Origin of the sequence: Bifidobacterium castoris, assembly GCF_003952025.1 — a bacterium.
In the GTDB taxonomy this organism is placed as follows: Bacteria; Actinomycetota; Actinomycetes; order Actinomycetales; family Bifidobacteriaceae; genus Bifidobacterium; species Bifidobacterium castoris.
This window is the reverse complement of sequence record NZ_QXGI01000001.1, coordinates 172,440-399,414: the sequence shown is the minus strand read 5'-3', so window position 1 is coordinate 399,414 and position 226,975 is coordinate 172,440. Positions and strand designations below refer to the sequence as shown.

Here is a 226,975-nt window from a genome sequence, read left to right as displayed (position 1 = left end):
AAGGCAGGATACGAAGAAGAGGGGAGGAACGGGAATGCGTAAATTCATCATGATGGTCGGCGTGCCCGGATCGGGCAAGACCACGTTCATCGACGCCCATGGACTCGCGGCGTACGCGATCAGTCCCGACACGCTGCGAGGCTGCTATGGCCCAGCACGGCGCGCCGACGGCACGCTCGTCCTGTCGCAGGCATACGACCGGCGCGTCTGGGACCACGTGCGCGTCATCATCGAGGACCGCATGCGGGGCGGCGAACTCATCATCCTCGACGCCACCAACTGCAACATCAAGACCGCACGCCGCATGATCAGGCTCGCCAAGGACCACCGCTACGAGACGGTGCTCGTGGACATGATGCGTGACGTCACCATCGACGAATGCATCGCCCGCCAGCGCGGACGCGGCGCCAAGACGGTGCCCGCGGACGTGATCCGCGGCATGGAGGAACACTACCGCAAACTGATCTACATGCACGATCCGGCGGCTGCGCGCGCCAACGGCATCACCGTCACCACGCCCGCAGGATTCGACTCCGCGGTGTACGCGCACCCGACCACCGTAAGCACGGACGACTACGACCACGTCATGGTCATCGGCGACATCCAAGGCTGCCACAGCGCGCTCATGGAGACGCTCGGCCTCGATCACGACGGCTCCGGCACGCTCGACCCGCGCACCCTGTACGTGTTCGCCGGCGACTACCTCGACCGCGGCGCCGAGAACGGCAAAGTCATGCGCTGGCTCATCGACCACGCCGAGGACTCCAACACCGTCTTCGTCGAAGGCAACCACGAAGCATACATGCGCGACTTCGCACACGGCAGGAACGCACGCTCGCGCGAATTCACGCGACGCACGCAGCCGCAGCTCGAACAAGCCGGCATCACGCCGCGCGAAGTGCTCAAATTCACGCGCAGGCTTACGCCGATGCTCTGGTTCACCTTCGCCGGCCACGAATACCTCGTCGATCACGGAGGCATCGCGGACTGGTACAAGAACGCCGTATTCGTCCCCGAACGCGAATACGTGCACGGCACCGGCGACTACGACGAACTCGCCGACGTCGTCACCACATGGGAACACGCCAAACCAAACATCGTGCAGATCCACGGCCACAGGAACATCGCCCACGTCCCCGTGATCGAAGGCGCGAACATGATCAACCTCGAACGAGGGGTGGAAGACGGAGGATTCCTGCGCAGCGCGACCATCGACACGGACGGCGCCGTGCACCCCAAGGAAGTGCGCAACGCCGCGCTCACGGCCTGCGCCGACCTGACCAACCGCAGATTCGTCGAACGCCTGCTCAACGACCCGGCAAACATCCGCGTACGCGACTTCGGCGACATCAGCTCGTTCAACTTCACACGCCACGCCTTCAAAAAGAACGTATGGAACGACATGACGCAGAAAGCGCGCGGACTGTTCGTGAACATGCGCACGAACCAAGTGGTCGTACGCGGCTTCGACAAATTCTTCAACGAAGGGGAGAGGGAACGCTGGGACGGCTACCTCAAAACCGTCCAATACCCGATCTCCGTGTACAAAAAAGAGAACGGATTCCTCGGACTGGTAGGCTACGACCCCTCCACGGACGAACTGATCATCACCTCCAAAGGCTCACTGACCGGACCATACGCCGAATACGCGCACGACGTCATCCTCTCACTGACCACACAGGACAAACTCAAAGCATACTGCCGCGAACACGAAGCCACACTGCTGTTCGAAGTATGCGACAAGGAACACGACGAACACATCATCGAATACCCCAAGACGACCGCCTACCTGCTCGACGCGGTGCGCAACGGCTTCGAATTCCAGAAACTGTGCGATTACGAAGCACTGACGGCGCTCGCCGGAAGCCTCGGCGTGCCGGTCAAGGAACGCGTAACGGTGCTCGATGACGAGGATGAGGCGCGCGCGTTCATCGCCGACATCATCCGCGACGACTACGTCTATCGCGGCGAGCATATCGAAGGGTTCGTCTTCGCCGGCGCCGACGGCCACATGCTCAAGTTCAAGACGCCGTACTACAGGCAATGGAAGAGGATCCGCGCGCTGCTCGAAAGCTCCAAGCCCGTGAACCGTGAACGGTGCAACGAACTGGAAAGCTCGGTGCTTGACTGGGTGGCCGAACAGGGAATCGAATTCCGCTCCGGACGCGCATGGCCGGAGGATGAAGGCGCAGACGCGGACGTGCGCGTGGACGACGGTGCCGCCGAAGGCGCATCCGACGTGAAGGTGTTCGACAGCGGCGACCTCATCCGGCTGCGCAACGCCTATCAGGCGGCCCAAGGCATGCCGGAGGGCAGGAACCTGTGACCATGAATCGGCCGTGACATCGCTGAATCGAACGCGCGTGGAGCGGACGCATCTGCATCCAAGACCGTGTTCGCGGGCCCACATGCAGGCTGCTCTGCCGCTGGAGCGTACATCGCGGAACTGAATCAGTCGTGGTGGTAGATCAGCGCGTCCACGTTGCGGTTCGCGATCTCGACGAGCTGGGAGAGGGGGGCGACGAACTGCCGTCCCAGCGGCGTGAGCTCGTAGTACACCTGCGGCGGCTTCGCATGCTGCACGACGCGCCGGCGCACGACGCCGCAGCGTTCCAGATACTTGAGCGTCTGCGACGCCATGCGTTCGCTGATGCCACCGATCGTACGCACCAGTTCGCTGAAGCGCAGCGAACGGTCCGCCAGCGCCAGAATGATGAGCAGCCCCCATTTTCCGCTGATGACCGACAGGTTGAAGCGGGTGGGGCAGTCCTTGGAGAAGATGTCGATGTCCTGCATGCCCTCATCATACCACACAAATATACAGGTACTTACGGTTAGTAAGCATCGCTTCCCAAACCACCGCGCCAAGCACCAATCTGACTGCAGCGCAAAACAAGCATCTAGAAAGGAGAAATCCCATATGCGCATAATGCGTATGCTCATGACATGAGATTCAGAGAGGTGGAACGCATTCTTCTTCGGGATGGCTGGCAGATCAAAGCGCAGGTCGGCAGCCACCGGCAATACGTCCATCCTCGCAAACAAGGCAAGGTGACCGTGCCGCGAACCACAGAGGTGATTTGCCGCCGGTCGTCGTGAAGGCGATATGGAGGCAGGCGGGCATACAGGGAAGGAGCACGAAATGAAGCTGACGTACCCGATCATTCTCGAACCCTACGGGGAGGACGGAGGCGGCTATGTCGCGACCGTCCCCGACATGCCCGGTCTGGTCACCTATGGCGCCAGCCTGAGCGAGGCGATGGAAATGGTGCAGGTGCCGCATGCGGATGGGTACTCACCGAACTGGAGGACGGAAGGCCTGCTCCACGAGCCACTGCGCTGATGGACGTCGCCGCGGACGATGCGAATGCGCAGAAGGCCCTGATCCTTCTGGACATGGACGCCTATGCGGAGCAATACGGTCATCGCGCGGTACGCAAGAATGTCACCATCCCTGCATGGCTGGATACGTGGGCCTCGCGGCAGAATCTGAATTACTCGCATACGCTACGGGACGCCTTGGAATCCGAATACCTGCAGCAGACGATGGCGTGAGTGTGAGTCGCAGGCCGTATCTGCGATTTTGGGGTGGGGAGGTCGGGCATATCCTCCGGCGTGTCGGGCTTCTGGCCGGTGACACGCCGGAGGATATCGCACGCGTCCCACCCCAAAATCGCAGATACGCCCATCTGGAGGACGGATGACGCCCCTACGGCGGTCACGAGACCCGTCACGGACTCACACGCGGCCGCCTTCACTGCTCGATGACGTCGTATCCGTGATCGCCGAGCACGTCCCTGAGCTTGTCCAGATACACCTGCGCCGGCTTCGTCAGTTTGGCGCGCTCGTGCGAGATCCAGCCGAGGAGCATCGTCACGTCGGTGTCGAGCGGCACCGTCACGATCTTCTCGTTGTTGAGGTCGCCGTTGTCGATGCCGGTGCACACCGTGTATCCGTTGAGGCCGATGATGAAATTGAGGATCGTCGCCCGGTCGGTCACGTTGATCTGCTTGGGGGACTGGTCCGGCCACACCGCCTCCTCGGCGAAGTAGAAGCTGCCCTCCTCGCCCTGCTCGTACTGGATGAACGGGAAGGGCCTGAGGTCCTCCATCGTGACCTTCTTCTTCATCGCGAGCGGGTTCGTGCGCGCGATGAACACGTGCAGCGGCGCGCGGAACAGCGGATGGAACTCGAGATGCTTCTCGCGCAGCAGCTTGCCGATGACCTGTTTGTTGAAGTCGGACAGGTACAGGATGCCGATGTCAGAGCGCATGTTCGCGACCTGGTTGATGATGTCGCGGGTGCGCGTCTCGCGGATCGTGAACTCGTATTCGTCCGAACGGATCGATTCGATCATCTTGACGAAGGCCTCGACGGCGAACATGTAGTGCTGCGTCGAGACCGAGCACAGCTGCTTGCGCGGCTTCGCGTTCTTGTAGCGTTCCTCCATCAGTGAGACCTGATCGAGCACCTGGCGCGCGTAGGTGAGGAACTCGGCGCCGTCCACCGTCAGCGCGATGCCTTGCGACGAACGCGTGAAGATCTCGATGCCGAGCTCGTTCTCGAGTTCCTTGACCGACGAGCTCAACGCCGGCTGCGAGATGTACAGCATGTGCGAGGCCTCGTTCATCGAGCCGCATTCGACGATCTTGACGATGTACTTGAGCTGCAGCAATGTGGCCATACGATGCCAGTCCTTTCCGTTGCCGTTTGCCGATGATTGCCCGATGAAGCCTCAGATGGCCGCGCCGAGCCCGCGCAGCGCGTCACGCGCGCCGGCCGCGTCGGTGAAGCGGATGCCGTGCCAGCCAAGCGCCTCGGCTCCGGCGACGTTCTTCGCCGTGTCGTCGACGAACACGGTCGTCGATGGGTCGAGCGAGAAGCGTTCCTCGGCGAGCCGGTAGATAGGCGCCTCGGGCTTGTGCATCCGTTCTGCGCCGGAGACGACGGTGCCCTCGAGCAGCCCCTCAAGCCGCGGGAAGCGGTCGAAGGCGAAATGGAAGGTCTCCTCGGCCCAGTTCGTCAACCCCCACACGTGCACGCCCGCGGCCTTGAGGTCGCGCAGCAGCTCCTCCATGCCGGCGACCATGCCCGGCAACGCGTCGCCGTAGTGTTCGATGTAGTACCGGTAGATCGCGGCGATGTCCTTGCCCTGCTCCCGTTCGACGATCGGCAGCACGTCGTCGAGCCGCATGCCGCCATCCATCAGATCCTCGTAGTGGAAGAAGCCGTAGGGGTCGTCGTCGGCGCAGATGCGTTCGACGAGCCCGGCGTCCACATGGCCGTCGAGCGCGCAATGGCACTGCCAGTCGACGAGTACGCCGCAGAAATCGAAGACGACATCGGTGATCGGACGGGCATCGGCCATCGGGAACCTCGCTTGGGTGCATCGGATGAAGATGAGAATGACATCGCCAGTGTACTGCACGGGCGCCGATGTGCACGTCCGTGCAGTACGAATGGCGGACAGTGCATATGCGGGCATGGTGCGGATATGCGAGGAGGATCCCCACGGACGGGGATCCTCCTCGCATATGGACGACGGCCGTATCAGACGTGTTCGATGAGGTCGAGCATCGGCGTGACGCCTTTCCTGCCGAACTCGGTGCGCTGTTCGCCGCCGCGCGTCACGACGATGCACGGCACGCTCATGACGTCGTAGCGTTCCTTGAGCTCGGGGTAGCGCGCGATGTCGTACGCCTCGGCGCGCACGTTCGGGTTGAGCGACGCGATGCGTTGCGCGGCGCGCACCGTCTCCGGGCACATCGTGCACGTCAGCGAGACGAGCAGCATCACGTCGACCCGATCGTGAATCGCCTCGATGCGTTCGCGTTCGCCGTCGGCAAGCGGCTGTCCCGGACCTGCCGCGTTGTACAGCGCGAGCGCGAAGGAGTTGAACTCGTGTCCTCCGGGCACGCCGTGGAACGCGATGCCGGTGGGCACGAGCTCGCCGGCATCGTTGCGCACGAGCAGGCTGACGACCGGCGCGGCGAAGGGCAGCGGCAGCGTCGCGTTGAAGACGCCGCGGCCGTGCTCGTCGACGCGTTCCACCGTGTCGGTCACCATTTCGAGCCGTCCGTCTGCCAGTCGCACGAGCTCCTCGACGAAGGCCTTGAGCTCGATGCTCAGCGGAGTGTCGTCGAGCTGCAGCTGCAGTGTGACCGTACGTTGCATGCGTGAGAAGACCATCGCGAGCTGCGTGCGCACGTCGTCGTCGAAGAACGAACCGACCTGCGGCGCGGGCGTGTCCTCGACGTCGCTGGACGTCGGCGCGAGCGTCGTCTCGGGCGGCACGTTCTCCTGCGCGTCGCGCTCCTTGCGTTCGTAGACGGAGGCGGAGGACGGCCGTTCGGGGATGATGCCGGTGCGTCTGGAGGCCTCGGCCGCGTACTGTTCGGCGTGCACGGCGGCGATCGCGCCGTCGGCCGTGGCCGTGACGACCTGCCGCAGATCCTTGGCGCGCAGGTCGCCGGCGGCGTAGACGCCGGGCGCCGACGTCTCGAGCGTCGTCGGGTCGCAGATCACGTAGCCGTCATCGTCGAGCCGCACGAAGCCGTCGACGATCGAGGTCTGCGGCACGTAGCCGGCGAAGACGAAGACGCCGAAAGTGCCGTCGTGCTCGGGCTGCCACCGGCGCCGTTGCCCGGTGTGCGCGTCGCGCAGCGTCGCTTCGACGAGGCCGCGTTCGCCGGCTTCGACGCCTTCGAGCTCGGTGTGGTAGAGGACGTCGATCTTCGGGTCGCTTTTCGTGCGTTCCGCGACCTGCGCGTCGCAGGTGAAGTCGTCCTCGCGTACGAGCACGGTGACCTTGCGCGCGTAGCGCGTCAGGAACACCGATTCCTCGGCCGCCGCGAAACCGCCGCCGACGACGAGGACGTCATGGCCGGTGAAGAACTCGCCGTCGCAGGTCGCGCAGGTCGCGACGCCGCGGCCGGCGTATTCGCGTTCGCCGGCGAATCCGATGCGGCGCGGCGCGGCGCCCATCGCGAGCACGACGGCGAACGTGCGCACGCCGCCGCGCGTCGTGCGCACGAGCTTGACGCCGTCGTCGAGCATGTCGATGCCGGTCACGTCGGCCGTGCGCAGCTCGGCGCCGAAGTCCTGGGCCTGCCTGCGCATCGCCGACGCGAGCGCGCGGCCGTCGGTCGTCGGGACACCGGGGTAGTTGACGACTTCGTCGGTGATCGTGATCTGGCCGCCGAAATCGTCCTTCTCGATGACGAGCGTGCGGTAGCGCGCGCGTGCGAGGTACATCGCCGCCGTGAGCCCGGCGGGGCCGCCGCCGATGACGACGGCGTCATAGAAGTCCTGTCCGGCCGTGCCCATCACAGCTCCCCGACGAGGTCGAGGCTCGGCTTGATCGTCTTGTCGCCGGGCTCCCATTTGGCCGGGCATACCTGATCGGTGTGCTCGTAGACGAACTGGGAGGCCTTGACACGGCGCAGGATCTCGGCGGCGTCGCGGCCGACGTTCGACGAAATCACCTCGTAGGCGACGACGCGCCCCTCGGGGTCGATGATGAAGTCGCCGCGTTCGGCCAGCCCGGTGTGCTCGTTGTAGGTGTCGAGGTCGCGCGCGAGCGCGCCGGTCGGGTCGGCGAGCATCGGGAAGGCGATCTTGCCGATGCTCTCGTTCGCATCGTGCCATGCCTTGTGCGTCCATTGGGTGTCGCAGGAGACGGAATAGATCTCGCAGCCGGCCTGCTTGAACGCGTCGTAGTGGTCGGCGAGGTCCTCGAGTTCGGTGGGGCAGACGAAGGAGAAGTCGGCGGGGTAGAAGAAGAGCAGGGACCAGTGCCCGAGCAGGTCGGATTTGCCCACCTGCCGGATGCCGTCGTCCTGGTAGGCCTGGAGGGTGAAGTCGATGACGTCGTGCTGCAGCAGTGTCATGATGGTTCCTTTCTGATACGGCGTCGCGCGTTCATGGCGGACGCTCGCTGGCTGGGCGCATATCCCACCGTACACGTGCGCGCGTTTTCGTTCCGCAGCTGATTAGTCGCTCACTCGTAGCGTGCGGTCGCATTGAGCATGTCGAAGGCGGCGGGAAGCGCGTCGACGACGTCCATCGCGATGATCGGATGGCCGACCGATTCGGCGGCGAGCGTGTCCTCGTCGCCGTCGGAGAACAGCGCCGGCTCCTTCCATGCGCGTTGGTCGCTGTGCGAGGCGAGTGCGGCGGCGAGCCCGTGCACGTAGGCGGCGCCGGCGACGACCTCGGCGGCGAGCGAGGGGTCCGCGACGACCTCGTCGGCCTGTTGGGCGAGCATCGCGCCGGTGATGCCGGCGAGCACGTCGCCGGCGCCAGCCGTGGCGAGGAACGCGGGTGCGCGGCCGCATACGAGCGTGCGCGTCGCGCCGGCGTCGTCGGCGCCGACGATGACGGTCATAGCGCCTTTGAGCAGGACGGTCGCGCCGGTCAGTTCGCAGACGCGGCGTGCGGCGGCCAGCGGTCGGGCGGCCACGTCGGCGGCGTCGGCCGCCTCACCGAGCCGGGTGAGCAGGGCCGCCATCTCGCCGGCGTGGGGGGTGATGACGACGTGGGCGGGCACGTGCGCGGGAAGCAGGTCGAGCGCGCCGGCGTCGACGACGACCGGCGGCATCGCGAGCGCGGCGCGGCGCGTGTCCTCGTCGCCGTCGAGCGAGTAGTGGGCGAGCAGGGCCTTCGCGCGGGCGCGCTGCAGGTCTCGTTCGTCGCCGTGCGCGCCGTCGGGGACGCCGCAGCCGACGACCCAGGACTGCACATGGCCCTTGCCGACGACGGCTTCGGGCAGCGCGTGCAGCACGAGGTCCTGCGCGCGTCCGGGACCCAGGTAGCGCACCATGCCGATGTTCGAGCGCGCGGCGGCGCATACGGACAGGACGGCGGCGCCCGGGTAGGCGTCGGAGCCGGTGATCAGGCCGGTCACGCCGCGTTCGTATTTGGCGTCCTCGAGGCGCGGGATGCGGATCGCGGACTGGGCGAAGGCGCGGTCGACGATTTCAACGTCCGGCTCGGCGTCGTCGACGTCGAAGCCGAAGTCGACGAGCGTGACGCGGCCGCACGCGTAGCAGGCGGGAGGCAGCATCGCGCATGGCTTGAGCGCGCCGAACATCATCGTCATGTCGGCGGGGATGTACGCGCCGGGCAGTGCGCCGTCCTCGACGCCGATGCCGGATGGCGTGTCGATGGCGAGCACGAAGGGGAATTCGATGTCGAGCTCGTCATCGGGAAGCGCGGGGCGTCCGGGCGCGCCGCGCTTCCCGACGGCCTCGGCGATGGCCGCGGGGATGCCGCGCAACGCGCCGTTGACGCCGATGCCGGTCATCGCGTCGATGATGATGTGCGCGCGCGAGGCGAAACGCACTGCCTGTTCGAGGCGTGCGCCGGCCTCGCCGGAGGAGAATCCGACGGGGGCTCCGGGGATACTCGCGTTCGGGTCGAGCGTGAAGACGTGGCCGCCGGCCTCGCGGAACGCGGCGTACGCCTCGTCGTGCAGCGAACGGCCCACGGCGATCGCCGTCACGTTGAGGCCCTCGCCGGCGAGCATCGCGCCGCAGTACAGGCCATCGCCGCCGTTGTCGCCGGCGCCGGCGAGCACGCACACGCGCAGCGCGTCCGCCTCCCAGTCCTGTTCGTCGATGACGTCGAGCACGCGGCGCGCCGCCGCCGCGGCGGCCATGCGCATGAGCGGCGCGCCGTCGTCGAGCAGCGGGCGTTCGAGCGCCTTCACCGTCGCCACGCCGTAGGCGTTCGAGCGCAGCATGTCGGTGCGCGGCCCCTCCTCGGCTTCGATGTCCTGCGTGCCCGCCATGCCGGCGCCGCTCGTGCCGTGATCGTTCATCGTCGGTCCTTTCCCCGCCTTCCCGCGACGTGCGAGCGCATGGCCGGGAAGGGACAAACACATACGCCACCCACTCTAGTACCGCGCGCCGTGTGCGCCGCCGGCCGAACGCCGGGAAGCCGCAGGGCGTCGCTTCCTCTGACAACGATAACCGGCGCGCACGCGCCGAACCGCTCCCTACAATGGCGGCAACGGCGCACGACCGGCCCCTCCGGGCGGCGTGCGCGATCGAACGCGGGCGGCGGGGCCGTCCGCGGCATGGAAAGGAACATCATCATGTGCAGTGCAGTGCGTTTCGTCGACGGCGAGGGCAACCTCTACTTCGGACGCAACCTCGATTGGGAATGCGGCTACGGGGAGAAGATCGTGTACACGCCGGCCGACTATAACTACCAGCCGGTGTTCAACGCCGAGGACCGCAACCACGCCGTCATCGGCGTCGCCATCGTCGTCGAGGACACGCCGCTCTACTTCGACTGCGCGAACGACGCGGGCGTGACCGTCGCCGGCCTCAACTTCCCCGGCTACGCGCAGTACGCCGAGGACAGCGTCAACTTCACGACGAACGTGGCCGCCTACGAGTTCCCGCTGTGGGTGGCGCGCAACTTCACGAGCGTCGACGACGTCGCCGAGGCGCTCAAGAACGTGACGATCGTCGCCAAGCCGATCAACGACCAGTACCCGGTCGCGATGCTGCACTGGATCATCGCCGACGCGACGCGCAGCATCGTCGTCGAATACACCGCAAGCGGCATGCACGTATACGACGACGACGTCGACGTCATGACGAACCAGCCGGAGTTCCCGGTGCACCGCCAGAACCTCATCAACTACATCAACTGCGTGCCGACGATGGTCGAGCCGGTCAAGTGGGGCAACGCCGAACTCAAGCCATGGGGCGCGGGCCTGAGCGCCCACGGCCTGCCGGGCGACCCGAACTCGATGTCCCGCTTCGTGCGTGTCGCCTACGCGAACGCCCACTATCCGGACAAGCAGGGCGAGAAGGACAACGTCACCCGCCTGTTCAAGACGCTCTCGATCGCCGAGATGATCGAGGGCATGAGCGCGCTTGCCGACGGCCAGTACGAGAAGACGCGGTTCACGAGCGGCTACTCGGCGAAGACGAAGACCTACTACATGGCCACCTACGACGATCCGACGATCGTGGCCACGCCGGTGAGCGACTTCGACGCGACGAGCAACAAGCTGCAGACGAAGTGAACCCATGCGGGGCCTGAAGACCCCAAGACGCCCATCAACATTCAGCCCATGGCGAAACGGTGATGCAAACGCGGAACGCCATGGGCATGGTGCGATGCCCTGTCATATTATACGGACGTCGTAAGCCCGTTTCGGCCGCGCGCGTGCGCCGCGCCGGCCATGGAGCGGGGCGCCCCGCGGCAACCGGACAGGAGGCATGTAATGTTCGAAGAGCTGCACAGGAAGATGAACCATTTCTGGAACGACGACCGTACCCTGGCCCAGACCGATCCGGAATACATCGCGTTGTTCTCCCGATTCGCCTACGACGAGGTCGTGCGCGAACCCGAGGCGAACGACCCGAAGCTGGGGGAGGCCGACCGGTGCCTTGCGATCATCGCCGCGATCATCGGCGCGCAGGGCATGGACGCCTTCGAGATGATGCTGCCGGTCGCCTACCGGACCGGCGTCACGTCCGTGCAGCTCAAGGAGGTCATCTACCAGGCCACGCCCTACGCCGGGTTCGCCCACGCATTGCCGTACCTGAGGAAGCTCAACGACTTCCTCAACGCCGAGAACGTCGCGATGCCGCTGCCCGGCCAGGACACCGTCCCCGACGACGGGCGCATGGCGGCCGGCCAGCGCATCGAGATGCGGCTGTTCGGCGACGTGATGAGGGACTTCCCGCACAAGGGGCCCGAAGACACGCGCCACATCAACGCATGGCTCACCGACGACTGCTTCGGCGGCTACTACACGCGAGGCGGCCTGACGCTCGCGCAGCGCGAGATGGTCACGTTCTGCCTGCTCATCGGCCAGGGCGGCTGCGAGGCGCAGGAACGCGCGCACATCCGGGCCAACCTGCGGTTGGGCAACGACGAGCATTTCCTCATCGCCGTCGTTTCCCAATGCCTGCCGTACATCGGATACCCGCGCGCGCTCAACGCGATCGCCTGCATCCGCACGGTGCTCGGCGAACACGACGCGGAACCGGACTACGAAACGGGCGCGGAGCCGGGCGGCGGGGCGAGCGCGCGGCGTGACGGCGAATGACGCGCGGCGCGGCGCCGGCGCGTGACGGCACCGCGGCAACGAGAAGCAACGAGAACGGAACAAGGACAAGGACATGACGGACGACCACACGAAGGACGCCACACATGGCGCGCCGCCGCAGGGCGACGGCATCAGCGCGCAGCAGGAGCGCAAACACGAGGGCGCGGCCGTCAAGGCCGCCCTCATGGCGAACATCGGCGTCGCCATCGCCAAGCTCGCCGCGTTCCTCTTCACACGGTCGTCGTCGATGCTCTCGGAATCGGTGCACTCGATCGCGGACTGCTCGAACGAGATCGTGCTGATGGCCGGCGACCGCGTCGCCAGAAGACGACGCAAGAACGCGCAGCACCCCTTCGGCTGGTACCGGGTCAAATACCTCGCGTCCTTCGTCGTCGCGACGCTGCTGTTCTTCGTCGGCGGCTTCTTCTCGACGAGCGAGGCGCTCAAGAAGATCGGCGAGGTGCTCGAGGACCCCGCCATGCGCGCCGCCAACCGCGGCGAGCTCGTCGTCGCCCTCGTCGTCGTCGTCATCTCCGCCTGCCTCGAGGGCTACGGCCTGCACCAGTCGGTCAAGGAATCGGACGAACGCATGCGGCACACCGGCATGCCGCACATGGGCATCTACAGGTTCTGGCGCGTGACGAAATCCGCCGACCTCGCCTCGGTCATCATGGAGGACACGCTCGCGCTCATCGGCCTCGCGTTCGCGTTCCTCGGCATCGGCCTGGCCATCGCCACCGGCGACGAGCTTTACGACGCGCTCGGCGGCATGTGCGTCGGCGTCGTCCTCATCGTCGGCTCGCTGCTGCTCGCCTACAAGGCCGGCTCGCTGCTCATCGGCGAATCGGTCGATGCGCTGACGCAGGAACGCATCATCAAGGCCGTCGAAGGCACCGAAGGCGTCGAGGACCTCATTAACATGCAGTCCGTGCACATGTCCGAGGACAACATCCTGCTGTGCCTCAAGGTGCAGACCTCCAAGCTCGACCGCGACTACGATGTGGACACCGTCAACAAGATCGAACGGTCGGTGCGCGAGTCGATGCCGTGGTACAACTGGGAGATCTACGTCGAACCGGACATCATGCGCGCCTCGCAGGCCGGCACGCCCGACGAGCCGGTCGATCTCGACTGAACGCGCGCACGGACGGAACCGCGCAGACGAAACAGGGGCTTCATGGAACCGTTGTGGTTCCGTGAAGCCCCTGTTTCGCGTCAGTGGACCGCAAGGACCGGCGCGTCCTCACTCCTCGGCGACGAGCTCAAGGTAGGAGTCGTTCCACAGGTCCTCGTCGCCGTCGGGCATCAGCAGCACGCGTTCGGGGCGCAGCGCCTCGACGGCGCCCTCGTCATGGGTGACGAGCACGATCGCGCCCTCGTACTTCGAGATCGCCTTGAGGATCTCGGCGCGCGAGGCGGGGTCGAGGTTGTTCGTCGGCTCGTCGAGCAGCAGCACGTTCGCGCGCGACGTGACGAGCGTGGCGAGCGCGAGCCTCGTCTTCTCGCCGCCGGAGAGCACACGCGCCGGCTTGAACGCGTCATCGCCGGAGAACAGGAACGAGCCGAGGATCGAACGCGCCTGCGTGTCGGTGAGTTCGGGGGCCACATGCTGCAGGTTCTCGAGGACCGTCATGTCCAGTTCGAGCGTGTCGTGCTCCTGCGCGAAATAGCCGATCTTCGCGCCGTGGCCGTATTCGACCGCGCCGGTGTCCGGCTCGTCGAGATGGGCGAGCAGCCGCAGCGTCGTCGTCTTGCCGGCGCCGTTGTAACCGAGGATGACGACGCGCGAGCCCTTGTCGATCGCGAGGTTCACGCCGGCGAAGACGATGTTGTCGCCGTACGCCTTCGAGATGTCCTTCGCCATGATCGGCGTGCGCCCGCACGGCGCCGGTTCGGGGAAGCGGATGTCCGCGACCTTCTCCTTGCGCTGTTCGCCGCTCGTCTCGTTGAGCAGCTTCTCGGCGCGGCGCATCATGTTCTGCGCGGCCACGGCCTTCGTCGCCTTGGCGTGCAGGCGTATGCCCTGCTGCATGAGCCGCTCCGCCTTCTTCTCGGCGACCTCGCGTTCGCGCCGACGGCGCTCCTCGTCGACGGCGCGCTGGTGCAGGTACGCTTGGTAGCCGAGCGAGTACATGTCGATCTGCGCGGTCTGCGCGTCGAGATGCCACACCTTGTTGACGACCTCGTCGAGCAGCTCGACCGAATGGGAGATGACGAGGAAGCCGCCCTCATATTTCTTGAGGAAGCCGCGCAGCCATTCGATCGAGTCGGCGTCCAGATGGTTCGTCGGCTCGTCGAGGATGAGCGTGTCCGCATCCGAGAACAGGATGCGCGCCAGCTCGATGCGGCGGCGCTGGCCGCCGGAGAGCGTGCCGAGCGGACGGGACATGACGTCCTGCGGCAGCCCCAGGCTCGCCGCCATCGCCTGCGCCTCGGACTGCGCCGCGTAGCCTCCGGCCTTCTCGAAGTCCTGCATCGCCTTGTCGTAGCGGTTCATCGCCTTCGTCATCACATCCGGGTCCGGGTCGGTCATCTCCTTCTCGGCCTTACGCATGCGCCGGATGATCGTCGCGATGTCGCGCGCGCTCATCATGCGGTCGAGCGCCGACTGCTCCGGGTCGTCGGCATGCGTGTCCTGCGGCAGATAGCCGAGCTTGCCGGTGACGCGCACCGTGCCTGCCGTCGGCAGCAGTTCGCCGGTGATCGTGCGCGTCAGCGTCGTCTTGCCGGCGCCGTTGCGTCCCACGAGGCCGATCTTGTCGCCCTTGGCGACGTGGAAGCTCGTCGGCTGCAGCAGCGTGCGCGCGCCGATCTGAATCTCCAGTCCCTGTACTTCGATTGCCATTGCGTCACCGTCTCCCGACCCTGAGGTCCGTGATGTTCGTCCGTTCGTCCATGAATTGTCCTGTGCGAACGCCCGTCCTTGCGAAAAGCGCCGGCGGCCGTTCGCGCGCGCAGACCATCATAGACCATAAACGCGCCCCATGAACGCGCGCATCGGCGCGCATGGGGCGCGGCCGCCGCGGCGGGTCAGGCGAAGTCCGCCATGTCCACTTTCTCGCGGTAGATCGCGATCAGGTTGTCGAGCGTCCTCGCCGCGTAGGCCGGCGACGTGCTCGGCAGCGGCGTGGACGGCAGGTCGATCCCGTCGTCGAGCAGCATCGGCCTGCAGTAGCGTTCGTACAGGGCCGCCGCCTTCGCGCCGCACGGGTAGATGTGCCGGATCTCGGATCCGCGCACGATCGGCGCCAGGTCGCTCGGCACGACGTCGCGGATCGACGCGTCGGACGCCCCGAGGATCTCGCACGATTCGACCGTGTCCCACAGCGCGAAACGATGCCGCAGCGCGAACGCGCGGCGAGACGCCGCACTCGTGCCGACCGTGTCCGCCGGGTCGTCCGGATCGGCGAACAGCGAGTCCATGATCGGCCAGAAGCGGTTGCGCGGATGCATGTAGAAGAAGCCGGCCTCGCGCGACTTCGGACTGGCCATCGTGCCGAGGAAGAGCACGCGCGAGCGCGCGTCGAACAGCGGCGGGAATCCGTGCTCGACGCGCATCCAGCGGCCGTCGGCGCCCCTCGCGCTCATCGCTCGGCGTCCTTGTGCGAGGAGGCGCCGCCATCGCCGGAGCGCAGGTCACCGCTTTGCGACGGGTCCGGCGCGCGCCGCGCATCGCGCCGCGGCCTGGCCGATTCCTGCCGACGCGGCTCGATCGTGCCGAGCCTGCCGGAGATGCGCTTCCATGGGACGTACATGAACACGGCCGTCACGGCGGCGAGCGCGATGATGACGACGGCCGTGAACTTCGAGACGTCCATCAGATGGATCGCGATGCCGACGACCGACCACAGCGCGACGAGCCCGAAGACCCAGTCGTCGAAGCGGAAGCGCGCGAGGCAGGCTACGGCGAGCAGCGCGAGCGCGAGCACGATCGTGGCGACGGACTGGCCGGTGCCGCTCATCGCACCGTCCTTCGAGACGTAGTAGGTGACGGCGCGCGCGACGTCGACGAGCGTCTCGACGATGAGCCACGATCCCCACAGCGAGAACGGCGCCCAGCCCCATATGCTCGCGTCGTCGCGCCGGGAGAGGAACCACAGCGTCCACACGAGCGCCGTCTGCACGGCGATGAGCGTGACCGAGGCCGGATAGTTCTTGAAGGCCCAGGCGAACACCCAGCCGACGCCGACGAGACAGGCGGCCGTGAACAGCGCGCCGAGCAGCGTGAAGCGCACGCGGCCGAGCCGCTTGGCGCGTCGACGGCCGTTGCCGACGCGCACGAGCCATACGGCGAGCAGCAGATAGACGGGGATCCAGATGAGCTGCACGTAGCGCGGCGCCGAGAACCACGAGTGCACGCGCTGGCGGGCGTCGTTCATGTCCACGTGCACGAGGACGCCGGCCTGCGCGAGCGCCATGACGACGATGAGCGCGGCGAAGGAGGCCCAGGCGACGATCATCTCAACGTCGCGTTCGCGTCCGCCGTCCTTGTCGCGCGCGTCCTTTGCGCGGCCGCCGGCGCGCGTCTCTGGCGGCTGCGGTGAGTCGGCGCCCGTCCTGCGCGGCGCGCCGTGCGTGTTGCTGTCTGCCATGGTTCTCGCTCCTTCGTCGTGTCCGTTTCCTCCGTGTCGGCCGCGCGGCGCCATGCGGGCGCGGCCGTGACGACTTCCAGCGTAGGCGAAGTCCGGGCGGCGGCGTGCGCAGCGCCACCGTTTTTCGTCCTGTGGGTGAACGTGCGGCGGCCGTCTGGCGCCGCCGGCGGCACGCCTGCGCGCGCCCATGCGAAGATTTCGAACAGGTGTTCGATTTTTTTCGTCCGGATGCGCTATCCTTGTGTTGCCTGCGCGCCCGCGGGACGGGCGTGCGGACGGACCCACACGGGAATCGAAAGGCGGGATCCATTGGCAGCAGAACACGAAGCACGGACGTCGCATGCGGTCCTCGAACGCGTCATGTCGAGCGACGCCTTCCTGAGCCGCGAGCTGGCGAAGGCGCCGTTGCGCGAGGAGCGCGGTTCGCTCATCGCGGACATCGGCCATCTGCCGAACGACCTCAAGATCGTCATCCAGGGCGCGCGCGAGCACAACCTCAAGAACGCGGACCTCGAGTTCCCGCGCAACCGCATGGTCGTCTTCACCGGCCTGTCGGGCTCGGGCAAGTCGTCGATGGCCTTCGACACGTTGTTCGCCGAGGGCCAGCGCCGCTATGTCGAGTCGCTGTCCGCATACGCGCGCCAGTTCCTCGGCCAGATGGACAAGCCCGACGTCGATTTCATCGAGGGGCTCAGCCCGGCCGTCTCGATCGACCAGAAGACGACGAACCGCAACCCGCGCTCGACGGTCGGCACGATCACCGAGATCTACGACTACCTGCGCCTGCTGTTCGCGCGCACCGGCGTCCCGCACTGCCCGGTGTGCGGCGCCGAGGTGAGCGCGCAGACGCCGCAGCAGATGGTCGACCGCCTCCTGGGCAATCCCGAGGGCACACGCTTCCAGATCCTCGCGCCGGTCGTGCGCGGCCGCAAGGGCGAATTCGAGGACCTGCTCGAGCTGCTGCGCGGCGACGGCTACGCCCGCGCGCTCATCGACGGCGAGATGCGCCAACTGTCCGACGACATCACGCTGGCCAAGCAGAAGAAGCACACGATCGAGGTCGTCGTCGACCGCCTCGTCGTGCGCGACGGCATCCGCCAGCGCCTCACCGACTCCGTCGAGACGGCGCTGCGCTTGGCGAAGGGGCTCATGGTCGCCGACTTCGTCGACCGCGACGCCGCCGCGCCGGACCGCCGCGTCCCGTTCTCCGAACACATGGCATGCCCCAACGGCCACACGCTCGAGCTCGACGAGATCGAGCCGCGCACGTTCTCCTTCAACGCGCCCTACGGCGCATGCCCCGAATGCACCGGTCTGGGCTTCAGCCTCGCGATCGACCCCGAGCTCGTCGTGCCCGACCCGGACAAGACGCTCAACGAGGGTGCGATCGAGCCGTGGATGATGACGAAGTCCACCGGCGACTACTACCGCCACGTGCTCGAGGGCCTCGGCTCCGAACTCGGATTCGATCTGGACACGCCGTGGAAGGACCTGCCCGAGGAGACCCGACAGGCGATCATGTACGGCAAGGACTTCAAGGTCACCGTCTCGTACCGCAACCGTTGGGGTCGCATGCGCGAATACTCGACCGGCTTCGAAGGCGTCGTGCGTTCGCTGATGCGCCGTCACGAGGAGACCGACTCCGAGCAGCGCAAGCAGTACTACGAGTCGTACATGCGCGAAGTGCCCTGCGCCGTCTGCCACGGCAAGCGGCTCAAGCCGGAGGTGCTCGCCGTGACCGTCGGCGGGCTGTCGATCGCCGACGTGTGCGACATGCCGGCCGAACGCGGCCTCAGGTGGATCAATGAGCTCGACCTGACCGGCGCCGCCGCGCGCATCGCCGGCGAGGTCGTCAAGGAGATCCGCGCGCGCCTCGGCTTCCTCAACGACGTCGGCCTCAACTACCTGACGCTCTCGCGCGCCGCGAAGACGCTCTCCGGCGGCGAGGCGCAGCGCATCCGCCTCGCCACGCAGATTGGCTCGGGGCTCGTCGGCGTCATGTACGTGCTCGACGAGCCGTCGATCGGCCTGCACCAGCGCGACAACGCGCGCCTGATCGACACGCTGCACCATCTGCGCGACCTGGGCAACACGCTCATCGTCGTCGAACACGACGAGGACACGATCCGCTCGGCGGACTGGCTCGTCGACATCGGCCCGGGCGCCGGCGAACACGGCGGCGAGGTCGTATACTCGGGCCCCGCCGACCATCTCGTCGACGCGAAGCGTTCGATCACCGGCGACTACATCGCCGGCCGCAGGAGGATCGAGACGCCCCCCAAGCGGCGCAAGCCGAGGAAGTCGCGCAGGCTGCGCGTCGTCGGGGCCCGCGAGAACAACCTCAAGGACATCACCGTCGACTTCCCGCTCGGCGTCATGACCTGCGTCACCGGCGTCTCCGGATCGGGCAAGTCGACGCTCGTCAACCAGATCCTGTACCCGGTGCTCGCCGACCGGCTCAACGGCGCGAGGATCGTGCCCGGCAAGCATACGCGCGTCGAAGGCGTCGAACTGTGCGACAAGGTCATCCACGTCGACCAGAACCCGATCGGACGCACGCCGCGCTCCAACCCGGCCACCTACACCGGCGTGTGGGACAAGATCCGCGCGCTGTTCGCGAAGACGCCCGAGGCGCAGGTGCGCGGCTACGGTCCGGGACGCTTCTCGTTCAACGTCAAGGGCGGCCGCTGCGAGGCCTGCCACGGCGACGGCACGCTCAAGATCGAGATGAACTTCCTGCCGGACGTCTATGTGGATTGCGAGGAATGCCACGGCAAGCGCTACAACCGCGAGACGCTCGAGGTCAAATACAACGGCAAGTCGGTCGCCGACGTGCTCGACATGCCGATCAGCGAGGCGGCCGAGTTCTTCAGGGCCTACCCGGCGATCTCGCGCTACCTCGACACGCTCGTGCAGGTCGGCCTCGGCTACATCCGCCTCGGGCAGCCCGCCACGACGCTTTCCGGCGGCGAGTCGCAGCGTGTCAAGCTCGCCACCGAACTGCAGCGCCGCAGCACCGGCAAGACCGTCTACATCCTCGACGAGCCGACGACCGGACTGCACTTCGAGGACGTCAACAAGCTCCTCGTCGTGCTCCAGGGCCTCGTCGACAAAGGCAACACCGTCATCGTCATCGAACACAACCTCGACGTCGTCAAGTCGAGCGACTGGATCATCGACCTGGGGCCGGAAGGCGGCGAAGGCGGCGGCACGATTGTCGCCGAGGGCACGCCGGAGCACGTCGTCGAATGCGACGGGTCGTGGACCGGCCGGTTCCTCGAGCCGCTGCTCGGATAGCGGACGGCGGCATCGGCAACACCAACGTCATCATGGAGGCGACGTGAGCACATTCGAACGGCACGCGCCGGGCACCTGGCATGCGATCGCGCGCGATCTGGCCGCATCCGGCGGCGCGGACGGGCAGGGCGCAGGCGCCGGCGTCAACGCGAACGGGGCGCCGCTGCTCGGCGACAGCCGCGACCTGTTCCGCCCGAAGACCTCGGACATCCCCGCGCGGCCCGGCGTCTACAAGTGGCGCGACGGCGAGGGCCGCGTCATCTACGTGGGCAAGGCGAAGAACCTGCGCAACCGGCTGACCAACTACTTCCAGCCGCTGCGCCAGCTCCATCCGCGCACGCAGACGATGGTGCTCACCGCACGCTCGCTCGAATGGACCGTCGTGGGCACCGAGATCGAGGCGCTCACGCTCGAATACACATGGATCAAGGAGTTCGACCCCCGGTTCAACGTCGTCTTCCGCGACGACAAGACCTACCCGTATCTGGCGATCTCGGCGGGGGAGGAGTACCCGCGCGTATGGGTCACGCGCAGCCGCAAACGCCGCGACACGCGCTACTTCGGCCCCTACGCGAAGGTATGGGACCTGCGCAAGAGCCTCGATAGGCTGCTGCGCGCGTTCCCGGTGCGCACCTGCACGCCGTCCGTGTTCCGCAAGGCGCAGCTGACCGGCCGGCCCTGCCTGCTCGCGTCGATCGGCAAATGCTCGGCGCCGTGCGTCGGCAGGATCACGCCGAAGGAGCACCGGCGCATGTGCGAACAGCTCGTCGGCGTGCTCACCGGACGCATCGGGCGTTCGTACGTCGCCCAGCTCACCGCGCAGATGAAGGAGGCGAGCGCCGAACTCGACTTCGAGCGCGCCGCGCGGCTGCGCGACGACATCCAGATGCTCTCCGGCGTCGTCGAGCAGAACTCCGTCGTCCTCGACCAGGACGTGGACGCGGACGTCTTCGGCTTCGCCACCGACGAGCTTGAGGCGTCCGTGCATGCCTTCTTCGTGCGCACCGGCACGATCCGCGGCGAACGCAACTGGAGCGTCGAACGCTCCGAGGGCATCGGGGACGACGAGATCGTCGCCGACCTGCTCGTACGCGTCTACGCCGACCTCGTCGGCGACGAACGCCGCGAGGGGGAGCGGGCGACGAAGGTCGTCGTCAACGAGGAACGCAACGCCGTCGCCGCCTCGCAGCGCTTCCGCGCGACCGATCCGACGGCCCGCGCGCAGGCGACGCGCGAACGGCGCGAACGGCTTGAACAGACCGGGCGCGCCGATTTGCTCGCGCCGATCGCGCCGGTGCCCCGGCAGATCCTCGTACCGTTCGAGCCGGCGCGCCGCGAGGAGCTCGAGACGTGGCTGTCCGGCCTGCGCGGCGGCGCCGTCTCGATCGACGTGCCGCGGCGCGGCACGAAGCGCCAGCTGCTCGACCGCGCGGACCAGAACGCCCAGCAGGCGCTCCAGCGCAGCAAGATGAGCCGCATCAGCGACATCGGCGCGCGCACCGAGGCGATGAACGAGGTCGCCGAGGCGCTCGGGCTCGACCAGGCGCCGCTGCGCATCGAATGCTACGACATCTCGAACACGGTCGGAGGCGCCTATCAGGTCGCGTCGATGGTCGTGTTCGAGGACGGCGTCGCGAAGAAATCCGAATACCGGCGCTTCGCGATCCGCGGCGCCGACGGCTCCGGCGCGCTCGACGACCTGTCGGCGCTCACCGAGACGCTCACGCGCCGGTTCAGGCACGGCAACATCGCCGGCGACAGCGGCGAGAGCATCGACGACGAGCGGCGTGCGTCCCGCGCCATGCGCGACGGCGGCCGGGACATGGCGGACGCGGGACGGATCGTGCAGCAGGACACCGACCGGCGGCGCTTCGCCTACAAGCCGAACCTCGTCGTCGTCGACGGCGGCAGGCCGCAGGTCATGGCCGCAGCGAAGGCCCTCGCCGACTGCGGCGTGGACGACGTGGCCGTGTGCGGACTCGCGAAGCGCCTCGAGGAGGTGTGGGTGCCGGACGACGACTATCCGATCATCCTTAGGCGCGCGTCGGAGGGCATGTACCTGCTGCAGCGCGTGCGCGACGAATCGCACCGCTTCGCGATCGACTACCACCGGCGGTCGCGCCGCAAGGGCGCGCTGCGTTCGTCGCTCGACGGCATCCCCGGCGTGGGGCCCGCGTTCCAGAAGCGGCTGCTCGCGCATTTCGGCTCGGTGCGCGCGATGCGCGAGGCGAGCGTCGAACAGCTCGAGGAGGTCAAGGGCATCGGATCGGCGAAGGCGCTGCGCATCTGGCAGGCTCTGCACAAGGACGGCGCCGAGGACACGCAGGCGCAGGATGCGGGGGACGGCGACGGGCGGACGCACATGCACGCGGCCGGGGACTGAACGCGCCGCATGCGCATGCCGCGATTCGGCCGTATGCCCGTCGCGCGCGACGGGCATACGGTACGCTGGTGGAGCGGCCGCGGCGGCATGACGCCGAGAGTCGCATCGACGGCCCATGTCGGCAGACGGCCATGTCAGGAGGATGTATGAACAATGGACCACGGCGCTGCGCCGTCCTCGGCAAGCCCATCGCCCATTCGCTCTCGCCGCTGCTCCACGAGGCGGCCTACCGCGCGCTCGGACTGGACGGCTGGAGCTATAGGCGCATCGAAATGGACGAGGACGGCCTCGCCGCCTTCCTCGGCTCGCTCGACGGCGGCTGGGCCGGCCTGAGCCTGACGATGCCGCTCAAACGCACGATCCAGCCCCACGGCGCGCCAGCGAACCTGTGGGCGCGCGAGCTGGGCGTCGCGAACACGGCCGTCTTCGCCGACGGCACGACGAAACTGTACAACACCGACGTCTACGGCATCGCCAGGGCCTTCTCGCACGCGGCGGCGGCGAGGGGGATCCAGCCGGCGGCGAACCGTTCGGCGGTCATCCTCGGCAACGGCAACACCGCCACCTCCGCCCTCGCCGCATACGTCATGATGGGCGGCGTGACGCATGTGACCATCGCCGCGCGCCATCCGCAGCGCAATCCCGGACTCGCCGAGGTCGGCGCTCGGCACGGCGTCGACGTGACGGCGGTCGCGTTCGACGACGCGCATGCCACGGCGCTGCTCGCCGACGCCGACCTCGTCGTCAACACGATCCCGGCGAACGGCGCCGACGCCGTCGCACGCCGCCTCGCCGAAGCCGGCGGCGCCGTGCGCGGCACGCTGCTCGACGTCGTCTACGACCCGCGGCCCACCGAGCTGATGAAGGTTTGGGAGCGTCTGGGCGGCGTCGCACTGGGCGGGGAGGAGATGCTACTGTATCAAGCGGTGGCCCAGGTGCTGCTCATGACCGGACTCGCCGCGGACGATGACTTCGACGCCGTCGACGCGCGAGCGCCCCATGACGCGCTCGAACGGGCCATGAGAGAGGCATTGGAGGAGGCGCTGTGAGCCAAGGCAACGATACTGCGACGCACGAGGACGGACGGCAGGAGCACATCGGCGGGCCGGCCGAGGGATTCGAGGTCATGCTCATCACCGGCATGTCCGGGGCCGGCAGGTCGCACGCCGCGCACAGCATCGAGGACATGGGCTGGTACGTCGTCGACAACATGCCGCCGCAGCTCATGGTGCCGATGGTCGACATGATGACCGCGTCCAAGAGCGGCGTGCACAAGCTCGCCGCCGTCATCGACGTGCGTTCCCGCGACTACTTCACCGACCTGTCCGCGATGCTCAGCCATCTCGACGACCTCGGCGTCAAGACGCGCATCCTGTTCCTCGACGCCGACGACGAGGTGCTCATCAAACGCTTCGAGGCGGTGCGCAGGCCGCATCCGCTGCAGCGCAACGGGCGGCTCATCGACGGCATCCGCGAGGAACGCGAGATGCTCGAGAACCTCGAGGAGCGCGCCGATATCGTCATCGACACCTCGCATCTGAGCATCCACCAGCTGTCGACGAAGCTGTACAACGCGCTGATGGGCTCGGGGCCGACGACCGTCTCGGTGCACATCTTCAGCTTCGGCTTCAAATACGGCATCCCGATCGACGCCGACTTCGTCGCCGACGTAAGGTTCCTGCCGAACCCGTACTGGGTGCCGCAGCTGCGCGAGCTCAACGGCCGCGACGAGCCGGTGAGCGACTACGTGCTGCGCAGCGAGGGGGCGGCCGAGTTCCTCGACGCCTACGAGAAGGCGATCGGGATCGCCGTCAACGGCTACGCGCAGGAGGACAAGCACTACGTGACGATCGCCATCGGCTGCACCGGCGGCCAGCACCGTTCCGTCGCGATGAGCGAGGCGCTGGCGGAGCGGCTGCGCGCCCACGGGCTCAACGTGAGCGTGTCCGCACGCGAACTCGACCGACGCCAGTCCTGAGCCGTCCCGGCCCACGCGACACGCGGGGAAACAAGCACAATTCCAACGGTTTGTCAAATGCGGGTCCACATCCGTCGTTGTCCAAGACCTTCGGTATCACGGAATGTCGGTGGTCACTTGCGACACGCCGTACCGATCACGATACACACAACAGGAGGATCCTTTGGCTCTTCTCGATGAAGTCAAACGTGAGCTGTCCGAAATCGACGGGGAGATGGTCCTGGCGCAGAAGGCGCAGGTGACCTCGATGCTCCGTTTCGGAGGCGGCCTTCGCAAAAGCGATCGAAACATCATCGTCCAGGCGCAGTTCGACTCGCTCGACGCGGCCCAGTGGCTCCAGCGGGCGATCAAGAACCTGTACGGCCACGACGCGATGCTGACCGCGGTCGAACGCCAGACGCCGACCGGGCCGGTGCGCCGCTACATGGTCATCGTCGAGCGCGGCGGCGTCGCCCTCGCGCTGCAGACCGGCCTGCTCGACCGGCGCAAGCACCAGGCCGTCGCCGGACTGCCTCAGGAGCTCATGGCCGGCAACATCGCCCAGATCAAGGCGATCTGGCGAGGCGCGTTCCTTGCCCACGGCGGCCTGTCCGACCCGGGCAAGGCCAGCTATCTCGAGATCATCTGCCCGACCGACGAGACTGCGCTGGCGCTCACGAGCGCCGCACGCCGACTCGGCGTCAGCGCCAAGCCGCGCCAGCTGCGCAGCTCGCGCCGCGTGACGCTCAAGGACCCCGACGCGATCGAACGCATGCTCAACCTGATGGGGGCCCCGCGCTCGGCGCGCGAGTGGACCGGCAAGCGCTCCGACGGCGAAGCGCGCGGCAAGGCGAACCGTCTGGCCAACTTCGACGACGCGAACATGCGCCGCAGCGCGAAGGCCGCGGCCGAGGCGTGCGAGAAGGTGCGTCGCGCCTTCGAGATCCTCGGCGATGACGTGCCGGAGAACCTGCGCGCCGCCGGTCAGCTGCGCCTCGACCACGACGACGCGAGCCTCGAGGAGCTGGGTCGCCTCGCCGACCCGCCGATCACGAAGGACGCCGTCGCCGGACGCATCCGGCGTCTGCTGCAGCTGGCCGACAAGGTCGCCAAGGCGTCCCAGGACGCCGAGGCCTGACCCTCGCCCCCGGGCCGACGACGGCCCGGATGCATCTGTGGACAGGCGGGGACGACGCTCTCGGCGGAAGGACGCGCCTGTTCGTTTGTGGCTGTATGATGCGTAACTGGCGGATCATGCAGCCGTTCCCCGCCAACCCCGGCGGCGAGAAAGGAAAATCCATATGAAGACACTCAAGGATCTTGGAGATCTCAAGGGCAAGCGCGTCCTCGTCCGCGCCGATTTCAATGTGCCGCTCGATGGCACGACCATCACCGACGACGGTCGCATCAAGGCCGCACTCCCCACGATCGAACAGCTGCGCAAGGACGGCGCGAAGGTCATCCTCATGGCGCATCTGGGCCGCCCGAAGGGCAAGGTCGTCCCGGAGCTCTCCCTGGCGCCGGTCGCCGAACGCCTCAGCGAACTGCTCGGCGTCCCGGTCGTCCTCGCGAAGGACACCTACGGCCCGGACGCGCAGGAGAAGGTCGCCGCGATGAAGGACGGCGATGTCGTGCTGCTCGAGAACGTCCGCTTCAACCCGGAGGAGACGAGCAAGGACGAGGCCGAGCGCGCCGCGTACGCGAAGAAGATCGCCGCCCTCGGCGACGTCTTCGTCTCCGACGGCTTCGGCGTTGTGCACCGCGCGCAGGGCTCTAACTACGACGTCGCGGCCGATCTGCCGGCCGCCGCCGGCCTGCTCGTCGAGAAGGAGGTCAAGGCGCTGTCCAAGGCGACCGAGGACCCGGAGCGTCCGTTCACCGTCGTGCTGGGCGGCTCGAAGGTTTCCGACAAGCTCGGCGTCATCGAGAACCTCCTCGACAAGGCCGACCGCCTCGTCATCGGCGGTGGCATGGTGTTCACGTTCCTCAAGGCCAAGGGCTACGAGGTCGGCACGTCGCTGCTCGAGGAGGACCAGATCGAGAAGGTCAAGGGTTACATCGAGACGGCCGAGAAGAACGGCGTCGAACTCGTCCTGCCGGTCGACATCGTCGTCAACAAGGGCTTCCCGGCGGGCGACACCCCGATCGACCCGAAGGTCGTCCCGGCCGACCAGATCCCGTCCGACATGATGGGCCTCGACATCGGTCCGGAGTCCTGCAAGCTCTTCCACGACAAGATCGTCGATTCGAAGACGGTCGTGTGGAACGGCCCGATGGGCGTGTTCGAGATCCCGCAGTTCGCCGATGGCACCCGCGCGGTCGCACAGGCGCTCGTCGACGCGACGGCGAACGGCGCGTTCACGATCGTCGGCGGCGGCGACTCGGCGGCCGCGGTGCGCAACCTCGGCTTCCCGGAGGACGGCTTCTCGCACATCTCGACCGGCGGCGGCGCCTCCCTTGAATTCCTCGAGGGCAAGGAGCTTCCGGGGCTCACGGTACTCGACTGACGGCACGCGTCGCGGCCCGTCCGCGACGCCCGTACCGCGACGACAAGGCGCGCACCGTCCGGCACACGGCGGTGCGCGCCGCGCGTTCCATCCGCAGACCCAAGTCCTAGGGAATCCATATGGCATCAGCACGCATTCCGATGGTGGCCGGCAACTGGAAGATGAACTTCGATCATCTCGAGGCGACCGCCTTCGTCCAGCAATTCGCGAAGAACCTCAAATCTGGCCGTTTCGACTTCTCGAAATGCGAGGTGGCCCTGTTCCCGGCCTTCACGGCGCTGCGCAGCGTCCAGGTGCTCGTAGACGCGGACAACCTCAGGATCCGCTACGGGGCCCAGACCGTCTCCGTCACCTCCCAGGGCGCCTTCACCGGCGACGTCTCCGCGGACATGCTCGCCCGCCTCGGCTGCAGCTACGTCATCGTCGGACATTCCGAACGCCGCAAATACCATCCCGAGGACGACGCGAACATCGTCGACCAGGTGCGCGCCGTGCTCGCCGCCGGCATGCAGCCGATCCTGTGCGTCGGAGAAAGCCTCGAGGAGCGCCGCAAGGGCATCGAACTCGACTTCGCCGTCGGCCAGGTGCATGATGTGACGCGAGACCTTTCCGACGAGGAGGCCGAGCGGCTCATCATCGCCTACGAACCTGTGTGGGCGATCGGCACCGGCATGGTCGCCACGCCGCAGTCCGCGCAGGACGCCGCCGAGGCGTTCCGCGCGCATCTGGCCCGCACCTTCAACGACCACGTCGCGCAGACGGTGCGCGTGCTGTACGGGGGATCGGTCACGTCGCGCAACGCCGTCGAGCTCATCGGCGAGCCCGACGTCGACGGGTTCCTCATCGGCGGCGCCGCGCTGCACGTCGACGAACTGACGAGAATCTGCATGCTCACGCTGAGGACCACATCTTCACAAGGTCTTTGAGGTTGCGGGCCGTTTTGTTCTCGGCCTTGCGCTAAGGTGGTACCAGCAATTGATAGTTTTGGAGGTTCACCAGTGTCCGGTATCGCAGTTGTCAAGCTGATCCTGCAGATTGTGCTCGTCGTGCTCAGCCTGCTGCTCACCCTGCTCATCCTTATGCACAAGGGCAAGGGCGGCGGCCTGTCCGACATGTTCGGCGGCGGTCTGACGCAGAACGCCGGCTCCTCGGGCGTCGCGGAGAAGAACCTGAACCGCTGGACGGTCATCATCGCGCTCGTCTGGGCCGCGATCATCGTCGCACTCGGGCTCATCGCGAAGTTCGTCCCCGCAGCCTGACCTTTCGGGTGGCGACCATCAGCTTCGATCCCATGGCCATGACGGCCATGGGATTCTTTGTATGCCGCCGGCCGGATCCGGTCATGAACGACCAGATACATATACGATAGGGGAGGGGATATGCCCACTACACCATCCATCATCGTCGACCTCGACGGCACGCTGCTGCACGACGCGCCGCGTTTCGAGGAACGTGACTTCAGCGCGCGCACGCAGCGCGCCGTCGACCGCCTGCACGAAGCCGGCGTCCCGGTGGCCGTAGCCACGGCGCGGCCGGTGAGCACCGGGCGCGGCATCGTCCGACGGCTGCGCGCCGACGCGTGCATCTACCTCAACGGCGCGCTCATCGACTTCGATCCCATGCACTCCGATCTGGATTCGCTCACCGGGCGCAAACCATGCGAGCCCGGCGCCATGCTCAAGGTCGGATTCCCCTCGAGCCGCGCATGCGACGTGTGCCGGGCGATCCTGAGCGTCATGCCGGATCTGCAGATCGGCATCGTCATGAACGACGTGCGCTACACGAACTTCGACGTGACGCAGTACTGGACGTCGCAGGCATGGACCTACACCGATTTCCGCGACGTGCCCGACGGCGTCGCCGACAAGATCATCGCCTTCCCGCGCGCCGATCAGACCGAACTGCTCGCCACGCTCATCCCCGACGACTTCGACGTGCATGTCTCCGAGGGAAGGCTCTGGATGCTGATGGCGCCGGAAGCGAACAAGGAGCAGGCGATGCGCACATTGTACGAACGGTGGGGGATCGATCCGTCATCGGCCGTGTCCTTCGGAGACGACATCGTCGACATCGCGATGATGGAGCAGTCCGGCACCGGCGTCGCCGTCGCGAACGCGAATCCCAAGGTCCTCGCGATCAGCGACGAGGTGTGCGCGTCGAACAACGACGACGGCGTCGCGCAATGGGTTGAACACAACATGCTGTAATTGAACATTTGATGAAATCCTTGAACAACAAGCGGATAGTATTAAACATCATATGCGTCGACCGATGATTGTACAACGCGAGGGAATGAGTTCATCAGCTGAAGCCATTTGTTCAATATTCAGCGTGTCATGTTCAACGTATGCTAGACTGTCGTTCAGTTTGCATCGCACACCTCGTGACGGGAGCTTTGATGACGGATCGATTCACGCAGCGCCTCAATCAGGCGATGGATCTGCGCAACATACGGCAGAGTGACTTCGTGAAGGCGGCCGAGGAGCATGGCGTCAAGCTCGGCCGCAGCCACGTCAGCCAATACGTCAACGGGAAGACGAGGCCGCGCCCGGAGATCGAGCGTTTCCTCGCCGCCGTGCTCGGCGTCGACGCGCGCTGGCTCGCGGGGGAATCCGTCGCCTTCGACGAACATCCGGCCACCTTCGACGACGTCGAGCAGGCGATGAACATTGAACACCGTCATGACGTTGAACACCATGACGCCGTCGCTGTTCGAGATGATGTTGAACAGATGTATCGACTTGAACATACAAATCTTGAACATAAGAGTTCAATTGAACACGATGGTGTTGAACATGAATCCACTGTCGAACCGAAGGTCATCGTTGAACACAGTGTTCAACCGTCGTCATTGAACATCGGCGAATCGACCTACGCATCGGCACCGCATCGATCCGGACAGGAGCACATCATGGAACCGCAATTCGACGACGACGTTCAGGATCCCTCGTTCACCGACGTACCGTCGAGCGTGACGCCCGAGGAGACCAAGGTGCGCGGCAGGCGCACCTTCACGAAGTCGCACAAGCTCGACAACGTCCTCTACGACGTGCGCGGACCGGTCGTCAACGAGGCCGCGCGCATGGAGGCCGCCGGCATGCACGTCATGAAGCTCAACATCGGCAATCCGGCGCCCTTCGGCTTCCGCACCCCGGACGAGGTCGTCTACGACATGGCCCAGCAGCTCACCGACACCGAGGGCTACTCGGCGTCCAAGGGCCTGTTCTCGGCGCGCAAGGCGATCATGCAGTACGCGCAGCTCAAGAAGCTGCCGAACGTCGGCGTCGAGGACATCTACACCGGCAACGGCGTCAGCGAGCTCATCAACCTGAGCATGAGCGCGCTGCTCGACAACGGCGACGAGGTGCTGCTGCCGGCTCCGGACTATCCGCTGTGGACGGCGTGCGTCACGCTGGCCGGAGGCAGGCCGGTGCACTATGTGTGCGACGAGCGGTCGGAATGGTATCCGGACATCGACGACATGCGCGCCAAGATCACCGACCGCACGAAGGCGATCGTCATCATCAACCCGAACAACCCGACCGGCGCGCTCTACCCGAAGGAGGTCCTCGAGCAGATCGTCGAACTGGCGCGCGAACACCAGCTGATGATCTTCTCCGACGAGATCTACGACCGGCTCGTCATGGACGGCCTCGAGCACACATCGATCGCGTCGCTCGCCCCGGACCTGTTCTGCGTCACCTACAGTGGCCTGTCGAAGTCGCATATGATCGCCGGCTATCGCATCGGCTGGATGATCCTGTCGGGCAACAAGGCGGTCGCGAAGGACTACATCGAGGGGATCGACATGCTCACGAACATGCGCATCTGCTCGAATGTGCCCGCGCAGTCGATCGTGCAGACCGCTCTCGGCGGACACCAGAGCGTCAACGACTACCTCGTGCCCGGCGGACGCATCTACGAGCAGCGTGAATACATCTACGACGCGCTCAACTCGATCGACGGCATCACCGCCGTCAAGCCGAAGGCCGCGTTCTACATCTTCCCGAGGATCGACGTGAGGAAGTTCAACATCCGCGACGACGAGCAGTTCGCGCTCGACCTGCTGCACGACGAGAAACTGCTCATCGTGCAGGGCACCGGTTTCAACTGGAAGGACCCCGACCACTTCCGCGTCGTCTACCTGCCGCGCGTCGAGGTGCTCAAAGGCGCCGTCGACAAGATGACGAGGTTCTTCTCCCGCTACCGCCAATGAGCCGGCGTCGAAGCCGGAACGCGGACGAACGACAAGGAAAAGAGGTCGCCTTATGGAGCATATGGACACAAACACAAACACGGACGACCGCCCGCGCGGCGCGGGCGTCGACGCGGACGATCTGTCGATCCTCGAGCTGCTCGAGAACGATGCGCGCCTCGACGCGCGGGACCTGGCGGACATCCTCGGCGGGGACGAGGAGAGCATCGCCTCCAGCGTGCGGCGCATGGAGGACGAGAAGATCATCTGCGGCTACCACACGGTGATCAACTACAACAAGGTGCTGCGCGACGAACGTATCATGGCGTTCATCGAGGTGGACGTCACGCCGATGAAGGACCGCGGATACGACCACACGGCCGCGCTGCTCGCGAAATACCCCGAGATCGATTCGCTGTACCTGATCACCGGCGACAACGACTTCGTCTGCCTCGTGCAAGGCAGGACGATGTTCGAGGTGTGCCAGTTCGTAGCCGACCGCATCGCCGTCATGGAGAACGTGCGCGGCACGAAGACGCTGTTCGTGCTCAAGCAGTACAAGCAGTCGGGCGTGCTCACCGCGGCCCCCCGCGCGGCCGGCCGCGAGGGGCGATTGGTGGTGAGCTACTGATGAAACCGATCAACCGCGCCATCGAGGCGCTCAAGCCCAGCGGCATCCGCAAGTACTTCGATCTGGCGAACTCGATGGAGGACGTCATCTCGCTCGGTGTGGGCGAACCGGACTTCGACACCCCCTGGCACATCAGCGCGAGCGCCGTCGAATCCTTCAAGGAGGGACACACCCACTACACGGCGAACCGCGGCCTGATCGCGCTGCGCCGGCAGATCGCGAACTACTACCGCAACCGCTACGGCATCGACTACGATCCCGAATCGCAGATCCTCGTGACGGTCGGCGGTTCGGAGGCCGTCGACCTGTGCTGCCGCACGCTGATCGAACCGGGCGACGAGGTCATCGTGCTCGATCCGAACTACGTGGCCTACGAACCCGCGATCACGATGGCCGGCGGCGTGCCGGTGCGCATCGGACTGACGCAGGAGCACGACTTCAAGCTGCTTCCCGAGGACCTCGAGGCTGCGATCGGCGAGAGGACGAAGGCGATCATCCTCAACTTCCCGTCGAACCCGACCGGCGGCGTGATGAGCCGCGACGACTACGCGCGCATCGTTCCGATCATCAGGGAATCCGGCATCTACGTCATCTCCGACGAGATCTATTCCGAACTGCTGTTCGAAGGGGAGTTCTGCTCGCCGGCGAACTTCGAGGAGATCCGCGACCAGGTGCTCGTGATCAACGGGTTCTCGAAGGCCTTCGCGATGACCGGCTGGAGGCTCGGCTACCTGCTGAGCAACCCCCAGCTGAGCGCGCAGCTGACGAAGGTGCACCAGTTCGTCATCATGTCGGCGCCGACGGCGGCGCAATACGCGGCGATCGAGGCGCTCGAGCACGGCATGCCGGACATCGCGGCGATGCGGCGGGAATACGAGGCGCGCCGCAACCTCATCTGCACCAGGCTCAACCGGATGGGACTGACGACGAACGTTCCCAAGGGCACGTTCTACGTCTTCGCGAACATCACGTCGTCGGGCCTGAGCTCCGACGAGTTCTGCGTGCGGCTGCTCGAGGAGCAGAGGGTCGCCGTCGTCCCCGGCACCGCGTTCGGTGAATCCGGCGAGGGATTCGTACGCATCTCCTACGCGACGAGCATGGAGCACATCAAGGAGGCCTGCTCGAGGATCGAATCGTTCCTCGAATCGCTGCGCAACGAGTGAATCCATGCTCCGGCTATGCTGGTCGTATGCCGAACACCCTCACCACCACGCCACCGCGGCTGCCACGTCTTCCCGATGCGGCCCGCGGCGCGTACGACGAAGCCCGCATCACCGCCATATGCCCCGAGGAGGATCTGGACGGGCTGCGCATCAACGGTCAGCGTGCCGACGTCGTCGACATGACGGCGGCCGCCGTGCTCGACTGCACTTTCGAACGGCTGGCCATCGGCACGCTCGTCGCCGAACGCGCGCATATCAGCCGCACGGTGGCGGACGGCTGCCGCGCCGCGTCATGCGATGTCCGCGCGGCCGGCGTGGAGGCGTGCCTCGTCGACGACTGCGCGTTCGGCGCCGTGCAGGCGAACGCGTCGAAGATCGTCGGCGTGGAGGTCCGCGGATGCCGCATCGATTATCTCAACTGCCGCGGCGCCGTCTGCCATGATCTGATGTTCAGGGGCTGCACGATAGGGGAGTTTGACGGCAACGGCGCCCGGCTGTCCCGCGTCATGTTCGCCGACACGCGGGTGGATGTGCTCTCGCTGCAGCACGCCGTATGCGCCGACGTCGATCTGCGCGGCGCGCGTCTGCGTGAGGTCAGCGGCGTCGATTCGCTCAAGGGCACGACGATGACCGTAGGGCAGATCGCCGACCTCGCCGAGGTGCTCGCCCGCAGCATCGGCATCCGCACCAGCTGACCCCGTGCGCCTTCTTCCCGGTCTTTCGCACATATATGAAAAGGCCCCGGCATGATGCCGGGGCCCTGCGTTCGCCCGACCGGTCAGGTCAGGGGCGGATCATGATCCGAGAGACGAATCAGCCGTTGACGCGGTCGATGCCGGACTGGACGTCGGTGAGGACCGAATCCCAGGACTTGATGAAGGCGGCGACGCCGTCGGCCTCGAGCTTGTCGGTGACATCCTTGAAGTTGATGCCGACTTCGGCGAGGTCGTTCATGATGTCGTGGGCTTCGTCGTAGTTGCCCGGAATGATGCCCAGCGTGGCCTGGCCGTGGTCGGCGACGGCGAGGAGGGTCTTCTCCGGCATCGTGTTGACGACGTCCTTGGCGACGAGCTCGTCGACGTACTTGACGTCGGAGTAGGCGGCGTTCTTCGTGCCGGTGGAGGCCCACAGCGGACGCTGCTTCTTGGCGCCCTTGGCTTCGAGGGCGGCCCAGCGCGAATCCTCGGCGAACTTCTTCTCGAAGAGCTCATAGGCGAGGCGGGCGTTGGCCACGGCGGCCTTGCCCAGCAGGCCCTTGGCCTCGAGCGAGCCGATCTCCTCGAGCTGCTTGTCGACCGCGGTGTCCACGCGGGAGACGAAGAAGGAGGCGACGGAAGCCATCTTGGACAGATCCTTGCCGTTGGCATCGGCCTGGACCATGCCCTCGATGAAGGCGTCGATGACCTGCTCGTAGCGCTCGAGCGAGAAGATCAGCGTGACGTTGACGGAGATGCCCTTGGCGAGCGTCGCGGTGATCGCCGGCAGGCCTTCGAGGGTCGCCGGGATCTTGATCATCGCGTTCGGGCGATCGACCTTGGCCCACAGCTCCTCGGCCTGCTTCTCGGTCTCGGCGGTCTCATGCGCCAGACGCGGGTCGACCTCGATCGAAACGCGGCCGTTGACGTAGTCGGAGGCTTCCGCGACCGGCTTGAAGATATCGCAGGCGTTGCGCACGTCGGTCGTCGTGAGCTCGCGGATCGCGGTCTCGACGTCGACCTTGCCGAGCTCCTTGAGCTGGGCGTCGTACGGACCGACCTGGCTCAGGGCCTTCTGGAAGATCGACGGGTTGGTCGTGACGCCGACCACGTCGTCGTTCTTGATGAGCTCCTCGAGGTTGCCCGATTCGATGCGGGTGCGGGACAGATCGTCCAGCCAGATCGAAACGCCGGCGTCGGAAATTGCCTGAGTGGATGCAGTCATATTGCTTCTCCTGTTTGTTGTTGGGGAAAAATCTTTTCGCCTATTGCAGTATAGGCGAAAGGGGAGGGGACGCCTTTCGACATCCCCTCATGGGTGAATCAGCGGGCCTCTTCGATCGACGCCTTCGCGGCCTCGACGACGTGCTCGGCGGTGATGCCCAGATCGATCATGTTCTGGGCGCCGTCACCCTGCAGGCCGAACTGGTCGATGGCGATGGCCTTGCCGTAGCTGCCCAGGTACTTGTACCAGGACATCGCGGAACCGGCCTCGACCGAGACGCGGGCCTTGACGCTCTTCGGGAGGATCTCCTCCTTGTACTCGTCGTCCTGCTCCTCGAACCATTCCATCGAGACCATCGAGACGACGCGCGCCTTGACGCCTTCGGCGGCCAGCTTCTTGGCGCCTTCGAGCGCCCACTGGACCTCGGAGCCCGAGGCCATGATGATGACGTCCGGCTCGCCTTCCTCGCCGTAGAGCACGTAGGCGCCCTTGCGCACGCCTTCCTTGGCCTTCTCGGCGGTCTCGACGAGCGTCGGGACGCCCTGGCGTGTCAGGACCATCGCGGTCGGCAGCGTGTTCTTCTTCTCGAAGAAGTAGCGGTAGGCCTCGGCGGTCTCCCACTCATCGGCCGGACGGACGACCTCGAGCTGCGGGATGTCGCGGAAGGAGCTCAGGTGCTCGATCGGCTGGTGGGTCGGGCCGTCCTCGCCGAGGGCGACGGAATCGTGGCTCCAGATGTACAGGTTCGGGATCTCCATGAGCGCGGACAGGCGGACCGCGGCGCGCATGTAGTCGGCGAACTGGAAGAAGGTGCCGGAGAACGGACGGGTGTCCGAGCCGAGCAGGATGCCGTTGGTGATGCAGCCCATCGCGAACTCGCGCACGCCGAAGTGCAGCTGGCGGCCGTACGGCGAGCAGTTCGGCCACTGGGTCGTGGCGTCCTCGGCCGGGGCGAAGGATGCGGCGCCCTTGATGTTCGTGTTGTTGGAGCCGCCCAGATCGGCGGAGCCGCCCCACAGTTCCGGCATGATCGGCGCGATCGCGTTGATGACGGCGCCGGAGGCCTTGCGGGTGGCGACCTTGGAGCCGGCTTCGAAGCCCGCCTCGAGGTCGTCGATGGCCTTGTCGAACTCGGCCGGCAGCTCGCCGTTCTTGATGCGTTCGTACAGCGCGGCCTTGTCCGGGTTGGCGGCGGCCCACTTGTCGAAGGCCTCGTCCCATTCCTTGTGAGCCTCGAGGCCGCGTTCGGCGACCTTGCGGGCGTGGGCGAGCGCCTCCTCGTCGACCTCGAAGGTCTTCTCCGGGTCGAGGCCCAGCGCCTTCTTGAGGCCGGCGACGGCCTCGTCGCCGAGGGCGGAGCCGTGCGACGACGGATCGTTCGTCTTGCCCGGGGTCGGCCATGCGATGAGCGTGTCGACCTTGATGAAGTGCGGACGGTCGGTGACCTGCTCGGCCTTCTCGAGAACCTTGGTCAGGCCTTCGATGTCCTCCTTGTAGGAGCCGTCGGGCTGGATGAAGCTGATCTCGTCGGTGTACCAGCCGTAGGCCTCGTAGCGGCCGAGGACGTCCTCGTCGAGCGCGATCTTCGTCTCGCCCTCGATCTGGATGTGGTTCGCGTCGAAGATCACGAAGAGGTTGCCGAGCTTCTCGTTGCCCGCGAGCGAGGAGGCCTCGCCGGAGACGCCTTCCTCGATGTCGCCTTCGCCGCAGATGACCCACACCTTGTGGTCGAACGGCGAGGTGCCCTCCGGGGCGTCCGGGTCGAGCAGGCCGCGCTCGTAGCGCTGGCCGTACGCGAAGCCGACGGCGGAGGCGACGCCCTGGCCGAGCGGGCCGGTCGTCATCTCGATGCCCGGGGTCAGGCCGTACTCAGGATGGCCCGGGGTGCGCGTGTCGGCGCCGCCGCGGAAGTACTTGAGGTCATCCAGCGTCAGGCCGTAGCCGGAGAAGTACAGCTGAACGTACTGGGTGAGCGACGCATGGCCGCCCGAGAGGATGAAGCGGTCGCGGCCGGCCCAGTTCGGGTCGTTCGGGTCCTGCTTGATGAAGCGCTGATAGAGCGTGTAGGCGATCGGGGCCAGCGAAATCGGGGAGCCGGGATGGCCGTGACCCGCCTTCTGCACCGCATCGGCGGAGAGGGCCTTCGCCATCTTGATGGCGCGCTCGTCCAGTTCAGACCAGATGTTATCGGTCATAGGTGATCTACTTTCCTTCCAATACTTCGGACGCGCGGGGGTCCGGCATTGTGCCGTCCTTCGCCCGTCCTTCACATTGCCCTTACATAGTAGCCGCCGTAACCGACTTAAACGGCGGCGTTTGGCGTGTTCGGATGCGCGCCGGGCGCGACGCGGCCGGCATCGGCCGGGACCGGACCGCCGCGGGGCGTTCGCCGGCAGCGGCAAACTAGCACTCGATGACCAAGAGTGCTCATACAATGGATGTCGGCAGGTCGCGCGCGTCGTCCGCGCGCCCGTCCGCTTCGAACAGTTCAGGAGGCTTGAGCGACCATGACCCAGACACGTCGCATGCAGGTGCTGCACGCCGTCGTCGAGGACTACATCCGCACCCAGGAGCCGGTCGGCTCGGCGGCGCTCATCGCACGCCACCATCTTCAGGTGAGCTCGGCCACGATTCGCAAGGACATGGCCGCGCTCGAGGAGGAGGGCTACCTCGTCCAGCCGCACACCTCGGCCGGTCGCGTGCCCACCGAGCGCGGCTACCGCTACTTCGTGGACACGCTCGCCACCGTCGTGCCGTTGAGCGAATCGCAGCGGCGCGCCATCCACACCTTCCTGGACGATTCGGTGAACCTGCAGGACACGCTGCAGCGCGCCGCCCATCTGCTGTCCGAGCTCACAGGACAGGTGGCCGTCGTCGCCTCGCCGTCGCTGGGCAAGTCGCGGCTGTGGCACCTTGAGCTCGTGCCGGTGTCGGCCACGTCGATCCTGGCCGTCGTCGTCACCGACACCGGCCGCGTCGCGCAGCATGTGCTGTCGGTGGGTCAGCTGCCGGCGCGCGGCCACCTGCAGTCGCTGTGCGACGTCGTCAACGAGCGCTGCGGATCGCTGACGCTGCGCACGGCCGCGTCGCGCATCCGCGCGCTGCGGCTCGGCGACGACATGGACGACGTGCGCGCGCTGCCCGGACTCGTCGCGCACGCCTTCGAATCGATGGCCGACGAGGAGCGCACGCATGAGCTGTTCATGTCCGGGGTCTCGACGCTCGCCCGCCAGCGCGCCACCGCACAGGACCTCGCGCCGCTGTTCGACGCGCTTGAGGAACGCGCGGTGCTCATGCATCTGATGACCGAGCTCAGCGAAGCGCCCGACGCGCGCGGCGTCGGCGTGGCCATCGGATCCGAGACGAACACGCCGGGGCTCATCCACGCGGCCGTCGTCACAAGTGGCTACGGTGCGAGCGAGACGGACGCGGAGGCCGCCGACGCTGGCGCGGACGAGGACGGCGCGGTTGCGCCGATCGCCTTCGTCGGCTCGATCGGCCCCACCCATATGAACTATGCCGTCACGATGGCGTCGGTGCGCGCCGTCGCACGGTACCTGACGACGTTCCTGGGGCACACCGGGACGACCGAGACCGGCATGGCCTCGTGACACCACACGTTGAACCATCGGAAGAAAAGGAACCCTGGCATTGGCTGACTACTACGAAACGCTTGGCGTGGAACGCACGGCTACCGAAGAGGAGATCAAGCGGGCGTACCGCAGGATGAGCCGCAAATACCATCCGGACATCGCCGGTCCCGAATACGAGGACAAGTTCAAGGAGGTCAACAGCGCCTACGAGGTGCTCTCCGATCCGGACAAGCGGCGCATGTACGACGCGGGCGTCGACCCGAACGACCCGGGCTCCGGCGCATACGGCGCATCCGGCCCCTTCGGCATGGGCGACATCTTCAGCCAGTTCTTCACCGGCGCCTTCGGCGGCGGCGAAGGCCCCGTCCCGCGCACGCAGCCGGGCCGCAACACGATCGAGTCGCTGGCGATCACGCTCAAGACCGCCGTGTTCGGAGGCACCCAGAAGCTCGAATACCACACGATGGGCGTCTGCGAGCACTGCGAGGGGACCGGGTCCGAGGACCGCCAGCCACCGGTCACCTGCCCGCAATGCCACGGCACGGGCCATGTCCAGAAGGTCGTGCGCACGCTGCTCGGCCAGATGATGACCTCGGCGCCGTGCGATCGCTGCGAGGGGCACGGCACGATCATCGAGCGTCCGTGCACGGTGTGCCACGGACACGGACGCGTCCCCACGCGCCGCACCCTCGACGTGCCGGTGCCCGCGGGCGTCGCCGACGGCACGCGCGTGCGCATGGACGGCCAGGGCGAGGTCGGCGAATGCGGCGGCCCCGCGGGAGACCTCTACATCGACTTCCGCGTACGCCGCGACCGCCAGTACACACGCGACGGCGACGACCTGCACTGCTGGGTCAGCGTGCCGATGACCTGGGCCGTGCTCGGACACGAGACCTCGCTCGACACCTTCGACGGCGAACAGACGCTCGAGATCCCGGCCGGATGCCAGCCGGACCAGCAGATCGAGCTCAAGGGGCTCGGCGTCACGCACCTGGGCGGCGACGGCGAGCGCGGCGACCTCATCGCGCACATCGAGGTGCAGATTCCGACGAAGCTCAACGACCGCGAGCGCAGGCTCATCGACGAGTTCGGCCAGCTGCGCAAGGACGGCGAGCGCTCCGTTGACGCCCAGGGCTCGAAGCCCGTCGCGGCCCAGAAGAAAGGGTTCTTCAGCAAGATCAAGGACGCGTTCAGCTGAGCAGCGAACGGCACATCTGGCGGTATTCGCTCACGTAGCCGCCGCCGAAGAACACGCAGTGGCCGGCGATCGGATAGAGCTGCCAGAGCGTCGTGCGTTCCTCGTATCCGGCCTTGAGCGGGTGCACGGACTGGTAGCCTTCGGTGATCTCGCTCAGGTAGGACATGCCGAACAGGTGGAGCATCGCGAGGTCCTCCTCGCGGTGCCCGCCATGCGCGGCCGGGTCGATGAGGACGGCCTCGACCTCGCCTCGGTCGTCGGTCCACATGACGTTGCCGCTCCACAGGTCGCCGTGCACGCGGGCCGGGCGGTCCGCCGCGGCGCGGCCGAGCAGTTCGGGCAGCGCTTCGATGACCTCGTTCGTCAGGTCCATATCCATGTCGCGCAATGTGCCGCGTTCGATGCCGAGCTGCACCATCGGGCGCAGACGTCCCTCGGCGAGGTAGGTGGCCGGGTCGGTCCATGCGCCGGTGTCCATCGGCACCGGGTCCTGCAACGGCCCGAAGTAGCAGGTGCCGTCGTATCCGTCGGGGGCGGAGCCGAAGTATGAGGCGCCGGCGTCGTGCATATGCGCGAGGGCGGCGCCGAAGCGGCGTGCGGCCTGCGGCGTGCTGGAGCATGCCTGCACGCGTTCGATGTCGAGGTGGTCGTCGCCCCAGCCGTACACCTCGACGACGCGCGGGCCGCCCTGCGGCGTCGCCTCGCCAAGCCATTCGAGCCCCTTGCCTTCGCATTCGAAGAATCCCTTCGGCGCGTGCGCCCTGCTCTTCCTGTACTCCAAAGCCATCCTCGGCTCCTTTCGCCGTTGCCTGTCCGTGTCCGAATCCGGGGCGCCGCGCCCCGTTTCCGCTGCCCATCCTAGGCCGTGCGCCGTATCGGCGGGACGGGTGGCGGTACAGTGAACAACGAAGTCAATACACTCATCCATCTATCTCAACGAGGGTCCATGAACTTCTTCCAAGCAATATTCCTGGGACTCGTGCAGGCGTTGACCGAATACCTTCCGGTCTCGTCGAGCGCGCATATCCGCATCATCGGCGACCTCATGCTCGGACAGGATCCGGGCGCGGCGTTCACGGCGATCATCCAGATCGGCACCGAGCTCGCCGTGCTGCTGTACTTCCGCCACGACATCTGGAACATCCTCAAGAACTGGTGCCTGTGCCTCGCCGGCAGGCAGGGCTCCGACTGGCGCCACCGCATGGGCGCGGGCAACAAGGACGCCCGCCTCGGCTGGTACATCATCATCGCCACGATCCCGATCGTCGTCGCCGGCCTGCTGTTCCAGGACGCGATCGAAAGCACGCTGCGCAACCTGTGGATCACCGCGGCGATGCTGCTCGTCTTCGGCGTCATCCTGTGGATCGTGGACGACCGCGCCCCGCAGGTCAAGACGATCGACGACATGACGACGAAGGATTCGGTCCTCTACGGCATCGGCCAGATGCTCGCGCTCATCCCGGGCGTCTCGCGTTCGGGCGGCACAATCACGTTCGGACGCGCGATGGGCTACACGCGCGAGGCGGCGGTGCGCTGCGCGTTCCTCATGGCGATCCCGGCCGTGTTCGGCGCCGGCATCCTCGAGGCCGCCAAGGCGATCAACGGGGGAGCGGCCGCCGATCCGATGTTCCCGGGCTGGGGCGCGACGATCGCGGCGACCGTCGTCGCCTTCGTCGTCGGCTACATCGTCATCATCGGCTTCCTCAAGTTCGTGTCGACGTTCTCCTACAAGGCGTTCGCGATCTACCGCATCGTGCTGGCCGTCATCGTCGCCGTGCTGCTGCTCACCGGCGTGCTGCAGCCGCTCGAGGGCGCGGCGCTCGGCGGCAACGCCTGAGGACCACACGGCCGCATATGGTTCGGGGCCCGTGCAAGGAATCCTTGCACGGGCCCCGAACCATATGCGGCCGTGTGGTCACGGCGCGCCGGGGATGGGCATCAGGCGGATTCGAGAACGTCCGCGCCGACGCTCACATCTGCTGGTCGCGCAGATAGGCCTCCGCCTCCTGCACGAGCTGTTCGACGGCGGGCGCGCCGGCCGTCGTGATGTCCTTCGCACGCTGGCGCATGTCGGCGTCATGTTCGAGCTGGTCCACGTACTGTGCGAGGTCGGCGTTGTTGCGCACCATGATGTCGCAGTGCGAGCGCCACTGCGTGGCCTTGTTCTCGAGGTCCTTCGCGTCGAGCCTGACGCCGATGACCTTCGAGAGCTCATCGAGCAGTTGCAACGTGGCCTGTGGGCACGGGTCGGATCCAAGGTACTGCGGCAGCGACACCCAGATGGCCGTCGTCTCGTAGCCCTCCTCGATCGCGAGCGCGTCAAGCAGATGGGGGATTCCAATCGGACCGTTGTATTCGCTGTCCGGATCCGTCTGCTCGCCGTCGACGCTCACGTCCATCGGCAGCGGACGCGTGTGCGGGCATTCGGCGAACATCGATCCGAGCGTGATGATGCTGTGCACGTCGTACTGCTGAGCGAAGTGCAGACTTTCCTTGCAGTACTCCATCCAGTGGTAGTTCGGCTCGGGGCCGAGCTGGGCGAGGATATGCAGCGAATCGTCGATCGTGATGTCGTAGAACGCGGTCTGCGGCCACAGGATGCGCCGTGTGCCCTGGATGACGCACTGCATCGGGCGGGAGGTCTGGTAGTCGTAGTAGCCGTCGCGGCTGATGTGGCCGACCTCGAGCGCATGGAACTTGGAGACCAGATGGCGCACGACGTTCGTCGCGCTCTGACCGGCATCGTTCCAGCCGTCGAACGCCGCGACCATGATGTATCTCGCTCTGGGTCTCTGTCCGTACATGACTTTTACTCTAGACCTCGATTTGTTCAGGAATCGTGAAGGTTAGCCCCGGGCTGACACCTCTCGGCGTACGGCGTATCGGGGTATTGGAAGCACAGTCTACGCTGGCCGCGCCGCCGTATGCGACTCCTGTTCCGCACTGTGGGCTGCACGTTCTTCCCGAACGTCGTGCCATGCGGCCGGGGAAGGGCGGCACGACGGGCGACACGCCGTGATGTTGCGAATCGCGGCGGCGTCGTTTAAAGTAGTCAATCGTGCTCAGGCAGCCCAAGCGCCGCCAGGAACACATGCGGACATAGCTTAGTTGGTAAAGCGCGACCTTGCCAAGGTCGAGACCGCGGGTTCGAGTCCCGTTGTCCGCTCTAAGGTCCGATGAGTCTGACGACCTTGTCGGTGGGTTAGCCAAGCGGTTAGGCAGCGGCCTGCAAAGCCGTATAGACGAGTTCGACTCTCGTACCCACCTCGCACGGATGAGCGATCATCCAAGCCGACCGGGCGGTTGGCGCAGTGGTAGCGCACTTCCCTGACACGGAAGGGGTCACAAGTTCGAATCTTGTATCGCCCACGAGCCGAGTGATCGGCATAACTGAAGAACGGGTGATTGGCGCAGCGGCTAGCGCACTTCCTTCACACGGAAGGGGTCGTAGGTTCGATTCCTACATCACCCACCCATATGGGCCTCCGACGGCATGTCGGAGGCTTTTCTGTTTCGGCGTGTCCGTTGGGATGGGTCGGCGTGTCGGGCGTGTCGTGTGGAGGCGTGTCCAAGGGTGGTGCGTGCGTGGTTTCGGAAACCGGATAGGTGATTTCGGGTACCGGTCGGGTACCAAGGTGCCCTAGGATCGTTCCGGGTTGGATGCGCGCCCTGTGTGTTTCGGCGTGTCGCGGTGAGGGTTTTCTTCTGCCGCATCGGAGAGACGCATGACGAACACGAACATGAGCATGAACAATATGGAGGGGTGCCGTTTCGGCGGCGTCCTGGCGAAGAGGCGCGCGGACGGGAGCGTGGCCTATCTGGCCCGTTACGCGAATCCCAAACGTCCCGGAAGCAGGGTGGGGCGCCTGTTCGACACCCGCGCCCGCGCGGTGGCGTGGCTGGACGACGAGCGGGTCCGCGTCGACATGTACCGCCGTGGGCTCGCCGACTGGACGGCGCCCAGGGAACGGGACAGGGCGGCCGCGCTGTCCGGCATCACGTTCGCGGACTGGGCGGATGTGTGGATGGACAGGTGGGGTGGTCGTGCGCGCGGCGGGGAGCCTCTCGCGCCCGCCACGCTGCGTCGCAAACGTCTCCTGCTGCGACGGTTGAAGGACGTGTTCGGCCGTGTCCGGCTCGACGCGGTGGACGCGCGCATGGTGTCCGCATGGCTGGACGGATGCTCCCTGGCGGCCACGCCCAAACGTGAGGCGTACATCATGCTGCGTGCCATCATGCGCGCCGCGGTCGCGCCGCCCGATGGTTCGGCGCCGTTGCTGGAACGGTCCCCCTGCGTGGCGCCCGTGCCGGCGAAACGCATGGCGGACAAGGATCTGATCGCGGAGCTGTCGCAGGATGACATTCGGCGTCTGGCCGAGGCGATGCCGGCGTACACGCGCATCAGCATCCATGTCATGGTCGCGTTCGGTCTGCGCATCGGGGAGATGTGCGCGCTGCGCGTGGGGGATTTCGATCTGGAACGGCATGTGCTCACCATCCGTCATTCGATCCGCCGCGGCCCTGATGATACGGGTCCGGTGCGTCTGGGCGCCATGAAGACGCGCGGGTCGATGGCGTCCATGCCGATCCCCGAACGGCTCATACCGAAACTCGCGGAGCATATCGGCATGTTCTGTCATGAGGGGCCGGAGGCGCAGCTGCTCAACCCGGTGCACGGCGGAGTCATGTCGGACAGGACGCTGCGCGCCCAGTTCGACCGGGCCGCCGCCCGTATGGGACGTCCCGAACTGACCCCGCACATGCTGCGCGCCACGGCCATTTCGCGCATCATCCATGAGGGCGGCGAGTTGAAGGATGCGCAGCTGTTCGCCCGGCATGCGGATCCGACCATCACGATCCGCTACTACGCGAAGTCGCGTGGCCTGGAGGAGCGTGCGCGCCTGGCGGCCATGTCGTATGACGACGTGTTCTCCCCGGGCCGGAGCCGTGACCAGCTCGGCCGTGAGCTCGACGAGCTGGAGCGGCGCGCGGACCGGATCCGTCGGCTCCTCGCCCGCTGACCATCTCCGCCGTCATCCGACGCATGCACGTCATGCCGACATTGCATGGCACAGGCAAGGGATTAAGGAGTCGGTGATGATGGTGCATGGGGAGATGGTGAGCGGTGACGGTATGGAGGATCCGGGGCGGATGGACGGCCCCGTGCCGGAGTATTGCGCCGACATGGACGGTGATGATGTCATCGTCGTGATGCGGGGGCGTATTCGCGACGGGGTCCGTGAGCTGCACGATGTGGCCGTCATGGATCTGGACCGTCTCGAACAGGAGGATGGTGGCGGTCGGGCGGTGGCCGTGTGGATGGGTGAGGGGATGCTGGAGAGCGTCGTCACCCATCCGCACGGCTGGCTGGCTGCGGGGCCGATATTGCAGGCGGTGGTCGACTCCGTGTTCCAATATGTCACCGACATGGCGTTGGAGGTGGCCGGCGGGGATGTCGTGGCCGGCGCGGACCGGATGCTGCGCGGTCTGGACGGGGCGGGGGACGCATCCGTGCCCGGTCATGGGCAACATGAGTCTTAACCGGGCGGCGCGCGGCGACAGTTCGGATGAATGGTATACGACGCCGGCCACGGCGGCCGTCGAGCTTGAACGGCATCGGGACGCTCTGCGCGGCCGGGCCGTGCATTGCAACGCGGATGGTCCCGACTCGGCGTTCGCGCGCTGGCTGTCCGCGAACGCCGCCGATCTGCGGCTCCGGCGGCTGACGCTCACCCGGTGGCGGGAGGGTGCCGGTTCGCTGCTCGACCCGGACGGGTGCGGCGACCGGTGGGATTGGGCTGGCGACGGGTGGGAGCATGCGCGGCTGCGCGGCGACGGGTCGTATCGGAGCCGTGAGTGCATGCGGGTGACGGCGGGCTGTGACATCGTGGTCACGAATCCGCCGTTCAGTCTCCTGTCCGACTATGTGCCGCGCATGCTGCGCGCCGGCGCGGACCTGCTGGTCATCGGCACGTTGAGCTGTGCGAAGTATGCGCGGATCCTGCCGTATGTCCTGGACGGGACGCTCCGGTTCGGCTATATGTGTTCGCGTATGCGTTTCCGTGTCGGCGACGGGGAGCGGGTGCTGGGCAACGCCCGCTGGCTCACCACGCTGCCCGTGCGTCGCGCACCGTTGCGCCCGCACGGCGACCCGGCGTTGCTGGAACCGTTGGACGGTCGGCCCGGCGTGCTGCATGTGCCGAGGCTGGACATGCTGGCCGACGTGCCGGGCGTGTATGCGGTGCCGCTCACGTTCCTGGACGTGTGGCCGTTGGACGGGTGGCGGCTGCGCGGCGTGTTCGCGGACGGTCCGGACCGTCATCATCTGGGGCGTGCGTGCGTGCATGGCCGGAACCTGTTCGCCCGCCTGTGCGTGCAGCGGCTCTGACGCATCCGGCGGGTGCATGTTGGCCCCGGTGGCGCAGCGGATGGCGCGTCCGTCTCCGGAACGGAAGGTCGCGGGTTCGAATCCCGCCCGGGGCACGGGGTCGTCTTCAGCACGCCGTCCGCCGCCTGTTTCGGCGCGGATGGTGTGCGAAAACGCCCCCGGCCGGTCATTGCACTCAGGCCGGTCGGGTGCGGTCCGGGACGTCGTCACATGTGCGCCGGACCGCACCCTTCCCTCTTGTTCCTTTCTTTTTCGTCCGCCGACGCATAGGGCCGGTGCGTGAACGTACGCAGTGGAAAGGAAACCCCCGTTATGGACGAAACCCGCATGCTTGCCACGGTCGAGGATGCGCCCGGCCCCGACATGGCCGTCACGGTCGAGGATGTGCCGGCCGTGACGTTCCCCCGCACCCTGCGCGGATACAATCCGGACGCGGTCGACCGGGTTCTCGCCGACGAGCGGCGCCGCAACAGTGAGCTTCGCCGCCGTCTCGCGCATGACGCGGAGGCGTTCGCCGCCGTCGAACGGGAACGAACGCGTCTGGCGACGATGACGGACCGGCTCATCCGTGAACGTGACGCGGCCCGCGAGGATGCGCGCCATGCGCTCACCGCCGTCGCCCGCGACAACGAGCAGATGATCGACAACTGCCGTCGACAGGGCGAACGGATCGTGACGGAGGCGCACACGGACGCGGACCGCATCGTCGCGGAGGCGACGGGCCGGGCGGATGCGATGCTCGACGAGGCGCGCCAGAATGCGGCGCGAACGGTGGAGGACGCCGCCGAACAGGCGAAACAGGCGGCCGCGGAAGCGGACCGGATCGTCGAGGAGGCGCGGCGTCGCGCCGACATGCTGCTTGCGGCCGCCCGCACACGGGTCAGGTCCGCCGAGGAGCGGGCGGGCGCCGCCGACCGTGCGTTCCGTGAGATCACGGCACGGCTCACGGAACTGGCGGACGCCCTCGAGGCGGGCGTCGACGGCACGGCGGCGGACGGGGGGACGACGCGGTGAGCCGCATCGACCTGGGGTTCGCGCAACGGCGCGGCGACGACGAGTTCCACACGCCCGCCGGCACGGCGGAGCCGATGCTGCAACGGTACGCGGACCGGCTGCGTGGCGCGCACGTGCTGCTCAACACGAATGACGGGGACACGTCCGCGTTCTGGACGATCCTGTGCGAACGGTTCACGCAGTGGGGTCTGCGCTCGCTCACGAGTCTGCGTTTCGACCCGTCGGCGGATACGCTGTTCGCCGACGCGGACGGCGGCGGCCGCGTGTTCCGCTATGACGGGCGCCATGTCTCATGCGAGCCGACGGGGGATGCGGGCGGATTCGATTCACCCTCCGGACTGCGGGAGCTGACGGCCGCGGACGTGGTGGTCGGCAATCCGCCGTTCAGCCGTCTGAAGGATTATGTGCCGCGGCTGGTCGCCTCGCGGACGGGGTTCCTGATTATTGCGAATCCGATGTGTCTGGCCTACCGGAGCGTGTTCCCCCTGTTCCGCGCCGGACTGCTGCGATGCACGGGCGGCAACGGGGGGTTGTGGTTCCGTCACCCGTCGGGCGACGTGGATGCGTGCGCGACACGTCGCGACGTGGACGGCTGTCAGCTGGTGCGGGTCTCCCCGTGCGGATGGCTCACCAACCTGCCCGGCCCCATGGAGGGGGACGTGTTCGACCCGGAGCCTGGCGACCCGTCCATGCTGCCGCTTCTGGACGATCCGGCCGTGCCGGTCGCCGACCGGCGCGCGCTGATTCCCGGCGGCCATGACGGCATGGTGGCCGCGTCGGTGGGGGTGTTCACGATGTGGCCGCGCGGCTGGCGGCCCGTGGCCGTCTCGGGCGCGGAGGGCTGGCCGGCTGCGCGTGTGCACGGGAGAAAAGCGTATAAGCGGATCCTGTTGGAGCCGTGCCCCGGCTGGGTTCCCGGGATGGGCGTTCCGCGGCGAGCCGGATGACCGTCTCGGCGGGGATGTGCAGGAGACGGATGATGGTGTCCGTGTCCTCGCCGCGGTCCAGCCAGTGGCGGGCGATGTCGAGTCGGATGTCGCTGACGGTGTCGTCCCTGTCCGCCATGAATGCTCCTTCATGTTGGCCGTGTCTTCCTCCGGGCCGCTATGCCGGCCGGCGCCCATGGCGGGCGGGCGCATAGGCGCATGCCAGGTACGGCCGTCCCCGTCGGACGGCCCGGTTGACGGAAAAGGGGGAGGACATGAGCCTCAAGGACGTTCTTGTTGTGGCATGGCGCGCATTCTGGGCGAACATCCTAAGCGTCGACTCCCTGATGGTCCTGGCGTTCATCCTCGTCGTGGCCGTCCTGGCGGGCGTCGCCATGGGCCGCACCATGGGATACGTGCGCTACGCCGTGCGCGCCGCCGCCGCCATCCTTCTCGTCATCCTCCTCATCGGCGTGCTCGGCGCACTCGGCCTGCATTGGGATGCGGGCGGCGGCTCCACGATCCTCGGCTGGCTCAACGATCTGGTGCAGGCCCCGTTCCTTCCCGCGGAGGGTGCGGCATGAGGCCGGGCCGGGGCGGGGTCGGGGGCACGCTCCTCACCATGTTCCTCGTCATCATCCTCCTCATCGTCCTCGTCCAGTCGGGCGGATGGCGCGCATTGTCCGAACAGACGGGCATCGGAAACCCGGATGTGGCCATCGGCGACCTGTTCACACGGGATGACACGATGCCGGAACGCAACACGGACAGGCCCGGCCTTACCTTGGACCGCAACACGGACAAGTCGGATACGGCCGCCGCCCCGTCCCCGGATGCGACGACCCCAAGCCCGGCGGCGGGGGAGACGCCGCGCCCGGACGGTTCGGGATCGTCCGGGGACGGGGCGGCCGGCGTATCCGACACGGCGGCGGGATGGAAGGACGCGCTCGACGCCCTGGACGGAGTGAGAGTGGCGGCGGCGAGACCGGGCGGCTACGACCGTGAGTCCAAGTTCGGCGACGGCTGGGCGCAGGCCGGCTGCGGCAAGGCGACCATCCGCGACACCATCCTCGCCCGCGACCTCGCCGACGTGGCACGCGACCGTGACTGCCATGTCACCACGGGCACGCTTGACGATCCGTACACGGGCCAGACCATAGGGTTCAAGCGTGGACGGTCCACGTCCGGGAAGGTCCAGATCGACCATGTGGTCGCCCTCTACGACGCGTGGGCGTCCGGCGCACGCGACTGGGGGCAGGATCGACGCGTCGCCTACGCCAACTCCCCGGATGTGCTGCTCGCCGTGGACGGTCCGGCCAACATGGCGAAAGGCGCCGGCCTTGACATGGCCGGCACCGGACGCTACCGGACCGGGTCCAATACGACCGCCCCCGACATCTGGCTGCCCGACAACCAGGCCTACCGGTGCGACTACATGGCGAAACGCGCACGGATCAAACACGACTGGGGTCTGACGATGACGGCGCGTGAGAAGCAGCAGACGGTCACATACCTGGCGTCCTGCGTGGCCGGCTCCCGGCCGTAGCGTTCATCTACGCGCCGACGGTTCCCGGCGTCCGCGCCGTATCCTCCAGAAGGGACGGGTCGTGTTCGTACCGGACCCGCATGTGTTTGAGCGTTTCGCCGCCGTAGGTGAAATACGCCGGCCCCTGCAATGGTGAGGAGGTGCCGACGAGGGTGCGTGCCAGAGCGCTGAGCGTCCACAGGTCGCCCTCGTATTCGACATGCGCATTGTCGGCGATGACGATCTGGATGCTCTCGTCGTGGATGAACGTGATCGTTTCGCCGGCGGTGAGACCGACCATGTCGAAACGGAACGGGGTACGCCGCGTGCGCGCCTCCTCCGCCTCCTGTTCGTCCTCACGCTGCTCCGCGTCCGCTTCGAAACGGTGCAGCCGATCCGTCGTGTCCGTGATCGTGGCGATGTCCTCGAGGAGCCGGTACGCGTCCTCCGCGTCCATTGCGTAGAATTCACGCCTGCGGCTGTGCCCGTGCACCTCATCTATGCTGCGCAGATCGGGGTTGAGCGCGTCGATGAGGTGATGCAACCGCTTGTCCACGTTGCTTCGGGACACGTCGTATGTGGCGTATATGCGGAATGCGAACGGCACCGCCGTAGACGCGTTGAGCTGGCCCACCCGCTCGTCCACGTTGGTGGCGTAGCCGATTTTCACCCATTCGGGGAAGCTGGGGTTGGTGAGAATGTAGATGCAGCTCATGGTGGCCTCCATCCCGTCATGCCGCCCCGTATGGCGCGTCCGTCGCACGGGGCGGGGTTATGGCCCTACCGTAGCACCTTCCGACGGGGCGACCCGCCGGGGATGAGGACGCATGGTGCGGGTGTATGAACCGTACGGGATGGCCGTACGGCGACGGGCACCGCAATGGAGGACATCATGAACGGCAGGGCACAGGAACCGCAGGGAGTATTCAAGGAGACCGGAATCCTCACGATCGGCATGGATGGGGAGAACTGGCCGCTGGCGGAAACGGTCAGGGTGGAGATGGAGGATGGGACCAGCCGATACCATGGTTACGTGTCGGATGACACGATGGGCAGGCTGGCGGATGAGGATGCGCGCGGCCGGGTGATGATGCTCGCCCAGTGCATATCCGTCAACATCATGGAGAAGATCATGCGCCTGTACAGGGAGGGCGTGATCGACAACGAGGAGGCGCGTCGTATCCTCGGAGCGTTGTCCTTCCCGTATCAGAAGGCGTTGTTCGACCTTGAGACGGAATTATGATGTGGGGATGGTGCGGTCGCAACGGTTTTGCCTTCCTGCGCCCGCACCGTCCCCGTCATTGGGCCGTGCGGGCCGCATACGCGCGGGCCTGTTCGCTGAACAGGCGGATGCGTATGCGGCTCGCCATGGTGGGCCGTCCGTCACGGTAGCACAGGGGTGGATTCTTATCGGCGGCGTTTGCCGCCGGCGTGGGGGCGCCGCGTCTTCCCGTTGCCGCCGCCGTTGCGCGTACTCCCATGGGGTCTCCTTTCGTCAGGGCCGCCGTCCGCGTCCGCGGCGTCGCCGCGGCGCCAGCGGCGTCGGGCGATGATGATGCGTCCGATGATGAACACGGAGCAGAGGATGATGGCCTGGTCCATGGCGGCGCCGTACAGGAGGATCCTGTACAACGCCACCCACCACGGGCTTGTGGCCACGGCCAGCACGCACAGGGCGACCGTCTTCGCCATGAGCCGCACGTTGGGCCGCCGCATCCATGAACGCAGGGCGCGCCATGCGCGCCGCACCGTCGGCGTGTCCTTATCCTTGTCGTTGCTCATGACGTTCCCGTATGCGTCCGGAGAGTGGACGCATACGGGAACGTCATGAGCGCATGCGTTTTCGATCCGATGGATGACCGGTGGTGGGTGATGGGCCCCATCCTCAACTGGTGGGACTCCACGTTGGGGTCCTCGCCCGCATGGCTGGCCGATGAGGGGCGGGCCGGGCGGCTGCTTGCCGACCGGCTGCCGCTCACGTTGCGCGCGTTGGCGCTCATCCACGCCCACCGCACCTGCGAGACGGGGCAGCTGCACCGGCTGGACGCGCGCATCCCCGGCAGGCCTCATGCCATGTTCTGGCGGTCAATGGCGGCGCTACGTCTCATCGACGCGGGATTCCCCATGGATCCGGACGGGCGCGCCCGCGTCACGCCGTCGACCGCGCCGTGGATGGCGGTCCGTCTTCCCGTCCACGACCGCATCGAGACCCGGCTCGCCCGGCTCGGCGCCAACCCGGTGCAGATCGCGGCCGTGGGGCCGGGCAATCTGCGCGGCGTACGCCAGTATGATCGGCACAACCTCATCTGCACCGACCTGTCCATCCGCGCCCGCCGGGCCGGATGGCGCACCGCAGGCGAGGCGTACGGCCGTTTCGACATGCTCACCCGTGATCCGGCGATGGGTTCCGGCGGCCCCGACCTCATCCTCATAGGTCAGGATGCGCGCGTGTGCGTCGAACTCACCGCGTCCGCGAACATGGGGCTGGAACGCAAGGTGCGACGCTGGGATCGGGCGTTGGCGCACGACACGTGCCGCGATACGCATGTCGTGTGGGTGAACGCGTCACGCACCGACGGGATCCTCAACGCCGTGTCCGCATTGTGCGAGGGGCGGCCGCGTCAGCATGCCGCCGAGCTGCGCGCGTGGGCCGAAACGTTGACGGCCGTGGACGGGTGGCATCCCGAGCCGGGTTCGCCGCCGCGGGCGCGGCATGACTGGGCGCGCGCCGGCCTGGAGGCGATGGCCGCCGGGTTCGGGTTCCCCGATCTGGACGGGTGGCGGCTCCCGTCGGGTTTCGACACGGGTGCGCTCTACGACTAGCGTCGCCGGACGCATACGGGGACGTCATGATGATGAACGACAGGGGTGCGCGGCTGGAGGATATGGACATGGAGAGCCTGTTCGCCCTCTACGCCGCCTGCAGCGACGATTACAGGATCCTTGAACAGGCCAGCCGTATCCTGGAACGGCTGAGCCCGGACGATCAGCGGCGTCTGCGCGCCGCGTTCCGCGTCGTCGGCCGTCTCGACGACGGGGAGGGTCTGGCCGGCGGCCTGCGCATGGCCGCGGCCGGCATGATGGGCGCCCGCGACGCCGGACTGTCCACCGGAAGGCTGCACGCCCCGCGGCGGGAGGATTCATAAGGGGCGCCCAACACGTCAGGGGTGTCGCATACGGGGGATACCCATCCGTATGCGACGCCCCTGACGTGTTGGGCGTGCACAGGGTCAGCGTGCGCGGCGGCGGCGCGTGGCCAGCAGGGCGATGCCGGCGAGGGCGGCCAGGAGGGAGGCCCCCGCGGCGGCGCCCGCGGCCGTGCCCGTCTCCGCCAGCATGTCCGTGCCCGCACCCGTCTCCGTGGCCTGCACGATCCGCACCGTGTAGACGCGTCGCGTCAGACCATCGGCGGACACGGCCGTGAGGATCGCGCGTTCACTGCTCTTGTCGACGGTGACGCTCATGCCCGACTGCTTGTCGAACACGGGGGTGACGGTGTAGCGTTCCGGATTCTCCACACCAACCGTGTATTCGGTCCGCTCCGGGTCGAATGCGGGCATGTCGGCGCCGTCGACGCGGATGTTGTCGAGCTGGGCCTTGTGGGTGGCGGCGGTGAGGTAGGTGACGGTGACCGTCCGTTCCGCATACGTGCTCTGGTCGGCGGCGAGCACGCCCAGACGGTAGCGCCACGTCATGCCCTCGACCCGTTCGCCGGTGGCCTGCACCACCTGTCCCGCATACGCCTCCCAGGAGAGGACGCCGCCTTCCGGGATCGTGAAGCTGTCACGGTTGACGGGCGTGTACTTGCCGTCTACGGTGTAGCCGACGGAGTACAGGTCGGTGTTCGTCTCGGACGGGTTCTCCTTGTCGGTGAACGCGCCGGCCGGCTGCGGCGGGGTGAACGCCTCGTCGGCGGTGGGTGTGTCATGGTCGCGGATGAGGGTGACGGTGTAGGTGCTGTGCGCCCCGTCCGGGCCGGTGACGTCCCACGTCTGGACGGTGGTGTACGCGGTCTGCCGGGACGGGCCGGTGGCGACGGTCACGTCGTCGGCGTGCTGGGGGACGACGACCTTTTCGCCCTGCTTGGCGCGGATGACGTAGTCGGTGCGGTCCGCGCTGAACCCGTCCATGGGTTTGCCGTTGACCAGGAATCCGGTGAGTACGGCCTGCCCGTTGGGTTTGTTCGCCGGGGGCGCGTCGAACGGCTGGGTGACGGTGACGGTGCGCGTGACCGGTTTCATCGTGGTTGCGCCGTCCTCGCCGCGGCTCATCTCGTCGACGGTGAAGGTCACGTCGAACAGGCGTGCGCCGTTGTCGCCGAGCCGGGTGCGTACGGTCACGTCGCGCACGTTCGGGTCGGTCGCCTCGGCGATGGCGGCGGTGATCTGGTACCGGTCGCCGACCTTGTCGTAGCCGAGGGAGGGGAGGGTGACGTCGTTCATGCGCAGTCCGCTTTCCATGGGGCTCTGCCAGATGGTCGTCTCCTTGCCGTCCGCGCCGGTGGCGGTGAGGGTGAGGCGCAGCGCCGGCGCGTAGGTGCGGGTGGCGTTCACGTCGACCCTCACGGTTTCGCCGCCCGCGGCGCGTCCCGTGTAGGTGACAGTGCACTTGGCCGACATGTAGCCAGTGAGGGCGGTCTGTCCTTCCATCAGGGGTTCGTTCCGGGCGGTGCATTCGCCGACCGTCGGATTGGTGAGCGTGGTGCCGTCCGAAAGGGTGACGGCGCGTGCCGTGTCCCATCCGAAATAGTCGCTGCCGGTGCCGAGCGGGGCGGTGAGGGTGGTGGTGTATTCGCCGGTGTCGTCGCGGGTGAGGGGCGCCGGGGCTCCGTCGTCGAGGGCGGCGGTGGTCTGTGCTCCTGCGGCCGTGCGGACGGTGGCGGTGAGCTTGGCGCCGTCGCGGCCGGTGCCCGAGTATTCGCCGATCCGGTCGCCGACGCCCAGCTTGTCGCCGGATTCGAACCGCTGCGACTTTAGGGGCAGGGTGGCGACGGTGGCGCCGTTGCCGTTGGTGACGGTGACGGTGTCGGGCAGTGCGCCCCCGTCCACACGCAGGTCCGCGTGCCAGCCGTCGTCCGTGGCGGTCATGGCGGCGCCGTCGGCCGTGTAGGCGCGGGCCGTGGCGAGCTTGCCCCTAAGGGCGCCGATGCGCGCATGGAGCGTCGTCGCCTCGTTCCTGGTGGTGCGCGCGTACGTGTCCCGCATGGCGGCGGCGTCGGCGACGGCCGTGTCGTACGCGTCCCACGTGTCCGGCGTGTAGAGGGCGGGGTCGAGGCTGCCGTGTTCCGTGATGTCGTCGCCGAGCCCCGTGTCGTCGAGCAGGCGGGCGCGTAGGCGGGTGAGCGCGTCCTGCGTTTCGGCGGCGAGCAGTGCGGGGTCGTCCGTGCCGTCGCCGTCGAGGACGGTCTGGATGCGTTCGCGCCGTTCGGAAAGATCGTCGACGGCGGCCGTATCGAGGGGGAATCCGGATTCGTCCTCCCACCAGTGCGTATCCTCGACGAGCCGTTCGAGCTGTGCGCGTTGTGTATCGTCTAGGGTTGTGCGGGCGGCGGTCGCGCCCGCGGATGGTTCGGCGGTGGGCGTGGCCGCCGCCTCGTGGGCCATGGCCGGCGTGGCGGCGCCGGCGAGCATGACGGCGGCCATGGATGCGGCGGCCAGCATGCGGGGCGTGTGCGTATGTTTCGTCATGGATTCGTTCTCCTCTGTCGGCTGTCGATGCGTACCGTGACGCCCGCCCCCTATGCGCCCGCGACGCATAGGGGGCGGGCCATGACGATTCCATGGCTTGAACGGATTCTCGACCACACCGGCACGGCGGAGGCGTTGGCCTATGACGACAATGCCGCATGCCGCTGGTTCGCGGCCCGCTACGCCGACCGTCTGGAACCCGCCGCGGTCCGCATGCTGGCGGAGGACGACGTGCCGGCGGTGAGGGCCGCGATGGCGCGCCGGACGGATCTGGACGCGGATGTGCTTGATCTGATCGCCCATGACACGGATCCGGTCGTGCTGGCCGCGTTGGCGACCGCGCATGATCTGCCCGGGGAGGTGAGGGACGGCATGTGCGACAGGGTTCCCGATCCGCGCGTATGTCGCGCATGCGGCGCGCAGACGGCCGCCGACCTGCTGGATCTGGCCGAAGGGGGTCTGCGAGGCGTGGAGTCGCCGAAACGACGGAGGTGGTTTCAGTGAGGGAACGGGATGTGGAGCGGCGTCTGGGCGTGTTGGCGGCGCGCCGCGGCGGATGGAGCGTGAAATGGTCCGCGCCCGGCACCGCCGGCGTGCCCGACCGGCTCGTGTTCCTTCCCGACGGGCGCCTGTTCATGGTGGAGGTGAAACGGCCGGGCGGACGCGTCCATGACGTGCAGCCCGCCATCCACCGTCGGCTCGCCCGGCTCGGCTGGCCGGTCCATGTCGTCGACGACGCGGACCGGTTCTTTCACGACGTGGTCGACGCGGCCGCCCCGGCCGACGGCTCCGGTTCCTGATCCTTGCCGTCCGGCACCCTGAGTTCGGCCCCCTCCCAACGGTTGGACCAGTCCTCGAGGGTGGGCGCGGTGCCGGGGGCGCCCCAAGCGGTGATGTGCGGCGTGCCGTCCGGGTCGGCTATGAGCAGGTCGAACCCGTATGAGCACTGTCCCGCATCTTTCGCCGTGCCGGAACGGTCCAACGTGACGGAGACGCGCGCATACGCCCGGTCGGACGTGTTCCGCTCCCGGTCCACACTCCCACGGTCGGCGTACATGAGCTTGTGGACGGTCGCTGATTTGACGACGCCGTCCAGCAGCATCGGCTGGTAGCGGGCGGCGGGATCCGGGTCGGACATGACGACCTTGAGCCGGTCCGCGTCCGAACCCATGACGGCCTGCGCCCACTGGGTGACCAGCGCGTCGAGCGCGTCCGTCACGGTCGCCGTCTTCAGCACGCCGTCCCACGCCTCCTGCGTGTTCGGCGACACGGTCGCCGGCACCGTCACCGGCGTCACGTTCGGGTAGCCGATGGCGGTCCCGTCGGCGCGTACCGTCTCCGTCACCGTCCACCAGCGGTCCCCGTCCGTGACGGTGAAATGGTGCGCGACGGCGCTCACCGGCTTGTCCTGGGACGTGATCGTCACCTCGTCGGAGCCGTCCCATGACATGATCGCCGCCTGCGCGCCCAGAGGTTGGCCGTCCCTAAGCCACGTGTCGACCATGCTGTAGGCGGCGGCCTTGCCCGCCGGCGCCAATTGCACGACGGGCCCCGTGGAGGCGGGTTGGGAGGGCAGGCCGGAGACGGTGAACGCGGCGTAGAGCGCGAGGATGAGCGTGGCGACCTGCACCCACCGCCATTTGTTCGTGTTGCGGGCGACGAGCCGCAGGAACTGCCTGTCCGGGTCCGGCTCCCGGCGCCGCGTCGGATCGTCGAACCATTCGTCTCCGCCATGTCTGCGTGTCATGGACGGCATGCTATGCGTCCCGGGCGCATAGCGTGGCCGCAAACCCGTCGACACCGCCCCTCGGGGGCGGGGGGAGGAGAGTCATCATGGAACACAATCACGGCATCACGCTCGCCGACGCGCCGCAGATCGTGGAGCCCGCCGCGGAGGGCGTCGCCAAATTCGTCGGCTACATCACCGAGAACGATTCGCTCAAACTCGCATGCACCATCGTTGGCGCCATCTTCATCGTCATCTGCATCGTACTGCTCGTCATCCGCCGCTTCTGGCCGCAGACACCCATCGGCCAGTCGCTGAACGCGGGCAACAGCACGGTCGTCTGGTGCATCGCCGGCATGGTCGCGGGCCTCATCTTCATCCTTCCCGCCGAGATCCTGCCGTTCCTCACGAAAATCGTCATGACCGGCGTGCAGGCCCTTCTCAACATCCTCTCGCGCATCTTCAACTTCTGACGGGGCGCGTCATGATGCTGTACGATCTCACGAAGGTGTCGGGGCAGCGGGTGAGCCAGGTCGATGAGCTGCATGTCGGCGGCCGCCAATGGATGCGCAGCGCCGACCTGTTCCTCCTGCTCGGCGGCGGCGCCGCGGGCGCGGGCGCGGCCCAGCTGCTGCGCGTCGTGTTCCGCGGCCAGTACTGGCCGTATCTGCTCGTGCCCGTGTTCGCCGTCGCCGTGTTCCTTCTGTTCACGCGCAAACGCTCCCGGGCGGGCGAGACGACGCGGCGGCGTTGGGACCGGTGGCGCGACCGGCACCGCGCCAAGCACCATGAGTTCATCCTGCCCGGCTCCCCGGATTCGTTCCGCCCCAACGGGCGCACCATCATCCTCCTGCACTCCCACCCGTACGATCCGCACGCCTGAAGCGTCACACGTCGGCGAGCATGGAGCGCACCATGTCCCGGATCCCCTCCGGGGCGAGCCCCTCGGCTTCGAGCAGGTCGAACAGCGGCATCGCATCCGCCGCATGGGCGCGCACCCATGCGGCGGTGGAATCCGGGTCGGGCCGTTCTATGTCGAACCGGACCGCGTCGCCGCTGCGAAGACGGCGGATGATGCTGACGGCGGCCTGCCGGCTGTCCTGATCGTCCGCACGCGAGTACGCGACCGCCGTGTATGCGCTCATCACCGTGGATGCGAACACGGAGTCCATGGCGATGGCGTGTCCGAGACGGATCATGTCGTCGACGGGATAGCCGTCCGGGTATGCGATCCGCACCCGTTCCATCGCCGCCTCACGCATCATGTCCGCCAGTTCGCTCGGCGCGCCCGTCGTCAGATGCGCCACCACCTGCCCCAACGCGTCCGGGTCCGTGTCGTCGATGACGGGGGACATGGAGGGGAACATGTCGGCCGAGCCGTGCCGCACCCAGCCGAGCAGGTCGCAGGTGGCAAGCATCCGCATATGCCACGACGCCATGGTCTCCCCGCAGCGCAGCGACGCCCATTCGGCCGGGAGCCACAGGTGCGGCGCCGTCAGGTACGACACGGTGACCGGTGCGACGCCCACGGTCCATGGGGGCGGCACCGGGATGGGGCTGTCGTCGATGATGCCGGCCATGAGCCGGGTATGCGTCGACGTGCCGTCCACGTCCGGGCCGAGCATGACGGCGGCCCATTGGGCGGCGAGCCCGTCCCACGCGTCCCGGTCCGGGACCATGTAGGGGCTGGCGAAGGTGAGGGTCTGCATGGTGTGCGCCTTTCGTTTGTGCTGCCGGTTCGACACCCCGGCCATACGTCGGGGGATGCCATATCACTCATGGTAGGCCCTGCGCGGCGGCGGGGGCGGCGGCGTGCCGCCTGTCGGCCGCGGCGCGGCGGCGGGTGCGCCGTGCGCATGCCGGCCGTGGGCCGGCATGTCCGCATCCATGCCGGCCGTGGGCGCCGGCACGCCGGGGGAGGCTGACGGGGCCGCGCCGCCGGCGGCGCGTTTCACGGACTGCTCGGCCCGTTTCCTCGCCTCCGCCTGCGCCCTCTCCACGATCGGGTTGGACCGTGGCTGCCCGATCGCATCGGCCCGCACCGTCGTGTCCCGCGCCCCCTCGGGCTCCCGCACCCGCTGCTTGCCGGGCGCGATATTCCCGTAGCCGCCGTTAAGGTGGTTGAGATGGCCTCCGGCGAATGCGCCGTTCACGGCCGAACCCAACGTTGCGGCGGCCATGACGCCCGGCATGGCCGGACCCACGACCAGCATGCCCGCGCCCGCGGCCAGCCCCGCGGCGACCTTGTGGTTGCGGGCGAAGCGCGCCGTCTCCCCGGATACGACCGACGCGGCCGTCTTCATGGTGCCGCGCACACCGTCGGCGTACCGTTCGCGCGTAAGCTCCCACCGGCCCGCAAGGGTGCGGTTGAGCTCACGTTGGCGCGCCAGGTCCTGCACCTGCAGGCTCCGCTGATGCTGCAGCCGGTCCCGTTCCTCGACCGCCGCCCGGTGGGTGGCGAGCTCGGCGAGCGACTGTCGGGCGTTGGCGTGGATGGTGGCCTGCACGGTGCCGTCCTCCATGTAGCGGCGCACGGTCGCCTCATCCGCGTCCAGGCCGTTGTCCTTGAGCGTTTTGCGAATCCGGTCATGTTCGGCCCGTTCTGCGACCATGAGGGCGGTGTCCATGTCGGATTGCGCCGCCGCGTCCTCCATGGCCTGCCGGTATGCGGCGGACTGGGCGGCCGGATCGTCCGGGTGCGCGGCGACGGCGGCGCGGTTGATGTCCTCGACGGGGATGCGCCGCCGGTTCTCGGCCAGCAGGTTTGCGAGCGCCTGCTGGCGTGCGTCGAGTTTCGGCATGTCCGGCACTTGGGTGAGCGGGCTGCCGTCCACGGCGCGTTCGACGTCGCCTCCCGCGGCTTGCTCCGCGGCGGTGGGCTTGTGCTGTGCGCTGGAGCGGGCGCCGCCCCGTCCGCCCTTGCCGCGGCCGGTGGCGGCGCGGCCGAACGCGGTGCTGTTGTAGCCGTGCTGCGCGGCGGCGGCGAGGCTGGACGCCTTCGCGCCGTTGATTGCGTTGACGGCGATGGCGGCGACGCCGCCTCCCGCGGCGCCGGCCGCGATGCCGGAGGCGAGTCCCTTGGCGGCGCCGCCTATGACGGAGCCTACGGTGCCGAGCCCTTTGGACGTGGCGGCGAGGAGGGAGCCGATCGCGCCCCAGCCGGACGGTTCGCCGATCTTGAGCACGTTGACGCACAGCCATTGGAGCGCCTTGACGCTCAGGAACGGGAACACGAGGGTCGCGACGCCCATGACGAGGACCGTGGCGGACGTGTTGCCGTTGTGGTCGATGATGCCGAAGATCTGCATGAGCAGCGTCATGATGATGCATACGAGCGCCGCGCCGATGGACAGTACGGAGGGGACGGCGAACATGGCGACCATGTTCCTGAACGCGTTCGCCATGGCGGCGCGTCCGCGGTCCGGCACGGCCGCGTACATGAGGAGCGCCACCCATAGGCCGAGTACGGTCAGGTAGGCGCAGATGAGCGCGATGATGCGCAGCAGGCCGAAGAGGACGCCCCAGATGACGAAGTTGACGGCGCCGGCGACGGCGAAGATGATGGAGCCGCCCGCGTCCGCGAGGCTCGCGTCGCCGTGCTGCATCTGCATGGTCTTGATGGAGGCGGTCACGGCGGCGGCGTGGTTGTCGGGGTTGTCGCCGTATTTGCCGGCGATGCTTTGCGCGGTGGCGAGCCATGCGGTGTTCGAGTTGGACAGGTCGAATTTCTGCGCGATGAGCCGGAGTACCTTGTCCTCGGCCGTGCCGGATCCCATGCGTTGGGAGCGGCGCACCTGCCCGGTGTTCTCGTTGGCGGTGGGGGAGGCGGCCGCGGCGTCGGCGGCGTCCTGTTTGTCGGCGGCGGTTTCGCGCAGCGCCTGGCATCGTTTGAATTTCGCCTCGATCTCCGGGTCGTTGACCCGTTCGAGCTGTGATTCGGGGGTTTTCTGCCATTCGTCCCCGTCGAATTGGGAGCAGTCCTCGCTGGCCATGTCGTCCTTGGCGTCCTGCGCGGTTTCCTCCGCGAGCTGCTTTTGGGTGAGCTCGATGCGTTCGTAGGCGCCGAAGTCGGTCATGTCGGAGCCGGGGAAGGATGCGGTGCCGGAGATGACGGCGGAGCAGTACTGGTCCATCTGGCCGGCCTCGCCGAATCCGCGGTTTGGGCCCCGGACCAGGTCCACCCATTCCCAGCCGTATCGGGTGGCGAACCGTCCGCCGTCCGTGTTCACGTATTTGCACGTGTCCCACATGGTGACCATGCGGTCGAGCATGATGTTCGATGCGGGCGCCGGATTGTCCGACTTGTCGTTGAGTGCTTTGTCGATCACGGTCCGGGGGCCCTCGTCGGGGCCGAGGAGGAGGTTCGGGTTGAACGCCATCGCGTCCTCGGAGGCGACGTTACGGCCGCCTGCGTCCGAATAGGTCACCGCTTGGTTGGTGAGGTTGGCCTGCTCGGCCGCGGAGGCGCCGGCACGGTATTCGAGGACGCGGCAGAACACGTCGGAGCCGTTCGCGCCGGGCCCGTACTGGGCGCGGATCCACATGCGCAGCCCCGTCTCCTCCCACATCATGTTCATGGTTTTGAGCAGCGTGTCGGTGCGGCCCTTCGCGGTGTCGTCTGGCGTGAACTGTTTCGCCTGCTGCGGGGTGCCGTCCTCCTTGGCTTTCGGGTCGGCGGTGGTTTCGTTGAGCCGCCACAGGTAGCCGCGGCAGGAGAGCATGTTGTGGTTGTTCTTGGAGCGCAACGTCCCGTCCATGCTGGAGAACGCGTTGATCGCGCTTTGGCTTACGGCGTCGCCGGTGGTGGCGACGACGTTGCGGACCTGTTCCGCCGTCCACCATGGGGTGCCCGTCGACGGGCTGCCCGGATGTGTGGCCGCGGCGGCGCCCATGGTGACGAACATGGCGAGCCCCACGGAGAGCGCGCCGAGCCGTTTCATGAGGACGCCGGCGCCCTGGCCTTTGAAGACGAGCGTGACGGAGGCGATCAGGGCGAACACGATGATGATGGCGGGGATCATCCAGTCGCCGGTGATGGCCTTGTACAGCGAGCCGATGAGCGTGTTGAGGCTCTCTCCCATGCGTTCGCCCGCCGTGTCGCTTGCGGCGCCGCTGGAAAGGTTGAGCAGCCATGCGCCGCCGCTCCACAGGCCGTTGCCGATCGACAGGAACAGGCCTTCGATGGACAGGGGCACGGATTTGAACAGGTTGGTGATGTAGTCGATGAGCCCGTCCGTGCGGTTCTCGAGCACGGTGGCCACGTCCGCCCATCGCATCACGGGCAGGCGTGGCAGGGTCTCCTCGGCAAGCATCATCACGGGTCCGGTCATCATGGGCGCATCCTATGCGGGCATAGGGGCGTGTATGTGCATGCCCGTCGGGAGAACTGGAGGATCTGGCCATGTCGGATAGGCGCAGGGAGCGTGAAAGGGAGCGGTTCCGTTCGCAGGCGTCGCGCGACAGGTACGGCGTGTGGGTGGCGGTCGCGTTCGTGATACTGGTCGCGCTCCATGTCGTCCTCGCGCTGTGCGGGGTGTCGCTGCGGTGAGCGGGCGCGGGCCATGGCGCGCCCTGCGCGCATGGATGAAGGCGTCACGGCGCGCATGGTGGGCCGTGACCGGGCTCTGTTCGCTGCTGGGTGTGGACGCGGCCGCCACGGCCGTCCTGTTCCTCGGCCGTGTCCGCGCCCGCGTCGCCGCCTTGGAGGATGCGCCCGAATACGCCTCCGACGTGTCGCTCAACCCCTACCATGCGCTGCGCGGACATGTCGCATGGCCGCATTGGGCATGGGCGTCGGGCCCGTGGGTGTGGCCGGCCGTGGCGTTGTGCGCCGCAATGCTGCTCCTGTGGGCGGCGCGGCGCATCCCGATGCGCGCGCCGCGCAACCCGTTCGAACGTGATCCGCGACGCCGGTTCACCCGCACGGACCGTGACTGGGTGAGCGGGTGCGCCGGCGGCCGCTGCGAGCATCGGATGCTGTTCGGCCTGCTGCGCTGCCGGCGCGCGGGCGAGCAGATGGACCATCATTATCCGTGGAGCCGGGGCGGCGCCACGTCACGGCGCAATCTGGTGTGGCTGTGCGCGCGGCACAACAACCGCAAAAGCGACCGTGTGCCGTCCCGGTTCGACACGTGGGCGCTGGTGCGGGCGCGTGAACGGTACTGGCCGGTGTGGGCGCGCGGCGACATGGTGCCCGACGGGATGTGCGAGACGGATGATGCGGCCGCGGACGGGGAGGGGCCCGATATGGGCCATCCTCCGGAGCCGTGGCCGGACGGCGCCGTCCGGTCCGGCCCGGACGGCGCCGATGCTACAGGCTTGTGGCCCAGGAGATGATGAACGCGACGAGCGCGAACAGGGCGGCCCCGCCTCCAAGCAGGACGGCCAGCGAACCCCACGCCACCGGATGCTGCGGGGTTTCGCGGAATCCGTCATCCTCCAGCACGGGCTCTCCCCACTGGTTGTAGAGCGGTTGTCCGTTCTCGTCGAGCTTCTGCCTAAGCTCGCGCGGGGCGCGGTCCGCCCGGTTGTGCTGCGCCGCGCTTGAGCTCTTCATGGCCGCGGCCACGCAGCCGACGAGGAGTATTGCGATAAGCCATCCCATGATGGTCCCCTTCCGTTCCGACGGCGGAATGCTTCGCCGCGTTCCCGCCGTCAATGTCTCTTCACTTGTCATCGTACTGTCACGGGACCGTCCTGTCCAATCCCGCCTCGCCGCGTCGGCATAGACGCCGCCCGTCATGCACATGCAGGCGGAAAGGATCGGATATGACGACGTTACAGGCGAGACGTCCGCAGGGTTCTCCGGGCGGCACGGGGGGACAGTTCGCGCCCGACGGGGCGCGGGGAGGAGGCATGCCGCCCGCCATCGGCGCGCCCGGCCCGGACGGGGCCGTTCTGGACGACAACGAGGTGATGGACGTCAAACGCCGCATCGACGCGCTCTCCGCGGCCGGGGAGCGTCGTGAGGCCACCCGGCTCGCCCGCTCCCTGGGCGCCGTATGCCCCGGCGACCGGATGCCCTACGGGTCCGGCTACGTCACCGTATACGACGGCCACAGCCTCGAGACCGGCTTCTCCGACGGGTACCGGATCGTGCGCTGCGCCGTGTTCCAACCCGACCGCACTCCCGTGTCCGCGCCGCATAAGGCCCCGGCGGTCCGGCCGGGGCCCGACGGGCGGACCGTGAACATCGTGGGGCTCGCCCGCGAGGTGGAGCGGCGCGCCGCCATGGGCGACAGGGCCGGCGCCGACCGGCTCGCGGCCGCCATGGGCGCATGGACGGTGTCGGACCCGATTCCGGACGAGGCGTTGGAGGAGGGGGCGGCCGTGACCGTATTCGACGGGCGGCGCATGGAGACCGGCATCGTCGCCGATGGGCGCATCGTGTCGGCGGGCGCGTTCTGGCCGGAGACGTGCCGGCCGCCGACACGGTGCGACACGCCGACGCGGGCGGACGCATCCTGACGGTCGCCTACCCCGCAGCACGGTGCGGCGGGGTGCACGGCGACAAGAAAGGAAGACCATCATGGCCGATTTCACCACCCCGAACCCCTGCACGGCGACGTTCATCCACCTGTTCAAGCCCAACGATCAGGGCAAGTACGAGCTTACGCTCCTGTTCGACAAGAACGACGCCGGGCAGATGGAGGACGTCAAGGCCATCGCCGGGCAGATCGCCGCGACCATCAAGGCGGGCTGCACCGAGGAGATCGGTTACAATCCGAAGACCGGCAAGTCGTTCATCCCGTTCGCGGGCTGCGACCCGAATAACGAGGCGTGGGTGCGCACATTGCAGACCCCGCTCAAGGACGCGGACGCGTATGTGCTGTCGCGCGGCAAGAACGCGGGCCGCACCCGCGCGGAGGTCACCCCGGAGTTCGCGGGCAAGTTCTACATGGTCGTGAAGACCTCGAAGAACCTTGCGCAGGAGAAGGGGCCGGACGGCATGAGCTTCCTGCGCGACCTGTCCACGGGCGCCGATCTGGACCGTCGCACCCTCTATCCGGGCGCGCTGGTCCGCCCCGTCCTGTGGTTCCGCCCCTACGTGACGGAGCAGAACGACATGGGCATCCAGGCGGTGCTGCAGGCGCTCGTCAAGACGGGCGACGGCACCCCGCTCATCGACATGGAGGACCGTGACCCGCTCGCCGCGTTCAACCTGCCCCGCCCCGGCGCGGAGGCGGCCGGCGCCGACGCCGGCCGGTCGATGCTGGGGGCGATCATGAACGGCTCCGTCTGAGCCGGGACCGCCCGCACCCTTGGGAGGGGCGGGCCGTTCCCGGATCCTCCACGCCGCAGGGTCCCCGCCGTCATGTCTCTCCGTTCCGACGGCGGCGGCCCGGTATTCGATTCCATGGCGTGGAGGGTCCCGGAACGGCCCGCCCCTCCCTTGTTGCCGCCCCCGGCGCATAGCGGCGCCGCTATGATGGGAATCATGGAATCCCGTGTCGAAAGGAACGAAATGGAACCTTATTGGATAGCGCACAATTTCATCGTGTGGGACAGTGCGGCCCCGCCCGCGCCCCGGCCGCTGCCGGCCGCGGAGTTCACGGCGCGCGTGCGGGCCGTATGCGCGGCTGCGGCCATGGTGGACGGACGGCGCGGCACCCGCTGGGCCGACGCGCTGCGGGACCTGCTCGCCCCCGACGAGACGCGGGAGCCGGACATGGAGGACATGCTCCTGCTGGGCCTGTACGAGTCGTGGCTCACCGTGTGGGAGCGGACCGTACCGCCGGATCCGGCCGCGGCGGCGCTGCCGGACGGGCCGCGCTCCTGGTGGCGCGGAGCGGACGGCGTGTGGAACCGTGCGGTCGTGGACGGTGAGGGGTGGACGGACACGTCCGCCGCATGCCAGGCCGCGAACATCCCCCAGTGCCGCGTGTGGCTGCTCGACCCGGGGATGCTGCCGATGCGCTGCCTGCTCGTGGACGCGTGCGCGGACCCGGCCGGGGAGGCCGCATGGATGGCGGACATGATCGAACAGGCCGACGCGGCTGACGACGGGTACGGCGACGACGCGCTGGGACGTCTCCTGCGCGACATGGACGCCCGACGCGGCTGACAGGCGAACCGGATGGGCGGGAGGGGGTCCCGCACCGTGCGCGAACAGCGCCGGTGCGGGACCCCCTCCCGCTCCCGGATGCGCTCAGCGCAGCGGGACGGTGGTGGCCAGTCCCGCCTTGTCGAGCGCGGTGCGGATGATGAGCGCCGTGTCCTTGGGGTCATGGCCGGGGCGTGCCATGGCGCGCATCCGTTCCACGAGCGTGTCGACCTCGCCCTGCTCGAACCCCTGCTCGGCGGCGCGCCTGCACAGCCCGTACGTCCATTCGACCAGGGGCATGTGGGTGGCGCCCGGCGTCTGCGCCGGCGGGTTGAGCCGCATCGTCGCCCCCCGGTTCACGCCATCCGGCCGGGCGGCCGGCGGCGTCGCCGCACGGGCGAATCCCATGCGGTCGAGGATCTCCCCCGTGTCCGCGTCGACCTGCGCGTCGTCCGCGTCGGCGCCCATGCCGTCCACATAGCCGTGTTCGGCGAGCCATCCGAGCAGCGTCCCGGAGATTTCGGCCACGGGCCGCGCGTCGGCTATCTCGTAGCGTCCGCCGCTGGTGAGCGAGCCGGGGGCGATCACGTACCCCTTGCGGGCGGTGCGGATATCGAGCGGAATGTCCTGCTCATGGACCGCGTTCTTCAACGTCACGCCCTCCGGGAGCCGGTAGTAGGCGTGGACGCCGCCCGAGGGGGTGCGCACCAGGAACGTGGCGGGGAACGCCAGCGAATCGTAGCGTCCGACCTCCGTGGATACGATGCTCCACCCGTCGCGCCCGTCGGGGGTCTTGGACATGTCGAAGTCGAGGACCGCGTATCCGGGCGCCGGCACACACGCCCACGCCTCCGCGTACTGCGGCGGAAGGGTCGTGTCCGTGTCCGGATCCTCGGTGCGCCGCTTCCAGTTGCGGGCGACCTTGTCGGGGCCGGCGTCCACATAGTCGCAGCCGAACCCGTACTCGTGCGGGTCGCGCGTCGCGGGGGCCGGGTCCAGCGGTTCGGGCGGCGCCACATGACCCTCGCCTCGCAGCATCTCCGCGGCGTATGCGCGGAACGGTTCGAACCGGGCGCGCGCCTCCTTCGAGGAGCCCACGGCGAGCACGAACGGTTCGCCACGGCCGCGACGGACGCTGACCAGCCCCATCTTCGTCTTGAGCCGGCCGATGGCCACGCCGTCGGAGGCGCGCATGTACGGGTTATCCGCGCTTGAGGCGTACCCGGTCTCCACGATCTGGCCGGCGACCCACAGTTCCGCATCCGTCATGTTCTCGGGACGGTTGAGCTGGACGATGCGGGCGCGCCCGTCCGGGTTGGCCATCCAATGCTCGCAGGAGGCCATGATGAAGCCGGCGGCGCCGATGGTGGCGCAGTAGCGGCGGAACACGCGCATGCCTATCTCGTCCGGGTCCCGGTGGTCGCGCATCCTCACGAACGCGAACCGGCGGCGCATGCTCGCGTCCATGCCGGTGACGAAGTCGAGGTTCGTGGCGATGCACAGGGTGGCGCGCGGGTTGAACGACACCACGTCGCGGCCCAGACGGCGGCTGTCGATCCGGTCGCCGGTCGACAGGCGTTTGAGCCGTTCCGTCTGGTGCTGGTCCAATCCGTTCGCGTCCTCGTCGAACGCCCACAGTTTGCCGATGAGCTTTGCCGGCTCCTGTTCGAGGCTGGTGCCGGACAGGCGTGAGCCGCCCGCCAGCTTCTCCGCGTCGACGGTGCAGGCGAGGCGTGCGGTCTGGTCGTTGTATCGGGTGAACGCGGAGAAGAACACGCCTTTGCCGTTGCCGCCGTCGCCGGCCAGGGCGAAGGTTAGATGCTTGTATTTCTGCAGGAACGGGGCGGCGGGCAGCAGGAGCAGGTTGTAGAGGCTGTCGGGGTCGGCGCACACGCCCTGCATGATCTCGCGTGCGCGGCGCGCCTCACGGTCCGTGAACTCCGAGTCCAGGTTCAGTTCGAACGGCATGTCGAGGATCGGGTCGCCCGCCTCGGCGCGGTTGAGCGTCTGGGAGCCGTCGCCGTGGTCGTCGACCCAGTAGGCGCGGTTCGTGAACCGGATGCCGTGGATGAGGCGCAGCGGACGGCCGTCGGGGCATGCCAGCCGGCGGCATTCGCGTAGGAAGAGCCGTTCGAACCGTTGGTTGCGTTCCGAACGGGGCACCCCGTATTCGTCCGCGATGCTCGCGATCGCGTGCCATGTGTCGAGCAGTTCGCCCTGGTCGGTGTCCATGTCGCGCCGGTACAGGACGGCGCCCTTGTCGTTGGGGGCGGATTCGAGGACGAGGTCGCGGTTCTTGAAGTCCCAGAGCGCTTCGGCGTATCCCTGATGGATGTAGGTCTTGCGGTCCTCTTTGCGGGGCACCCCCATCGGGCGGCAGCGCATGTCGATCCAGTCCCATTGGTCGTCGCCGGCCGAGTCGGGCAGCGGCATGAGACGGTCGAACACGGTCTGCGCGTATTTCGGCGAGTCGGGGACCCGGTCGAACCGCCATGCATCCATGTTCTGGGGTGTGTATCCGTCGGTCATGTCTCCTCCGTTCCGCGCATCGGGATCCGAGCGCTGTCTGGTCGTCCGCGCCTGTGCGACGGGGCTATGCGTCGGCGCGGGCCGACCCCGCACGGGCGTCGGTCGACCCATATGCGTCCGGAGGACGGTCCGGCCTTGGGTGATGGTCCCAACCTGCCGATTCGCCGGGTTGCGGCGACGAGCGTCCGGCCGAGGACGGGGGATGCGGGGATGCGGGGGTCCGGAGGCTCATCGCCGATGTGGATGCACTGGGGTGCACTGAGGTCGGCCCCGACCCCAGAACGCCCCTCACGCTTACTCCTATAGGGGATGAGAGACCATAAGCACTGAGGTCTGGGGTATGTGGGGGATACGCAAAAAAGGGAGTCACGCGCGTAGCGGGGGCGTATTCCGGTTCCCTCGAATTCGACCGTATTGAGGCCGGGGAGTCGCGCACACGCGGGGGCGTGTCATCGGCTGACTCCCTTTTTCGTGGTCCTTACACAACCCCGGACCTCAGTGCACAGGGGCTCTCGGGCCAATGGTTCCAACGGGTCAGGGGCGTTCTGAGGTCGGCGCCGACCTCAGTGCTCGCTTTTCGATCGGCTTCCGCGGCCGCGATACGGGCCTTCGGGCGCCGACGGCGAGGCCGGGCCGATCAGGGGCGTGTGCGTCGCATCCGCACCATCCTTCGCGCGTCGAGCTGGATGCACTGGGGTGCACTGAGGTCGGCGCCGACCTCAGAACGCTCCTCATCCCTACTGCCATAAAGGATGAGAGACCATGAGCACTGAGGTCTGGGGTATGTGGGGGATACTCAAAAAGGGGAGTCACGCGCGTAGCGGGTCGGCTTGTCCCGTGACTCCGGTTTTTCGTGTCCTTACACAACCCCAGACCTCAGTGCACGGAGCCTCTCAGACCAATAGTTCCAACATGTCAGGGGCGTTCTGAGGTCGGGGCCGACCTCAGTGCTCGCTTTTCGATCGGCTCCCGTGGACGCGATACGGGCCTTGTGAACCGATCGGCGCCGACGGTGCGGCGGCGGGCATGGACGCGAGCCGATCAGGGGTGTGCACCCCAGCGCATCCGCACCATCCATCGCCGACGCGGGAGCACTGGGGTGCACTGAGGTCGGCCCCGACCTCAGAACGCTCCTCACGCCTACTCCTATAAGGGATGAGAGACCATGAGCACTGAGGTCTGGGGTATGTGGGGGATACTCAAAAAGGGGAGTCACGCGCGTAGCGGGTCGGCTTGTCCCGTGACTCCGGTTTTTCATGGTTCTTACAGACCCCAGACCTCAGTGCACACCCCCGCTCAGCCCAATGGTTCCAACATGTCAGGGGCGTTCTGAGGTCAGGGGCGACCTCAGTGCACGCACGCGGGTCGGACAGGGCTTTTTCCGTCGGCGTCGACGAAACGGCCGTCAGTGCGCGCGCGGGTCGGCTTGTCCCGTGACTCCGGTTTTTCGTGTCCTTACACAACCCCAGACCTCAGTGCACACCTCCGCTCAGCCCAATGGTTCCAACATGTCAGGGGCGTTCTGAGGTCGGGGCCGACCTCAGTGCTCGCCGGTTGGCGCATAGGCTCCGGCCTGTACGGCGGTCGGTGTTCCGGCCGCATGCCAAGGCAAGGGCGGTGCATATGGCGTTCAGACCGAATCTGTCCGGCAAGGGACCGGCGAAACCCCGCACGGAGCCGGCCGAACCGTCGCCGGAGCCCCCGGCGGCCGAGCCGGTCGCCCCCATGAAGGATGACGCGGCCGACACCGCCCCCGCGCCGGCGCAGAGCGCACCGCGACGTGGGGAGCCCGCCGCCCCCTCGCCCCGGCCGGAGGACGGCGAGGAGGACTGGGAGCGCCTTTGGGCGTCCGCTCCGACGCCGGAGCCGGCCGACGGGGAGCTGATCGACGGGGAGCCGGACGGTGGGGAGAACACGGCCCCTGACCCGGCCGGCGGGAGCATGGAGGCGCAGGAGGATGACACCCCGTGGGCATCGGTGGGCGAACCCGTATGGGACGAGACGGGCATGGAACGCCCGCAGCCCGCCGAGGAGACGGCGGACGTGCCGCCGGACGTGCCGCCGGACGGCGTCTCCTCGGCGGGCCCGGAGACGACGGAGGACGACGGCGATTGGACGCGTCTCCTCGCCCGGATCGACGACCGGCCCCTCGACCTCGACTGGGACGACGACGGGGCGACATCCACCGAAACCGCGCCGGAAACCGCGCCGGCGACGGACGGGCCGGTCGTGGCCGAACCGGCCGGCGCGGACGATACGGGCTGGGCGGATGGCATGGCCGAACCCGCCGGCGCGGATGATGGGGGTTGGGCGGACGGCGCGGACGGCGACCCGTGGAACCCCGACACGGGCGACTTGCGGGACGATGCGCCCGGAATCGCGCCCCCGATCGCAGGGGAGGCGCCGGACGCCGGCACGGATGCCTGGGAGGACGTGTTCTCCGATCCGCAAACAGAAACGGGGACGGAGACGAAAGCGTCGAAGGCGCGCACGCCGCGCTGGGTGTGGGTGCTCGCCGCCGTCCTGGCCGCCGTGCTCGCCGCCACCGCCGTGACCGTCGCGGTGAGCGTGGCCGACGACCGGCGCGTGAAGGCCGCCAGGGAGGCGTCGTGCGCCGCATGGGACGAACAGGCCGCCCGATACCGGACATTGTTCGACAAGGCGAAGGCCGTGGATATCGATCCGGGCGAAAGCCCCGCCGTGCGCTGCCCCACGGACGCTGACGGCGCGGCCTCGGCGCTTAAGGAACGGCTCGACGCGCTGGAACCGAAGGTGGTGCAACGCACCGGCGAACTATGGGAGGCCCGCCGCGCCGAAATCGCGCGCACGCTGGACGAATGCCCCGACATGGCGTCAAAGACCCGGAACCGTCTGAGCGAACTGTCCGCGCAGGGGCCGGACGGCGACATGGACTGGACCCAATACGACAAGGAGACGACGACGACGATGGACGCCGCGGCCGGGGAGCAGAGGAAAGCCGAGGCGGAGGAGGCGCGCAGGAAGGAGGCCGAACGGCAGAAAGCCGAAAACGCGCGCAAGGAGAAGGAAAAAGAGGAGGAAGCCCGCCGGGAGGCCGACCGTGCGGCGGCCGAAACGGGCGAAGCGGACGGACAGGCGCAGACCGCGCCGGACACGGCCGGCACGGACACGTGGACGGGGACGGTCGCGCCGCAGCAGACCGCGCCCGCCGCGCCGACCGTCCCGCAGCCCGCACCGGCGCCGACCACGGTCCCGCAGCCGCGCCCGTCCGCCCCTACGGGCGGATCCGCGAGCGCCGAGATGTAGCGGTTGGGGCGGTTCTAGTCGTGCCGGATGGGGACGATGACCTGCACCCAGTCCTCATCGTCGCCGTCCGCGAGGATCATGGCGGGTTTCCTGTCCCCGTTGGCGCGGATGACGACCCGCTGGGAGCCGATCGTCTGGAGCGCGTCCTGCAGGTAGGGCGCGTTGAATGCGGGCAGGGTGGCCGTGTCGCCGTCGATGCTCGCGTCCTCGATCGTGTCGCGGCCGGTGGAGTCGTCTCCCGAATGGGATACGGACAGGCCGTCGGCGCCCCATGCGAGCCGGATGGGCACCATGTCGGATTCGTCGGTGTCGAGGGCGCGCAGGTATTTGACGGCGGCGAGCAGCGCGGCGCGGTCCGCCCGGATCTCCGTGGCCGCGGCCGTGTCCCGTTCGGGCATGACGCGGCTCAGGTTCGGCCAGTCGCCGGCGAGCAGGGCGCTTTCGTCGGTGAAGCCGGGGCCGGACACGGCCAGGGAGGATGGTTGCGGCGTGTCGCCGCCCGCATGGCGGGTGCGGCGGATGCGCAGCGTGTCCGCGTGGCGTGCGGCGCCTCGGAACCATTCGGCGCCGACGGTGAGCGACCCCTCCCAGCCGGGCTGGGGGATGCGGATGCGGGCCGCCCGGTACTTGTCGGTGCTTTCCGCGCTGATCGTGCGCCCGTCGCCGTGCAGGTGGATGCCGGAAAGGATGGGGGTGGTGCGTGTGCGGGATGCGCAGTGGCCGGTGGCGTCGGACAGGCGCGCCAGCGTGCCGGCGGGGAAGGACAGGACGATGTCGTCGGGGCCGTCGCCGCGCATGACAGGGGCTGCGGTGTCGTCCGTGAGGGTGCGCATGGTGGCGACGCGGCGGCCCGTGGTGAGTGTGAGCCCGCCCTCCCCGTCGGCGTCGATCATGCTTTCGCCGGCGCCGCTTTGGGCGGCGAGCGCGAGGAGCCATGTGCCGCATACGGCGACGGCGCCCGCGTCGAGGACGGTCGCGGGGATGGTGACGCGGCTCACGGTCTGCGCGCCGTCCGCGCCGACCGTGAGCCGCCCGTCGTCGGCTTGGATGGTGATGCGGTTGCGTGCCGGGTCCAGACGGTCCAGGATGCGGCCGGCGTGCCGGACCGCGGCGGCGAATGCGGAGCTGTCCATCAATGCTTTCATTGTCGTGCCCTTTCTTGTTCTGCTGGCGTTGCGCCGCGCCCCCGGTATGCGTCGGTGCGGCGCATAGGTGGCGCGCATGTGGTATGAGCTTGAACCGTTGCCGGGCGCGGACACGGACGATCAGCGCGTGTTCCTGGACCGTGCCCGCCGCACCGCCGCCGCCCTCGGATTGGCCGACCGGCCCTCGTGGAGCACATGGTGGGCGATGCTCACGCACCGCACGGACGGCATGGTGCTGTTGGCCGACCGGGCGAACCGGTGGGTGTGCCTGCCCGACGATGCGCCCGCGGACACGCCCCGCATCCTGGCCGCCGGCTGCCATGCGCGCGCCCGCGCGCTCGACGGGCCGCCCCCGTGCCTGGACGCGCCGCTGCGGTGGGCGCACGCCATCGTGCCCATGAGCGCGACCCTGTCGCGCACCGCCCGGGGCGGTCCGGGCGGCGGGGAGACGGATGACGATGCGCGCCTCGACCCCGCCCACGGCGCCGTCGTCGCGTTGAACCTGCGACGGCAGGGCGTGTTCGAGACCGGGCGGGCGAAGGATTGGCTGGCCGACGAGTTCAATTCGGCGCCGGACATGAACAGGCTCCAGGAGACCGGCACCGCGGCGGTGCGCGTCATGGCGGCCGCGCCCAGCCGTGCGGCTGCGCTGCGTGAGGCGGCGCGTGCCGCGAACGCGCTCGGATTGGGGTTCACTCCGGGCGTGTCCGCGCACGCGTCACGTCCCCGCATGGGCGCCGTATGGGCCGCGGCCGCATTATGGGTCGCCGCCGTGGGCGCGTATGCGGCGTGGGGCGTGTGGTGGCCCATGATCGTCGCATCCGTGCTGCTGGCCGCGGCCGTGGCGCGTCGCGCACGGTGCGCGCCCGATGAGGCGCTCTGGCAGCGTCCGCGCCATTATTGGCGTATCCGGGCGCGGATGCGCCGCGCGGACGCGGCCGACTACAAGAGCCGCTACGGCGGCGACGACCATTCGTCGCATGTGCGTCATCGCATGCACGCGTACGCCTACCAGCGTTCCACGTTCCCGCTGCCGTCCGACACGCTGGCCGCGTTGACGACGCCCCCGCCGGGCGCGAACGCGGTGCGCGCCGCCCTGTCCGTACGCCCCGACGAGCTCGCAGACGCGCACGGCCCGCTCCTGGGTTTGGACGCGGTCGGCCGCCCCGTGCGCATGCCCGCCGACGTGGTGTGGGACGGGACCGTGCTGATCGGCAAGCCGGGCGGCGGCAAGTCGAACAGCATGCACGGCCTGCAACGGTGGGCGTCCGCGCACATGCGCCCCGACGATTCGCTCATCGCCCTGGAGGCCAAGGGCCGTGACTCGTTCCCCATCCTGTCACGCCTGATCGCCGGCATGCGGTTCATGGACGTCGCCGACGCGCGCACCCCGATCATCGATTTTCTCGGCGACGGCGACCCGGCGGCGCGTGCGCAGCGTTTCGCGTCCCTGATGCGCGGCGCGTTGGGCGACGAGCAGATCGGTCCGCGCAGCCGCGCGCAGATCGCGGACGCGGTGGAGCTGTCCCTGCGCGCCCTCGACGCCGGCGACGCGTTCACGCGCGCATGCGCCGCGGCGGGCGTCGAACCGCCCGCCGGATGGGTGGAGTGCGCGTACACGCTCCTGTTCGGCCACGGCGCGCAGGCGGCTCGCGCCGTGGCGTCCGCCGCCGTCAACACGCTTGACGACGGCGCCGCCAGGGAGGCGGCGGAACGGCTCCATGGCGGCGTCAACCCGAATACGGGCCGTCCGGCCGTCTCCGACGGGCAGCTGTACGCGCAGCTGTCGGCGCCGATGAACAAGATCGGGCTGCTCGCCGCCGTGCCCGCCGTCACCGCGCCCGGACGGGTCCGCATCACATGGCGGCGCATCCTCGAGCACGGCATCCGTCTGGCCGTCAACCTGGGCGACCCGGTGGGCGCGGACGTGGCCGGCGTCAACGAGGATGCGCGCCGTCTGGTGGGCGCGCTCCTGTTCCAGGGGCTGCGCGTCGAGGTGGGGGACACGTGCGCCGGCTGGGAGGCGCACGGCCGCAGGGTGCGCATCTACGTCGACGAGCTCACCGACATCACCGGTTCCGATGGGCGGACGGGCGGCAACACGGCCGCCGTCGAATGGCTCCGCAGCCGTGCGCGCGCCTACGGCGCCGAGCTCACCGTCGGCACCCAGTACCCCGAACAGCTGGATGCGCGGCTCACCGCCTGCATTCTGGGGTTCCGCACGATAGGCTGCTATGTGATGCTCTCACCGTCGAGCGCCGAGACGATGGGCGCCGCCCTGGACGTGGATCCGGCGGTGCTCCGCTCCCTGCCCACGCACGCGTGCGTGTGGCGCACGACGGACGGCAACGGCGGCAGCCTGCCGGCGCTCACCCTGTCCACGCCGCATTTCGACGCGGGCGCCGACGCGTAGACGGGGCGGGACGCATCCGTGCGCGTCCATGAGCGTTCGATCATTGGACAGAGAGGGCCGTGACCGGCTCGACCGCGCCGTGGCGGCCATCGACTGGGATGAGGACGCATGCCGGTTCGGTTCGCCCGAACGGATGCGGGTGGCCGCGTGGGCGGCCGATTCCGGATTGGTGGAGGGGGAGATGCGCCGCCTGTTCCCCGACCCGGAGCAGCGGGCCGTCATGTGCGAGTTCACGGGGCCGCGCATCATGGAGAAGATCGTCGGCGTGGCCGTCGTCACCAACCCGAACCTGTGGAATCCGGGCAACCTGTGGGATCCGCGCCGTGCGACCAGCTTCTGCGGATGGCTGCGGCGCACCGCGACGGCCGTCGCCCGCGCGAATCCGGCGCGGGTCCTGCACGGGCGCACTCGTCCCGTCAGCGCATGGGATGACGAGGAGGGCAACAATCCGATCATGGACGGCGCCCCGCGGCCCATGCCCGTCTCCGGCAACGTCGAGACGGCCGCCCTGTTCGACAGGGAGCCGGATCTGCGCGTCATGCGCCCATGCGACCCGGCATGGTCGCGCCGGTGGGCGCGCACGGCACGCACGGATGCGGCGGCGATGGGCGTGCTCAGGCGCAGGCTCGTGAAGGACGGGTACTGGCATCGCAGCCTCGACCGGCTGGACACGGATGTCGCATGCGCGCTGCTGCTCGCCCCCGTGCCCGAACGGCGCGCCATGATCCTGCCCGCCGCGTTCCCCGACGGCGTGTGGCGCGACGCGGCCCACGCGTACTGGCCTACGCAGACGGGGCGGCGCCATGTGGCCGAATCGTATGCGGCGGCGCGCGCCGCCGTGGAACGGGTCGCGCTTTGCGAGGGACGGTTCGAATGGCATGTGTGGACCGAACTGGGCACCGCGATGGCGCGTCTGCTCGCCGATTAGGCGTACGGGTCGGGCGGCGGCGGCGTCCAGCCGCCGATCGTCCGGTCGCATGCCAGCGCCGTGAGCCATGCGAGCAGACGTGCACCCCCGGTGCGTTCGTCCAGCAGCCATCCGACCGTCAGCGTGCCCGGAGACCGGTCGGGGCGTGCGCCGGTCCATTCGCATGCGCGCCGCAGATGGTTCAGGGCCCGTTCACGGCCCGAACCGAACACGGCCTGGTCGATCAGCCACACGTGCAACGCGAGCACGGCCCGGTCCGTGCCGGCGGCGTCGACGAGACGGGGGAGGCATTCGATGCCGCGCCCCGTGTCGGCAAGCCGTTTGAGCTCCAGGAGGATCATGGCGCGGCGGGCCGCCGCGTCACGCGCCCCCATGGCCCCTTTCATCGGGTCCGGCGCCATGGCCACCATCCTTTCGCCTGTTCCCTCGCCGCCGGTTCGAGCCGGAGGCCCAGGAACGCGGCCTGCCGGCACAACCATGGGGTGTGCGGCGGCGTGAGCCGCGACCCGGGCGTCTGCAGCGCCAACGTGGACACGTCCCAACGGTCGGTGCCCGCGTAGCGGGCGACCGGGGCGAGGATGCGCGCCCAGTCGCGGTCGGTGCGCGGATGGGCGAGCCCCGCGGCGGCCACGGCGACGGCGCAGGTCATGTCGGCGTCATCCACGGCACCCAGGGCGCGCATCCCGTCCTCCAACTGGCTGCCGGTCTGTCCGATGCGGAACAGCATGCGGGCGAGCCCGGCCTCCATGAACGGCCGGATGACGTGGCCGGCGAACGTGCGCCGGTCCTCCCATTGGGCCGGGTCGATCCGGTCCGCGTCCACCAGCACCAGGTCGATGCCGGGGGTTTCGCACAGCCGCAGGATCGCGGCGCCGTACAAGTCGTTCATGCCGGCCGCCAACGGGTCGGCGGGGCCGGGCAGCAGCGCGTACGCCTGCCCGGTGCGCCGGGGCATGAGGATGGCCCGGTCCAGCGTGTCAAGCCATTGCGCGTTCTCCAGCATCCGTTCGGGGCCGAGACGGTGCCACACGCGCTGCGACTGCTGTCCGGCGTTGCCGTCGACCAGCACCACATGCCGGCCCGTGCCGCCCAGCGCGGCCGCCAGCATGCGGGCGTTGCCGCTTTTGCCGATCCCGCCCGAACCTCCGGTGACGAACGCCAGCACGGCACGGCCCGCGCCGTGCGCCGTGCCGTCTTGTTCCATGCTCATGTCGGGGCGCCTATGCGTCCGGCCCGCAACGACGCCGGACGCATAGGCGTCCGGCGTCATTGCACACCGTGTGAAAAGGAGACACGTATGGCGAACTTCGACTGGCTGCGCGGCGAGGGGACCATCCCCGACATTCCGGCACCCGCACCCGACCCCGATCCGGCCCCGCCGGCCGGTGCGAACACCATGCCCGCACCGGAGCCCGCACCGGAGCCCGCACCGGAGCCGGAGCGCGGACATGACGCGGGCGGCGCGCCCGCGCCCGAACCCGCGCCCGCGCCGCCCGCCGCGAAACGCACCCGGAACCGCACCCGCGCCAAGACGGGCCCATCCCGACGCGACATCGAACGCATCCTGAACATCGCCGACCAGGTGGAGGACGCGGACTACGCGGCGCTCGTCGACGAGCTCACCGGCTCCGACGACCGTGCCGGCCGCGTCGAGAAGATCCTGGAGGGCCGATGGCGCCAGCCGGTCGAGGACGCGGAACGGATCGCGGCGGCGGGCGGCGACATGGCCCGCTTCAAGGAGACGCTGCGCCTGCACGATAGGAACCCGGAGCGGCTCAAGGCCGTGGTCCGCCTCCTGGGCGCCCTCACCGCCGACCCGGACGTGAAATGGGGAGGCAACGAGCTCGACGTCGCGGAAACCGTCGCCCGCGTCATCCCGGACGCGGACCTGACCCGCGTCCGGGGCCTGAAATGAGCGGACCCGTCCCGGACCGGTTCACGCCCGCACGCCTCGCCATGTTCCTGCACGTGCCGCAACGGTTCGTGCGCCGCATGGCCGCCACCGGCCTCATCGAAGCGCCGGACGCGGACGGCGCCTGGACGGAGCCGCGCCTGCGCGCCATGCTGCACGACCATCCGTGGCTGCGCATACTGAACGTGCCGCTGTGCGCCCGCGAGCTCAACAGGATCAACACGGCATGGCCGGCGCCCCTGTCCGGCCCGTCGGTGGCGGGCCGCCGCTACCTTCCGCTCTGGCGCATCATGGACGAGCATTGGGACCGGACCGGCCGCACGGCGCCCGCCGCACGGGAGGGCGCGGACACGGGAGGCTGGCTCGAACCGCTCTTCTAGGCTTTCATCCGCCCGACAAGGGGGCGCAGCCCGAACCGGTCTGCGCCCCCTTGTCGGGGCGGATGGCGGCCATGCGGCGGACGCATGACCCCGGCATGGCGCCCGCCGCTGTCCGGCCCGGCCGTGCGCCGCGCAACCATACGACAGGGGCCGGAAGGGACAACACGGGAGGCCCCCTTGACGGACGTGACGCTGCTCAGCTTCAACCCGGACGGGACCGCCACGCCGACGGCGCGGATCGACCCGCCCGCCCGCTTCTCCCACAGCACGCTCACCGCGTGGACGCAATGTCCCGCACGCTGGGCCGCGGACCGTCTGATCGGCCGCGAACCCGCCGACGCGGACCCGCTCATCCTCGGCACCATCGTGCACCGCGCCATCCAGAAGGCGATGGACGAGCCCGGCGTTGCCGCACCCGACTGGCGTGCGCTCACCGCCGACGCCATCACACTGCTGCGCGCCGAACACGACCATGACGGGCGCGGCAAGGATCCGGCGCCCCCCATCACGCTGCAGGACGGCACACGCGCCACGGACGCGTACTGGGCGCATCTGGCATGGCGCAAGATCAGGGACTTCCGGCTCACGGACGCGTTGGGCCGCACGCCACGGCCAGCCGCCACGGAACAGCACGTGGAGGGCGAATGGGACGGGATCCGGCTGCACGGCTACGTCGACTACCGCGACGAGGCCGGCATCCTCATCGACTGGAAGACGGGCCGTATCCCCGCATTCGCGGACGCGGCCCGAACCCACGCCGACCAGCTGCGCCTCTACACGCACCTGTACGCCACGATGGGCGTACCCGTCCATGCGGCACGCGACGTGTACGTGGAGCAACGCGACCTGCGCGCCGCCGACCTGTCCGCGGAGGCGATGGACGCCACCCGCGCGCGCATCGTCGCCGCCGCCACGGACATGACCGCCGCACTGGACGCCCACACGCAGCGGCTGCGCCTGCACCCCTCGGCGCTGTGCCCGTGGTGCCCGCTGGCGAACGTGTGCCCGGCGGCGCGCATCGACGGCGCCAAGGCGCGGCGCGCCGCCGCCGCCCAACCCGTGGCGGCGCACGACCCGCGGTTCGTGCGGACGCATGCCCACGCCACGAACGACGGAAAGGAGACACGCATGGATCTGTCCGCGTTTCTCATGGGCGAGGCCGCCGCCACGAGCGCACCGACCCGACCGGACCCGCCGGCGCCGGCCGCCGGAACGGACCCGTGGGCGACCCCGGCCGGCCGTGAGGCCCTCGCCCAATGGGGCATCGTCGACGATACGGCCGACACGACGCCGGAGCCCCGCACGGGGAAGGTACCGGAGCCGCACCCGGCCGCGCCGCCACGCATGGCGGAGGGCAAGCCGTGGGAGGCGACATGGGACGGAACAACCCTCAATCCGGCCGGATACGGTTGGAGCCGCTGGGTCGACATCACCCTCGACGCCATGACGCTGGCATGCGACGACACCGACGCCTGCACGACGGCGACGCTCATCGTGCAGGCCGCATGGGCCGCCGCACGCACCGCGCTCGGCGAAGGGGGAGCGCCCGACATTCCCGGACTGGCCGAGGGACGGCCCATGGCCGAACCACTGTTCGCATGGCTGGACACGACGGTCGCCCGCGACACGCTCCGCATCCTGCGCACCCTCCTCGACCACGACACGCAAGGCACGGCGTGCGAACGGATCGGCCGCGCCGCCCGCCGCGCCGCCGACATATGGGGCGCCATGCTCGCACCCCTCGACCCGGACGCTATGATGGGCGTACCGGCACGTCCGGGACGCACCGGTACGGGGACGGCGAAGAACACACGACCATAAGACACGTAAAGGAGAAGGCAATGACCAACCACGACTACGCGGTGCACCGCATCAAGGACGACGTGTGGCTGCACAACGACCCGACCGAGAGCGAGGCCAGCTGGGAACGCTACCCGGAGGACGCGAGCGTGTACGCCACCCGCGACGAGGCCCTCTACTCGGCCGCCGCCTGCGGCCTGGTCCTGGACGACCCCGACCGGGGCGTCTTCACCCCCGTCGACGGCATCGAGATCGTCGCCATCGCATGGGAGACGGACGAGGACGCGATCCCGGACGACATCGACCGCGAACTTGACGCAGAGGAGGGGACCCGGGGCGCATAGCGCACGTCGATGACGACGCAACCGGACGCGGGGCCGGCGAGGGGACACGCCCCGCGCCGGCCCCGCCCCATGCCAACCGGCGGAAAGGAACACGCCCCTCACCATGGCCCGCACACCACGCACCCTCCTGTTCGACATGGACGGCACCCTCCTCGACTCGCTGCACGTGTGGGAGGACGTGGACCGCGCCTTCCTGCACCGTCGCGGCATCACGGTGCCCGACGACTACATGCGCATGGTCGCGGCGATGCCCGCACGCGACATCGCCGCCTACACGATCGGCCGCTTCCGGCTCACCGGGGACACGGTCGACGGGCTGCTCGCCGAATGGGAGGACATGGCGTTGGAACGCTACACGCATGACGTGAGAACCAAACCCGGCGCCCTCGACTATGTGCGCCGCATGGCCGAACGGGGACACCCCATGGCGGTCGTCACCACGATGACGCCACGCATCCGCGCCGCCGCACTGGACGCCGCCGGTCTCACCGGCTACATGCGCATGGTCATCGGCACCGAGCACACGCCGGGAGGCAAGGCGACGCCCGGCTATTACCGGCACGCCGCCAAGCTCATGGGCACGACGCCCCACCGCTGCGTCACCTTCGACGACATGCTCGCCCCCCTGAAGGCCGCCCGGGAGGCGGGGCTCGCGACGGTCGCCGTCCACGACCCGCACGCCGGCGCCGACATGGAGCGCATCCGCATGACCGCGCATCTGACCATACCCGGATTCGCGCACATGCCGGACACGCCGCCCGCCCCCTGAACGCGCCGGAGAAGGGACGGGCCGCACGGTCACATGGCGTACACGGCGTGCAGGAAGGAACGCATCTCCGAGAGGCGCCGCCGGGGCGTGCCGTCCGCGCCGCGCACCCTGTTCGCACGCCGATCGTCACCCGGCTCCATGTCGAGGAACAGGCGGGCCGCATCCGTGCCGAGCGCCTTCTGATAGGCGATCATGCGGGCCACGTTGCCGTTGCCGCCCGGCCGGTCCCACGCCGCCACGATACGGGAGCCGCCGCGCCGCGACAGGATCGCCCGTTGGGCGCCGTCCACATCCAGGCCACGCTCCGCGGCCGCCCGCCGCCCATACGCCATCGCATAGAACGCGGCCGCCTGCCGTGCCGGATCGTCATCCAACGCGTGCAGCGCATGCGCCGCCTCCCGCGCCTCGCCGACACTCGGCACGCCGCGCGTGGGGGAGTGGACCATACGCAGATAGGAGCGGGCCACCTCCGCCTTCGCGTTGCGTTTGTTGACCATCCTCACCACCGGGATGCGCCGCCCGTCCGCATCCTTGACATACCGGTTCGTGCCCGGCTCCATGAGCCACACGACGCGCCGCTCGCGGATCGCGTCGCCCGCATGGTGGACGGTGCCGTCCGGGTCGGTGACGTCCTTGTCGTAGCGGGCGACGGAGGTGCGGTTGATGTACGCCCAGGCGGCCTCATGGTCCGTTTCGGACGGGTAGCCGGCGCGGATGATGCTCATCGCCTGCGACGCGTCCTCCTCCTGCATGTCGCACAGCAGCCGCACCGCCTGCGCCCCGTCCGCACGTCTTCTCAGGGACGCGGCGACACGGTCCGCGGGCGCGTAGCGGCGCAAGGGGCCGCCGCGGTCGATGAGCCTGCGATGCCCGTACGGACCCGTCAGCGCCCACGCGTCCCGGGCGAGACGACGCCGCTCGGCCGCACCCACCCCTTCAAGATCCTCCTCACGCATGGCGAACACGCGACGCGCCTCACGGCGCACCCGCTTGTCGGCGCGCAGGGTGCGCCGATCCAACGGCAGACCGCCCGCCGCCTCCGAATACACCGTGGCCCCGTCCGCATCCCGCAGCACAAGACCATCGGCTCCGAGCTCCACGCTGGCCGTCTCCGCCAGCAGACCCGCCGTCTCCTCCGGGGTGCGCGCCGTGACCGGCTCACGCACGGCCCGCCCCCGCAGGTCGGCGGTGATCTCGGCGAGATCAAGACAGGCGGCGTCACCGAGATCGGGCAGCAGGGAACGGAACGAACCGGCCGTCGTATCATACTGTCCACCCGCCCCGTTCGGCGCCCCCTTGGGTTTCCTGGGCTGTTCCATCACCGGCTCCTTTCCACACGGATCCATCCGTACGGACGCTATGCGGCCGTGGCATAGCCGCCCCGCATGGCATACACACGCACACAGCGAGCCCGCCGCACCACGCGCAAACGGGCCGCCCGCGCAAACGGGCCCGACACGGCCGGCATCCGGGCGCCGATCCTCACCCTCGCCACCCTCGCCTCCCTCACCCTCGCATGGTTCATGCTCCCATGGGCGCCCCTCATGTGCGCCGCCGCCGCGGGCACGCGCGCCGCAGCCCGCCCGGCCCAACTCACCGGACAGGACCCGTGGAAACGCCCCGCACCGGCCACGCCCGCGCAACGCCGCGCCGACCGCGCCTACCGACTCCGCCGCTCCTGGTACACGCACCTGTCCGCACGCCTCGACCCGCACGGCCCCCAGCCATGCCTGTACATGGGGCTCGGCGCCCTCACCGCCATCCCCGTGCAGACACGATGGGGCGCATGGGCCGCCCTCGCCCAGATGATCGGACTCGTGCTGCTCCTGGCGGCCCGCCCCACCCCCACGGTCGACGGGCCGGTCCAATGCGGGCCACGGCCCGTGACGTGGGCCCGCAACCGCATCCCGTGGATCACGGGCGCCACCATGCTGGGATTGACGGCGGGCGCCATCATATGGACGCTGGGAGGCAGCGCATGGTGGACGCCCGCGCTCACGCTCACGGCCGCACCCGCACCCATGTGGCCCGCATGGCGCGCAAGCCGCCGCCAATACAAGGCCGACAAGGACATGACGGCACGGCTCAACCGGTGGCTCACCGCCGACGGCCGGCCCGCCACGGACCGGCCGCCCGCACGGCTCGACTCCACCACAAGCGGCGCGCACGGGGAACGCACATGCCGGCTCACCGTCCCATCCGCACCCGCATGGACCGACAAGACGGTGCGCGACACGCTGCGCGCCGCCTCGGCCCGCGACGGATACGACGTGGGATTCGTCCTGTGCGGCGCCGACATGATGCACGTCATGCTCGCCGTCACCCCGCTGGACGCGCCCGCCCCGGCCGACATCCTGGCGGACAAAACGGCGCTGGAGGCGTGGTGCGCCGTGGAGACCGCCCGCCTGTGCAACAACTACAACGCCACCGGCGGCCGCCCCCGCCTCACCCAGGTCGGCACACGCGACGGGAAACCGGCATGCTGGATCATGCGCATGGACGGCGGCAGCGCCGACTCGGACTGGGACATGATCCGCCGCGACTGGCTACGCGGCTCCCAAGCGGGCCAACTGGGCGACTGGGGCTGCCTGTGCGGCCTGACCATGAGCGTCGACCCGGGACTGGACCACGCATGGGTGTTCGCCGCCGACACGGGCACGGACGGGATCGTCTTCGACGAGGACAAAGCCAAAACGGGCCACACCGCCGCGTTCAGCACCATGACGGACGGGAACACTCCCGCCTACCTCGCCCTGATCGAACAGGAACGGGCCGACATGGCCGTCTGGGACGAGGCGCTCAACGGCACCAAGCTGGAGGCGCCCATGCAGATCATCTACGACCGACGCACGGGAGCCGACAGGCTCACCAGCCGTGACGGACGGTGGGCGTTGGAGTGCACCCCGTGCAGCATCCCCACCAAAGGCGGCCACAGCGCCGCCGACTACATGAAGACCGACCTGCGCGCCGCCTTCGGCGACTCGACCGTCGCCGACGTCATAGGACTGCGCAACCGGGGCAAATGGTTCACCCGCTACATGCAGCTCGTGCAGACCGTGCCCGCCAACAACCCGGCCGCCCCCACCAGGCTCGCCGACCTGTCGGGCGACGGTCCTGCCGAACGGCTCATGGCGCAGGTCATCATCAGCCGCGCCATCGCCGGCACGCTCAAACACGCCGCCTACGTGGACGCGCCGCGCCAATGCGCCCGGGACACGTCCTGGACCATGTGGCGCGCCGAAATCCAACTGACCGGCGGCGACACGGCGATGGACGCGCGCCGCGCCGCACCCCGCATCGCCACGCTCCTGGGCGCCGACACGACGCTTTGGGAGATCCGGGAGGCGGGGATGATCATCCTCTGGGCCGGCAACCGTCCGCCGGATGCGCCCGAGAAGTGGCGGCGCGGCACGGACCGGGACACGGTGCTCCGTCTGCGCTTCGACGAGGCGTGGGCCGCGACCGGGCTCACCGCCCCCGACGGGCGCACCGTCGCCACCGCCCACATAGGGGACGACACGGGGCCGCTCACCCGTCTCGAGTTCACGCTGCCGGCCGGCATCGACCCGGCCATGTGCGACGCGCGCCTCGACCGGTTCGCGGCAGCCGCCGGCTACGGCTACACGCGCCCCACCGGCGCCGCGGCCGGCCGCTACGCCATCCTCGCCGCCGCCACGAATCCGCTGCCCGACCGGATCGGCCTCGACGGGCGCACGGCCATGTCGGGCGACCGTCGGCTCGCGTTCGCGGTCCGCGACGACGGGACCACCGTCCTGTTCGACCCGGCCGACGATCCGCATCTGCTCGCCTCCGGCACGACCGGGTCGGGCAAAAGCTCCGTATCCGTGACCCTGATCGTGCAGGCGCTGCGCGCCGGCTGGCAGGTGCTCGCCACCGACCCGGAGAAAGGCGCCAACGACCTCAAACCATTGGCCCCCCACATGTCGGCGTTCGACCCGTCCCTGGAGGGTTGCTACGCGATATTCCAATGGGCGCACCGGGAGATGCGCCGCCGTGTCGCCCTCATCGACGAACACGGCGGGGGCGACTGGGCGATGCTGCCCGACCCGGTGCGCCCGCCGCGGCTCCTTGTGTTCTGCGACGAGTTCAACAGCCTCCTGCAAAAGGACAAGACGAAGATCAGCAACGAGAACAACGACCCGGACCTCGCCAACGAGGAGACGATGCGCACATGGCGCAACGGGCTCAAATCCAGCATCGGCATGTGGGTGAGCGCGCTGCTCACCCAGGGCCGCTCCGCCGGCATCACCGTGCTGCTCGGCGCGCAGGCCCTCAAGGCCGGCGACCTGGAGCTGCTGCCGAACGCGGGCACCGCGAAGACCATGCTCGCCCGCGTGTTCCTCGGCTCCGGCGACGCGTCCGGCAACGTGTCCGGCGCGAACGTCAAGGAGACGAACAGGTTGCACCGGCAGGCGACCCGCTGCGGCGGCATGCCGAAAGGACGCGGCGTGTACGAGCGGCTCGGACGCGGCGTCGACATGGTCCAATGCCTCTATCCGGGACAGGGCGACGAGCTTGAACGGTGGGGCCCCTTCCCGCAGCCGCAACGGATCGACCTGTCCCCGTTCATGCCCGCCCCGCCCGAACTCACCGGACTGGCCGAACCGGACATGACGGGATCGGAGAGCGTGGAGACGGTGCAAGTCGACGCGGCCGGCGAGGAGTGGACGCTTTAACGGCTCTCGTCGAGCCGGCGGCGCAGCTCGTACTCGAACGTCTCAAGCTCGGCGCACGTCAACGACGCCACGGCCGTCGCACCCCCGGACGCCGTCATACGGACCACGGCCGAACCGTCCGGCATGATCGTGACGGCGAGCGGCCCGCACACCACCGCATCCGTCCCCGCATCCATCCCATGATCCGTGCGTGCACCCATGACGTGACCCTTTCATAACCGACGGCGAAAAACACGTCCCGTCCCATGCGTCCCCGCCGCCGCATAGGAGAGCCGCATTCCGTCGACGAAAGGGAGGCCCGCATGGGACGGGACGGCCAATCGCACGCCGGCGCCATCGCCGGCGCCGTCATCACCATCGCCTGCACCATACTCATCATCCTCACCGTGCATGCCAGCCGCCACCCGGCCGCCGACACCGCATCCGCACCGTCGCCGGCCACCCCGGCCCCGGTCTCGGACGCGGGCACGCCCGTCATCGACATGGCGGCGCGGCGGGCGCGCGAGGAGACGGCGGCACGGTTCGAGACGACGCTGCGCGACTGGGGTGCGGACGCGGCCGCCGCACCCCAGTCGTGGGCGGACCGGTCCGCGGCCGACACGCTCAAAGCGCTGCGCACCGGCGCCGACATGCGCATCCCCGACCCGACCGGCGTATCCTCCGTCACCGTCCCGGACGGGGCCGGACCGGACGCGCCGTCACCCGACTGCCAGGACCGTCCCGACTCCGCCCAATGCCATACGCGGCCGCGCATGCGCGACTGGTGGGCGGCCAACGCATGGGGCGTCGGCGCACGGTTCACCGACGGCCCGCACGTCACCGTCGCCGACGACGGGGGCGACGCCCATGTCACCGGCACGGTCCGCGCCATCCTCCTGCAGGGAGGCGACACGTTCCATGACGGCGACTGGTGGGCGCTCACCCCCGCATGGCGTGATTTCCGCATCGACGACACGCTCCGCTTCGGCACGGACGGCACGGTGCGCGCATGGGAGCCGCACGGCGCCGACCATTGGTGGCTGGCGCCCGCGCTCACAGCATGGGATGGGACCATGCCGGCCGTGATGAGCGGCGGCGACCGGGTCGCGATCCCCGTGAGGGGACAGCCCGTCATGGATGGGCAATGGCCCAGCATCGCCCTCATGGACACGCCCCGCTCCACCACCGACATGGACGGCGCCGTCGACTTCACCCTGTGGGGGGACCGGCTGTGCGTGACCAACTGCGCCGCGACACCGGACAGGTGAGCGGGCCGCGCCGTCGGGAGGGGGACGCATCCGCACATGCCGACACATACGATCACGGGAAGGGAGAAACCATGACCCCGGAGGCGTTCAAAACACCCAAGACGCGGACACGCCGCCCAATCGGCTGGCTGCACACGGCAGGCGACATGCTCATCATGGGTTGGCTCGTCACCGTCCTTGCGCTCTACTGGACGATAGGCTCCCTGCTGCACCATAGGGACGACGACGACTGGGCCGATCTCTCCCGATAGGACACACCCCCGCGGGGCGGATCATTTCCAACTGTTCTTGCGGAAGAACACGCGCCCGGCGCCGGCGAACGCGTCCTGGGACAGTTCACGGCCGTTGTACCGGTCCCACCGGCCCTGCCCATACGGGTCGAAGTTGCCCTCACTGATGCGGATTGTCCACTTGCCGCCCTGCTCGGTGACCTCCTCGACGACGGCGATATGCCCAATACTCGCGGTGCCGCCCAACGCGCCGCCGAGCATCGCCACCCCGTCACCCGGCTGCGGCGTCTCGCTCACCGTCCATGCCGCGTTTGACGCCAGACCGGCGGATATCTTACCGGCCGCCCCATCCGGCGCGGCCGCCTGGAAGTCCGTGTTCGCGATGTCGCCGTCATGGAGCAGCCAAAGCCGGTTCAACGCATACCACCAGCATTGATAACGGGCGGATGTGAACGCCGCCGGATCAAAACCCGGGTCGCCGTCATGACACAGTTTCAGCTTCGTGTCGCACAGCCACGAATAGTCGCCAAGCCCCATGGGCGCATCCCCGGCCTTACCGGTCCGTACCCCACCGGACACGGAGGAGGATGACGGGCGGCAGGCGACCGCCGTCGTATGGGACACGCCCGACGACGCCCGCGAGACGCTCTCGCCTTCCGTGACCTTGCCCGTCCAAGTGAGCCGGGCGAACACGTCGCTCTCATACCAGGTGCGCGCATACTCCTGCCGTGTCCGCCACGAGGAGTCGTTGGCACGCTCGTAGCCGTGGAAGAACGCGAGCGCCGCATTCTCCGGATCGGCGGCATGCCGCCACGTGGCGAACAGGGAATCATCGACGACGCCGGCCAGACCCTGCGACCGGGCCGTCTCGAGATACACGTTGTTCCACAACGCCTCGTTCTTGCCGACGTTGTCGACGATGAAGCTGATCTGCCCGTCCTCGTTTCGCCAGTCATCACCGTAGCCGTGGTCGTGGAACCATGACATGTAGTTGTCCGGCTTGGTCTGGACGAGGCCGCTGAAGCCGTACGCGTTCTGCACCGTGGGGTCGAAGCCCGACTCGGCCTGTATGTTGCCCATGACGCCGGCGGCGGCCGCCTTGGAATACCCCGCCTCGGCCAGTGCGGCGGCGAGCTTGTCGGCGGTGGAGGATGCGGGGATGTTGCTCGTGCCGGAGCCGGCGGCCGCGGCCGGCGTGACGGTGCCGGTCTGCGTCTCCTCGCAGGCGGCGGACTGGGTGGAGGATTGCTGCTGTCCTGCGCCTCCCATGTTCACGATCATGCCGCCCATGGAGCCGACCGTCATGCATGGGAGCAGCAGCAGCGCGGCGAGACCGGCGGCGGCCCCCGCCGCCATGCCTTTCATGTTCGCCATGCCCGCCGCCTTTGTCGTCCCTGTCCCTGTCCGCGTATCCCGTCGCGGCTATGCGCGACCGGGACGCATGAGCGGACCGGTCCGGCCGGCATGCCGGAGAAAGGGATGGCGATGACGTCGACGGGAAAGACATGGGAAAGACGGGAGGGGTTCTCCTACTGGACGCTGCGCGCCCACTGGGATCTGGGAGACCGCGGCGACGACGCGCCCATACCCGCACGCCGATACGCGTCCGAACCGACGGTGACATGCGGCATGTTCCGCGCATGGGACACCGGACTCGCCCCCGATGACTGGGTGTGCCGGATCGGCTGGGACGGACGCCACGACCATTGGATGACATTGGACTGGTCCGCATGCGTCATGCCAGCGGCGGCGCGCGCCACACTCCGGCACATCATGGCCGGCGCCGCACCATCCCGGCTGCCGCTGCGCGCACCCGTCACCATCCTCTACGACCATGCGCCCGCACACGGGGCGCCGTTCCCGACCGTCACCATCCACGTACGCCCGCACGGCGGCGGCATCCCGGACGTGCACACCAGCCATGATGCGACGCTCAGCGCAGAACAGGCCATGACGTTGCGCGTCGGCGCCCACCTGCTCGCCTCCTTCCTGGAGGCCGACCGGCCGGGGCGCGGCGCACCGCATCCGCCTACGGCGCACATGACGGCCATCGACCATGATCCGCTCCTGCTGCCCCTCACCGGACACGTCGACCATACGCCGCCCTACATCGGCGGGTCGGCGAGCATGGCGGACAGCGGCATGTAACCCTCCGGCAGCGAATACGCACACAACGCGACATGATGATGCCGCGGCTCGCACCGGTCCGGGTCGAGGACGAACGCGAACAGGTCCGGCACCGGCGGCACCCGCCCCAACGCGACGCCGGCGCCGTACATGGCGGTGAGCGTCTCCGCGGTGTTGTCCGGATCGCCCCAATAACGCGGATCGGGATAGCCGACGGACGCGACGACGCCCACATGCGGCCCCGGAGAGCCGAACCGTCGCCACAACGGCGCCGCCAATCCCATCACCATGCTCTGACGTGCGCGCCGCTCACCGGCCGGCAGCCGCATGTTGCTGGTCAGCCACCCCGCATCCGGCACATCCAATACGGGGAGTACGCCCCGAACATCCCGTCCGGCGGAGCCCATGAGCCAGCGGCGCGCATGCGCGCCGCGCCAATGGTCGGGCGCGGGGAACACGACCATGTGGATGAGCGCGCCCCGCCCCGACATGGGACGCGGGTCTCGCGCATACGCGGTCATGATCCGATGCTCCGGATCATCATCCGGCCACACGCCCTCATCCGTGCCCGCGTCGATCAGCGGCTTGAGTGTTTCGGCGGCAAGCACCGGCGACTCGGAACGGCCGCCGACCAGAACCAGAAGGACGAACCGGCGCACCGGGTATGCGCCCGAGACGAGTGCGCGCCGCCACACGGCGCGCGCCTGCCCGCGCAGCCGCGCCCGCGTCCGTGCCCGGGTCGACGTGTCCTCGCCGCCGACCGTGGTGAGCCACAACGTCTCCGACACGCGGAACATGACCGAATACGGACGTCCCATCCGCTCAACCCCTCATCAACGCGTCCAAGGCGGCCGCGTCCATGACCAGCCCCGCATCCGCGCCGTCCACGGCCGGCGCAGACGGAGCGGCCGATGCGGACGGGGACGGCGTCCCGCTTTTGGACGAGGGGGCGTCGCCCGTCGGCTGCGGCGTCTCGAACTGCGCGCGCGCATCATCCCACGCGTCCTTCAACGCGACCAGGATCGGGTCGGAGCGCAACGCCGTCCCGTAGTCAAGATCGATCCGTTCGGTCATCGCCCGCATGTACTCCGCATCCACCGGATCATCCTCGCCGTGCGGTTCGAGCAGACGCAGGAACCGTGCCGGGTCGATCCCGTCCGGCAGGCCGACCAGATCCACAAGGGCGGCCGCGAGCCGATACGTGTCGCTCCTGCCGTCGCCGCCCGGATAGCAGGTCTTGAACACGCACGACGGCTGCCCGGTGAACTCAGCGCGCCCCACACCCTTCGTCACCCCCTCCTCCGTGAGATTCTCCGGCACGTCCGGCATGGACGCCAGATCATGGAACACGCCCCGCAGCAGACTTTCGGACGGGTTGGGGCCCATGACGATCCGCTGTCCGAACAGGTCACGCGTCGTGGGCCCCAGGCCGGACCGGTCGTTGACGGTCTGGGAGATGAGGATGAGCCGGTACCCCTGCGCGCGGGCCGTGCGCAGCAGTCGCAGCGTACGGGAGCGGATGTCGTTCTCCGCCTGCCCGGTGAACAGCTGCCCGAACACGGCCGGCAGCGTACGCTCCGGGTTCGGGATGCTCTTTACCGTCATCGCCTCGTCGACCAGCGACGAATACTCGTCGATGACGATGTAGTGGAGCGGATACTGCTCCTTCGCCCAGCGGGGGATGTCCAGCCAGTTCTGCCACGCGTTCTCCCTCCACACGCGCGCCCGCTCGCCATGCTCGATGTCGTCGACCAGACGGTTGAGGACGCCGGCGGCCTGCACGATGCCCTCGCAGCCCCACTGGCCGGGCGTCACCCACGGACGGCACCAGTAATAGTCGGTCGCCTTGTTCGACAGGTCGATGATGGACAGTCGGGGCCGCTGCGCGATGATGGAGGCGAGCATGCCGTTGACCAGGACGCTCTTGCCCGAACCGCCCTCGCCGCCGATGAGCACGAACGAGCTTTCCGTCCAGTCGATGCACGCCGGCTCGTAGGACACGTCGTCGCCGCCGCGTGCGGGAAGCATGACGCCGAACGGGGTGCGGTCACGGTCCCCGCCACGCCCCAACCTGTCGAACGGGAACGGGTGGGAGGGCAGGAACGTGGGCGGCTCTCCGGGAATGATGTCGACGACGCCCGTCTTCGCATCCGCCTCATACGTCCACCCGTAGCGGCCGATCTGGACGGCGGCCTCACGGGTCGCCGCGTCCCATTTCGACGGTTTGAACACGATGTGGGGGGAGAGCACGCACCGCCATCCGCCGTCGTCGCGCGGCGAGACCTGCACATCCCACGGGTTGATGCCCCACGCGTCCGCGAGCATGCGGCGGGCGCGCGACTGCTCTGCGGTGAGCGGTTCGAACACGGCGCGCCCCTCGTACGGTTCGAACCGGGTCATGCTCATGTGCAGGCGCGGCTCCCATACGCGTGCGATCCGCTCCCCGGCGTTCGCCTTCTGGTCCGCGGGAGCCAGGGACACGATGCGGCGGCGCGCGTCGCCGCTGGAGGACGCGACCGGACGGTCGACGAGCTTCGCGGTGTGCGTGTCCATGTCGATCCATTCGAGCCGCGCATCCGCGGCCTCGGGATGCTCCCTGCGGAACACGTCGAGCTGACGGTCGAGGAGCGCACGGTGCGATCCGTCATGCACCGGGTCAAAGGGGACGACGGCGCCGTCCCGTGCCCTCACGGTCGCGGGAAACGTGTAGTTGAACTCGCGCACAGCATTCCGCCTTTCCTGTCGTGCACATGTCGGTCGACGGGTCGCCTATGCCGCCGCCGGTGGTCACCACAGGTCGCCGTCGCGGATGCCGCGCGCATACGCCAACGCCCAATCCGCCGCGGACAGCGGCACGGTGCGGCCCGCCACCTCCCATGAGGGCGCGTCCCACGCGTCCGCCGCCGCCGCACGGCACAAGGCGAGACCGCGCGGCACATCCGCACGACCGTCCGCGTCGAGCATGTGGCACGACTCCCAACCCCACGACGGCTCCGCATGGAGCGGGCGCATCCCGTCAAGCGGACGGTAGGAGCGTGGCCGGGACGCGATCACGGCGAGCGCATACGCCCACGGGTTCGCGTACGCCAGCCGTGCGCACTCCGCGACCAATGCGGTCACCGTTTCGGCACGCTGCGCGCCGAAACGCTCCGCCAGGGCAAGCGTCGTGTCCTCCGCATTGCCGGTCGGGGCGAACCCGTCGACCATGATCCGCTCCGGATGACGACACAGCCACCGCCATGTGCGCCCATCCGCCGCGGGCACGTCGACGACGGCCGGGCCGGGCAGGAACATCCACGGCGGACGGCACGCCGTATCCTCCATGGATGCGTGCAACGCGTCCATGTGGACCGGCGAGAAGTCGAACCGGAAACCCCAACCATGCCGCGTATGCTCCGCGGAGCCCAGATCGAGGAAGGGTGAGAGGCGTCGGGCGGCGAGCACGGTGCCCGCCAACGGTTCGACGGCGGGGGAGACGCCGCGCCCGCCCGCCATGACCATGAAATCCGTGTCAGCATCCATGCCGACCCTCCATGCGTCCCGCCCGCCGCATGGCCGCGGGGCCCCTCTGATGCGGCCCGCCGTGTCGGCGAGGCTTACGAACCGTCCGAGACCGCCCGGATTCCCGGTTTTTGCGCCCGGCACGGTTTCGGCCCTCGCATCACCCTCGTTAATGTGGACGATAAGGGAAAGGGCTTTGGGTGATGCTGGATCGTCATGCCTGCATGACTAGGCCCGCCTGCGTGCCTTCCGTTCGTTTGTTTCCTGTCCATTGCATTCGGCTTCGGGGGTTGTTCTCTGTTCTTCGTTTCGCTTGTCGTGTTTTTGGTTTTCCTCGTTTTGGTGCTCCCTTTTTCGTTTTTCGGTTTTCGTTTTCGGTTTTCGCTGTTCGGGTTTTCGGGTTTTGGTTTTTCGGGTTTTGGGTTTTCAGGTTTTCGGGTTTCGCGGGGAGGGTGGTTGGCACTCGGAGGCGGCGGGGGTGGGACGCCTGTGCGCCGCGCATGGAAACAGAAAACGAGGAACCTATGAGACGTGACTATCGTCCCCGCGTCGCACCTGCTGTGCCGGCGCCGGACCGTCCGGATGCCGGAGGGGTCGCCGCATGCCGCCGTGCCGCCGTGGCCCTCCTGGACCGGTGCGTGCGGCGCGGCGCGGGCGCGGATGGGTGTGTCATCCTGTCGGCGCGGGAGCGTGCCGGGTACATGGATGCGCTTGCGGCGCGTATCCGTCTGCTGGACTCGTGGCTGTGGGAGCTGGAGCTGACGGGCGGGACGCATCGGCGCGGGGTCGGATGCCGGACCGCAGGGGTCGGGCGCGGACATGGAGGAGATGATGGTGATGGCCAGGGGTGAGCTGGATGCGGCCACGGTGGAGGCGATGGGCCGGGGCGTGGCCGTGTGGGTGGTGGAGGATCGGGCGGACGGGTCGCATGAGGAGCGGCCGATGCTGGCGGATCCGCGCACGGTGCGGATGATGAGGTCCGCGGGCTGCGGCGACACGGTGCGCGTGTGGCGTGCCGGGTATGTGCGCGTCCTGCCGTATGCGCTCGTGTCCGGCATGGGCAGGGTCACGTGCGTGCGTGTGCCGGAACATGATCGGGATATGGGCGTGTGGCGTCTGGATGTGCTCGGGGGTGTGCGCATGCTGGTGCCCGACGCGCGGCTGCTGCTTGTCGTGGAGGGGGCGCGGCGGGCGGATTCGGCGGATGGGTCGTTGACGTTCCCGGACGCATGAGCCGTGTCGTATCCGCACCCCGCCCCGGGGGTGCGGCTTGTGTTCGGAAAGGTTCGTGATGATGGGTGCGAAGATGTCGGCTGGTGTCGCCCATGTGGTGCTGCTGGTCGCTGCGGGTGCGGCGGCGGGTGCGGCCGTGGCCGGGTGGGCGACGGTGTCATCGGGTGTGATGGCTGTGGGTGCGGCCGTGGTGTGCGCGCTGCTGCCGTTCCTGGCGTTGTCGGTTCCCGACCGTGGTGCGCGTCGACGTGTGGGTGGTTGCGCCGTGGCGGGAGTGTTGTGGCGTGGCATGCTGCTGTCGGCGGGCATGTTCTCCTTGCTGCTGCTGGCCGTGTGTTTCATGGTCGCGTACGGTGTGGGGGTGCCGTCGGGTTTGGTGGCGGCGACGGTGTGGATGACGGTGCCGGGCGGCGCGTGCGCGCTGCCGGCTCTGGTGCTGCGCGTGTGGCGCGACTGGAACACGGATGACGGCTGCGGGGACGCATGATGCGGGGCGGAACCCGTATTCGTCTTGAGGATTGAGGAGCGACCATCATGTATCGGACCATGTGCGACACCCGCTGCAGAAACTGTCTTGTCCCCGTCGCCGACTGGGATTGCGAGACCTGCGACACATGCGGCGGCATCCTATGCCGCGGCTGCGCTGACCTGTGCCGCTGCGCACAGTGCGCCGAACCCGGCTGCCCCGGCTGCGTCAGACTCTGTGACAACTGCGACGCCCCGCTGTGCGCCACCTGCAAGGACTCCGGGGACCGTCCCGTGTGCGCCGAATGCGGCAGCCGCCTGTGCAACGACTGCGTCGAAACCTGCGACGGGTGCGACGCTACGCTGTGCGGTGACTGCGTGAATCATCCCTGCGCCGCGCATGCCGGAAGCGAGATCGCATGAGCACGGCCACTCTGCTGTCCCTGATCGCGCCGCTCATGCTGGTCGCGTGGGCGGCGACCATGCCCGCCATGGCTTTCGCCATCCCCACCGTCATCATGGTCAACACGCGCCGCATCCGCACGGGCCGTGAACCGTTGTCGGGGTCGCGATGCTGGACGCTGTTCGCCGCATACTGGCTGCTCACGCTCATCGTCGCAGCATGGCTGCTGTGCGCAAACCGATAGAGGAGGGGCGTCACATGAGAACCCGGAGCATTACCATCGCGAAACTACGCCGTGACTATTGGGGGCGTATTCAACGTGGGGAGAAACGGTTCGAAATCCGTGACGATCCCGTGGCCGACTCATCGGTGGCGTTCGTGTTCAAGGATGCGGACACGGGCGACTATCTGGGATGCGCGCGCATCAAACACCGTACGGATTTTGGAGGAGGCGAAGCCTCACCGTGGAACTGGCCCATACTGAGTGTCCTTTCCACTGTCCCAATCCCCGAGCTCAAGGAACTGTTTCCGTTGGGTACACAGATCAGGGACGCGGAGCATGAATACACACTGTACGTGTACGAGATCGAACCAATCGACAGTGAGACCCTGCTCTCTTTGCTCATTGGGCAAGAGGAATCATGACCCAGTACAGCGGCAATGAACGCTTCTACCGCAAACTGGGTCGCATCATGATGATGGGTCCGGCCTGCACAGGGGGAATTCGACTCGTGGGAAGCGTACGCGCAACATGCTATCCACTACACGCCCGAACCGGGCAATAGGAAAGGAGCGGAATCATGACATTCGATCTGACGGATTGGTGGCCCACCGTTGATTACTTGAAGCCGATTTGCTGCGTCATAGCCGCGTTCGCATTCGCCTGCCTCAGCCACGGGTTGTGGGAAAAGCGCCACGACCAGAATGCAGAGAGCAGATCATTATGGCGGGTGGAATTCATGTTTTCCCTATTGCTGACCATAGTCGTATCCCTCATGTCCCTCAACGCGGTGATTTTTGCTATCTTCCCTAACTCGTTCTCTGTCAGCCTCAGTGACTATCTCAACGAACAAGCCAATATTCAAACGAACGGCACCTTGACAGGTATTAGCTGCCAGACACCGAAAATCGGTGACATCCCGAATGGTTCAAGCCGATATCCGTGCAGCTGGGTTTTCAACGGTTCCACCATTCAGGGGACGGTCATGTTGACTGAACCACAGTCTAGCGGCAACCATCTGCCGAGCAGAGCGACCCTGCTGGACGCTCATGGTGACTCGTGGTGCCCCGTCGAATGGGACACGTCAAACGGATGCGAACCGATCATCGCGGACGGCGACCGCGCCGCCACACCCACAACACCGGAGGAGACCCGTTGAAGGACACGACCGAAACCACCCTGTACGCCACATTGCGCCACCTGACACTGCGCACGCTGCAGACGGACGAGCGGATCGCGGCCGCGTTCCGCATGCGTACCATCGGCGTCGAAACGCACGACAACGGCATCGAACAGCTTGAGGATGACTGATGGTTACGCGGAAGAACCGGGACCGGATTCTCAAGTGGGTTGCGGATGACGTGCCTATCAGGTGGATCGCGAAGAACACGGGGCTGACCGTTTCCAAGGTCGAGGCGATCGTCGCCCAGGAGGAGCAGCGACAGGCAAAGGAGGCGCGGTCATCCGGCACATCCCCAAGGAACTCCACAGCGAGAAGTAATCCTCAACGAGTTCGAAATCAGAGACCGAGACAAGGAGTAATCATGAGAAGCGAACACGTCACGATTAACGGCAGGGTGGGCAAGATATCCAAGTGCGGGAAAGCCTGAATCCGTATTCACAAAAGACATCGACACAAAGGAGAAAAGGATGACTACTCGTAGCTTGATCGGTATGCAGCATGGGGACGGTTCCATCACGGCCATCTACTGCCAGTGTGATGGGTACCCGTCATACAACGGGAAAGTGTTGCGCGACCATTACACGGATACGACGCAGGTGGAGGCGCTCATGGCGTTGGGCGAGATCGACGTGCTCGGGCAGACGCCTGCCGCATTCATGGACGATGCGGAGAAACGCCGCGACATCGACAAGAACGGCTATCCGCCTTCGAAAACAGCGGCCGCCAGCACCTACGGCAAGAATGATGCCATGCAGGCCGCCGTATATGTGGACCGTGACGCATTCGTGGAGGCCGCACGTGGCATGTGGGCCGAATACGTGTACCTGTTCGTCAATGATGCATGGTCCGTGCGCGACCTGTACGACGAGAACACTGGTTGGGCCCCCATCGACGATTCCATCAGCAAAGACTAAGGGAGAACGAGCCATGAAGTATTTCACTTCCGATTTGCATTTGCATCATCCGTTCGTGGCGGCGCTGCGTGGATACGCGAAACCGCAGTGGCCTTTTCTCGTATCACAGAAAGGGCTACGTGTCATGAAGAAGCTGCGTGAGGTGCTTAACGTTGGGAGGAAGCATGACTGAAAAGATATTCGACATGATTGTGACCGCATTACCCTTCCTGCTGCACCTAATGCTGCACCTAATGCTGGCGCTCGCGGTTACCGTCATTGCCGTGCTCGTGTTCTACACGCTGCATGCGCGCTGGCCACGGGGCCCCTTCTGGCGTCATGCCGACTTGTACGTGGAGAAAGATGATTGCACGCTGGGGCCTGTGTGGTGGCGGCGTTCAGACGGTCGGATCAAGGTGGAGTATACCATCGTCAACTGGCTGCCCGGCCGGCATGAATACCGCAACGATCACATATGCGTGTTCCAGCGCGGCATCAGACTGGAGGAGGACGGCGATCGTGTGTCGCATGTCCTGCCCCAGGGAGCCGAGGTCCGGTTCTCGCAGACCTTCCTGGCGCGGGACGGTTCGACGCCCGTCATACAGGCTGATTCGTCGTATACGCCTGCCCGTAACTGATAGTCGCTATCGTTTACGGGCAGGCATCATGGCGTCGCCGGCCTGTAATTGATAGAGGCGATCAATTACAGGCCGGACGTTGGTGCGCCCCGCATGGGTGCGCGTCGTCGCCTTGGGGTCAGTCGTCGTATCGGCGTGCGAGCGTGTCCAGGGCGAACGCGATGGCCGACAGGTCCGCCGCCACACGCCAATGCACACGGCCGGGTCCCACCGTCAACCGGTCCAGCGAACGCTCCTCCACCATGCCCTGCGCAGCGCCCATGACCCGACGGTGCAACGAATCCGCGACGGTACGGGGCGAGGACGTGAACATCATCCTTCCCAACGGGACGATGACGCCCCTCACCGTCAGGGTGACGGTATACCAGGGCGGCGTTCCGGGTTCGGCCTTGCAGATGATGTGCAGACCCGTGAGCCGGGCCATGTCGACGATGACGGTGCGCAATGTGGCGTCGATTGCAGCCTTGTCCTCCATGATTCGTTCCTTTCGCATGTACGGGATGCGCCCCCGTACATGCGTCCTGCGCCGCATAGCATGCGGCGACCATGGATGCTCCGACAAGGGAGGATGGATGATGGGTGAGCCGCGGGATGCGTTGGGCCGGGAGGATGTCAAGGAAAGCCACTTGGCGGTGATCCGTCATCCGGTCCGGCCCCGTCTCGTCCTGGTGCGCCGCGACCCGCGTTGGATGGGCGCATGGCTGCTCCCGTACGCCGACACGGACGGGGGGCTTGCCCGGCTGACGGGTGTCGGTCCGGACGCGCTGGCCGCGCCGGTGACGGTGCTGTCGGACAAGCCGTCCCCGTCGCATGGCGGCGCGCCGCGCCGCTACCTGTACCGGGTGCATCATGTTGAGCCGCCGGCCGGATGGTCGCCGCCGGCCCCGGGCGGCTGGAGGTGGATGTCGGCCGCGTGCATGGCGATGGACGAGGCCACATGCGGCGTGAACATGGATATCATCCGGCTCCTGTCACTATGAAAAAGCGCGGGCGCATACGTCATACGGCCGGGGTGCGGCGTGGACGCCGCCGTGGCGGTCGTCGAGGCTGTAGAATCGTCGCAACGAATCAGCGAGGCGACAACGGGGGGAGGGCAATGATGTTCCGGCATCAGGCATTGCTGCGTCCGGCGATCTACGGCGTCGCCGTCGGCGACGCGTTGGGCGTGCCGTATGAGTTCACGGCGCGCGGCGGTTTCCGCTGCACGGATATGGTCGGCCACGGCGCGCATCGGCAGCCGGCGGGCACATGGTCGGATGACACAAGCATGACGCTGGCGACCGTCGATTCGTTGCGGCGGGGCGACGGCCGGGTCGACGTGGACGATATGCGCCGCCGCTTCGTCCTGTGGCTGCGCGACGGCATGTACGCGATCGACGGCAATGTGTTCGACTGCGGCATCACCGTGCACGAGGCGCTGCGGCAGGGCGCCGGGCGTGACGGCGAACGCAGCAACGGCAACGGTTCGCTGATGCGCATCCTGCCGCTCGCGTTCACCGACGCCTCCGACGACGAGGTGCGCGCCGTCTCCGCGATCACGCATGCGCATGCGACGAGCATGGACGCGTGCGTCGCCTACGTGCATGCCGCGCGCGCTCTGCTCGAAGGCGCCGGTCCGCGCGATGCGGCGGCGACGGTCGGGTATGCGGGTATTTGGGAGCGGCCGGCTTCGATGATTCGTTCGACCGGCTATGTGCTGCATACACTGCCGGCGGCGCTGTGGTGCCTGACGACGACCGGCGGTTACGCCGACTGCGTGCGCGCGGCCGTCAATCTGGGTGACGACACCGATACGACGGCCGCCGTCGCCGGAGGTCTCGCCGCGATCCACTATCACGGCGGCTCCGGCGACGTGCCGCGGGATTGGCTGGAGCGGCTGCGCGGCCGGGAGATCATCGAATCCGTGCTGCCGGCGTGAGGCGTGCGGACGCGGACGCATGCGCCCCGTGAGGGCCAACCATGTGTGAGGACCGGAAGCGAGGCGATGATGGTTCATCGGCATGAACAGGACGATACCGTGCAATGCGCAGGCTGTGACGGATGGTTCGGGCCGGACCGGATGCTGTGCTGCGACGTGTGCGGGACGCTCCGATGCGGTCGATGCGCCGAATGGTGCGAGCATTGCGACCGGACGTTGTGCCGCGGCTGCACGTTCCGATGCGAGCAGTGCGGCTTCGCCTTATGCTCCGACTGTCGGAACGGTTGCCGCATGTGCGGTTTCGCGTTGTGCCCCGACTGCAGGAGGGACGGCGACGGCATGTGCGAGGAGTGCGCCGGCAGGGAGGGGAAGGAATGAACGGTCTGGTTGAGTTCCTGATGCGATCCGACCGGGGCGTCATGCCGTTCCGCGAGTGGACGGTCGACCATACGGATGCGCGGCATTACCCCCGGATCGTGCATCGTCAGCCGCGTCCCGTCCCGGATGGTGTGGTACGGATCGATCTGAACGGCGATTGCGACCGGTTCACCATCGGGCGGCTGTGCATGGCCGAACGGTACGCGTCCGCGCATCCGGGCGAGCATGATCTGCTTGTTGTGGATCCGTATATCCTCACCATGGCCGAACGGGCGCTGGACGACCTGTACCGGCATCTGTGTCGGCATGTCATCATCGACACCGGCCGGGATGCTATGTCATGTTATGCTGATGGACGATAGTCCGGCGTGTTTCGTCGCGCCGGCATCTGCTTTACCACAGTGCTCCGCACCCCCGATTCGGGCTGCGGGGCACTGCAGCTTCATCAACCGTCTCCGAACGCCCCCTGACAGCGCGGGAGCCGGCCCCCATGATGCACAGGGAATCCGGCTCCTACTTCCATATCCTCCACGGAGGCTGGCTTTACACTGCAGCATATCATCGAATGCGGAGGGGCGTCAACGGAACATCAGGGGGCGAAGAAGCCGGCCTGGGGCCTTCCTCCCGTAGGCGCGCCGGCATCCCAAGCCGGAACGGGCACGGCACGCATGCCCGCATTGGCCCCCAGGGCGGCGTCCATGTGCGGCCGACCGTGCACGAAGGACGGGACGGCGCGGCTTGCTATTGGAATGCGAACATGGCGGGAAGGATGCCGGCGACGGACAGCATCAGCACCATGAGCAGCGCCCAGAAGACCACGGCAAGAACACCCATGATGATCTCAACCAGCTCATAGGGGAGGGGGAGAAGATCCGCCGTCCGGTAGAAGAACACGAACAGGGTCGATGCGATGGCGAACGTCAAAAGCCACCATGTGGGCGCCGTCCCCTGCATGACCTTCCAGACGACGATCATGCAGACGACCCAGGTGGAGACCGCCAGTGTTTCCTGTACGATACGCATACGTCAACGTATGCGTCCGGGATCATTTGCGGGGCAGGGCGAAGAGGAACAGAAAAACGCATGCGATCAGGGCGAACGCCGTACTCCATGGCTGCCAATGGTTGCTGAGGGATAGCGAGATGATGCCCGTGGAGGAGAAGACGGCGGACAGGATCAGACCTGCCGTCCGTGACGAACGGTCGCTGTTCAGATAGCAGGCATCCATATAGGCGGCATACGCGTCCAGCTGTCTGTCCAGATTCTCCCATCGGGGATCATGCCGGTCCACGAGCCTGCTGGTGCGGCATCGGGCGATACGGGCGTGCTGCAACGGCAGATCCCTCCAACCCCGGTATTGGAGATGCTGCTGGTAGATGGCCGCGCCCAGCAGTTCGCACTGTTCGGCCAGCAACCCCATCGCCATGTCGGCGATGATCCGGGGCAGGTGCGCCGCGTCGCATGCGGTGGCGGTCCTGCAGGATGCCGCTTGGAGTTCGGTTATCCGTTTCGTGCCGGCACCCTTTCCCCAATCCGTCAACGACGCGATGGTCGGCGGGATCGTCTTCATGTCCCGTCTGCGCGCGTGGACGGGGATGATGACGGCGAGCAGGCTGGTATCGTCCATGACGAGCAGCACGTCGCCATGCCGATACCAGAACAGACGGCTCCCGTCCTCGAACCCCCAGGGGCGTTCCCCGGTCTCCTTCCAGCCATGCTGGAGGAGCTGGCTCCGGTTCCATTGCGGCTTCGAATCAAATGGGGGGACGTGCCCCAGATCGTGGAGTGCACGCGGGGAATGGGCGCGCACGGACGGATCATCCGAGCGCATTGCGCACATCGTCGAGGGTCTCCTCGAGGTCTTTGATGCGCCTGCGCTGCTGACGGATCAACTCGGGCACGGTCTTCGGCTCGACCCGCTGGCGGTCGGCGGTGCGGTGCCGCCAGTTGTCTTCGTCGGCCATCGGGATGAACTCGAGATGCTCGTCGAGCTCGATGAGGTCCTGCGCCGAGACGAAGGTCTCGTCCGAGCGGTCCATGAGACCGTGCGCCTGCAGGATCTCGAGGATCTGCGTCAAACCGGTCGCCTGCATCAGTGCGCCTCCCCTGCCTTTGCCTTGCCGCGCACCACACGCACCCGGCGCACGGCTGCCGGCTTTTCGCCTGCGCGGCGCGATCCCGCGAGCGCCCGCTTCGCGTCGTACGCGTCGAGCATGTCGCGGAGTTCCTTGTGCGGGCCCGAGTACTTCACGCATTTCATGGTTCCGACGTAACCGTTTTTGCTGGTGATCATGCTTCTTCCTCCTTGGTGTTGACGGGGATTCCCATTGGATAGTTGACATCGGCAAGAGACACGTATTCGCCCTTCAGCTTGTACTTCAACTCAACATGTCCCGCATCACCTGTGGGCGCGCCTAGTGTCTGCGACATGGGGAATGGCTTCCATGCCAGCCCACGGATCTCTTTCTCACGCGCCCACCACTGGCGTGAATCCCGTGATTCCCAACATTCTGAGATGCCGATGGCAGCGATACACACAATCATCGCGGCAAGGGCAAGCAGTATTTCTTCGTAATGGTTCATATCGGTTTTCCTTCACTGGTTGTATCCAACCACTGCCGGTATTGGTCGAGGTACGGTTCCAAACTGACCATCATGATGCCTCCGGCGGCTTGGAAACCGGTTCGCATCCGTTTGACGTTTCCCATTCCACGGGGCACCACACGTCGCCATGCGAATCGACAAGGGTTGCGGTGGGTGGGGTACTGGACCATCCGTTTGCCTTGGGACCAGCGATACGCACACTACCTTTGACAGGCTTGCCGTCAAAACGCCAAGTGCACAAATACCGTCCATCCTGCTTAAGGAACTCGTACTTGTGGTCCACCACAGGTGTCTCGCACTCCACGTCAGTAAGCGTCGGCGTGTACGCTTCCGCCTTTTCGGTGATGTAGACACCCAAGGTCGTTGTCTGCCGCGTGGCGGCGGGCTGATTCAGTATCACCCTACCGATCTGCAAAGCGAGTATCCCGCAGCCCACGAAAAGCAGTACGGAAACAACCACATGGTGGTTCCGGACCCAAGCGGTATCACTATTCCTGATGTGCTTCACGAGGAAGAACGGCGTGATGATAGCGGCGCAAAAGGGGATTATAATAAACACCAGGTCCCCCCAGCTAGAGCCTCCTACCATCTGTACCGGCCACCAGTCCGTCAAATCGAATGTCATGATTCCTTCTCCTTGGTGTTGACGGGGATTCCCATTGGATAGTTGACATCGGCAAGAGACCTGTATTCGCCTTTCATGATTTTGAACGGGACGCCATGCATGTCTGGTGCGGGGACGAACCGCCACCATGCACATGCGCGTCCTTGGCATCATCCTTCGTGATACGGCGTTTGATGGTGAAGCTGGTGTCGTCGTGTTCCCCGAACCAGACGAACATTAGCTCATCGTGAATGTTCTGCACCAGCCACGCATGGGAGTATCCTTCAGTGGGACTCGTGGCCTCTGCAAGTGCGCTAGTTATACGTCCTTCCAATGGCAAGGTCTCAATTACCTGGTCCATGACCTCCCGTGAGGCCACGCGCCGGATAATCCGAACGTCATACGCGTTTTTACGCGCCACGTCGGATTCTTCTCCCGGAGTACGAAGAATATCGTCGGGCTGGAGCATATTCTTCAGTTCCCCATACGTGCCTTCGTAAAAACGGTATTTGCCATGTTTGCTGAGTCGGGTTCTCATTGAACTGGTTCCTTTCCTTGTTGTCTGCGCCCGCCGGAGGTATGCGTCCGCCCGTCGAAGGCGGCGCGCTCCGCCCCTCATTCGTCCCGTAAGCGGGCGGCTCGGATGGGGGCGGACGGCGGGTTCCGCCCGCCCCCGGGCATCGTATGGCGTCAGTCCATCTTCGCCTCGGTATGCATGCCCTTGGACAGTGCGCACAGCACGATGCGTGCGAGGCGGGGCACGGGCTGGTCCTCGTCGAGCTCGGCGGTGTGCGCCGCCACTGCCGGCATGTCGTTCGTGAGCCATGCGAAGTACATGAGGGTCGCCGTGAACGGGTTGTGGTGTTCCGGCGTATCGTCGAGGTCGCGCATGCGTTCGAAGAGGCTCATGGCGCGCCCGAGGCTTTCCGTATCGACGGGCAGGGTGCCGAACATCACGGCGGCCAGTATCCGCGCCTGCAGGGCCGCATTCGACTTGTCGTGCGGGTGCAGTGCGAAGCCGAGGATGTGGTCGAGGCTGGCGTCGTCCGGTCGCAGGGCGCACATGATGACCGCGTCGCGCGCATGGAGGTCGGTCGCGAACAGCGGCGCGCAGGCCCTCAAGGTGGCGTCGTCGATGGGCGCGCCGTCGGCGACGTGGTCGTGGATGATGATGACTGCTTCGGTGGTGTCCATGGTGTGCTCCTTGGTGTTCGTGCCGTTCTTCGGCTATCGGGAACATGCGCCCTCGACCGAACCGGATGCACTGGGGTGCACTGAGGTCGGCCCCGACCCCAGTGCACCCTTCAACCCTACTGCCGTAAAGGCTGAGAGACCCTGAGCACTGAGGTCTGGGGTATTTAGGGAGAGGGGAAAAAGGGGAGTCACGCGCGTAGCGGGTCGGTTCTTGCCGTGACTCCGGTTTTTCGTGTCCTTACACAACCCCAGACCTCAGTGCACACACCCGCTCAGCCCAATCATGCCAACGGCTCAGGGGCGTTCTGAGGTCAGGGCCGACCTCAGTGCACACCCCGGGTCGGAGTCGCCATCCCCGCCCGTCCGCCGCGCCGGGATGGCGACGGGGATGGGGGCGTCCCGCGATGACGAACGCGCCCGGAACGATCGTCGCCGCCCGGCCCCGTCGCTCGACGATCGTCATTGCGGATGGTGTTGGGCGGGGATGCCGGTCGGCACCCTCATGACGGTGCCGACCGGGGCGTGGCCAACGACGACGAGAACACGGAACCGAACCGGAAGCACTGGGGTGCACTGAGGTCGGCCCCGACCCCAGAACGCCCCTCAACCCTACTCCTATAAGGGAAGAGACCTTGTAAGCACTGAGGTCTGGGGTATTTGGGGAATACAGAAAAAGGGGAGTCACGCGCATGCGGGGGCGTGGTATCGGCTGACTCCGGTTTTTCATGTCCTTACACAACCCCAGACCTCAGTGCACGGACCCACTCAGCCCAATCATTCCAACGGGTCAGGGGCGTTCTGAGGTCGGGGCCGACCCCAGTGCACACCCCGGCGCCCCGTGTCGGTGCGAGACCCCTGTCGGCGTCGTATGCGTGCGCGCGGAGGGAACGTGGATACGCCGCCCCGGTTCGGGCGCGTCGGACGAACCCGTCTGAGAGGGGCCGCTCCGGGCGCACCTACGGGGAGACCGTGGCACGGTGGTATGGATGGCGGCAATGATCGCGCATGACGCCGACGCGCCCCCTGTCGGCCGTACATGGCCTTCCGGCATTGGCCGCCCGCATCCCGGCCGTTCATGCCCAAGCGGCCCCGGCCCGTTCGCGAAAAGCACTGGGGTGCACTGAGGTCGCCGCCAACCTCAGAACACTCCTCACGCCTACTCCTGTAAAGGCTGAGACCCCCTGAGCACTGAGGTCCGAGGTATTTCGGGGAATGGGGGAAAAGGGGAGTCACGCGCGTAGCGGGTCGGTTTCTCCCGTGACTCCGGTTTTTCGTGGTCCTTACAAACCCCAGACCTCAGTGCACGGAGCCTCTCATCCCAATGGTCCCAACGGGTCAGGGGTGTTCTGAGGTCAGGGGGCGACCTCAGTGCTCATTTCGGCGCGGGAATGTAGCGTGCCGAAATGAGCACGCATGCCGGGGCCGACGGACGGCGTTATCGTTTCGGGCATTGCCGGATGATGCCGATCATGGGGCATGGTACGGGGAGGAGCCTCCCGTCTTCGGGACGGTCGCGACGAGCCCCCATGCGTGCGGGGCAACCGTACACGGCGGCCGACCCGCACGCATCAGTCACATCAAGGATGGGAGCGCCGCATGCCGACATGGGCGCGGGTGCACTGGGGTGCACTGAGGTCGGCCCCGACCCCAGAACGCCCCTCAGCCCTACTGCCGTAAGGGAAGAGAGACCTTCTGCACTGAGGTCTGGGATATTTGGGGAATACCTAAAAAGGGGAGTCACGCGCGTGGCGGGGCATGTCATCGGTTGACTCCCTTTTTTCGTGTCCTTACGCAACCCCAGACCTCAGTGCACGCCTCCGCTCGGCCCAATGGTTCCAACGGGTCAGGGGCGTTCTGAGGTCGGGGCCGACCTCAGAACGCACGCGACGGCCCCGCATCTGCGGTATCGGCGGTCAGGTTGGGCGGACCACGGGCTCCGGCATGTTCCGGCGCCGATCACGGGCGGCCCGCATCCCGACGGGGACCATCCGGACCGCCCGTCCTCGCAACGGGCCGGCGCCGAAAGGACGGGTGCACTGGGGTGCACTGAGGTCGGCCCCGACCTCAGAACGCCTCTTATCACTACTCCTATAAGGGAAGAGGGCCCTTCTGCACTGAGGTCTGGGGTATTTCGGGAGTATGGAAAAAAGGGAGTCACGCGCGTAGAGGGTCGGCTTGTCGCGTGACTCCGGTTTTTCGTGGTCCTTACGGACCCCAGACCTCAGTGCACACCACCGCTCAGCCTAATCATTCCAACGGGTCAGGGGCGTTCTGAGGTCGGGGCCGACCTCAGTGCACGGTTCCGGCCGACACTGCGCGCCATCCACCTGCTGCGTTTGGGTCGACCGGCGGGGATGTCGGATGACCCATGATGACGATTCACCGGTCGGCGCCGACCGGACGACGATCGTCATCATGGGGGAGAGCAGGGCGATGCCGTCCTCGCCCCCATGACCGTCCCCGTCCGCGAACACGGCACCGGCGGATAAGAATGCGGGGCCGAACCGGGGCACTGGGGTGCACTGAGGTCGCCTCCGACCCCAGAACACCTCTCGGCCCTACTGCCGTAAAGGAAGAGACCTTCTCTGCACTGAGGTCTGGGGTATTTGGGGAATACCTAAAAAAGGGAGTCACGCGCGTAGAGGGTCGGTTTCTCCCGTGACTCCCTTTTTTCGTGTCCTTACACAACCCCAGACCTCAGTGCACGCCTCCGCTCGGCCCAATAATTCCAACGGGTCAGGGGCGTTCTGAGGTAAGGGCCGACCTCAGTGCACGTTTCACCGACCCCGACACCCCCTGCCCGGCATGGAATGCGAGGGCGCGCCCCGCTGCGCGCATGCGAGGAGCCGGACAGGACCGCGGCTCCACGCACCCATGGGCGCATGCGCTTCAGCCCCCCCACGTCGGCTCGACGGCAATCATGGGGAGGGCGAGCACTGGGGTGCACTGAGGTCTCCGCCGACCCCAGAACGCCCCTCAACCCTACTGCCATAAAGGATGAGAGACCATGAGCACTGAGGTCTGGGGTATTTGGGGAATACGGAAAAAAGGGAGTCGCGCGCGTAGCGGGTCGGTTCTTGCCGTGACTCCGGTTTTTCGTGTCCTTACACAACCCCAGACCTCAGTGCACAACCCCGCTCAGCCCAATCATGCCAACGGCTCAGGGGCGTTCTGAGGTCAGGGCCGACCTCAGTGCACGCCCCGGGCGTCGACGCATCACCGTCCGGGCAGGAAAGGAGGGGCCGATGCTCTTGCTCGACGGGCCCGAACTCGTCGCCGCCATACTCGACCGGTACCGTACGATTGCGCACACCCTGCGATGCGAGGCGGACCGGACGGAAAGGGGCGGGCGGGAACGGCTGCGGCGTGGCCGTATCATCCGTGATGCCGAATGGCTCGGGCAGGGCGCCGGCATGATCGGCCGCGCCCGCCACATGCGCGCACTGGCCGACCTCATCGCCGAACGCAGCCGGCACGCATGGGAGGCGGTCATGGCCGACCCCGCACCCGACGATACGATCCAACTCGGCGCCATGGCGTGCCGCCACGCCGCCCTGACCCCGCTGCGGTGCATGATGCCCGGCTGCGCGACCCTCGTATGGCTGCTGCTTGATCTGGAGGACGGGCCGGACCGTGACATGACGTACGGAGACATGGTCTCCGCGGCCGGCTGGCGGCGATGGGTGCACCGTTTCGAAGAACAGGAGAGCGAACCCGTCGTCTGCCCGCTCCATCTGGGCGCCCCCGTCCGCGCCGGCGACGGCATGCCGGATGGTTCATGGTTCCCGTGGGACGCGGACCGGGCCATGGTGCCATGCGTGCGCGCCGGTGAGCGTGCCGCGGTGCGGGAGCTGCTCGACATGTGCGACCGGTGGGGACGCATACCACTCCTGTAACCCCGCATCGGTATGGAAAGGACACGGATCATGAACACCACCAACACCCCGACCCTCAACAACGAACACGCCGACTTCCGCCTCGACCCCGACGCACTCGCATACCACCCCGACACCCGCGCCTACATGTCACGAAGCGACCTCGAAAACGACGTACGCGGCGCGCTCGACCCCGACGCCTGGAACAGCGAAGACACCTACGAGACCACCGTCGAAGCCGTCACCGACCACTTCAGCCACTGGATCGACTACGCGGCCGGCACATGGGAGGGCACCGACATCATCGGCAACCTCGACACCGTCAACCCCGACGATTTCTGGACCATCGTCGCCCGCCTCGACACGGATCGCACACCCCGAAAGGAGTGACCTGTGGACGCCGCAACAAGTCCGGCATGGCGGGACCATGCAGTGTGCGAGGGGTTGGACGACCTGTTCTTCGACGACGCGTGCACGGATGCCGCCAAACGCGTCTGCGCCGCCTGCCCCGTCCGGAACGCCTGCCTCGACCATGCGCTGCGCCGGCCGGAACGCCACGGCGTATGGGGCGGCGCAACCGTCGAGGAACGCCAACAGATCCTGCGACGCCGACACCATTGACAGCAAAGAAAGGGGAAGCATGTTCCGTACGCGACAGTTCTACAGCACCGTCTGCGACGCCTGCGGCAAAACCCATGAGGGCTACGAACACGACTGGTGGATCGAAGAGACCATGGCCGAGGAGGACGCCGTCGACGACGACTGGCAGGCGTACACGGGGCCGGACGGCACACGCCGCCACCGCTGTCCCGACCATTGGGGCCTGACCTGCACACGATGCGGTGCGCAGGCCGGCCCCGCCCCCGTGGACGGCCTGCGCACCGTCGGCTGGGAATACGGCGACGATACGCTCTGCCCCGCCTGCGCCAACACGCCGGACGATCCGCCGCTGACATGCACGCTGCTCCTGGTCGAAGCCCACTGCGGCGGCCTGTACACGGTCGAGGCGCGACCCGACACGGATAGGCAGAGGGACGAGATCATGCAGACCTGCGACCAGTGCGGCGACACCGATTGGGTGACGGGCGACGCCGCCACATGGGGCCAGTTGTGCCGTCTGCTCATCGGACGGGCCGCGGACGGCGTCGAAGCGGACTATCTCATGAAGGTCGCACGACAGGACGGCGCACGGTACTGTCCGCACGCGGCCCCGCACATGTTCGACATGCTGGAGACGCGGCTACGTGAGGCGGAACGCCGATACTGGGTCGAGGATGAAACAGGAGGGGACGTCATGAGCGACGACGCGAGCCTGAGGAGATCGTGCGATCAGGGGTTCGTGCGGGCGGCGCTGGAGGAGCATGCCGCCCGCACGAACCCCGGGCTCTAAAACGAGGATGATACGGCGGCGACGCCCCATGTCATCGGGCCGCCGGTTATGGTCACAAGGCGGGATATCAGGGAAAAGCGTAAGGAAATCGTCCGCGAGTACGGCAGTGAACGGTCACTGCGCCGCAAGGCCATGACTGGCATGATCACGGACGACGAACGCATCGCACTGCAGAAGCTGGATGACCTCAGATATCTGGAAGGTACGGGGACGAACGGTCGCTGCGGGCCCGGCAGGGGGAGCGTGAGGCAATGAGGGCCATGAGGCTACGTATCAGCAACATCGGCACCATCAGGAATGCGGACATGCGCCTGAACGGCATCACCGTGCTGGTCGGCGAGAACGGCACCGGCAAATCCACCATATGCCGCACCCTGTACGCCACGGTCAAGGCGCTGCGCAAGAACACGGACGACATACGCCGGTCACGCGCCGACAGCCTGTTCACCCTGCTCCTGGACTACTGCCTGCGCACGGACCGCACCGACACGATCACCGCCCCCATAGGTCAGGCCGTCGAGGAGATGGCGGACGAACTGGCCGCCCTCGGCCCTGAACGTACGGACAGGGCGACCGTCACGCGGCTGCTCGACCGGTTCCTCCCCCCGGACGATACGGAGGAGGACGGGAAGGAACGGACGCTGCTCATCGACCGGTTGTGCAAACGGCTCTCCTTCGGGGACGCCGAGGTGCTGGACCGGGTACGCGCCGACGTGCTACGCCGGGAGCACATCACGAACCGTGACGACACGGACGGCTGGATGGAGCTCGAAAACGCGGGGCGCGGCCCCGACCGTCTCACCGTCGGCGGACACGTCGGATCGGACGCGGATGCGGCGACCCCGCCCATCGGATGGGGCGGGGACGTGACCATGCTGGACGGTCCCCGTCTGCTCGACGGCATGGTCCGCTCCTCCATACCGCACCGCAATCCCTGGTTGCGCAAACCCGACGACGGGCATGCGGCCGACCTGCGAGACAAGATCCTCGCCGGCGGCGAAACCGACGCGGTCACCCAGCTCGCCGTCGACGACGCCATCTCCCGGACCCTCCGATCATTGCGCGCCCATGCCGGCGGTGAACTCCTCATCGACCGGTACGGGCTGAAATTCAAGGAGGACGGCGTCGGACGGGACCTGGACATGCGGGACGTGTCCGACGGGCGCAAGACGTTCATCATGCTGCTGCGGCTGCTGGGCGACAACCGGATCGGTGAGGACGACGTGCTCATCCTCGACGAGCCGGAGATCCATCTGCACCCCGAATGGCAGCTCGACCTGGCGGACATGCTCGTGGAGCTGCGCCGCGCGTTCAACCTCACGATCCTGGTGAGCACGCACAGCCCCTACTTCCTCGAAGCGTTGGAGACTTATGCGGCCCGGCACGGCATCGCCGACGACATGACCTGCTACATGACGCGTCGGAAGGCTCAGGGGGGTTGCGTATGCGAGGACATCACCCGCAATCTCGAAAAGGCCTACGGGGTGCTCGCGGCGCCGTTCGACCGGCTTGACGAGGAGAGGAATGCGCGATGACGTGTTCGGGACGGAAATCGGGGCGGCATGGCCGGCGCGCACACCCGATGCCGTCACACGCCCGTTTCCGCCCCTTCCATGTCCATCGGCACGTCGGCATTACCGGGCCGTCATCCGTGCGCAATAGTCGAGCACCTGACTGTAGCCGGCCAGGTTCCGGTAATGCGCTGCGACGATCGGGTCGGCCGTGTCCGCCCCCACGGTTTCGGCCGACCCGTCCGACAGGTAAAGCCGCAACCCCCCGGTGACCGTAAGCGGTTCGCCGACGGTGAGCGCCATGTTCCCGTTCCCGTCCGTCAGTAGTTTCGGGGTGGTTTTCGCGGAGGCCATGAACACGAGCCGGCTTTGCCCCGGCTGCAGGGTGAACTGGTGGTTGACCGGCACCACATCGCTCCAAGTGACATCGCCGCCGGGGGCGACCAGATCCCCGTCATCGTCCATACGCGGCACGCACACCGCCAGACGCTCATCGGCGAGCCCACGGTCGATGTCCAGAATGGTTCCCTGCGTACGGCCCGTGTTCGTAACCACGTAGGATATGTACGAGCCGCTCTCCTCGCCGGAGAGCTCCATTGCGGGGCCGTCCACATAATTGATGAAAATCTGGCGTTCGCAAACCCGGTATTTCAATGCCGGGTTAGAACGCTTCCACTTATTACATATGGTAGTGAATATGGCACATATGGTGAACGATTCACACATGGTAGAACTTCAGTGTACAATCTGAACTACCACATCATCTGGTGCACGAAATATCGTCGCAAAGTGCTCACGAACGGTGTGGACGAGGATCTGAAGACCATTCTGCACGCCATAGCGCGGAACACGGCTATCGCATACCGCATGTCGAAGTTGGATTGGATGACCATGTGCACTTGTTCGTGTCCGCGCCGCCGAAACTAAGCGTGAGCAGCGTCGTAAAACAGCTGAAAGGCACCAGCAGCCTGCGCTTGTTCGCCATGCACCCCGAACTCAAGAGCACCTACTGGAAACGAAAAGGGGAACGCAGCCTGTGGTCGCCCAGCTACTTCGTGGAAAGCATCGGCGCCGTGAACGAACAAGCGGTCGCCAGGTACATCGACAACCAAAGAACCAAGGAGCGTGAACGCTCATGACCAAACGCAAGATCGCGCAACGCATACCGTTCACACCGTCGAAAACGCAGGCGCAACTGTTGGAACAGTGTTTCGGAGATAGGCGTTTCGCTTACAATCAGCAGGTCGAGGCGTTCAACACGTACGACAAAGAGACGAACCCGAACCCCGAGTATCCGAACGTGACCGACATGAAGAACGCGAACGGATGGCTCAGGGACAGTCCAATCCCGTCGAACGCGTTGAGCAACGCCATCATGGACTTCCGCAAGGCACGGTCGGCGTACTTCCGCAAGGCCGACTACGAGAAGCATCGTCCCCGTTTCGCCTCAAGGAACGACAACATCCAATCGTTTCGCAACACCATGCCCATACGCCGCATGGACGGCAACCGTTACCCACTGTCCAAGAAACTCGGTTCGGTGCGCATCCGCAAACGAGACCGGCTACGCTATCCAATCGAATCATTGTCCAGCTGGACGGTGAAGCGTGAGAACCGGACGTACTATCTGGTGCTCCTGTTCGACGTGGACGTCCGGCCGAAACCCCCAGCGGAAGGATGCATCGGCATCGACTTGGGCGTCAAGGACTTTCTCACGCTCAGCACGGGCGAGAAAATCAACTACCCGACACGACTCCGAGATTTAGAAGAAAAAGTGAAGCGCGAACAACGCCGACTGTCGCACAGGAAGAAAGGGTCAAGCAACTACATCAGGCAAAAGCAAAAGCTCGCCAAAGCCTACGCGAAGCTCCGTCACTACCGCGACGACTTCCAGCACCAACTGTCCCACAGGCTGATCGAAGAGAACCAATTCATCGGCATGGAGACCCTGATGGTGCGGAACATGACGCGAAAGGCGAGGGAAAGACTAGATGCGGATGGCAAGCCGATGCGCAACGGTCAGGCGCGCAAACGCGCGATGAACCGTTCCATACTCCGCGACGGGTGGAGCGGCCTCGTGGACAAGCTGTCCTATAAGGCGGAATGGTACGGACGCGCCCTTATCCGGGTGGACAGATTCTACCCCAGTTCCAAACTCTGCCACGAGTGCGGATACAAGTACCAGAGGCTGCGGCTGTCTGAACGCGAATGGGTGTGCGGGCATTGCGGCACCCTGCACGATCGCGATGTGAACGCCGCCCTGAACATCAGGGACGAGGCGCTTCGACTCAACGGAAGCGGGGAATAACGACAAAACAGGAACCGGCCGACAATCGGGGATAGCCTGCTCAATATGGGAAGCCTCTGACATCAGGCGCGCAAGCCAAGTGCCAAGCACGCCCAGTTCGCAGGAATCCCGTGATTTCAATCACGGGAGTGTCAACCGGTAGACGGCGCCCTCCGCATTGAATTGTGCAATCGACCGGCGATTCGCCTCATCGGCCTGCCATATCTGGAAGAAAGTGGCGGGGATGCCTATGATGGCGACCAGTGAGGCGATGATGGACAGCCACAATTCAGCCTTGACCCAAAACCCGGACGGCTTCCCGCCCGAACGCCCCTCATCGTCAGATGATCCGTTTTCCTTGTCCTCTGTGGGTGCCCCCTCACCGGCGTGCGCCGACACGTCGCCCGTCGTCGGTTGGTCTTCCGTGGGCTGTCCCGTATCCTGCACGCCGTTTTGCCTAGGCTGGGGAGGGGTCGCCGACGCATCATTCTGCGGCATGGTTCCATGTGTGGATGGGCGACGGCCGCCGCGATGCCGTTTGATGTTGCGTTTCGGCCTGCGTTTCCCGTTGCGTTTTGCGCGTTTCCGTTTCATGGCCTCATCGTATCGGCCCGTGAACCATACGGGAGGTGGGCCGTCTCATTATCCGATGCGGAGGAGAGGAATTCGTTATGGGTGGATGGCTGATCGTGGATATTGCGATCCTGGTGCTGGTGTGGTTGCTCAACATCGCGCTTCTGGTGGTGCATGTAGCGAAGCTCGTGGCTATGAGGAGGGAGGAGCGTGCCGCCCGCACGGACTCCGACACGGACTCCGACACGAAACCCGACACGTCCTGGCTGCAAAGCGACCTGTATGTGGACGGGGATGATTGGGAACTGTATGATGTGTGGTGGCGGCGAACAGCGGGGTGGATCGAGGTGGAGTACGGTGTCGCCAACTGGTTGCCGGGGCAGCATGAGTACCGCAACGATTTCATCCGCGTGTTCCAGCGCGGTGTCGGACTGGAGGAGGAGAGTGTCCGCGTGTCGCGTGTCCTGCTCAAGGGCGCCGAGATTAGGTTCGTGCAGACCTTCCTGGCACGGGACGGTTCGACGCCCGTCATACAGGCTGATTCGTCGTATATGGGATAAGGGGATGGCGATGGGCGGGTGATGCTCAAAGGAGCCAGAGTGAGATTCTTCCGGTCGTTCACGGCAGCCGACGGGGCGGAGCCGCTCATCCGCCCGAACCGCGCAAGCATTCCCGTCAGCGTGCGTCAACCCGAACACGGGATGGGGCAGGCCGATCGCAGCCCTTCGTGTCATGCCGACGCATAGGCTGCCGGCATGACACGGACTGGACCATCATGGCGGCGCAGGGCGGGCGGAACGTCACATTCCGTCCTCGACATGGGCGATGCACGCCTTCAACGCCTCATCCATCTGCGGATACTCATAAGCCGTCCGCGTCTCCACGGGCACATCCATGATCCTCGCCGACTCGACCTGACGTCCGGAGGCGGTGCGGATACGCAGCATATCCGTCACCTGGAACGGCGCACCATGCTGCACGGCGCCGGTTGCGGGATCGTACGGCGTGCGCGTCTCCTCGGCGACCAGGATCATGAGCGCCGATTCCTCGGCGGGGATGCGGATCTTCGCGCTGTCCGGACGAACCGGCCGTGCCGTGTTGAGCTCGCCATCCTCGTTGAAATCGGGCACGCATGGGGTCATCCTTTCCGCCCTGCCGTCCACTATCTGGTCTACGCCCATGATGCTCCCGTCGGTGCGTCCCCTGTTCGTGACCACTATCGGATAGGCGGGGGCGGATATGATGACGTTCCCCTCGAACCGTATCCCGGGGTTCACATGGTCGAGCATGAACCACGAGTAGACGGGACCGGATTCGTCATGCTGCCGCGCGGACATTCTCAGCCCATATTCGCCCTGCCATATCGGGACAATCGCAAACAGGGCGGCAATGGTCACGCTGATGATCTTATGCTCCTGCACCCAGCGCCATACCTGCCGGAGAAAGCGGACAGGTGCGGCATGGTCTGGTTCGGAACGGTGCTTCGCCCCGTCGTGAGGTTTGTTCATGTGATGATTGTATCCGCGCGGGCATTGGCCGGCGTGGCGGGAGTCGGAGGGGAGGCCGGTCGGTGATGAACACGTCCATGTTACTCGCGATCGTATGCTGGCTGCTTCTTACCATATGGCTCGCCCTGATGATCAGCGCCCTCGTCGCCGACCGGGTCGGGTGGAGCGCATGGGAGGATTGCGATCCGCGCTTCGAGGACGGGGATCGTGTCGTGCATGCCGTGCGTTGGCGTCGCAACCCCCTTTTCGGCCTGCTCGTCGTGGAGTACGAGGTGGACTGCCTCCGGGCTGGCGGGACGCCCGTCCGCAACGATCTGCTGCGCGCCTACCAGCATGGCGTGTCCTTGCGCCCGGTCGGCCGCACGAAGACGGTGTGGCTGCTCCGGGGGGCCACGGTGCGGCTGGAGCAGACGTTCGAGACGCGCGACGGGTCGTCGCCGCTCATCCGCCCCGCCCGCCCCTGACCGGGGGTGAATCCCTCGTCTTCTCCAGCGGCGGACGCATGGGTGTGGCGTAGCGGCCACGGACATGATCCCCGTTCCGCGCCCATGTGTTGTTTCGTCCATGAGGGGACGCATGGGCATGGTGCAAGACGACCGCCACCACCGAAAAGGAGCATCATGGACGACATGAATCTTGAGATCAGCCTCGACATAGGGTCCGAAAGCATAAGCGTCCCCTATCTCACACGCCGCATGACCTTCGCCGCGAACGGCACGGTGACGGACGACCGGTACACGCTCAACCCAAACCCAAGCATCGACTGGGACGACGGGGAGCTGCTGCGGCTTCTGGACGACACGCTGACCGGGATGCGCGCCGAGATACGGCACCGGATGCGCGCCATCCGACAGGGGGCCGCATCATGAGCAACCACTACCATCCCAAACGCGTCACACCCGACAGTGCGCCGATGCGTGTCGTGCTGTTCCGCAGCCGCCGCAAGGACAACACGCATGTCGAGGGCTTCCGGGAGCGCTTCGAATCGTTCCTCACCCGCGATCCGCTCGTCTCGCTGGAATCCCGGTTCGCACGGTTCGTGCACGACGGCCTGCCGGGCGAGACCAGCCGCTTCTACGTCTCCGTGAACGCGCGCGACGACGCCAAGGTCCGCACCGCGCTGCTGCACATGCTGATCGACGAGCCGGACGTGGACATGGCGAGCGTCGGCCAGATGGCCGTGTCCATCGCCGCCCGACCCTCCAACGCGGCGCAACACCGCTGGCTGTTCGACGTGGATGACCCCGACCTGCTCGCCGTCAACCTGCTCATCAACGACATCCACCGCATCAGCCAAGAGACGGACACGGCGAACGGGGTGGAGGTGCGGCGCACGCCGAACGGGTGGCATGTGATCTGCGAGCACGGCTTTGACCTGCGCCGCCTGCACCTGCCGGAGACGACGGAACTGAAAAAGGACGCGCTCACCATCCACATGTGGGCCGCCAACATTGGCGACCCGTCGCAGCTGAACGCCCTCCAGAGCTTCTGGATGCGCGACACGCCGCAACGGGACAGGTCCGGATACGGCCGGTAGCGGTCGACGGACGGCATGCGGAGCGGCGGGGGTGCCGTGCATGATCCATGACGGACCATGCACGGCACCCCCGCCGCTCCGATAACCCTCAGGGCGTATGATGGATAGGTAAGGCATCGTGCCACTGCTCCGACATGTCCGCCCGAAGACCCGCATTGGACGGAAGAAGCAACCGGATGGAAGAACGAACACCATACCCGTACCGAGGTGATTATCATGGCGAGAGCCATTGACGTGGCGAGGTACATCCTCGAGCAAAGGGATGCGCGGGAGCATATGACGACCGCGTTCGCATTGCAGAAACTGCTGTACTACTGTCAGGCATGGACGCTGGTCGCCACCGACCGGTCGTTGTTCGACGACAGGATCGAGGCGTGGAGGCACGGACCCGTCGTCCATGCCGTATACCCATACTGCAGGGGGCGGCGCTATGTGTTCCCCCGTGAGATTCCCGAGGGGGACGCGTCGGCGCTCAACGTGCAGGAACGGCTGATCGTCGACAGGGTGCTCTCCATGTTCGAACGTCAGGACGACACGCAGCTCGGCGACGCGTTGGAAAGCATGAGCCACGAGGAGCGGCCGTGGTCGAGCGTGGCGTCCGGAACCAATGACGTGATCTCGCAGGAAAGCATGCTGGATTTCTACTCGGCGCTGCAGGCCGATCCCTCACTGTCGCACGCCGCGCCCATACCGAACCTCGCCGACGTGTCCGACCGGACGTTCATCAGCGGCGAGGACGCCGACATGATAGCGGCGCTGCTGTCCGGCCAGGCGTGACGGAAAGGGAGAGCATGTGCACACAGGCATGGGACCGCATCGTCGCGCTCGATGACGACGTCAATCTGGACGGTTTCAGATGCGGCGAACCCGACATAGACCTATGGCTGCAGCGTGACGCCCGCGAATGGCAGGAGACGTCGCGCTGCACGGTGTATCTCGCGATGACGGACGCGAACGAGATCGTCGGATTCTTCTCCCTGAGCATGCACGCCCTGCAGGTGCAGGTCGTGAAAGGGGTGGTGGACGTGTCCGGCAACGCGAAGGTGCCGACCATCCTACTGGGCAAATTCGGTGTGGACGAACGGTTCCGTGGCCGTAATCGCACCGCGTTGGGGTGCGGCCGTCAGGGGCCGCTGCTCATGCGCGAGATCATCGACAGGGCCCGGCAGATGAGCGCATTGGTCGCCTGCCGTCTGCTGTATGTCGAGGCGCTCAACGACGGTCTCATCGCATGGTATGAGCGGCAGGGCTTCCACAGCATGAAGAACCCAAGGAAGATGATCCTCGACCTGCGGCCGGCGCGGCCGGTCGACATGGGACGGTAACGTGCCGCGTCGGCTGGATGGGTTACGGTGGTGGCGTGGGACGCATTGGCTGTCGCGACCATATCGGCAGTCCGGTCCGCATGATGCGGGTGGGGACGGAGAACATGTAAAGGAGCATCGATCATGGGACAGGTGAAGGATACGGATCGCATCCGGCCGGACGGGACGGAGGACGGATCGGCGCGGACGGTGCGACGCAGGCGGGTGACGGCTGCCGTCGCCGGCGGCATCGTCGTCGTTGTCGCCCTGGCCGCCGGCGGCGCCGTCGCCATCTACCGGCATTCCGCGTCCGCGCAATTGGCGGAGGCGAAAAGCATGTGCGCCGAGGCGAGTGAGGCGCTGCGGGTGGCGCGCAACAAGTACGACACGCTGCACGACCAGGACGCGGCCGACGCCGTGAAGATCACCGGCAAGCAGGTCGCGGACGCGGATACGGTCGCCACGCTCGCCGCCGCCTACAAGGAGGAGGCGCCCGCCCTGGCCGCATGCAACGTGCAGGGCGCGGACCAACTGCGCGAGGCGAGGGAGCGCATCGGACGGAACGCGGCATGGTACGACACGCACACCGCCTCCCTGACGGAGGCCGTGGACGCGGTCAACCAGTCACGTGACGCCAAGACGTTGAAGGACGCCAAGGACGCCCTGTCCAAGCAGCTCACCGCCGCGCAGGAGAAGTACAAGAGCACGGACGGCAAAGTGCAGGATGACAAGACCCGCAAGGATCTCAAGGCCATGATCGACAAGGCCACCACAACCCGTGACGGCGAAGACGCGGAGGCGATGAGCTCGCAGGCCAAGCAGCTCAAGGACCTCATGGGCAAGGTGGACGCCTCCGTCAAAGCCAAGCAGGATGCGGACAAGAAGGCGGCCGAGGAGAAGGCCCGTCAGGAAGCCGAAGCCCAAGCCGCCGCAGCGGCCGCGGCGCAGGCGAACGCGGCGGCGCAGCAGCAGTACGTCGCTCCGCAGCAGTCGTACACGCCGACCTACACGGCGCCGCAGCAGACGTACACGGCTCCCGCCACACCCCAGTACACGGCACCGCAGCAGGCCGCGCCCGCACAGCCGGCGAAGCCCAACACCGGCAGCGGACCCATCAGCGGCGGACACGGCATGACGGGACCGTGTGATGCAGCATGCCAAGCTGAAGCAATGAAACCAATTCAGCGTTGACCGTTCATTTACGTGTTCCCGCGTGTGATCATCTCTGCGCTGGGACGATGGTATTCAACCACAACGGTTTCTGACTCCCGACCCCCTCCTCAATCTCCCCTTCTTTCTGGGCGGTTCCGGTATTGCCGGAACAGCCCTTCATTGTCTGATTCATCCGAATGGCGTGAATCGTGAGACAATGAACGGTAGTGACTGAAGAGAGGATGTCATGCACGACGATATGAAGAACACCACCCCTGACAGCCATAAGAAGAAGCGGATCGTCATCGGCGTCTCGGCGCTGCTGGTCGCCATTCTGGCCGCCGGCGGTGCGGTCGCCATCTACCAGCACAGCGCGTCCGCGCAATTGGCGGAGGCGAAGAGCACCTGTGCGCAGGCGGCCGACCGGTTGCGTGTGGCGCAGAACAAGTACAGTGCGTTGATCAACGGCGACGAATACAAGTCGGCGGTGGCGGTCACGGACAAGCAGGTCGAGGACGGCAGGGTCGTGACCACGCTCGCCAAGGACAGTGGGGACGAAACCCCCACAATGGTCGCGTGCAACGTGGAGGACAAGACAGCGCTCGAACGCAACACGGGCTTGATCGACAAGAACACCACCTGGTACGAGACGCATGCCAAGACCATCGACGCGGACGTGAAGAACGTCGTCAAAGCACGCGACGCGAAAACGCTGAAGGACACGCAAACCGCGTTGGGCAGGAAGATCACGGACGCGAAGAAACTGTACGATGCCTCCAAGGATAAGGTCAAGGACGACAAGACCCGCGACGCGTTGAAGAAGCAGATGGATGCGGCCGGCAAACTCAAGGACGGCAAGGACGTGAAGAAGATCAAGGATGCGCAGGCCGGGTTGGAGAAAGCCATGAAAACCGTCAACGACAGCGTGAAAGCCAAGCAGGATGCGGACAAGAAGGCGGCCGAGGAGAAGGCCCGTCAGGAAGCCGAAGCCCAAGCCGCCGCCGCAGCGGCGCAGGCGCAGGCGCAGCAGCAGTACGTCGCGCCGCAGCAGTCGTACACGCCGACCTACACGGTGCCGCAACAGTCCTACACTCCCGCGTATACGGCGCCGGCAGCGCCGCAGCAGAGCGCACCCCAGTACAGTGCGCCCGCCGCGCCGGCGCAGCCCGCTACCCCCTCCACGCCCAGCACCGGCGGCAACACGGGCAGCGGACCCATCAGCGGCGGACACGGATGCGGCTCACTATGCACCAGTGCTCCAACTGATACATATGTCCGTTAATGGTTCCTAGTCGGATGGTGGGGATGATTCCCGCCACCCGACTATTTTTTGTGCCTGCGAGAACGAGAGGCGCTGTCAACAAGGAGTCACCTGCGCAAACGCCAACATGTTGGACATGCCCGGACGGTGGGGCTCGCGCAATGGGGCGAGGCGGCGGTCAGCCCAGTTTTACTTGCCGTCCGTCCGGTAGTGTGCCTATGACGTCAAGTCGGCCGCCAAGAGCCTCCATGTATTTGCGCAGCGTATCCACCATTGCGTGGGTTCCGCCGTTGTTTTCGATTGCTGATACGCGTTTTTGGTTGACGCCCATGCGTTCGGCCAGCTGCGCCTGTGTCAGTCCGTTTTCCTTGCGGGCTTCCCTGAGTTCATACAGGCGTATGTCCCGGCGGAGTCGGGCGACGGCTTGTGCGTTTTCTTCGGGGGTGATGTTGTGGTCGCGAGCGAAGTCTTCGATGGTGTAGCCTTTTCTTGTTGTTCCAGCCATAGTTCTATGGTAATGCCGTTTTGTGTGGCGCCCCTCGCGACACCCTGACGCGCATGCACCACATCCACGGCAATCGAATACGCTAGAATCACAACCATACCGCTTGAGTTCAGCAGAAGGAAGCAAATGGCAGTGAAAAACACTACCCCCCCCCGCTATAGCGTTTATAGTGGCGGCCCGTCCGCACGGTTCCCGTGGTGGGGTGGTTGCTGATGCGGCGTGAAGCGGGCACGGACCTGTGGGTCGCCCGGCAACTGGATTCCTGCGGCATCGACTACACGCCGCAAGGCAGCGACGTCAAGGACATCAGCATGGCGTTGGCGGGCGCGTCGAAGCGCGGCACGGGACGTGCGGGATACCCGGAGTACGTGGCGGTCGTAGGCGACTACGTGCTGGTCATCGAGGACAAGGCCGATCTCGACCGGCATGTGTGGTACGACGGGGCGGGTGTGGTCTCGTTGGATGTGAAACCTGTTGTCGAGTATGCGGTCAACGGCGCCGTGTCCTACGCCAAACGCATCGCCCAACATTCCCATTTCCGCAAGGTGTTCGCGATCGGCGTGTCCGGCGATGAACGGCATCATCGCATCACTCCCGTGTATGTGGACGACCGTGAGGGCTACAAGATCCTCGATGATGTGGAATCGTTCATCTCGTTCACGCCGGGCAACATCCGTGAATACTATGAGCGGCAGGTGCTCAACCAGCGCACCGACGTGGAGAAGACCACGACGGAGATATTGCGGGACGCGGCCGAACTGCACGAATACCTTCGCGCCTACGGGTCGGTGAAGGACCAGGACAAACCATTGGTCGTCGCCGGTATCCTGCTCGCTTTGGATGAATTGGAACACGGGTTCTCCCTGGACATGCTCAAAGGAGAGGACTATCCCGGCGGCCGTGACGGCGATCTCATCTACGACGCGATCAAACGCCGCCTCAACCGTTCCAATGTGGGGCCGGACACGAAACGCGACACGATGCTCAGCGAGTTCTCCATCATCACCTCGTCCGCGAAACTCAACGAACCCAATCCCGCGTTGGGCATGACCCCGTTGCGGTATTACACGCAATTCCTGTACGACCGCCTGTTCACCGCGATCAAATACCAGCAGTCATCGGAGGATTTCATCGGCCGCTTCTACGGCGAGTTCATGAGCTATTCGGGCGGGGACGGGCAGACGTTGGGCATCATCCTCACCCCGAGGCACATCACCGACCTCATGTGCGACCTGTTGGACATACAAGTGGACGACGTGGTGCTCGACCCCACATGCGGCACGGGCGGGTTCCTGATCTCCGCGATGCACCGCATGGTCCATCAGGCCCACGGCAAAACGGCCGTGGAGGCGCGCATCAAGAAACAACAATTGCACGGCTACGAGTTGCAGCCGAACATGTTCGTCATCGCCGCCGCGAACATGATCCTGCGCCGTGACGGCAACGCGAACCTACGGCAGGAGGACTTCCTCAAACAGCCGGCGGGCGAGGTCCAGTTGAAGCACGCGACTGTGGGGTTGATGAACCCGCCGTACAGCCAAGGGTCGAAAACCGATCCGAGCCAATACGAATTGGGTTTCATCGAACACCTTTTGGACTGCCTGGCCCCGGATGCGCGTTGCGCGGTGATCGTGCCGCAATCATCCATGACCGGCAAGACCAAAGCCGAACAAACGTTCAAAACATCGATCCTCAAGCACCACACGCTGGAAGGCGTCATCACCTGCAACACGAACACGTTCTACGGGGTGGGCACGAACCCCGTCATCGCCGTGTTCACCGCCCATGTGCCGCATGACCCCGAGCATGTGGCGAAGTTCATCGACTTCAGGGACGACGGCTACGAGGTACGCCCGCACATCGGCCTTGTCGAGGGCGACAGCGCGAAGGACAAACGCCAGCACCTGCTCGACGTGTGGAACGACCGGATCGAAGCCCCATCGAAATTCTGCGTTCAATCCACCGTGGCCGCCACGGACGAATGGCTGCACTCGTTCTACTACTTCAACGACGAAATCCCCACGGACGCGGACTTCGAGACGGCCATCGGGGATTATCTCACGTTCGAGTTCAACATGGTCATGCAGGGACGGGAATACCTGTTCGAACACCGCGAGGCCGACAATGACGACAAGTAGGATGATAAACGAGAACATGACGGTCACACCGTTGGGAGAGAAGGAATGGGAACCGTTCAACGTCTTCGAATCAGGCATCCTGTCCATCAAGACGACCGGCAGCGGCGTTGACGGGATCCGCATCAAAAGCGGCAACGACGAAAACGTGCCTTACATCACCCGTTCCGACACCAACAACGGAATCGCCCGTTTCGTCAGTGAAACGAACTACGAGTACGGATTCGACGAGGGGGGATGCATCATAGTCGGTCTTGACACACAGACCGCGTTCTGGCAACCCGGCAGGTTCATCACCGGGCAGAACATCCACATCATCACCGCCGACTGGCTCAACATGGAATCCGCCATGTTCCTCATTCCCCTGCTACGTTCCCAAATGCGGGCCAAGTTCAACTGGGGCGGCAACGGGGCAACCTTGAAACGCATGCGGAAACTCGCGATCATGCTTCCCGTCACAGGTTCCGGAGAACCTGATTATACGTACATGGCGGATTACGTGCGGCAGAGACGCATGACGATGCTTGAAAAATACCGCGCCTATGCTGAAAAACGTATCACGGCACTAGGTGATTCAGCCACGATTCCAGCATTGGAAGAGAAGGAATGGCATGCCTTTGCGGTCAATCAGGTGTTCCTCTCCATACAACGCGGCAAACGCTTGAAGAACGCCGACCATATCCCGGGATGCATGCCGTATGTTTCCTCCACCGCCCTGAACAACGGTGTGGCCGATTGGATCGACGCCACGGAAGGCACCCGTGTTTTCGAAGACTGCATCTCGTTGGCGAATTCAGGCAGCGTGGGAAGTGCGTTCTACGAACCCTTCGCTTTTGTCGCAAGCGATCACATCACCCATCTCAAACGTCCCGATACCAACGGCTACATCTATCTTTTCCTGACATGCGCGCTGGAAAAACAAAAGGCAAATTTCAACTTCAGCAGGGAAATCAACGATTCGAGAATCAACAAACTGCGCATCATGCTCCCCGTGAACGATGCAAACGAACCCGACTACAAGTACATGGAACAGTACGCGCGCAACATGATGATCCACAAACTCCGCCAATACCTCACCTTCATCGAGTCCAAGGCATAAGCAGGTTCTTGCCGTGCGCCATCAGCAGCGGACACGGCGTGACAGGTCTCCCTGGATATACTTTGGCTGATACCTACGCCCGTTAATAGTTCCTAGTCGGATGGTGGGGATGATTCCCGGCCCCTTTTCGATCCCCTTTCCCTCCTGGGTGGTTCCGGCAATGCCGGGACCGCCCTTTTTTCCTCTTTTTCGGGCCCGTCGCCGCTCCACCCTGTTTTGAGTGCATAGGGGTCTCCTAGCGTCCCCGTCCGGGGGCGTTCCCGAAATTGAAGGAGACAACCTATGACGGGACAGCAGAAGAAGCGGAGGAAGCCGGGAAGGCTGCTCAAGGCGCCGGTCGCCGCGATTGTCGCAGCGGCCGCACTGATGGGCGGCGTCGCGCCGGCCGCGTTCGCTGCCGGCGGCGGCGGCAACCAGCCGGGTTCGGGCGGCGGCCTGGCTGCCGCGCAGTTCTGGCAGTATCGTGACGGGCCGGACGGGTCGTGGGGTCCGGCGACGAGTCTGGATTCGGTGCGCAACGCGATGAAGGCGGCCGGTGTGACGATGCTCGATGAGGGCGGCAGTTACAATGGTCCGGCGAAGGCGCAGGCCGCGTTGGATCAGGCGCGTGCGGAGTGCGAGTCCGGGTTCAACCAGCGGCATCCCGATGAGGCGGGGCAGGCGAACTGCCGTGTCGTCGCGGTTGGCGCCGTGGCGGGTTCCGCCGCGCAGGGCGTGAACGGGTGGAATGGTTCCGGTGTCGTGGCGCGTGAGACGTGGATCGACAACTGGAACAAGTACGTCGCACCGGTTCGATACAACTACGCCGGCACGCGTCCGTACTACACGTCTACTCCGTTCGATGATAATCCGTCGGACAGCGTGGACAAGATCATGAACCGCAACGTCCACGACGACACGAGCATCGCCGTCATCGTGCTCGACAAGTACCAGCCCGCCCCGCCGGTCACCGACTACGAGCTGACCATCACGACCGACGTCAATAAGCCCAAGGACCTCAAGGCCGGCAGCACCGACAAGGTGTCGGACACCATCCACGCGTCCCAGTCGGCGGGTGATGCGCAGCAGGTCAACGCGAATGTCATCATGCACTTCGACGGCAACAAGCATGTCGCCGCGAAGACCGCGACCAAGACCGTGAAGATCACCACGAAGGGCGACACGCGCACCCCGGAGTTCGCGCCCGCCGATTTCGGCTTCAAGTCGTGGCCGGCCGGCACCTACTGGTTCGACGTGCAGGTGCCCAAGCAGGGCCACATGAAGGCCGCGGTGGATACCGCCGACCGTGAGGCCTCTGAATCATTCCGTATCGTGGATGTGCCTCCTCAGCCTCCGGTCAAGCAGATCGAGCAGGGCGTGAGCGCGGATGCGATGGTGAACCATACGGTGATCCGTTCGGGCACCGGCCGTGGCGGCTATGCGATGACGTTCAAGGATGTCATCACGCCGAATGGTGTCACCTACAGCGTGTCGAACATGAAGGTGATCGACGAATCCGACAACAAGGACATCTCGGACCAGTTCGATATGAACTGGGACAAGGCCGCGAATACGGTGACGGCGGTGCGCAAAGACACCACGTCGATGATGCCGTTGGAGCACACGTACGCGTTCCATCTGGACGTGACGGTCGCGAAGCCCGACATCAACAAGGTGGTCGACAAGGGCACGGTCATCTGGAACGACACGTCGCAGGATACGGATGCCAAGGAGTTCCCCACGTGGAAGCCGAACCCGGACAAGTCCTGGATCAAGCAGAACACGGACGGTTCGTGGGCTGCGGTCATCGATCCGGACGAGACCAACGACACGGGAGCCGACCGCAACGTGTTCCTCGACGGCGACAAAGTCGCTTCCGTGGTCAACGGCGTCATCTCCGCGAACCTGATCGACGCGCCCACCACATTCACCCTGGAGGATGACTGGACAAAGGCTGACTACATCTTCGACGCCGACACGAAAGGCATCAAGGTGTACATGATGGACGCCCAGTCCAACACGGCAAGCTCCGTATACGACATCGTCAACAAGGGCACCGACGTCACCAGCCAGTTCGACATCACCGCGCAGGGCACCAAGGCGACCGCGAGCATGAAGGCGGACGCGCTCAAAGCCCTCAAGGGCCTCAAAGCCCACCGTCAGTACACGCTGCTCATCCCCGGCGTGGTGAACTTCGCGAACGGCGGCGGCGCCGAACAGGTGCGCAAGGACGCCGGCAAGGAGCCCGGCGACGAAGTGGAGTTCTGCTCGGTGCCCGGCTCGGACGCGAAGCTGACGAACTCGGGCGCGCAGACCGTGAACACCGACCGTGTGCCGACGAACGAACCGTGGATCTGCGGCTACATCCCGCCGGTCGAGAAGGACGTGCTCGGCGAAGCCTCCCAGGGCGGCGCGCAGGAAAGCGTGGACGGCAAGGTCGTGTTCCCCGGCCAGAAGGTCGAATACCAGCTGACCACCACGCCGAAACTGCCCGGCCAACTCGCCTACGACGTGAAAACCGTGGTCGTCACCGACCAGTACGACGAGCATCTCATCCCGGACAAGCAGACCGTCGAAGTCACCGACATGGGCAACGGCAGGATCGTTCCCAAGACGCAGTACACGACCCGGTGGGACGACGACAAGCACCTGTTCCAGCTCACCTTCGACGACACGTACGTCAAGGCGAACTGGGGCAAGGGACAGAACCCGCGCCTGCTGATCCGCTTCGAGGGCACCGTCAGCCAGGACGCGCCGACCGACACGAAGGTGGACAACCAGTGGATGCTCACCCTCAACAACTCGGTCACCCCGTCCAACAAGGTGTTCAACACGCCGCCGGATTTCACGCCGGTCAAGGAGGACACGCAACAGGACCCGACCATCAGCATCGACGGCAAGACCGCCCTGCTGGGTGACGTCCTCTACTACCGCGTCCACCTCGACCTGAAGAACCTCGGCCGTGACGTCACCGCATACGACATCAAACGTGCAGGCATCGTCGACGACTACGACGACGAATACCTCACCGCCGACGAACAGCACGTGGAGATCCTCAACACCAAGGGCGAGGACGTGACCGCGAAGTTCAACGTCCAGTTCAAGGACGGCGTCGCCTACGTGTTCGCCAAGACCACCGACACGAAGATCCCGGCCACGGGCGAGACCGTCAAGGGCGACCCGCAGCCGACCGACCTCAAGGCGTACAGCGAGAAGAAGATCGACCCGCTCAAGGACCCGTCGATCGACCAGTCGCTGACCGGCTCCGAGTACACGGTCGTGCTGCCGATGACCGTCACCAAGGTCACGGACGGCTACACGGTGAAGAACACCGCCACGCAGATCGTCAACGACGTGAAGAAGGACACGAACACGGTCACGAACCCGTTGAAGCCCATCAACCCCGTCAAGGACGTGACGTTGAAGGTCAACGGCGATTCGGTCAACGGCCAGGAAATCCCGCTCACGCAGAAGTTCCTCTACCGTCTCGACAGTTCGGTCATCCCCGCGGACCGCGCCTACCCGCAAGTCACCCAATGGGGCGTCACGGACAAGCTCGACACCCAGCACGACAAGTATCTGGGGGAGTGGCAGATTCGTGCCAACCGTGACCTGTACAAGGACGGCACGCTGATCGCCAAGACCGGCGACGTGCTCGCCGGCACCGGTTTCGACAACACGGAACTGCTCGCCGCCATCACCGGCGACGCCGCCACGGACGATGCCGCCCAGCCCACTGGCGAACAGTTGTTCACCGTGGACTACAAGGACGGTGTGATCACCGCGAACGCGTCCGACACGTTCCTCAAGCTCGTGTCTGCCGACACCGAGCATGAGCAGGCATGGTCCCTGTTCCTCAGCGTGCAGCGCATCGCCACCAGCGACCGTGTGGAGAACACGTTCACGGAAACGTTCAATGACAAGGAGCTTGTGTCCAACACGGTGTGGACCAGCACGCCCGACCTCACCCCCAGCATCCACTTGGAGAAGTGGGATGAGAAGAGCGGCTGGCCCAACGGCGACCGCGACACGCGCGAACAGGCGTTGAAGGACGCGAAGAACGGCGACGTCATCGTGTTCACCATCACGAACACGAGCCGGACCGACAAGGACGGCAACGGCGCGGTCTACCGTGTCAAGGACTTGAAGCTCACGGACCAGACCATCCTCGGTGACGGCCGCGTCGTGGACCTCAAGTACCCGGATAATTGGGATACGCTGATCCTCAAGCCCGGCGAGTCGGTGGACGTCAAGGGCGTGCTCAAGGACGTCACTGGCGACCACACGGACCGCGCCTCCGTGTCCGGCATTCCGCTCACCCCGTGCGTCGTGAACGATGACACGCCGTTCGACGGCAAGGACAACCCGACCGTGCCGGCCGGCGCGGTCGACATCGACGGTGTGAAGATGTGCGGCGCGGACCGGATCGTGTCCAACACGGACGACTGGAACGCAACCGTCAAACCGCCGCTGGCGCATACGGGCGCGGCCGTGTGGACTGTGGCGGTCGGGGCGATGGTGCTCGCCGGTGCGGGTGTGGTGACGCTGCTTGTCTCCCGGCGTCGCCGGCACCATGCGGGCCGCCACGGCGGCGAGTGATCCCGTAAAAAGGGGTTGGCCTTCCGCCTCCGGGCGGGGTGTGCGGGGCGGGGGCCCGTCGGGATCCGTGACGGATTGCGGCGGGCCCCCGCCTTTGCCGCCCCGTGCCGTCCGGGGACGCAGTGATGGGGCGTACCCGCCAAGGATAAGGGGAGAGGAGCATATGCTGGAACAGCCGAGGAGGTCGAAAGGCGGCATGGACGGCGTAATGCCGTCGTCATCGACCGGGAGGATCGCGACCCCACCGCCATGGAGTCGGCCGCGATCGCCGAAGCGGAGCGGGTGCTCGACGAGCTGGGGGAGGTCGAGGACGGGGGCGAGACGGGCGCGGATGCTATCCTGTCAGGGAGCTTTCGCGCCCGTCTCGCCCCCGTCCGGAGGTGGGATGCGGGTGAAAGCGTGGAAACGGAACCGGCTGTCGCAGGCTCCCGGAGCCGACGCGTCGGTCCCCGTCGCGAGAACTGGAGTCTAGCCTCATGGACAGGTGATACATCGCGCATACGGCGGTATGGCGATGGGTTCATTTTTGCTCTTCGGAGCGGCATGCAGAAGCCGGAAACAACGGTTCCTGCGAGCCTTGGGCACGTCCAGCCCAAGGCTCGTCCTTTTCACTCCGGGTCCCGTAGGGGGCTGTCTTGTTCGGATCAAGGATTTGATTGCCGGTTTGCAGGCGCATGAGCCGGCCGCCCAGTTTCTGCACGTCCCGTTCGAAGGTTTCGGATTGCGGGTCGAGCCATACCTGCCTATTGTCCGCGTTCGCGACTTCCTCCTTTTGCTCCATGACGCGTGCATGCTGGTCATGCGTCCAGCGGGAGACGTGCCGGCGGGTGGCGTACGGGTTGGCGGGGCGGCGCGCCTACGATCAGCCGGCATCCCGCTCCGCCCCGCAATCTCCGGCATGGAACGCACAAGGCGTAACCTTTTGTTTCGGCCGATGGGAGGGCATTCGTCGCTGCGCCACGGCGCCTATCCTGCTGTTTTTGACTTTTTGCGGGTTTGGCGATAGTCTTATCCGTCCGTATACGCACATTATCGCCTGTGAGGAGTGTTGCATGGGGTACAAGACCATCCGGCAGACGCTGGCCATGGAATCGCGCACCATCCCGCCAACGCAAGCCGCCCAGCAGGAATACGACGAACGGCTCCGGGGCTGGTCCACATACCGTTCGGGTCTTGTCCTGGACGGCCACGAGATGTTCGCCGTGCTGTTCGCGCAGCTCGGGCGCGATATGGACAAGGTCCGCGAACTGGAAACCCGGGTGGAGACGTTGTGGGACAACCTGCCGCCCATCGCATGCCGCGCATACCTCATGGATCTCATCGGCGCAGAGGTGCAAAGCACGAACACCATCGAGGGTGTGCACACCACACGCAAGGAGATAGCCGAGGCGTTGCAGGCCGCCAGCACCGATACGGGGCATACGCGATTGAGCGAATTCGTCAAGCTGTTTCTCGGCCTTTCCGACACCGGCGCCGAGGGGCTGGATCTTCCCTCCTCCCTTGAGGACATTCGTCGCATATACGATCAGGTGATGGACGGCGAGCTGGACGCCAAGGATGTGCCGGACGGGCAGATGTTCCGCAAAGGGACCATCGCGGTGTGGGACGAAAGCACCGGACGCAAACTGCATGACGGCGCATGGCCCGAAACCCGCATCCAGGTGCAGTTGACGCAATGGCTGTCATTGGCGCACGACCAAGATGTTCCGCCACTGGTGCGGGCCGCCATGTGTCATTACGCGTTCGAACACATCCATCCGTTCTACGACGGCAACGGGCGTACGGGGCGTTTCCTGTTCGCGCTGCAATTAAGCAAGCATTTGTCCACGCCTACCGCGATCAGCATCAGCACCGTCATCGCCGACCATAAAACGCAGTATTACAAAGCGTTCGACGACGCCCAGCATCCGTTGAACTGTTCGGACGTGTCCCTGTTCTGCCATCGTATGACACGGTTCGTGGCCGAGGCGCAGGAGAACATCATCACGCAATTGACCGAAAAACAGTCCCTGCTGGCGGCGGCGCAGGCCTCTCTGCTGGCATACGGCCGACAGGAGGGCATGTCCGACCTGCAGCAGGGCGTCCTGTTCTTCCTCATTCAGGAGGAACTGTTCGACAGGGTCCCCATGCCCGTGACGCGTAGGATTCTTCGCGAGGCGCTGCATATCGGTGAGCGCAGGATCGTGTCCGCGCTTGATGCGCTTGTGGAGGCGGGTCTGCTGCAGACGCATGGCGCCAAGCCGATCCGCTACTCGCTGTCCGAGACCGGGCGCGCACGGTTCCTGGACGTCTGACCTCATGTGGGCGTGCCGGCGGCGTGCGACGCGTTCACGATCCGGCCCGTTCCCTGTCGTCGCGCAGCAGTCGCTGGTATGCGACGGAGCCGAGTCCGCCGGTGATGTCGCATTGCGCGCCGATGTCGGCGAGGTCGGCCGTACGGACGGGCCGTTTCGTGCCCGTCGTTGCCGTACCGGGATCCGCATGTCCGGATGGTTCGCCCGTCATGGTCGGCTCCGGTCGTGGAGGGCGGCGTCCGGGCGGAACAGGGGGAGCCATCCGTCGATTTCGCGGATGCGGCGCCGCAGCAGCATCCCCGCGCCTGTGACGCCCTCCCGGTCCCGGCCGCGCGCCCACCGGGCGCGGATGGTAAGGGAGGCGGCGGCCGCGGTGAGCCGGGCGTGGACGGCCGTCATGTCCTCCACCATGGCGTCCGGGTCGCCGATCCGCTGCATGAGGGCGGGGATCATATGCCGCATCCGGTCGACGCGGCGCACGTCCCGGAGCGTGTCGGGCATGCTGCGTCGCAGGTACGCCATGCCGTACGCCATCGTAACGTTCTCGTTGCACATGCCCACCCTCTATGCGTCCCCCGTCGACGCATAGAGGGTGGGCATGATGCATGCCGGAGCCGGCCAGACCCGTGTCGATGACGACCGTCACCGGACCCGATGCGGGGCCGCCGGCCGCACCATCCGATCGGGAAAGGACGGAAAGAACATGAACATGACACGCACCGACCATGGCGTCATCGCCGCCGCCCTCGCCATGGCGTTCACGGCCATCACGGCCATCACGGCCGTCCCCGCCGCACTGGCCGAGGATACGCGCATCACGGACGACGACCTGCTGCGCGCCCAACCCCTGACCGTGACCGCCGCGTCCGACATCACGGATCGGCGCCTGTCCGCGATCCGGCTCGCCCAGTACACGTATGCGACCACGGACGGCGACCATCTGACCGGCTATGACCTGCGAACCACGCAGCCCCTGGCCGGCGCGATCGGCTCGGCGCTCGACAAGACGGGCATGACCGGCTACGACAAGGACGATCCGATGCAATGGGTCGTGAGCAATCTGCTCGATGCGCGGTCCTCGCCGTGGGCGGGCCGGCTGCGTGACTTCATCGACACATTGCGCGCCGAACACGCCATACAGGACATGCCCGGCACCGCGCTGCGCCCCGACCCGGCGGATGCGAAACGCCAGAGCGCGCAGGTCACGCCCGGCATATATCTGGTCCTCGACCGCACCGCGAGCGGCCGTGCCTCCATCGCCGGCATGACCGGCACCGGCATCGACGGCAAGACCACGCTCAAGACCGACAAAGGCACCTACACGTTGGGCGACGTCGAATACAAGGTCCACGACATCACCGTCGGCAAACGCATCACCGCCGTCGAGGACGAGGCGCGGGGCGATGTGAACACGGACGGCCTGTCGGCCGACACGGAACAGGGACGCACGCTCACGATGCGCCTGACCACGAGCGTGCCGAACCACACCGGCTACGACAAGTACTATCTCGCCCTGACCGACACGTACAGCAAAGGCCTGACGTTCGACATGCGGACGGCCGACATGACCGTGAGCGTGGACGGCAAGCCGCTCGACGCGCAATACTGGCATGTCGACGACATCCGGGACGGCGCGTTCACGATCCGTTTCGGCACCGCGGACGGCGACATCATCCCCGACAAGGACAGGTTTCCCATCGACGCGCCCATCACCGTCACCTACAAGACCCGCCTCGACCAGGACGCCATCGCAGGCGCCGCCGACACGAACACCGTCAGCGTGGAATACTCGCACAACCCGAACACGTGGACCGACCATGAGACCAGACAAGGCGACACCGTGAGCGTGCACACCGGGGCGACCGCCATCTCCAAGACCGACATGAACAGCCAACCCCTGGCCGGCGCCGAGTTCCAGCTGCTCGACCAAGGCACACCCCGCGCCGTCGTCAGGACCGGCGACGGTGCCTACCGCATGGCCATGCCCGGTGAGGAGAACACCACCATGACCCTGCTCACCGACAAAGACGGGCATCTGAGCGTCAACGGCACCGACGGCACCTACACGCTCAAGGAGACGAAATCCCCGTACAGTAATCCGTTCCTGCCGCAGGCCGACCTGACCGTGGCCGTGGACGACAAAACCGGCACGATCACCGTCAGCGAGACCGGCGGCGACCGCGACGCCATGATCGGCATCACCGGCGGCGACACGGTGCAGGTCATGAACGCGCGCAATCTCATGGAGATGCCCAAGACCGGCGCCACATGGCTCACGATCTGGACGATCGGATGCGTGACCGCGGCCGTCGGCGGCCTGCTGCTCATCCACCGCGGCCGCAAGGCCCGTGATTGACCGGAAGGGATGGCGGACACATGTGCAGGCACGGCGACCCGCGGGCGGCGACGCGGTGGCGCACACTCCTGGCCGGATGCGCGCTGCTCGTCGTGTCCGCGCTGTGCGTCACCATCCCGTTCGGTATGCAGCACGCCAACCGGAACCGGCTCGCCGATACCGGCACGCGGCATGCGACCGCGGCGGCCGTCATGGACCGGGACACGCGCGACAGGGAGCTGGACGAGGCGCGCTCCTACAACCAGCGGCTCGCCGCCGCCGGCCAAACCGTGCTGGGCGACAACCCCGACCCGTTCTCCGGCACGGACGACCCCGCGTACGACACGGACTACCTGCATGCGCTGGACATGCCCGAAGACGGGATCATGGCCACTATCCGATACCCGAGTCTGGGCATCAGCCTGCCTGTGCGCCACGGCACCGGCACGGACACGCTTAGTCGGGGTGCGGGCCACCTGTACGGTACAAGCCTGCCGGTCGGCGGCACGGACACGCACACGGTGATCAGTGCGCACACCGGCTTGGCGGACACGCTCATGTTCGACAAGCTGCACTCGTTGGGCGGCCGGGCCCGTGTGGGGGACGTGTTCTATCTGACCGTCCTCGACCGGACCCTCGCCTACAAGGTCACAGGCATACAGGTCGTGGACCCGGACGATTTCGACGCGTTGACGATCCAACCCGGCAAGGACATGGCGACGCTGCTGACCTGCACCCCGTACGGCGTCAACAACAAACGTCTCCTTGTCACCGGTGAACGCGCCGCCATGCCCGCGCAGGCGCCCCTGCCCGCACAGGCGCCCGAGGACCGCACATGGCTGTGGGTCTGGGCGCCCATCGCCGCCCTATGGGTGGGCGTCCTTACCATCATCGCCGTCAGCCTTGCCCGCCACGGGCGACGCAGACCCCCGCATCTGCACCAACGACGCCCACGACACGAACCCGCACCCGACACCCTCGAATTTCGCATCATCCAACCCGAAACGAGCCTGCCATGAGCCTGCATCACACGACCCGTCATACACGCCGCGTCGGCGGCATCCTGCTCATCATCAGCCTGCTCACCGGCCTCCTGGGCATGGGCATGATTGCACCCGCACATGAGGCGCAGGCGGCGAACCTGACCATGAGCGACACCATGATCGACAGCTTCACCGCGAAAATCCACCGCGCCGACATGGAAGAGGGCGAATACGAGGACCTGACGGACAATAGCACCGTATCCGTGTATGACACGATCCGTTGGCAGTTGGGATTCAACGTGCCGGCGGGCACGTTGAGCGACGCGAACCCCACGTTGCAAACCTATCTGGAATTGGACGGCGGCCGTGATAACTGGCTGAACCTGCAATCCGGCTTGTATGGCACGTGGATCGGTACGATCATGGTCAACGGCGAACAGGCCGGCGACTACCAGATACGCATCCTCAACCCCACCTACGACGGCAATGACACGCATGAAGTGCATACGGGGTATTACCCGCCGGTGAAGGACAACCTATACCAGTACCGTATCCGCATACGGTTCACATTCAACAAGGAGTTCATCAACCGCAACCAGACCATGCCCATCAACGACGGCACCCTCTGGTTCGACCAGGATGCCTACTGGCTCGGCGGAGACGGCGCTACTCCAACCGTGGGCATTGGGGATCACACCATGCGCCTGACCGTGCAGGGCATGCATGTTGCTTTGGACAAGGAAGCCATCGGGGACCCCGTCTACAATCCCAAAACCGGGCTGGTCGATCAGAAATGGCGGGTCGCCGTCACCAACGATGGCACCATGGATCTGCCAAATGGGTGGACGCTGGCTGACACCATGTACAAGAACGACGCGCCCGCGAGCATCCTCAACAACACCGGAAGCGTGGATTCGGTCGGATTCGCCTGCAACATCAGCTATCCATCCAGCCAATGCGTTTACGGTAATACAGGGGCTACTGTGCATCCACCCATTGAGGGAGCCCTGAAGGGTACTGTTGCCCTTTCTGGCATTCCATGGTTTTTCATGGGTGAAGACGGGGCGTATAACGGCACCTTGCGCCGTGTCCAATATAGTTATACTAAAGTTCCTTATTTATCCTATTTGTCTAAGCCCTCCTACAACTCTGAAGTGTGGACGATGGATACCCTCAAAGCAGGTGACACCATCACGTATGAGTACACGTCGCACAGTCCATGGAGCGATGAGTATGATCACGTTACCAACCGTGTCATCCTGTCCCCGAACAGCAAATATTATCCGGACATCCTGTCGGACACCGCGCAATACGCGATGCCAGACAAAGGCGCCGGCACCCCGTATCTGAAGACCACGAAATTATACGGGTCCAGCAAGCCGATTGGGGATTGTCTGGAAGGCGAGGACGGGTGTTTGACACAATCCACATGGAAGACCGTCATCGAGAACACCGGCGATGGCGACCAGCAGCCCCCGTGGCAAATCGTGGACCAACTCAACCGCAGTGGCATCAGCGCCAACCCGTGCTCACCCGACGGGAAGTATTCGTGGTTCCGTGCTGAGGACATCCAGCAGATGATCGACAACCTCAAAGAGCAAGGGTTCGATGCTGAATTGGACGCGGTGGAAACCTGCGCCGTCGAGGCGACGCCCACTCCGGCGAACGGTTGGCATAATGTGGCCGATCTGGCCGATTTGGACGGATCGTACGCATCCCGTAGTGTGGTGGGTGCGAAACTACGCGTCAACACCGTGCTGAAAGCCGGCGGGAAGATCAGCATCGAATACAACTCCACAGCCCAAGGATACGGGTATACCGGTGAACGACGATACTACAATGCGGCGCAGGCGTGCTCGTGGATCAACAACAACTGGGTGTGCTATCCGGGTACGTCCACGTCGAACGTGCGCACCATCCAACAATTGCTCAAAAGCTGCGGCGGCTTCTACGGCGATAGCCAAACTTACAACACCGGCTCCTATGATGGCAAACGCTGGTGGCTGGGGTTGGAAACCGAACAATCCACCAAAACAGCCGAATTGGGCTCATGCGGCATTAAAGCCGATCTTGCACCCGCCGACCGTGGCAAACCAGTCACGTTCCACGAAACCATGACCGCTTACGAGAACAGGTCGAACGACATCCCCAAAGGCTTCACCCTCGTAGGCAGCACGAACCGGTCCTGCACCCCCAACGGCACCAACAACGCCACCTGCTGGGGCGTTGAGGCACCCACCACCATCGGGCAGCAAGTGTCGAAGACCGTGAACAACGGCAACACCACCATCACTGTCACCAAAACCGGGGAAGGGGAGTGGGACATCACCTTCCACACACCCAACCAAAACACGAACTATTGGTCGAGCATCCTGTTCTATGTCGTCTACCAAAACAAAGACTTCGACAAAGACGCCTGGAAGGATGTGGACCGGAACGGACGTATCGAACACTCCATCGGCGGCCGCAACACCGTGCGTGCAGTGGTGAAAAACGGCATCATGGACCTGACCGCATCCGATTACTGGTATCACTACCATTACGACAACGGGTCTGTCACCGCCGCCAAGACGAAAACCTCCCACACGCCAGAAGGCGCAAGCGGCACAAAAGTCACATATAGTACCGGGTTCAACCCGAATGCCATCGATCTGAACCCGGACGGCGCCACCGTGAGCCTATCGGATACGGTGACAGGGCTGACGGATAAGGACACCGTAGCCCTCATGCCTGGCAGCGCGGTGGTGAGATACTTGACCGAACCCCAAGCACAAAGCATCGGCCACTCTGCGACCGGTAGCTATTCTTCCGGGGTGGGACCTTTACATTCAAATGTCCGTTCCGGTTACGGCTACTATTACACGTGCAGCAACATCCCCTCCACCCCGCCATCGGATGCGAAAACCCTTGACCCGGACATGTACACCGCCAGTTGGGATGCCGCCACCAACACGCTCACCGTGGACGGATTGCCCGACAACGCGCGCATCTGGGTCGAGTACGCGCTCGTCTACAACAGCGTCAACACGCAACTGTCGAACATCAGGAACACAGCCATGCTCACCGTGGACGGCGAACCGGTAGAAGGCATCAGCACCGCCACCACAACGAACACGTTCCCCATCTACAAAAGCGCCGCCGTGGCGAAAATCCAAGGCGTCTACCTGAAAAAGACCGACAAGGACGACACGACCCTGCTATTGCCGGATGCGGTGTTCGACCTGCAACGATGGGACGGCACGCAATACGTGCACGACCGGACCATCACCACCAGTGATACAGCGGCGAGCGTAGTGGACAAACTGGAGTGCGGCACCGCATACCGGCTCACCGAAACACAAGCACCCGACGGCTACCAATTGGACGCCACACCCTACGACTTCGCGTTGAAAGCATGCGAAGCGCCCACCAACCTCAAACCCGACGATTGGAAAGGCGTGGAGCATATCAGCATGGACACCATCACCCGCACCAACCAGCTGTTGCCCATGACGCACACGATGCCGCTGACGGGCGACGGCCGATGGCTGATCCTCCTGCTTGCGGTGTCCGTGTTGACGGCCGGCGTCGGCGTCGCGCTGGTGGTACGTGGCGGCAGACGCTGACAATGAGGTGTGCGCTGTAGCTCTGGCGAGTGCTGATTTGCTTTGCATCGTGGGGTCGTGCCATACTGAGGGCAACCGCAAACGGCTGAAAGCGCTTTCGCTGTTTGCGCAGCGAAAGCGGACCATGACTGAATGACCAGTGGACATGACAGATAAAAGAGCGGAACGAGATGCACGCAGCCGCATGACAAGGCATGAGCCTTTGCGATATGGCTGGAGAGGGCAAGAGCCGCCGCACCTCACCGATGATTGCGACGACCGGTTCATTCGTGAACTTGCTGAACTTCTTGCCAACCAGCAGTTTCTGGCTGAAAACCTGGACTGGAAGAACCGAGACAAGTACATGAGACGCACACGCATGTTCATCAGGCAGAAGATGGACAGAATACGAGAAGGTCATGCCTACCCCAGATCGGACATCAGATCCTTGGAACTGGCCGACGAGCAGGGGATTCCCCTCTTCGAGATGCGGTGGCACCGCACCATGTATCTGCGCGAGGACGATAAGCAGGATGAGCATATCCGGCAGTATTGCGCCGAACCGGACGATATGCCCGGTTGGGTATTCGGTCTGGTCGTCCATTTCAAAAACGTCAATGGGCAGGACGAGAAGAAGATACATGAAGAGCAGGATGAGCATATCCGAGATGCGATCACCCGATACCGAGACAATGCACGAATCGGATGGAGCCGTCCATGAAGGCGGCGTGATGCACGGATACGGAAAGGCAGGTGATGAACATGACGGACGCCTATGATTACGACGCATTGGCCTACACGCTTTACCGGGAGGCGGACGACCTGATCGAGAAGCTGGTGGCGATCCGCGACGCCCGGGGCATGAGCGTCGCGGATCTTGCCGAGGAGATGAACGTTGACGCCGCCACCATTGTCGGCGTGGAGGACGGCAGCGTCGAGCCTACATTGCAGCTACTTGTCGATTATGCGTTGGAAGCCGGGGCGATACTTCATGTTCAGGTCGAGCCGGCGCCCTCAGGCAAGTCGTCGTCCTACAGTTTCAGCAGGCCTACGGAATCGGCGGTCTGCGCCGCTGAATGGGGGAACGGCGACATTGCCATGATTGACACCATTGTCCCGATCAATGAGCGGAATGAGACGCCCGAGAAAATGCATATCATCTCACAGGGAGCACGACAGGCGTACGTCGTCTCCACGGCACGGGATATGAACACGACGGAGGCTGTAACATGCTGAGATTGAATAACATCATGCCCTTGTCAAAATCGTCGGCTCGGGTCGTTGAAGAGAAAAGAGTGACCGGCAGGTTGGAGTTCACCTGCACTTTCACGCTCAATGACACGGCCGACCGGCCATGGGCGCAGGAGATGACCGTGGACATCAATGTGTCACTCATGGGTGAGCATGATAATCGTGCTGAACTCATGCATGCCCAGAACACCTACGCGGTCGGGTTCACCGAAGCGGCTGATGGGGCTTCCCCTGAGGTCACGGATGCGGTGTGGCCGTATGTGCGCCCCGATGTCGTCGAGTGCTTCCGAACCTATGGTCTGCCGGCGGATGCGATCCCCTTGCATATGATGGCCAGCGGGGACGACGGAAGCGTTGAGGATGCAGCAGTTCCGGTCTGATGTTATTGCCGCTTTCCTGACGATGGCAACCAAGGCCTGGCGTATCGCTTCGCTTCCTCGGCATGACGGAAACATGCCGAACTGCTCGAAACCAGTCTAGCGCGACGACGCCAAGCCGCCCAGGATGCGATCCGGGCCGCGCCATGGGGCGATCGACGTTTTTCTGCGACCATCGGCCCGGCCGGAACATGGTCAGTGGTCGAGGATGATGCGTGCGATCATGTCGGCCGTGAGGGCCTGCCGCGGCAACGGTCCACGCCGCTCCGACATCGACCGGTGGATGAACTCGGCCTCACGTTTCGCCGTATCCCGGTCGCCTGCGCGATAGGCGGCGAACACGCCCAGCGAATCCGCGAGCCATCCGGCATCCTGCGTATCATCCGCGTTGCCGGCGACGCAGTCCATGATCGTGGACATGCTCTCCGCCGTGGCCCGTGCCTGCCGGTTGGAGGGCGCCTCGAGACGATCCCGCAGCCGCCGCTCCAGATCGCCCTCACGGCTCGGACTGTGCGCGACCAGGGCGGTGACCGCGTCCACCGTGCCGTATGGGTCATGGTTGACGCCCAGCGCGAGCGTGGACAGGGATGCCTTGTCGCCGGTCGGGTCCGGGGCGCCCATCAATTTGACGATGGCGTCACGCACATCCGGGCCGAGCGGAAGCCCGTCACCCGTGTAGGCCGCCTCACGCAGGCAGATGACGTCGTTGAGGTCACGGCCCACATAGGGCGCGTTGCGCTCATACTGCCGGTACCGGCTCGCAGCCTCCCGGCGGGCGCGGTCGGCATGCCGGTAGCCTACGCCGTCGTGTGCCCTGTCGTCGGAGAGCATGTACTGGACGTATTCGTTGCCGTCGCGGTTCATGGCGACGATCTGTTCGGGCGACAGGCGTGCCATGTCGAGACCGGGGTGACGGCAGGACAGTTCGTACGCGTCGGCGCAGTATGCGGGCCGACCGGCCCATGCCCGGTTCCACTCGTCCTCGCTGACGTAGCCGTCCGGGGTGGCGTGCACCCGGTCGCCGGGCCGGAAGTCCATGTCCTCACGCGACCGTGTGGCGAGCCGTTCGCCGACCTGTCGGATGTTCTCCACCATGCCGTCGCCGATCGGGTCGCCCGGCTCGTGGTCGTCCTCGTATTTTTCCGTGTAGAACGCGACTTCGGGTTCGAATCCGGCGTCGTAGGTGGCTTCGATCTCGGCGGGCGTCATATGGGCGACGTCGTCGGAGGAGTACTCCCCGTTGTCGGCGAGCATCCACGCCTTCTCCTCAAGCGGATGGCCATCCCACACGTCGCTCCAGTCGGATTCGGCGACGTAGTCGCCCCAGTCGTTGATGCGGTAGCAGCCGCCGACGGGCAGCGTGTCCCAGTCCTGTCGGCGGTCGAACAGCCCCTCGGCGATGTCGTTCACATCGTCCATGAACCGGTCGCCGACGGGGCGGGTCGGGTCCGGCCCCGTCATGGCGGGCAGGGGGGTGGCGCCGTGCCGTGTCGTGTCGTACTGGCCGCCCGTCCCGTTCGGGCTGCCTTTCGGTTTCCTGGGCTGTTCCATGTCATGCTCCTTTCCTGATCCTTGTGTGCCGTGCCGTGTCAGCGTGCGCCGTCGTCATCGTCGTCGTCGACGGGGTGGCGGTATTCGTACGCGTCGAGCCATTGCGGGCTCACCGTGTCCATGTTCGCGGGAATGTCCGTGCCCCTCCACACGCCATGGTCGACGTCGACGTATCCGGCGAGCGTGTCGGCGAGCCGTCGCGCGTACCGGGCGGACGGTTTCGGATTGTGCCGGTGCCGCCATTCGTCGACCTCGCGGCGCATGTCGTCCTCGGAGAACACCTGACGGTCCGCGCCCTCCTCGGAGTAGACGATGGGGTCGTCATGGCTGTCGCATACGTCCAGATGCCGGTCGATGTCCTTCTCGCGGCGCGGGTCGGAGCCGGGCATGGCGATGGTCGCGAACGTGTCGTCGTCGCCGAAGCGCGTGTAGTTGGCCGTGTAGCCGTGCGGCTCGTCGCCGAACAGGGTGTGCAGGAAGGTGGGGCCGGATTCGTTGTAGTCGTCCGGATCGTAGGGCAGGTCGAGGGGTGTGACGTGCGTGTTGCGCATGTCGCTGTGCTGCATGGTGATATTGGACCAGTCGAGGTTGAGCACGTCGGTGGTGTCCATGCCGTTGAGGTCGGCGTCGCGTATCGTGCCGTAACCGTCCTTTGGCCATGGGATCGGCGCCGTGCGGCCGGGTGCGGTGGTTGTGGCCGGCCCGTTCAGGTCCGGCAGTGGGGCCGGGGCGCCGTTGCCTGTGGTGTCGTACTGGCCGCCGGTGCCGTTCGGCGACCCTTTCGGTTTTCTGGGCTGTTCCATGTCATGATCCTTTCCGTCCATGGCTGTGCGCCGTCCGGACGCGACTATGCGTCCTGGCCGGATGCGGCCGCACCACGAGAAGCCGCGCCATGTCCGCGCATTCGCCATCCGCCTATACGGCCATGACGACACCGTCCATATGGCACTCCGCGCCCGCGCCGGCCCGGTGCGCCGCACCGTCGGATCGGTGCCGGCGCGACCGTCAGCCCCGTCCTCACCGGCGACCGCTTCGTGGGCGAACCCTACCGCCACCCGCTGCGCGCAGGCCCTGCAAGCGAATCTCGCGGATCTGGCACAACGGTGATCAAGGCTGCCGCGACTTGCGCTAATGTATCCTCTGAGATACAATCATGGCATGAGGATACTAACCACCAAAGAGTACAAGCGCTGGCTCTCGAAACTCAAAGACAAACAAGCGAAAGCGCGAATCATCCTCAAAACAAACCAGATCCAGCAAAACGGCATCAAGGCCGCCGACTTCAAACACGTGGGACGGGAGGTTCTGGAACTGCGGTTCCACTTCGGAGCCGGATACCGCGTATATTGCGCCAACAAACAAGACACCCTGCTCCTGCTGCTCACAGGCGGCGACAAAAGCTCCCAGCGCAAGGACATCGAAACCGCCCAACGGCTACTGGACGAAGCCAGAAAGGAACACCAATGGTGAACATCAGCGAATGGGACGCGAGCGAATACCTCGACGACAAGGAATCCATCATCGAATACCTCAACGCCGCCGCCCAGACAGACGACCCCCGGCTGCTTCAAACCGCACTTGGGGACGTCGCCAAGGCACGCGGCATGGCGCAGGTCGCCAAAGACGCCGGCGTCGGCCGCGAAAGCCTGTACAAAAGCCTCAGCCCAAGCGGCAACCCCTCGTTCGGCACAATCATGAAAGTCGTACACTCTTTGGGCGGGCGCATCACCATCGAACCCGTCGCCGCGTAATCCGGAAAACCACGTCCTCCCCGTCCGAACATGCGTCAGACGGGGAGGACGTGGTAGAGAAAGTGCCGGCACGACAAAACATGCCGGACGACGCAAGTCGGCGTACCATAATCCGGCGGCGTCATGCTGCGCTGAGCTTATCCGGTACGAGGTGATTGAAGCTCACATGCTGTTCCTGTGTCTCCAACACCAAGCGCCGGTGCGCAGCGGGCGCGACGTAGCGCCGCCGCCACCATGTCCGCATCCGCGCCGACCTCAAACAGCAGCCGCATCATCGCATGCACGCCCCCGTATCGGCGCGCCGTGCATGCGGGTGATCGGCGTACCCTCATACCCCCACGTCTCGGTGCGCGCATCCGCGCACAGGGCCGCGTTCTTCAATGCGGGATAGGTGCGGGCGATGAGCCTATGCACCGCATGGCGCAGCCGACGCCGGGTGCGGATGTCGCGGCATGCGGCCAGCTCGTCGTAGTTCGTGGCGTGATGACGGAGCCAGTTGACGCGTTCGCGATCCCACATGGCCGGATGCCGCCGCCGATAATCGGCGACATCCGCGCCCAGCTCCGCCGTAAGCCACTCATGCACATGCCCATCCAGACGCTCCATGCTCATCCGGTCGCAGCGAAGATACGCGGCCACATCGCACACGGCAACCACCCCCGCCCGTCAGCACTCGTCCACGCAATCGGGGCACAATTCGCCCCACATGCAGCCGCGACAGATGGTGCAGCCGCAATCCATGCACAATCCAAGCCCTTCACGGGCCCCGCAGTATTCGCACATGACCGTCGCTCCTTTCCGAAAACATCCCTGACGCCCCGACCCATGCGTCCCGCCGCATAGGGGCGGGACGCATGGCAAACCGCGCGACATGGGGAGGATGGACATGGAACAGCCCAGAAAACCGAAAGGCTCGCCGAACGGCACCGGCGGCCAGTACGATGCGGCCCCCGCCGGCGCGGCCGGCGCACCGCCCGCATGCCCGCCGCCGGGGGCCGTCCCGGACGGGGACGTGTTCGACGGCGCCGTGTTCTCCGGCGCGGACATCACTCACAAAAGCATGCCCGACACCGTGTTCGACGACTGTGAGTTCTACGAAACGCGCGGCTTTGGCGGCGCCGACCTGTCCGGCTCCGGTTTCAACTACTGCTCGTTCGATCTCGACCGGGACGACGAGGCCGCCCTGTTCGCGCAGCGCGGCTGCACGTTCGACGAGTGCCGCATGTGGGGCGGCGACGGGTTCGTGTCGTACAGTCGCATGTCGGGACGTGCGGATGCGACCGTCGTGGAGTTCGACGACGACGGCGAGGAGCATCCCGTCGTCTCGTTCGCCACCCCCAACGATCCGCATGAGACCCCGTGGCTTGACGAGCGGGAGATGCGCCATGCCGGCTACGGGCGTCTGATCGAGTACGCGGATCTGGCGCGTGGCGTGTGGCGGCATACGGACATCCCCTGCTCGCCGGGCTCCGTCATCACGAAACGACGCTAAGGAGGTCGGCGTGGAACAGCCAAGGAAACCGAAAGGCTCGCCGAACGGGGCGGGCGGCCAATACGACCGCAACCCGCACGGCACGACGCCCCTGCCCGGCCTGGACGCGGACGCGCCGGAGCCGGGCCGGGACGCGGACGCGCTCACCGAACAGCTGTTCGACCCGTTCCTCGATTGCTACCAGGACCGGTACATCAACCACACCGACCTGACGGGCGGATGGCGATGGTATCCGGAGATATCCGCGACGTACGGCGGCCGTACCCGCGTCTGGCATACGGGCGCCGATGACGGGCGAGGACGCTGGGAGGACCATGACGGCATGGACGGCGGGCCGCGCATCACCGTGACGGATTTCAACCAGGCCGGCGTGGACATCCGCTTCGAACGCGAGCTCCATTCGGGCGCGATCGTCGTCACCGCCCGCAACCTGCGCACCGGCGAGGAGACGCGGACGGCCGCCTGGTCGTCCATGGAGGCGGCGGACGCGTTCGACGCGGTGCTGGAGACGGCCCGGCATGAGGGGCGCCTCCCCGACGACGTCATGGGGTCGCACGCGTGTTTCGCATCGTTCCCGCAGGCCGATCCGGAGGGGTTCGCCGACGCCGCCCTGGACGGGTGCCGCGTGAGGGGCGTCACCTATGAGGGGCGTATGGTGGATGGTCATGTGACCGCCATGTTCTCCGACGGTTCGTTCCGGCTGGATGACGGCACGGACATCGGCGTGGGCGCGTTCCGGCCCGGCCGGGTGGAGTATCTCATCAACGACGTGAGACCGCGGGGCATGGTGCACGTGGCTCCGGCCGTGGCGGGCGAAAGCCCCATATGGGCGGCTGTGCGGCGCAACGGGTGCCGTGTCGACGCGGAGCTCACGTCGGGGGAGCGCGTCTCGGGGCGCATGACGTCCGCGGGACGCGTGGGCATGACGTTGCGCACCGGGGACGGGAGGCGCGTGAGGGTGGAGTACGCGGATGCGGCGCGCCTGTCGGCCGACCCGTCCGACAGGGCTCCGATCACGGTGCGCGGCGCCGCCGACTACGGGTTCGGGCCGGGGTATGCGCGACGCTGGTGCCGTCTGCAGAGGCTCCGTCACGCGGCCCATGGGTGCCGGCCGGTCACCGTGTCGTGGACCGGCGCGGACGGGCGCCGACGCCGCATGTGCGGCGTGCTGGCCGACTACACGGCCGAACGTGCCGTGGTGGAGGCGGACGGCCGCATGGTGGAGATCCCCAACGGCGACGTGGTCCGCTTGAGCGTCGACGTGTGACCCGGCGCGCATAGCCGCCCCCGACCGTGCATGCCGAACACAGCATAGGGAGGAGACCCATGGCCGATCCGTTGGATGATACGTACGGGCGCATGCTCGAGGAGCTGATCGCGGCGGGGGAGACCGTCGCGATGGACTGCGGATGCGGCGTCCGCTCATGGACGCGGATCGGCGCCGACGGGGCGCTCATCCTCACCGTGTGCGCCCGTCGGGGGCGGTTGGAATCCGCCATCGTCACGATGACCGGCCCCGACGGGCGGCCCGTGGACCGTGTGTATCTGGGCGACTGGGACATGTCCTGCCCTGCGCCCGTCCCGCTGCCCGACGATCCGGACGGGGCGGCGGAGCGGATCCGCGTCGTGCTCCGCGTGGTCCTCGCCTCCCACGCCCTGCGCGCCGCGGCCACCCCACCCGCAACAAGTAATATGCGAGGCAATAAGACGATCTAACGTCGCATGAATCATAAGACGGGGCACGGCCGACCGGAGGCGTGCCCCACCGTTTTTATGGAAGGCTGCTGCGTTGTATTCGGCGGCCTCCTTTGTTTTTTCGGCGTTCGGATGCGGGCCGGTCGGGGCATGGTGCGGGGATGGGCGGGCGGACGCATGGTCCGGCGCATGGACACCATGGGATTCCTCGACCGTCTCGAACGGCTGCTGCGCCTCGCCTGTACCGGCCGCGCCCGACTGGTGCGCGCCGCCGAGGGGAAGCGCTGGCGGCAATGGGCGGTGCTCACCGACACGGGCGGTGCCGCTCTCATCTGCGAGACCGACGGCAGGGGCGCGCCGTGCGCGGCCGTCCTCACCGCGCTGCACACCATCGACGGCGTCATGCCGCCACCCGTCATGTTCGGCGACTGGGGCGACATGGTCGCGGCCGAGCCGATCGGCGGCGTCGAATCACTCACGGCGGCCTGCATGGACGTGGTGGGCCTGGACTCGGGAAGGAGGACGTGATGTCGGAATGGGTCGTGGACGGGGCCGACGCGATGCTGGTCGCGGACACCGTCGACGTGCTGCTCGCCCTGGCGTCCGAGACGCCGGAACGCGGGGCGCGCGACCGTCTCCTCGCCGCTGCGGTGCGTATCCTGTACGGTGTGCGCGCCGCGCACCCGCAGACGGGGAAGGTGACGTTGGCCGACATGCGCGCCGCGCTCGAGAACCGGCTTTCGCGGCTTTCGGAGGCGCAGTCGCTGCGTCTTCACGGCGCGGTCGACGCGGACGAGAAGGCGGCGTGGGAGGCGATGATGGCGCTGCGCCCGATCGGGCCGGCGCAGGCCCTGTGGGCGTTCCGCCGCATCCCGCCGGCGCCACGGTGGCTGCCGGACGAATACTGGAACCTGTAAGCGTACCATCGGACGTAGGGGCCGGCCCTTTCCTGATCGGGGGAAGACCGGCCCCGTTTTCGTCCTCCCACGCCCGTTTCGGCGCCGCCTCGGCGGCCGTACGTGCTCCCGGAGGCGTTCGGATACGGGTCGGCGCCCGAAAGGCCGCGATGAGGCCGACGATGGGCGCATGGGCCGGTCGGCGCGCACGCCGTGTGAGGTCCGGGGTCTGCAGGAAGCGCGGAACAGGGGAGTCGCACCCGAGGGGGCGGGGCTCCCGTCATGCACTGAGGTCGGTGCCGACCTCAGAACGCCCCTGAGCCGTTGGGACCATTGGGCTGAGCGGGGGTGTGCACTGAGGTCTGGGGTTGTGTAAGGACACGAAAAACCGGAGTCACGGGACAAGCCGACCCGCGCGCGCACTGACGGCCGTTTCGTCGACGCCGACGGAAAAAGCCCTGTCCGACCCGCGTGCGTGCACTGAGGTCGCCCCTGACCTCAGAACGCCCCTGACATGTTGGAACCATTGGTCTGAGAGGCTCCGTGCACTGAGGTCTGGGGTTGTGTAAGGACACGAAAAACCGGAGTCACGGCAGGAACCGACCCGCTACGCGCGTGACTCCCTTTTTCCCATATTCCCGAAATACCCCAGACCTCAGTGCTCATGGTCTCTCTTCCCTTATAGGAGTAGGCGTGAGGGGCGTTCTGGGGTCGGCGCCGACCTCAGTGCACCCCAGTGCACCCCCGACTCGGTGCGTGCAAAGGCTCGAACCCGACACGGCGATGATACGGGACCCGTCTCCGTGCCCGACGACCGCGGTGCGCCCGCTCGCGCCTATCGGCCCCGGCCGGAGTGGAACCGTGATGAGCCGACCCGCGCCTGCGCGTGCACTGAGGTCGACCCCGACCTCAGAACGCCCCTGACCCGTTGGAACCATTGGGCTGAGCGGGGGTGTGCACTGAGGTCTGGGGTCTGTAAGAACCATGAAAAAGGGGAGTCACGGCAAGAACCGACCCGCTACGCGCGTGACTCCCTTTTTCCCATATTCCCGAAATACCCCAGACCTCAGTGCTCGGGGTCTCTCTTCCCTTATAGGAGTAGGCGTGAGGGGCGTTCTGGGGTCGGGGCCGACCTCAGTGCACCCCAGTGCTCCCGCGTCGGCCCCGTCGCACAGGGGCGCCGGATGACGCCTGTCGGGGTGCGGGCCGTCGTGATACGCGCCGATCAACAAAGCACGCTGCCGTCCGTCGTACGGAGTCCCGATCCGTATCCACCCGGGCGAGGGAGAGGGGCCATGTCGCACACACGCAGTCGCCCTGCACGCGTGCACTGAGGTCGGCCCCGACCTCAGAACACTCCTGACATGTTGGAACCATTGGGCTGAGAGGCCCCGTGCACTGAGGTCTGGGGTTGTGTAAGGACACGGAAAAAGGGAGTCAGCCGATACCGCGCCCCCGCATGCGCGTGACTCCCTTTTTCCCCATCTCCCCAAATACCCCGGACCTCAGTGCTCAGGGTCTCTCTTCCCTTATAGGAGTAGGCATGAGAGGCGTTCTGAGGTCGACCCCGACCTCAGTGCACCCCAGTGCTCGCCCCGTAATCACCGTGGTGGTTGGTGCCCTTGTTCCGGCAGGATCGGTCATGAACGGGGAGGATGCCCATGCGCCGGCGTCGACGGATTGGGCGACGCCGGCGCATGGGCATCCGATCGTCTTCCCGCCTTTCATGCGCGGCGGGGGCATGTCGCCCCGCACGTGTGCACTGAGGTCGACCCCGACCTCAGAACGCCCCTGAGCCGTTGGGACCATTGGGCTGAGAGGCTCCGTGCACTGAGGTCTGGGGTCTGTAAGGACACGGTAAAACCGGAGTCAGCCGATGATGCGCCCCCGCATGCGCGTGACTCCCTTTTTCCCCATCTCCCCAAATACCCCGGACCTCAGTGCTCGGGGTCTCTCTTCCCTTATAGGAGTAGGGTTGAGGGGCGTTCTGAGGTCGGGGCCGACCTCAGTGCACCCCAGTGCATCCGGTTCGGTGTGCAAGGGCGACGAGAAGATCGGCGGATCGTGGCGTCCAGGGGGTATCCCCGCCGCGGCCTCGCGCCCTGGACGCCATCCGGCTCCATCGGGGCCGCGATACGCCGACCACACGTACAGGGCCGATGGTCCGCGCGGGCCCCCGGGATGAGCCGACCCGCGCCTGTGCGTGCACTGAGGTCGGCCCCGACCCCAGAACACTCCTGACATGTTGGAACCATTGGGCTGAGGGACTCCGCGCACTGGGGTCTGGGGTTGTGTAAGGACACGGAAAAAGGGAGTCAGCCGATACCGCGCCCCCGCATGCGCGTGACTCCCTTTTTTCCCCTCTCCCCAAATACCCCAGACCTCAGTGCTCGGGGTCTCTCTTCCCTTATAGGAGTAGGCGTGAGGGGCGTTTCTGAGGTCGGCGGCGACCTCAGTGCACCCCAGTGCTCCCATGCCCCGGGTTGGCGATGATCTCCCAGGGGGCGCGCATACGCATCCCGTTTTGCCGTGTTCCCGAAGCATTCCGGCCCGATGCGCCGCAACACGCATGCGTTCAGGAGGGGGCGCATGGGGGCGGGGCATAGTCGCCCGCAATCGGCCACGGGTCCGAGGCGGGCGGAAGGGAGGATGCCAAGGCGGGGATGGAGGCCGCCCCGAACCGACGGGCGGGGGCGACGCGATCACGGGCGGCCGTATCGTGGCGGACGCCTCCGAACGACGACGCATGACGCCGGTCATGCATTCGCCCTGCAAGGACGACGGCTTATTGTTCGCCGACATGCATGCGAATATCCGACAATCGAACCCACTATTTAATCCTATTTTATTCTCACATATGAAAGGAGCCGTCGATGGCACAGCCACGCAAACCGAAAGGGGCGCCGAACGGGGCGGGCGGACAATGGGACACGGGCACGGACACGGCTGCGGCGACGCTGCCGCCCGTACCGCCCGCGTTCGACCATACGGACAAAACGATGGACCTCAAAGGCCTCGACATGCGCGGCATCCGCATCAGCGACTCCGACATGACGGACACGGACATGGACGGCGCAGACCTGTCGGGCGCATGCATGGACCGGAGCCGTCTGCGCCGCGCCTGCATGGACGACACGCGTCTGGCCGACACGCGCATATACGGCACCGACCTGCGCGGCGCCACGTTCATGCACGCCGCCGCAACGGGCCTGGAATGCGAGGACGCGGTGATGCGGGACACCGCATGGGCGGGCGCGGACCTGTCCGGCATGTCCGACACGGACGGCGACTGGCGCAGCGCCGATCTCGAGGACACGACCCTGCGCGGCTCACGCCTGCACGGCACCGACCTGCGCGGCGCCACCGTGACGGGAGGCGACTGGACGGGCATGGCCATCGACGCCGCATGCACCATGCGCGGCGCCACGTTCATCCGGTCGGACCTGCGCGGCACGTTCGACCGGCCCGGCGGCGTGCTCGACGAATCCGTACGCCTCGACCGCGTCCTCATCGGCTCCCGGACCTCCTGGGCGCAGATCAGCCGCCGTGACGGCTGGGAGCATGCCGTCCTCACGTCGGCGGCGCATCCCGAACCCCTCACCGCGGACATGACCTGTACCCCGCAGGCCGCGTGGCGTACGGCATGGCACGGCCGCGAACGGATGCGCGCCTGGCTGGACGGTTTCACGGCGCGCGACGGGCACCGGCCCTCGCCGAAGGTGCGCGACCGGCTGGCCAGGCTACTGGACGCGCACACCGACCCGGACACGGGCTGCTGGGCGCACACCGACATCCCCGCCGGCCCCGACACGTTGGACCGTGACTGCTGGGAGGAGACGGTGCGGCGCATGGAGCACGTGTGACGCATAGGCGCACGCATGACCCTGCACGAGACCGGGCCGGCCGGTCCGGGAAAGGAGCACGATGGGTATCCATGCGCCCGACAGCGCCGTCACGTCGCCCGCCTGCGGCGACACGATCCGTATCCGCGTCGAGACCGACCATGACGGCTATACGGTCGCCGCGGCCGGTTTCACGGCGCACGTCCCGGCTGATATCGGCGTCGCCGACACGGTGCGCACCATCCGCGCCGCGCACATGCGGAAAGCTCACGGCCTATGAGCGCGGCGCATGCGAAGCCGCTGTCGCGCCGCCGCCGTCGGCGCCGCGAGTGCGCCGCGAGACGCGCGGTAGGCGCCGTGTTCCTCATGCTGCTGGGCGCCGCCTCATGTGGTCTTGTCATGTCCGGCACGGCCGGCGCAACCGGCGCGTCCCACGGCCACTCACCCGTGACGCGCGTCACGCAGGCCGCCGCGGCGGACCGTTCCCAAACCCGCGCCGACCTGTTCGCCGACAATGCGCATGCGGCCAGTGTGGACGCGACGGGCACATGGAAGCTCAGCGACGACCGCATCGACGTGGACGCGCTCACCACGCCGAAACCCGCCCCGGCCGCGGGTGAACCGTCGGACACGGCCGCGTCACCTGCCGCCGGGCAGACGCGCGCCAGCGAACAGACCGTGGCCCTGCTCAACGACACAGCCAAGCCCGACGCCGCCCGCACCGGCACCCCCGCCGACACGGGCGACACCGGCAACGCCTACCCGTGGGGCCAATGCACATGGTGGGCGTACGAACGCCGCCACCAGCTCGGCCTGCCCGCCGGCTCCCACTTCGGCAACGCCGCCTCCTGGGCGGCCAGCGCCGCGGCCCTCGGCTACACGGTCGACACGACGCCCACGGTCGGCGCGATCGTCGTGTTCCAACCCGGACAGGCGGGCGCGCACCCCGTCTACGGGCATGTCGCCGTCGTCGAACAGATCCACGACGACGGGTCGGTCACCATCTCCGAAAGCAACGTGCAGGGCCTCGGCGTCATCTCCAACCGCACCCTGCCGGCCGCCAGCCAATACGCGTACATCCATTAACCGAAAAAGCGACAAGGAGCGACAATGAGCGACTTCTACACGGCAGGCGGCGCCGCCCTGACCAGCGATAAGGACGACTGGGAAACCCCACAGGCCCTGTTCGAACAATTGGACGCGGAATTCCATTTCACGCTCGACGCCGCAAGCAATGACCGCAACACTAAATGCGTCAAACACTACACACGCGAGGACAGCGCCTTCAATCACTCATGGGAGGGGGAGACCGTATTCTGCAACCCACCCTACGGGCGGCACACGATCGACTGGATTCGCAAATGCTCCCAGGAAGCCAGCAGACCCGATACGCTCGTCGTGTTGTTGGTGCCCGCACGTACCGATACAAAATGGTTCCAACAGTACATCCTCAACCGCGCCGAAATCCGGTTCCTGCCCGGCCGCCTCAAATACGAAATAGACGGACACCCCGGACAGGCGGCACCATTCCCCAGCATGATCGTCATCATGCGCACCGGCGAACGATAAGCAAGGAACCCAATGTTATCGACCGCTGTTACATGTGTCGTGTTTGTTTGTGCGCAGACACGACACATGTAACAGCGTGATCGTGATACTCATACCAGGGCGATCCGGCGGCCCAATGCCACGGCCAAGCGGTTCAGCGTCTTCACTGATGGGCTGATTCGTCCGGTTTCGATACGGCTGACACCGCTTTTCTCGGCGAGCTGTTCTTGGCTCAAGTGGGCGGCTTCACGGGCGAGCATGAGGTCCACGGCCGCGTCCATGAGCGCGCCTTGCTCGTCCATGTAGGCGGCGTCATCAGGGTTGTGCCGGTCTTGCTCGATAAGGGTGTCATAAGGAATAGCGGTGGGCATGGTGAGGATCCTTTCATTGGTCCGTGAGGAAGTCACCTGTTTCGTTCTCTCTCTTGCGCTGAACCCGATTTCTCTTTCCCCCGACTACTTCGGGAGAACACGGGCAGCACCATATTCGCCAACATGGTGCATACAGGGACGGAAAGCAAGATGAACGAGCTTGGGTTTCGCGTCATGATGAACGCAATAAGCGACCCCAGGATACACAATGTGAATAATGAGATAGTGGCCCATTGGCCACGCTTCCCTTGTGAAATCTCGGCATCAACAAGCTTGTCTTGACGATGCGACTCGTTAATGGTGAACGCATCGTTCCATGCGCACATCCGTTCACGAACCTCAATGGGATACTGATGAAGATGTCCGGCGGGGGCAGAGCCCCGGAAAAGAAGGATTCCTTTCCCGCCACCAGCAGTTTTTCTAGTTCGCGGCCTGATAATTCAGGAAACGCATCCTGCTCTATTGCAACGTCGCTTTCCTTCTGTCGGCCAGCTCCGCCATGATCAATGACGCCGTACGCGCCTTTGTCTGCTTCCTGAGGTTCCGCTGTGCCGTCCTCATTGATTCCTGGCGAAGTTCCTCCAGCTTGCGGGAGGTGTCCAGTCCGGGAATCGTCATCATTCTCATCATGTCTTTCATGGTTCATCGTAGTCCTTTCACTTGGTCACTGTTCGAAGGACCGTTTTTTTCAGTGTAGCAGCGACACGCCGTAAGCCGCATACATCCACTCGACCATGCCACACGGCCGCACGCGCCACCGGCTCGAGGTGGCCGGGAAGACGCCGAGCATGGTCAGGCGAGCGCTTCGGCGCCGCGGTTCGCGAGAGCGATGCGGGCGCACACGTCCAGCGTCCTCTCGACGATTTTCTCGATGCTCCAGACGAACGGCCGCTCACCTGCGGCGCGCACTTTTTCCGTCTCGACGGCGCAGGCGACGACAAGAAGGACCTGGTGCGTATGGCCGCCGACACGGGCAGCGCCATCGGCACGCTGCCCGACGACGTGACGGACGAATACGGCCGTCAGCGGACCGTTGCGGCGTCGTCTGATCGCGGACGCCGCCGGTATTGCCCTGCCGGTACGCCGACGACCGACGACGGCCGGAACCCGGCCGGGGTGGTGATGTTGGGCCGAGACCGCACCGTCCGGGGGGGGCATGGGGGCCGTCCGTGCCGACGCATTGCCGGCCGGGCATGATGGACCTCGATGACATGATGGCGGCCGTCCGCGGCCCGGAGTCGTCCGCCGCGGTCGGCCGTACGGGCATGTCCCGTTGGGTGGATGACGGGCCGCTCCGGCTCAGCGTGCACGGATGCGACGGGCGCGCGCATGCGCTCGTCCGCGCCTACGGGCTGCATGATCTCACCGTGTTGGAATGCCGCAACATCCCCGTCTCCGCGGCCGGCGCCCGCTGGCTGGCGCACCGATGGGAGGAGGCGCGATCGTCGCAGGTGCGGCGCGCGGCGCCCCGGGAATTGCTCGACACGGCCCTGATCCTGGGCGCCCACGGCTGGGTGACGGTATGCTCCGCGCACGGTCTGACGGCGGCCAGACCCGGCGTGTTGGCGCGTTGGCGGCCGGTCCGGGACGGCAACGGCCGTCTCCGTGCCTGCACGGCGATCGTGGAGGACACGGCGGGACAGATGTGCACGCACGTGGACCTGTCCGCCTGCCTGCCCGCCACGGCACGCCGCGACAGGCTCCTCGCCGCTGTGGCATCGCCTAACGCCGCGGCGGGGCGGCCGTGCGGCGACGCGGAGCTGCTCATGCTCGACGCCGAGCGACCATAGGGCGGTCGGCTGTTTCCTAAACGATTTGCTTAAATATATTTTAATATGCTATACTATGTTGCATGTTGGTGAAGGAATGGGCCGAGCGTGAGCATCTGCACCCGCAGACCGTGTGGAAATGGTGCCGTCAGGGCACCATGCCCGTCCCCGTGGAGCACACGCCGTCTGGCATGTGGCTCATCCACGACCCGAAATACGAGACCATGCCGCAATCGAAAAGCATGGAACCCCGCACCGTCTGCTATGCGCGAGTATCCAGCGGCGACCAAAAGAACGACCTGCAACGTCAAGCCGACCGACTGAAAGCGTTCGCCCTTAGCATGGGCGTCGAGAAGCCCGAGGTGGTCACGGAGACGGGTTCCGGCATGAACGACAGGCGGCGCAAGCTCAACCGGCTATTGTCCGACCCGACCGTGGGCACGCTGATCGTGGAGCACAGGGGCAGGCTCGCCCGCATGAACGCGGGACTGGTGGAGAGCGCGTTGAAAGCGCAGGGACGCCGGATCATCGTGGTGGACGACACGGAACTGGACGACGATTTGGTGCGCGACATGACCGAGGTGCTGACCTCGTTGTGCGCGAGACTGTACGGACGCCGCGCAGCCAAGCACAAGACGGACGCGGCGTTGAAGGCGGCACGCGATGCTTGAGGCGGTCAAGGTGACGCTTGACCCGACGTCACGGCAGGAACGACTCTTGGAGTCCCATGCTGGTGCGGCGCGGTTCGTCTACAACGCGGGACTCGCTCATGTCAAGGACATGCTCGAACGCGGCGATAAACCCGAATGGTCGTACTACGGGCTGCGCAGGTGGTGGAACCAAGCCAAGAACACACTCGCCGTGGACAAGACCACGGGAGAAACATGGTGGCCGGAGAACAGCAAGGAGGCATACAACAGCGGCCTCGAATCATTGGCCGACGCCCTGAAGAACTTCTCCAAGTCCCGCAAGGGGCAGCGGAAAGGCCGCAGGATGGGCTTCCCACGCTTCAAATCCAAGGACAAGGCGGTTCCCGGATTCGCGTACACGACGGGCTCGTTTGGCCTCATTGGCTGTGATCCTCATGCGCTGCGGCTCCCGAAGATAGGCCGCGTGCACTGCATGGAGAACGTGTCCAAGCGAGTGAACGGTGCGAAGGTGCTGCGCATGAGCGTATCCAAGCGTGGTGGGCGCTGGCAGGCCAGCCTGACCGTCGAACGCGCCGACCTGCCGATTCCATCGCCGCCGAAAGGCGGGAGCGTCGGCATCGACTTGGGCGTGAAGGAGCTCGCCACATTGTCGGACGGCACCGTGATACACAACCCGCACGCACTCAAATCGAACCTCAGACGGTTGAAGAAAGCCCAACGGAATCTGAGCCGCAAACGGAAAGGCTCCAACCGCCGCCGCAAGGCGAGAGCGCAGGTCGCCCGACTATACGCACGGGTGGCGAACCTGCGTTCGGACGCGCTCGACAAGACCACCACCATGCTCGCCCACACCTACGCGGACATCAGCATCGAGGACTTGAACGTGGCGGGCATGGCGGGAAACCACAGGCTCGCCCAATCGATTCAGGACGCCGCGTTCGCGGAGTTCCGACGCCTACTGACCTACAAGACCGCACGCACCGGCGCGAGGCTTCACGTCATCGACCGCTGGTATCCAAGCTCGAAGACGTGCTCGAACTGCGGGACGGTGAAAGCCAAGCTGCCCCTGTCCGAGCGCGTCTACCATTGCGAGGAGTGCGGGCTTGTCATCGACCGTGATGTGAACGCGGCCATCAACATCCAAGTCGCCGGGAGTGCCCCGGAGACGTTAAACGCGCGTGGAGGAAGCGTAAGACAGGCCCACCCCAAAGGCGGGACAATGCGGCATCCGGCGAAACGCGAACCAAGCGACGGCGAGAGTCGCGTGAGGCTTGGAGCCGGCCTTGGCAACGAGGCCATGCAGATGACTTCGCTCTAGCGACAAGCTAAAACAAAGTCATCTACAACGGCCCCGATGCCCGTCCGGTGCGGGAACGGTTGTCGGACAATGCCCTGCGGAACTTCTATGACTCCCATCCGATGCGTATATCCGTGTCGTCCGGGTCGAGCAGGACGAGCGTGAACACCGGGCGGCGGCGCAGGCGGCGCAGCGTGTCACGCTCCTCACGCACCTGCACATACTCCCGTTTCCACGCATCGAACCGTTCCCGCACCGGACGGGGCCGCATGTCCGCACCGCAGACCGGGCAATGGTTGCGCCACCCGTGCGCCGCCCCGCAGCGTGCGGCCGCGACCCGCGACCCGCAGCCGGGACACGGCACCAGACCGTCCGGCGCCTCGTCGCGATGTTCGGCCCACCATGCGTCGTTGCGCGCCGCCAGACGGTCGCGGAGCCGTTCCAGCCGCGCACCCAGCCGCGTCTCGCGCACGCCTGGACGTGCGGCCGGCATCATGTCGTCATGGCAGAGCGTGGCGGGTCGCGCCCCGCCGGACCGGTGCGCGGTGAGCCGGTCGACGGCGTCACGGACGGTGGGCGAGACGCCGTCGAGCATGATCACCGGCAGGACGGGCCGCCCATGCGCGCACGCCCACCCGTCGACCAGACCCTGCAGCCGTTCGGCCGTGACGTCCCCGTCGCATTCCATCAACCTCACATCATCCTCCTGTCGCGCACACCAAGGCCCCATGCCGCGGCATGATCCTCCTACATTTCGGCCGTCGCCGTGTCCGGCGTCGGCGCCTGCCCCGGATCGGACCCGGCGGCGCAGCCGGCGGCGCCGATGGCGAGCACGGCGGCGAGCAGCATGACGATCGGAGTCCTCGTTCCCATAGCGGTCATCCTTTCCGAAAAACACCCCGCCGCTATGCGCCCGGGCATAGGGGAGGGGCGTGGGTGGCGCCCCATGACGGGGCGCGGATGATGACGGGAGGCGTCCACATGGCGAGAAGACAGTCCGTGACGGCGGCGGGCACGAACGCACGACATCTGGGAGGCGGCTACGTGCGCACCACAGGCGGCGAGGCATGGCTGTTCGCCCAAGTGCCCGCACAGCCGCCCGTACGCGACGCCTCATCATGGGACGACCGCGAAAGGAACGCACGCCCATGGCTCATGGCGCTGCCGCGCATCGCCGAACTCACACCCCACATCCCGTTCGTCGGCCGCAAGGCGATGAAGGGCTTCTACCGTGAAATCCACATCCTGGCAATCTCCACACCCCAACCATACGAACCGAGCCCCATCCTGGACGCGGCCAGCCGGTTCAGGCTCGCCCGTGACTTCGGCGGCCACGCCGTCCACGACCGCTTCACCCTCCTCGGCGTGCGCCTCACCTCCGGCCGCAACCCCGACACGGCGAAGAGAAGAAGCATCTGGTCGCGCATCGCGGGCGTCGTCACGACGATGGCCGCGATGGACGGCACCGGCATGCCGCCCGACTCCGACTTCGACGCGGACCGGGCCGCCATCGCCGAGATCCTCACGGACGCGGGCTGCACCGTCCCGGACGAGCGGATGATGAGACGCGCCCTCGCATGGTGGCGCACCGACCGCAAACCCGAGATCGTGCCCGTCATGGTCGAACACGAACACATGCACACGTTCCCCGACTACCGTTCATGCAAACGGGCCGAACGGTTCTTCGACGCGGGCGGCGACTGCGCCACCTGGACGCAGCGCGAACCCTTCTCCTATCCGATGACCATCGTCACCCTCAGCCCCCTCCCGTTCGAAGGGCAGGACGTGCGCCAGCTGACGGACTCCGACTGGGCGGCGACGCTCATGGCCCAATCCAAAGGCGGCGGCCAGGGCGCGCTGGCCCTCTCCATCCGCGGCCTGCTGGAACCCGGCGAGCTGACACGCGAACAGATCGACAAGGACAAGGAGCTGGTGTACGAGAAAGCAGTCGAACAGGCCACGGACGGGCACAAACGCAACGTGCGCACCGCCGCGGACCTGGACCGGGTGGACGACGCGTACCAGTCGGGCGAGAAGCCATGGCCCACGCTCATCGAGGCGCGCGCCCACGCCGCCATCCCGCAGATCGTGGACCGGCCCAGCCAGATCATCTACCCGGGCGACGTCCAATTGAACCCGGAAAGGCAGGACGCCGCATTCCAGGACATGATGATCGGCTCGCCGATCAGCTACAACCCGTCGCCCTTGTACTGGCCTGTGCCCATCGTCGCCTACGCCGGGCTCGCCGGCCGTTCCGTCGCCGGCGACGACATGGGACGGGGCGGCAAGACCGACCTGCCCGGCGCGCTGCTGGGATTCACGGAGACGGACGCGCAGCCCGTGTACGTGTCGCCGTTCGAATCACGCGAAACCCACAACCCGCCATGCCTGCTCGTGACGGGCGCGACCGGTTCGGGCAAGACCCGCGTCCTCCTGTGGCTCGCCTCCCAGATGGCCGCCCTGCCGGACCCGTACAGGGACGGCCCGAACCGGCAGTCGCAGCGGCGCATCCCGTACGACCGGATCGCCCATCCCGTGCGCATCCCCGGCGTGTTCCTGGATCCGAAACCGAACTCGGATGATTTCGAACCGTTCATCCGCAAGCACCACGGCGTCATCATCCGTCTCGACACCGCCGAGGCGGACGGCATCCTGGACCCGCTTAGGTGCATGCCGGCGGCCAGCGTGGAACGGGTGCAGACGGCGGTGGAGATGCTCTCGCAGATCACGGCGGGCGAATACGGCGACAAGAGCCGTGAACTGGCGCTCAACTCGATCCTGTTCTACGGCGACATGCACGGGGCCGACTGCATGGGCGAGGCCATCGAAATCGCCTACCGCGCGTACACGGGCCGGGAGGCGGGCTGGGAGACCATCGACCCGATGGTCGAGGATATCGCGCCCGCGATGCGCCGCAACATCGAGTCGAACCCGATGCTGCGCATCATCTACGGCACCCGTCACGGCGGACGCTCCCTGGCCGTGTCCGAGGGGCTCACCTTGCTGAGCGCCGGCACGATGAACATCATCGCCGACCCGAACAGCCAGTCGGTGCCGTCCATCATCCAACGCTGGACGGTGCGCATGGCGGCCCTGGGTGCGGGCGCCGCCATCCAGGGCCGTAACGGGTTCCTCATCGTCGACGAGGCCTGGTCGCTGCTCGGCGACAGGTTCGGCGCCGGATTGGTGAACCGCATGGGCCGTCTCGCCCGCGCCCAGCATTACTTCCCGATCTTCGCCAGCCAGAAGGTCGACGAGTTCGTCGACGTGGGATTGCAGGATTTCGTGGGACGCGGCATCATTCTGGGTCTGGGCGCCCGCAACGAGGGCGGCACGTCCGGCGAGTCGCAGGCGCAGGCGGTGTGCCGCCTATTCGGCATCCCCACGGATGGCCGTCTCCATGAGCGCATGATGCACGCCCGCGTCCTGGATGCGGAAAGCCAGGAGCCGGACTATGAGAGCCTGTACGCGCTGGTCGACCCGCGCACGGGGCGGATCGTGCGCGGCTCGGTCCCGTACTATGTGGGGCCGGAGGGCGACGCGATCCCGGTCGAGGTCAACGTGCCCGACGAGCTCATCTAGCGCGGACGCATATGTGCCGGTCATGAACGATTATCGCAACGATCGCATGGCCGTGCCGCAGCGGCTTTCGGATATGGCCGTCCTGTACGGCGACTGGGTGCTGCCCGACTGGATGGGCGCCGACACGGTGCTCATCCCCGTGGAAGGCGGATGCTGATGTTCGGCGGCAAGGACCGGGAGCGCCTCCGGGGCGCCGCCGCGACGCCGGGCATGACGGTCGGTACAGGCCCGGCCGGGGAGGGGAATGCGGCCCCCGGGGCGGCCGGGCCGCATGACGTGCTGGTGCGTGCGCTGACCGGCACCGATCTGACGGTGGACCTGATGGCCCGCATGTGGCGGCGCATCGCCGTCACCGACCCGGACGACCCGTGGAGCCGCGCCGTGCTCGCCGTGATGCTCTCGGATGATCGGGGCATTGACGCGGCCGCCATGTTCATGGCGCAGCCGGACCTTGCGGCGGACACGCTCGCCGCGGTCCTCTCCGGCGCCGCGCAGCCGCGATACGCATGCTTCGAGCCGGCATGGACGCCCGACCCGGCGTTGCGGACCATGGACGGCCGTCTGGGATTCCTCCCGGATTCGCGCGGCGTGTGGGCGTTGCACCTGTGGGATGCGTGGCTCATGGGTGACACGGACCGGATGGGTCTGTGCCGCGCCGCCATCGACGCGAACGGCTGGGACCATCCCCTCATCCGGCTGGCGGCCGCATACGGCGGGCAAGGACTGTCGCCGTGCGGCGCGCCGACGCGGGACGCATGAGCCGTCCGTCACGCATGGAACCATGCCGAACATCACAAGGAGACACGATCATGGAGAGCAACGGACTGCCGGTCATCGACCTGACCGGGTGGACGGATGACGATCTGGCCTCGGCGGCCGTCATGGCCAAGGCTTTCAAGGAGAGGATGGACGTCATCGAAAAGGCCGCGAAGGCCACGCTCGAGGAGCGTATGGGGGAGGGGACGGCGCGCACGGTGACCGTCGCAGGCCGGCGGGTGGCCGTGCTCAAACGCACCCGTGCGGGTTCGTACGGCCGATACCGTGTGACGGACCGGGCCGCCTACGGCGCATGGCTCGCCGCCCACGGCCGCGCCGACGACACGGAGACGGAGCCGGTGGCGCGGGATGCGGCCTGCACGGACGAGTACGTCAAGGATGTGCTGGCCGCGGAGGACACGGGCGAAATCCCCGACGGCGTGAAGTATGCGCCGCCGCGCTCCTCGACCATCACCGCGGCGTTGGACGAGGAGCTCATGCCCCTGCTTTCGGAGCGCGGGCTGAGCGCGCCGGTACGCCGGCTCATCGAGGGCGGCATGGAGGACACGGCCATGCCGGCGGACACGTCAGCGCGCACACCGGCGGGGACAAGCGGAGACGTGTTCTCTGACATGGGCCTTTGACGACCTGCCGGGCGGTGGGCCGCACATGACGGATGGCGCCGCAACCCGCCCCGCAGAGGGGGGAGGGTTGCGGCGCCATCCGTATCGTTTATTCGCAGACCGACCGTCCGTCACGCCATGATTCGACGACTGGCTCGGCCGCGGGGAATGAACCGGACACGATCCTTTCATGACGCGCCTTGGCGGCCGCATGACGCGGCTCCAGCCAGACGATGTCATGCCGGCCGTCCCACCACATGCGGGCACATTCGATGGTGACGCGCAGCATCACGCCGAACACGGCGGCGATGGATCCGATCAGGAACGCGGGAATGCCGATATGGGTAAGGAACGTCACGAGCACGACGGTGCCGAGGAAGAACCAGAAGACCGCCCACAGCAGCATCTCCACCAGCAGCCGCACCAAACTTTTCATGGCGTTCTCCTTTCTCCGGGCATGACCCCATCATGATACCGCCGTCAGGCGTCCCGCAGCACCATGTCCACCTGCGCATGCGACATGCCCAGCCGTCCGCCCGCCATGTACGGGTCGAACCCCCGGTCGAAGGCCATGCGGATCACCAACGCCGCATCCGCCGCATCCCCGGGTTCGTGTGCGGCCGCGGACAGGTCGCCGGACGGCTCCCAGCCGTGCTCGCAGCGCAGCATGTCAAGACTGCCGGTGCGGATGTGACGGAACGTGTCCGCCCGCATCCGCTCGAACAGGATGCGGCCGTTGCGCGTCCGGTCCCGTTCGGGCGGCAGTCCGGCCTCGGCGCGGCGCCGGTTGGCCGCAAGCGTGGGATCCGCGTTCGACCCGTCCGAATAGTAGTGGCCGCCGCCGCCCAGATGCCCGTCCTCGTGGATGGTGGCCTGATAGGCGACCCACTCGTCCATCGCCTCATCCCACAGCCGGTCCTTGACCTCATCCGCCGACAAGCCGTAGTACGGGTCTGAGGGGTCGGTCGCGGTGAGCCGTCCCCCATGCCGGGACAGATGCGCGTTGAGCCGTTTCTGGTAGCGGCCGCCGTCACGGCCGCGATGCGCCTGCCAGCCGTAGCCGGCGTGCATCATGGCCTCCAGGTGCACGTCACCCATCTTCGCCTGCACCATCGCCGCCGTGTACGCGCGCGCCGGGTTCAGGGCGCAGGAGCGTCGTTCGCTCAGCAGCGCCCCGTCGATCCATGCCTGCCCCATGCGGTACGCATCCTGCGCGGATGCGGCGACGGGTTTGAACCGGCGTGCGACCGGCCCGAGCGTGCTCCACGACTCGTCGGAGCCGAGCGCACGGGAGACGATGTGGATCTCCTCCTCGGGGGAGCATACGGGCTGTCCGCGATAGTCGGCGTCGTCGCCGGGCATGGTGGCCATGAGCCGGGTCTCGTCGTACAGCCAGTCGCCATGCATCCCGTCCATCCACGCGTAGAGCGCCAGCCGTCTGGCCCGCGGGCTCGCGTCGTCGGGCAGGGAGCGGAGCATGTCGAGCGTGTCCTCGTCGAGGCCGAGACGGTCGATCGGCTGCGCGGTGCCCAGATCGGGGAGCGGCGCCGGCGGGCCGCCGCCCATGGTGTCGTACTGGCCGCCCGCCCCGTTCGGGCTGCCCTTCGGCTTACGGGGTTGTTCGCGTGTCATGCGACGCGCCTATGCGCGTCTCCGACGCATGCCCCCGGCCCATGAGAGTTGCGTTGCATGACTATCAGATCGAATGCGTACGGTTCGCGCTGGACGCGTTGGCCCGCCACCACGGCTGCGGCCTGTTTTTGGACATGGGGTTGGGCAAGACGCTCACCAGCATCTGCATCATGGACGTGCTCCACCGCACCGACCCGCACGTCCGCTTCCTCGTCGTCGCCCCCAAAACGGTCGCGGTGAACACGTGGCCGGCCGAACTCGAACGCTACCGGGAGATGCACACGCTGGGCTGGGCTCTCGCATGCGGCGCCACGCCGGACCCGAAGCGCCGCAGGGCGGCGTTGGACGCCGGCGCGACGGTGACGATCATCAACCAGGAGAACATCGGCTGGCTTGATCGTGAACTGCGCGAATGGCCGTGGGACGGCATCATCCTCGACGAACTGTCCGGATACAAGGATGCGGGGTCGAAACGGTTCCGCATCCTGCGCCGCCGGCGCCGCGACCGCACGCGCGGCGAGCACGGTCGCGGCCGCGGCGTGCCGACCGGCTGGGTGATGGGCCTGACGGGCACCCCGGCCGCCAAAGGACTCATGGACCTGTGGGCGCAGGTCGCGCTCCTCGACGATTCCGCGACGCTCGGCCGTTCGCTCACCCGCTACCGCGACACGTACTTCACGCCGGGGCGCCGCAACGGGCATGTGGTGTACGAGTGGCGTGAGAAGCCGGACGCGTTCGTGCGCATCATGGACGCGATCCGCCCGTTCTGCATGACCATGGAGGCCGCCGACAGGCTCCCCGGCCTGCCCGGCGGCGTCCGTGTGCTCGACCATTGGACAGACATGCCGGCCGCCACGCGCCGCGCATACGACCGGTTCCGCACCGAACGGTGGATCGAGCTCGCCGGCACGGAGACGACCGCGGCCAACGCGGGCGTGCTCGCCGGCAAGATGACCCAGTTCGCCGCCGGATGCCTCTACCCGGACGATCCGGCGGACACCGGCGCCGCGCCGGTACGGCTGGACCATGCCAAAATGGATGAGGTGGAACGCATCATCGCCGAAGCGCAGGGCGAACCGGTGCTGGTCATGTACCAGCTGACGGACGAGCTGCAGCGGCTGCGCGACCGGTACGGGGACAGGGTGCACACGCCCGACGAGCCGAACATCGTCGCCCGGTGGGATGCGGGCGACATACCGATCCTCGCCGCCCACCCGGCCGCCGCCAAATACGGGCTGAACCTCCAGCATGCGGGACGGACCGTCATCTGGATGTCGTTGCCGTGGAGCCTGGAGGACTGGCTCCAGTCGAACGCGCGCGTCGCCCGTCAGGGGCAGGGGCGGCCCGTGCTCATCCACCGCATCATGGAGCATGACACCATCGACGAGCGCAAACTCGCCGTACTGGAGGGGCGGGCCGAACTCCACTCCGCCGTCATGGATGAGCTCACGCCCCGCACCCGACCATAGGCGCCGGCGCATCCATGCCTTCCTCCACGCCGGCGTCGGCGAGGAAACGGACACGGAGACGGTGCGTGAACCCGTCGAGGATGCGCCGCGCATCCTCCATGCCGTGCCGGCCCGGACGCCAGCCGCGGGGACGGCGCAGCGTGTTGAGCCGTGTGCACGCCGCATCCCACCGGGCCACGTCCGTGTCCTCCAGCGCCGTTCCGGTCGCGAGCAGCGTGCGGGCGAGCCGGACGGGAAGGCCGGCGGAGGTGAGGATGCTGTCCGGCTGCCAGGATCGTCCCGTATACGACAACGCCAGCCGACGCGCCAATGGGCGGCCGACCACCGGCTCCAGCCTCGCGGCCATCGTGTCCAGCCGTGCCGGGTCCGCGGCCCACCGGCTGCGGGGCGCGGGTTCCGGCAGCCGGTCCAGGTCGGCGCGATGCGCCTCACGGATCAGGGCGGCGGTGTCGATGCCGGCCTCCTCAAGCATGTCCCGCTGTCGTTGGGGTAGGCGTTCGACCATGTCCGCCGTGATGCCGTGATCGCGAAGCCAGGCGGCGTCCGGTGTGAAGGATTCTCCGAGCGCCGCCGTTTCGGTGGAGGAGGGGGCGCCCGTGTCGGCGCCGATGTCGGAGAGGGCGCGGCAGTAGTCCTCATCCTCCATGTTGTCGCCGACCATGGGGACGGTGCGCACCGATCCGAGCCCCTCGAGCTCCGCGAGCCGCCTGTTCCATTCGTCGAGGCCGCCGCAGCCGAGCATGCGGCGCGTGTCAGGCGTCTGGCAGTCCGGGTTCGCGCTGGAGCCGTCCGCGTATGGGGGCCAGCGGGGTTCGCCGCGGCGTCCGGCCGCCATCTGCTCGAGTTGGCGGGCGACCTCCTCGTCGGCCGCCATGTTCCACACGTCCGCGTCCGTGAGACCGTCGAGCATGTTCTCGGCGGCGAGCCGTCTGCGCAGCGTGTAGTAGCGGCAGCCCGCACGCATGAGCGTCGCGGGGAATCCGGCGCGACGCTGCAGGATCGTCTCGATGCTCGGATGCGAGCAGATGTGGCGGACCAGAGGATAGGAGAGTGTTTGCGGTGTTCTCGGCTTGCCGGTCCTGCCCACCGGTTTCGCCGCCCAGATCAGCTCCTCCTGCACATAGGCGTAGACCAGTTCGCGGCACAGCTCCGGATCGTGCAGCAGCGCGGTGAGCTTCGCGGCGGGCGTGCCGGTGCGGTACGGGTCGGAGTATCGGGCGATGAGGCGGGCGATCTGTTCGTGGGTGGCGGGCTCCTCGTCGAATCCGCCATGGGTGTTCCTGCCGCTCTTCGCGCGCGTGCGCGTGGCGGTGCTCGTGCGTTCGGTAGTCGTCACAGACACCCCCTATGCGTCCCGCGCATGCGTGCGGAGGGTGTCAACCGTTGCGAATACTGGTGCCGTCCATACCCGACACCGCATGACGCGCGGCACGGATATCATGGACGCATAGCGTGGCCGTCAGGGACGTGCAGCACGTCCCCGTGTGATTCGGTAGCACATGTCCGTTGGGCCGGTCGGCGGGAGAGACAACCCGTGCGGGCCGACCCACGGAACCCCTCTCTTCCCTTCCGGTCCCATCACAGCACACGCGGCCAAAGCGGACGCCTCCCCGGGGCGACCCTGCACGTCATGCGCACGAAAGGAGCCGGCCATGAGTCCGGAAGCCATCCTGCTGACCGTCGTCCTCACCGCGATCGCGATCGTCGCGTTCATCGGATCGCGCGGAGTGGGCGCGCACGACCGCGCCGCATGGCTGCGCCGCGACATGGAACGGATGGACTCCGAGGATGAGCGCATCCTCGCATCGGACGCGCATCTGGGCGACGTGATGCGCAGCATCGGCATCCGCCGCGCCGGCCCCAACGAACCCGAACTGGACGGTTGGGCATGCGACCCCGAACCATTGGAGACGGACCGGCTGCGTGACGCCGCCGGCGACCTGGCGCGCGCCGTCACGGCGCGGCATCCCGGACTGTCCTGCCATTGGCATGTCCCCACCATGGACGAGCGTGCCGCGGGCGACACCGATCTCGTCATCCACGGCACGGGACGGGACGGCGTGGAGAAACTGTTCTTCGCATACCTGCAGCTGATGGTCGGCGGCGCCGGCATCGCGTACCGGAGCGTGGACGCCGGCCGCATGATCCGCTACGATGCGGCGCGCCATGTGCTGCGCCCCTACACGATGCACGCCCCGCTCGTCACGGTCCGTGACGCGGTACGCGCGCAGCACGACGCGTTCGTGGAGGGCATGAACGTGGGGCTCGACCGGCACGGCTTCCCCTGGTCGCGGCTCTCGCATCGGCCCGTGGACGCGGTGTTCGTCACCGTCGCCGTCCAGGCCACCGACGATCCGCTCACAGGCGCGGACAACCTCGCGGACCCGTTGGGGAGGCGCATCGTCTCCATCCCCGAGTTCCTCGCCATGCTGGACGCCGCGGGCCCCTACGCGCCGCAGCCGACCCGTGACGTGGACGCGCTGTTCGCCGCCCACGCCCAAGACGCATGACCCCCTCTGATGCGGCCCGCCGTGTCGGCGAGGCTTACGAACCGTCCGAGACCGCCCGGATTCCCGGTTTTTGCGCCCGGCCCGTTTTCGGCCCTCGCATCACCCTCGTCAATGTGGACGATAAGGGAAAGGGGCCTTGGGTGATGCTTAGGGTCATGCCTGCATGACCGGACACGCCCACGTGTCCTCATTTCCCCTTATCTGCTCTGTGCTTTTCCTTTTGTCTCCTTTTCGTGCTTCCTCGTCTTTTTCCCGATCCGCCGTCTTTTGGGTGTCGTGTTCTTTTTGGTTCTCCCTTTTTCTTTTTCTCGTTTTTCGGTTTCGGGTTTCGCGGGGGAGGGTGGTTGGCACTCGGAGACGGCGGGGACGCATGGCGGCGGGTGCGCGGCCATGACGGCCGCCAATGCACACGGCGGCTCGGAAAAGGGGGCACGGTATGGATGGTCAGGTGGGTTTGAGGATGGCGACGCGTGCCGACCGGCTGCGTTTGACCGGCGTGGGCGACGACCTGTCGGCGCATGAGATGCGCACCGCCCGATATGCGGCGCGCGCCCAAGTCGAGCATGTGGACGGTCTCACCGTGGTCACGTTGCCCGCGCATGGGGGATCCGTGAGGCATCGGGTGCTTGCCGGCGAGCATGATCTTGCGGACGCGTTGTTCGATCCGGCGTTGCGCCTGTTGGGGGAGGTGCGCTGCATGCGGGATCCATGCCGCGCCTGTTGGACGCGTTCGGGCTCGCCGAGCCGGTTCGACACGGCGCGGGACGCGCTCGACGATCTGCTCGCCGCAATCGGGTCAGGTGCGGACGCGACGGGCGAGCGGCGTCGTGAACGGTTCACCGATCGGGTGCGAGAGGGTGCTTGGATGACGGACGGGACCGCCCATGAGCCTGAGCAGTGATTGTGGTTCGATGCGGAGCAGCCGCGGATCGTGCCGGTCGACGGCAAGCAGTCCTGTGGCGATGAGGTTGCGTACGAGTGAGGGGCCGGCGTCGAGAAGCGTCGCCGTCTGCCGGATGGTGGGTTTCGTGTCCATGCGGATCCGGTTCGGCACGGCATGGTCGAGCAGCCGGTCGATCATGTCCATGCGGTAGAGCGTCACCCGTGCGGATGGTTTCACCCGTTCGACGGGAAGGTTGGCGACCGTCCGTTCGGTCACGTCGAGGAGGCGGGCGAGCCGGGAGGGGCGGAGCATGATGGGATAGTCGGTTGGGATCATGCGTGCAGGTGATGCGACGGGGTGCCGTGTCCATGTCCGTGTCGTGGGTACCATGGGGGTATCGGTCGTGGTGGCCGACGCCGCGGATGGTGAAAGCATGGGCGTGTCCAGGTTTTGTTCCGAATGCCTACATCACCCACCCATATGGGCCTCCGACGGCATGTCGGAGGCTTTTCTGTTTCGGCGTGTCCGTTGGGATGGGTCGGCGTGTCGGGCGTGTCGTGTGGAGGCGTGTCCAAGGGTGGTGCGTGCGTGGTTTCGGAAACCGGATAGGTGATTTCGGGTACCGGTCGGGTACCAAGGTGCCCGGGGATCGTTCCGGGTTGGATGCGCGCCCTGTGTGTTTCGGCGTGTCGCGGTGAGGGTTTTCTTCTGCCGCATCGGAGAGACGCATGACGAACACGAACATGAGCATGAACAATATGGAGGGGTGCCGTTTCGGCGGCGTCCTGGAGAAGAGGCGCGCGGACGGGAGCGTGGCCTATCTGGCCCGTTACGCGAATCCCAAACGTCCCGGAAGCAGGGTGGGGCGCCTGTTCGACACCCGCGCCCGCGCGGTGGCGTGGCTGGACGACGAGCGGGTCCGCGTCGACATGTACCGCCGTGGGCTCGCCGACTGGACGGCGCCCAGGGAACGGGACAGGGCGGCCGCGCTGTCCGGTGTCACGTTCGCGGACTGGGCGGATGTGTGGATGGACAGGTGGGGTGGTCGTGCGCGCGGCGGGGAGCCTCTCGCGCCCGCCACGCTGCGTCGCAAGCGTCTCCTGCTGCGACGGTTGAAGGACGTGTTCGGCCGTGTCCGGCTCGACGCGATGGACGCGCGCATGGTGTCCGCATGGCTGGACGGATGCTCCCTGGCGGCCACGCCCAAACGTGAGGCGTACATCATGCTGCGTGCCATCATGCGCGCCGCGGTCGCGCCGCCCGATGGTTCGGCGCCGTTGCTGGAACGGTCCCCCTGCGTGGCGCCCGTGCCGGCGAAACGCATGGCGGACAAGGATCTGATCGCGGAGCTGTCGCAGGATGACATTCGGCGTCTGGCCGAGGCGATGCCGGCGTACACGCGCATCAGCATCCATGTCATGGTCGCGTTCGGTCTGCGCATCGGGGAGATGTGCGCGCTGCGCGTGGACGATTTCGATTTCAACCGCATGGTGGTGCACATCCGCCACAGCATCCGACGTGGCCCGGATGATACATGCTCTGTTCTTGTGGGACGCCCCGTCTCGGCGAAACCGAAAAAGCCAATGCGATAATCCAACTTCAAAGTGACACCATCCTGGCGTGACATGATCCAAGAGGGCGCCGCAAGCCAGAACATGTGCCTCTCTGAATACCTGCGCGACCTCACCTTGCGGCGTCATATGGAACTACAAAACAACCGAGGCACCATCTGACGCGCAACAGCCGCAGGTAAAACAAAATCCGTTCGTATCGCAACAGCTCCTGTTGTGATACGAACGGATGGTTCGGTGTGATTGTCAGGCGGTCATTGCAAACCCATGATGATCACTCCCACAACGACCGGCAGGGGAAGCAGCACAGACAACACCACTCCATACACCGGTATCCGGTTGTCCTTGTCCGTGAACGCCCCGAACGCCGTACCGAAGATGAGGAACGCGAACCCTACCGCTTGAAGGACAGGCGCTACGAGTCCGCCTTTCCAAACGATCTGCACGATGGCCTGCAACGACCACAGGACCAGATTGCCGAGGCATATCAATGACCCTAGTTTGATGTTCCACCGTTTATTCAACTGAATCATCACGCCACAATCCCCTTTCCGGCATGCACGCCAACAAAGCGGCAGGTCACTTGCAGAACGCGCCGCCAACGGTCAGGACGCCACTGGTGAGCATCCCACCGATCGCGATCGACGCACCCGCGGACGGTGCTGCCGCGATGCCGACGGCACCCCCACAACGCCCCGTTGGCTAACCCCGCAATCATCATCGCGGCGGTGCGGAGCTCCAGGACGGAACCGCCGCTGCGCCGACGCCGCGACCAGAGTGATTAATTATCTGTACAGGTATTTGCCCTCGTCTATCTTGCGGGCGATATCCTGCAGCTCCGCGGCGAGCCTGCGATCCTCCTCGGAGCTGGAATTCAATTTATGCGCCTTGCGGTCCAGCCGATACTCATTACCGAAATACGCGCCTATGCCGAGAATCAGCACCGCTATGATTACCCAGATCATGGTTTCTTCGTCACCTCCCGAACCCGAACAAAGCCAAGCAGGCACGAAGTTGACCGGCAGCACCGCACTTGCCGACGCCACGGCATGAATCACAGGTGGACGCCCAATGGTCATAAGGCGTTTCCCATATGGACTTTTTCATATTCGTCCTCCTTCCTTGTCCACGACTCAGCGCCGAATCGTTGGACCGAAATATACACCGTAGAGAGCTCCAACGGCTCCGATTGCCGGATAAGCAGAATAATCAAAGGGTATTCGACCACACCGATGGACGTTGCTGCGACATACGTGCAAGGATTGCCTAGTAAGATGTCATTCGATTATGTAAATAAAACGGGCGTAATTACATAATCTGCAGCGCATATACCACAGGCACAGGGCAGTAAAAACATGAAAAATATGGCTTCGATCCCACGCGCCGCAGCTCACGGGCACCCGTCTTCCGGTCCGGCGCACCACATGTCGTCATTATCGTTATATAGTGTACTGTACTGTTATGTAGTGTTATACACTTGGTTGCGGCATGCGCCACAGCCAACGACGACGGAGGACGAAAGCATGATGGACATCGTCATCAACGCCGCCTCGATGACGCCGATCTACGAGCAGATCGTGGACCGCATCCGCGCGCTCATCAAAACAGGCGATCTCAGGGCGGGCGACGCGCTGCCCTCGGTGCGCGCCCTCGCGCGGCAATGCGCGATCTCGGCGCTCACCGCGAAGAAGGCGTACGACGTGCTCGAACAGGAGGGTCTCGTCGTCACCGTGCAGGGCAAGGGCACCTTCGTCGCCGAGGTCTCGCCGAACATCGTGGCCGAGGAACTCAACCGCCAGGTGGAGGAGGAATTCGCGCAGGCGATAGCCAAGGCGCGCAGGCTGCGGCTGGATGACGGGGAGATCATGGAACTCGTCACGATGCTGCTCGACGAGACGGACGACGAGGCGACGGACATGGAAGGGGAGACGCGATGAGCGACGACGCGATCACGCTGGACCATGCGACGAAACGATACACGGACTTCACGCTCGACGTGACGATGCGGGTGCCGAAGGACCGCATCACCGCACTGGTGGGCGTCAACGGATCAGGCAAGACGACGACGTTCCGGATCATCCTCGGACTCGCCGAACCGGATGCCGGATCCGGCACGCTGCTCGGCGCCGACGTCGCCCGGCTGCCGAACACCGTCAAACGACGCGTCGGCGCCGTGCTCGCCGACGCGGCCTTCGACGCCGCGTTCACAGGCGACGACGTCATCAGGCAGCAGGCGGCCTTCTATCCCGCCTTCGACGCGGCGCTGTGCCGGGGGCTGCTCGAACGCTTCGAGCTGCCGGCGAACAAGCCGATGGATGACTTCTCCACCGGCATGGCCGCGAAGTTCAGGACGGTCATCGCGATATCGCATCGCCCCGAGGTCCTCATCCTCGACGAGCCGACGGCAGGACTCGACGTCGTCGCGCGCGGCGAACTGCTCGACCTGCTGCGCGCCTACATGGAGACGCCGGGGCGTTCGATCCTCGTCAGCTCGCACAACGCGAAGGACATCGAATCGCTGTGCGACGACTTCTACCTCATCGACCGCGGACGCATCCGACTGCACGAGACGATCGACCGTCTGCACGACGATTATGCGACGCTCATCCTCTCCGACAGCCAGGCGGCGGTGATGGACCGCTCGCACATCCTCGCGAGCGCGCGCATGGACGGCGCCGTCCATGCGCTCACCGACGAACGCCGCTACTACGAGGAGAACATGCCCGGCGTCCAGATCGCGCGAGGCGACATCGACGGGCTCATCACCGTCCTGACGATGGCCGGGGAGCCGGAACACGCGCCGACGGCCCGGAAGATCGACGAGACGACCAGGGAAAGGAGCCGGTCATGAGGGGATTGTTGGCGAGGGACATGATCGCGATGGGCAAGAACCGGGTGTTTCTGGCCGTGACGTTGATGCTGTGCCTGTTCTACACCGTGTCGGACATGTATGTCACGGGCGTGCTGCTCATGCCGATGCTGCTCGCCGCGGTGTGCGGGAACATGATCCGCAACGATCTGAGCGTACCGATACGGCGCACACTGTTCGCGATGCCGTTCGACAGGGGACAGTACGTGGCGGAGAAGTATCTCGTCTCGATCGTCCCGTCCTGCCTGCTCGCGTTTGCGCTGCAGGCGCTCAGCGCCGCCGTCCACCGGCAGCCCGTCGCGCAGTCGGCGATGGTCGTCGCCTGCGCGGCGCTGCTCACCGTGCTGACCGCCTCGATCGAGATCCCGGTGAACATCGTCTTCCGCGACCGCGCGCAGATCGCCCGCGTGTGCATCCTCGCGGTCGTGGTCACGCTCGTCGTGCTCGCCGTGTCGCTCGACATGGGCGCCGACGGATTGCTCGCGGCCATCGTCTCGATGCCGTCGTGGGCGCCGTACGGCATCGGCGCCGCGCTGGGTGCGGCCGTGCTCGCCGTCTCCGTCATGGTGTCGCGGCATGCGTTGCGGTCGGCGCAGCTGTAGGCGACCGTCGGCATCTTCAACGGAATCGGGCGGCCGTGTCGTTCATCGACAAGGCCGCCCGATCTACGGTTCTCCTGCACCTCTATATATGCATATGCATGCACGCGGCGTCTATTCCTGCGACGTTGACGCATCGGCGTCGCCGGTGCCCATGTCCACGTATTCGAGCGTGAGCACGCCGCCGTTCGCCTTCGCGTCGTCGGCGAGGCCCTGGAACAGCACCTGATAGCAGCCGGCGTCCTTGACGCCGTCGGTCATGCACTGCGCGTCGAGGCCGCTTGCCGTGGCGCGCACGCGGTAGCCTTCGTGGGTGTCCGTGTTGACGGCGAGCACGAAGAGGTCTCCGTCCTTCCCCTCGTTCCATTGTCCGGACAGGTCCGCCGGGTCGGCGGGGAAGGACGTGGAGACGACGTAGTAGGCGCCGTCGAGCTTGACGTCGGCGTACTGCAGGAACTCGAACTGCAGCAGCTCGCTCTGCCCCTGGACGCTTTCGGGGATGAGCGTCGTATGATGGTCGTCCTTGCCGCGCGTCGTCGGCATCGGCATATGCGGCCACGCTTCGGACGTGTCATGGAACATGACCATGTCGCCGTTGGCGGCGCGCCACGTCGTCGTCTCGAATTCGTCGGCCGTCAACGGCGTGCCCGCATCGGCGACGTGATCGCTCCAGGCGGCGTCCATCCGATCGGCGTCCCACGAGGCGGACGAACCGCATCCGGCGAGCGCGGAAGCCATGAGGGCCGCCGCGGCGATCGCCGCCGTCTTCGTTGATCGTGTGGTCATCTGCACGTCCTTTCGTCGGTCGTACTCGGGCGTATCGTTTTCCGCACCAAGTATATCGTCCGGGGCATCATTCGGATCCTGGAGGGCGAATCCGGACCGAATCGACACAATCGTCGGCATGGTCAGCGATGTGCGTTCGCCTTCGTGAACCAGTCGATGATGGTCGTTTCCGAGACCGGATGCAGATTCCAGGCATCGAGCCCGACGTTGACGCTGCATGCATCGGTGCCGTCGGGAACATCCTGATGGGTATGCCCATAGAGCAGCCATCCGTCCGTCGCGGGTGCCTCGTCGATGAAATCGGCGGCGTTCGGAGCCTGGCCTTCCATGGTGCTCGCACCCTCGCGTGGCCCTCCTTCGTCGTGGACGAGCATAGCAGATGTTCGTTTTCGGGCATCGGCGTCTAATCGCTGATGCGTTGCGCATTGGCGTAGTAGGTGAGGAACGCCGAGTTGCGCTCCGCCTCCGTCTCGAATTGACGGAACCAGTTGTCGCTGGTCGTCGCGTCGATGATGAAGTGCAGCTGCAGGAGGAAGTGTTTGGGACAGTAGCGCCGGGTGTACGTCGTGCCATCGGCGTCGCCGGCGGCGAGGGAGAACTTGGCGGCGTTCTCGCACAACCCGTAGAGGTAATTGCATGATTCGTCGCCGGATCCGTCGTCATCGTCGAATATCGAACCGATGACGTCGATGAAATCCCCGTCATCGCTCGCGCATGAATCGTCGGATGCGACGACGGACGTGCGTGTGTTGCTGCGGGTCATCTGTGATACTGCCATGATCGTTCCTTGCATGAAGTGTTGTTAATGCATTGGGTGGTATTTCTTGTTGAGCGCTTGCGGCGGCGCGGATATCAACCGCTCTTGCGGCACTTCCAGGGGATTGAGGGGCGTGTCGCGAATCAGGTTGAGAACATTGAGGCAATCGGCGATATCACGCTCCACGTCATCATCCGAAAGGATCGAGTCCTTATCGAACAGTTGCGGGTAGGCGTTCATCTGCATACGCAGCGACACCGCGTCATGGATGCCGATGTCGATGATCGATCCATCATCATCGGTTTTCCAGACCACCACGCTTTCGCTTGGCAGCGCCAATGTGAGTCCGGTGCGCACGCAGTTCAGGGCGAGCGCATCGGACTCTCGCTTGTCGTATTCACAGGTGAGCAGTCCATGGCGATGCAGCATGGAGGTTCGTTGGACGTTCGTCAGTATGCGATGCTCATCCAGGCCGCCCTCATCGAGAAAACGCACCACGAAATCACCTGTGCTGACCGAGTTGATCGGGGTCAGGGAGCGAAGCGTGGCCATGTTGAACGCGATCTGCCGGAGGGCGCCTTGTTGCCTGCGCATGTGCGAGTCATGCCAGTCCCGGCACAGGAGCACGAACGCGCAAGGCCACCCATAACGGTTGCATTCAAGCGTCGTGAAATCCTTGAAGCCGGTGATGCGAAACTCCTCGGACGCATGGTGCAGCTGCTCGTCGAATGAGCGCTGCACCTGTTCGATCGCGTCAGGCCGGCCTGTGTCCCCGACCCAGATGAAACCTTCGTCGTGATCGTCGTGGCCGTCGTATGCATCGTTCATGATCCACCGATCCTTTCCTCTATCGCATGACCGTTATGCCGTACACGGCTACCAACCGGACAAAACGACAAAACGATGGGACGATGGTGCTGCGGCCGGGATGGCAACGGAGTGGAGATATGTCCGATTAGTGACGAAGAAGGTTGTCAGCTCCTGCGCCGACCCGCTAGAATCGGATACGCCGCAGGAGGAGAGCGAAGGGGGAGTGATGCCGCCTAAACATGCGAAAGCGATATGGGATCCCGCACAACATCCGCGAGGATGGGCCGCGGAATGGTTCGAAGCGCCCGACATACCCGATGACGGCAGCTACCAGATCGGCGAGGAGATCCGCAATCTGAGGAAGCCAGGCCCCAAGACCATCGGCGTCTTGAGTCGGACATGCAACAGCAAGATCGTGCTTTATCCAGATCTGCGGGCCCTCTATGAGTATCGTGGCGAGACGGATGCCCGGAGCGCCGATCAGGTGGGTGGGTTCTGGGCGAACGAGTTCTGCACGATGCATATGATGTGCGGCAAGGAGCGCAAGGCGATCGGGTTGCGGCACGCATTCGTCAAGCTCTATCTCAGTTCCCACAGCGACCGGCAGTTCCGTATCCGCTCATATAAACCGGTTCGTGAGTTCTTCGGCAAGGAATTCGCGCAGAACACCGATTTCGGTCGACTGCGCGCACGCATCGAGGCCAAGTTGCAGCGGTGCAGGTCTTTGCAATCCGGTGAGCCGGTTTTCGAGAACGTCATGGTCGCGTGCGACGGTCCGGGGCGCAAGGAGGCCGTGAACGCATGGCACGTGTCGGGTGCTCCCGTCGCACGGACGACGAAGACGAAGGGCGAGTTGGCCGAAGCCGGAGCCAAGGTCAAGGTGGCGTGGCCGTCCGAGGAAGCGGTGAGGGAAGTGGGCCGGCAACGCGCCGCGCTTGCCCTCGAATACGATCCCGATACCGGCAGGCTCTATCATCAACGGGGCCCCAAGTATACAATCGGGAGAAATGGCGCGAAAGGAAGGATGTCGCAGCTGGATGAGTGGCTCCTGGCCGTGCTCACCGCAGCCGAAGGGTCGATGACCCTTTCCGAAATCGTTGAGGTGATGCTCATCGACCATCCCTATCTGGCGCCCGACCATCAGGTCGACATGCATATGGAATCGTTGCAATTCGAGGATGGTGCCATGCGCAACGACATCGAGACGAGCACGTACGGACGATGCATCGCCGCAAGCGCTTCCACCGTCGCCGATCCCGCCGACGCATTGGACTTCTATGAGCGTCGCGATGGGGGCGCGGATGCACAGCGCAGGCGCGCACTGATCGCGATCATCGACAAAGAGCTCACTGCGGAGCAGCTCAAACAGTTGGCTCCGCACTCGCTTCCTACGCGTACACTGATGAACATTGCGCTCACCTTGCGCTGCCGGCGTATGCAGACGACGAGCAGGGATGAGATCGAGGAACGGCTCGAATCCGAGCTGCGCAAAACCGAACTGCGCGAATCGACGAAGGAGGGCAGGTGATGGAGAAGAACATCCCGGTGCTCATACCTCAGGAGATGCTTGACGTGACCGATTCCGAATACCGGCGTCGGGCGCTCGAGGAGGGGCCGCATGCGAATCAGCTGTGGATTGCCGAGGACGATGACCATGTGGAGTTTCTGATGATCGCCGGCATCGACGATGACGATCCGCGCATCGTGCACGTCATCCCGATGTCCAACGATCCCGGCGAGCAGACGGCGGATGGGCTCGTCATCGACAAGACGCCCATCGGTATGCCGATGGTCGCATGGCCGGCCCTGGGCATTCCGATTCCCGTACGCGTATTGGACACACCGCTTGGCGATTTTTGCGCCGGCGTCGCACAGGCCGTGACATGCGATGACCCCGCCTTGAACGGCCATGTGCACAGGGCGGAGGATCCGGATGATTTCCTCGCTGCATATGCGCAGGTGTCGGAGCGAGCGCACACTTTCCAGCAGTGGTGGGCCATCGGCAGGCATCTGCCGCCGCTGCATCAGGAGCAGGTCATCGTCTTCGGCGTTTCGGAGGAGCGCAAGACGTATGCGGAGGCGTTGAAGACGGCGCTCGGGCTGAGTGCCGCCCAACGCAACGCAATCATGAACCATGGCATGCCACTGACGGCGACGCAGTCCAAGAAGATGAAGCAGGCCGGGTTCCCGGCTGCCCCGCCGCAGGCGCAGGAGGCCATTCCTGACGCGTACCTGATCGCGGCCGAGCAACCACGTTGGCGTCGGATCCTCGACGATATGGATATCGACGGCGATGACGTTCGGCTGGAGCTCGCCCGCAAGGCCGCGTTCGACCTCGCCGCCCGTACATCGGGCCGTGACGCCGCCGCGGTGAACGGCGCGCTTCTCAAAGCCGTCGAATCCATGAAAAATGGACAGTGACTCGATGACGGATTCCAACTCCGCATTCCATCGTGCAGTGGACGCGCAGGCGAGACGGATGGTCGAGCTCGCCCGCGTGCTGCACCCCGAATTCGAACAGGACTGCATCACGGATCCGGATATGATTGCCAAGCATTGGCATGATGACGTCCGTATCCGCTTCGTCGATTCCCTGGTCGACAGTTGGTTACGTGATGATGCGTACGTGTTCTATGAGAACGACGGCGAGAACCGTTCCTCGCTCAATGACCTGCTCGGATTGTTCAGCCCTGCCTTCGACAAGCGCCATGTCCATAGAATACAGGTCCAATACGGGAAGAAGGAGCGCCGGGAGGAGCGCAAACGGATCAACGGCGACCGGATCCGGTATCCGATGCGCAGATACTTCACGATACTGCATGAGCTGGGCCATTATCTTCAGCAGACCGACGACGATCTCGCAGAGACGCTGATGTCGATCAGTTCGACGAACTACAACAAACGCCTCGAGGAGGGAGCCTGCAACAGGTTCGCGTCGCTCTCGCTGCTTCCGGATGCCTACATGCGCAAGCATTGCAGGATGCTCCATGAATTCACCGCGAAGAACGTGGCGGATTTCTTCAAATCGGACCAGAGCCGCGGCGTGCATCGGGTATGCAGGGTGTCACGGCAGGCGGTGACGAGACGGTTCGCCGATTTCCTGCCGGAAGGAGGCTACACGGCCTTGGTGCGCATGGCGGAGGACGGAAACGATGCGCGGCTTGTGTTCCGGGCTCATGCCGATGGCGGGGCGGAATATGGTACGCCATGCACATTCGATGAGCGACGCCTTCTTGAGACCGCCGGCCGTGTCCCGACCAGCAGGCGGACCGAAGAGGGAACAATGACCTTGTCCGCGCGGCAGACGGGCAAAGGCGGTATCCGATGGCACATCATCGTCTGGAGACCATACTGACCATGAAGCATGGCCGATGGTTGGGGCGGGCTCAGGAACCTGCAACACCTGAGCCCGCACCGGATCATACGCATGCACTAGTTGGCCGGACCCTCCGCCGTCTGGGCGATGTGAAGCCGTGCGATGAATTTGCTTGTATCTATTGCGGCAGTCGGCACGTTGTTCACGTGCCGACTGCCGCAATCACGACCCTGCTTGCCTTATCACCGCATATCGTGCGTGGCGTCGGCACTCCCGGAGGGGCGTGCCACGGGACGCCCAGACGTCGGCGCGTCGGCGGTTCGGGCCGAAGGACGGGGCTCGTTCATGTATACGATGCCTTCCGGCACGGGACGCTCCCGCATCCGTTGCTCGACCTGCCTGTCCTGCGCACGGTGGTCGCGACGGACGCGTGCCACCGCACTGACGATATAGATCAGCACCGCGACCGTCGCGAATATCCAGATCATATTGATCGTCTGCCTTTGCCCATACGCCGACTTGCCTCCAAGGGCGGCGAGAACGAGGAACCCGATGATAAACAGCGTGATTCTGAGCGCCCCATCACGTACGGCACGCAGAGGGGAACGGCGCAATGCGCGGATGGCGGCGGGGATCTTGACAAGACCGACGATGAGTCCCACAAGGAAATAGATGCTGCCGAGAACGTTGAACAATGTCGACATGGTAGGTCCTTTCTCCATTCATAATCGCGAGTCGCAACGCCGTATGCGTCGCGGCCTTCATTCCTGGGAACCGGACAAAACACCGACTAAGATGAGGCGACGCATACCGGGCGTGTCCATCCGCCCATTTGCGGTTCCCGACCGATAATGCAAGCGTTTTATCCGGTTCGTACAGGCGACGCATCCGACCGGGTGCGAAAGAAACGGGAAAGCAAAGACAGGAGCTCATCATGGCATACATCGGCCATTTCTTCGCAATGGTGTTCAGCGCGGGAGGATTGCTGACATGTCTCATCGTCGGCGGCGTATGCGCGCTGCTCGGGTCTATGGTCAGCAAGGAGAATCGCGCGCACAATGCATGCGCCGCCGGAGCCTATGGCGTCGGCATCGCATTGCTGCTGATACTGTTCGGCGCGGGAGGCTCCTACTCGGCCACGCCGATCGTCTGCCTCAACGTGCTTGTCCTTATCGCCGCGATCACGGCCATCATCCGTTTCTTCCCCTTCCTCAGGGCGTTGCGGCTGCGCCCGCAGATCCAGGCGCAACGCATGGCGCAAGAGCAGTACATCCACGACCATATGCCATCCGTCATGTTCAGCCGCGCCGTCCAGCGATTCCAAATCGTTCCGGCGGTGCAGGGGGAATCTGAGTTTCGCGGGTACCGCATGATCTCCTCGGACGGGAAGGGTCTGCCTGATCCGTTGTATGAGCAGGCAAGGCACTATCAGTTGTCGAAGGCGCGCAACGAACATCGTCTGTTCGGCAATCCCGGCGTGGGCCTCAAATCCTCCGACTTCGGCGACATGCAAATACATTCCGGACTGTTCGGGGAGCGGATGCTCGCCAAGATCATCGCAAGCAGCGGTCTGAACGTCGTATCGTTCTGGTCGCTGTATGGGAAGGACGCACAAGGCAACCGCACCGACGCGGACATCGACGCCGTCATCATCGGCGTCGGACGCAGCGGGCAACCATACGCATGGTTCGTCGATGCGAAGAACTACAAAGGCGGGTCGGACACCGCATATGTGAACATCGCGGACGATACGCTCGCGCGCGTCAGCATCAGCGAACACGCGTTCGTATCCGGATCCGATGGTCGCGCGGACGTCCACATGAGCACGAACATGATCACGCAATGCCAGCATTGGCGCCCCCTTCTCGAACGATACGGCATCATGAGCGACTGGCTTGTCTGCATGGTTCCCACGGGCAAATCCGGCACGCCCCACCTGCAGGACGTGACGTGGCCGGGAGGCGTGCCGGCGATGCCGCCGGAAGCGCTGCTTGAACGCATCGGCGCGCTGGATCTGGCCGATCCCGCGAACATCCCCGACGGGATCATCAGGCTCTTCACGGAGAACCTCAAACCGGACAACGCATGACACATCGGAGTTTTGTCCGGTTCCAAGCAATGTCACCGGATCGACGAGTCCGCATCCGAAGACGATTGGAAACACTATAGAAAAGGACACATCATGAACGACATCACCAAGGAAACGCTCGGCATCCGCGAATACGGACTGCTCGTCGAGGCCATGCTCGGATACCGGCCCAAGGCGGCGTATCCGGATGATTCGGACAATCAGGCCGCGCAGCTGGAGGCCGGCTTCGTACGTCAACTCGTCGGCAGGGGATTCGGCGGATTCGATCCGTACGGCGGTTTCGTCCCCAATGAATCCGCGGCGCGGTGGCTGGACGGGCATCGCGGCAGGGGAGCGTACAGCCTCGCGGCGAATCCGGTCGACGAACCTGAGGAATGGTGGGATTCGCCGGCGTATGTGATTCCGGCCCCGTTCTGGCTGACCGAAACGGTGGAGCCGGTGCGTCCGCTCAGCAACAAGGAGCTCACCGGCTTCGTGGCGTACGACAAGGAGCCCTATGTCGGATACGCCATCGAATACACCTGCTGGGATGACGGATGGAGGTGGATGAGCGACGTGGAGGCCTATGCGCTCAACGCGGACGTCGCCGAGCGCCCCTGGGCGCCCGATCCGCTCGAATACTATGTGGCGCGCGCCAAGTTCAACCATGAGCGCGAATGGGACGCCATCGAAGAGCAGATGGCCGAGAGGCTCGGAGTGCCGCTAGAGGAACTGTATGACCTCCCCGACGAGGAATACCACACGCTGTTCTGGAGCATCGCCGACGAGCGCCGGCGTGTCAACCCTCCGCGATGCATCCAGGACGATCCGCTGACCTATCCCTATCTGCAGACGGAAGGCTATATCGAGGATCTGGGCGAGGACGGCTTCCGCTTCCTCAAGCGCACGCGGGAGATGGGGCTGATCCAAGGGCAGGAGCCGTACGTCGAAGCATGCGAGCGCGCCGAGTATGACGTCGACGAGCGTCTGCGGAGCATCGCGCAGCAAGGTTAGCCACTTCTGCTGCAGAAAAGGGTTGGGAGCGCGGAGTAACCATTCAGCGCTCCCAACCCGACACGTCATGGCTGATATGCATCTTGTTTGTGCAGGCGCCGGAAGGCTACAGTGGGCACAGGAACATACACATATGGGGCGGCGCAGAGAGGGAAATACAATGAATGACATGCAACATAGCGCTTCAGGAGACGCATCCGCATCGTCCGGCGCACGGCTGAAGCCGGAAGACATGCGACCGGGCGTCATACTGGAGGGGGTTATTCCTGATCAGTGCGTGACGGTGATCGCCGCGATTCACGCCGATGGAACTTGGGCGCTCATATACCGGGCCGCGGACGGTTCACTGAATGAGGAACTGGTGGACGAAGGCATGTTGCAGCGGTTCTCCATCGCATGCACCGAACGCGACAATCCCGCCTTCGACGGCGATTCCCAACAGTTTCGGTTGGCGTCGGATGCGCTGCGCATCCGCTATGCGTCGCTGTATGACACGATGTCCGCAGTATATTCCTCGAACATCGATCCGCTGCCTCATCAGATCCGTGCCGTCTATGAGGACATGCTGCCGAAGGTGCCACTGCGATTCCTGTTGGCCGATGATCCCGGTGCAGGCAAGACGATCATGGCCGGCCTGTACATCAAGGAGATGATCATGCGTTCCGCCGCCGAACGCGTCATCATCGTCTGCCCCGGCGGTCTGGCACAGCAATGGCAGGACGAGTTGGAGGAGAAGTTCAATCTCCGCTTCGAGATCTTCGAACCGTCGATGGTGGCAGCGCGGACTAATCCGTTCACCACGCATGACCGGCTCATCGTCCGCATGGACCAGGTGGCACGCAATGACGAACTTCGAACACAGCTGAACGAATCGGACGTGCTGTGGGACATCGCCGTCGTCGATGAGGCGCATCGTATGAGCGCCCATTACAAGAACGGATACGGCGAGGTGGAGCACACGAACCGGTTCCGATTGGGAGAGATCCTGTCCACGCATGCGGAGAATCTACTGCTGATGACGGCGACGCCGCATTCCGGCAAGGAGGACGATTTTCGTCTGTTCATGTCATTGCTCGATCGCGATCGGTTCGCAGGGCAACGTCATGCAGGCAAAAGCAGACCTCTCGTCATCGGCGACATGCGGGATGTGATGAGACGCATGGTCAAGGAGGATCTACTGCGTTTCGATGGCAGACCACTGTTTCCGGAGCGGCATGCACAGACCGTGGAATACCGTCTCTCCAAGGAGGAGATGGCATTGTACGAGGCGGTGACCGCCTACGTCCGCACCGGTATGAACGCAGTATCGAAGATCAGTGAGCAGGATGGTCGCAGGGGGAGCAGCATCGGATTCGCGTTGACGCTGCTCCAACGCCGTCTCGCATCGAGCCCACAGGCGATCCATGCGTCGCTTAGACGGCGCAGGGACCGCCTCGAGCGGCTTCTGCGCGACTGGCGCAGCGGCGACGCCGTGCCACGATCAGGCGCGGGATGCATCGATCCGACCAGCATGGACGACGTCTGGGAGGAAACGGACGAAGCGGACCAAGCGCGCATCGAAACGCAGATCGAAGAGACCATCAGCGGAACCACATGGGCGAACAATGTCAGGGAACTGCAGACGGAAATCGCCATGCTGGATGGGCTCGTCGCCCAATCCGAACAACTTGTCACTGCCGGCACGGATGCAAAGTGGCTGCAGCTTTCCTCCATCCTTTCCAGACATATCCTGGATGCGGGAACCGATGGATTCGCGCATAAGCTGATCGTGTTCACCGAACACCGCGATACGCTCGAATACCTCGTCGACAGGATTGCCGCGTTTCTGGGCGCCCCGGAAAGCGTCGTGTGCATTCACGGGGGATTGAGCCGCAGGGAACGCAAGGATGTGCAGTCGCGATTCGTGAATGATCCCTCCATCCGCATCCTCGTCGCGACGGACGCCGCCGGTGAAGGCCTGAATCTGCAGCGTGCCGATCTGATGGTGAACTACGATCTGCCATGGAATCCGAACCGCATCGAGCAGCGGTTTGGCAGAATCCATCGCATCGGCCAGCAACGGCCGTGCTTCCTGTGGAATATGGTCGCCGCCAATACGCGTGAGGGTGAGGTGTATGCGACGTTGCTGTCCAAGATCGCGGTCATGGGGAAGACCTATGACGGCAGGCTGTTCAATGTGTTGGGCGATGGCGACGCATTCGCCGGCCGTTCGTTGAAGGATCTCATGCTTGAAGCAATCCGATACGGAGACGACCCCTGTATCCGCGAGAAGCTCGACCGAGTCGTGAACGCCGGCGTCAGCGATGGATTGAGCGCATTAATCAGGGAACAGTCCGCCGACCGTGAGCTCAACGGCGCGATGAACATCACGAAGATTCGCGACATGATGGAACGCAACCGCGCGCGCAAGCTGCAGCCCGGCTATATCGAGGCGTTTTTCCTGGACGCATGTTCTGCCTTGAGCATCCCGATTCGTCGCAGGGAACGCGGACGTTGGGAAGTGGTGCATGTGCCGCATCGCATCAGAAGCATGTCGGTTGCCGGGCAGAGTCTCACCCACGCTTATGAACGCATCACCTTCAATCCGGCGTATACGCATGTGTCCGGTAAACCAGACGCCGAACTGATCGCCGCGGGGTCGCCGTTGCTCGACGCCGTCGTGAACGCCATCATCGAACAGTACGGACCGGCGCTGCAGCATGGCGCCGTCTTCGTGGACCATACCGATACCCAACCGGAACAGCCCATGCTGATCGCATGTGTGGAGCAGGATATTCGCGACGATCAAGACCGCACTCTTTCCAAGCTCTTCGACTACGTACGTTGCGAGGAGGACGCCGCGCCCGAACTGTGTGAAGCGCCTCCGTACCTTGATTATGAAGGGTTGGGCGCCGCCGAACGGGTGCCGGCACGCCGACTGATGGAAAGGGCATGGTTCCAGACGAACCATCGCGACGCGATGACGAATCTGGTCACCCGCGAGCACGGGCTTGTGGCACGCGACGAGCTTGCCACTCGTATCAAGCAAGAAAATGCCCATATCCTGCGACAGGTCAGGCAACGGCTGCAGGAGGAGATTGACCATTGGTACGGTGAATACAATCTGCTGCTGGACAGGCAGCGCGTACAGGGGAAAACTCCCAGAATGGCGCCTTCCACCGCGCTTCAACGTGCGAGGGACATGGAACAGCGGCTGGAACTGCGCGAACGGGAGCTCGATCCGGAGCGCGTCAGGATCACGCTCAGTCCGCCACGTCTGCTCGGCATGGCGTTGGTGGTGCCGTCCCGATTCTTCCCGCAGTCGTCCGGCATGCGGCCTCATGTGTTCGCACACAGCACCGAGGAAGTAGACCGCCGCGCCATCGACGCCACATTGCAGGCGGAACGCGCCCTCGGACGGCATCCGCAAGAGATGCCGCACAATAACAAGGGGTACGACATCCGGTCAACGGATGCGCAGGGCGCCGTGTACTTCATCGAGGTGAAGGGACGCATCACGCCGCCGGATCCGGAGACCTTCACCGTGTCGGCGAACGAAGTGGCCTTCGCGAAGACGCAGGGCGACCGGCACCGCCTGTCGCTCGTGAAGGTGAGCGTCGATGGTCCCGAGCGCGACGAACTGCGGTACGTGGGCAACGCCTTCGACGATCTGGATATCGCGCAGACCACCCGCTCGTTCAACGAACGCCTTGCCGACTACTGGCGGCGGGGCGGCGAACCGTTCTGATGAATAGGGAGAGCGGCCGCGGCACGCGCCGAAAGCGCTAAATATAAGACTGGATATAAGATATGACGGAGATTATGAAGAATGTCCGTCGATAGGAAGGCATAACCATGACCGGGGAATCCCGTCCTCGCAAACTAATCGAGACCGGCATACCGTTGTCGAAGATCAACGCCGAATCCGCGCGCGAAAAATCCCTGCGGCATGGCTTGCCATCCACGTTGCATCTGTATTGGGCGAGGCGTCCACTCGCCACAACGCGCACGATTCTGTTCGCGCAACTGGTGGACGATCCGGCATCACATCCGGAACGCTTCGCCACAACCGAAGAGCAGGATGCGGAGCGTCGCCGCCTGCATGAGCTGATGGAACGCATGGCGGTATGGGAGAACCGCGACGACGCCGAACTGTACCGCGACGCGGAGCAGGCGATCCTCGACTCCAACGGAGGCAGAATCCCTGACGTGCTTGACCCCTTCGCGGGGGGGGGTGCCATTCCATTAGAAGCTCAGCGCCTTGGCGCGCATGCGCATGGGTCCGATCTGAACCCACTCGCCGTCATCATCAACAAAGCGCTCATTGAATTCCCCTCCCGGTTCTGCGGCAACGAATCGGTCCATCCGGGCGAAGATGTTCGAGACCGCAACCGCGCCGAGGGGCTGGCCGACGACATCCGGTATTATGGCAGGCTGTTGCGCGACAAAACCTTCGCACAGGTAGGGCATCTGTATCCGAAGGTCAAAGATGACCAAGGTGCCGAACATACCGTCATCGCATGGATCTGGGCGCGCACCGTCACCAACCCCAATCCAGCCAATCCGATACCCGTGCCACTCGTGCGTTCATGGTGGCTTTCGAAAAAGAAAGGCCATGAGGCATGGGTCAAACCGGTTGTCAGCGACGATGGCTCGATCCGCTATGAAGTGCAGCACAGCGCCGACGGGCCGACGGGAGACGAAGAGGGGGACCGTCAATCGTCGTGGCGCGGTGTCCATCGTGGATGGAACCCCCATAGACTTCTCCTATATACGCGCTGAAGGACGTGCAGGGCGATTGGGAGCACAACTCATCGGTGTCGTCGCCGACGGAGGTACCGGGCGGCTATATTGTTCGCCTTCCAATATGCAAAAGACAGTTGCTGAATGTGATAAGCCAACGTATTATCCAAATGGCGCTATTTTTGATTGGCCCGGTAGAATCAATGTCTTTCGATATGGTATGACGGAGTTTGCCGATTTGTTCACGAATCGGCAGCTGACGGTATTGACGACATTGGCTGAGACTGTCGCCACCGTCCGGCAGCAGGTGGTGGATGACGCGCTGAACGCTGGGATGCCATTGGGTGCGCCACTCGATGATGGTGGCGACGGCGCCCAAGCCTATGCCGATGCCATCGCAGTCTATCTCGCGCTTGCTGTCAGTAGGCAAACCGATAGGAGCTCCTCGATCAACAGTTGGGACTCTGGTTGTAATAAAATACGCAACGTTTTTTCTCGGCAAGCGATTCCGATGACATGGGATTACGCCGAAGCCAACCCGTTCTCTACAAAATCCGGCAATTTCCTCGGGCAAGTGGAATGGGTTGCCGAAGCCGTGGAGAATGTGCCGGCGAAACCGTTGAGCGAAGCCCATCAGGCCGATGCGGCAACGCGCGACTATACCGATGTCGTCGTGTCCACCGACCCTCCGTATTATGACAACATCGGATACTCGGATCTATCCGACTACTTCTATGTGTGGCTGCGCCCGATGCTCGCCGATGTCCTGCCGTCGGTGACCGCCACGATGATGACGCCAAAGGCCCAAGAGCTCGTCGCCAACCCCTACCGCCATGGAGGCAAGGATGGGGCTGCCAGGTTCTTCACCGACGGTTTCAACCAGGTGTTCGCGCATATACGGCAGACCGCGCGCACCGATGTGCCGATGACGGTGTATTACGCATACAAGCAGAAGGACAACGAGACCGGCACATCTACCGGATGGTACGCGCTGCTCGATGGACTGATCAAGGCGGGGTGGGAAATCACTGCAACATGGCCGGTACGCAGTGAACTGTCAAACCGCATGCTTTCCAAAGGCACCAATGCTCTGGCCTCGTCGATCGTCCTGGCCTGCCGCCCACGTCCCGATGATGCGGAAACGATTACGGCCCGTATATTCAACAATCTGCTGCGCAGCGAACTGGCACAGCGGCTGCGCACGATCATCGCATCCGAGATCAGCCCCGTCGACCTGAGCCAGGCGGCGATCGGCCCCGGCATCAGCGTCTATTCACGGTACGCGCACATCCGGCAGCCCGACGGCACCGATATGTCGGTGCAGGAGGCGCTGCAGCTCATCAACCAGATCATCGACGAGGTGATGGGCGAGGAGGGCACCGGCTACGACGCCGACACGCGGTTCGCCGTCAAATGGTATGAGGCCTATGGCTGGAGCCATCAGGACTCCGGCATCGCCGACCAGCTGGCCCGTACGAACGGCACATCGGTCGCCCAACTGGAATCCGGCGGCATCCTGAGCACCGGAGGCGGGGATGCGTGGCTGCGTCAGCCGACCGCAATGACCGAAGCGTGGGATCCCGCCACCGACGTCCACACGAGTCTGTTCGAGGTGGCGATGAGACTGACAGGCATCCTTGAGCGCGACGGAGCCGAAGCCGCCGAGAACGCCATCGCGAAAGTCATCGGCAAAGGCATCGCGTTGGACGTCGTACGCATGCTCGTGTTCCGCATGTTCCACGAGGCCGAGAAACGTGACGACGGTGCATGCGCGCAGCAGTTCAACGCCTTGGTGTCGATATGGAGCGAACTGGCGTCCCGGGCCACGCAGAAGGCGCAAAACCATGAGACGATGCAGGGCGTGCTCGTCGGATAGCGCGTTCCTCATCGTCCATCATCGTTCGTTGTCCGTAGGGGACAACCACACATCCATCACAACAGAGAAAGGGGGAGGCCATGGCAGAAGTCGCCAAGCCTCGTAACAACAAGGAGCGCGTCGCCAATGCGCTGCATTTCCTGCAGGAGGGACTACACGATCCGGTCGATGGCGTCATGCGCGGCAGATTCGGTACGCAGGATTGGCCGGAGGCGTGGGCGCGGGAGGATGCACAGCGCATGGGACGCAACCCGCTGAAGCTCAGCAAGGACGACGTATCGGTCCAGTTGCGCGCGATCACGACCTTCGGCCGTGACTTTAACGGCATCCTCGAACGCTATCAGCAGGCGTACGCATCGGAACTGCGGGAATTCCGCAACCGCTGGGCCCACAGCGACGAGCAGTTCACCAATGATGAGACGCTGCGCATGCTGACCACGACGCAGCTGCTGCTGGAGGCACTCGACGCACCCGACTCCGCCCATGACGTCCAGATCATGAAGGACGATCTGCAGCGCGAGATCTACCGGCAGAAGACACGCGATACGATGCGCAAGAAGATATACACGATAGCGCCGGAAGGCGGCATCAAAGCGTGGCGCGAAGTGATCATGCCTCGCCCCGACGTGGCGAACGGCACCTATTCAGCATCCGAATTCGCCGCGAACCTCTACACAGTCGCCGTGACCCACGATGCCGACGCGACCTACGGCGACCCTATCGAGTTCTTCAAACGCACCTACATCACCGAAGGCCTCCACGATCTGCTGCTGCGTGGCGTCAAACGCCTCGTCGCCGGCACTGGCGGATCGCCGGTCGTCAATCTGCAGACGAACTTCGGCGGCGGCAAGACGCATTCGATGCTGGCGATGTACCACCTGTTCGGCGACACGAAGGTCACCGAATTGCCGCAGGACGTCCAGGACATCGCCATGGACGCCGGTGTGGAGCCTTGGGAACCGGGGCATATCCGCCGCGTCGCCATCGTCGGCACGAAGCTCAACGCGGGAAGCGGCAACGTCAAAGAGGACGACACCGTCGTGCACACCATCTGGGGTGAACTGGCATGGCAGCTCGGCGGCAGGGAAGCCTACGACCTGATCGCCGAGAACGACCGGAACGCCACGCCCCCCGGCGCGCTGCTCGACGAACTGCTGCACCGCTACAGCCCGTGCCTGATCATGATCGACGAATGGGTCGCGTATGCCCGGCAGCTCGTCGGACGTGACGACCTGCAGGGCGGCACCTTCGACAACCAGTTCACCTTCGCCCAAGCGCTTACGGAGGCGGTGGCCGCCGAACCGCGCTGCATGCTGCTCATCTCTATTCCCGCGTCGGATACCGACGACGCTGCGTCCAGCTCCGAGGTCGGCGGCAGCAAAGGCCATGAGGCTCTGGAACGGCTGCAGCACATCGTGCGGCGAGAGGCCGACCAATGGAAGCCATCAAGCCGTGACGAATCTTTCGAGATTGTGCGTCGCCGACTGTTCGAGGAGCCCGACGCCGCCGCGCAGGAGCAGATCGACATCACCGCAGCGCAGTTCATACGCATGTATCAGCAGAATCCCACGCTGTATCCTTCGGATGTGACGACGGTCGACTATCGCCGGCGCATCAGCGCATCCTATCCGCTGCATCCGGCGCTGCTCGACTGCCTGTATGAGGACTGGTCGAGCCTCGACGGCTTCCAGCGCACCCGCGGCGTGCTGACGCTCGTCTCCTCGATCATCAGCGCGCTGTGGGCCTCGAACGATACAAGCCCGCTCATCCTGCCGGGCAATGTGCCATTGGCCGATGAAAGCGTGCGCTCCAATCTCACCCAGTATCTTGAAGGGCATTGGCTGCCGGTGCTCGACGCCGACATCACCGGGGAGGATGCGACCGATGCGCGGATCGACGCCGATGTCGCGCCATTGGGAGCGCGTCATCTCGCTGAACGCATCGCCCACACCGTCTTCATGGATTCGGCGCCGCGCGCCGCGATGGCCGTGAAGGGCATCTCGGCGGAGCAGCTGATGATCGGCACCGTCATGCCGGGGGACAAAACCGGCAATTATCCCGGGGCAATCGACAAACTGGCCGCCAACTCCACCTATTTCTTCGCTGAGAACAACCGGTACCGCTACGGCACCTCGCCATCGATGGCCAAGGAGGCACAGGAGTCGGCGGAGGCGCTGAGGAACGATCCGCAGATGGTGTACAACGCGATTGTCTCCTTCCTCAAGCAGGAGGGTACGGCAGCCAATCGCGGCATGTTCGCAAAGGTGACGGTGGCGCCGACGTCGGAGGATTCGATCGCCGACGCCGACGCCTGCACGTTGGTGATCGACCATCCGCGGTACGCGATCTCGCGCAACGCCGACCGGCGATCCGATGGCATGCGGTGGATGCGCAAGGCCGTCGACGAGGCGAACGGCGCGCAGCGGCGCAACCGCAACATGGTGATGTTCGCCGCTGCCGATCGTGACAGGATGTCGATGGTCGAGGATGACACGCGCATGTACCTCGGTTGGAAGAAGGTGCTCGAGTCCAGCAATGCGCTCGATCTGACCGAATCGAACAAGGCCCAGGCGCGACTGGAGGTCGAGCAGCGCGAACAGGCGCTGCACGGCAGCATCCGCAACGCCTACATCTATCTGGTGTATCCGGAGCAGCTCCAGACGAACGCCGCCTACGAGCTGCGTCAGGTGAACGTCGTCGACGATCCGGAATCAAGCATCGCACGGCGCATGGGCGACAAGGCGCAGGACAATCAGGCGTTGCTGCGCACGATGGACGCGTCCACGCTGTCTATGGACGTCCTTGCGCATATGCGATCGCAGTTCGAGGACGGCACGCTGCCGCTTGCCGACGTCTGGTCGTGCATGGCGCGGTTCGTCTACATGCCGCGCCTGACCGGAAAGGCGGTGCTCGACGACTGCATCGAAGCGATGCCCGGCACCGTGATGGAGGCGGAGCTCCGATTCGCGGTCGCCGCAGGCCGCGACAAGGAGACAGGACATCTGCAACAGCTCGTCATTCCCGGAATAACCGATTCGCAGCGAATCTTCCATGTCTCCGACTCCACGTTGATCGTAGACTGGGACACCGCGATGGAGCAATATACGCATGACGAACAAGCTATGCAGGACGCGACCAAGGATTCCAATGTGGATGATTTCCATGCACGGAACCTGGCACCACAGACAGGTGTAGAGGAGCCCGCCACGGAGACCGAAGTCCCGCATCCGCTCAAGACGCGGTATTTCGCGATGGTGCGATTGGACGAACAGATGCCGAACCGCACCATCTCCCAGCTCAATGAGCGGATCCTCGACCAGCTTCGTCTCGTAGGCGCCAAGGTCACGTTGCAACTGGATGTGCAGGCATACAGGCCGGACGGATTCGACGAGGAATTCGTCGAACGCATCACCGATGCCTCCAAGGACATGGAGGTCCAGGACTTCAATTTCGAAGAGGACTGACACGAGGCGTTCATGTGATGGCCGCATACGTATGACGATGCGGTGCGGCCACCACATGAACGGCGCCCCACGGATATCTCACCCCTGCGCCGGCACGACCGCCTCCATCAGCAGGTCGGTCTGCCTGTCCTCGCCGAGCACGAAGTCGTGGGAGCCGATCTGCGTGAAGCCGAAACGCTTGTAGAACGCGATCGCCGGGTCGTTGTGCTCCCATACGCCGAGCCATATCCTCGTCTTGCCCTGCGCGCGCGCCATGTCGAAGGCGGCGCGCATGAGACTGGTCCCGAGTCCATGGCGTTTGAACGCTTTGAGGATGTACAGGCGCTGAACCTCCATATGGTCGTGGGGCATCTTCTCGGTCTGCGCGGCACCGACGTTGACCTTCATGTAGCCGGCCGGCACGCCGTCCACGGTGGCGACGAGGAACGTCGAGTCCGGATCGTCGACCTCCCGGCGGATCACGTCGGGGGAGAGATGGTCGGCGACGTACTTGTCCATGTCCTCCGGCGTGTTGAGTGCGGCGAAGGTCTGCGCGAACGTCTCGACGCTCAGGTCCCGGATCGTGGCCACGTCGGCGCTTCGGGACATCTCGATCATCGGCATGGAGTATGCTCCTTTCGCTCGTTTCCTTCCAGTGTAGGAACGCGCGTTCGGTGACGGCTGAACACGCGCATGCGCACGTATGACACGCCGGTTTGGCATGGGCGACGATATCCGGTAGAGTAACGACTCGTGCCTGTGCGATGCATGTCGCGCCGTGCACATGCGGACATAGCTTAGTTGGTAAAGCGCGACCTTGCCAAGGTCGAGACCGCGGGTTCGAGTCCCGTTGTCCGCTCTCATCGATCAATATCACGTTTCCCGATATGCCAGGGGAGCGTTCCCATGGGAGGTCAACGGACACTTGCGGATCTGAGTGCGGTGAATGAATCAGTCGGCCGGTCACGTCCCGCGTGCCGCCGTGTTCTTTCTGCGCACGTCCGGGTCCGGGCAGGCGCACCGCGGTCTCATTCACCGTCTGCTTGTTCGTTCTGACGGCACGCCATATCGGCAAAGGAACCCGACATGGCCACGACACTCAATCTGCACGGCGTCTCCTATATCTATGAAGGCGCGCCCGAACCATTGTTCGACGGCGTCGAAGCGTCGCTGCCGCAAGGCTGGACGGCGCTGCTCGGCGACAACGGCTGCGGCAAGACGACGCTCGCCCGCATCGTGTGCGGCGCGCTGACGCCGACGCGCGGCGCCGTCAACCCGTCGCCCTCCACGCTCGTCGCCGCCTACTGCGAGCAGGAATGCGCACACGAGCCGGCGAATCTCGACGAGCTGCGCGACGACTGGTCGCCCGAGGCGATCGCGTTGCGCGACACGCTCGGCATCGGCGACGACTGGCCCTACCGCTTCGCGACGCTTTCGGGCGGCGAGCGCAAACGGCTGCAGGTGGCGTGCGCACTGCACGGCGCGCCGGATCTGCTCGTGCTCGACGAACCGACGAACCATGTGGACGCCGGCACCCGCGACGCGATCGCCGCGGCGATGCGCGCATACCGCGGCATCGGCGTGCTTGTCTCGCACGACGTCGAGCTCATCGATGCGACCTGCACGCAATGCCTGATGTTCGTCCGTCGCCACATGGGCGGGCGCAACCGCACGGTGCTCGAACGCTACGCCGGCGGTTACACGAAGGCGCACCGGACGCGCGAGCTGCGCTGCGCCGAGACCGACGACGAGCTCAAGGCGGCGCAGCGCAAACGGCGCGCGCTCGAGAGCGCGCGAGACGGCCGACGCGCGATGATGGACGCCGCGGCCGCGCGCAAGCACGGTGGCCATCTGATCGACCGCCACGACCATGACGCGCGCAACACGCACAAATGGAACGAGAAGCAGGCGGACAAGGCGAGCGCGGCGGCGTACCGCGCGCTCGGCAGCCGCCTGGAGGCGGCGCGGCGCGAGGCCGAGGCGATCGAGACGGACGCGAAACGCTACGACGGCGACATCCTCGTGGACATCACGCCGTCGGCGCGCCGTCAGATCGCGCATGCGGAATCCGGCATCCTGCGGTTCGACGGCGCGGCCCCCGACGACGGCTGCGTCGCCGTATGCGAACTGACCGTCGACGGTGCACGCTGGCATACACAGGCAATCGACGGCATGGGCGCGGTCACGCAGGGCGGCCGCGGGATCCGCGTGCCGCATCTGAGCGTCGGCCCGCGCGACCATATCGGCATCGACGGCGCCAACGGCACCGGCAAGTCGACGCTTGTGCGTGCGCTGCTCAAATCGGTCGACGACATGGTGCCGACGCTGACGATCGGGCAGATCCCGGACGCCGACGCCCATGCGCGGCTGCTCGCGCGTCTGCACGGCCTCGGCGCGGACGACAAGGCGCATGTGCTGTCGATGCTCGCGCAGCTCAACGACGACCCCGACAGGCTGATGCGCGGGGAGGAACCGAGCCCCGGGCAGGCGCAGAAGCTCGCATTGTGCTGCGGGCTGCTGTCGGGCCCGCAACTCATCGTGCTCGACGAACCGACGAACCATCTCGACCTGCACTCCAAGCAGGCGTTGGCACGCTTCCTGCGCGGCTATCCCGGCGCGCTCGTCGTCGTCAGCCATGAGCGGTGGTTCCTCGACGAGGCCTGCGGTGCCGGCATGTGAGACGCCCGGAGCCGCGGGCGGTCGGGCGTCGGCACGCGCCGACGCCCGACCGCCGGGACAAGCGGGTTGTTGTCTGCGCTGAACCCTAGGTTATGTACCTGTAACCAACAGTCCAGGTCTGCACCTTGTACCGCGGACCCAGATAGACAAGGACGAAACCCATGGCACAGAACACCATCTCCATCACGGTCAACGGCGAAGCGAAGGAGGTGGATGCGGGCCAGACGGGCGTCGAGCTGTTCGCCGACGACAAGAACATCATCGCCGTGCGCCTCAACGGCGAACCGCGCGACCTCTACACGCCGCTCAAGGACGGCGACGCCGTCGAACCGATCGCCCTCGACTCCGAGGACGGCATCGCGATCATGCGCCATTCGGCGACGCACGTCATGGCGCAGGCGGTGCAGGAGATCCGCCCGGACGCCAAGCTCGGCATCGGGCCGGTCATCGAGAACGGCTTCTACTACGACTTCGACGTGGCCGACCCGTTCACGCCGGACGACCTCAAGACGATCGAGAAGCACATGCAGCGCATCATCAAGTCCGCGCAGCGCTTCTCCCGCCGCGTCGTCACCGAGGAGGAGGCGCTCAAGGAGGAGGCCGACCAGCCGTACAAGCTCGAGCTCATCAAGGACAAGGAGGATGCGCTCGGCACCGAGGCGTCCGTCGAGATCAGCGACAAAGAGCTGAGCATGTACGACAACGTCGACCGAGACGGCAACGTCGTGTGGACCGATTTGTGCCGCGGGCCGCACCTGCCGAACACGCGCTTCATCAAGGCGTTCAAGCTCGAGCGCGCGGCCGCGGCCTACTGGAAGGGCTCCGAGGCGAACCCGATGCTGCAGCGCATCTACGGTGTGGCGTTCCCGACGAAGGACGAGCTCAAGGCCTACCAGACTCGCATGGAGGAGGCCGCCAAGCGCGACCACCGCAAGCTCGGCCAGGAGATGGACCTGTTCTCGTTCCCGGAGGAGATCGGACCGGGCCTGGCCGTGTTCCACCCGAAGGGCGCCGCCATCATCAACGCGATGGAGGACTACTCGCGCGAGATGCACCGCAAGCACCACTACAGCTTCGTGCAGACCCCGCACATCACGAAGGGAGGCCTGTATGAGACCTCCGGCCACCTGCAGTGGTACAAGGACGGCATGTACCCGCCGATGCACCTCGACGAGGAGAAGGACGAGGACGGCAACATCGTCAAGCAGGGCTTCGACTACTACCTCAAGCCGATGAACTGCCCGATGCACAACCTCATCTTCAAGTCGCGCCAGCGTTCCTACCGCGAGCTGCCGCTGCGCCTCTTCGAGTTCGGCACCGTCTACCGCTACGAGAAGTCCGGCGTCGTGCACGGCCTGACGCGAGTGCGCGGCCTGACGCAGGACGATTCGCACATCTACTGCACGCGCGAGCAGATGCGCGACGAGCTCAAGAGCCTGCTGACCTTCGTCCTCGACCTGCTCAAGGACTACGGCCTCAACGACTTCTATCTCGAACTGTCCACGAAGGACGAGCACAAGTTCGTCGGATCCGACGAAATCTGGGAGGAAGCGACGAACACGCTCGCCGAGGTGGCCGAGGAATCCGGCCTCGAGCTCGTCGCCGATCCGGGCGGCGCCGCGTTCTACGGCCCGAAGATCTCGGTGCAGGCGCGTGACGCGATCGGCCGCACGTGGCAGGTCTCGACGATCCAGCTCGACTTCAACCTGCCGGAGCGCTTCCAGCTCGAGTACATCGCGCCGGACGGCACGCACCAGCGCCCGGTGATGATCCACCGCGCGCTCTTCGGTTCGATCGAGCGCTTCTTCGCGATCCTGCTCGAGCATTACGCGGGCGCGTTCCCGGTGTGGATCGCGCCGGTGCAGGCGCTCGGCGTGCCGGTCGCAGACGAGTTCGCGCCGCACCTGCAGCGGTTCATGGACTCCCTCGAGGAGGACATGGTGCGCGTCGAGACCGACCTGTCCGACGACCGCTTCGGCAAGAAGATCCGCAACGCCTCGAAGTCGAAGGTGCCGTTCATCATCATCGCCGGCGAGGAGGATATGAACAACGACGCGGTGAGCTTCCGCTTCCGCGACGGCAGCCAGCTCAACGGCGTGCCGGTCGATCAGGCGAAGGCGTGGATCCTCGAGGTCATCGCCAAGCGCGTCCAGGTCAATAGCGCGGACGATTTCCGCAAGGCGACCGGGCAGCCGGCCGAGGACGTCGAGTCCGGCGTCCCGGGCACCGACGCCGAGTAGACCCATCAGCGAAGGCCGGGGCGCGGGAAGGCCGTCCGAGCCCCGGCCTTCCCGCGCCCGCGCACGGACGGCCGGCCGCGAACGCGCCGGTTATCGGCGTCCTTTTCTATGCTTCATGTACGGAAGGCTCCAACGGGGAGCCGCACGAGCACACCGGGGAACGACACATCATGCTGGAAAAGCTTCGACCATGGTTCAAGCGCCTCATCAACCCCATCGCCAAAGGCATGGTGAAGATCGGCCTGACCGCCAACGCCGTCACCGTCATCGGCGCCATCGGCACGATCGTCGTCGGCATCGCCACCGGCATCACCGGCTGGCTGTTCTGGGGCGCCCTCGTGATGACGCTGCTCGTCATCTTCGATTCGCTCGACGGCTCGGTCGCGCAGCTGACGAACGGCGGCACCCATTTCGGCGCCTTCCTTGATTCGACGCTCGACCGCGTCGCCGACTGGGCCGTGCTGCTCGGCGTCATCATCTACTTCCTCATGCGCAGCGACGCCGCGCTGCTCGCCGGCGGACGCTACGACGTCGTCGCGCTCGTCGGCATGGGCGCCGCGATCTACGCGATTATGACGTCCTTCGTCACCTCCTACATCCGCGCGCGCGCCGAATCGGTGGGCGCCGAGGCGAAGGGCGGCATCGCCACACGCTCCGACCGTCTGACGATCATCCTCGTCGGCATGGCGATCAGCGGCCTGACCCATCAGGACGTGTGGCTCATGGCGACGATGTGCATCCTCGCGGCGCTCGGCACCGTCACCGTCGGCCAGCGCATCCACGAGGCCCGCGTCTCGATCGAAGCCACGCTCGACAACGCGGACAAGGACTGAGGGTCCGACATGGCCAATGCGATGGCATGGATCGCGAACCATCCGCGCGTGCTGCCCGAACGCGTCGTGCGCGGGGCGTTCCTCGCCGCCGCCGACGCCGCGTGGCTGCTGCGCATCGGATCCGTCCGCCAGCTCGAACGCAATCTGCGGCATGTGCTCGCATGGTCGGCTTCCGGCGACGCCGCCGTCGACGCCCGGAGGCTGCGCAGGCTCTCGCGCAAAGGCATGCGTTCCTACTTCACCTACTTCTCGGAGGCGCTCACCGTCGGGGCGAGCGACCGGTCCCGGTTGCTCGCCCGCATCCGCGGCGACGGCGACGGGCTCGATTCGATCATCGCGCTCACGGCGTCGAACGGGCAAGCCTCCTCGGCGCCGATCGCGATGGGCCATCAGGGCAACTGGGACTATGACGGCTTCTGGGCGCAGTTCGACGTGGCGCCGGTGACGACCGTGGCCGAACGGCTCGCCAACCCGGACATGCTCGACGCCTTCGTCTCGATCCGCGAGCGCCTCGGCATGCGCATCCTGCTGACCGGCACGCCGCATCTGACCGAGCGCCTCGAGGAGGAGCTCGGCCGGCCGCCTGTCCTCGTACCGCTGCTCGCGGACCGCGACCTGAGCCGGCACGGCGAGTTCGTCGAGGCCTTCGGATCGACGATCCGCGTCGCGAGGGGGCCGGCGACGCTCGCCTACGACACCGGCCTGCCGCTGTACGTCGTCAACACGTACCGTGAGCGGCTTTCCGCGGAACGGCGCCGTGCCGCGGGCACCCCGTACGGCTATGTGTGCGAGGTCAGCGGTCCGCTTGACATCGACATGTACCGCGGTCTCGAGCGCGAAGAGGCGATCCATGCGATCAGCCAGGCGTGGGTCGACGTCTGGACGCGGGGCATCGCCGCGCATCCAGAGGACTGGCACATGCTGCAGCCGATCTTCCTCGAGGACCTCGATCTGGGGCGTCTCAAGGACGTGCCCGAGTCGCTGCTCGAGTCCGCGCGCGCCGGACACTGACCGGCCGAAGTCCATTCGGTCGGCGACAATGCTCTGTATGTCTTCGCAGGAACCAGCCTCCACCGACCGCCCGGACGAACGTCCGTTGCGCGTGGGCATCGTCTGCCCGTATTCGTTCGAGACGCCAGGCGGCGTGCAGAACCATATCCGCGACTTCTCCGAGGCGCTCATGCGCCGCGGGCATTCCGTGTCGGTCTTCGCTCCCGGCCGGCGCACGAAGGACATGCCGCTGTGGGTGCAGACGAACGGCTCGTCGTTCGCGGTTCCCTACAACGGCTCATGGGCGCATCTGAGCTATTTCCTCGCCGCGGGCCTGCAGACGAGGCGCTGGGTGCGCCAAGGCCAATTCGACATCGTGCATCTGCATGAGCCGGAGGCGCCGTCGGTGAGCCACAAGCCGCTCGTCATGCGCGGCGCGCCGCCGATGGTGGCCACGTTCCACGCGAGCATCGAGCCGTATCCGAAGGCGCTGCACCTGTTCCAGCGTTATCTGCATTCGTATCTGGAGCCGCTGAGCGAGGCGATCTTCGTCTCGCCGGCCGCGCAGCGCACCGCCGACCACTATCTGCCCGTCTCGATCAGCCGCCACGTCATCCCCAACGGCATCGACCGCGCCTCCTATCTGCTCGCGCGTCCGGACAGGCGCTGGCAGGGCACGCTCGAGCATCCGACGATCGGCTTCCTCGGCCGTCTCGAGGAGGAGCGCAAGGGGTTCTCGGTATTCGTCGACGCGGCGGCGCGGGTGCTCGAACGCCATCCGGGGGCGCGTTTCCTCGTCGTAGGCGACGGCGGCGCCGAAGCCGCGAAGGCCATCGCCGAACGCGACGGGGGAGCGGCGCTGCTCGAGCGCTTCGAGTTCCTCGGACGTGTGGACGACGACGCCAAGGCGCGCTTCTACAAGTCCTTGGACGTCTATGTGGCGCCGCAGACCGGCGGCGAGAGCTTCGGTATCGTCCTCGCCGAGGCGATGGCGGCGGGGTGCCCCGTCGTGGCCTCCGACCTGCCGGCCTTCGTCGACGTGACCGAGCAGGGGCTCGACGCCGAGCTGTTCGCCAACCGGGACGCCGCCGATTGCGCCGAACGCATATGCGCCCTGCTCGCCGACCCGGCGCGCCGGGCCCGTCTCGGGAAGGCCGGTCTGAAGCGTTCCGGGGACTTCGACTGGGAGCGCGTCGTCGACGAGGTGCTCGCCGTCTACCGCAGCGCCTTGGCCGACGGGCAGGGCGCCTTGTCGTAGAAGCGCATTAGAATCAACACGTTTCGTAATATCCATCACCTGTCTAGGAGCATTATGTCAGGGCATTCCAAGTGGGCCACCACCAAGCACAAGAAGGCCGCCATCGACGCCAAGCGCGGCAAGCTGTTCGCCAAGCTCATCAAGAACATCGAAATCGCCGCACGTCAGGGCGGCGGCGATCCCGACGGCAACCCTTCGCTCTATGACGCCATCTACAAGGCCAAGAAGGCCTCGATGCCGGCGGATAACATCAAGCGCGCCGTCAAGCGCGGCTCCGGCGAGGAGGCCGGCGGCGCCAACTACGAGGACATCGTCTACGAGGGCTACGCCCCGGCGGGTGTGGGCCTGATCATCGAATGCCTCACCGACAACCGCAACCGCGCGGCCGCCGAAGTGCGCTCGACGCTCGGCAAGGGCGGCGGCTCGCTCGCGACGACCGGCTCGGTGAGCTTCAACTTCGAGCGCAAGGGCGCGATCGTCGTCCCGTCCGAGGGCGTCGACTTCGACGACCTGTTCGAGAAGGCGGCCGAGGCGGGCGCCGAGGACGTCACCGACGACGGCGAGGCCTACACCGTCGTCACCGATCCGTCCGATCTGACCGCCGTGCGTCAGGCGCTGCAGGACGCGGGCATCGACTACGATTCCGCGGACCTCGTCATGATGCCGAAGAACGAGGTCGAGCTCTCGCTCGACGACGCCCGCAAGGTCGCCCGGCTCATCGACAACCTCGACGACCTCGACGACGTGCAGAACATCTACAGCAACTGGACCGCCTCGGACGAGGTCATGGCACAGCTCGACGAGGAGTAACCCCCGTTGATCATCCTTGGAGTCGACCCCGGACTGACACGGTGCGGAGTCGGCGTGATCGAAGCCGGCGCACCCCGCCGGCTTTCGTTTATCCACGTCGACGTCGTCCGCTCCGACCCCCACATATCACAGGACCTGCGGCTGCTGGCGATCTACGACGGCATCGCCGCCAAGCTCGACGAGTTCATCCCGGACACGGTCTCGATCGAGCGTGTGTTCGCGCAGGAGAACCGCAACACGGTCCTCGGCACCGCGCAGGCCGCCGGCGTCGCGATGCTCGCCGCGGCGCAGCGCGGCATACCGGTCGCGCTGCACACGCCGACCGAGTCGAAGCTCGCCATCACCGGCAACGGCAAGGCGCAGAAGGTCCAGATGGAGCGCATGGTCGCCCGGCTGCTCAACCTCAACGCGCCGCCGACGCCCGCCGACGCCGCCGACGCCCTCGCGATTGCGATCTGCCATGCGCTGCGCCCGGCCGGCGCGCTCGAAGGCGGCGAACGCGAACAGCATCTGACGAAGGCGCAGCGCCAGTGGGCGCAGGCGGCCCAGCACGCTTCGCGCCGCGGCGGCGTCCGCAGAGGCATGTAGACTACCGAACATCTGTTCGAAAACCAATGAAAGGCGGCCATCGCATGATCGGCATGCTCAACGGCGTCGTCGTCCAGATCGACGCGGCGACGGCGCTCATCGACGTCCACGGCATGGGGTTCGAGGTGCGGATGCCGAGCGCCGATCTGGCCTCGCTGCACGTCGGCTCGACGGCGAACGTCCTGACGTCGATGAGCGTGACGCAGGACGCGATCACATTGTTCGGCTTCCTCACCGACGGTGAACGCCGCATGTTCCTGCAGCTGCAGAAGGTCAGCGGCATCGGGCCGAAGGTCGCGCTGTCGCTGCTGTCCACGCTGCCGAGCGACCAGCTCGTCCAGGCGATCCGCGACGAGGACGCGGGCGCCCTCGCGAAAGCTCCGGGACTGGGCAAAAAGGGCGCGCAGAAGATCATCCTCGAGCTCAAGGGGTCGATCGACCTGTCCGCGGCGCCGGCGCAGGGGGAGCGCGGCGCCGAGCGGCGCATGCCGCAGGACGCCGGGACGGACCGCGTCGTCGAGGGGCTCATGTCCCTCGGATGGAAGCAGCAGGAGGCGCAGCAGGCCGTCGAGGCCGTCATCGAGGACAGCGGCATCGCCACGCCGCTGTCCGACGACGCCGTGGCCGACGTGCTCAGGCTCGCGCTGGCGTCGATGGACCGGGGAAGGTGAGGCGGCCGCATGGCGAATGATGATTTCGACGTCTTCAACGCGGACAACAGCAACGCGAACGAGGAGTCGCTGCGCATGGTGTCCGCGAACGCCATGGGCAACGAGCCTGTGAGCGACGAGGAGCTGCGTCCGCACATCCTCGAAGGCTTCATCGGCCAACCCCGGCTCAAGGCGCAGCTGCAGCTGTTCCTCGACGCGGCGCGCAAGCGCGACGTGCCGCCGGACCACATCCTGCTCGCCGGCCCTCCCGGTCTCGGCAAGACGACGCTGGCGATGATCGTGGCGAACGAACTCGGCGTGCCGATCCGCGTCACCTCCGGCCCGGCGATCCAGCACGCCGGAGACCTCGCGTCCATCCTCAGCTCGCTCGACGCGGGCGAGGTGCTGTTCATCGACGAGATCCACCGACTGCCGCGCGCCGCCGAGGAGCTGCTGTACATCGCGATGGAGGACTTCCGCGTCGACGTCATGGTCGGCAAGGGGCCCGGCGCCTCATCGATCCCGTTGACGCTGCCGCGCTTCACCGTCATCGGCGCGACGACGCGCGAGGGCATGCTGCCTTCGCCGCTGCGTGCGCGCTTCGGCTTCACCGCCCATCTCGACTTCTACCCGACCGAGGAGCTCGAGAAGCTCATCGAACGTTCGGCGAAGGTGCTCGGCCTCGAACTCGACGAAGGCGCGGCGCACCAGCTCGCGCGCCGCTCGCGCGGCACGCCGCGCATCGCGAACCGCCTGCTGCGACGCGTACGCGACTGGGCGATCGTGCACGACCTGCCGATCGTCGAGCCCGGGGACGTCAAGGAGGCGCTGGCGCTCTACCAGATCGACACCGAAGGCCTCGACCGCCTCGACATCGCCGTGCTCAACGCGATCATCCGCAACTTCAACGGCGGACCGGTCGGACTCAACAACCTCTCGGCGATGGTCGGCGAGGAGGCGGAGACCGTCGAGACCGTGTGCGAGCCGTACCTCGTGCGCGAGGGTTTCATGATGCGCACCCCCAAGGGCCGCGTCGCCACCGCCAAGGCATGGGGGCATCTGGGGCTCGAGGCGCCCGAGGGCGCGGCCGTCGATGTCAGCAAGCTATTCTAGACTGAACCTTCCGTACACTGCATTTCAACCGTTTCCACGGTCGTCCCTCTTGCAAGGAGCCCTGTCATGAGCATGGATATCATCTTCTTCATCGTTCTTCTCGTCGCCATGATTCTGATGCTGGTGTTCCAGACGAGGAAGGCGAAGAAGCAGCAGGCGGATCGCCAGAGCTTCTGGAAGAACCTGGGCGCCGGCACCGAGGTGATCACGATCGGCGGCGTCATCGGCAAGGTCGTCGAGGTCGACGAGGAATACGACGAGATCGTCATCGACTCGGAGGGCAGCCTCCTGCGATTCTCCTCGAAGGCCATCAGCCGCGAGTACATCCGTCCCGCCTACGTCTCCGACGACGACGTGGACGAGAACGGCAACCCGCTCGTCAAGGACGACGAGAACGACGCCGCCAACCCCAAGGAGATCACGACGCAGGTGAGCGAACGCGCAACGGACGACGACGGCGACGAGATCGACGTCGAGGAGACGAGCACGAAGTCGCCGTACGACGAGGACTGACGAACGACCGCCGACACAGGGGAGAACCGACGACCATGACTTCCACGGACATCACGCTCACCGACCCCACCTCGATGGACAAGGCGGATGCCGACTATCTCATCTCGCTTGTGCGCGCGATCCCGGGATTCCCCAAGGAGGGCATCCTGTTTCGCGACATCATGCCGGTCCTCGCCGACGCGCGCGGCCTGTCCATCCTGATGGACGCGCTCGTCTCGAACCTGCCGATCGCGAACGACGAATTCGATGCAATCGCCGGCCTCGAGGCGCGCGGCTTCCTCTTCGGCCCTGCACTCGCCGAACGGCTCGGCAAGGGCTTCATCGCCGTGCGCAAGGCCGGCAAGCTGCCGCCGCCCACAGTGAGCGAAAGCTACGCGCTCGAATACGGCGAGGCCACCGTCGAGGTCGAACGCGACGCGATCCGTGACGGCGAGCGCGTCCTCATCGTCGACGATCTGATCGCCACCGGCGGATCGGCCTCCGCTGCCCGCGATTTGGTCATATCGTGCGGCGGCGTCGTCGCCGGCTTTAGTTTTATCATGGAGCTTTCGGGTCTTGACGGCGTCAAGGCGCTCGGCGACCACCCGACGAGCTCCCTGCTGGCGATGCCCGCCTGAGCATCGCCGCGCACGCCATCCGGCCCGTTTCAAGAGGAATCCATGGATTTATACGAATACCAAGCACGTCAGCTGCTTGACGAACAAGGCATCGACACACCGCGCGCGATCTTCGTCCAGCGCGTCGAGGACGTCCCGCAGGCGGCCGAGACGATCGGATACCCGGTCGTCGTCAAGGCGCAGGTCAAGATAGGACACCGCGGCCAGGCCGGCGGCGTCAGGATCGCCCACGACCGCGACGAGGCGGTGCGGGCCGCCGAGCAGATCCTGCCGATGACGATCCACGGACACAAGGTGCGCGGCGTGCTCATCGCCGAGGCCGAATCCGTCCTGCACGAATACTACGTGTCGATCTCCGTGGACCGCTCCTCGCGCGACTTCGACGTGCTCGCGACCGCCAACGGCGGCACTGAGGTCGAGCAGATCGCCAAGGAGCATCCCGAGTCGGTCAAGCGCCTGCACATCAGCGCGCTCGAGGATTTCGACCGGCGTGCCGCGACCGCGATGGCGGAAAGCATCGGCTTCTACCACGCCGACGTCGACCAAGCCGCAGACATCCTGCTCAGGATGTGGAAGTGCTTCCACGACAACGACGCGACGCTCGTCGAGATCAACCCGCTCGCCAAGGTCGGCGATCCGGAGGACGAATCCACGAAGCGCCTGTGCGCGCTCGACGCGAAGATCTCGCTCGACGGCAACGCCGCGTTCCGCCACGACGGCTGGGCGCGCTTCGACGATTGCGCGACGGCCGACCCCTATGAGCGCAAAGCGGCCGAGCACGGACTGCACTACGTGCACCTCGACGGCCAGGTCGGCGTCATCGGCAACGGCGCCGGACTCGTCATGAGCTCCCTCGACGCCGTCTCCTTCGCCGGCGTCGAGCAGGGGACCGGCATCCAGCCGGCGAACTTCCTCGACATCGGCGGCGGAGCCTCGGCCGATACGATGTGCCAGAGCCTCGAGATCGTATTGTCCGACCCGCAGGTCGAATCGGTGCTCATCAACGTGTACGGCGGCATCACCTCCTGCGAGCAGGTGGCCCTCGGCATCATCGAGGCCATCGAGCGGCTCAACGTCACGAAGCCGATGGTCGTGCGCTTCGACGGCAACGCGGCGGCCGAGGGCCTGACGATCATCGCCGACGCGGACATCCCGAACATCCATGTGGCGGCCACGATGGAGACGGCCGCGTCCGAAGCGGCCCGTCTCGCCGCGCAGGCGAAGGAGGAGACCAAATGACCGTCTTCATCGAGGATGACGCCCCCGTCATCGTCCAGGGCATGACCGGCCATCAGGGCATGACGCACACGGCGCGCATGCTCAAGGCGGGCACGAACATCGTCGGCGGCGTCAACCCGCGCAAGGCCGGCGCGTCGATCGTCTTCGAGGGTGCCTCCGGTGCGCAAGTCGACGTCCCGGTGTTCGCTACCTGCGCCGAGGCGAAGGCCGCGACCGGCGCGAAGGCGAGCGTCGTCTTCGTGCCGCCGAGGTTCGCGAAGGACGCCGTCGTCGAGGCGGTCGAGGCCGGCTTCGAGGTCGTCGTCGTCATCACCGAGGGCATCCCGGTCGCCGACAGCGCCTACTTCGTCCAGCTTGCGCTACAGCGCGGCGTGCGCATCGTCGGCCCGAACTGCCCGGGCCTGATGACGCTGCCGTCGGGCGCGGATGCGCACGGGGTCAACCTCGGCATCATCCCCGACGGCATCGTCGCCCGCGGCCCGCTCGGCCTCGTCTCGAAATCGGGCACGCTCACCTACCAGCTCATGGGCGAGCTGTCCGACATCGGCTTCACCGCCTGCCTCGGCGCCGGCGGCGACCCGATCGTCGGCACGACGCTGCAGGAGGCGCTCGAGGCCTTCGAGGCCGATCCGGACACGAAGGCCGTCATGATGATCGGCGAGATCGGCGGCAGCGCCGAGCAGGACGCCGCGCGATGGGCGAGCGAGCACATGACGAAGCCCGTCGTCGCCTACATCGCCGGCTTCACGGCCCCCGAAGGCAAACAGATGGGACACGCCGGCGCCATCGTCTCCGGCGGCAAGGGCACCGCCCAGGACAAGCAGGAGGCGCTCGAGGCCGTCGGTATCCGCGTGGGCAGGACCCCGGCACAGGCCGCGCAGTACATGCGTGAGGCGCTGGCAGCGCTCGGATGAACAGGAAGCTGACCCCCTGGCTGCGAGGCATCGCCGCGTCCTGCGTGGCGATGCTCGTCTACGCCGTGCCGCTCGGCTTCCTGATGGCGCTCGTCCTCCTCGTCGCCGCGATGGAGGAAGGCGGCGACGCGATGTCGTCGTTCACGGTGCCGTTGACGCAGGCCGTCGTGCTGTTGTCCCAAGGCGTCGGCTTCCACACCTCCTCGATCGTCGTCACCGTCGTCCCGCTGCTGCTCACCTTCCTGCTCGTCGCGCTCATCCGCTCCGTCTTCCGCAGGATGGGCACCGACCCGCGCGGCTACGTCGCCGGCCTGGCCACATGGCTGGTGCTCGACCGTCTGCTCGAGAACGGCCTGACCGTCGCGCTCAACGACTCGACCTTCCTCGTCCTGTGCAAGGGCGCGATCGTCTTCACGCTCGGCTTCGCATGGGCACTCGTCCATGACCGGGACCGCCTCGAGCCGGTGCGCGGCTATCTGCGCGCGCACCTTTCCGCGCCGATCCGTCATGTCATCGCCGTCGGCGTGCGGCTCGGGGTGCTCGTCGTCGCCATCGTGCTGCTGTGCGGCCTCGGCACCGTCATCGCATGGATAGCGCTCGGCCACCATGCCGTCGGCGCCGCCTTCGACGCAATGCACATGCAGACCGGCTCGCGCATCCTCATGTGCGTCATGGCGGCCGCATGGCTGCCGAACCTCATGCTGTGGGCCGCCTCCTGGCTGTTCGGCGCCGGGTTCTCGATCGGCGACCTCGCGACGTACACGCTCACCGAGGGCTCGGCGTCGCATCTGCCGGCCCTTCCGATCTTCCGCCTGTTCCCGCAGCCGGTCGCCGATCCGACGATCCGCCTGTGTGTGACGCTCATCCCGCTCGCCGTCGGGTTCATACTCGGCCTGCTCGTGCTCATCGCCAAACGCGGCTTCGGGTTGCGCCCCTCGCAGGCGAAGGCCGCCGACGCGCGCGACCTCCTGTTCGCCTACGCCTACCCGGTGGGCGCGTTCTGCATCACGTCCGCCGTCGTCTCGCTGCTGTGCACGCTGCTGTACGCGCTGTCCGACGGCGCGCTCGGCACGAAGCACCTCGCGTCCGTCGGCGTCGACGTCCGCCATGCCACCAACGCCACGGCGCGACCGTGCGCGTCGGGTCTGTTCCTGGCCTGGGGCACGATGCTGCTCCTGACCGCCATCGTCCTCGCCGTCCGCACGCTCATCGCACGCCGCGGCGCCACGGAGTCCGGCTCCGGCGCCCCGGCCGAGGCGCGCCGCGTCTCCTCGCAGCAGGAGGACGGGGACGCCCCCACAGAGAAGAAGCCGTTCACCGCACGAGTGGTGAACTCAACCCCGCAACCAAAGGAGAAGCAAGGTGACGACAACGAACCGACCGCTACGACGGGCATTGGTATCGGTCTTCCATAAGGACGGCATCGAGGTCCTTGCCAAGGCGTTCATCGACGCCGGAACGCAGGTGGTGTCCACCGGCTCCACCGCGAGCAGGCTCGCCGAGCTCGGTGTGGACGTCACGGAGGTGTCCCAGGTCACCGGTTTCCCGGAATGCCTCGACGGCCGTGTCAAGACGCTCGACCCGCACATCCACGCCGGCATCCTCGCCGACATGACGAACGAGGACCATGCCCGCCAGCTCGAGGAGTTCGGCATCCAGCCCTTCGACCTCGTCATCGTCAACCTCTATCCCTTCGCCGACACGGTGCGTTCCGGCGCCGGCGAGGCCGACGTCATCGAGAAGATCGACATCGGCGGCCCCTCGATGGTGCGCGGCGCGGCGAAGAACAGCGCGACCGTCGCGATCGTCACCGACCCGGCCGACTACGCGCTCGTCGCCGAGCGCATCGAGGACGGCACCGGCTTCTCGCTTGAGGAGCGCCGCTGGCTCGCCGGCAAGGCCTTCGCGCACACCGCCGCCTATGACGCCACGATCGGCGAATGGACGGCCGCGCACTGGCCGAAGCCCTCCTCGATCCGGAACGCCGCGGCGGACGCCGACCCGGTCGAGGAGGCCAAGATCGCCAAGTTCCCGGCGGCCTTCACGCGCACCTGGAACCGCGCACACGTGCTGCGCTACGGCGAGAACCCGCATCAGGACGCCGCGCTCTACGTCGACCCGCTCAACATGCGCGGCTTCGCCGACGCCGAACAGCTCGGCGGCAAACCGATGAGCTACAACAACTACGTGGACGCCGACGCCGCATGGCGCGCCGTGTGGGACTTCGCCCCGCAGATCGCCGTCGCCGTCGTCAAGCACAACAACCCCTGCGGTCTGGCCGTCGGCGAAACCGTGGCCGAGGCGCACAGGAAGGCGCACAGCTGCGACCCGATGAGCGCCTACGGCGGCGTCATCGCGACGAACGCGACCGTCACGCTGGAGATGGCCGAGGGCGTGCGTCCGATCTTCACCGAGGTCATCGTCGCCCCCGACTACGAGCCGGAGGCGCTGGCGCTGCTGCAGGCGAAGAAGAAGAACCTGCGCATCCTCAAGGTCGCCGAGCCGCCGAAGGCGAAGCGACAGTTCCGCCAGATCGACGGCGGTCTGCTCATGCAGTCCACCGACCTCATCGACGCGCCGGGCGACGCGCCGGACGCTTGGAAGCTCGTCGCCGGCGAGCCCGCCGACGCCGCGACGCTCAAGGACCTTGAGTTCGCATGGCGCGCGGTGCGCTGCGTCAAGTCGAACGCGATCCTCATCGCCGACGACATGGCGACGGTCGGCATCGGCATGGGCCAGGTCAACCGCGTCGATTCGGCGAACCTCGCAGTCGAACGCGCGAACACGCTCGACGACGGCCGCAACCGCACGCAGGGCGCCGTCGCCGCCTCCGACGCGTTCTTCCCCTTCGCCGACGGCGCGCAGATTCTCATCGACGCCGGCGTCAAGGCGATCGTGCAGCCCGGCGGCTCGATCCGCGACGAGGAGGTGTTCGAGGCGGCGCGCAACGCGAACGTGACGATGTACGTCACCGGCACGCGCCACTTCTTCCACTGATCCCTCACCGGCGGAACCGTCGCAGGGAGCAGAATGGGCAGGGACCGTGCCACGGGGAATCCCCGTGGCACGGTCCCTGCCCGTATCCATCGACGCGTTCCGACTCCGGTCCCGACGATCCCCCGCGGTAGTAGGATGGTCGGTGTCCCGACCGCCGACCGCCAAGGAGCCTTACGATGAACGCGCATCATCCGCATGTCTCGGAGCAACATGAAGGCAGCCCGTGGTTCGAATGGTGCGTCGCCGGCCTCGTCGTCGCCGCCACGGTGCTCGCGATAATGGGGGAGCCGATGGTCGCCACGGCCATCGTGTCCGTGACTGCCATCGGCTCCGGTGTGGTGCGACTGATCTATCGGGAACGCAGTCCCTGGAAGGTCAGGTCGGTCTCCTTCGATGCCGTGTGCGGCATCGGCTTCGGCGTCGTGCTAACGCTGCTGTACCTCGCCATTCGCTTCATCCGCTGAGTCGGCGTCATCCGGGGTCTGTGACGCTTCGGGCGTCGCCGGCCCGGCGGCCTCGCCCTGCTCCTCATAGACCACGGCGGCATCGCCGTCGAGGTCGGTGTGGTCGGCCTCGTCGTCCTGCACCATCGCGGCCTCTGCCACGTCGACGTCCATCTCGTCGCCGTTGGCCGCGCGCGAATGCGCGAGCTGCGCGACGATCATGACGAGCGCGACGATGGCGGCGGCGAGGATCGCGGTCACCCAGAACACCCACAGCTGCGAAAGCGGATTGACCGTGTTGGCGCCCTCCTCATGCTGCGCGAAGACGGCGATGCCGGTGGCGCGCATCGGGTTGATCGACGCGCCGGTGACCGGGGCGGCCATCGCGGCGGCGGCGGCATAGGCGACGCCCATCGTGACGGCGGCGGAGCGCGTCGCGCGCCCGTTGCGCTTGAGCGTCGTCATCGCGGCGGCCACGACGATGACCGACGCGATCAGCTCGACGACGATCGCCATCGTGACGCCGTAAGTCAGCCCGTACGGGCTCATGCTCGCATACATCAGGCTGTTCACGTCGTAGCCGTTGATCGCCATCATCGTCCACTGCGACTTGTTCACCGTCTCCGAGCTCGGGATGAGGAAGAAGAAGAGCGCGCCGGCGACGAGGCCGCCGAGCACCTGCGCGATGATGTAGAACACGCCGTCGCGCACGCGGGTCTTCGACGTGAGCATCGCCGCGACGGTGACGGCCGGGTTGAACTGCGCGCCGGAGATGCGCGCGAAGACCGACGTCATCGCGCCGTAGATGACGCCGATCGCCACGACGGTGAACGCGAGGTTGAGCCCGAAGTTCACCACGCCGAACGAACTCGCCATGTAGATCGAGAAGCAGATGAGCAGGCTGCCGGCGAATTCGGCGCCGAGGCGGGCCCAAATGCTGTGTCCGTCGTTCTGCACGGCGGCGCCCTCGCGGACCTCGACCGTGGAATCGTTATCAACAGCAGTCATAGATATATTCCTTTGCGGTACTTGAAGCCATGGTGAAGACCATGGCTGGGCCGTCGTTGTCCGGCGGCCACGCTGTACAATACTAGACAGTGGTCCTGCCGTCGCCTTCGGGCGCGCGGGACGACGCCATCAACACAAACGGCCACGTTGGGAGAACGATGCCACACGCATATAGTCAAGCAAGGAAATCACACACCGAGGAACACGACGGAATACGGTTGCAGAAACTGCTCGCGCAGGCGGGCTTCGGCTCTCGTCGCAAATGCGAGGAGATGATCGTCGACGGCCGCGTCGAGGTCGATGGCGAACTCGTCACCGAGCTCGGCACGAGGGTCGACCCCAAGTCGCAGCAGGTGCGCGTGGACGGATCGCGCATCCGCCTCAACCCGCGCCACGTCACACTCGCGCTCAACAAGCCGAGGAAGGTGCTCAGCGCGATGGAGGACCCGAAGGGACGCTACACGCTGCGCGACATCGTCGGCGACAAGTACGAGCGCATCTTCCATATGGGACGCCTCGACTACGATTCCGAGGGCCTCATCCTGATGACGAACGACGGCGAGCTCAGCCAGCACGTCATGCACCCGAAGTACGAGGTCGAGAAGACCTACATCGCCACGCTTGAGGGACGCATGAGCGGCAACGTCTGCCGGCGTCTCGTGCGCACCGGCGTGCAGCTCGACGACGGATGGATCAAGCTCGACCACTGCTCGATCATCGACCAGAGCCGTGAGCAGACGATCGTCAAGGTCACGCTCCATTCGGGCAAGAACCGCATCGTGCGCCGCATCTTCGGTGCGATCGGTTTCCCGGTCAAGCGCCTCGTGCGCACGCAGATCGGCCCGATCAAGCTCGGCGACCTCAAGCCCGGCTCCTACCGCGTGCTGTCGGCCACCGAGGTCCGTTCGCTCTCCAAGGAGGTGGGCCTGTGATCACCGTCGCCATCGACGGCCCCGCCGGCGTCGGCAAGTCCTCGACGTCCAAGGCGCTTGCGAAGTACTACGGCTTCGCCTATCTCGACACGGGCGCGATGTACCGCGCCGCGGCCTGGTGGGTGCTTGAACAGGGCATCGACCTCGACGACGCCGACCTCGACGAGCGCGAGGTCACCGAGACGGTCGCCGCGCTGTTCACCGAGGGCCACTTCGACATCAGCGTCGATCCGGACGCGCCGAACGATGCGCGCGTGTTCTGCGACGGGCGCAACATCAGCGAGCAGATCCGCTCGAGCGAGATCAGCGCGCGGGTCTCGCGCGTCTCGTCGATCATCCCGGTGCGGCACATCCTCGTCGCCGCCCAGCGTGCGTACATCGCCGCCGAAGGCGTCGAGGACGGCTTCTCGCATGGCCTGGGCATCGTCGCGGAGGGGCGTGACATCACCGACGTCGTCGCGCCGCACGCCGAGGTGCGCGTGCTGCTCACGGCGCGCGAGGACGTGCGCCAGGCGCGCCGCGCCCATCAGGCCGCCGACGGCGCCGCCGGCGCCGAGAACGTCGCCGCGCGCGACGCCGCCGACTCCAAGGTGACGAACTTCACCGTCGCCGAGGACGGCGTCACGACGATCGACAACTCCGACCTCGACTTCGAGCAGACGCTCGACCTGCTCGTCGGGCTCGTCGATGACGCCATCGAGGAGCGCGAGTACGCCGAGTACGCGAGCAACCTCGAGGGATACGAGCTCGACGAGGGCGACGAGGCGCTCATCGACGGCTCCGCGTTCACGGCGGGCGAACGGACGGCGCGGCGCAAGGAGGTCGGCGTGCTGGCGGTCATCGGCCGGCCGAACGTCGGCAAGTCGACGCTCGTCAACCGCATCCTCGGCCGTCGCGCCGCCGTCGTCGAGGACACGCCCGGCGTCACACGCGACCGCGTCAGCTACGACGCCGAATGGGCCGGCACGGACTTCAAGCTCGTCGACACCGGAGGCTGGGAGGCCGACGTCGAGGGCATCGACTCGGCAATCGCCTCGCAGGCGCAGATCGCCGTCGAGCTCGCCGACGCCGTCGTCTTCGTCGTCGACGGCCAGACCGGGCTGACGCAGACCGACGAACGCATCGTCAGGATGCTGCGTTCGGCGGGCAAACCCGTCGTCGTCGCCGTGAACAAGGTCGATGACCAGGCCGGAGAATACATGGCCGCCGAGTTCTGGAAGCTCGGACTGGGCGAACCGTATCCGATCTCCGCGATGCACGGCAGGGGAGTGGGCGACCTGCTCGACGCGGCGCTCGAGGCGCTGCGCGGCGCAGAACGCACCTCCGGCTTCCTCACGCCGTCGCATCTGCGCCGCGTCGCGCTCGTCGGCAAGCCGAACGTCGGCAAGTCGTCGCTGCTCAACCAGCTCGCGCATGAGGAGCGCTCAGTCGTCAACGATCTGGCCGGCACGACGCGCGACCCGGTCGACGAGATCGTCACGATCGACGGCGAGGACTACCTCTTCATCGACACGGCCGGCATCAAGCGCCGACAGCACAAGCTCTCCGGCGCCGAATACTATTCGTCGCTGCGCACGCAGGCCGCGATCGAACGCGCCGAACTCGCGCTCGTGCTCTTCGACGCGTCGGTACCGATCTCCGACCAGGACCTCAAGGTCATGAGCTCCGCAGTGGACGCGGGCCGCGCCGTCGTGCTCGTGTTCAACAAATGGGACCTCATGGACGAGTTCGACCGCCAGCGCATGGAGCGTCTGTGGAAGACCGAGTTCGACCGCGTGACCTGGGCGCAACGCGTCAACCTCTCGGCGAAGACCGGATGGCACACGAACCGCCTGTCGCGCGCGATGACGCAGGCGCTCGAGTCGTGGGACAAGCGTATACCGACCGGCAAGCTCAACGCCTTCCTCGGCAAGGTCCAGGCCGCCCACCCGCATCCGCTGCGCGGCGGCAAGCAGCCGCGCATCCTGTTCGCGACGCAGGCCTCGAGCCGGCCGCCGCGCTTCGTCGTCTTCGCCACCGGCTTCCTCGAGCACGGCTACCGCCGCTTCCTCGAACGCCAGCTGCGCGAGGAGTTCGGATTCGAGGGATCGCCGATCCAGATCTCCGTCAACATCCGGGAGAAGAAGCGCCGCAAGTGATGCGATGACATATGTGGGAGGCAGGGCGTGTGCCTGGCCTCCCACATATGCGGTGTATACGAAAATCCCCGGGGCGTTCGCCGACCCGGGGATCAATCGTCGGACCAGCGGGATTTGAACCCGCGACCCCTTGACCCCCAGTCAAGTGCGCTACCAAACTGCGCTATGGTCCGAACGGTGCGTCCTGCACCGAAGAGACAATGTAGCACAACCTCGGCGACAACGCCAAATCGGCCGGCGCGGCGTTGCACGTCCGGCCCCGTTCGGCAATCCCGTCAATCATCGTATTATCACCACGGAAACCCCGTCTCAAACCGCAACGAAACGAAGATAATGTGAATTGCTACGCGCTCAATTAGACAGATTGAAGGTAAGGTCGCTACACTGAGACACGGCATTGCGCACGGAGGCACCGACACCGGCAGTGCGCGCAACCGAGAAAGGGACTGGTCATCACCATGGTCGATGTTTTCGAGCGCTCCGCGCATAAGATGCGGTCACAGGGCATGAGCGACACCGCGATAGCCCAGTTCGAGCATCTCTACGACGTCTGGGCGAATGAGGAGGATACGAGCTACATCCACGAGTCCGACGTCGAACCGATCACCGATGTCCCGAACTTCCATGACGTCTACGAGACGATCAACCACGACAAGGCCGTCGACGCCTTCGCCAAGACGGCGTTCCTCAAGCTCAACGGCGGCCTCGGCACGTCGATGGGCCTCGACTACGCGAAGTCGCTGCTGCCTGTGCGTCGCCACAAGGCGCGCCCGATGCGGTTCCTCGACATCATCCTCGGCCAGGTCTGCACGGCGCGCACGCGTCTAGGCGTCGAACTGCCGCTGACCTTCATGAACTCGTTCCGCACGTCGAAGGACACGATGGACGCGATCGCGAAGAACCACCACTTCGCGCAGGAGGGCGTGCCCGTCGAGATCGTCCAGCACGTCGAGCCCAAGATCGACCCGTCTACCGGCGAACCGGTGCAATGGCCGGCGAACCCCGACCTCGAATGGTGCCCGCCGGGGCACGGCGACCTGTATTCGACGCTCTACGAGTCCGGGCTGCTCGCCATCCTCGAGGAGCGCGGGTTCCGCTACCTGTTCATCTCAAACTCGGACAACCTCGGCGCGCGCCCGTCGCGCACGCTCGCGCAACATTTCGAGAACACCGGCGCGCCGATCATGATCGAGGTGGCGCGACGCACCGAGGCCGACCGCAAGGGGGGCCACATCGTTCGCGACCGCGTCACCGGACGTCTGATGCTGCGCGAGATGACGCAGGTGGATCCGCGCGACCGCAGCGCCGCGATGGACATCCACAAGCATCCGTTCTTCAACACGAACAACATCTGGGTGCGCATCGACATGCTGCGCAAGCTGCTCGACGACCACGACGGCGTGCTGCCGCTGCCGGTCATCCGCAACCACAAGACCGTCGACCCCACCGATCCGGCGTCGACGAAGGTCATCCAGCTCGAGACGGCGATGGGCGCCGCGGTGAACCTGTTCAACGGCGCCATCTGCGTGCAGGTGGACCGCATGCGCTTCCTGCCGGTCAAGACGACCGACGACCTGTTCATCATGCGTTCCGACCGCTTCCATCTGACCGATTCCTACGAAATGGAGGACGGCGACTACCATTTCCCGAACGTCGAGCTCGACAAGCGCTACTACAAGAACATCCAGGACTTCGAGGAGCGTTTCCCCTACGGCGTGCCGTCGATCGCCGCAGCCGCGTCGTTCCGCGTCGAGGGCGACTGGACCTTCGGGCGCAACGTCAGCCTGTTCGGCGACGCGCGCCTCACGGATTCGGGGCGTCCCAGCTATGTGCCGAACGGCGAATTCGTCGGCCCCCAAGGCGTCGAACCGGACGAATGGCTGTGATCCGCATTTGTTCGCAGACCAAGAAAATCAGAGTTTTTTCGAGAAATCGACCATCTCGGCCGAAAAAGCCTATATCATAGGAGAGGGTGTACGGCATCCCACCGATGCCCACACCTACGAAAAACTTTAATGATACGTGAGGACCAATGGCTGAGGGTAGTAACGGTAGGCGCCGCTTCTCCGACAAGTGGGGCAAACACGAGCTCGATGTTCTGGCAGTTCTGTCATCCGCCTTCCCGCAATGGCTGACATCGCGGCAGATCGCACAGCGTGTGAAGGCCTACGCCGATTCGTACGGCGAACTGGCCGATCAGGCGGCGAAGGCGGCGTTCGCCAAGCAGTTCCAGCGCGACCGGGCCAAGCTCGCCGCGATGGGCATCGCGATCGAGTCGCGGCAACCCGAATACTCATCCAAGTCCGAAGGCCAGGACTTCGCGTCCTACCGTCTGCAGCTCGGCGACGAGCCGCGCATCCGTCTGCGTTTCCGCCCCGAGGACCTGCCGGTGCTCGCCGCCGCGAACTATCTGGCGCGTTCGATGTCGATGTCCTCGATGCCGGCCCATACGCAACCGGCGCACGCCTCGCGCACCGCGCCGCGCGTGCCCCAGACGCCGATTCCCGGCCTCGGCCTCGATTCGATCGCCCCGGGTCTCGGCACCCAGCACATCCCGGAGAACCTGGTCAGGGAGGTCGACTCGCGTCGCTTCGCCGCGACCGTCGCCGTCGACGGCGAGCACATCAACGTCGCCTACAGCGATTCGGACGATCTGGCCATGTTCGTCCTCGAACACCCCAATTCGTCGGTCGTCAGCCCGCCCGAGGCCGTCGCGGCCTTCCACCGCCGTCTCAACGCGGCGACGCAATTCCAGCTCGCAGACGATTCCGCCAACCCGATGAGCGCGAAGGTCCGCGCCCATTCGATCGAATCGGCCGAACCGGATGAGGACGAGGGGTCCCAGAGCGCGAAGGCGCACAAGAAGAACGCGTTCCAGACCGGCAGCGAGGTCGATCGCCGCCTGCGCCTGATGCTGTTCCTGTCCGCGCATCTGGGCGAGGAGTACTCGTTGCCCGAACTCGCCGAACGTTTCATCGGCAGGCCGAAGAACGACGACGAGATGAAGAAGTACGTCAACACGATCCACAAGGACATCAACACGCTGACGACGGTCTCCGACGACGGCGAGATGGCGGGCAGCCAGTTCTTCGACATCGACTGGTCGCTGCTCGACGCGGAGGGCATCGTCTCGGCGACGAACTCGCTCGGCCTCGAACGCCTCGCCGGCATCTCGCCGCAGTACATGAGCATGCTCACCGCCTCGGTCAACTACCTGGCCCATGCGCAGCTGCTGCCCGAGGACCAGCGCGAGCAGGCGCGCGACCTGTATGGGCGCCTCGTCAAGTACGTCGCACCGGGGGAGACGCCCTGGCTGAGCCTGACCGGATACGAGCTCGAACCGCGCTGCTTCGACGCCGTCAAGCTCGCGATCAAGGACCATGCACTGCTCAATATGGAATACCGCGACGGTTCGGGCCGCGTCATGCGCCGCCTCGTCGCCCCGTCGAAGATCTACGTCGACGAGGGCGTCTACTACGCGGCGATGTGGACGGACGTCGAACAGTACGCACCGGACGACCTCAAGCCGCTCGTGCGCAAGGACATGACGCTCAACAAGGAGACCGGCGAGCCCCGCATCTGGCAGGTGCTGCGCGTCGCGCGCATCGAGGAGGCGAGCGTCGTCACGCCGACGAAGCCTCTCGACATCCCGAAGGTCTCCGTCTCCGACCTGCGCAAGTGGATCATCGACACGGCCACCCCAGCCGTGTTCATCACCGACCAGCCGCATCTCGACTTCATCAAGACGCTCGCCGACGCGGACGTCGAACCGTGCGGGGAAGGCGAGAAGGTGCATCTGTTCGTGCAGTCCGATTCCTGGTTCGTCGCCTTCTGCATCGCCCACGCCCGCCATATCATCGCCGTCGCCCCGGAGACGCTGCGCACGATGATGATCGCCCGCGCCGAACGCGAACTCAGCCTCTCCGATCAGGTCATCGAGACCGAGCGGGAACAGTAGGAAGGACGCCCATGCCCTGGTGGATCTGGCTCATCCTCGCGCTCTTCATGCTTGCGATGCTCGTCGCCGGCGTCATCTATGCGGCCGTGCACGCGATGCGCGCATCGAAGGTCGTCGGCGCCGTCGCCGCCGACGTCACCGCGCGCATCGACGAGATGAACGCGCCGCAGGACGGGGGGAGCATCCCCCGACGCGCGATCTTCACCGAACCGCTCGCCGTCGCCGCCGACCGCTACGCGGACGCCCATGCCGGCGTCATCGAACGCAGGGAGAGGCGGCGCGACCGCCATGCGGCCGTCTGGCGGCGCTGGTCGCGATTCAACGACTGAAAGGTCGCGTGACGGCGGGAGCCCATCCTGCCGTCACGCGACGGCATATTACCCGGCCGCGGGCGTTCCGGCATGGATACGCCCGCGGCCATCGACATCAACGGATGAAGGTTCCATCATGGCACGACATCACAGGCACACCGCACATCGTTGCGAACAGGACGCGCAGGGGCGGGAGCTGAGCCCGTCTGAGCGTTACGCGCGTTTCACCGAGGCGCGTCAGCGGCGACGTTCGGTGGCGCGGCGCTTCGCCGACTCGTTGCCCTTCGACCTCGACGGATTCCAGATGGATGCGAATGAGGCGCTCGAGGAGGGGTCGAACGTGCTCGTCGCGGCGCCGACTGGCGCCGGCAAGACCGTCGTCGCCGACTTCGCCGTCTACCTCGCCCAGGAGCAGAACGCGAAGGCCTTCTACACGACGCCGATCAAGGCGCTGAGCAACCAGAAATACCATGACCTCGTCGCCCTCTACGGGCCGCAGAAGGTGGGTCTGCTCACCGGAGACACCTCGATCAACTCGGAGGCGGACATCGTCGTCATGACGACCGAGGTGCTGCGCAACATGCTGTACGAGCATTCGACGACGCTCGAGGCGCTGCGTTATGTCGTGCTCGACGAGGTGCACTACCTCGCCGACCGCTTCCGCGGACCCGTCTGGGAGGAGGTCATCATCCACCTGCCGTCGTCGGTGCGGATCGTCGGCCTGTCTGCGACCGTCTCGAACGTCGAGGACTTCGCCGACTGGATCGCCTCGGTGCGCGGCGAGACGAAGCTCGTCATCTCCGAACACCGTCCGGTGCCGCTCGACCAGTACGTCCTCGTGCAGCGCGACCCGCGCACCGAGCCTGAGCTGCTCGACCTGTACCGGCGCGACGACCGAGGCGAGGCGACGACGAAGCCGAACGCAAGGCTGACGGCGAAGCTCGATGAGTTCGACCGGCGCGAGCTGCGGCGCAAGGGCGCTGAAGGCCATGACCGGCGCCGCGGCGGGGGCCGCCATGGACGACCGGACGGCAGGGGCCGCACCGGCCGCGTCGAACGCTACCATCCGCGCCGCTGGGCCGTCGTCGACGAGCTCAACTTCCTGCGGATGCTGCCGGCGATCTATTTCATCTTCTCACGCAACGGATGCGACGAGGCCGTCGAGCAGTGCCTCGACGCCGGACTGCGCCTGACGACCGACGAGGAGGCGCGCCGCATCGACGTCATCGTCGACGAGATGATCGAAGGCCAGCTCACGCGTGACGATTTGAAGACGCTGCGGTTCGCGCAGTTCCGCCATGCGCTCGAGGAGGGCTTCGCCCCGCATCACGCGGGCATGATCGCACTGTTCAAGCAGATCGTCGAACGGCTCTTCGAGGAGGGTCTGATCAAGGTCGTGTTCGCGACCGAGACGCTCGCGCTGGGCATCAACATGCCGGCGCGCAGCGTCATCATCGAGAAGCTCGAGAAATACGACGGCACCGGCATCGTCGGCCTGACGCCGGGGGAGTACACGCAGCTCACCGGCCGCGCGGGCCGCCGCGGCATCGACACGATCGGCAACGCGATCGTCGTCGACCATCGCGGCTTCAAGCCCGAGACGGCGGTCGCGCTGTCGAGCAAGCGCGTCTACCCGCTGCACTCGAGTTTCAAGCCCACGTTCAACATGGCCGTCAACCTGCTCAACGGCAGCGACTACGAGACGGCACGCGACACGCTCGACCATTCCTTCGCGCAGTGGGAGGCGAACGCGTCCGCCTGGCAGATCGAGGCGCGCATGGAGGCGCTCGAGAAGGCTATCGCCGGCTACGAGGACGCGATGGCCTGCGAGCACGGCGACTTCACCGAGCTGCTGCGGATCCGCATGCAGTTGAGCGACCTGCAGAAGAACGAGCGGCGTCGGCTCAAGCACGAGGTCTTCCGCGACAACGCCGAGAAGTCGCGAGCCTTCCGCCGTCTCGACGCGAGGATCGCCGCGCTCAAGGAACGCGAGCACGACCATCCGTGCAAGGCGTGCCCCGATTTCGCTCAGCACATGAAGTGGGGCAACCGCTGGATCCGCGAGACCCGTGAGCTCACGCGGCTGCGCGACCGCTACGATTCGCGCACCGGCTCCGTGGCGCGTCAGTTCGACCGCATCTGCACGATCCTCGAGAGGCTCGGCTATCTGGAACGCGCCGACGAGGACGGCGTACGCGACTACCGCCTGACCGAGCACGGCCAGCTGCTGCGCCGCCTGTACTCGGAACGCGATCTCGTGCTCGCCCAGGCGATCACCTCGGGCGCACTCGACGGGCTCGCCGCCGCGCAGCTCGCCGCGATCATCTCGTCGCTCCTGTATGAGGCGCGCCGTGGCGAAGGGGGAGAGCCCCGCCGCTATCCGGGCGGACCCCACGGACTCGTCGCGCAGCGCGCCCGCGAGCTCGCCGAGCTCGACGACCAGGTGCTCATGCTGTGCGAGGACCTCGGCGTCACGAACTACCTGCAGCCGCTCGACTTCGGCATCGTCGACATCGTCTACGACTGGGCGCGAGGCGACAGCCTCTCCGAGGTGCTCGAGCATACCGAACTCACCGCCGGCGACTTCGTGCGCAATGCGAAGCGGCTTGCCGACGTGCTCCAGCAGATCGCCGTCGCCGAACCGTACATGGGCGCCGAACATGCGGAGCTCGCGGCGCGCGCGCATGAGGCCTACGACGCCGTCAACCGCGGCATCGTCGCCTATTCGGGCGTCGACTGATGGAATAAAGCCCACGTCCGAGCTGTTTTGTAGCGTGGAACCACTGAACCGTCTTCTGGGAGGAACATAAATGGCTGAACGCAGTCTGCGCGGCATGAGCATCGGCGCGAAATCGCTGGAGTCGGACACGAACGTCGATTTCGCCGCGCGCACCGAGGTGGCATATGTCTGCCCGCGCGGCCATCGTACGATCCTGCCGTTCGCGGAAGGCGCCGATTTCCCGAACGAATGGGAGTGCCGCTGCGGCGCAACCGCGCATCGCGAGGACGACAATGACGGCGAGTCCGATGAAATCACGAAGCCGACGCGCACCCATTGGGACATGCTGCTAGAACGCCGCAGCGAGGACGAGCTAAAGGCGCTGCTCGAGAAGCGTCTCGAGATGCACCGTGACGGCTGGATTCCGGACTACGAGTGACCAAAGGGGAGCGATTGACGATGACGACCATCCATCATCCGCTGCGGGCCGTGCTGCTTGATCTGGACGGCACGCTGACGAAATCCGATCCGGGCATCCTCGCCTGCGTGAAGAAGGCCTATCAAGCCGTCGGCGTCCCGGAGCCGACGCCCGCGCAGCTGCAGCGTTTCATCGGGCCGGCGATCTTCGAATCGATGTCCAAGTACGGCATCCCGGACGACAAGCTCGACGAGGCGGTGCGCGTCTACCGGCGCTACTACGGCGACGAGGCGGTCTTCGATGATCCGAACGAACCGGGCAACAAGGTTCCCGGACGGCTCTACAACACCGTGTATCCGGGCATTCCGGAACAACTCAGGACCTTGCGCGAACGCGGCTATTTCCTTGCGATCGCGACGGCGAAGCCTGAATACCAGGCCATCCCGATCTGCGACCATTTCCAGCTGACCGGTCTCGTCGACGCCATCTACGGGGCGAGCAAGGACAACTCACGCACCGACAAGGACCAGGTCATCCGTTACGCCTTCGAGAACATGGGTTACGATCCGGATGCCGGCGACCGCGCGTTGATGGTCGGGGACCGGTGGACCGACGTGGACGGCGCGAAGGCGTGCGGCATCGACTGCCTCGGCTGCGGCTGGGGCTACGCCGAGCCCGGCGAACTCGTCGAGCACGGCGCCTACCGTGTCATCGATGCCGTCAATGAGCTGAGCGGTGCGGTCGAGGAATATTTCAACGACTGACATCATCCATGCCATATGCCGGCGGATTTGTTTGTTTACCAAACAAATCCGCCGGTTTTTTTAATGCAATGATGCCGACGATTAATAGGAACCGGATGATATGCGATCCGGATATCCGAAAAAGAGCCGACGGAAATAATAAGGGTTTTCGTCGAACGATGCTCGGATGATGCAGACGACGGTGATGCCGTATGCGCATGGCGGGCGTGTTCGGACTTGCATCATGGCGGACGGCGCCGCGACGGAGCCGTCCCACGCGGGATGCGTTGCGACGATGGGACGCCAGCGCGGCCGGGCGGCATATGCGGGGCGGGATGAGGGACCATCCATATATTTCCGATAATGTACGTTATGTCAGATTAGGTATATCAGGTCCGGCCATATCCGGTCCGCAACGACCGATCCTCCGAATGGATTGCGATGCCCTGCATGCATCTTCGCCGGAGGCCAAAGGGATCGTGCTCATGCGTCATCCCGCGGAGTGCGGATCATATGGAGCCCGGCGACGTAGAGCGCCATGCCACCGGCGAGCAATACAAGTATGATGTCAAGGGCCAGCATCGGCGAGGTCGCGAACAGCTGCACCGTGTCGCCGCAGAAGGTCGAGAAGGTCGTCAGTCCCCCGCGCAGCCCGGTCATGACCAACGCCTGCAATTGAGGCGCGACGGGGCCGTGCGCCGTCCATCCGATCATCAGGCCGAGCACGAATGATCCGACGATGTTCACGGCGAGCGTGCCGACCGGGATACGGCCCGCGCCGCGGTTGAGCATCGAGGATGTCCATACGCGCAGCACGCCGCCGATGAGCGCACCGACCGCGACGGCCGGAACCATCGCCCACACTTCCCCATCCTCCCTGTTTGCCGCTCCGACGCCGCAGCGGCATGATCATGTCCTTGCGAGACAGGACGCTCACACCAACGTGCTCGGCCAGTCGTCCTCGTCTTTGTCCTCCTCGTCGTGGGCCTTCGACATGCCGCCGACGGCCGCATGCGGGTCGGTGGCATCGGCCGCGATCCCCTGCTCTGCCGTATTCCGCGCCTCCTGGGCGATCATCGCGCGACGCGCCTGCATGTACATCAGGAACAGTTCGAGCATGATAACGCTGATCGCGATGACCGCCGACGGCCATCCGAGCTTTGCATACAGCGCGCGCGCATGCGCGCCGATCGCGTCGCGGTGCTGCAGATAGATCGGATACGGCAGCGCGACGAGGACGAGCGTGGTGAAATGCGCGCCGATGACGGCCCAGCTGACCGGACGGACCTTGAGGTTCTCGCCGTCGTGGTAGTGGCTACGCACGATCGTGACCGCGCACACGGCCAATGCGCTGACCACGCCGATGATCCATATGATGGCCGGCACCGCGTTCATGCCGCTCCCCTTTCGTCGTCGTTCGTCATGTCGTCCTGCGCGCCGCCCTCGGCGTCCTTCCTGCGGCGCAGCGTTTCCTCGAGCGTCTGGTTCGCGTACCGTTCGACGAAACGCGCATGTTCCGCTCGGCGTCGTTCGAGCCGTTCGCGCATCGAGCGCGCGGCGAGGTCGTCGATCGGCCGTGTACTGCGCCGGCGCACGACGCCGGTCACATCCGTGTAGTCGGCGTGTTCGAGCGCCGCCTCGACTCTCGTCCACAGCGCGCCCACCGACACGCAGAACACGGCGTCGCCGTCCTGAAGCGCCTGCGCGATCTGTTCGCCGTCAGAGCATTCCTCGACATGCTGCCCGTCGCACAGGATCGTCAGATGGCGCAGGCGCTCGGGCGGTTGCGCGATGAGGAACTCGATCGCCGACGTCGCGTTCTGCAGGTTCACGCCGATGTCGAGCAGCCTCTTCGAGACGGCGAGGATGACGACGTCGTCGAAGGAGTACAGGCGCCTCGTGCCCGAACCGCTCGACGGTGCGATCGACGGGACGACGATGCGTTTGCGCGCCCAGTAGTCGAGCTGGCGGTAGGTGATGCCGGCCACCTGCGACGCGACGGTGCCGCGGTAGCCGCGGATCGTGGCGTCGAGGCCCTCGTCGGGGAACAACTCCCCCTGCACCATCGTGTCGTCCATGTCAATGAGCGGCACATCCACGTAGCACGGCGCATCGAGCTGTCCCGCGGACGCGCCGCTGCCTCGTTGCCGGGTCATGGATCGCTACGGCCGTCCGTCAGTGCTGGCGGATCGCCGAATTCGTGAAGTAGACGAGACGGAACTTGCCGATCATGATCTCGTCGCCGTCCTTGAGGACGGCGTGATCGACGCGCTCCCGATTGACGTAGGTGCCGTTGAGGCTTCCGGCGTCCACCACCTCGTACTTGCCGTCGATGCGACGGAACACGGCATGCGAGCGGGACACCGTCGAATCGTCGAGCAGGATGTCGGCGCGCGGGTCGCGTCCCACCGTCACCTCATCCTCGTCGAGCAGATAGCGCGACCCGGACAACGCGCCGCGCGTCGCGATGAGCAGCGCGGTGTTGTCGGAAAGCCGCGTGATCGTCTCGAGGTCCTCCTGCGTGAGCGGACGGTCGCCGGACGTGGTGATGGGGATCTGGATGGCAGGGAGACCGATGATCGTCGTCTCGCCCGCACCTGGAATCGGTTCTGTCATAACTGCCTATTCTACAATCGTTGCGTACTTGTATTTCATGACCGGCTGCGTCGCGGTGATCCTGACGTCGTCGGAAGTCTCTACCGTCACATTAGCACCATATTTGACGGTGAGCCTCGAGCCTACGCCTCCCGCTATGTTCACGGCGTTCGTGAGGTTGGCCGGGTCGCCTATCGCCTTGATGACGTAGGGCGCCGTCAGCGTCTGCCCGTCGCACACGAGTCCGTTGTTCGTCTCGCTGACATAGGTGGAGGTGACGACGCGCACGTCGTCGATCTGGATGACCTCGGCTCCGCCGTTGCGCAGCTCCTCGATGAGGTTGAACATCGTGGCCGCGTCGATCGGCGCCTTCTGCGGCTGCGAGATGTGGATGACGACGCCCTTGCCCTGTGCCGGCAGCCTTCCCGACAGGATGCCGCTCGTCTCCTCGTTCTCCTGGGCGATGCGCTGGGCCTGCGCCTCCTTGTCCGCGGCCTCCTCAAGCGATTTCAGCTGGCTCGTCAGTTCGTTCTTGCGCTGCTCGAGGCGTTCCACCTGGGTGCTCGTCTCGCTGATCAGGCGCGTCAGCTCGGCTTCGGTGAGCGTCTCGTAGGCGGTGTCCTTGTTGTTGATCTGGATGACGTAGGCGTAGGCGAGCAGCGCGCACAGCACGGCGATGAGCACTCCGGTGCCGAAACGCGCCTTGAGCGACCGGGCGTTCGAGGACAACGCCTTCGGCTTGCGCTTGCGCACGACCGGGAACGCGCCCGTCTTCGTACGGTCGTTGGCCTTGTCGCGGCTGTGCTGCGAGATGATGCGCTTGAGCAGGTCCGACTGCCCGTCATCATGCCCCGGCACGCGCGGATGCTCCGCCGTCAGCGGCTCGGGCTCCCCCGCCCCGTCGTTTCCCACGGCGCCCCCATCCCGCGCCACGTCGTCTCGGACGTCGCGGATGCCGCGCTCGTCTTCAGGAAGGCCGTGTCCCATCTGTCCGTCGCCCATCGTTCACCCCTGGAAGATGTAGCGGCGGATCGCCGAGACGTTCGAGAAGATGCGGATGCCAAGGACGACGATGACGGCGGTCGTCAGCTGGGAGCCGACGCCGAGCTGGTTGCCCAGCAGCACAAGCAGCGTCGCCGTGATGACGTTCGAGAGGAAGGAGATGACGAACACGCGGTCCGAGAAGCTGCGCTCGAAGTACGCGCGCGCGGCGCCGAGCAGCGCGTCGAGCGCGGCGATGACCATGATCGGCAGGTACGGTTGCAGGAACACCGGGATGTCGGGTCGGACGAACAATCCCACGACCACCCCGATGATGAGTCCAAGCACGGCTGCCATCTTCAGCTCCTTCTCGCATAGGTCAGTTTGCCGACGCTCGCGGCTTCGAGCCGCATCGTGCCCGCCTTGTCGATCTGCGGATACATGCCGGCCTTATGGAAATCACTGTACAGCGTCGGCAGCGTCTTCTCGCCCATCGCGTCCGCCAGCACGCCGCGGTCGCCTATCGCCTGGATGCGGTACGGGCTCTCGATGGGCGTCGTGCCGATGAGGATCGAGTTGCCGGCCGTGCGGATCGACGTCTCGACGCCCAGGCGGTTGCCGTTGATGGCGATCGCCTCGGCGCCGGCGCGCCACAGCAGACAGACGAGCAGCTGCAGGTCGGCGTCGGTGACGACGCGCAGCCGGTCGTTCGCGCCGTCGCGTGGCAGCGCCCCCTGCGACGA

Annotated in this window: 217 protein-coding genes, 7 tRNA genes and 5 pseudogenes (1 of these 229 running past the window's edge); 154 read left to right on the top strand and 75 right to left on the bottom strand. The window is 66.1% G+C overall.

Features of this window, described 5'->3' with window-relative positions:
- Positions 1–34 precede the first annotated feature (34 nt).
- A complete protein-coding gene (locus D2E22_RS01850; RefSeq protein WP_164518374.1) occupies positions 35–2,326 on the top strand; it encodes an RNA ligase in 2,292 nt (763 codons plus the stop codon).
- Positions 2,327–2,451: 125 nt separating this feature from the next.
- On the opposite strand, the gene D2E22_RS01845 is transcribed toward D2E22_RS01850, so the two are convergent.
- Positions 2,452–2,796, bottom strand: a complete 345-nt coding sequence (locus tag D2E22_RS01845) for a winged helix-turn-helix transcriptional regulator (protein WP_095613730.1) — start codon at positions 2,794–2,796, stop codon at positions 2,452–2,454.
- Between the two features lie 150 nt (positions 2,797–2,946).
- Between D2E22_RS01845 and D2E22_RS01840 the strand changes: the two genes are divergently transcribed.
- Positions 2,947–3,099: a type II toxin-antitoxin system HicA family toxin gene (locus tag D2E22_RS01840; protein ID WP_420897228.1), complete on the top strand. Its 153-nt coding sequence runs from the start codon at positions 2,947–2,949 to the stop codon at positions 3,097–3,099.
- Between the two features lie 43 nt (positions 3,100–3,142).
- Positions 3,143–3,555: pseudogene (locus D2E22_RS01835) on the top strand (type II toxin-antitoxin system HicB family antitoxin).
- Between the two features lie 199 nt (positions 3,556–3,754).
- Here D2E22_RS01835 and D2E22_RS01830 read toward each other — a convergent pair.
- The 5 genes from D2E22_RS01830 to D2E22_RS01810 all read right to left on the bottom strand — a co-directional run bounded on the left by D2E22_RS01830 (position 3,755) and on the right by D2E22_RS01810 (position 9,820).
- Positions 3,755–4,684, bottom strand: a complete 930-nt coding sequence (locus D2E22_RS01830) for a LysR family transcriptional regulator (protein WP_126031405.1) — start codon at positions 4,682–4,684, stop codon at positions 3,755–3,757.
- 51 nt (positions 4,685–4,735) lie between these two features.
- Positions 4,736–5,368 (bottom strand): HAD family hydrolase, encoded by a 633-nt coding sequence (locus D2E22_RS01825; RefSeq protein WP_126031404.1) that lies wholly within the window; start codon positions 5,366–5,368, stop codon positions 4,736–4,738.
- A gap of 182 nt (positions 5,369–5,550) precedes the next feature.
- On the bottom strand, positions 5,551–7,326 hold the full coding sequence (locus tag D2E22_RS01820) for an FAD-dependent oxidoreductase (RefSeq protein ID WP_126031403.1): 1,776 nt from the start codon (positions 7,324–7,326) through the stop codon (positions 5,551–5,553).
- A complete protein-coding gene (locus D2E22_RS01815; RefSeq protein WP_126031402.1) occupies positions 7,326–7,889 on the bottom strand; it encodes a redoxin domain-containing protein in 564 nt (187 codons plus the stop codon). Before D2E22_RS01815 ends, D2E22_RS01820 begins: the two co-directional genes overlap by 1 nt.
- 110 nt (positions 7,890–7,999) lie before the next feature.
- Positions 8,000–9,820 (bottom strand): bifunctional ADP-dependent NAD(P)H-hydrate dehydratase/NAD(P)H-hydrate epimerase, encoded by a 1,821-nt coding sequence (locus D2E22_RS01810; protein WP_420897227.1) that lies wholly within the window; start codon positions 9,818–9,820, stop codon positions 8,000–8,002.
- A 276-nt stretch (positions 9,821–10,096) separates the two neighbouring features.
- On the opposite strand from D2E22_RS01810, the gene bsh reads away from it, so the two are divergent.
- From bsh to D2E22_RS01795, 3 genes are all read left to right on the top strand, one after another.
- Positions 10,097–11,041 carry a choloylglycine hydrolase gene (bsh, locus tag D2E22_RS01805; RefSeq protein ID WP_126031401.1) on the top strand — a complete coding sequence of 315 codons (945 nt, stop codon included), beginning with the start codon at positions 10,097–10,099 and terminating at the stop codon, positions 11,039–11,041.
- A 201-nt stretch (positions 11,042–11,242) separates the two neighbouring features.
- The gene (locus D2E22_RS01800) at positions 11,243–12,073 is read left to right on the top strand and encodes a carboxymuconolactone decarboxylase family protein (RefSeq protein WP_126031400.1); all 831 of its coding nucleotides are present in this window, start codon (positions 11,243–11,245) and stop codon (positions 12,071–12,073) included.
- 73 nt (positions 12,074–12,146) lie between these two features.
- On the top strand, positions 12,147–13,208 hold the full coding sequence (locus D2E22_RS01795) for a cation diffusion facilitator family transporter (RefSeq protein WP_126031399.1): 1,062 nt from the start codon (positions 12,147–12,149) through the stop codon (positions 13,206–13,208).
- 108 nt (positions 13,209–13,316) lie between these two features.
- Here the strand turns inward: D2E22_RS01795 and D2E22_RS01790 are convergent, their stop codons facing one another.
- The 3 genes from D2E22_RS01790 to D2E22_RS01780 all read right to left on the bottom strand — a co-directional run bounded on the left by D2E22_RS01790 (position 13,317) and on the right by D2E22_RS01780 (position 16,665).
- Complete coding sequence (locus D2E22_RS01790; protein WP_126031398.1) at positions 13,317–14,918, bottom strand: ABC-F family ATP-binding cassette domain-containing protein; 1,602 nt, start codon at positions 14,916–14,918, stop codon at positions 13,317–13,319.
- A 185-nt stretch (positions 14,919–15,103) separates the two neighbouring features.
- On the bottom strand, positions 15,104–15,661 hold the full coding sequence (locus D2E22_RS01785; protein ID WP_126031397.1) for a uracil-DNA glycosylase family protein: 558 nt from the start codon (positions 15,659–15,661) through the stop codon (positions 15,104–15,106).
- Positions 15,658–16,665 (bottom strand): hypothetical protein, encoded by a 1,008-nt coding sequence (locus tag D2E22_RS01780; RefSeq protein ID WP_126031396.1) that lies wholly within the window; start codon positions 16,663–16,665, stop codon positions 15,658–15,660. The genes D2E22_RS01785 and D2E22_RS01780 overlap by 4 nt, the downstream gene beginning before the upstream one ends.
- 360 nt (positions 16,666–17,025) lie before the next feature.
- Between D2E22_RS01780 and uvrA the strand changes: the two genes are divergently transcribed.
- The 13 genes from uvrA (at position 17,026) to D2E22_RS01715 (ending at position 33,493) form a co-directional block, all read left to right on the top strand.
- Positions 17,026–19,962, top strand: coding sequence for an excinuclease ABC subunit UvrA (gene uvrA / locus D2E22_RS01775; protein WP_126031515.1), 2,937 nt, complete (start codon positions 17,026–17,028; stop codon positions 19,960–19,962).
- Positions 19,963–20,005: 43 nt separating this feature from the next.
- Positions 20,006–22,345: an excinuclease ABC subunit UvrC gene (uvrC, locus tag D2E22_RS01770; protein ID WP_126031395.1), complete on the top strand. Its 2,340-nt coding sequence runs from the start codon at positions 20,006–20,008 to the stop codon at positions 22,343–22,345.
- A 146-nt stretch (positions 22,346–22,491) separates the two neighbouring features.
- Positions 22,492–23,394: a shikimate dehydrogenase gene (locus tag D2E22_RS01765; protein WP_126031394.1), complete on the top strand. Its 903-nt coding sequence runs from the start codon at positions 22,492–22,494 to the stop codon at positions 23,392–23,394.
- A complete protein-coding gene (gene rapZ / locus D2E22_RS01760; protein ID WP_420897226.1) occupies positions 23,391–24,323 on the top strand; it encodes an RNase adapter RapZ in 933 nt (310 codons plus the stop codon). Before D2E22_RS01765 ends, rapZ begins: the two co-directional genes overlap by 4 nt.
- 163 nt (positions 24,324–24,486) lie before the next feature.
- Positions 24,487–25,440, top strand: coding sequence for a DNA-binding protein WhiA (gene whiA, locus D2E22_RS01755; RefSeq protein ID WP_126031393.1), 954 nt, complete (start codon positions 24,487–24,489; stop codon positions 25,438–25,440).
- A 163-nt stretch (positions 25,441–25,603) separates the two neighbouring features.
- The gene (locus tag D2E22_RS01750) at positions 25,604–26,809 is read left to right on the top strand and encodes a phosphoglycerate kinase (protein WP_126031392.1); all 1,206 of its coding nucleotides are present in this window, start codon (positions 25,604–25,606) and stop codon (positions 26,807–26,809) included.
- Between the two features lie 119 nt (positions 26,810–26,928).
- Positions 26,929–27,735, top strand: coding sequence for a triose-phosphate isomerase (gene tpiA / locus D2E22_RS01745; RefSeq protein WP_126031391.1), 807 nt, complete (start codon positions 26,929–26,931; stop codon positions 27,733–27,735).
- An 81-nt stretch (positions 27,736–27,816) separates the two neighbouring features.
- On the top strand, positions 27,817–28,068 hold the full coding sequence (secG, locus tag D2E22_RS01740; RefSeq protein WP_126031513.1) for a preprotein translocase subunit SecG: 252 nt from the start codon (positions 27,817–27,819) through the stop codon (positions 28,066–28,068).
- A gap of 120 nt (positions 28,069–28,188) precedes the next feature.
- Positions 28,189–29,016, top strand: coding sequence for an HAD hydrolase family protein (locus tag D2E22_RS01735; protein WP_126031390.1), 828 nt, complete (start codon positions 28,189–28,191; stop codon positions 29,014–29,016).
- A gap of 191 nt (positions 29,017–29,207) precedes the next feature.
- The gene (locus D2E22_RS01730; protein WP_126031389.1) at positions 29,208–31,025 is read left to right on the top strand and encodes an aminotransferase class I/II-fold pyridoxal phosphate-dependent enzyme; all 1,818 of its coding nucleotides are present in this window, start codon (positions 29,208–29,210) and stop codon (positions 31,023–31,025) included.
- 61 nt (positions 31,026–31,086) lie between these two features.
- Positions 31,087–31,635 carry an Lrp/AsnC family transcriptional regulator gene (locus tag D2E22_RS01725; RefSeq protein ID WP_126031388.1) on the top strand — a complete coding sequence of 183 codons (549 nt, stop codon included), beginning with the start codon at positions 31,087–31,089 and terminating at the stop codon, positions 31,633–31,635.
- A complete protein-coding gene (locus D2E22_RS01720) occupies positions 31,635–32,798 on the top strand; it encodes a pyridoxal phosphate-dependent aminotransferase (protein ID WP_126031387.1) in 1,164 nt (387 codons plus the stop codon). The genes D2E22_RS01725 and D2E22_RS01720 overlap by 1 nt, the downstream gene beginning before the upstream one ends.
- A 26-nt stretch (positions 32,799–32,824) precedes the next feature.
- On the top strand, positions 32,825–33,493 hold the full coding sequence (locus D2E22_RS01715; RefSeq protein WP_126031386.1) for a pentapeptide repeat-containing protein: 669 nt from the start codon (positions 32,825–32,827) through the stop codon (positions 33,491–33,493).
- Between the two features lie 118 nt (positions 33,494–33,611).
- Here the strand turns inward: D2E22_RS01715 and tal are convergent, their stop codons facing one another.
- Together tal and tkt are read right to left on the bottom strand one after the other, a co-directional pair.
- Positions 33,612–34,718 (bottom strand): transaldolase, encoded by a 1,107-nt coding sequence (gene tal, locus D2E22_RS01710; RefSeq protein WP_126031385.1) that lies wholly within the window; start codon positions 34,716–34,718, stop codon positions 33,612–33,614.
- A 98-nt stretch (positions 34,719–34,816) separates the two neighbouring features.
- Complete coding sequence (gene tkt / locus D2E22_RS01705; protein ID WP_126031384.1) at positions 34,817–36,913, bottom strand: transketolase; 2,097 nt, start codon at positions 36,911–36,913, stop codon at positions 34,817–34,819.
- A 312-nt stretch (positions 36,914–37,225) separates the two neighbouring features.
- On the opposite strand from tkt, the gene hrcA reads away from it, so the two are divergent.
- Positions 37,226–38,329 (top strand): heat-inducible transcriptional repressor HrcA, encoded by a 1,104-nt coding sequence (gene hrcA, locus D2E22_RS01700; protein ID WP_126031383.1) that lies wholly within the window; start codon positions 37,226–37,228, stop codon positions 38,327–38,329.
- A 40-nt stretch (positions 38,330–38,369) separates the two neighbouring features.
- Complete coding sequence (gene dnaJ, locus D2E22_RS01695; protein WP_126031382.1) at positions 38,370–39,509, top strand: molecular chaperone DnaJ; 1,140 nt, start codon at positions 38,370–38,372, stop codon at positions 39,507–39,509.
- On the opposite strand, the gene D2E22_RS01690 is transcribed toward dnaJ, so the two are convergent.
- On the bottom strand, positions 39,502–40,437 hold the full coding sequence (locus D2E22_RS01690; RefSeq protein ID WP_126031381.1) for a fructosamine kinase family protein: 936 nt from the start codon (positions 40,435–40,437) through the stop codon (positions 39,502–39,504). The two genes, dnaJ and D2E22_RS01690, sit on opposite strands and share 8 nt — an antisense overlap.
- Positions 40,438–40,455: 18 nt before the next feature.
- Here D2E22_RS01690 and D2E22_RS01685 point away from each other — a divergent pair, with 18 nt between their 5' ends.
- The gene (locus tag D2E22_RS01685; RefSeq protein ID WP_126031380.1) at positions 40,456–41,346 is read left to right on the top strand and encodes an undecaprenyl-diphosphate phosphatase; all 891 of its coding nucleotides are present in this window, start codon (positions 40,456–40,458) and stop codon (positions 41,344–41,346) included.
- 133 nt (positions 41,347–41,479) lie between these two features.
- On the opposite strand, the gene D2E22_RS01680 is transcribed toward D2E22_RS01685, so the two are convergent.
- A complete protein-coding gene (locus D2E22_RS01680) occupies positions 41,480–42,280 on the bottom strand; it encodes a PAC2 family protein (protein ID WP_126031379.1) in 801 nt (266 codons plus the stop codon).
- A 322-nt stretch (positions 42,281–42,602) separates the two neighbouring features.
- Between D2E22_RS01680 and D2E22_RS01675 the strand changes: the two genes are divergently transcribed.
- From D2E22_RS01675 to D2E22_RS01625, 12 genes are all read left to right on the top strand, one after another.
- Positions 42,603–42,675, top strand: a tRNA-Gly gene (locus D2E22_RS01675).
- Between the two features lie 30 nt (positions 42,676–42,705).
- Positions 42,706–42,776, top strand: a tRNA-Cys gene (locus D2E22_RS01670).
- A gap of 30 nt (positions 42,777–42,806) precedes the next feature.
- Positions 42,807–42,878 (top strand) — tRNA-Val (locus D2E22_RS01665).
- A 30-nt stretch (positions 42,879–42,908) separates the two neighbouring features.
- Positions 42,909–42,981, top strand: a tRNA-Val gene (locus D2E22_RS01660).
- Positions 42,982–43,234: 253 nt separating this feature from the next.
- The gene (locus tag D2E22_RS01655; RefSeq protein WP_126031378.1) at positions 43,235–44,530 is read left to right on the top strand and encodes a tyrosine-type recombinase/integrase; all 1,296 of its coding nucleotides are present in this window, start codon (positions 43,235–43,237) and stop codon (positions 44,528–44,530) included.
- A gap of 76 nt (positions 44,531–44,606) precedes the next feature.
- A complete protein-coding gene (locus D2E22_RS10445) occupies positions 44,607–45,050 on the top strand; it encodes a hypothetical protein (RefSeq protein ID WP_164518371.1) in 444 nt (147 codons plus the stop codon).
- The gene (locus D2E22_RS01650; RefSeq protein WP_164518370.1) at positions 45,040–45,897 is read left to right on the top strand and encodes an adenine-specific methyltransferase EcoRI family protein; all 858 of its coding nucleotides are present in this window, start codon (positions 45,040–45,042) and stop codon (positions 45,895–45,897) included. Before D2E22_RS10445 ends, D2E22_RS01650 begins: the two co-directional genes overlap by 11 nt.
- A gap of 22 nt (positions 45,898–45,919) precedes the next feature.
- Positions 45,920–45,992 (top strand) — tRNA-Arg (locus D2E22_RS01645).
- A gap of 217 nt (positions 45,993–46,209) precedes the next feature.
- On the top strand, positions 46,210–46,911 hold the full coding sequence (locus D2E22_RS01640; RefSeq protein WP_126031376.1) for a DivIVA domain-containing protein: 702 nt from the start codon (positions 46,210–46,212) through the stop codon (positions 46,909–46,911).
- On the top strand, positions 46,908–47,858 hold the full coding sequence (locus tag D2E22_RS01635; protein ID WP_126031375.1) for an adenine-specific methyltransferase EcoRI family protein: 951 nt from the start codon (positions 46,908–46,910) through the stop codon (positions 47,856–47,858). The genes D2E22_RS01640 and D2E22_RS01635 overlap by 4 nt, the downstream gene beginning before the upstream one ends.
- Positions 47,859–48,112: 254 nt before the next feature.
- Entirely contained in the window at positions 48,113–48,421 is a 309-nt protein-coding gene (locus D2E22_RS01630) for a hypothetical protein (protein WP_126031374.1), read from the top strand.
- A 38-nt stretch (positions 48,422–48,459) separates the two neighbouring features.
- On the top strand, positions 48,460–49,383 hold the full coding sequence (locus D2E22_RS01625; RefSeq protein ID WP_241218115.1) for an HNH endonuclease family protein: 924 nt from the start codon (positions 48,460–48,462) through the stop codon (positions 49,381–49,383).
- A gap of 7 nt (positions 49,384–49,390) precedes the next feature.
- Here D2E22_RS01625 and D2E22_RS01620 read toward each other — a convergent pair whose 3' ends face one another.
- On the bottom strand, positions 49,391–50,077 hold the full coding sequence (locus D2E22_RS01620) for a GIY-YIG nuclease family protein (protein WP_126031372.1): 687 nt from the start codon (positions 50,075–50,077) through the stop codon (positions 49,391–49,393).
- A gap of 177 nt (positions 50,078–50,254) precedes the next feature.
- Between D2E22_RS01620 and D2E22_RS01615 the strand changes: the two genes are divergently transcribed.
- Positions 50,255–50,605 (top strand): hypothetical protein, encoded by a 351-nt coding sequence (locus tag D2E22_RS01615; RefSeq protein ID WP_126031371.1) that lies wholly within the window; start codon positions 50,255–50,257, stop codon positions 50,603–50,605.
- A 164-nt stretch (positions 50,606–50,769) separates the two neighbouring features.
- Here D2E22_RS01615 and D2E22_RS01610 read toward each other — a convergent pair whose 3' ends face one another.
- Positions 50,770–51,144: a hypothetical protein gene (locus D2E22_RS01610; protein ID WP_126031370.1), complete on the bottom strand. Its 375-nt coding sequence runs from the start codon at positions 51,142–51,144 to the stop codon at positions 50,770–50,772.
- A gap of 45 nt (positions 51,145–51,189) precedes the next feature.
- Between D2E22_RS01610 and D2E22_RS01605 the strand changes: the two genes are divergently transcribed.
- Both D2E22_RS01605 and D2E22_RS01600 read left to right on the top strand, forming a co-directional pair.
- Positions 51,190–52,185: a hypothetical protein gene (locus tag D2E22_RS01605; protein ID WP_126031369.1), complete on the top strand. Its 996-nt coding sequence runs from the start codon at positions 51,190–51,192 to the stop codon at positions 52,183–52,185.
- A 26-nt stretch (positions 52,186–52,211) separates the two neighbouring features.
- Complete coding sequence (locus tag D2E22_RS01600) at positions 52,212–52,508, top strand: hypothetical protein (RefSeq protein ID WP_126031368.1); 297 nt, start codon at positions 52,212–52,214, stop codon at positions 52,506–52,508.
- Positions 52,509–52,592: 84 nt separating this feature from the next.
- Here D2E22_RS01600 and D2E22_RS01595 read toward each other — a convergent pair whose 3' ends face one another.
- On the bottom strand, positions 52,593–55,049 hold the full coding sequence (locus tag D2E22_RS01595) for a hypothetical protein (protein ID WP_126031367.1): 2,457 nt from the start codon (positions 55,047–55,049) through the stop codon (positions 52,593–52,595).
- A gap of 81 nt (positions 55,050–55,130) precedes the next feature.
- Between D2E22_RS01595 and D2E22_RS01590 the strand changes: the two genes are divergently transcribed.
- Positions 55,131–55,553, top strand: coding sequence for a hypothetical protein (locus tag D2E22_RS01590; RefSeq protein WP_126031366.1), 423 nt, complete (start codon positions 55,131–55,133; stop codon positions 55,551–55,553).
- Positions 55,550–55,849: a VRR-NUC domain-containing protein gene (locus tag D2E22_RS01585; RefSeq protein WP_241218114.1), complete on the top strand. Its 300-nt coding sequence runs from the start codon at positions 55,550–55,552 to the stop codon at positions 55,847–55,849. Before D2E22_RS01590 ends, D2E22_RS01585 begins: the two co-directional genes overlap by 4 nt.
- On the opposite strand, the gene D2E22_RS01580 is transcribed toward D2E22_RS01585, so the two are convergent.
- Positions 55,801–56,796, bottom strand: coding sequence for a hypothetical protein (locus D2E22_RS01580; protein ID WP_126031364.1), 996 nt, complete (start codon positions 56,794–56,796; stop codon positions 55,801–55,803). The two genes, D2E22_RS01585 and D2E22_RS01580, sit on opposite strands and share 49 nt — an antisense overlap.
- Positions 56,797–56,882: 86 nt before the next feature.
- Between D2E22_RS01580 and D2E22_RS01575 the strand changes: the two genes are divergently transcribed.
- Together D2E22_RS01575 and D2E22_RS01570 are read left to right on the top strand one after the other, a co-directional pair.
- Positions 56,883–57,248: a hypothetical protein gene (locus D2E22_RS01575; RefSeq protein ID WP_126031363.1), complete on the top strand. Its 366-nt coding sequence runs from the start codon at positions 56,883–56,885 to the stop codon at positions 57,246–57,248.
- An 11-nt stretch (positions 57,249–57,259) separates the two neighbouring features.
- Positions 57,260–57,658, top strand: a complete 399-nt coding sequence (locus D2E22_RS01570; RefSeq protein ID WP_241218113.1) for a hypothetical protein — start codon at positions 57,260–57,262, stop codon at positions 57,656–57,658.
- Positions 57,659–57,662: 4 nt separating this feature from the next.
- Here the strand turns inward: D2E22_RS01570 and D2E22_RS01565 are convergent, their stop codons facing one another.
- Both D2E22_RS01565 and D2E22_RS01560 read right to left on the bottom strand, forming a co-directional pair.
- Positions 57,663–58,484: a hypothetical protein gene (locus tag D2E22_RS01565; protein ID WP_126031362.1), complete on the bottom strand. Its 822-nt coding sequence runs from the start codon at positions 58,482–58,484 to the stop codon at positions 57,663–57,665.
- Positions 58,485–58,547: 63 nt separating this feature from the next.
- On the bottom strand, positions 58,548–62,108 hold the full coding sequence (locus tag D2E22_RS01560; protein WP_126031361.1) for a hypothetical protein: 3,561 nt from the start codon (positions 62,106–62,108) through the stop codon (positions 58,548–58,550).
- A 280-nt stretch (positions 62,109–62,388) separates the two neighbouring features.
- Here D2E22_RS01560 and D2E22_RS01555 point away from each other — a divergent pair, with 280 nt between their 5' ends.
- Entirely contained in the window at positions 62,389–63,111 is a 723-nt protein-coding gene (locus tag D2E22_RS01555; protein ID WP_206431318.1) for an HNH endonuclease, read from the top strand.
- Here D2E22_RS01555 and D2E22_RS01550 read toward each other — a convergent pair.
- Positions 63,086–63,379 (bottom strand): hypothetical protein, encoded by a 294-nt coding sequence (locus D2E22_RS01550; RefSeq protein ID WP_126031360.1) that lies wholly within the window; start codon positions 63,377–63,379, stop codon positions 63,086–63,088. The genes D2E22_RS01555 and D2E22_RS01550 overlap by 26 nt on opposite strands.
- 164 nt (positions 63,380–63,543) lie before the next feature.
- Here D2E22_RS01550 and D2E22_RS01545 point away from each other — a divergent pair, with 164 nt between their 5' ends.
- The 3 genes from D2E22_RS01545 (at position 63,544) to D2E22_RS01535 (ending at position 65,839) form a co-directional block, all read left to right on the top strand.
- Positions 63,544–64,242: a hypothetical protein gene (locus D2E22_RS01545; RefSeq protein WP_126031359.1), complete on the top strand. Its 699-nt coding sequence runs from the start codon at positions 63,544–63,546 to the stop codon at positions 64,240–64,242.
- Between the two features lie 61 nt (positions 64,243–64,303).
- A complete protein-coding gene (locus tag D2E22_RS01540) occupies positions 64,304–65,017 on the top strand; it encodes an ssDNA-binding protein (RefSeq protein WP_164518369.1) in 714 nt (237 codons plus the stop codon).
- Between the two features lie 222 nt (positions 65,018–65,239).
- Positions 65,240–65,839 (top strand): hypothetical protein, encoded by a 600-nt coding sequence (locus D2E22_RS01535; protein WP_126031357.1) that lies wholly within the window; start codon positions 65,240–65,242, stop codon positions 65,837–65,839.
- A gap of 84 nt (positions 65,840–65,923) precedes the next feature.
- Here the strand turns inward: D2E22_RS01535 and D2E22_RS01530 are convergent, their stop codons facing one another.
- Positions 65,924–68,347, bottom strand: coding sequence for a bifunctional DNA primase/polymerase (locus tag D2E22_RS01530; protein WP_126031356.1), 2,424 nt, complete (start codon positions 68,345–68,347; stop codon positions 65,924–65,926).
- Between the two features lie 1,623 nt (positions 68,348–69,970).
- Here D2E22_RS01530 and D2E22_RS01525 point away from each other — a divergent pair.
- The gene (locus tag D2E22_RS01525) at positions 69,971–71,632 is read left to right on the top strand and encodes a hypothetical protein (RefSeq protein ID WP_126031355.1); all 1,662 of its coding nucleotides are present in this window, start codon (positions 69,971–69,973) and stop codon (positions 71,630–71,632) included.
- Positions 71,633–71,646: 14 nt separating this feature from the next.
- On the opposite strand, the gene D2E22_RS01520 is transcribed toward D2E22_RS01525, so the two are convergent.
- Positions 71,647–72,765 (bottom strand): DNA polymerase III subunit beta, encoded by a 1,119-nt coding sequence (locus tag D2E22_RS01520; RefSeq protein WP_164518368.1) that lies wholly within the window; start codon positions 72,763–72,765, stop codon positions 71,647–71,649.
- Between the two features lie 88 nt (positions 72,766–72,853).
- Here D2E22_RS01520 and D2E22_RS01515 point away from each other — a divergent pair, with 88 nt between their 5' ends.
- A complete protein-coding gene (locus D2E22_RS01515) occupies positions 72,854–75,190 on the top strand; it encodes a hypothetical protein (RefSeq protein WP_126031353.1) in 2,337 nt (778 codons plus the stop codon).
- A 28-nt stretch (positions 75,191–75,218) separates the two neighbouring features.
- Positions 75,219–76,118 carry a hypothetical protein gene (locus tag D2E22_RS01510; protein ID WP_126031352.1) on the top strand — a complete coding sequence of 300 codons (900 nt, stop codon included), beginning with the start codon at positions 75,219–75,221 and terminating at the stop codon, positions 76,116–76,118.
- On the opposite strand, the gene D2E22_RS01505 is transcribed toward D2E22_RS01510, so the two are convergent.
- Together D2E22_RS01505 and D2E22_RS01500 are read right to left on the bottom strand one after the other, a co-directional pair.
- Positions 76,115–76,519 (bottom strand): hypothetical protein, encoded by a 405-nt coding sequence (locus tag D2E22_RS01505; protein ID WP_126031351.1) that lies wholly within the window; start codon positions 76,517–76,519, stop codon positions 76,115–76,117. The two genes, D2E22_RS01510 and D2E22_RS01505, sit on opposite strands and share 4 nt — an antisense overlap.
- Positions 76,501–77,388, bottom strand: coding sequence for a hypothetical protein (locus tag D2E22_RS01500; protein WP_164518367.1), 888 nt, complete (start codon positions 77,386–77,388; stop codon positions 76,501–76,503). Before D2E22_RS01500 ends, D2E22_RS01505 begins: the two co-directional genes overlap by 19 nt.
- Positions 77,389–77,415: 27 nt before the next feature.
- Here D2E22_RS01500 and D2E22_RS01495 point away from each other — a divergent pair, with 27 nt between their 5' ends.
- The 5 genes from D2E22_RS01495 to D2E22_RS01475 all read left to right on the top strand — a co-directional run bounded on the left by D2E22_RS01495 (position 77,416) and on the right by D2E22_RS01475 (position 81,323).
- Positions 77,416–78,033 carry a hypothetical protein gene (locus D2E22_RS01495; protein ID WP_126031349.1) on the top strand — a complete coding sequence of 206 codons (618 nt, stop codon included), beginning with the start codon at positions 77,416–77,418 and terminating at the stop codon, positions 78,031–78,033.
- On the top strand, positions 78,030–78,410 hold the full coding sequence (locus D2E22_RS01490; RefSeq protein ID WP_126031348.1) for a hypothetical protein: 381 nt from the start codon (positions 78,030–78,032) through the stop codon (positions 78,408–78,410). The genes D2E22_RS01495 and D2E22_RS01490 overlap by 4 nt, the downstream gene beginning before the upstream one ends.
- 186 nt (positions 78,411–78,596) lie before the next feature.
- Positions 78,597–80,231 (top strand): RecB family exonuclease, encoded by a 1,635-nt coding sequence (locus D2E22_RS01485; protein ID WP_241218127.1) that lies wholly within the window; start codon positions 78,597–78,599, stop codon positions 80,229–80,231.
- Positions 80,232–80,251: 20 nt separating this feature from the next.
- Positions 80,252–80,554 (top strand): hypothetical protein, encoded by a 303-nt coding sequence (locus tag D2E22_RS01480; RefSeq protein ID WP_126031346.1) that lies wholly within the window; start codon positions 80,252–80,254, stop codon positions 80,552–80,554.
- Positions 80,555–80,657: 103 nt separating this feature from the next.
- Positions 80,658–81,323, top strand: coding sequence for an HAD family hydrolase (locus D2E22_RS01475; protein ID WP_126031345.1), 666 nt, complete (start codon positions 80,658–80,660; stop codon positions 81,321–81,323).
- 29 nt (positions 81,324–81,352) lie between these two features.
- Here D2E22_RS01475 and D2E22_RS01470 read toward each other — a convergent pair whose 3' ends face one another.
- On the bottom strand, positions 81,353–82,642 hold the full coding sequence (locus D2E22_RS01470; protein ID WP_126031344.1) for a hypothetical protein: 1,290 nt from the start codon (positions 82,640–82,642) through the stop codon (positions 81,353–81,355).
- 66 nt (positions 82,643–82,708) lie between these two features.
- Between D2E22_RS01470 and D2E22_RS01465 the strand changes: the two genes are divergently transcribed.
- Positions 82,709–86,020: an FtsK/SpoIIIE domain-containing protein gene (locus D2E22_RS01465; protein WP_126031343.1), complete on the top strand. Its 3,312-nt coding sequence runs from the start codon at positions 82,709–82,711 to the stop codon at positions 86,018–86,020.
- On the opposite strand, the gene D2E22_RS01460 is transcribed toward D2E22_RS01465, so the two are convergent.
- Entirely contained in the window at positions 86,017–86,220 is a 204-nt protein-coding gene (locus D2E22_RS01460; RefSeq protein WP_126031342.1) for a hypothetical protein, read from the bottom strand. The two genes, D2E22_RS01465 and D2E22_RS01460, sit on opposite strands and share 4 nt — an antisense overlap.
- A 102-nt stretch (positions 86,221–86,322) precedes the next feature.
- Between D2E22_RS01460 and D2E22_RS01455 the strand changes: the two genes are divergently transcribed.
- The gene (locus D2E22_RS01455) at positions 86,323–87,267 is read left to right on the top strand and encodes a hypothetical protein (RefSeq protein ID WP_126031341.1); all 945 of its coding nucleotides are present in this window, start codon (positions 86,323–86,325) and stop codon (positions 87,265–87,267) included.
- A 71-nt stretch (positions 87,268–87,338) separates the two neighbouring features.
- Complete coding sequence (locus D2E22_RS01450; protein ID WP_126031340.1) at positions 87,339–87,518, top strand: hypothetical protein; 180 nt, start codon at positions 87,339–87,341, stop codon at positions 87,516–87,518.
- A gap of 21 nt (positions 87,519–87,539) precedes the next feature.
- Here the strand turns inward: D2E22_RS01450 and D2E22_RS01445 are convergent, their stop codons facing one another.
- A complete protein-coding gene (locus D2E22_RS01445; protein WP_126031339.1) occupies positions 87,540–88,871 on the bottom strand; it encodes a phage tail tip lysozyme in 1,332 nt (443 codons plus the stop codon).
- 111 nt (positions 88,872–88,982) lie between these two features.
- Here D2E22_RS01445 and D2E22_RS01440 point away from each other — a divergent pair, with 111 nt between their 5' ends.
- Positions 88,983–89,645 (top strand): hypothetical protein, encoded by a 663-nt coding sequence (locus D2E22_RS01440; protein ID WP_126031338.1) that lies wholly within the window; start codon positions 88,983–88,985, stop codon positions 89,643–89,645.
- Here D2E22_RS01440 and D2E22_RS01435 read toward each other — a convergent pair.
- The 3 genes from D2E22_RS01435 to D2E22_RS01425 form a co-directional block, all read right to left on the bottom strand.
- Positions 89,603–90,442: a hypothetical protein gene (locus D2E22_RS01435; protein WP_126031337.1), complete on the bottom strand. Its 840-nt coding sequence runs from the start codon at positions 90,440–90,442 to the stop codon at positions 89,603–89,605. The two genes, D2E22_RS01440 and D2E22_RS01435, sit on opposite strands and share 43 nt — an antisense overlap.
- A gap of 4 nt (positions 90,443–90,446) precedes the next feature.
- Complete coding sequence (locus D2E22_RS01430) at positions 90,447–92,348, bottom strand: hypothetical protein (RefSeq protein WP_126031336.1); 1,902 nt, start codon at positions 92,346–92,348, stop codon at positions 90,447–90,449.
- A 63-nt stretch (positions 92,349–92,411) separates the two neighbouring features.
- A complete protein-coding gene (locus tag D2E22_RS01425) occupies positions 92,412–93,146 on the bottom strand; it encodes a hypothetical protein (protein WP_126031335.1) in 735 nt (244 codons plus the stop codon).
- 798 nt (positions 93,147–93,944) lie between these two features.
- Between D2E22_RS01425 and D2E22_RS01420 the strand changes: the two genes are divergently transcribed.
- The 10 genes from D2E22_RS01420 (at position 93,945) to D2E22_RS01385 (ending at position 98,160) form a co-directional block, all read left to right on the top strand.
- Positions 93,945–94,358: a hypothetical protein gene (locus tag D2E22_RS01420; protein ID WP_126031334.1), complete on the top strand. Its 414-nt coding sequence runs from the start codon at positions 93,945–93,947 to the stop codon at positions 94,356–94,358.
- A 58-nt stretch (positions 94,359–94,416) separates the two neighbouring features.
- Positions 94,417–94,845 carry a hypothetical protein gene (locus D2E22_RS10440; protein ID WP_164518365.1) on the top strand — a complete coding sequence of 143 codons (429 nt, stop codon included), beginning with the start codon at positions 94,417–94,419 and terminating at the stop codon, positions 94,843–94,845.
- Positions 94,846–95,242: 397 nt separating this feature from the next.
- Complete coding sequence (locus D2E22_RS01410; RefSeq protein ID WP_126031333.1) at positions 95,243–95,470, top strand: hypothetical protein; 228 nt, start codon at positions 95,243–95,245, stop codon at positions 95,468–95,470.
- Complete coding sequence (locus D2E22_RS01405) at positions 95,446–95,871, top strand: hypothetical protein (protein ID WP_164518364.1); 426 nt, start codon at positions 95,446–95,448, stop codon at positions 95,869–95,871. Before D2E22_RS01410 ends, D2E22_RS01405 begins: the two co-directional genes overlap by 25 nt.
- 155 nt (positions 95,872–96,026) lie before the next feature.
- Positions 96,027–96,605 (top strand): hypothetical protein, encoded by a 579-nt coding sequence (locus D2E22_RS01400; protein ID WP_126031331.1) that lies wholly within the window; start codon positions 96,027–96,029, stop codon positions 96,603–96,605.
- Positions 96,602–96,757, top strand: a complete 156-nt coding sequence (locus D2E22_RS10435) for a hypothetical protein (RefSeq protein WP_164518363.1) — start codon at positions 96,602–96,604, stop codon at positions 96,755–96,757. The genes D2E22_RS01400 and D2E22_RS10435 overlap by 4 nt, the downstream gene beginning before the upstream one ends.
- Complete coding sequence (locus tag D2E22_RS01395; protein ID WP_126031330.1) at positions 96,757–97,056, top strand: hypothetical protein; 300 nt, start codon at positions 96,757–96,759, stop codon at positions 97,054–97,056. The genes D2E22_RS10435 and D2E22_RS01395 overlap by 1 nt, the downstream gene beginning before the upstream one ends.
- A 40-nt stretch (positions 97,057–97,096) precedes the next feature.
- Positions 97,097–97,543, top strand: coding sequence for a hypothetical protein (locus D2E22_RS01390; RefSeq protein ID WP_126031329.1), 447 nt, complete (start codon positions 97,097–97,099; stop codon positions 97,541–97,543).
- Between the two features lie 13 nt (positions 97,544–97,556).
- The gene (locus tag D2E22_RS10430) at positions 97,557–97,715 is read left to right on the top strand and encodes a hypothetical protein (RefSeq protein WP_164518362.1); all 159 of its coding nucleotides are present in this window, start codon (positions 97,557–97,559) and stop codon (positions 97,713–97,715) included.
- Positions 97,708–98,160 carry a hypothetical protein gene (locus D2E22_RS01385; protein WP_126031328.1) on the top strand — a complete coding sequence of 151 codons (453 nt, stop codon included), beginning with the start codon at positions 97,708–97,710 and terminating at the stop codon, positions 98,158–98,160. The genes D2E22_RS10430 and D2E22_RS01385 overlap by 8 nt, the downstream gene beginning before the upstream one ends.
- Positions 98,161–98,278: 118 nt before the next feature.
- On the opposite strand, the gene D2E22_RS01380 is transcribed toward D2E22_RS01385, so the two are convergent.
- Positions 98,279–98,635, bottom strand: a complete 357-nt coding sequence (locus D2E22_RS01380; RefSeq protein WP_126031327.1) for a hypothetical protein — start codon at positions 98,633–98,635, stop codon at positions 98,279–98,281.
- 97 nt (positions 98,636–98,732) lie between these two features.
- On the opposite strand from D2E22_RS01380, the gene D2E22_RS01375 reads away from it, so the two are divergent.
- The 3 genes from D2E22_RS01375 to D2E22_RS01365 all read left to right on the top strand — a co-directional run bounded on the left by D2E22_RS01375 (position 98,733) and on the right by D2E22_RS01365 (position 100,818).
- Positions 98,733–99,140 carry a hypothetical protein gene (locus tag D2E22_RS01375; RefSeq protein ID WP_126031326.1) on the top strand — a complete coding sequence of 136 codons (408 nt, stop codon included), beginning with the start codon at positions 98,733–98,735 and terminating at the stop codon, positions 99,138–99,140.
- Positions 99,141–99,256: 116 nt separating this feature from the next.
- Complete coding sequence (locus D2E22_RS01370; protein ID WP_241218112.1) at positions 99,257–100,078, top strand: ADP-ribosylglycohydrolase family protein; 822 nt, start codon at positions 99,257–99,259, stop codon at positions 100,076–100,078.
- A 374-nt stretch (positions 100,079–100,452) separates the two neighbouring features.
- The gene (locus D2E22_RS01365) at positions 100,453–100,818 is read left to right on the top strand and encodes a hypothetical protein (protein WP_126031325.1); all 366 of its coding nucleotides are present in this window, start codon (positions 100,453–100,455) and stop codon (positions 100,816–100,818) included.
- Between the two features lie 379 nt (positions 100,819–101,197).
- On the opposite strand, the gene D2E22_RS01360 is transcribed toward D2E22_RS01365, so the two are convergent.
- From D2E22_RS01360 to D2E22_RS01325, 8 genes are all read right to left on the bottom strand, one after another.
- Entirely contained in the window at positions 101,198–101,479 is a 282-nt protein-coding gene (locus tag D2E22_RS01360) for a hypothetical protein (RefSeq protein ID WP_126031324.1), read from the bottom strand.
- Positions 101,480–101,501: 22 nt separating this feature from the next.
- Entirely contained in the window at positions 101,502–102,287 is a 786-nt protein-coding gene (locus D2E22_RS01355; protein ID WP_126031323.1) for a hypothetical protein, read from the bottom strand.
- Positions 102,274–102,549, bottom strand: coding sequence for a hypothetical protein (locus D2E22_RS01350; protein ID WP_126031322.1), 276 nt, complete (start codon positions 102,547–102,549; stop codon positions 102,274–102,276). The genes D2E22_RS01355 and D2E22_RS01350 overlap by 14 nt, the downstream gene beginning before the upstream one ends.
- Positions 102,549–102,749, bottom strand: coding sequence for a hypothetical protein (locus D2E22_RS01345; protein ID WP_126031321.1), 201 nt, complete (start codon positions 102,747–102,749; stop codon positions 102,549–102,551). The genes D2E22_RS01350 and D2E22_RS01345 overlap by 1 nt, the downstream gene beginning before the upstream one ends.
- A complete protein-coding gene (locus D2E22_RS01340; protein ID WP_126031320.1) occupies positions 102,746–103,039 on the bottom strand; it encodes a hypothetical protein in 294 nt (97 codons plus the stop codon). The genes D2E22_RS01345 and D2E22_RS01340 overlap by 4 nt, the downstream gene beginning before the upstream one ends.
- 70 nt (positions 103,040–103,109) lie before the next feature.
- On the bottom strand, positions 103,110–103,685 hold the full coding sequence (locus D2E22_RS01335) for a hypothetical protein (RefSeq protein ID WP_126031319.1): 576 nt from the start codon (positions 103,683–103,685) through the stop codon (positions 103,110–103,112).
- 73 nt (positions 103,686–103,758) lie between these two features.
- Complete coding sequence (locus D2E22_RS01330) at positions 103,759–104,202, bottom strand: hypothetical protein (RefSeq protein ID WP_126031318.1); 444 nt, start codon at positions 104,200–104,202, stop codon at positions 103,759–103,761.
- Between the two features lie 152 nt (positions 104,203–104,354).
- Positions 104,355–104,858, bottom strand: a complete 504-nt coding sequence (locus D2E22_RS01325) for a hypothetical protein (RefSeq protein ID WP_126031317.1) — start codon at positions 104,856–104,858, stop codon at positions 104,355–104,357.
- A gap of 3,245 nt (positions 104,859–108,103) precedes the next feature.
- Here D2E22_RS01325 and D2E22_RS01320 point away from each other — a divergent pair.
- The 5 genes from D2E22_RS01320 to D2E22_RS01300 all read left to right on the top strand — a co-directional run bounded on the left by D2E22_RS01320 (position 108,104) and on the right by D2E22_RS01300 (position 111,658).
- Positions 108,104–108,754 (top strand): hypothetical protein, encoded by a 651-nt coding sequence (locus D2E22_RS01320; protein WP_126031316.1) that lies wholly within the window; start codon positions 108,104–108,106, stop codon positions 108,752–108,754.
- Between the two features lie 30 nt (positions 108,755–108,784).
- Positions 108,785–109,123: a hypothetical protein gene (locus tag D2E22_RS01315; protein WP_126031315.1), complete on the top strand. Its 339-nt coding sequence runs from the start codon at positions 108,785–108,787 to the stop codon at positions 109,121–109,123.
- A 3-nt stretch (positions 109,124–109,126) separates the two neighbouring features.
- Positions 109,127–109,354, top strand: coding sequence for a WhiB family transcriptional regulator (locus tag D2E22_RS01310; protein WP_126031314.1), 228 nt, complete (start codon positions 109,127–109,129; stop codon positions 109,352–109,354).
- A gap of 19 nt (positions 109,355–109,373) precedes the next feature.
- On the top strand, positions 109,374–110,123 hold the full coding sequence (locus tag D2E22_RS01305) for a hypothetical protein (RefSeq protein ID WP_126031313.1): 750 nt from the start codon (positions 109,374–109,376) through the stop codon (positions 110,121–110,123).
- Between the two features lie 260 nt (positions 110,124–110,383).
- Positions 110,384–111,658, top strand: a complete 1,275-nt coding sequence (locus D2E22_RS01300) for an AAA family ATPase (protein WP_164518361.1) — start codon at positions 110,384–110,386, stop codon at positions 111,656–111,658.
- 99 nt (positions 111,659–111,757) lie between these two features.
- Here the strand turns inward: D2E22_RS01300 and D2E22_RS10425 are convergent, their stop codons facing one another.
- Complete coding sequence (locus tag D2E22_RS10425) at positions 111,758–112,360, bottom strand: hypothetical protein (protein WP_164518347.1); 603 nt, start codon at positions 112,358–112,360, stop codon at positions 111,758–111,760.
- Between the two features lie 12 nt (positions 112,361–112,372).
- Here D2E22_RS10425 and tnpA point away from each other — a divergent pair.
- Both tnpA and D2E22_RS01285 read left to right on the top strand, forming a co-directional pair.
- A pseudogene (gene tnpA / locus D2E22_RS01290) lies at positions 112,373–112,773 on the top strand (IS200/IS605 family transposase).
- On the top strand, positions 112,770–113,942 hold the full coding sequence (locus tag D2E22_RS01285) for an RNA-guided endonuclease InsQ/TnpB family protein (protein WP_126031310.1): 1,173 nt from the start codon (positions 112,770–112,772) through the stop codon (positions 113,940–113,942). The pseudogene tnpA and the gene D2E22_RS01285 overlap by 4 nt, the downstream one beginning before the upstream one ends.
- A gap of 120 nt (positions 113,943–114,062) precedes the next feature.
- Here the strand turns inward: D2E22_RS01285 and D2E22_RS01280 are convergent, their stop codons facing one another.
- Positions 114,063–114,515: a hypothetical protein gene (locus D2E22_RS01280; protein WP_126031309.1), complete on the bottom strand. Its 453-nt coding sequence runs from the start codon at positions 114,513–114,515 to the stop codon at positions 114,063–114,065.
- Between the two features lie 77 nt (positions 114,516–114,592).
- Here D2E22_RS01280 and D2E22_RS01275 point away from each other — a divergent pair, with 77 nt between their 5' ends.
- Positions 114,593–115,054: a hypothetical protein gene (locus tag D2E22_RS01275; protein ID WP_126031308.1), complete on the top strand. Its 462-nt coding sequence runs from the start codon at positions 114,593–114,595 to the stop codon at positions 115,052–115,054.
- A 240-nt stretch (positions 115,055–115,294) separates the two neighbouring features.
- Here the strand turns inward: D2E22_RS01275 and D2E22_RS01270 are convergent, their stop codons facing one another.
- Positions 115,295–115,831 (bottom strand): hypothetical protein, encoded by a 537-nt coding sequence (locus tag D2E22_RS01270; protein ID WP_126031307.1) that lies wholly within the window; start codon positions 115,829–115,831, stop codon positions 115,295–115,297.
- A 248-nt stretch (positions 115,832–116,079) separates the two neighbouring features.
- Between D2E22_RS01270 and D2E22_RS01265 the strand changes: the two genes are divergently transcribed.
- From D2E22_RS01265 to D2E22_RS01235, 7 genes are all read left to right on the top strand, one after another.
- On the top strand, positions 116,080–116,466 hold the full coding sequence (locus D2E22_RS01265; RefSeq protein WP_126031306.1) for a hypothetical protein: 387 nt from the start codon (positions 116,080–116,082) through the stop codon (positions 116,464–116,466).
- Between the two features lie 156 nt (positions 116,467–116,622).
- Entirely contained in the window at positions 116,623–116,871 is a 249-nt protein-coding gene (locus D2E22_RS01260) for a hypothetical protein (RefSeq protein ID WP_126031305.1), read from the top strand.
- Entirely contained in the window at positions 116,868–117,539 is a 672-nt protein-coding gene (locus D2E22_RS01255) for a hypothetical protein (protein ID WP_126031304.1), read from the top strand. The genes D2E22_RS01260 and D2E22_RS01255 overlap by 4 nt, the downstream gene beginning before the upstream one ends.
- Before the next feature lie 216 nt (positions 117,540–117,755).
- Positions 117,756–118,316: a Panacea domain-containing protein gene (locus D2E22_RS01250; protein ID WP_126031303.1), complete on the top strand. Its 561-nt coding sequence runs from the start codon at positions 117,756–117,758 to the stop codon at positions 118,314–118,316.
- A 14-nt stretch (positions 118,317–118,330) separates the two neighbouring features.
- Positions 118,331–118,864 (top strand): GNAT family N-acetyltransferase, encoded by a 534-nt coding sequence (locus D2E22_RS01245; RefSeq protein ID WP_126031302.1) that lies wholly within the window; start codon positions 118,331–118,333, stop codon positions 118,862–118,864.
- A 123-nt stretch (positions 118,865–118,987) separates the two neighbouring features.
- The gene (locus D2E22_RS01240) at positions 118,988–120,034 is read left to right on the top strand and encodes a hypothetical protein (protein ID WP_126031301.1); all 1,047 of its coding nucleotides are present in this window, start codon (positions 118,988–118,990) and stop codon (positions 120,032–120,034) included.
- Positions 120,035–120,242: 208 nt separating this feature from the next.
- Positions 120,243–121,277 carry a hypothetical protein gene (locus D2E22_RS01235; RefSeq protein WP_126031300.1) on the top strand — a complete coding sequence of 345 codons (1,035 nt, stop codon included), beginning with the start codon at positions 120,243–120,245 and terminating at the stop codon, positions 121,275–121,277.
- A gap of 157 nt (positions 121,278–121,434) precedes the next feature.
- Here the strand turns inward: D2E22_RS01235 and D2E22_RS01230 are convergent, their stop codons facing one another.
- The gene (locus D2E22_RS01230; protein ID WP_126031299.1) at positions 121,435–121,761 is read right to left on the bottom strand and encodes a helix-turn-helix domain-containing protein; all 327 of its coding nucleotides are present in this window, start codon (positions 121,759–121,761) and stop codon (positions 121,435–121,437) included.
- Positions 121,762–121,973: 212 nt separating this feature from the next.
- Here D2E22_RS01230 and D2E22_RS01225 point away from each other — a divergent pair, with 212 nt between their 5' ends.
- From D2E22_RS01225 to D2E22_RS01215, 3 genes are all read left to right on the top strand, one after another.
- Positions 121,974–123,899, top strand: coding sequence for an HsdM family class I SAM-dependent methyltransferase (locus tag D2E22_RS01225; RefSeq protein ID WP_241218110.1), 1,926 nt, complete (start codon positions 121,974–121,976; stop codon positions 123,897–123,899).
- 16 nt (positions 123,900–123,915) lie between these two features.
- The gene (locus D2E22_RS01220) at positions 123,916–124,995 is read left to right on the top strand and encodes a restriction endonuclease subunit S (RefSeq protein ID WP_164518360.1); all 1,080 of its coding nucleotides are present in this window, start codon (positions 123,916–123,918) and stop codon (positions 124,993–124,995) included.
- Positions 124,996–125,277: 282 nt separating this feature from the next.
- Entirely contained in the window at positions 125,278–129,573 is a 4,296-nt protein-coding gene (locus tag D2E22_RS01215) for an LPXTG cell wall anchor domain-containing protein (RefSeq protein ID WP_126031297.1), read from the top strand.
- A gap of 520 nt (positions 129,574–130,093) precedes the next feature.
- On the opposite strand, the gene D2E22_RS01210 is transcribed toward D2E22_RS01215, so the two are convergent.
- Positions 130,094–130,354: a hypothetical protein gene (locus tag D2E22_RS01210; RefSeq protein WP_126031296.1), complete on the bottom strand. Its 261-nt coding sequence runs from the start codon at positions 130,352–130,354 to the stop codon at positions 130,094–130,096.
- A gap of 271 nt (positions 130,355–130,625) precedes the next feature.
- Between D2E22_RS01210 and D2E22_RS01205 the strand changes: the two genes are divergently transcribed.
- Complete coding sequence (locus D2E22_RS01205) at positions 130,626–131,867, top strand: Fic family protein (RefSeq protein ID WP_126031295.1); 1,242 nt, start codon at positions 130,626–130,628, stop codon at positions 131,865–131,867.
- A 34-nt stretch (positions 131,868–131,901) separates the two neighbouring features.
- Here D2E22_RS01205 and D2E22_RS10420 read toward each other — a convergent pair whose 3' ends face one another.
- Positions 131,902–132,078, bottom strand: coding sequence for a hypothetical protein (locus tag D2E22_RS10420; RefSeq protein WP_164518359.1), 177 nt, complete (start codon positions 132,076–132,078; stop codon positions 131,902–131,904).
- On the bottom strand, positions 132,075–132,422 hold the full coding sequence (locus D2E22_RS01200) for a hypothetical protein (RefSeq protein WP_126031294.1): 348 nt from the start codon (positions 132,420–132,422) through the stop codon (positions 132,075–132,077). Before D2E22_RS01200 ends, D2E22_RS10420 begins: the two co-directional genes overlap by 4 nt.
- Before the next feature lie 148 nt (positions 132,423–132,570).
- Here D2E22_RS01200 and D2E22_RS01195 point away from each other — a divergent pair, with 148 nt between their 5' ends.
- From D2E22_RS01195 to D2E22_RS01170, 6 genes are all read left to right on the top strand, one after another.
- Entirely contained in the window at positions 132,571–134,223 is a 1,653-nt protein-coding gene (locus tag D2E22_RS01195; RefSeq protein ID WP_164518358.1) for an isopeptide-forming domain-containing fimbrial protein, read from the top strand.
- A gap of 20 nt (positions 134,224–134,243) precedes the next feature.
- Positions 134,244–135,221: a class C sortase gene (locus tag D2E22_RS01190; RefSeq protein WP_126031292.1), complete on the top strand. Its 978-nt coding sequence runs from the start codon at positions 134,244–134,246 to the stop codon at positions 135,219–135,221.
- Positions 135,218–138,790, top strand: coding sequence for a SpaA isopeptide-forming pilin-related protein (locus D2E22_RS01185; protein ID WP_126031291.1), 3,573 nt, complete (start codon positions 135,218–135,220; stop codon positions 138,788–138,790). The genes D2E22_RS01190 and D2E22_RS01185 overlap by 4 nt, the downstream gene beginning before the upstream one ends.
- Positions 138,791–138,935: 145 nt before the next feature.
- Positions 138,936–139,490, top strand: coding sequence for a hypothetical protein (locus D2E22_RS01180; RefSeq protein ID WP_126031290.1), 555 nt, complete (start codon positions 138,936–138,938; stop codon positions 139,488–139,490).
- Between the two features lie 35 nt (positions 139,491–139,525).
- The gene (locus D2E22_RS01175; RefSeq protein WP_126031289.1) at positions 139,526–140,005 is read left to right on the top strand and encodes a helix-turn-helix domain-containing protein; all 480 of its coding nucleotides are present in this window, start codon (positions 139,526–139,528) and stop codon (positions 140,003–140,005) included.
- On the top strand, positions 139,999–140,400 hold the full coding sequence (locus D2E22_RS01170) for a hypothetical protein (protein WP_126031288.1): 402 nt from the start codon (positions 139,999–140,001) through the stop codon (positions 140,398–140,400). The genes D2E22_RS01175 and D2E22_RS01170 overlap by 7 nt, the downstream gene beginning before the upstream one ends.
- Positions 140,401–140,592: 192 nt before the next feature.
- On the opposite strand, the gene D2E22_RS01165 is transcribed toward D2E22_RS01170, so the two are convergent.
- On the bottom strand, positions 140,593–141,948 hold the full coding sequence (locus tag D2E22_RS01165; protein WP_126031287.1) for a hypothetical protein: 1,356 nt from the start codon (positions 141,946–141,948) through the stop codon (positions 140,593–140,595).
- Positions 141,949–141,986: 38 nt separating this feature from the next.
- The gene (locus D2E22_RS01160) at positions 141,987–142,751 is read right to left on the bottom strand and encodes a hypothetical protein (protein ID WP_126031286.1); all 765 of its coding nucleotides are present in this window, start codon (positions 142,749–142,751) and stop codon (positions 141,987–141,989) included.
- A gap of 355 nt (positions 142,752–143,106) precedes the next feature.
- Here D2E22_RS01160 and D2E22_RS01155 point away from each other — a divergent pair, with 355 nt between their 5' ends.
- Positions 143,107–143,418 (top strand): type II toxin-antitoxin system RelE/ParE family toxin, encoded by a 312-nt coding sequence (locus D2E22_RS01155; protein ID WP_164518357.1) that lies wholly within the window; start codon positions 143,107–143,109, stop codon positions 143,416–143,418.
- Entirely contained in the window at positions 143,412–143,699 is a 288-nt protein-coding gene (locus D2E22_RS01150; protein ID WP_126031284.1) for an addiction module antidote protein, read from the top strand. The genes D2E22_RS01155 and D2E22_RS01150 overlap by 7 nt, the downstream gene beginning before the upstream one ends.
- Positions 143,700–143,954: 255 nt before the next feature.
- Here the strand turns inward: D2E22_RS01150 and D2E22_RS01145 are convergent, their stop codons facing one another.
- Complete coding sequence (locus D2E22_RS01145; protein ID WP_126031283.1) at positions 143,955–144,311, bottom strand: hypothetical protein; 357 nt, start codon at positions 144,309–144,311, stop codon at positions 143,955–143,957.
- A 274-nt stretch (positions 144,312–144,585) separates the two neighbouring features.
- Between D2E22_RS01145 and D2E22_RS01140 the strand changes: the two genes are divergently transcribed.
- From D2E22_RS01140 to D2E22_RS01100, 9 genes are all read left to right on the top strand, one after another.
- Positions 144,586–145,191, top strand: a complete 606-nt coding sequence (locus tag D2E22_RS01140; protein WP_126031282.1) for a pentapeptide repeat-containing protein — start codon at positions 144,586–144,588, stop codon at positions 145,189–145,191.
- A 10-nt stretch (positions 145,192–145,201) separates the two neighbouring features.
- Complete coding sequence (locus D2E22_RS01135) at positions 145,202–146,458, top strand: hypothetical protein (protein WP_126031281.1); 1,257 nt, start codon at positions 145,202–145,204, stop codon at positions 146,456–146,458.
- Positions 146,459–146,517: 59 nt separating this feature from the next.
- Positions 146,518–146,907 (top strand): hypothetical protein, encoded by a 390-nt coding sequence (locus D2E22_RS01130; RefSeq protein ID WP_126031280.1) that lies wholly within the window; start codon positions 146,518–146,520, stop codon positions 146,905–146,907.
- A 168-nt stretch (positions 146,908–147,075) separates the two neighbouring features.
- The gene (locus D2E22_RS01125; RefSeq protein WP_126031279.1) at positions 147,076–147,414 is read left to right on the top strand and encodes a hypothetical protein; all 339 of its coding nucleotides are present in this window, start codon (positions 147,076–147,078) and stop codon (positions 147,412–147,414) included.
- Complete coding sequence (locus tag D2E22_RS01120; RefSeq protein WP_126031278.1) at positions 147,414–147,803, top strand: hypothetical protein; 390 nt, start codon at positions 147,414–147,416, stop codon at positions 147,801–147,803. Before D2E22_RS01125 ends, D2E22_RS01120 begins: the two co-directional genes overlap by 1 nt.
- Positions 147,804–150,655: 2,852 nt before the next feature.
- Positions 150,656–151,645 (top strand): pentapeptide repeat-containing protein, encoded by a 990-nt coding sequence (locus D2E22_RS01115; protein ID WP_126031277.1) that lies wholly within the window; start codon positions 150,656–150,658, stop codon positions 151,643–151,645.
- 61 nt (positions 151,646–151,706) lie between these two features.
- Positions 151,707–151,904 (top strand): hypothetical protein, encoded by a 198-nt coding sequence (locus tag D2E22_RS01110; protein ID WP_126031276.1) that lies wholly within the window; start codon positions 151,707–151,709, stop codon positions 151,902–151,904.
- A complete protein-coding gene (locus tag D2E22_RS01105; RefSeq protein WP_126031275.1) occupies positions 151,901–152,710 on the top strand; it encodes a CHAP domain-containing protein in 810 nt (269 codons plus the stop codon). The genes D2E22_RS01110 and D2E22_RS01105 overlap by 4 nt, the downstream gene beginning before the upstream one ends.
- Before the next feature lie 24 nt (positions 152,711–152,734).
- Positions 152,735–153,193 carry a DNA N-6-adenine-methyltransferase gene (locus D2E22_RS01100; RefSeq protein ID WP_126031274.1) on the top strand — a complete coding sequence of 153 codons (459 nt, stop codon included), beginning with the start codon at positions 152,735–152,737 and terminating at the stop codon, positions 153,191–153,193.
- Positions 153,194–153,282: 89 nt separating this feature from the next.
- Here the strand turns inward: D2E22_RS01100 and D2E22_RS01095 are convergent, their stop codons facing one another.
- The 3 genes from D2E22_RS01095 to D2E22_RS01085 form a co-directional block, all read right to left on the bottom strand.
- Positions 153,283–153,543 carry a helix-turn-helix transcriptional regulator gene (locus D2E22_RS01095; protein WP_241218109.1) on the bottom strand — a complete coding sequence of 87 codons (261 nt, stop codon included), beginning with the start codon at positions 153,541–153,543 and terminating at the stop codon, positions 153,283–153,285.
- A gap of 172 nt (positions 153,544–153,715) precedes the next feature.
- Positions 153,716–154,189: a hypothetical protein gene (locus D2E22_RS01090; RefSeq protein WP_126031273.1), complete on the bottom strand. Its 474-nt coding sequence runs from the start codon at positions 154,187–154,189 to the stop codon at positions 153,716–153,718.
- A gap of 146 nt (positions 154,190–154,335) precedes the next feature.
- The gene (locus tag D2E22_RS01085; RefSeq protein ID WP_126031272.1) at positions 154,336–154,701 is read right to left on the bottom strand and encodes a hypothetical protein; all 366 of its coding nucleotides are present in this window, start codon (positions 154,699–154,701) and stop codon (positions 154,336–154,338) included.
- 35 nt (positions 154,702–154,736) lie between these two features.
- Between D2E22_RS01085 and D2E22_RS01080 the strand changes: the two genes are divergently transcribed.
- The 3 genes from D2E22_RS01080 (at position 154,737) to tnpB (ending at position 157,280) form a co-directional block, all read left to right on the top strand.
- Positions 154,737–155,333: a hypothetical protein gene (locus D2E22_RS01080; RefSeq protein ID WP_126031271.1), complete on the top strand. Its 597-nt coding sequence runs from the start codon at positions 154,737–154,739 to the stop codon at positions 155,331–155,333.
- 62 nt (positions 155,334–155,395) lie between these two features.
- Positions 155,396–155,983, top strand: a complete 588-nt coding sequence (locus D2E22_RS01075; RefSeq protein ID WP_126031270.1) for an IS607 family transposase — start codon at positions 155,396–155,398, stop codon at positions 155,981–155,983.
- Positions 155,976–157,280: an IS607 family element RNA-guided endonuclease TnpB gene (tnpB, locus tag D2E22_RS01070; RefSeq protein ID WP_126031269.1), complete on the top strand. Its 1,305-nt coding sequence runs from the start codon at positions 155,976–155,978 to the stop codon at positions 157,278–157,280. The genes D2E22_RS01075 and tnpB overlap by 8 nt, the downstream gene beginning before the upstream one ends.
- An 85-nt stretch (positions 157,281–157,365) precedes the next feature.
- On the opposite strand, the gene D2E22_RS01065 is transcribed toward tnpB, so the two are convergent.
- Positions 157,366–157,956, bottom strand: a complete 591-nt coding sequence (locus D2E22_RS01065; protein WP_126031268.1) for a hypothetical protein — start codon at positions 157,954–157,956, stop codon at positions 157,366–157,368.
- Positions 157,957–158,006: 50 nt separating this feature from the next.
- On the bottom strand, positions 158,007–158,132 hold the full coding sequence (locus D2E22_RS10840; protein WP_277600004.1) for a hypothetical protein: 126 nt from the start codon (positions 158,130–158,132) through the stop codon (positions 158,007–158,009).
- 108 nt (positions 158,133–158,240) lie between these two features.
- Here D2E22_RS10840 and D2E22_RS01060 point away from each other — a divergent pair, with 108 nt between their 5' ends.
- The 4 genes from D2E22_RS01060 to D2E22_RS01050 are packed head-to-tail and all read left to right on the top strand — an operon-like array spanning position 158,241 to position 162,241.
- On the top strand, positions 158,241–160,841 hold the full coding sequence (locus tag D2E22_RS01060; protein ID WP_126031267.1) for a hypothetical protein: 2,601 nt from the start codon (positions 158,241–158,243) through the stop codon (positions 160,839–160,841).
- A 22-nt stretch (positions 160,842–160,863) separates the two neighbouring features.
- Positions 160,864–160,998: a hypothetical protein gene (locus D2E22_RS10835; protein WP_277600003.1), complete on the top strand. Its 135-nt coding sequence runs from the start codon at positions 160,864–160,866 to the stop codon at positions 160,996–160,998.
- On the top strand, positions 160,992–161,600 hold the full coding sequence (locus D2E22_RS01055; protein ID WP_126031266.1) for a hypothetical protein: 609 nt from the start codon (positions 160,992–160,994) through the stop codon (positions 161,598–161,600). The genes D2E22_RS10835 and D2E22_RS01055 overlap by 7 nt, the downstream gene beginning before the upstream one ends.
- Before the next feature lie 50 nt (positions 161,601–161,650).
- The gene (locus tag D2E22_RS01050) at positions 161,651–162,241 is read left to right on the top strand and encodes a hypothetical protein (protein ID WP_126031265.1); all 591 of its coding nucleotides are present in this window, start codon (positions 161,651–161,653) and stop codon (positions 162,239–162,241) included.
- An 88-nt stretch (positions 162,242–162,329) separates the two neighbouring features.
- Here the strand turns inward: D2E22_RS01050 and D2E22_RS01045 are convergent, their stop codons facing one another.
- Together D2E22_RS01045 and D2E22_RS01040 are read right to left on the bottom strand one after the other, a co-directional pair.
- On the bottom strand, positions 162,330–162,656 hold the full coding sequence (locus tag D2E22_RS01045; RefSeq protein ID WP_126031264.1) for a hypothetical protein: 327 nt from the start codon (positions 162,654–162,656) through the stop codon (positions 162,330–162,332).
- 44 nt (positions 162,657–162,700) lie between these two features.
- The gene (locus D2E22_RS01040) at positions 162,701–163,852 is read right to left on the bottom strand and encodes a hypothetical protein (RefSeq protein ID WP_126031263.1); all 1,152 of its coding nucleotides are present in this window, start codon (positions 163,850–163,852) and stop codon (positions 162,701–162,703) included.
- A gap of 41 nt (positions 163,853–163,893) precedes the next feature.
- On the opposite strand from D2E22_RS01040, the gene D2E22_RS01035 reads away from it, so the two are divergent.
- A complete protein-coding gene (locus D2E22_RS01035) occupies positions 163,894–165,321 on the top strand; it encodes a DEAD/DEAH box helicase (RefSeq protein ID WP_126031262.1) in 1,428 nt (475 codons plus the stop codon).
- On the opposite strand, the gene D2E22_RS01030 is transcribed toward D2E22_RS01035, so the two are convergent.
- Positions 165,299–166,657 (bottom strand): hypothetical protein, encoded by a 1,359-nt coding sequence (locus tag D2E22_RS01030; protein ID WP_126031261.1) that lies wholly within the window; start codon positions 166,655–166,657, stop codon positions 165,299–165,301. The genes D2E22_RS01035 and D2E22_RS01030 overlap by 23 nt on opposite strands.
- Before the next feature lie 316 nt (positions 166,658–166,973).
- Here D2E22_RS01030 and D2E22_RS01025 point away from each other — a divergent pair, with 316 nt between their 5' ends.
- Positions 166,974–167,831: a hypothetical protein gene (locus D2E22_RS01025; RefSeq protein ID WP_126031260.1), complete on the top strand. Its 858-nt coding sequence runs from the start codon at positions 166,974–166,976 to the stop codon at positions 167,829–167,831.
- A gap of 796 nt (positions 167,832–168,627) precedes the next feature.
- Here the strand turns inward: D2E22_RS01025 and D2E22_RS01020 are convergent.
- Complete coding sequence (locus D2E22_RS01020; RefSeq protein ID WP_126031259.1) at positions 168,628–169,026, bottom strand: hypothetical protein; 399 nt, start codon at positions 169,024–169,026, stop codon at positions 168,628–168,630.
- Positions 169,027–169,442: 416 nt separating this feature from the next.
- On the opposite strand from D2E22_RS01020, the gene D2E22_RS01015 reads away from it, so the two are divergent.
- Positions 169,443–170,306 (top strand): site-specific integrase, encoded by an 864-nt coding sequence (locus D2E22_RS01015; RefSeq protein WP_126031258.1) that lies wholly within the window; start codon positions 169,443–169,445, stop codon positions 170,304–170,306.
- A 233-nt stretch (positions 170,307–170,539) separates the two neighbouring features.
- On the opposite strand, the gene D2E22_RS01010 is transcribed toward D2E22_RS01015, so the two are convergent.
- Together D2E22_RS01010 and D2E22_RS10945 are read right to left on the bottom strand one after the other, a co-directional pair.
- Positions 170,540–170,818 carry a hypothetical protein gene (locus D2E22_RS01010; protein ID WP_164518356.1) on the bottom strand — a complete coding sequence of 93 codons (279 nt, stop codon included), beginning with the start codon at positions 170,816–170,818 and terminating at the stop codon, positions 170,540–170,542.
- Between the two features lie 252 nt (positions 170,819–171,070).
- Positions 171,071–171,364, bottom strand: a complete 294-nt coding sequence (locus D2E22_RS10945) for a hypothetical protein (protein ID WP_241218108.1) — start codon at positions 171,362–171,364, stop codon at positions 171,071–171,073.
- A 444-nt stretch (positions 171,365–171,808) separates the two neighbouring features.
- On the opposite strand from D2E22_RS10945, the gene D2E22_RS01000 reads away from it, so the two are divergent.
- From D2E22_RS01000 to D2E22_RS00990, 3 genes are read left to right on the top strand one after another with little or no spacing between them, the layout of a single operon-like run.
- Complete coding sequence (locus D2E22_RS01000) at positions 171,809–172,222, top strand: GntR family transcriptional regulator (RefSeq protein WP_241218107.1); 414 nt, start codon at positions 171,809–171,811, stop codon at positions 172,220–172,222.
- Positions 172,219–173,136 carry an ABC transporter ATP-binding protein gene (locus tag D2E22_RS00995; RefSeq protein WP_126031256.1) on the top strand — a complete coding sequence of 306 codons (918 nt, stop codon included), beginning with the start codon at positions 172,219–172,221 and terminating at the stop codon, positions 173,134–173,136. The genes D2E22_RS01000 and D2E22_RS00995 overlap by 4 nt, the downstream gene beginning before the upstream one ends.
- The gene (locus tag D2E22_RS00990) at positions 173,133–173,756 is read left to right on the top strand and encodes an ABC-2 transporter permease (protein ID WP_126031255.1); all 624 of its coding nucleotides are present in this window, start codon (positions 173,133–173,135) and stop codon (positions 173,754–173,756) included. Before D2E22_RS00995 ends, D2E22_RS00990 begins: the two co-directional genes overlap by 4 nt.
- 111 nt (positions 173,757–173,867) lie before the next feature.
- On the opposite strand, the gene D2E22_RS00985 is transcribed toward D2E22_RS00990, so the two are convergent.
- The 4 genes from D2E22_RS00985 to D2E22_RS00970 all read right to left on the bottom strand — a co-directional run bounded on the left by D2E22_RS00985 (position 173,868) and on the right by D2E22_RS00970 (position 176,124).
- On the bottom strand, positions 173,868–174,539 hold the full coding sequence (locus D2E22_RS00985; RefSeq protein WP_126031254.1) for a hypothetical protein: 672 nt from the start codon (positions 174,537–174,539) through the stop codon (positions 173,868–173,870).
- 122 nt (positions 174,540–174,661) lie between these two features.
- Entirely contained in the window at positions 174,662–174,913 is a 252-nt protein-coding gene (locus tag D2E22_RS00980) for a metallophosphoesterase family protein (RefSeq protein WP_420897225.1), read from the bottom strand.
- 29 nt (positions 174,914–174,942) lie between these two features.
- Positions 174,943–175,317, bottom strand: a complete 375-nt coding sequence (locus tag D2E22_RS00975; RefSeq protein ID WP_126031253.1) for a hypothetical protein — start codon at positions 175,315–175,317, stop codon at positions 174,943–174,945.
- A 24-nt stretch (positions 175,318–175,341) separates the two neighbouring features.
- Positions 175,342–176,124 carry a hypothetical protein gene (locus tag D2E22_RS00970; protein ID WP_126031252.1) on the bottom strand — a complete coding sequence of 261 codons (783 nt, stop codon included), beginning with the start codon at positions 176,122–176,124 and terminating at the stop codon, positions 175,342–175,344.
- Positions 176,125–176,254: 130 nt separating this feature from the next.
- Here D2E22_RS00970 and D2E22_RS00965 point away from each other — a divergent pair, with 130 nt between their 5' ends.
- Genes D2E22_RS00965 through D2E22_RS00955 form a run of 3 tightly spaced genes read left to right on the top strand, consistent with a single transcriptional unit; the run spans position 176,255 to position 179,461 of the window.
- Entirely contained in the window at positions 176,255–177,634 is a 1,380-nt protein-coding gene (locus D2E22_RS00965; RefSeq protein ID WP_126031251.1) for a hypothetical protein, read from the top strand.
- The gene (locus D2E22_RS00960) at positions 177,631–178,527 is read left to right on the top strand and encodes a hypothetical protein (protein ID WP_126031250.1); all 897 of its coding nucleotides are present in this window, start codon (positions 177,631–177,633) and stop codon (positions 178,525–178,527) included. The genes D2E22_RS00965 and D2E22_RS00960 overlap by 4 nt, the downstream gene beginning before the upstream one ends.
- A gap of 4 nt (positions 178,528–178,531) precedes the next feature.
- Complete coding sequence (locus D2E22_RS00955; protein ID WP_164518355.1) at positions 178,532–179,461, top strand: ImmA/IrrE family metallo-endopeptidase; 930 nt, start codon at positions 178,532–178,534, stop codon at positions 179,459–179,461.
- Positions 179,462–179,664: 203 nt separating this feature from the next.
- On the opposite strand, the gene D2E22_RS00950 is transcribed toward D2E22_RS00955, so the two are convergent.
- Positions 179,665–180,126 (bottom strand): hypothetical protein, encoded by a 462-nt coding sequence (locus tag D2E22_RS00950; protein ID WP_126031248.1) that lies wholly within the window; start codon positions 180,124–180,126, stop codon positions 179,665–179,667.
- A gap of 230 nt (positions 180,127–180,356) precedes the next feature.
- On the opposite strand from D2E22_RS00950, the gene D2E22_RS00945 reads away from it, so the two are divergent.
- The 6 genes from D2E22_RS00945 to D2E22_RS00925 all read left to right on the top strand — a co-directional run bounded on the left by D2E22_RS00945 (position 180,357) and on the right by D2E22_RS00925 (position 192,566).
- On the top strand, positions 180,357–181,511 hold the full coding sequence (locus D2E22_RS00945) for a hypothetical protein (protein WP_126031247.1): 1,155 nt from the start codon (positions 180,357–180,359) through the stop codon (positions 181,509–181,511).
- Positions 181,512–181,604: 93 nt separating this feature from the next.
- Positions 181,605–182,504, top strand: a complete 900-nt coding sequence (locus tag D2E22_RS00940; RefSeq protein WP_126031246.1) for a hypothetical protein — start codon at positions 181,605–181,607, stop codon at positions 182,502–182,504.
- A 67-nt stretch (positions 182,505–182,571) separates the two neighbouring features.
- Positions 182,572–186,231, top strand: coding sequence for a helicase-related protein (locus D2E22_RS00935; RefSeq protein WP_241218106.1), 3,660 nt, complete (start codon positions 182,572–182,574; stop codon positions 186,229–186,231).
- A 107-nt stretch (positions 186,232–186,338) separates the two neighbouring features.
- Complete coding sequence (locus D2E22_RS10705) at positions 186,339–187,265, top strand: DUF1156 domain-containing protein (RefSeq protein WP_241218105.1); 927 nt, start codon at positions 186,339–186,341, stop codon at positions 187,263–187,265.
- An 85-nt stretch (positions 187,266–187,350) separates the two neighbouring features.
- Positions 187,351–189,102, top strand: a complete 1,752-nt coding sequence (locus D2E22_RS10700; RefSeq protein WP_241218104.1) for a DUF1156 domain-containing protein — start codon at positions 187,351–187,353, stop codon at positions 189,100–189,102.
- Between the two features lie 80 nt (positions 189,103–189,182).
- Positions 189,183–192,566 (top strand): DUF499 domain-containing protein, encoded by a 3,384-nt coding sequence (locus D2E22_RS00925; protein WP_126031245.1) that lies wholly within the window; start codon positions 189,183–189,185, stop codon positions 192,564–192,566.
- Positions 192,567–192,644: 78 nt separating this feature from the next.
- Here D2E22_RS00925 and D2E22_RS00920 read toward each other — a convergent pair whose 3' ends face one another.
- Positions 192,645–193,169: a GNAT family N-acetyltransferase gene (locus D2E22_RS00920; RefSeq protein ID WP_164518354.1), complete on the bottom strand. Its 525-nt coding sequence runs from the start codon at positions 193,167–193,169 to the stop codon at positions 192,645–192,647.
- A 162-nt stretch (positions 193,170–193,331) separates the two neighbouring features.
- On the opposite strand from D2E22_RS00920, the gene D2E22_RS00915 reads away from it, so the two are divergent.
- The 17 genes from D2E22_RS00915 to D2E22_RS00835 all read left to right on the top strand — a co-directional run bounded on the left by D2E22_RS00915 (position 193,332) and on the right by D2E22_RS00835 (position 210,450).
- A tRNA-Gly gene (locus tag D2E22_RS00915) sits at positions 193,332–193,404 on the top strand.
- A 227-nt stretch (positions 193,405–193,631) separates the two neighbouring features.
- The gene (locus tag D2E22_RS00910) at positions 193,632–195,224 is read left to right on the top strand and encodes an ATP-binding cassette domain-containing protein (RefSeq protein ID WP_126031243.1); all 1,593 of its coding nucleotides are present in this window, start codon (positions 193,632–193,634) and stop codon (positions 195,222–195,224) included.
- A 161-nt stretch (positions 195,225–195,385) separates the two neighbouring features.
- Positions 195,386–197,464, top strand: a complete 2,079-nt coding sequence (gene thrS / locus D2E22_RS00905) for a threonine--tRNA ligase (RefSeq protein ID WP_126031242.1) — start codon at positions 195,386–195,388, stop codon at positions 197,462–197,464.
- A gap of 170 nt (positions 197,465–197,634) precedes the next feature.
- Positions 197,635–198,297: a phosphatidylinositol phosphate synthase gene (gene pgsA / locus D2E22_RS00900; protein WP_126031241.1), complete on the top strand. Its 663-nt coding sequence runs from the start codon at positions 197,635–197,637 to the stop codon at positions 198,295–198,297.
- Between the two features lie 9 nt (positions 198,298–198,306).
- Positions 198,307–199,308: a phosphatidylinositol mannoside acyltransferase gene (locus D2E22_RS00895; RefSeq protein ID WP_126031240.1), complete on the top strand. Its 1,002-nt coding sequence runs from the start codon at positions 198,307–198,309 to the stop codon at positions 199,306–199,308.
- Between the two features lie 37 nt (positions 199,309–199,345).
- On the top strand, positions 199,346–200,545 hold the full coding sequence (locus tag D2E22_RS00890; protein WP_241218103.1) for a glycosyltransferase family 4 protein: 1,200 nt from the start codon (positions 199,346–199,348) through the stop codon (positions 200,543–200,545).
- 54 nt (positions 200,546–200,599) lie between these two features.
- Complete coding sequence (locus D2E22_RS00885; RefSeq protein WP_126031238.1) at positions 200,600–201,355, top strand: YebC/PmpR family DNA-binding transcriptional regulator; 756 nt, start codon at positions 200,600–200,602, stop codon at positions 201,353–201,355.
- A gap of 6 nt (positions 201,356–201,361) precedes the next feature.
- Entirely contained in the window at positions 201,362–201,943 is a 582-nt protein-coding gene (gene ruvC / locus D2E22_RS00880; protein ID WP_126031237.1) for a crossover junction endodeoxyribonuclease RuvC, read from the top strand.
- A 44-nt stretch (positions 201,944–201,987) separates the two neighbouring features.
- Complete coding sequence (gene ruvA / locus D2E22_RS00875) at positions 201,988–202,614, top strand: Holliday junction branch migration protein RuvA (RefSeq protein ID WP_126031236.1); 627 nt, start codon at positions 201,988–201,990, stop codon at positions 202,612–202,614.
- A 9-nt stretch (positions 202,615–202,623) separates the two neighbouring features.
- Positions 202,624–203,706, top strand: a complete 1,083-nt coding sequence (gene ruvB / locus D2E22_RS00870) for a Holliday junction branch migration DNA helicase RuvB (RefSeq protein ID WP_126031235.1) — start codon at positions 202,624–202,626, stop codon at positions 203,704–203,706.
- Positions 203,707–203,778: 72 nt separating this feature from the next.
- A complete protein-coding gene (locus tag D2E22_RS00865; protein WP_126031504.1) occupies positions 203,779–204,219 on the top strand; it encodes a preprotein translocase subunit YajC in 441 nt (146 codons plus the stop codon).
- Positions 204,220–204,254: 35 nt separating this feature from the next.
- Positions 204,255–204,836: an adenine phosphoribosyltransferase gene (locus D2E22_RS00860; RefSeq protein ID WP_126031234.1), complete on the top strand. Its 582-nt coding sequence runs from the start codon at positions 204,255–204,257 to the stop codon at positions 204,834–204,836.
- A gap of 42 nt (positions 204,837–204,878) precedes the next feature.
- Positions 204,879–206,075 (top strand): ADP-forming succinate--CoA ligase subunit beta, encoded by a 1,197-nt coding sequence (gene sucC / locus D2E22_RS00855; protein ID WP_126031233.1) that lies wholly within the window; start codon positions 204,879–204,881, stop codon positions 206,073–206,075.
- The gene (gene sucD, locus D2E22_RS00850) at positions 206,072–206,989 is read left to right on the top strand and encodes a succinate--CoA ligase subunit alpha (protein ID WP_126031232.1); all 918 of its coding nucleotides are present in this window, start codon (positions 206,072–206,074) and stop codon (positions 206,987–206,989) included. The genes sucC and sucD overlap by 4 nt, the downstream gene beginning before the upstream one ends.
- The gene (locus D2E22_RS00845; protein ID WP_126031231.1) at positions 206,986–208,404 is read left to right on the top strand and encodes a cell division protein PerM; all 1,419 of its coding nucleotides are present in this window, start codon (positions 206,986–206,988) and stop codon (positions 208,402–208,404) included. Before sucD ends, D2E22_RS00845 begins: the two co-directional genes overlap by 4 nt.
- A complete protein-coding gene (gene purH, locus D2E22_RS00840) occupies positions 208,352–209,986 on the top strand; it encodes a bifunctional phosphoribosylaminoimidazolecarboxamide formyltransferase/IMP cyclohydrolase (RefSeq protein WP_126031230.1) in 1,635 nt (544 codons plus the stop codon). Before D2E22_RS00845 ends, purH begins: the two co-directional genes overlap by 53 nt.
- A gap of 176 nt (positions 209,987–210,162) precedes the next feature.
- On the top strand, positions 210,163–210,450 hold the full coding sequence (locus D2E22_RS00835) for a DUF3017 domain-containing protein (protein ID WP_126031229.1): 288 nt from the start codon (positions 210,163–210,165) through the stop codon (positions 210,448–210,450).
- On the opposite strand, the gene D2E22_RS00830 is transcribed toward D2E22_RS00835, so the two are convergent.
- Complete coding sequence (locus tag D2E22_RS00830; protein WP_126031228.1) at positions 210,412–211,437, bottom strand: MIP/aquaporin family protein; 1,026 nt, start codon at positions 211,435–211,437, stop codon at positions 210,412–210,414. The genes D2E22_RS00835 and D2E22_RS00830 overlap by 39 nt on opposite strands.
- Positions 211,438–211,595: 158 nt before the next feature.
- Here D2E22_RS00830 and D2E22_RS00825 point away from each other — a divergent pair, with 158 nt between their 5' ends.
- Positions 211,596–212,369 (top strand): pseudouridine synthase, encoded by a 774-nt coding sequence (locus tag D2E22_RS00825; protein WP_126031227.1) that lies wholly within the window; start codon positions 211,596–211,598, stop codon positions 212,367–212,369.
- Positions 212,366–214,507, top strand: a complete 2,142-nt coding sequence (der, locus tag D2E22_RS00820) for a bifunctional cytidylate kinase/GTPase Der (RefSeq protein ID WP_126031226.1) — start codon at positions 212,366–212,368, stop codon at positions 214,505–214,507. The genes D2E22_RS00825 and der overlap by 4 nt, the downstream gene beginning before the upstream one ends.
- 99 nt (positions 214,508–214,606) lie before the next feature.
- Here der and D2E22_RS00815 read toward each other — a convergent pair.
- Positions 214,607–214,680: transfer RNA gene (locus D2E22_RS00815), tRNA-Pro, on the bottom strand.
- Positions 214,681–214,965: 285 nt separating this feature from the next.
- On the opposite strand from D2E22_RS00815, the gene D2E22_RS00810 reads away from it, so the two are divergent.
- The 7 genes and pseudogenes from D2E22_RS00810 (at position 214,966) to D2E22_RS00785 (ending at position 222,677) form a co-directional block, all read left to right on the top strand.
- Positions 214,966–216,393 carry a UTP--glucose-1-phosphate uridylyltransferase gene (locus D2E22_RS00810; protein WP_126031225.1) on the top strand — a complete coding sequence of 476 codons (1,428 nt, stop codon included), beginning with the start codon at positions 214,966–214,968 and terminating at the stop codon, positions 216,391–216,393.
- Positions 216,394–216,539: 146 nt separating this feature from the next.
- A pseudogene (locus D2E22_RS10940) lies at positions 216,540–217,316 on the top strand (helix-turn-helix transcriptional regulator); the annotation flags it as partial.
- 57 nt (positions 217,317–217,373) lie between these two features.
- Positions 217,374–218,465, top strand: a pseudogene (locus tag D2E22_RS10935) (helix-turn-helix transcriptional regulator); the annotation flags it as partial.
- A gap of 11 nt (positions 218,466–218,476) precedes the next feature.
- A complete protein-coding gene (locus D2E22_RS00800; RefSeq protein ID WP_126031223.1) occupies positions 218,477–218,794 on the top strand; it encodes a hypothetical protein in 318 nt (105 codons plus the stop codon).
- A 118-nt stretch (positions 218,795–218,912) separates the two neighbouring features.
- Positions 218,913–221,516, top strand: a complete 2,604-nt coding sequence (locus D2E22_RS00795; RefSeq protein WP_126031222.1) for a DEAD/DEAH box helicase — start codon at positions 218,913–218,915, stop codon at positions 221,514–221,516.
- A gap of 70 nt (positions 221,517–221,586) precedes the next feature.
- The gene (locus D2E22_RS00790) at positions 221,587–221,934 is read left to right on the top strand and encodes an RNA polymerase-binding protein RbpA (protein WP_126031221.1); all 348 of its coding nucleotides are present in this window, start codon (positions 221,587–221,589) and stop codon (positions 221,932–221,934) included.
- Positions 221,935–221,954: 20 nt separating this feature from the next.
- Positions 221,955–222,677 (top strand): HAD hydrolase-like protein, encoded by a 723-nt coding sequence (locus D2E22_RS00785; RefSeq protein ID WP_126031503.1) that lies wholly within the window; start codon positions 221,955–221,957, stop codon positions 222,675–222,677.
- Between the two features lie 462 nt (positions 222,678–223,139).
- On the opposite strand, the gene D2E22_RS00780 is transcribed toward D2E22_RS00785, so the two are convergent.
- The 7 genes and pseudogenes from D2E22_RS00780 to D2E22_RS00750 form a co-directional block, all read right to left on the bottom strand.
- Positions 223,140–223,511 (bottom strand): FluC/FEX family fluoride channel, encoded by a 372-nt coding sequence (locus tag D2E22_RS00780; RefSeq protein WP_241218126.1) that lies wholly within the window; start codon positions 223,509–223,511, stop codon positions 223,140–223,142.
- A 78-nt stretch (positions 223,512–223,589) separates the two neighbouring features.
- On the bottom strand, positions 223,590–224,051 hold the full coding sequence (locus tag D2E22_RS00775; RefSeq protein WP_126031219.1) for a hypothetical protein: 462 nt from the start codon (positions 224,049–224,051) through the stop codon (positions 223,590–223,592).
- A gap of 119 nt (positions 224,052–224,170) precedes the next feature.
- Positions 224,171–224,734, bottom strand: a pseudogene (locus D2E22_RS00770) (MerR family transcriptional regulator); the annotation flags it as partial.
- Between the two features lie 97 nt (positions 224,735–224,831).
- Positions 224,832–225,272 (bottom strand): FHA domain-containing protein, encoded by a 441-nt coding sequence (locus tag D2E22_RS00765; protein WP_126031218.1) that lies wholly within the window; start codon positions 225,270–225,272, stop codon positions 224,832–224,834.
- A 6-nt stretch (positions 225,273–225,278) separates the two neighbouring features.
- Positions 225,279–226,109: a DUF881 domain-containing protein gene (locus D2E22_RS00760; protein WP_420897232.1), complete on the bottom strand. Its 831-nt coding sequence runs from the start codon at positions 226,107–226,109 to the stop codon at positions 225,279–225,281.
- 147 nt (positions 226,110–226,256) lie between these two features.
- Complete coding sequence (locus D2E22_RS00755) at positions 226,257–226,589, bottom strand: small basic family protein (protein WP_126031217.1); 333 nt, start codon at positions 226,587–226,589, stop codon at positions 226,257–226,259.
- A 2-nt stretch (positions 226,590–226,591) separates the two neighbouring features.
- Positions 226,592–226,975: the end of a DUF881 domain-containing protein gene (locus D2E22_RS00750; RefSeq protein ID WP_420897224.1), read on the bottom strand. Its footprint extends 588 nt past the window's final position; the window shows 384 of its 972 coding nt (coding positions 589–972); its start codon lies beyond the right edge, outside the window; its stop codon occupies positions 226,592–226,594.

Bases quoted from the DNA above. Each gene is read 5' to 3' on its own strand.
- D2E22_RS01300 (WP_164518361.1), top strand. From the start codon at position 110,384: ATGAGGCTACGTATCAGCAACATCGGCACCATCAGGAATGCGGACATG.
- tpiA (WP_126031391.1), top strand. From the start codon at position 26,929: ATGGCATCAGCACGCATTCCGATGGTGGCCGGCAACTGGAAGATGAAC.
- D2E22_RS01545 (WP_126031359.1), top strand. From the start codon at position 63,544: ATGACGACGTTACAGGCGAGACGTCCGCAGGGTTCTCCGGGCGGCACG.
- D2E22_RS01815 (WP_126031402.1), bottom strand. From the start codon at position 7,889: ATGACACTGCTGCAGCACGACGTCATCGACTTCACCCTCCAGGCCTAC.
- D2E22_RS01130 (WP_126031280.1), top strand. From the start codon at position 146,518: ATGGCCGATCCGTTGGATGATACGTACGGGCGCATGCTCGAGGAGCTG.
- D2E22_RS01650 (WP_164518370.1), top strand. From the start codon at position 45,040: ATGAGTCTTAACCGGGCGGCGCGCGGCGACAGTTCGGATGAATGGTAT.
- D2E22_RS00845 (WP_126031231.1), top strand. From the start codon at position 206,986: ATGAACAGGAAGCTGACCCCCTGGCTGCGAGGCATCGCCGCGTCCTGC.
- D2E22_RS00785 (WP_126031503.1), top strand. From the start codon at position 221,955: ATGACGACCATCCATCATCCGCTGCGGGCCGTGCTGCTTGATCTGGAC.
- D2E22_RS01240 (WP_126031301.1), top strand. From the start codon at position 118,988: ATGGGACAGGTGAAGGATACGGATCGCATCCGGCCGGACGGGACGGAG.
- D2E22_RS00940 (WP_126031246.1), top strand. From the start codon at position 181,605: ATGAACGACATCACCAAGGAAACGCTCGGCATCCGCGAATACGGACTG.
- thrS (WP_126031242.1), top strand. From the start codon at position 195,386: ATGGCACAGAACACCATCTCCATCACGGTCAACGGCGAAGCGAAGGAG.
- D2E22_RS01315 (WP_126031315.1), top strand. From the start codon at position 108,785: ATGAACACCACCAACACCCCGACCCTCAACAACGAACACGCCGACTTC.
- D2E22_RS01460 (WP_126031342.1), bottom strand. From the start codon at position 86,220: ATGGGTGCACGCACGGATCATGGGATGGATGCGGGGACGGATGCGGTG.
- tkt (WP_126031384.1), bottom strand. From the start codon at position 36,913: ATGACCGATAACATCTGGTCTGAACTGGACGAGCGCGCCATCAAGATG.
- D2E22_RS00935 (WP_241218106.1), top strand. From the start codon at position 182,572: ATGGCTGATATGCATCTTGTTTGTGCAGGCGCCGGAAGGCTACAGTGG.
- tnpB (WP_126031269.1), top strand. From the start codon at position 155,976: ATGCTTGAGGCGGTCAAGGTGACGCTTGACCCGACGTCACGGCAGGAA.
- D2E22_RS01690 (WP_126031381.1), bottom strand. From the start codon at position 40,437: ATGGATGAGTGTATTGACTTCGTTGTTCACTGTACCGCCACCCGTCCC.
- D2E22_RS01345 (WP_126031321.1), bottom strand. From the start codon at position 102,749: ATGATCACCAGCAAAAACGGTTACGTCGGAACCATGAAATGCGTGAAG.
- D2E22_RS01720 (WP_126031387.1), top strand. From the start codon at position 31,635: ATGAAACCGATCAACCGCGCCATCGAGGCGCTCAAGCCCAGCGGCATC.
- D2E22_RS01795 (WP_126031399.1), top strand. From the start codon at position 12,147: ATGACGGACGACCACACGAAGGACGCCACACATGGCGCGCCGCCGCAG.
- ruvA (WP_126031236.1), top strand. From the start codon at position 201,988: ATGATCGGCATGCTCAACGGCGTCGTCGTCCAGATCGACGCGGCGACG.
- D2E22_RS01330 (WP_126031318.1), bottom strand. From the start codon at position 104,202: ATGAGAACCCGACTCAGCAAACATGGCAAATACCGTTTTTACGAAGGC.
- D2E22_RS01825 (WP_126031404.1), bottom strand. From the start codon at position 5,368: ATGGCCGATGCCCGTCCGATCACCGATGTCGTCTTCGATTTCTGCGGC.
- D2E22_RS01440 (WP_126031338.1), top strand. From the start codon at position 88,983: ATGACGTCGACGGGAAAGACATGGGAAAGACGGGAGGGGTTCTCCTAC.
- D2E22_RS01445 (WP_126031339.1), bottom strand. From the start codon at position 88,871: ATGGCGAACATGAAAGGCATGGCGGCGGGGGCCGCCGCCGGTCTCGCC.
- D2E22_RS00970 (WP_126031252.1), bottom strand. From the start codon at position 176,124: ATGAACGATGCATACGACGGCCACGACGATCACGACGAAGGTTTCATC.
- D2E22_RS01335 (WP_126031319.1), bottom strand. From the start codon at position 103,685: ATGACATTCGATTTGACGGACTGGTGGCCGGTACAGATGGTAGGAGGC.
- D2E22_RS01255 (WP_126031304.1), top strand. From the start codon at position 116,868: ATGAGCAACCACTACCATCCCAAACGCGTCACACCCGACAGTGCGCCG.
- D2E22_RS00790 (WP_126031221.1), top strand. From the start codon at position 221,587: ATGGCTGAACGCAGTCTGCGCGGCATGAGCATCGGCGCGAAATCGCTG.
- D2E22_RS01590 (WP_126031366.1), top strand. From the start codon at position 55,131: ATGACGATTCCATGGCTTGAACGGATTCTCGACCACACCGGCACGGCG.
- D2E22_RS01620 (WP_126031372.1), bottom strand. From the start codon at position 50,077: ATGAGCTGCATCTACATTCTCACCAACCCCAGCTTCCCCGAATGGGTG.
- D2E22_RS01195 (WP_164518358.1), top strand. From the start codon at position 132,571: ATGAACATGACACGCACCGACCATGGCGTCATCGCCGCCGCCCTCGCC.
- D2E22_RS10840 (WP_277600004.1), bottom strand. From the start codon at position 158,132: ATGGGAACGAGGACTCCGATCGTCATGCTGCTCGCCGCCGTGCTCGCC.
- D2E22_RS00800 (WP_126031223.1), top strand. From the start codon at position 218,477: ATGCCCTGGTGGATCTGGCTCATCCTCGCGCTCTTCATGCTTGCGATG.
- D2E22_RS01530 (WP_126031356.1), bottom strand. From the start codon at position 68,347: ATGACCGACGGATACACACCCCAGAACATGGATGCATGGCGGTTCGAC.
- D2E22_RS01715 (WP_126031386.1), top strand. From the start codon at position 32,825: ATGCCGAACACCCTCACCACCACGCCACCGCGGCTGCCACGTCTTCCC.
- D2E22_RS00835 (WP_126031229.1), top strand. From the start codon at position 210,163: ATGAACGCGCATCATCCGCATGTCTCGGAGCAACATGAAGGCAGCCCG.
- D2E22_RS10705 (WP_241218105.1), top strand. From the start codon at position 186,339: ATGACCGGGGAATCCCGTCCTCGCAAACTAATCGAGACCGGCATACCG.
- D2E22_RS01370 (WP_241218112.1), top strand. From the start codon at position 99,257: ATGATGTTCCGGCATCAGGCATTGCTGCGTCCGGCGATCTACGGCGTC.
- D2E22_RS01355 (WP_126031323.1), bottom strand. From the start codon at position 102,287: ATGCGCTCGGATGATCCGTCCGTGCGCGCCCATTCCCCGCGTGCACTC.
- D2E22_RS01205 (WP_126031295.1), top strand. From the start codon at position 130,626: ATGGGGTACAAGACCATCCGGCAGACGCTGGCCATGGAATCGCGCACC.
- D2E22_RS01655 (WP_126031378.1), top strand. From the start codon at position 43,235: ATGACGAACACGAACATGAGCATGAACAATATGGAGGGGTGCCGTTTC.
- D2E22_RS00755 (WP_126031217.1), bottom strand. From the start codon at position 226,589: ATGGCAGCCGTGCTTGGACTCATCATCGGGGTGGTCGTGGGATTGTTC.
- D2E22_RS01540 (WP_164518369.1), top strand. From the start codon at position 64,304: ATGGCCGATTTCACCACCCCGAACCCCTGCACGGCGACGTTCATCCAC.
- D2E22_RS01495 (WP_126031349.1), top strand. From the start codon at position 77,416: ATGGCGAACTTCGACTGGCTGCGCGGCGAGGGGACCATCCCCGACATT.
- D2E22_RS01200 (WP_126031294.1), bottom strand. From the start codon at position 132,422: ATGTGCAACGAGAACGTTACGATGGCGTACGGCATGGCGTACCTGCGA.
- D2E22_RS01115 (WP_126031277.1), top strand. From the start codon at position 150,656: ATGGCACAGCCACGCAAACCGAAAGGGGCGCCGAACGGGGCGGGCGGA.
- D2E22_RS00765 (WP_126031218.1), bottom strand. From the start codon at position 225,272: ATGACAGAACCGATTCCAGGTGCGGGCGAGACGACGATCATCGGTCTC.
- D2E22_RS01350 (WP_126031322.1), bottom strand. From the start codon at position 102,549: ATGCAGGCGACCGGTTTGACGCAGATCCTCGAGATCCTGCAGGCGCAC.
- D2E22_RS01000 (WP_241218107.1), top strand. From the start codon at position 171,809: ATGATGGACATCGTCATCAACGCCGCCTCGATGACGCCGATCTACGAG.
- D2E22_RS01230 (WP_126031299.1), bottom strand. From the start codon at position 121,761: ATGGCTGGAACAACAAGAAAAGGCTACACCATCGAAGACTTCGCTCGC.
- D2E22_RS01325 (WP_126031317.1), bottom strand. From the start codon at position 104,858: ATGGACACCACCGAAGCAGTCATCATCATCCACGACCACGTCGCCGAC.
- D2E22_RS01845 (WP_095613730.1), bottom strand. From the start codon at position 2,796: ATGCAGGACATCGACATCTTCTCCAAGGACTGCCCCACCCGCTTCAAC.
- D2E22_RS01560 (WP_126031361.1), bottom strand. From the start codon at position 62,108: ATGATGACCGGACCCGTGATGATGCTTGCCGAGGAGACCCTGCCACGC.
- bsh (WP_126031401.1), top strand. From the start codon at position 10,097: ATGTGCAGTGCAGTGCGTTTCGTCGACGGCGAGGGCAACCTCTACTTC.
- D2E22_RS01850 (WP_164518374.1), top strand. From the start codon at position 35: ATGCGTAAATTCATCATGATGGTCGGCGTGCCCGGATCGGGCAAGACC.
- D2E22_RS01435 (WP_126031337.1), bottom strand. From the start codon at position 90,442: ATGGGACGTCCGTATTCGGTCATGTTCCGCGTGTCGGAGACGTTGTGG.
- D2E22_RS01605 (WP_126031369.1), top strand. From the start codon at position 51,190: ATGAGCGCATGCGTTTTCGATCCGATGGATGACCGGTGGTGGGTGATG.
- D2E22_RS01475 (WP_126031345.1), top strand. From the start codon at position 80,658: ATGGCCCGCACACCACGCACCCTCCTGTTCGACATGGACGGCACCCTC.
- D2E22_RS00795 (WP_126031222.1), top strand. From the start codon at position 218,913: ATGGCACGACATCACAGGCACACCGCACATCGTTGCGAACAGGACGCG.
- D2E22_RS01610 (WP_126031370.1), bottom strand. From the start codon at position 51,144: ATGAGCAACGACAAGGATAAGGACACGCCGACGGTGCGGCGCGCATGG.
- D2E22_RS01185 (WP_126031291.1), top strand. From the start codon at position 135,218: ATGAGCCTGCATCACACGACCCGTCATACACGCCGCGTCGGCGGCATC.
- D2E22_RS01470 (WP_126031344.1), bottom strand. From the start codon at position 82,642: ATGGAACAGCCCAGGAAACCCAAGGGGGCGCCGAACGGGGCGGGTGGA.
- D2E22_RS00830 (WP_126031228.1), bottom strand. From the start codon at position 211,437: ATGACTGCTGTTGATAACGATTCCACGGTCGAGGTCCGCGAGGGCGCC.
- D2E22_RS01400 (WP_126031331.1), top strand. From the start codon at position 96,027: ATGACATTCGATCTGACGGATTGGTGGCCCACCGTTGATTACTTGAAG.
- D2E22_RS00890 (WP_241218103.1), top strand. From the start codon at position 199,346: ATGTCTTCGCAGGAACCAGCCTCCACCGACCGCCCGGACGAACGTCCG.
- D2E22_RS01040 (WP_126031263.1), bottom strand. From the start codon at position 163,852: ATGACACGCGAACAACCCCGTAAGCCGAAGGGCAGCCCGAACGGGGCG.
- D2E22_RS01480 (WP_126031346.1), top strand. From the start codon at position 80,252: ATGACCAACCACGACTACGCGGTGCACCGCATCAAGGACGACGTGTGG.
- D2E22_RS01765 (WP_126031394.1), top strand. From the start codon at position 22,492: ATGAACAATGGACCACGGCGCTGCGCCGTCCTCGGCAAGCCCATCGCC.
- D2E22_RS01270 (WP_126031307.1), bottom strand. From the start codon at position 115,831: ATGTCCGCGCGGCAGCATGACGAATCCGGTCCCGTCTACTCGTGGTTC.
- D2E22_RS01060 (WP_126031267.1), top strand. From the start codon at position 158,241: ATGGCGAGAAGACAGTCCGTGACGGCGGCGGGCACGAACGCACGACAT.
- D2E22_RS01375 (WP_126031326.1), top strand. From the start codon at position 98,733: ATGATGGGTGAGCCGCGGGATGCGTTGGGCCGGGAGGATGTCAAGGAA.
- D2E22_RS00980 (WP_420897225.1), bottom strand. From the start codon at position 174,913: ATGCTCGTCCACGACGAAGGAGGGCCACGCGAGGGTGCGAGCACCATG.
- D2E22_RS00860 (WP_126031234.1), top strand. From the start codon at position 204,255: ATGACTTCCACGGACATCACGCTCACCGACCCCACCTCGATGGACAAG.
- D2E22_RS01235 (WP_126031300.1), top strand. From the start codon at position 120,243: ATGCACGACGATATGAAGAACACCACCCCTGACAGCCATAAGAAGAAG.
- D2E22_RS01595 (WP_126031367.1), bottom strand. From the start codon at position 55,049: ATGACGAAACATACGCACACGCCCCGCATGCTGGCCGCCGCATCCATG.
- D2E22_RS01575 (WP_126031363.1), top strand. From the start codon at position 56,883: ATGGAACACAATCACGGCATCACGCTCGCCGACGCGCCGCAGATCGTG.
- sucC (WP_126031233.1), top strand. From the start codon at position 204,879: ATGGATTTATACGAATACCAAGCACGTCAGCTGCTTGACGAACAAGGC.
- D2E22_RS10430 (WP_164518362.1), top strand. From the start codon at position 97,557: ATGAAGTATTTCACTTCCGATTTGCATTTGCATCATCCGTTCGTGGCG.
- D2E22_RS01730 (WP_126031389.1), top strand. From the start codon at position 29,208: ATGACGGATCGATTCACGCAGCGCCTCAATCAGGCGATGGATCTGCGC.
- D2E22_RS01215 (WP_126031297.1), top strand. From the start codon at position 125,278: ATGACGGGACAGCAGAAGAAGCGGAGGAAGCCGGGAAGGCTGCTCAAG.
- D2E22_RS01150 (WP_126031284.1), top strand. From the start codon at position 143,412: ATGGTGAACATCAGCGAATGGGACGCGAGCGAATACCTCGACGACAAG.
- D2E22_RS01365 (WP_126031325.1), top strand. From the start codon at position 100,453: ATGAACGGTCTGGTTGAGTTCCTGATGCGATCCGACCGGGGCGTCATG.
- D2E22_RS01340 (WP_126031320.1), bottom strand. From the start codon at position 103,039: ATGAACCATTACGAAGAAATACTGCTTGCCCTTGCCGCGATGATTGTG.
- D2E22_RS01100 (WP_126031274.1), top strand. From the start codon at position 152,735: ATGAGCGACTTCTACACGGCAGGCGGCGCCGCCCTGACCAGCGATAAG.
- D2E22_RS01110 (WP_126031276.1), top strand. From the start codon at position 151,707: ATGGGTATCCATGCGCCCGACAGCGCCGTCACGTCGCCCGCCTGCGGC.
- D2E22_RS01105 (WP_126031275.1), top strand. From the start codon at position 151,901: ATGAGCGCGGCGCATGCGAAGCCGCTGTCGCGCCGCCGCCGTCGGCGC.
- D2E22_RS10440 (WP_164518365.1), top strand. From the start codon at position 94,417: ATGATGGGTGCGAAGATGTCGGCTGGTGTCGCCCATGTGGTGCTGCTG.
- D2E22_RS01785 (WP_126031397.1), bottom strand. From the start codon at position 15,661: ATGAGCGCGAGGGGCGCCGACGGCCGCTGGATGCGCGTCGAGCACGGA.
- D2E22_RS01405 (WP_164518364.1), top strand. From the start codon at position 95,446: ATGGCTGCTGTGCGCAAACCGATAGAGGAGGGGCGTCACATGAGAACC.
- D2E22_RS00995 (WP_126031256.1), top strand. From the start codon at position 172,219: ATGAGCGACGACGCGATCACGCTGGACCATGCGACGAAACGATACACG.
- D2E22_RS01045 (WP_126031264.1), bottom strand. From the start codon at position 162,656: ATGAAAAGTTTGGTGCGGCTGCTGGTGGAGATGCTGCTGTGGGCGGTC.
- D2E22_RS01615 (WP_126031371.1), top strand. From the start codon at position 50,255: ATGAACGGCAGGGCACAGGAACCGCAGGGAGTATTCAAGGAGACCGGA.
- D2E22_RS01225 (WP_241218110.1), top strand. From the start codon at position 121,974: ATGCGGCGTGAAGCGGGCACGGACCTGTGGGTCGCCCGGCAACTGGAT.
- D2E22_RS01550 (WP_126031360.1), bottom strand. From the start codon at position 63,379: ATGGGATGGCTTATCGCAATACTCCTCGTCGGCTGCGTGGCCGCGGCC.
- D2E22_RS01190 (WP_126031292.1), top strand. From the start codon at position 134,244: ATGTGCAGGCACGGCGACCCGCGGGCGGCGACGCGGTGGCGCACACTC.
- D2E22_RS00910 (WP_126031243.1), top strand. From the start codon at position 193,632: ATGGCCACGACACTCAATCTGCACGGCGTCTCCTATATCTATGAAGGC.
- D2E22_RS01600 (WP_126031368.1), top strand. From the start codon at position 52,212: ATGATGATGAACGACAGGGGTGCGCGGCTGGAGGATATGGACATGGAG.
- D2E22_RS01280 (WP_126031309.1), bottom strand. From the start codon at position 114,515: ATGAAACGGAAACGCGCAAAACGCAACGGGAAACGCAGGCCGAAACGC.
- D2E22_RS00985 (WP_126031254.1), bottom strand. From the start codon at position 174,539: ATGACCACACGATCAACGAAGACGGCGGCGATCGCCGCGGCGGCCCTC.
- hrcA (WP_126031383.1), top strand. From the start codon at position 37,226: ATGACCCAGACACGTCGCATGCAGGTGCTGCACGCCGTCGTCGAGGAC.
- D2E22_RS00920 (WP_164518354.1), bottom strand. From the start codon at position 193,169: ATGCCGATGATCGAGATGTCCCGAAGCGCCGACGTGGCCACGATCCGG.
- D2E22_RS01180 (WP_126031290.1), top strand. From the start codon at position 138,936: ATGACAGATAAAAGAGCGGAACGAGATGCACGCAGCCGCATGACAAGG.
- D2E22_RS01830 (WP_126031405.1), bottom strand. From the start codon at position 4,684: ATGGCCACATTGCTGCAGCTCAAGTACATCGTCAAGATCGTCGAATGC.
- D2E22_RS01090 (WP_126031273.1), bottom strand. From the start codon at position 154,189: ATGAACCATGAAAGACATGATGAGAATGATGACGATTCCCGGACTGGA.
- D2E22_RS10445 (WP_164518371.1), top strand. From the start codon at position 44,607: ATGATGGTGCATGGGGAGATGGTGAGCGGTGACGGTATGGAGGATCCG.
- D2E22_RS01425 (WP_126031335.1), bottom strand. From the start codon at position 93,146: ATGGATGCTGACACGGATTTCATGGTCATGGCGGGCGGGCGCGGCGTC.
- D2E22_RS01395 (WP_126031330.1), top strand. From the start codon at position 96,757: ATGGTTACGCGGAAGAACCGGGACCGGATTCTCAAGTGGGTTGCGGAT.
- D2E22_RS01840 (WP_420897228.1), top strand. From the start codon at position 2,947: ATGAGATTCAGAGAGGTGGAACGCATTCTTCTTCGGGATGGCTGGCAG.
- D2E22_RS10945 (WP_241218108.1), bottom strand. From the start codon at position 171,364: ATGACCATTGGGCGTCCACCTGTGATTCATGCCGTGGCGTCGGCAAGT.
- D2E22_RS01500 (WP_164518367.1), bottom strand. From the start codon at position 77,388: ATGACGCCGGACGCCTATGCGTCCGGCGTCGTTGCGGGCCGGACGCAT.
- D2E22_RS10420 (WP_164518359.1), bottom strand. From the start codon at position 132,078: ATGACGGGCGAACCATCCGGACATGCGGATCCCGGTACGGCAACGACG.
- D2E22_RS01515 (WP_126031353.1), top strand. From the start codon at position 72,854: ATGTGGTATGAGCTTGAACCGTTGCCGGGCGCGGACACGGACGATCAG.
- D2E22_RS01570 (WP_241218113.1), top strand. From the start codon at position 57,260: ATGATGCTGTACGATCTCACGAAGGTGTCGGGGCAGCGGGTGAGCCAG.
- D2E22_RS01245 (WP_126031302.1), top strand. From the start codon at position 118,331: ATGTGCACACAGGCATGGGACCGCATCGTCGCGCTCGATGACGACGTC.
- D2E22_RS01125 (WP_126031279.1), top strand. From the start codon at position 147,076: ATGGACACCATGGGATTCCTCGACCGTCTCGAACGGCTGCTGCGCCTC.
- D2E22_RS01055 (WP_126031266.1), top strand. From the start codon at position 160,992: ATGCTGATGTTCGGCGGCAAGGACCGGGAGCGCCTCCGGGGCGCCGCC.
- D2E22_RS00825 (WP_126031227.1), top strand. From the start codon at position 211,596: ATGCCACACGCATATAGTCAAGCAAGGAAATCACACACCGAGGAACAC.
- ruvB (WP_126031235.1), top strand. From the start codon at position 202,624: ATGGCGAATGATGATTTCGACGTCTTCAACGCGGACAACAGCAACGCG.
- D2E22_RS01490 (WP_126031348.1), top strand. From the start codon at position 78,030: ATGAGCGGACCCGTCCCGGACCGGTTCACGCCCGCACGCCTCGCCATG.
- D2E22_RS01165 (WP_126031287.1), bottom strand. From the start codon at position 141,948: ATGGAACAGCCCAGGAAACCGAAAGGCAGCCCGAACGGGACGGGCGGC.
- D2E22_RS10425 (WP_164518347.1), bottom strand. From the start codon at position 112,360: ATGTGTGAATCGTTCACCATATGTGCCATATTCACTACCATATGTAAT.
- D2E22_RS01800 (WP_126031400.1), top strand. From the start codon at position 11,243: ATGTTCGAAGAGCTGCACAGGAAGATGAACCATTTCTGGAACGACGAC.
- D2E22_RS01820 (WP_126031403.1), bottom strand. From the start codon at position 7,326: ATGGGCACGGCCGGACAGGACTTCTATGACGCCGTCGTCATCGGCGGC.
- D2E22_RS01025 (WP_126031260.1), top strand. From the start codon at position 166,974: ATGAGTCCGGAAGCCATCCTGCTGACCGTCGTCCTCACCGCGATCGCG.
- D2E22_RS01535 (WP_126031357.1), top strand. From the start codon at position 65,240: ATGGAACCTTATTGGATAGCGCACAATTTCATCGTGTGGGACAGTGCG.
- D2E22_RS01360 (WP_126031324.1), bottom strand. From the start codon at position 101,479: ATGCGTATCGTACAGGAAACACTGGCGGTCTCCACCTGGGTCGTCTGC.
- D2E22_RS01455 (WP_126031341.1), top strand. From the start codon at position 86,323: ATGGGACGGGACGGCCAATCGCACGCCGGCGCCATCGCCGGCGCCGTC.
- D2E22_RS01220 (WP_164518360.1), top strand. From the start codon at position 123,916: ATGACGGTCACACCGTTGGGAGAGAAGGAATGGGAACCGTTCAACGTC.
- D2E22_RS01735 (WP_126031390.1), top strand. From the start codon at position 28,189: ATGCCCACTACACCATCCATCATCGTCGACCTCGACGGCACGCTGCTG.
- D2E22_RS00810 (WP_126031225.1), top strand. From the start codon at position 214,966: ATGGTCGATGTTTTCGAGCGCTCCGCGCATAAGATGCGGTCACAGGGC.
- D2E22_RS01725 (WP_126031388.1), top strand. From the start codon at position 31,087: ATGGACACAAACACAAACACGGACGACCGCCCGCGCGGCGCGGGCGTC.
- D2E22_RS01510 (WP_126031352.1), top strand. From the start codon at position 75,219: ATGAGCGTTCGATCATTGGACAGAGAGGGCCGTGACCGGCTCGACCGC.
- D2E22_RS01390 (WP_126031329.1), top strand. From the start codon at position 97,097: ATGACTACTCGTAGCTTGATCGGTATGCAGCATGGGGACGGTTCCATC.
- D2E22_RS00990 (WP_126031255.1), top strand. From the start codon at position 173,133: ATGAGGGGATTGTTGGCGAGGGACATGATCGCGATGGGCAAGAACCGG.
- D2E22_RS00885 (WP_126031238.1), top strand. From the start codon at position 200,600: ATGTCAGGGCATTCCAAGTGGGCCACCACCAAGCACAAGAAGGCCGCC.
- D2E22_RS00780 (WP_241218126.1), bottom strand. From the start codon at position 223,511: ATGGTTCCGGCCGTCGCGGTCGGTGCGCTCATCGGCGGCGTGCTGCGC.
- D2E22_RS01285 (WP_126031310.1), top strand. From the start codon at position 112,770: ATGACCAAACGCAAGATCGCGCAACGCATACCGTTCACACCGTCGAAA.
- D2E22_RS01175 (WP_126031289.1), top strand. From the start codon at position 139,526: ATGAACATGACGGACGCCTATGATTACGACGCATTGGCCTACACGCTT.
- D2E22_RS01140 (WP_126031282.1), top strand. From the start codon at position 144,586: ATGGAACAGCCCAGAAAACCGAAAGGCTCGCCGAACGGCACCGGCGGC.
- D2E22_RS00865 (WP_126031504.1), top strand. From the start codon at position 203,779: ATGGATATCATCTTCTTCATCGTTCTTCTCGTCGCCATGATTCTGATG.
- D2E22_RS01790 (WP_126031398.1), bottom strand. From the start codon at position 14,918: ATGGCAATCGAAGTACAGGGACTGGAGATTCAGATCGGCGCGCGCACG.
- pgsA (WP_126031241.1), top strand. From the start codon at position 197,635: ATGCTGGAAAAGCTTCGACCATGGTTCAAGCGCCTCATCAACCCCATC.
- D2E22_RS01035 (WP_126031262.1), top strand. From the start codon at position 163,894: ATGAGAGTTGCGTTGCATGACTATCAGATCGAATGCGTACGGTTCGCG.
- D2E22_RS01275 (WP_126031308.1), top strand. From the start codon at position 114,593: ATGGGTGGATGGCTGATCGTGGATATTGCGATCCTGGTGCTGGTGTGG.
- D2E22_RS01085 (WP_126031272.1), bottom strand. From the start codon at position 154,701: ATGCCCCCCCCGGACGGTGCGGTCTCGGCCCAACATCACCACCCCGGC.
- D2E22_RS10835 (WP_277600003.1), top strand. From the start codon at position 160,864: ATGAACGATTATCGCAACGATCGCATGGCCGTGCCGCAGCGGCTTTCG.
- D2E22_RS01685 (WP_126031380.1), top strand. From the start codon at position 40,456: ATGAACTTCTTCCAAGCAATATTCCTGGGACTCGTGCAGGCGTTGACC.
- D2E22_RS01170 (WP_126031288.1), top strand. From the start codon at position 139,999: ATGCTGAGATTGAATAACATCATGCCCTTGTCAAAATCGTCGGCTCGG.
- D2E22_RS01505 (WP_126031351.1), bottom strand. From the start codon at position 76,519: ATGGCGCCGGACCCGATGAAAGGGGCCATGGGGGCGCGTGACGCGGCG.
- D2E22_RS01210 (WP_126031296.1), bottom strand. From the start codon at position 130,354: ATGGAGCAAAAGGAGGAAGTCGCGAACGCGGACAATAGGCAGGTATGG.
- D2E22_RS01810 (WP_420897227.1), bottom strand. From the start codon at position 9,820: ATGAACGATCACGGCACGAGCGGCGCCGGCATGGCGGGCACGCAGGAC.
- D2E22_RS01630 (WP_126031374.1), top strand. From the start codon at position 48,113: ATGAGCCTCAAGGACGTTCTTGTTGTGGCATGGCGCGCATTCTGGGCG.
- D2E22_RS01265 (WP_126031306.1), top strand. From the start codon at position 116,080: ATGTTACTCGCGATCGTATGCTGGCTGCTTCTTACCATATGGCTCGCC.
- sucD (WP_126031232.1), top strand. From the start codon at position 206,072: ATGACCGTCTTCATCGAGGATGACGCCCCCGTCATCGTCCAGGGCATG.
- D2E22_RS01145 (WP_126031283.1), bottom strand. From the start codon at position 144,311: ATGAGCATGGAGCGTCTGGATGGGCATGTGCATGAGTGGCTTACGGCG.
- D2E22_RS00925 (WP_126031245.1), top strand. From the start codon at position 189,183: ATGGCAGAAGTCGCCAAGCCTCGTAACAACAAGGAGCGCGTCGCCAAT.
- D2E22_RS01625 (WP_241218115.1), top strand. From the start codon at position 48,460: ATGTTCCTCGTCATCATCCTCCTCATCGTCCTCGTCCAGTCGGGCGGA.
- D2E22_RS01155 (WP_164518357.1), top strand. From the start codon at position 143,107: ATGAGGATACTAACCACCAAAGAGTACAAGCGCTGGCTCTCGAAACTC.
- D2E22_RS00945 (WP_126031247.1), top strand. From the start codon at position 180,357: ATGGCATACATCGGCCATTTCTTCGCAATGGTGTTCAGCGCGGGAGGA.
- tal (WP_126031385.1), bottom strand. From the start codon at position 34,718: ATGACTGCATCCACTCAGGCAATTTCCGACGCCGGCGTTTCGATCTGG.
- uvrA (WP_126031515.1), top strand. From the start codon at position 17,026: ATGTCGAGCGACGCCTTCCTGAGCCGCGAGCTGGCGAAGGCGCCGTTG.
- D2E22_RS10700 (WP_241218104.1), top strand. From the start codon at position 187,351: ATGCAAAAGACAGTTGCTGAATGTGATAAGCCAACGTATTATCCAAAT.
- D2E22_RS01780 (WP_126031396.1), bottom strand. From the start codon at position 16,665: ATGGCAGACAGCAACACGCACGGCGCGCCGCGCAGGACGGGCGCCGAC.
- D2E22_RS01160 (WP_126031286.1), bottom strand. From the start codon at position 142,751: ATGGAACAGCCCAGAAAACCGAAAGGGTCGCCGAACGGCACCGGCGGC.
- D2E22_RS01380 (WP_126031327.1), bottom strand. From the start codon at position 98,635: ATGGAGGACAAGGCTGCAATCGACGCCACATTGCGCACCGTCATCGTC.
- D2E22_RS01465 (WP_126031343.1), top strand. From the start codon at position 82,709: ATGGCATACACACGCACACAGCGAGCCCGCCGCACCACGCGCAAACGG.
- D2E22_RS01525 (WP_126031355.1), top strand. From the start codon at position 69,971: ATGGCGTTCAGACCGAATCTGTCCGGCAAGGGACCGGCGAAACCCCGC.
- D2E22_RS01640 (WP_126031376.1), top strand. From the start codon at position 46,210: ATGGACGAAACCCGCATGCTTGCCACGGTCGAGGATGCGCCCGGCCCC.
- D2E22_RS01420 (WP_126031334.1), top strand. From the start codon at position 93,945: ATGGAGGAGATGATGGTGATGGCCAGGGGTGAGCTGGATGCGGCCACG.
- D2E22_RS01080 (WP_126031271.1), top strand. From the start codon at position 154,737: ATGATGGACCTCGATGACATGATGGCGGCCGTCCGCGGCCCGGAGTCG.
- D2E22_RS01520 (WP_164518368.1), bottom strand. From the start codon at position 72,765: ATGGACAGCTCCGCATTCGCCGCCGCGGTCCGGCACGCCGGCCGCATC.
- D2E22_RS00775 (WP_126031219.1), bottom strand. From the start codon at position 224,051: ATGAACGCGGTGCCGGCCATCATATGGATCATCGGCGTGGTCAGCGCA.
- D2E22_RS00955 (WP_164518355.1), top strand. From the start codon at position 178,532: ATGACGGATTCCAACTCCGCATTCCATCGTGCAGTGGACGCGCAGGCG.
- D2E22_RS01450 (WP_126031340.1), top strand. From the start codon at position 87,339: ATGACCCCGGAGGCGTTCAAAACACCCAAGACGCGGACACGCCGCCCA.
- D2E22_RS01075 (WP_126031270.1), top strand. From the start codon at position 155,396: ATGTTGGTGAAGGAATGGGCCGAGCGTGAGCATCTGCACCCGCAGACC.
- D2E22_RS01020 (WP_126031259.1), bottom strand. From the start codon at position 169,026: ATGCTCCGCCCCTCCCGGCTCGCCCGCCTCCTCGACGTGACCGAACGG.
- D2E22_RS01410 (WP_126031333.1), top strand. From the start codon at position 95,243: ATGAGCACGGCCACTCTGCTGTCCCTGATCGCGCCGCTCATGCTGGTC.
- D2E22_RS01260 (WP_126031305.1), top strand. From the start codon at position 116,623: ATGGACGACATGAATCTTGAGATCAGCCTCGACATAGGGTCCGAAAGC.
- D2E22_RS01565 (WP_126031362.1), bottom strand. From the start codon at position 58,484: ATGCAGACCCTCACCTTCGCCAGCCCCTACATGGTCCCGGACCGGGAC.
- D2E22_RS01010 (WP_164518356.1), bottom strand. From the start codon at position 170,818: ATGATTCAGTTGAATAAACGGTGGAACATCAAACTAGGGTCATTGATA.
- D2E22_RS00975 (WP_126031253.1), bottom strand. From the start codon at position 175,317: ATGGCAGTATCACAGATGACCCGCAGCAACACACGCACGTCCGTCGTC.
- D2E22_RS01385 (WP_126031328.1), top strand. From the start codon at position 97,708: ATGACTGAAAAGATATTCGACATGATTGTGACCGCATTACCCTTCCTG.
- D2E22_RS01095 (WP_241218109.1), bottom strand. From the start codon at position 153,543: ATGCCCACCGCTATTCCTTATGACACCCTTATCGAGCAAGACCGGCAC.
- D2E22_RS01250 (WP_126031303.1), top strand. From the start codon at position 117,756: ATGGCGAGAGCCATTGACGTGGCGAGGTACATCCTCGAGCAAAGGGAT.
- D2E22_RS01750 (WP_126031392.1), top strand. From the start codon at position 25,604: ATGAAGACACTCAAGGATCTTGGAGATCTCAAGGGCAAGCGCGTCCTC.
- D2E22_RS01120 (WP_126031278.1), top strand. From the start codon at position 147,414: ATGTCGGAATGGGTCGTGGACGGGGCCGACGCGATGCTGGTCGCGGAC.
- D2E22_RS01320 (WP_126031316.1), top strand. From the start codon at position 108,104: ATGCTCTTGCTCGACGGGCCCGAACTCGTCGCCGCCATACTCGACCGG.
- D2E22_RS00950 (WP_126031248.1), bottom strand. From the start codon at position 180,126: ATGTCGACATTGTTCAACGTTCTCGGCAGCATCTATTTCCTTGTGGGA.
- D2E22_RS00895 (WP_126031240.1), top strand. From the start codon at position 198,307: ATGGCCAATGCGATGGCATGGATCGCGAACCATCCGCGCGTGCTGCCC.
- D2E22_RS01305 (WP_126031313.1), top strand. From the start codon at position 109,374: ATGTTCCGTACGCGACAGTTCTACAGCACCGTCTGCGACGCCTGCGGC.
- D2E22_RS01580 (WP_126031364.1), bottom strand. From the start codon at position 56,796: ATGACACGCAGACATGGCGGAGACGAATGGTTCGACGATCCGACGCGG.
- D2E22_RS01015 (WP_126031258.1), top strand. From the start codon at position 169,443: ATGACGAACACGAACATGAGCATGAACAATATGGAGGGGTGCCGTTTC.
- D2E22_RS01680 (WP_126031379.1), bottom strand. From the start codon at position 42,280: ATGGTCGCGGCGTTCGACGGCTGGAACGATGCCGGTCAGAGCGCGACG.
- D2E22_RS01050 (WP_126031265.1), top strand. From the start codon at position 161,651: ATGGAGAGCAACGGACTGCCGGTCATCGACCTGACCGGGTGGACGGAT.